The following is a 170,121-nucleotide window of genomic DNA, read 5'->3' as shown; positions in this document are numbered from 1 at the left end:
CCCCCCCCCCCCCCCCCCCCCCCCCACAAACATCAAACCCAAAACAGACCCCTACCTTTGCCCTATGTTCCTTAAACCTAAATTTCGCACTGCCAAACGCTATTCCCGCCGGGGATTCCGGCTTCGGGGCAACACCCTGATGCTCTTGTTCGGCTTCTTCATGGTCGGCCTTTTTCTGCATTACAAAGGGCGCACCGAACCCGTTGTTGCCTTCTGGAACGACGTGCGCAGCCTGCTGGGCATTGGCCGGTCAACGCGCGAACGAACCGGAACGAACCCCTACAAAGCCCCCGAGCCACCCGGCAATGAAGCCAGCGACGAACGCCCTTCGACCCGACAAACTGATGAGAGCGTTGCCTCTGACGACAACAGCACCAGCGCCGATAACGAGGCATCGACCACGACCCGCAGTTCGGAACAACGTACCTCCGGCAAACTATTCGACTTTGAGAAACAGGTCGATTTTATTCTGCCGTCGGGACGTACCCAGGCCGAACTGGTGCGCCATGATGGCTACACTCTGCGCTACGATGCCGACCTCAAAAACCCCGTCTGGGTGGCGTATCCGCTCTTAGCCTACGAAATCACCGGCGACGCCGAACGCGATAACGAACGGTTCATGCCCGACCCCGCTGTCGACGGCGGCACGGCCCTTCCCACCGACTACACTAAATCGGGCTATGATCGGGGGCACCTGGCCCCGGCCGGTGATTTTAAGTTCTCGCAGCAGCTCACCAAACAATCGTTCTTCATGAGCAACATTTCGCCGCAAACCCCGCAGTTCAACCGGGGTATCTGGAAATCGCTGGAAGAGCAGGTGCGGTCGTGGGCCCTGCGCGACGGCGGTCTGTATGTGGTTACCGGACCGGTCCTGCGCAGCGGCTTGCCCACCATTGGCCGAACCAACGAAGTAGCTATTCCCGATTCTTTTTTCAAGGTTATTCTCTACTGCCGAAAAGGGGGTTCCCCCGAGATACGGATAATTGGCTTTCTGTTGCAAAACGAACCGTCCAACGAATCACTGAAAGCCTTTGTGGTGCCGGTCGACGCCATCGAAAAAGCCACCGGCCTCGACTTTTTTGATAAGATCCCCGACGAACTGGAACGCAGGCTCGAAAGTCAGTCACGCAGCCAGATGGTGAACCAGTGGTTCGATTACTGACGAATGTGTGCATGCATAAAATGAGCCTGTGCCCCACCCATTCGGGAGCGGTTCCGTACCTTTACGGCTCAACAAAAAGCACGAAAATTATGGCACAGGCACAAGCTGGGGATACCGTTCAGGTACATTATACCGGTACGCTAACCGACGGCACCCTGTTCGACTCATCGAAGGGCCGCTCGCCTTTAGAATTTACGCTCGGCAGTGGGCAGGTTATTAAAGGCTTCGACGATGGCATCACAGGCATGTCTGTGGGCGAACATAAGACGATCAACATTCCGCAGCACGAAGCTTATGGCCCGGCTAACGAAACGATGATCTTCACCCTGAACCGGAGCGACATTCCCGACGAGATTCCCCTCGAAGTAGGTATGACCCTGAACATGCACGAAGACGGTAATCCGCAGCCCGTTCCCGTCATTGTTCGCGCCCTGAGCGACGACTCAGTGACGCTCGACGCCAACCACCCCCTCGCCGGGCAGGACCTGACGTTCGAAATCGAACTGGTAGGAATTAACTAAACCCAGCAGTTTACAGTTTTCTGTTTACCGTTTGCTAGTGCGGTGCTACCCGGTCAGATTAGCCTGGCAGCACCGTACCGGTAAACAGAAAACTGTAAACTGTTTATGACGTCAAACATCGGCTACGCCTGCATTAACCTGACACTGCAGGTCGACGAAAAAGTGATGACCAACCGGGGAATGATCAAAAAGACATTCACCGAAAAAGGCATTCAGTACGCGTCTCAACTGGCGTTGCAAAACGTGCATGACCTGCTGAGAATAGTCGACTGGAACCTGGCCCACGGCTTTCGTCTCTTCCGAATGTCGTCGGACCTTTTCCCCTGGGCATCAGAATACCGCCTGCACCAACTCCCCGATTTTACCGAAATCCGGGCTACGCTCGAAGAAATCGGCGCGCGGCCCATCCGGCTCACGTTTCACCCCGGCCCCTTTAATCACCTCGCCGGGCAGGGCAAGACCCTCGACAATACCGTTACCGATCTTGAATATCAGTCGGACGTCTTCGACACGATGGGGCTGACACCGTCGCGCTGGAATAAAATCAACATTCACGCCGGGGGTACGTATGGCGACAAAGTAGCAACACTGACCCGTTTTGCCCATAATTTTAAGACCCGCCTCTCCGAAAACCTGCGGGCGCGGCTGACTGTTGAAAACGACGACCGGGTGACACTCTACAGCGTTCAGGACCTGCTGTTTCTGTACGAACAAATCGGCACGTCGATCGTCTTCGACTACTTCCATCACGCGCTGCATCCCGACAACCAAACGCAGGAAGAAGCGTTTCAGATGGCGTATGATACCTGGGATGTACGACCCGTATTTCACTATTCGGATTCGCGCCGGGACTACGAGGACCCCAAAGCCCGCAAAGAAGCCCACGCTGACTGGCTTTATACGGCGCCCAATACCTACGGCCGCGACCTGGACATCGTGTTCGAATCGAAGATGAAGGAACTGTCTATTCTTCGGATTCGCGGCGAAGAACCCGAGTACTCGCCCAAGATGCAGAAGCTGATCGAAGCAGCAGCCGTTGCTGCCGACCTGGCTGGCACTACCGATTGACGTCTGTGGTCGCCTTTGTCAGAGCTGACTAGTTATAAAGTACCCATTCATGGCAGATTTCAGTCGGTTCATCCTTTTTTCGGTGGCTTTCCGGATGCATTCTGGATAGATTTGAGTTCGAACCTTCCTTCCCTCAACTCATGAATCCTGCCATTTCTGCCACCACTCCGCTTTCGCCCGACGTACCCGGTAAACAGAGTCGCATTCAAGTAGTTGATGCCCTGCGCGGTGTGGCTCTTTTCGGTATTCTGCTGGTCCACTGTGCCCAATGGTACACCGCCGGGCCACTGCCGGTCAACGTATACCAGGCCCACGCTGGCGGCATCGCCAACGGTGTCACCCAAGCCATTATCGGGATTTTCTTCGATGGCAAATTCTTTACCTTCTTCTCGTTTCTGTTCGGGCTCAGTTTTGCGCTTATGCTGACCCGCTCGCAGGAGGCACCCGGCGTTTTTTACCGGCGCTTTGCGTGGCGGCTGATCGTGCTGGGCGTCATCGGTTTTCTGCATCACCTGCACTGGCGGGGCGATATCCTGTCGATCTACGCCATGCTGGGCTTTCTGATGCTGCCCTTCGGCAGGTTGTCGAACAAGGTCGTGCTGGTGGTGGCCCTGCTGCTGGTAGCCAACGTACCCACCCGGTTACGAACCGCCTATGATACGCTCCTCAGCCCACCGGCCAAGCCGCAACCCGCCCAACCGGACAAGACATTTGAGCAGGAGACGCAAACGTTTTACGACTTGCTCACCAAAGGCAGTTACGGAGCCGTTGCCCGGTCAAACTACTACGCCTTCGAAACGAAAATGCGGTTTCAGCTCGACAGCGGCCGTATTTTCGTTACCCTGGGCTTCTTCCTGCTTGGCCTGTATGCCGGTCGTAGGCAGCTTTTTCAGCAGTTCGCCGCCAATCGGGCCCTGTTCCGTCGTATCACCCGAACGGCTGGATTCGGGGTGCTCGGACTTACCGCGATTGGCTTCGGCATGTTCGCCATTTTTGGCAGCGACAAGCAGCCGCCAGCCTGGGCAATGCAGTTATTCAATGGCCTCTACGACTTGCAATGTGCCTTGCTGACGATCGTCTACATTGCCGGATTCAGCCTGCTTTTCCAGCGCCGATCGTGGCAGTGGACCATTAAGCCGCTGGTCTCGGTTGGGAAGATGGGCCTGACCAACTACGTGCTCCAATCGCTGATCGGCACGTTCCTGTTCTTCGGCTATGGCCTGGGATGGCTCGATAAAACGGACGTCTGGCAGGCGACACTGATTACCCTCCCAATTTTTGTGGTACAGGTACTTTACAGTCAGTTCTGGCTCGCTCGTTTCCGGTTCGGGCCGCTGGAATGGCTCTGGCGTTCGCTAACCTACCTCCGTCCCCAGCCCATGCGGGCATAAACGTACCCCACGGTCTTTAGTCCGTTTTGGGCAGCGAAAAAACGGACTAAAGGCCGCGGCAGGACACAAAAAAAGACGTTAGACGCTGGAGAACCCTCCGGCATCTAACGTCCAGCCTCTTAAATCCTGACGTGTTATTTGATAGCTACCCGCTCAGTAAACTGCTTTTGTTCGGGGCCATACACAAACGTATAGTCGCCGCTTGGCAGTGAGCTCAGGTCGAACCGGTGTACCTCACCGTCGCTTCCGAACGACTTGGTGAAAACCAGGTCATTCATCCGGTCGTAGATGGCCACGGTCAATGACTGCACACCGGGCATAGCTACTTCGTACTTATTTTTTGCGTAAGAAACCAGCGCTGGACGAACCACTTCGGTCACGTTCTGAGCATCAATAACAACCTGGTCGTTACGGACGGTCAGGCCCTGCGACATCCAAAGATCGTTGTTCGTAGCGGTCAGGTAGTAGCGACCGTCGGGCAGGTTAGCCAGGTTCACCGACGTACCCCGCAGGTCTTTTGCCTTCACCGTACCGGCATACAGTAACGTACCCGCCTGGTCGATCAATGATATATCTAACGTAGTGCCAACAGGCGTATGAATGCGCACTTTCTTGGTTGCCGATTTTGCTATTTTAACCGGACCAGCTACTGTTGAAGTCTGAGCCGCGGCACTCCCTGCGGCGGTCAGTGTGAATGCTACTGCGAGCATTGCGATGGTTAAACGAATCTGTTTCATTGTTGATGTACAGTTGTCTTTGTTTTCGAATTACTTCGACAAAGGTGGGCGACGCACTGATTTAAATGCAAGCCTAAACCAGCTGATTAACAATCATTTAACCAAAGTTCTTGATTCTGTACAAGTCGTTGACTGAATCGTTGTACGAAAAAAGAGAATGTGCAATAGATTCCTTTTTTTAGTACACGGTTACATTTTAGCCCGTGCGCAGACAGAGTAGGACGTAACTCCGTTGGATGTAAAATCAATAAGCTTTCCGTCCAATTTGCGTTCTTTGCGCTGTTATGAGAAAGTTTTCAATCTGGGCAGTTGCTCCCTTAGCCTGCCTACTTTTCACACAGTGCCGAGGCATTCGGCCACTATCTAAACCTGTAGCCACCCTTACTTCCGAAGGATTCATCACCTGTTTTGAACCGGGTCTGGCCGAAGGTAAAACCTGGTGCGAGGCGTCGGCCATTGTAGCGCAGGGCGATCGTATTTACCTGGCTAATGATAAAGACATGCCCGCGCCACGTTCGTCGGTTTTCTTTATCCGGAATCAAAACCCAACCGGCCCCGGCCTGGCAACGGCGAAACCCACCTACCTGGAGCACCCTCTGCTGCGAACCGCGCATAAATTTGAGGAATTTGCCCAGACCCCAAATCGGAAATGGACATTCCTGACCACAGCCTTCGACCGAATCAAACCCGGATCGGCTGACTTTGACGGGTATAATATGCTGCTGGCCTGGCAACCCGGCCAGGAAGGAAACGTACAGGTAGTGGGAGCTGGTACCGGCGCGACTGCCTCGCTCGACTTTCGGAAGGCTGTTCAAACCGTATTGGGCGGCTCGCCTTATTTTAAGATAGAAGGGCTGGCGGCTACCGATACCCATCTGTGGTTCGGGGTCCGTGAGCAAGGCGAGAGCTACGAAAAATTCGATTACCGGATCACCATCCTGAAGGCACCCTATAGCGCAAAGGTGGGTAACTATGGCGCGGAGCAGATCACGCTGGGTACGCCCGAGCTGGTCCGCAACTTCGACGTTGGCGACGTAGATTCAGCCCTACCCAAGCCGCTGGCCGTTTCGAGCTTAGAATATGATGCCCGCCGACGCTGCTTCTGGCTTATGACCTCGTTTGAACAACCCGATAAAATCGGGGCCTATTTGTGGGTCATTTCTGAACGGGCAATGCAACGCAATGGCGAACTGAAGCTAGTACGTACCCGTGACGGCAAACCACTGACGTTTGCGCACAAGGCCGAAGACATGACGTTTATTGATGCCAACACGCTGCTGGTGATCCACGACGATGACCGGGTACGTACCCGCGTTGGTTCGAAGGAACGACAGCCCAACCAAACTGCATATAGCGTCTTGACGGTGAACTGAGTAGTAGGGGTGGCGCGTTACTCTGTTTATCAGCCAGTTGACTGGTTGTTACCCAGCGTAACGCCTGTTCCTCACTTATCGAGCGAGGAGAACAGGAGGTGGCGTAAAAATTCGAGGAGCGAATCGTTGCTGCCGTTATCACTAAAATCGGTCAGCGAGGGTAGATAACGCATAAAAAACGACTGGTAATGAGCCGTTTCAATAATAGAGCTGGCCCGCGATCTGGCATACGGATAAGCTGGACGATACTCCAGTATAAGGCGGGCAATGCGGGCGGTGAGGTCCTTGTAGGGCTTAAATAATTGTTGCCGGTTGTCTTCGGTCACATGCCGGGTCAGGTACGCTTTGCTAGCCTCACAGATAACGATATTGTGGAGCGCACTGAGGTCCATGTCCTCAGGCGAAGAGGGCGAAGACACATTGGTTTGAAGCAGTACGCGTAGTACGCGCTCCAGTTTTTCACGCGGGTCAGTTATGTTGTTGGTTTCAAAAAGAACCTGAAAGTCCAGCCACTGCCAGTACCAGGCAACCAGGTAAACCAGTAAGCGGTGCTTATTTTCGAAATACCGGTAGATGCTGGCTTCCTTCGTGCCCATCCGGTCGGCCAGCTTCCGGAACGTCGTTTCCTCGAAGCCAATCTCGTTGATAAGTACGATTCCCTGCCGAATAATGCGACGACCCAATTCCGACTGTTCCGGGTCGCGAAGGAACAGCTTATCATTCATACGTACCTGAACTGTGTACTCCATGCGTTGGCTTTACTGAGTAAATAAAAACAGAATGATAAAGGTATAACAAACTTTTTTTATTCAAAGTTACGTTATCACAATAGATAGCATTACTATCAACTAATTAAATAGGCCTTAAAATCAGTTATGGTTCAGTCGCAGCCCCCAGTGCTTCCACCCACTCCGCTTCAACGTTTAATTCGCTTGCTCAACACCGAACGGCGCGATATTGGGTACGTTTATCTCTATGCCATTGTGGCGGGACTAATCAGCCTGTCGCTGCCGTTGGGTATTCAGGCGGTGTTCAATCTGGTCTCTGGCGGCATGGTATTCAGTTCGGTATATGTGCTGATCGGGCTGGTCGTTATTGGCGTCGTTATTAGCGGATTCATCCTGGTTGGGCAGCAGGTGCTGGTTGAGGTGCTGCAGCAGCGCATCTTTGTTAAGGCGGCGTTTGAGTTCACCTACCGCCTGCCCCGGATTCAGCCCGAAACGCTGGAAGGATCGTACCCACCCGAGTTGATGAACCGCTTTTTCGATGTGCTGACCATCCAGAAAGGCCTGCCTAAACTCCTGATCGACCTGACGGCGGCGGTGGTCCAGATTCTATTCGGTATTATCCTGCTCTCGTTCTATCACCCGGTGTTTATTGTCTTTGGCCTGGTTACGCTGTTGGTGGTGGGTGGTCTGATCGGCCTGTTTGGCAGCAGTGCACTGAAAACGAGCCTGAGCGAGTCGAAGTATAAGTATAAAGTAGTGGCCTGGCTCGAAGACATGGCCAGCCGACTTCCTGCCCTACGGCAAAGCGGCCAGACCCGCGACCTGATGACCCACACCGATGAATACGTGGCCCAGTATATTGCCTACCGGAACGATCATTTCAAGGTATTGAAACGTTTCTATTTCAGCGCAGTGGCCTTTAAGACACTCATCACCGGCGGACTACTCATTTTGGGTACCACCTTGGTAGTGGGCCGGGAAATGACGCTGGGCCAGTTTGTAGCCGCCGAACTGGTTATCGTTTTGATCACAAGTTCAGTAGACAAACTGATCATGGGTATCGACGTAGTATATGACCTGATGACTGCCGCCGAAAAAATTGGGCAGGTAACTGACTTACCCCTGGTAGACGAACATATGTCGATGAAAAGTTAGCGGTACTACTCGCTTTGCGCTGGCTTGCCTGTTGGGCAACGTACCTGAGCAGAACTAGTTCGTCCAGTTTACCGATACCTGATAACTATTAACCAACAATGCTTAATCTTTCGCATAGTCGTGTAAACGACAGTATTATCGACAACTTCCCCCTTCAAACGCTTCGCAAGCTGCCTGATCTGCAAGCCGGGCGGTCGCTGGGGCGGTGGATGCTTTTCATTCTCTTTATCCTGTTTGCGTCGCTCTTTTTACCCTGGCAGCAGAACATCAACGGCGAAGGCAAAGTAACGGCACTGACACCGCAAGACCGGCCACAAACGATTCAGAATGCCATTGCCGGCCGAATTGAACAGTGGTACGTGCGGGACGGACAGCGGGTAAAACGGGGCGATACGCTGCTGATTATCTCGGAGATTAAAGACGAATATTTCGACCCGAACCTACCCCTGCGGCTCCGTGAGCAGTTGGGTGCCAAGCAAAACAGCATGGCAGCGACCGACGCCAAAATTCAGGCGCTCGACGGGCAGATTACCGCTCTCTCTGCCGGCCTGACCGCCAAGATGGCGTCGGCCAGAAACAAGGTAAAGCAGAATCGGTTCAAAGTGGTCAGCGACAGCACCGACCTGGTGGCGCAGCGGACCAACTACCGCATTGCCGCCGATCGGCTGGCCCGCTCGGAGCAAATCTATAAAGATGGGCTGATCTCGCTGACCGATCTGGAAAGCCGCCGCCTGAAATTACAGGAGGACTACGCCAAGGTTATTTCGCAGGAAGCAAAACTGAACGTTTCACGTCAGGAACTGACTAACTCCGTCATTGACCTCAATACGATTCAGGCTGATTTTCAGGAGAAAGTTGCTAAAGCCCAGTCAGACCGGAGTTCGGCGGTGTCGTACCGGGCCGAAGCAGCGGGCGAAGTATCAAAGATTACCAACAAGATCAGCAGCGTGCAGGTCCGGCAGGGGTTATATGTTATTCGTGCCCCGCAGGATGGGTACGTGGTACAATCGTTCAAGGCGGGTATTGGCGAGACCATTAAAGAAGGCGAGTCGATCGTGACCCTGCAACCCGACAACCCGGATGTAGCCGTTGAGCTGTATGTTCGGCCCAACGACGTACCCCTTATTCAGCGCGGCCGCACCGTGCGGCTGGAGTTCGACGGGTGGCCTGCCATTCAGTTTTCGGGCTGGCCTACGGTGGCCGTGGGTACGTTTGGTGGCGAGGTTGCGGTAATCGATGCCGTAGCCAGTACCAACGGAAAATACCGGTTACTGGTGCGCCCAAAGCAAACCGACAAAGATGCCAAATGGCCTGAGCAACTCCGCGTGGGGTCGGGCGTATACGGCTGGGTCATGCTCGACGATGTGCCAATCTGGTACGAAATCTGGCGGCAGTTGAATGGTTTCCCTCCAAGTCTGAAAGCTGAACCCCAGTCTGATAAAGAAGGAGCGAAAAAATGAGTAAACTATCTTTCATTACGGGAACGCAGACACGGGTGCGCCAACTGGTCATGAGCTGCGTTCTGCTGTGCCTGCTGCCGGGTAGTCTGTTTGCCCAGCGAGCTATCGCGCCTTCCGATACGGCCGTGTTTACGGCGGCCGATTTCTTTGGGGCCGTTGTACAGTTTCACCCCATCGTGCGGCAGGCGGCCTTACTTTCGGAAGAAGCCCGCACTGAAATCATGCAGGCACGGGGCGCGTTCGATCCGAAAATAACTTCGTACCTCGACCGCAAGGAATTTGGCGCCGATCTGTATTATAACCGGTGGCAGTCTGGCCTGTCGGTACCCATTATGCCCGCTGGTATCGACCTGAAAATTGGCTACGACCGGGCAGTTGGTGAGCGAGTGAACCCCGAAGTAAGAACGCCGCCTACGGGCCTGGTGCTTGTGGGCGTCAGTGTCCCGGTGGGACAGACGCTGCTCATCGACGGACGCCGGACGGCCCTCCGGCAGGCGCAGTTGGGCATCAATCTGGCCGAGGCCGACCGGCGGAAGCAGATCAACAAAACAGTGTATGATGCTGCCAAAGCGTATTGGGAATGGTACCTCGCCTATCGGTCATACCAACTGATCAACGAAGGGTTTCAACTGGCTGACGTGCGTTTTGTGGGCACCCGACAGCGCGCTATTATCGGTGAAGCAGCCACCATCGACACTACCGAAGCCCTGATTACCGTGCAGGACCGATTGGTTCAACGGCAACAGGCAGAAGTAGACCTTCAAAACGCCCGGCTGCGGCTGTCGGTGTTCTTATGGGGGCCGAATAACCAGCCAATTGACCTTCCCGCTAACGTTGTTCCGCAAGCGACGTCGAATGAGTTAATCAGCGATGAGTTGGTACAGAACCTGCTCACGCAAGCCACGCAGCAGCATCCCGATCTGTTGAAGCTGGACGCCAAAACCGGGCAGAACCAGTTGGAAGAACGGTTTCGCCGGGCTCTGATTCAGCCGCAGATAAACTTAAGTGCCAACCTCTTGAGCCAGACACCCAACCTGGCCCAGGGCTACGACTGGAACAGCTACTACGCGTTCGGGCTCGCCAACCACAAAATCGGGCTGGATCTGGTGATGCCGCTTTTTCTGCGCAAAGAGCGGGGTAAGCTCCGGCAGGTGCAGGTGAAAGGCCAGCAGCTGACGCTGGAACGGCAACAGACTGTTCGCGACATTCAGAACGACATACTGGCTGCCCGCAATGACATTCTGACCCTGAACCAGCAGATTCAGGTGCAGCAACAGACGGTGGCCAATCAGCGGCGGCTGGTGCAGGCCGAACAGCAGCGGTTTACTTTAGGTGAAAGCTCCCTTTTTCTGGTCAATTCCCGCGAGAGTAAACTCATCGACCTAGGTGTGAAACTGGAAGAACTGCGCACCAAATACCAGAAAGCGATTGCCAACCTCTGGTACGTTGCCGGTACGACACAGGGCATCTAGCCTGTGACGGAGAATGCTCCGCCATAGTTCGGCTCAGACCTGGCGCTACAACACAACCTCTTCGGTAGGATCGATGCGCATCCAGAGCAGGCAGCTGAGTAGCAACAGCCCCGAAATCATGAACAGGGGCTGGTTGAAATCGCCGGTAGCCTTTACGATATAGCCAAACAGCACGCCCAGGAATACGGCCCCCATTTGCCCGAAGGTGTTCATCGCCCCCGACACCACACCCGACTGGCTGCGCCCCACGTCGTTGCAAACGGCAAACGACACGGGTAACGTCAGGTCTTTGAAGCCCATCCCCATGGCCAGTAATATGGCCGCGGTCTGGTTGTCTGCCGTGCTGGCCGACAGGAAAATACTGACGCTCGACAGGCCCATTCCGACGATGCCCACCGCCCGGCGACCCACTTTCAGGCCGTAGCGTTTGGCGAGCCAATCGCTGGCAAAACCGCCGGTGAAACAGCCGATAGCGCCCAGCACAAATGGCAGGGTAGCAAATAACTGCATCTGGGTTTTATCGAAATGCCGCCCTTCTTTCAGGTACGTTGGCAGCCAGCCGGTAAAGAAATACGCCCCGTACATGTAGAAATGGAACATCAACATGATGGCCCACATGTTGGTGCTCCGGAAAATGGCCCGCCACGGAATATGGTGCGATTTGATTTTGAACCAGCGATTGCCTTCGATGTGGGTACGTTCGTCGGCGGGTACGTTGGGCTGTTCGTGCGGGAAGTCGCGGAACCAGACAAACCAGCAGACCGCCCAGATCAGTCCCAGCAATCCCATAGCCCAGAAAGCGGCACGCCAGCCATACATAGTCGAAATCGGGATCACGATCCAGGGAGCCAGCACGCCCCCCACCCGACCAGCCGCCCAGATGAAGGCCTGCGCCCGGCCCGTTTCCTGACGTGGAAACCAGCGTGACACCACAATCGACGCGTTGGGATAAGCGCCCGCCTCGCCCATGCCAAACAGAAACCGGACCACCACGAGGTATAACCAACTGGTGGCGGTGCCAGTCAGGATTGTAAACGCCGACCACCAGCCCACTACACGGGTCAGCACCCGACGTGGTCCCAGCCGGTCACCCATTGCCCCCGTAGGCATTTCGAACGCTGCGTAGGCTAAGGCAAAGGCGCTCAGCACCCACCCCCAGGCGTCGTTCTCGATGTGCAGGTCCCGCTTCATATCCGCCGCAACCAGCGAAATACCCGTTCGGTCGATGTAGGTGATGATAGAGAGAACAGAGAGGAAGGATAATACGCGGGAGCGGTAGTTCATGAAAGGCGCTGATTGGAAAGCCAAGATGGCAGTTTTTTACCGCAAAGGCACGAAGCACCTGCAAAGACGTGGAAAAGAGCGATGTCATGCGCGAAAAACGCGGTGGCAACCTACCACCCTCCAGGTGCTGTAGGTGCGGTGGGGCCTGTAGCCAGCGCCCGCTAATCGACTGCGCTGAGTCTGGTAAGAAGCTGCCTGTTCGACAATAACCTTCCACTTTACTAAAATTTCTTAAACCAAGATTGACAAATCAATTTCCTTCTTTACTATTGCAGTGTATTACATCACTAATACACCACAGCAATGATAGAACTAACAAACGTCAGTTTTAGCTACGGCCGAAAACCACCAGTGTTGCAGCAGCTTAGCCTTCACCTGGCACCGGGACGTATTTATGGATTACTCGGGTCGAATGGGGCGGGCAAGTCGAGCCTGATGCGGCTGATGGCGGGTCTGCTGTTCCCGACTGAGGGGCAACTTCAGGTGAACGGCCATGAACCGCGCCGCCGGGAACCCGCCTTTCTGGAAGACATTTTCTTTCTCCCCGAAGAGATCGACACGCCTTCGATGACACTCGCCAGGTACGTTGCCACGATGGGCGCATTTTACCCGAAGTTCAACGGCGCTCAGTTTCAGCAGTACCTGAAAGCATTTCAGTTGCCCGCCGACATCGGCAAACTGGCTGACCTGTCGCTCGGGCAGCGAAAAAAAGTGTTCATCAGCTTCGGACTAGCAACCAATACCAGCGTACTGCTAATGGATGAACCCACCAACGGCCTCGATATTCCATCGAAAAGCCAGTTTCGGAAAATAGTATCCGCTGCCCTAATCGATGACCGGCTGATCGTCATCTCGACCCACCAGGTACGTGACCTCGACTCACTGATCGACTCGGTGGTGGTCCTCAATGACCATGAGTTGCTCATCAATGCACCTCTGGAACGCATAAGTCAACGGCTCCGGTTTGAGTTACTTGGCCGCGACGTACCTGCCGATGCACTATATACCGAACCCAGCTTGCGCGGGAATGCGGTCGTACTCGAAAATGACGACCCAAGCGACGACACACCGATTGATCTGGAACGGCTGTTCAACGCCGCCATTACTAATCCACAACGTATGAAATCACTTTTCTCTGCACCAAAGCCATGAACCAGACTTTTTCCTTTAGCCGCTTCACCCGGTTGCACCGCTGGCTCTGGGCCACCAAAAGCCGAACGTACCTGTTTGGTGCACTGGCCCTCATTCCGATCATTCTGCTCATTCCATCACAGGTTCTGTCAGTAGACCATTTCAACATTCGGAACACGCAGAGTATCATTATGGCCTATTTTTTCAGCACGGCCATCATACTTACATTCAGCATGGGCAGCGACATCTTCAGCGCGCTTTTCAAACAAGAATCAGCTATTTCCTATATAATGATTCCTGCCTCACGTCCTGAAAAGTTCTGGCTGGGCATACTGTATTGGGTGGCAGCCCTGCTCCTGCTAGGGGTTGTCTATTTCAGCTACGAAGCCCTTATATTCAGCATTGCCAATAAGCATCTTCCGGCCGCAGAAACAGAACGCTACGTATCTACACTCATTTTTTACACGAGGCCGGTGAATAACGAACGTAGTATCCTACCCCTCACTCTTTTTGCCCTGCTCGCTAGCTTAAGCACCAGTCTGCTATGCAGTTTCTACTTTCGACGGGGCGTGTTTGCCCGCACTATTGGCATCACCCTGTTCACCACATTTTGCCTATTCCTGCTATACGGATGGCTGATTAAGTTGATCTTGGGTGGGCATTTTGTTGGGACGGCAATCCCTTTTTACCCAATCGCTGTGCACGTTGATAAACAGAACTACGAACTCCTTGGCCCACCCAACTGGCTGAAATACGGTGCCTATGCAGGTACGTTGCTCATGCTGTGGGTCATTGCCCGCATTCGCTTTAATGAGATCGAACGGTAACTCCATGGAATTCAACGATAAACAACCTATCTATCTGCAAATCGCCGACTATGTCTGCGAGCAGATTCTTCAGCAGGCCTGGCCGCCCGGTGAGCGAATTCCGTCGGTGCGCGATTTGGGATCGTCGCTGGAAGTAAACCCAAACACCGCCATGCGGGCCTTCGATTTTCTGCAACAGCAAGGCATTTTGTTCAATAAACGCGGCATGGGTTACTACGCCGCCGACGATGCCACCGACCGGGTAAAGGCCATGCGCCGCGCCCACTTCCTCGACGTTGAACTGCCGGGCCTATTCCGCACCATGACGTTGCTCGGTATCAACATATCCGAAATCGAATCCCGTTTTAACGCCTATCAACTCGCCTCTGCCTCATGACAACAAGCGTAAAACTCTTGCTTGGCCTGGCCCTATGCCTGCTAGTCGCTATGTTTGGCGCGGCCACTTCCATCCGTCAGCAGTTCGATTCGATCGACAAATCTGACAAGTACGCGCGGTGGCAGAAAAAGTCCCTCCCCCCTTTTCATTCGGTTCAGATTACCGGCCCGTCCGCCGCCGTTGTGCAGATCGAGCCAGGAAAAACCACCCGTTTACTGGCCGACTCAGTACAGACCTGGAAACGAGCTACGTACACCTTTCGGGTGGAGCGTGATACGTTATTTCTGGACGTTAATCCCGTTGCAGGCTGGCCATTTGACGAGTACGTGAATAGCGAGGAGTGGAATGATCCGCAATTCGTCGTCCAGCTACCTCAGTTAGCCTCGGTTTCGACACGTAATGCGATTTGCCAGGTTCAAGATTTCACGGGTACCGTATTGACGCTACAACAGCGAATCAGAGGCAATATTCTTGTGAAGCATTTGACCTATAACCAATTACACGCCTCCATTTCGGGCCGCAACCACCTGGAAATGTACGGCAAACGGAATCGGATCGGGAAAGGAGTCATTACAGCACGAGACAGCTCTTATTTCAAGCAAGAAACTAATTTTCTGGACGGGTTAACGCTGTCCGTCGATCCATCGGTGAAACTGGAGTTGACAGGAAAAGCACTCCAACAGGTTCAGCAGTGAGCAATTTCGAGGGAGTTTACCGGAGCGCGGAGCTTACCTCGCGAAACCGCGCAGAAGCAACTTTACAGTAGCCTTTTTTCTTTAAACTAGCCTCCGGGTCGCATCTTTGCAACAGACTTCTGCATCGATGCGACCCGTTATATTCACCTGCCTGTCTGGCTTTTTTCTCCTCCTGTGTAACGGGTTGACGGTTGCCCAGCCAGCCCAGAAAAGTAAACCTCAGGTTCGGTACGATTACCTGCTTCACGTGCCCAATTCATACGGGAAAAGCCAGAAAGCGTATCCGTTGATCATTTACCTGCACGGTGGCTCGCACCGGGGCAACGATTTGACTAAACTGAAGCAGTATGGTCCACCGCACGCCCTTATAAAGGGCCGACAGATCAACGCGCTCATTGCCTCACCCCAATGCCCGGAAGGCAAGTATTGGTCGACCGAGAACTGGTTCGACTCGCTGTATGCCGAACTGACCCAGACATACCGAATCGACCCGAAGCGCATTTACCTGACGGGTGTGAGCATGGGTGGTTACGGCACCTGGCAAACGGCAGTAGCCTATCCGACTACCTTCGCGGCCATTGCGCCGTTATGCGGTGGCTGCGACGATTCAACGCAGATTTGCCAGATCAAAAACGTTCCTGTCTGGGCCTTTCACGGCACCGCCGACGACGTGATCCCAATCGACGAGAGTGCCCGGCTCGTAAGACGGCTCGCCGCTTGCCGGGGAAATGTCCGTTTTTCTAAACTAGCCAACAAGGGCCACGATATTCTCTATGTCTATGAGAAAAAGGCAATTTACCGGTGGCTCCTGAAGCACCGCCGATAGGCACTGTTCGAGTACGTTCGCTATCGCCTGGGTTCCTTGATAGCGAACGGATTTACGAAAGAACAGGCCACAAATCAGGCTGTTCAGTTCAATAAAACGCGAACAGCCCTATGTTTGCGTTTTCGACCATTCAACGTCATTTTAGTCAATGACCAATCGCGCAGACTCATGCCTATCTCAGCCACTCATTCGCTTGTGTACTTCCTGCTGACCGCGTTCTGCTTCTTGACGCCTCCCAAAAATGATTCACCGACAGCCAGCGAGAACCAGCTTCGGGTACCAATTGGGGGCAACAGCTGGGTAAGCAGCGAAGGGCGAAAATCGGCCGTTATCTCGAAAGAAGGACTGACGAACTGGACCAATCCGATAACGACCATCGACACGTACGTTCGTTTTGAGAAAGCGGGAACGGTGGCACTGTCAGCCAGTATGCGCGTGCAGTCGGGGAAAAGCCGCCTTCGGGTTACGCTGGCTGGCCAATCAAACGAGGTTGACGTCGAGGGCAGTACCTACGCCGACCAGGCGCTGGGCGAGTGGACCATCGCTAAAGCCGGGTACGTTAAAATCACCCTTCAGGGCGTACACAAAACCGGCAAGACCTACGCAGAAATAGCCGACTTGGGTATTGCCGGCCCGGCTGTAGACGAGCGCACTGCATTTGTCCGTACCAACGAGGGCAATTTTTTCTACTGGGGTCGGCGGGGGCCTTCCGTGCACCTGCGCTACCCAGTTCAGGCGGGGGTAGATGCCGAGTGGTTTTATAACGAAGTAACCGTACCCAGCGGCAGTGATGTCATCGGGTCGTATTATATGGCAACCGGCTTCGGTGAGGGTTATTTCGGCATGCAGGTCAATTCACCAACCGAGCGGCGTATCCTGTTTTCGGTCTGGAGCCCCTTCCAGACCGACGACCCAAAATCGATTCCCGACGATCAGAAAATCAGGCTCGAACGCAAGGGTCCGGCGGTTGTTACCAATGAGTTTGGCAATGAAGGCGCGGGTGGGCAGAGCTTTCTGCGCTACAACTGGAAGGCAGGTCAACCCTATAAATTCCTGCTGCATGCCACCCCGGTGGCCGACGGATACACCGCTTACACGGCTTACTTCAAAGCACCCGACGACGCCAACTGGCAGGTGATTGCCTGCTTTAAACGCCCCAAAACAACCACGTACCTAAAGTCCCTATACTCCTTTCTTGAAAATTTCACACCAGAAACGGGCAACATCCAGCGGGATGTGGAATTCGGGAACCAGTGGATCAGAACGAAGGAGGGCCACTGGCAGGAGTTGACGACCAGTCAGTTTACCGGCGACAACACGGCCCGGAAAGCCTACCGAATGGACTACGCCGGGGGCCTGCGCAACGGCCGCTTTTTCTTACAGAACTGCGGCTTCTTCGACGCCTACACGCCCATTGGTACCAGCTTCACCCGGCCGGCCACCCGCCTGACACCGGCCATCGATCTGAGCACGTTACCCTGAAGCGGGTTGAATGCGACCTTGACGAAGTTCTGCGCTGGACACTCGCCAGCGTTCCCGGCCGACCTTCCAGCAATGAATCGAATTGCCTCCCCTCCCGCAGGTAGGCAAGGCCCAATCGTGCCCTGTTCTACGATGGACAAGCGCACCCAGCAAGCCCGTTTGCTAACTGCAATCGTTCCCGATAACGATTGCATGAATAAATTCAGGTAAAAACGTCTGTATATAAAATTGGCGATCTATTCTTACAGCGCCAACACGCTGATTGCCAGAATTTATCGAGTAGCCCTCATCAGAAAAAAGTCCATTCAATCGAACTCCCGCACTGTATGTACGTGCAGGAGGCAGGTACGTTATTTTCTTTAGTCAGCCTTCTGCACGTCCTAATTTATACACCAAGTTTATTTGAACTGCTCATGAACGTTAGTCAACTGGAAATCTCGAATTCGCACCCGTTAGCCCTGCCCGTGGGTGTAACCCTCGATCGATACATCATGCACCGGCAAACGGCCTTTCCGTATGCTACCGGTGACCTATCGCAGTTACTACGCGACATTGCCCTGGCCGGAAAGATCATCCACCGGGAAGTGAACCGGGCGGGCCTCATTGACTTGACGGGTGGTATGGGTGTGCAGAATGTGCAGGGGGAAAGTCAGCAGAAGCTGGATATGATTGCCAATATCCGCTTTTGCCGGGCCCTGAAAAATGGCGGAGAAGCCTGCGCCATTATTTCGGAAGAAGACGAGGACATTATTTTTACGGGCAATAACCAGGGCAAGTACGTGGTAGCCATCGACCCCCTCGACGGGTCGTCGAACATCGATGTGAACGTATCGATCGGCACCATTTTCTCCATTTACAGGCGTGTAACCCCGGTGGGCAGCGAGCCAACAATGGCCGACTTCCTGCAGGGCGGTCGCAAGCAGGTAGCGGCCGGCTATATTCTTTACGGCTCCTCAACGATCATGGTTTACACCACCGGCCATAGCGCCAACGGTTTCACCTATGACGCCTCGCTGGGTGAGTTCATCCTCTCCCACCCCGATATTCACAGCCCCGCCGACGGCCATATTTACTCCTGCAATGATGGCAACCTGGACAGCTATGAAGAGGGCGTCCGCAATTACCTGACCGACTGCCGAAAGAAGCAGTTTACGGCCCGCTACATCGGTTCGCTGGTGGGTGATTTTCACAGAAACCTCCTGAAAGGTGGTATCTACCTGTACCCACCCACCAGGACAAATCGCGAGGGCAAGCTGCGCCTCCTGTACGAAGCGTTTCCACTGGCATTCCTGGCCGAAAAAGCTGGCTGCCTGGCTTCGACGGGCCATCGGGCCGTACTCGACGTGAAGCCCACCAGCCTGCACCAGCGTGTACCGCTCTACATCGGCTCACCCGTCATGGTAGAGAACCTGATCAGTATGCTGGGGTAGAACACGTTCAATAGATTTACGCTGAACGGTATACTGCCACCAGCCTATTGTCAGTTCACGTAGCATAACCACGTTAACTCAAGCGCCTTATGCACGCCTTACTGACTCTTGTGGCCGTCTGTTTATCCGGTACAGCTGCTCTTTGCTCGTCTTCAGTTGAAACAGAACGGGTGGTTAACGCACGAACAGGCATCAATCAGCCGACGCTCTTCACGCCAGTTCCCGACTATGAAACGGTTAGCAAACTTAGCTGCGGGGAAAGTACGCAACAGACTGTACGGCTCTTACTAGGCACTCCTACCGATGTGTCTGTTGGAGCGATACAAAGCGAGTGGATGTACCGGCGCGGCAAAACTAGTGTGCATATTGTGTTCGACGCCGAGAAAAAAGTGGTGGCTTATTCGTACCAGGCCCCGCCGCTCCAGCCTTCAGCTGAACTGGCCATAGAACAGATAAAATTGGTTAAGGCCGGGGACACCGAAGCCGAACTCATTCGGTTGCTGGGAGAGCCTACCTACGCCTCCGTCAGTCTGCGTCATAAAGAAGTATCGTACAATTCGACGCCCAGACAAGCCAGTTTTCAGGTAAAACTGAATACCAGCAAACCCACATTTGTCGTAGCCGAGTACCTGTTTACCGAGCCCCTGAAAAAGTCCGCATCAACTAGTGCCAGTAGCGTATTGACGGCCGATAACGTCTTGACCCTCGAGCAGGGCAAAACGTCGTTGGCCGATGTAGTACAGGCATTTGGTACACCCGCACAGCGGACGATCAGTCTGAAAGATGAACAGTGGTTCTACGAGTCGGCTGAGGCAAGGCTGATGCTCCAGTTCAGCCGAAGTCTACCGGAAACCCTGCTTACTTATCAATACAATACCAAAGCAGCCCAGAAATAGGCCGTGGGCTAGCGTAAGTCGCTAACCAGTTTGTTGAGCAGCTTCTGCTCGCGCAGGTCATAGATATACTCCCAGAACATTACGCCCGCCAGCCCCTTTTTCTTTACGTACTCGATCTTAGGGGTAAACGACGCTTCATCAGCGTAGGAGATAAATGTTTTGGTGTCCGGGTTCCACAGGTACGGCGCCTGGGCATCGGCATCCCAGTAGCGTGTATACCCGTTTTTGCCGATGTATTTCTCGGCCAGTTCGTCGTAGCTGATAAACAGATGCTTACCAGTGGATGGCTGATACAACCCATTATCTACAGGCGTAACGCCGGTCCAGCCCCGCCCGTAAAAAGGCAGACCCAGTACAAGCTTGTTGGCAGGAACCCCCGCCCGGATATGTCCCTCTACGGCTGATATCGAGCTGTTGCGCGACTGATCTCCCTTCTTCGACTGGCCCAATGGACTGTGATGCCCCGTCACTTTATCGTTTCCGTGATACAGATCGTAGGTCATCAGGTTTACATAATCCAGGTACTTCTGCGCCTTGCTCAACTCGGTGTGGCTGACAAATGCGGTATCGCCACCGGTAGCTGCCGTGAGCAGGTAATGAGCCGCCGCCGATCGCTTATCCTGCTTCCCCTGCTCATCCAGCCGATCACGCAGCGCCTTCAGGAAAAGCGTAAACGTCTGCTTGTCTTCGGGCCGGAAAATGTTACCCGCCCCAATCTGCGCCGGGTACTCCCAGTCGATATCCAGTCCATCAAGCTTGTGTTTTTTCAGGAGCGCTACGGCAGCGTTGGCAAATTTTTGGCGCGAGGATGCCGTTAGCGCCGCATCCGAAAAGTATTTACAGCCACCCCAGCCACCAATCGATAGCAGAATCTTCAGGTCTTTATTCTCAGTTCGTAGTGACGTCAGCGCAGCCAGATTGACGGAGTCCCGAGCCGACAGCGGTGCCAGCGTACCGTCGGCGGAGGGAACCGCAAACGCGTAGTTGATGTGGGTAAGTTTCCGCCCGTCGATCTGCTCCTTCGACCACCCCTGGCCGCTGACATAGCCAATTAGTACGGGCGAGGGTTTTCGTGCCTGTGCTACAGCTGGCGCGTTTGGCAGTTGCGCCAGTAAACCAAGACAGATAAGGGTGATTGAGCTCAGGTAACAATTCATCGGGTGACACTCGGCTAGTCTGAAAAGTAAACAGGTACAGTCCCGGAAGCAATCGCATAAACCGACGCGAAGCGGGTAGTACCAACTCAAATGTAGCATGAGAAACGGAAGACCGGATTGAGTTATTAAAAAAATTTAATAAAGCTCCTTCAATCCAATTTTTGACTACCAAAATACAAAAAATAAGTCCCAGTGAAGGCGTGTTTTAAGCTGGTTACCTACGGTACATACACAACTGGCTGATTAGTACTTATTAGGTAGTAATTATAAATTTTATAATCAAATTAATTAAAATAACCGGTAATAATGCAGTTATTAAAATATTTTAAGAACTAATAATATATTTGCCAATCTACACGTCGGTCAAACTGGTGTATCGATGCGATCAGCACAAGTGACGTCAACTGGTCAACCAGCTGCTCTTAGGTGAAATTTGGCGGCTTGCAGTTAGACAATCCATTAACAATCAATCAATTAACAAAAACCAGTTAGTTTAACAGGTCAGTCAACGCCAGCGCATGGATCAACCAGGTGTAAATCAACCAGACAGGTATATACTTAAGTAAATAAACTTGTTTTGACGAGCAGAATATCGCCTTTAGCGTTATTAATCAGGCTAGTTACCAATATGGCATTAGAAAAATTACAGTACCAGTTCCTTTAGTCCGCTTGTCAATAATTAACCATAATCCAAAAAAACGATGAAGCAATGTAGAAACAGATTTACCTTGTTGATTGCCTTCTTTCTACTGGGTTGCTGCGTAGCAATGGCTCAACAGGTAACCGTTCAGGGGAAGGTCTCCGAGAGCGCAACAGACGTAATACCCGGTGCGAATATCCTGATAAAGGGCAGCAACAAGGGGACCGTTACAGACGCTGACGGTCGGTTCTCGATCAGCGCACCTAAAGGTAGCGTGCTCGTGATTCAGTCGCTTGGGTACGTTGCACAGGAGGTAACAGTAGGCGATCAGACCACGCTTACTATCACCCTTGCCGTGAGCGACAAAACGCTCGACGAAGTGGTGGTTACGGCTCTCGGTATTGCCAAAGACAAAAAAGCACTTGGCTATGCGGTGTCTGAAGTGAAGGGCAGCGACCTGACGCAGGCACGCGAAATCAACCTCGGCAATGCCCTTTCGGGTCGGGTCGCGGGCTTGAATGCCAGCAGTACGGCAACCGGACCCGGTGGCTCAAGCCGCGTTATCATCCGCGGGAACGGATCGCTCAGCGGTAATAACCAGCCGTTGTATGTTGTGAACGGGGTACCGATTGACAACTCTAATGTTAACTCAGCCGGTATGTGGGGTGGTACCGATTCAGGCGATGGTCTGAACAGTATAAACCCAGACGACATTGAGACGATGTCGGTACTGAAAGGTGGAACAGCCGCCGCACTGTACGGCTCGCGGGCATCAAACGGCGTTATTCTGATCACCACGAAAACGGGCAAAGCCCAGCGGGGTATTGGCGTCGAATACAACGGCACCTACACCATGGACCGTCCGTTCTCGCTTAACGACTGGCAGTATGAATATGGCCAAGGCACGCGGGGTGTGAAACCCGCCAACCAGGACGAAGCCATTCAGACGGGGGCCCAATCGTGGGGTGCTAAACTCGACGGATCGAACGTAGTTCAGTTCGACGGCGTAGCCCGGCCTTATGTAGCCCAGCGCGACAACGTGAAGAACTTCTACAACGCAGGCAGCACCTTCACCAACACGGTAGCCGTATCGGGTGGCAACGACGTAGCCAACTTCCGATTCTCGGCGTCAGACCTGAATTCGAAGAGCGTAGTGCCTAATGCGGGTTTCAACCGGAAGTCGTTTAACCTGAGCGCCAACGCCAATCTGTCGAAAAAGATCGTGTTTGAAGGCGTGGCTCAGTACAATATCGAGACCGGCACCAACCGGACATTTCTGTCTGATACGCCGAAAAACCCGAACTACGGGGTACAGCTGATTGCCAATTCGGTAGACATCCGTACGCTTAATCCGGGTTACGACAGCCGGGGCTATGAGTCGCTCTGGAACAGCAACGTGTATTCGACCAACCCGTACTTTGCGGTGAATAACGTGCAGAACAGCGACGTCCGGAACCGGTTCATCGGTCAGTTCTCGCTGCGCTACAACATCACCGACTTCCTGTATCTGCGGGGCCGGGTGGGTACCGACTACAACCAGACCAAGTTCGTCAACATTGAACCAACGGGTATTGCCTACGCGACACGCGGTAGCATGAGCCGCACAAACACGCAGATTGGCGAAACGAACGCCGAACTGCTGCTGGGCTTTAACAAGGAGTTCGGCAATATCTCGGTGAATGCTCTGCTGGGCGGTAACCAGATGCGCCGCTCGACCGAGAACCTGCGCTACAACGGCCAGTACTTCGTAGTACCGTTCAACTACTACCTCGATAACACGGTGACTAAAACACCAGGTTACGACTACAGCGCACTGGGGATCAACTCGGTATTTGGCTCAGCCGATATTGGCTATAAAAACGTACTGTTCCTGACTCTGACCGGTCGGCAGGACTGGTTCTCGACCCTGGCGAAACAGAACAACAGCCTGTTCTATCCGTCGGCTGGTTTGAGCTTCGTGGTGTCTGACGTGATGAACGACCGGCCAAACTGGTTCAACTACGGTAAAATTCGCGCCTCGGTAGCCCAGGTGGGTGGTGGGTATCCGAACCCTTACGCCCTGAACCTGACGTATAACCTGCAAACGAACAACTACATTGGCGACGTACCGCTGATGTCGATCAACGGGGGCACGATTCCGAACGCCCTGCTAAAGCCCAACACGTCGACCACGACAGAATTAGGCTTCGAGAGCAAGCTGTTCAACAACAAGCTGGGGGTTGATCTTACCTTCTACAACCGGACCACCACCAACGACGCCGTTACGGCATCGACCTCGTCGGCTACCAGCTACGGCAGCGTACTGCTGAACGTCGGTGAGGTAGTAAACAAGGGTATTGAGTTGCAACTGACGGCTACACCAATTAAAAAGGCCAGCGGCTTTAACTGGAACGTAGCTTATAACGTGGCGTACAACGACAACAAGGTGGTGAAAATCACCGACGACCTGACCACTTTCCAGGTCGATCAGTCACGTACCCAGAGCGCCTACATCTACCACTACACCGGTCAGCCGTACGGGATGATTACAGGCTACCAGGCTCTCCGGAACGCCAGTGGTCAGATCGTATACAACTCGGCCACAGGCTTGCCGCTGCAAAGCGCATTGATGCCGCTGGGTCGTGGGGTGCCCCCGCTGACGATGGGCCTGACAAACACCTTCAGCGTTAACAACTTCTCGTTCAGCTTCCTACTCGACGGTAAGTTTGGCTCGAAGATTTACAGCGCCACAAACTACTATGCGACCGCCAACGGCCTCACAAAAGAAACGCTGAACGGACGGGTTGGCGGCGTAACGGTAACGGGCGTAACCCAGAACGGCGATGCCTTTACCAGAACCTTGACGGCGCAGGATTACTACGGCAGCAGTGCCTATCGGAACATCACCGAGAACTTCGTGTATGATGGCAGCTTCGTAAAACTACGTCAGCTCACGTTTGGCTACTCGCTACCGAAGTCATTGCTGGCCAAGACCCCGATTCAGGCCGCAAGCCTGTCACTGGTGGCGCGTAACCTGCTGATCCTGTACAAGAACGTACCCAACGTTGATCCCGAATCGAACTACAACAGTGGCAATGCGCAGGGCCTCGAAATGTTTGGTGTGCCGCCCGCCCGCAACTACGGTTTAAACCTGATGGTTCGTTTCTAACTCATCGATTCAAACGCATTTACCCATGCTACGATACTTTAAAACCAATCGATTACCCGCGCTGGCCACTCTGCTGACAGCCGGTCTGCTGCTGTCGTCCTGCGACAACGGTTTCGAGCAACTCAACACGAACCCCAACGCCCTGACCACGCCGGTTATTCCAAACCTGCTGTCGTACTCGCAGGTAAAAACGGCGGGTACGGGCTACGAAAACCACCGGGGTAACCTGATTTACGCCGGTGCGCTGGTGCAGCATTTTGCCTCGCTTACCACCTATTGGTCGGGCGACAAATACCTGTACAACGCCCCTTACTCGGATGCATATTTCGAGACGGCCTACGGTGAGCACGTGAAAAACGTAGAGCAGATTATCGCCCTTACGAAAGGCAACGCCGACCAGGTCAACCTGTACAACATTGCGCGGATCTGGCGGGTATTCGTGTACCATCGCATCACCGATCTATACGGCGACATTCCGTACTCGCAGGCGGGACAGGGTTACCTGAACAGTGTATTCAGCCCGAAATACGATAAGCAGGCCGACATTTATGCCGACATGCTGAACGAACTCGATCAGGCTGCCGTAGCGCTGACAACGGCCAAGACCGGTTACGGCGCGGCCGATCTGATCTACGGGGGCGACCTCACCAAGTGGAAGAAATTCGCGTATTCGATGATGCTGCGGCTGGGCATGCGCCTGACCAAAGTCGACGCCGCCAAAGCAGAGTCCTACGTAAAGAAAGCCATTGCGGGCGGGGTGATGCAAAGCAACGACGACCTGGCCAAGATCAACCACGCCGAAGGCAACGACAACACGCGGAACCTCGACAGCAATACGCTCAGAACGCAGGAGTACGACGCGCCTAACCTGAAGGGGAAAGCCAACAGCAAGCTGAGCCGCACGTTTGTTAACTTTCTGAAGAACAACAACGACCCACGGCTACCCTTCATCGCCACACTGTGGCAGGGCAACGCCGACCCCGCACAGGAAGCCTCGGCAACCGACCCGGCCAAACAGAAAGGCCTGCCCAACGGCTATGATGCGCAAACCATCAAAACGGCCATTCCAAGCTGGGGTGTTACCGATTCGCTGCCAGCCTATTCGGAGGCGAACCTGAACAAGATCGCCAGCAACAATGCGCCAACGGTGTTCCAGAGCTATGCGGAAGTAGAGTATTTGCTGGCCGAAGCCGCCGTTCGCGGCTGGGGCGACGGACAGGCTGCTGCGCACTACAACAAAGGCGTAACGGCTGCCATGAGCATGATTTCGCTGTATGGCGGCACCATTCCGGCGGCCTCTATTGCCACGTACCTGGCGGCACGGCCTTACCAGACGGCCGGCACCACGGCGCAGCAACTGGAGCAGATTGCCACGCAGTACTGGGCGGTCAACTTCCTGAATTCGTATGAAGCCTACGCCAACTGGCGCCGCACGGGCTATCCGGTACTGACGCCCACCAACTATGTGGGTAACGAAACGGCGGGCGTTATTCCGCGTCGCCTCCGGTACCCATCAACGGAAAGCAGCAAAAACGCCGCACAGTACAACGCCGCCATTGCTATTCAAGGGCCCGATCTGCTTACCACCCGTATCTGGTGGGATAAATAAGCGTTGGCGCTTAGGGAGTGGGGGGATTGGTACTTGGTTGCTTACGTCAGAGCAAAACCAAGCGTAAGCAACCAAGTACCAATCCCCCCACTCCCAGATTCACTGTTTTGCTCGTAAATTACGGGTTACCGGGCTACCCGTCATGGGTGGTTCAGTAACCCGTAACCTGTTTTTAGATGCACACTTCACGCTACAGATTGCCTTTCTTGCCGTGGCTGCTGGCTACGGCGAGCCTGCTGGGTACGTTCAGCAGCCATGCCCAGTTTACCCGGCTGGCTCCCGAAAAGACATGCATCCGGTTTACCAACCAGCTAACCGAAACGGAAGAGCAGAATGTGCTGGCGTATGAATACTTCTACAACGGCGGCGGCGTGGCCGTGGGCGACCTCAACAACGACGGATTACTCGACTTGTATTTTACCGGCAACATGGTGCCGGATCGCCTCTATCTGAACCGGGGCAAACTGACCTTTAGCGATATCACCAACGCAGCCGGGGTGGGCCGGGGCGGTGGCTGGAAAACCGGCGTAACCCTGGTTGACATTAACCGCGACGGCTGGCTCGACATCTACGTATGCTACTCGGGCAGCGGCGCTCCCGACACCCGCCGAAACCGGCTGTACATCAACAATCACCTGTCGAAAACCGGGCAGCTGACCTTCACCGAACGAGCCGCCCAGTACGGGCTCGATTCCCCCGCTCACAGCACCCAGGCCGCTTTCTTCGATTACGATAAAGATGGCGATCTGGACTGTTTTCTGCTGAACCACAACATCAAGGATTTTAAACGATTCGATGCGGCGCTGACCAAGGCCATGCGCGACGAATTTGCCGGAGATAAACTGCTGCGCAACGACAACGGCCGGTTTGTCGATGTCAGCGAGGCGGCCGGTATCAAGGGCAACCCGATCGGCTTTGGCCTGGGTGTAGCCGTAGCCGACATCAACCGCGACGGCTGGCCCGACCTCTATGTATCCAACGACTATATCGAGCAGGATTACCTGTACCTGAACGACGGCAAGGGGCACTTCACCGACCAGCTCGACCGGGCAGTGGGACATTTGAGTTATTTCTCGATGGGTAACGAGGTGGCCGATATGAACAACGACGGCTGGCCCGACCTGTTTACCCTCGACATGCTGCCCGAAGACAACCGGCGGCAGAAGCTCCTCTACGGCCCCGAGAACTATGAGACCTATCAGAACATGCTTCGTAACGGCTTTTCGCACCAGCTTATGCGCAACATGCTCCAACTTAACAACGGCAACACGGGCGGAACTGCGGCAGGTGTAAACGTACCCACGTTCAGCGAAATCGGGCAGCTGGCGGGCATTTCCAATACTGACTGGAGTTGGACACCTCTTGTAGCCGACTTCGACAACGATGGCTGGAAAGACCTCTTCGTCACGAACGGCTACCTGCGTGATTACACCAACATGGACTTCATGAAGTTTTACGCCGATGCCCAACTAAAGGCGTCGAAGAGAAGCCCATCGGCGATGCTGGACATCCTGAAACAGATGCCCTCGTCGGCTACAAAAAATTACATCTTCCGGAACACCGGTACGCTCACCTTCGAGTCAAAAGTGACAGACTGGGGGTTTGACCACCCCCTACTCTCGAACGGGGCCGTTTATGCCGACCTTGACAGCGACGGCGATCTGGAGATCATCACCAACAACGTCAACGCGCCGGCGTCGATTTACCGGAACGACAACCCGAAACAGCATTATCTGGCGCTGCAACTCGGCGAAACGCCGACAATGCTGGCAACGGGCACGCAGGTCTGGGTCTATACGGGCGGTATGCAGCAATACCTGGAGTTCAACCCGTCACGGGGGTTTCAGTCGGGCATGTACACGCCCCTGCACGTAGGCCTGGGTAACCATACCGTCGTAGACAGCCTACGGGTGATCTGGCCCACCGGAAAAACGCAGCTGCTTCGGCAGGTCAGGGCCGATCAGACGGTGACGGTTCGGCCGGAAGCAGCTACAGGTACGTATCACTGGCCCGCGCCGGCTCCCGCCCTGTTTACGGAAGTGCCCGCCGATTCGGCCGCTTACCGGCATACCGAAGACGTGTACAACGACTTTAAACGACAACCGCTGTTGCCAAATATGCTGTCGAACCAGGGACCACACCTGGCGCAGGGCGACGTGAATGGCGACGGTTCTACGGACCTGTACGCACCGGGCGCTAAAGGCCAGGCGGGTACGTTGCTCCTGGGCAACGCCGATGGCAGCTGGCTCAAAACTACCCAGCCCGCGTTTGCCGCCGACCGGTTATGTGAAGACACCGATGCCCTGTTTGTCGACGTTGATGGTGACGGCGATCAGGACTTATATGTGGTCAGTGGTGGCTACGCGTACCTGCCCGACGATTTACTGCTGCGCGACCGGCTGTACCTCAACGACGGCAAAGGCAACTTCACCCGTTCGGCCGAAGGGCTTCCCTCCGACCAGAGCAGCGACGCCTGCGTGGTGGCATTCGACATGGACCGGGATGGCGACCAGGACCTGTTTGTGGGCGGGCGGGTTCGGCCGGGGCGTTACCCTGAGCCGGTCAGCAGCCGACTGCTGATCAACGACGGGAAAGGTAACTTCAGCGACGCCACGGCCCAACTGGCTCCGTTTCTGACCAATCTGGGATTGGTCACCGACGCCGTGGCGACCGATACCGACAACGATGGCTGGCCTGATCTGGTGCTGGCTGGCGAGTGGATGCCGGTTATGCTGCTGCGAAACGGACAGGGCAAACGCCTCGACAATCCGGCTACGCTGGCACCGGCTGGCTGGTGGAACCGCATCGAAAAAGCTGATCTCGACGGGGATGGGGACGATGATCTGGTACTGGGCAATTTCGGGCGCAACTGCCAGCTTAAACCAACAGCGCAGGAACCCGTACAGCTTACCTACGCCGATTTCGACCAGAATGAATCGATCGACCCCTTTCTGACCTACTACATCCAGGGCAAGCCCTACCCGCTGGCCACCCGCGACGAAGCCCTGAACCAACTGTTTTCGCTCCGGCGAAAGTTTACCACCTACCAGGCCTACGCCGGGGCTACCCTCGCCGATATACTGACGACTGATCAGCGAAGCAAAGCCGATACCCTGCAAGCCACTCAGTTTGGCTCCGGAATCCTCGAAAATCGGGGGGCAAACGGATTCGCCTGGCACGAGTTACCGGTTGAAGCGCAGTTTGCCCCGATCTACGCCATTGCCCTGCTAGATGCCGACGCCGACGGACGACCGGATTTACTGCTGGCCGGCAACCAGTCGAACACGCGGATCAAGATCGGGAAGATGGACGCAAATTATGGGCAATTGTTCCGCAACGAGGGGCAGTGCCGGTTCAGGTACGTTCCTCAGCACCAGACCGGGTTTACCGTAACCGGCGACGTGCGCGACGTGCAGATCATTGGCAACGGCACTACGCAGCAGATTCTGTTTGGGCGCAACAACAACACAATTCAGGTATACCGCAAAACCAAGTGATCTGTATGAAGCGATTCGTTTTGCTCCTGCTGATACCCCTCCTGGCCAACCGGGGTTTAGCCACGCCACCCACTACCCGGTCGGCGGCAGTGGCCTACACGGAGGCACTCAAGCAGTTGACCGACGTGATGGTAACCGACGTAATTGGCCCCTGTGCCGCCGCTCGGTACTACGCCTACGCCAACCTGGCCGCCTATGAGTTTATGTACCGGCAGCAACGTCCGGCCGGGTACGTTGCCCTGACGGGTCGGTTGCGCAACTACCCCCTGCCCGCCGCGTTGGCACCAGCGCCCGGTGTTGATGTTGACTTTGGCACATCGTATATTCTGCTCCGGATGGGCGAGGAAATGCTGCCCTCTGGCTACCTGCTCGAAGCCGCCCGCGACCAGCTGATTGCCACCAGCCGCACCCAACGCCACCTGACCAGCGAGCAGTTGAAGACCACGCGCGCGGTGGCCGACAGCCTGGTGAAGAGACTGCTCAGCTACGCGGCGGCCGATGGGTACGTTAAAACCAGCGGCTACATCCGGTTTACGCCCGGTGAAAAGCCCGGCCAATGGCAACCCACGCCCCCCGCCTACTCCGAGTCGTATGAACCCTACTGGGCCACCCTCCGCCCTTTTTTGCTCGACAGTGCGGCTCAGTTTCGGCCAACTCCGCCTACGCCCTATAGTGAACAAAACGGGTCGGCCTTTTACAGGCAGGCCAGAGAGGTGTACGATACCTGCCGGGTGCTCACCACCGCGCAAACGCACATTGCCAACTTCTGGGACTGCAACCCGTTTTTTCTAAATCAGAAGGGGCATGTCAGTTTCGGCACCAAAAAGATATCGCCGTCGGGGCACTGGGTGGGCATCACCAGTCTGGTGAGTGTGCAGGAAAAGCTGACCCTGGCCGAAACCGTTCGCTGGCACGCGCTGGTTGGGCTGACCATGGCCGACGCCTTTATTTCGTGCTGGGAAGAGAAATATACCAGCAACCGGATCCGGCCCGAAACATACATCAATCAACACATCGACCGTAGCTGGCGGCCACTGCTACAAACGCCCCCGTTTCCCGAATACACCAGCGGGCACAGTGTGATGTCGCAGGCCGTGGCAACCGTTCTGATGGCGCTGGCTCACCGGCCAATCCCGTATACCGATACCGTGGAGGTGGAATTTGGCGTACCCGCCCGCCGGTTCAGTTCGTTTACCCACGCCGCCCACGAAGCCGGCATTTCTCGCCTGTATGGCGGTATTCATTTTCGCGATTCAATTGAAAATGGGATGCAACAGGGTGAACAGATTGGCCAGTTTGTGCTAAAAAAGCTCGGTCTGGCTCCTTAAAACCGTATAAAGAATGGGCTTTCCTCATACTAAATGTATCCGGGTAGCCAACGCATTTACCCTGCACAGGGTCTACAGTTCATTGGCGTGAATTGCTGGCATACAACTTGTTTGCTCCAACTAGGCCAAAATACAATGCAATTTTGACCAAATTAGATCTAATTAAGTACTTCGTAAGTAGCCAGCTAAACAATAGTGACTTTGTGCGCATAGAACGTACTGGCATGGCATCTTGACGATTACCCTAAAGCGGCTGCCGAAACGCGTACGCTACTAGGACACGCTTCCAACCACACAATCGGCCTTATCTAAGATGGCTGATGCCAGAGCGAATTGATATTATGTATGAACAGCGGGTTGTCTCTATCATTGACACAAAAAAGAATAAGTTAAAGCGCCGGATCATTGCCGAATTGTATGAGTCAAACTCACGGACCATCGCTCAGTTAGCCAGTTCAGTGCATACCAGCGTGCCGTCTGTTACCGGCCTCATTGATGAGTTAACTTCCGCTAACTGGGTTTGCAGCATTGGCACAGGAACCGCTCAGATGGGCAGAAAACCGTCTCTGTTCGCGCTGAAGCCCGACCATTACGTCACCATCGTCATTGATATTACCGTTCATGATACCAAATTGCTGGTGATCGACCTGGCCAATCAGGTGCTGCACCGCTTAGATATGGACCTCCGGCTAGGTGAATCGTCTTCCTTTGTCGGGGAGTTGCGGGAGCCGCTGCAAGAGCTGGCACATCAGCTCCAGGCCGACGCCCTCACGGTTATTGGGGTGGGTGCCACCATGCCAGGGCTCGTTAACCCGGAACTGGGTTTCAACTTCACGCATCCCGAGCTGAATCAGCCGGGGCAATCTCTGAGTTCGCTTTTCGCCTCGCTCTTCGACGCGCCGATTTTTTTTATCAACGACACCAAATCCATCCTGTTTGGCGAAGCCAGATTCGGGTTGGCTCAAGGGAAGAAACACGTCATTTCGATCAATATCGACTGGGGTATTGGTCTGGGCGTGATGATCAACGGCGAAATTATCCAGGGCACGTCGGGTTTCGCAGGCGAGTTAGGGCATATCCAGATCAAAGCCGACGGGGAGTTGTGCACCTGCGGCAAAATAGGCTGTCTGGATACCCTCACGTCGGCTTCGTCGTTGATTCGCCGTGCACGTCTGGGTCTGGCTCAGGGTCAGCCATCCGGGCTTGCCGACGCAGGTCCCGACAATGTAACCATCGAGTCGATTATTCAGAAAGCCAACACCGGTGATGGCTTTTGCCTTGGTTTGTTGCGCAATGCCGGGAGTGAACTGGGCCGTGGCCTGGCCATTGCCGTGCATCTGTTCAACCCTGAACTCATCATCGTAAATGGAGTATTGGCGAAAGCGGCCACGGCCATTACCCAGCCCATCGAACAGGCGCTGATCGATCATTGTCTGCCCGATTACCAGAACAGCCTCACCATTCGGCTCTCTAAACTTGGCGAAATGGCCAAGCTCTACGGCACCCACGCCTACGTGCTGCAACGCCTGCTCGACCATGAACAAATACCCTGATTGCGCTGCACCAGGTACGTGCCTTGACCGGCTTCGCACGGTGTTGCTTCGCTAGTCGGCCCTGTCTACCGTTGCGGTGCGCGACTAGCGAAGCAAAAACCAGTTTGCGCCATTAATCAACTTCCACCATGGCTTTGATAACGCCGTTGGCCGGGTTGAGCCAGCTGGCAAACTGGTCGCTTACGGCGTCGAAGGCAACACGGTGGGTAATGTAGGTCGTTGGATCAATCAGGCCTGCTTTCAGCGAGGCAATTACGTGTTCAAAATCAGTGCGCGTGGCATTACGGCTGCTCATCAGCGTGGCTTCCCGTTTATGAAACTCAGGGTGGCTGAAGCTGATTTCCCCTTTCTGGAGGCCCACCAACACGTACCTGGCCCCATGCGCCATGTACTGAAAGCTATTGTTAATCGCCTTCAAACTACCCGTTGCGTCGATGACTACCGTTGGCATGTCGCCCTGGGTGATGGTCTGAAGCTGCTCGAACACATCGGCAGACCGAGCATCGATGGTGTGCGCAACGCCCAGCTTCTCCCGGCAGAAGGCGAGGCGATCCGGATTTATGTCCAGCGCGATCACCTGCCCACCGGCAATCCGGGCAAACTCCATGATACCTAGTCCAATGGGCCCTGCCCCGATCATCAGTACAAATTCACCGGGTTCAACCGCCGCCCGACGAACGCCATGCGCGCCAATAGCCAGGGGTTCAACCAGTGCCAGCTCATCGACTGACAATCCATTGCCATGCACGAGCGAATAGGATGGCACCGACAAGTATTCGGCCATGCCCCCGTCGACATGTACACCGCTTACCTGCATCTGCGTGCAGCAGTTGGGCTTCCCCCGCCGACAGGCAATACAAACGCCGCAGTTGAAATACGGAATAAACGTGACCAGCTCACCCGGTTGGAAATCGGGGGCACCGTCGGCTTCGACCAGTTCGCCAGCCAGTTCATGACCCAAAATCCGGGGGTACGAAAAAAACGGCTGAGTGCCCTCGAAGGCGTGCAGATCAGTACCGCAAATCCCGATGCGTTTGATGCGGATAATGGCCCGGCCAGCGGCAATTTCGGGCTTCGCTCCCTGTTCATACGCGAACTGTCCGGGAGTGGTGCAGACTAAGGTTTTCATACGGTGAGCAAGCTAACTGTAAAAGAGTTGGAACAGGTACGTTGGCCTAAAAAACCTACGTACCTGCCCCGATCCTGTCAGCGCATGGCTGGATTGAGAGCGCATAACGAGGCAGTTGTATTACGAACGCTTCACGAGGATTTGGAACGGTATAGGCCAAAACATTCCCGTTGCACGACGATAACGTGGTACCTATGGCCCGCAAACAGATAGGCGTTAATCTCCTCGGGTCGCTAAGGGCGACTGAGGCGGTGTGGCCATCGTATGCAGGCATCGAGTACACCTGGCGTGTTCACGGTGCCTCAAAATTTGCGGTAAAGGGGCTCGCCTTATTTTGGAAAAAATTGGTTATCCAGCTGTAAAAGCCGCCGATGCAAAACGCCTGGCGACAGGAGAAGCCTGGAGCCACGTTAGCGCGGCCGCTCACGGAAACGACTAAACGAACAGCGAGTAAACATGAAAGCAGTAGGATTCAAGACGTCCCTCCCCATCACCGACGCAGCCAGTTTTATCGATATCGACATTGCCAAACCCACACCCGGCCCGCATGAGTTGCTGGTGAAGGTCAACGCCATCTCGGTGAACCCGGTCGATTTTAAAATCCGGCAGAACTCGGCTAAAGACACGGTGCTGGAACAGCCAAAGATCATTGGCTGGGACGCTTCGGGGGTGGTCGAAGCGGTGGGAAGCGATGTGTCCCTGTTCAAAGTGGGCGATGCGGTGTACTACGCCGGCGACATCACCAAATCGGGCAGTAACGCCGAGTACCAAGTCATCGACGAACGGATTGTGGGCCGTAGGCCAACCTCTCTCTCCGATGAAGACGCGGCGGCTATTCCACTGACCGCCCTGACGGCCTGGGAAATATTTTTCGACCGGATGCGTCTTTCGCGTGAGCGCGACCAGCACAAAACCCTGCTGATCATTGGCGGCGCCGGCGGCGTGGGGTCCATTGCTATTCAGCTGGCCAAAAAGCTGCTGGGTCTGCACGTGATCGCCACCGCATCGCGCCCCGAGACAGCCGACTGGTGCAAAAAGATGGGCGCAGACGTCGTGGTAAATCACCGCAACCTCGTTGAGGAAGTCCGGGCCGCTGGCTTCCAGCACGTAGATTATATCGTCGATTTTGTGGATACCAACGCCTACTGGGATACGCTGGCCGAACTCATTAAGCCCCAGGGACACATTGCCTCTATTACGGGTAGTGCGGCGCCCGTTGTGCTGAACAAACTCAAAAGCAAGAGCGTCAGCTTTTCGTGGGAGTTGATGTTTACGCGCTCCTCGTTTCAGACGGATGACCTAATCGAGCAGCACCACATCCTGAACCGGGTGGCTGATTTGCTCGACGAAGGCGTGTTGGCACCGACGCTCACCCAAACCCTGCATGGTCTTTCGGCCGACACGCTGAAACAGGCACACACCCAACTGGAATCAGGCACAACGATTGGTAAACTGGTCATCACCTACTAAGCACGGACCGGATAGCCTATTAAAAACCATAACAGAACTGCAGCAGAACAGCGGGTTTCCTCCACCGGAACACCCGCTGTTCACGCTGATTGGCAGCAAGGAGTTAACGACCTCGATCAGCGGGGCTCGCTTCACGAGCGACTTCTACCCGATCGCGCTCAAAAAGATCAAATAGGGCTAGGTCCACTACGGCAAAGCCCAGTACGACCACGCTGATAGTTCGATGGTGTTTGTGACACTACGTCAGCTCATTGGGATGAGCCATGTGCAGTTTGCCGAAAAGGGACTCCAAATCTTTTCCCACGAAAAATACCTGTCGGGTCATTGGCCGCACGACCAGATCACAGGATGCGTAGGAGAAGAAACTACTTAGCGAAGCAGCCTGTACCGCAAACATCACCAGCGTGTAGTGCCAAACAGCGCGGTCATTTTTTCCCAAAAATCGGCTTGGGGAAGCAGTTGCAGCCAGGAACATAGCAGTAAAGCGGCCCAGCAGTAGCCTAGTTGCCGGCGGGCCCTGACGTTAGTCCATCGGCTGACCCAATAGGCTGTCCCCATGAGCAGCGGCAGGCTGGCGGGGGCCATGAGCCGGGCGTTTGGCCCACTGAACGGACTGAAAGCCCGCAGGGCGAACAACACAACCAAGTACGTACCTGCCGACCACAACAAGACCCGGAGCAGTTGCTGATCGGTGGGTAACCAGTTGGGCAGGGTGTGGCGCTGCTGTTTCAGGCGGAGCCAACCCCAGCGGAAAAGAACGACTTGCAGAACAACACCAACTACAACCAGCAAAACCGACCCATCGGGTACGTAGTCGCGCAGGAGCAGCAGTTCATTGACGAGGCTGAGTGCCAGTATGGACAGCGTATCACTCGCTGGTTCAGGCGATGTCACGAAGCGCTCCCCGCCATAGGCCGATGAGGTAAGCAGCCAGTTGAGCAGAAAATAGCCCAGCATGCAACCCGCAGACAGGCCCATGTACAACAGGTCGGGGCCACTGCGTTGCCGGGCGTTTGTCAGGCCTTGTTGCCGATACGTTCCCAGCGTCAGCAGACCATACACGATCAATACGTACCCACCAACGTACCTGAGCAGAAAGAGCGCCATGGTCAGCATAAACAGCTTACCAACGTACCTAAGGTGGGGCCGCCGTTCGGGAATTGCCTCGGCTGGCTGGCTCATCAACCAGATCCATTCCAGCAGCACCATCAGAAACGCCCCCTCCGACCAGATATAGGTCAGGATGCGCAGAAACCCGCCCAGCAGGAACACGGAGCCCATCCATATAGCCCGCCGGGCACCAATGCGTTGCCGCCAGATGAGCAGAAAACCACCCGTCAGCAGCATGGTCAGTACCTTCGACGCCACGAGCACCGACGTACCTGTGAGCCGGGCAACGGCACCAATCAACAGCGGGTACCCCACCGGAAACGTACTGTCCCAACCAGTGGCTGTGTGCCCATAGGTATCACCCGTTACACCTACCAGCCAACTCGCCGTAGCCAGGTAATAGGCCGAATCAGGGCTTACGTAGTGCGTGGGGTTCAGGTAGCTCAGCTCCCCGATCAGGGTGCAGATCAGGAGCCACAGCGCCAGCAGCCAGCTATCGTTTTTCGTCATCGGATCAGTACGATTCGGCCCGTCAACTGCTGCTTCGCAGTTCCCTCGAAGGTATCGTACCCCGGCAGGTCAAGGCGGTACAGGTAGGAGCCCGCTGCCATGGGTGCCCCCGAATCATTCGTCCCATCCCAGGTAAACTCGTTGGTGCCAATGCCCGTTTGCAGCTGCACGGTCCGCACAGTCCGCCCAGTCAGGTCGATCAGGCGGAGCGTAGCAGACTGGGGCGGTTGGGTGCCGGTCAGCACGTACCTGATCGTGGTTTGAAACACAAACGGATTCGGCGCAACAGTAACGTTCTGCACCACGGCGGCCTGTTTCACCGCAAACCGGATAGCGTAGGGGCGGGCCCGGTTTCCGCTCAGATCGCTCCCGTACACTTCCAGCGTGTACAGGCCGTCGGGCAACGGTTGCGCTGGTCGATACGCAAGCCGGAATGCACCACCCTCGTAGCTCCAGGTGGCCGTTCCTGCCGTGATTGCCAGTTGTTCGAAGGAACACGGCTGTTGCGCGCAGGGCCGTTGCAGGTACAGTTCAAGCCCCGTAGGGTCGGTACGCAGCAGGCGCGTATTGTCATCGGCAATCAGCACCGAAATGAGCGGTTGAGGCGCGACAAAGGCATCATTGGCAATGCGCCGCCCATCAAACGCCACCTCGACGATCGGCGGTATATTATCGGGGTCGAAGGGCAGGTTCGCCACTGTACCATCACTTGCTACCTGGAGCCTGTTGTTATCGCGGCGTTCCTCCTCAAACAGACCGTCAGCATCGGCGTACAACTCAAAAAACGTACCGGCCAGGGTGGTAAGAGGTAGGACAAGGCGGAGCGTATCTGAATAGCGAGCGGCGTTTATCGGTTGTTTTACCTCCTGAAGTAACTGACCGGTAGCGGCGTACTGCCGAACCCGCACCTGCGGACGCTGCGAGAGCGCCCGGCCCAGGTTCAGCGCAACGACCGTAAGGGTTAGTGAATTGGGAGATGGCTGTAGCCGAATACTGGTTTCCGAAAACGCAAAGTCGGGTAAGCTGAACGGAAAGAGCCGCACCGCCGGATCGCCCTGCAACGTGATCTGCTCAGCGTTGGCCTTATCATAGATCGAGCTGTTCACGGCCATGTAACGCCGAATACTCTCGGCCTGAATGACACCGAACGGGCGAGCATACCAACTGCTATCGGTTAGTACGCTGTACAGAACGTCCGTATACGTTTTCAACGAACTGGCAAAGCCATTATAGGTGTGTGCCAGCGCCAGAATAGCCCCTCGCTCGGGCGTGAGTACCCAATCGGAAACGAAGGTTCTTTGACCAAAATAGAAGTTCCCCGTCGCACAGCCGTTGACCAGCAGCAGCGGATACCGGCCTTTATTGCGGTAGCCCAGTCGATCGTTGCTCACGAATCCAATGTCAATGTCGGCTACGTCGAGGCTCGAGTGACCAAACATCGAGATAATACCCACGCCCGCATTCACCTGGTCAACAATCGGGATAGTTTCTACCGTGGCATCGGTTTTCTTCGATACCGATTCAACCTGACCAGCAACGGTCCTACCCGTTAGCCGGGCCCCGAATTCGTCGACAAACGCCCGGAACAAACTCAGCTCGTACGCCGACTGCCCGCCGCTCATGTTCAGCATTTTCTTGCGCCACGGTGCCGTACTGGCCGCCGCTTCGTGCTCTTTCACCTTGTTCAGGTAGTCGAGCACCTGCTGCGGTTGCGTTACGTTCAGCCGCCCCACCGGCAGCGCAGGTACGTAGTCGGGTCGGCCGGACAGACCCGTCACCAGCGCCAGGTCAGAGCCCGGCCAGCCCCCGTTGGGCACCATGTCGAGGGAGTTGATCAACGGATTTTTGCGAACGCCCTGCGGATCGCGTGACTGACCGATCAGCAGCAGGGCCTTTGGCGAACCCGTCCGGCTGAGGTAATCGACAAAGCGGCGGATAGCCAGCGGGGTCCGTTCACCGTAACTAAACTGGTTGTAGAGTTGATCGATCGTAACGCTCAGTGTATCATAGCCGCCGCCCGCCCTGGATGCCCGATAAGCAGCATATTGGGTCACGGCGTCGGGCTGGCTGGCAATGGGTGCGCGCAGGGCCGGATGGGTCACAATCACAAAGCCAGCTTTGGCGGGATCGATGGCCCGGAAGGTCACCCGCTGAATGCCAGACACAGGGAGTACGGTACTGGTCATCAGCAATTGCCTCGCCACGCCAGCCTCCCGAACCACGCTCGTCCAGGTGCCATTGGTAAGGTTACTGTTCACAAACGTACCCGATAAAACCGACGTTTGGCCCGGTATGGTAAGGTCGAATACCCGTCCGGTGCTGGGTACGTTGGTCAGCCGGAGCAACGCCCTCCCACCGGGGTCAGAACTGGTCCGGAACTCGCGGTACGTATAGCCGCCCAGGTCTGGCTGGTGGGGGTATTCCACGCGCAGGTAAGCCATCGACACGGCTTCACCTTCCTCCTGCGGGCTCAGGCTACAAATTACCCGCCCACCGTCGGCCATATCGGTTGTCGACAGGGGAACGCTCAGCGTAACGGGGTCATAGTCCCGGCTCTGCACCGGGTCAAGCGTACGCGGCCGGGCGCGCTGCCCAACCTGCACCTGAACGGTGTGACTGGTAGGGGTGCGGCCAATGTACTGAACCGTAAGCGTTGACGTGGTCAGGCTCGTATGCAGCACTTTTGTTAACGTGAGGGTCTGTTCACTGCGTGTTTTCGCATTGATGCTGTTCCCCATCCACCCCTCCCCCACATCGTAGGCGGTCAGAATAGCCCCGTTTCCGTAGCCTGCCCCAATGGGATAAATGTTCCCGGCCGGGTACTGATCGGTGAACACCCGCAACTCGTTGGCCCAGATATACGGTTGCGGCGTCAGCGTGCCGACGTCCGTATCCGCGTATCTGCTCATTCGCTTACCGGGTAGTGCCGTTGGGCGAGCCGTCAGAAAATAGGCAGTCGTATCAGAATACAGGCTGTAGTACGCGTGAGGCTGCGCCGTAGCGGGCCGGTACAGTGCTGAGTCCTGCAGGCCATCATTTCCCTGGCCAATAAACTCGATGTAATCGGTGGGGTCAAATTTCCCGTCGGCCTCCCCTTCTACCAGAATAGCCTGCTCAACACCCCGATGAAAGAGTTGCAGCGTTTTGGGGTCGAGGGTAGCGAGCGGCATACCTGCCTGTTGCAGATCGGCGAAGGTGATCCGGTAAAGCCCTTTTTGCGCGACCGGAATTTTGTAATACGGTTGCCCGATAGTGATCCATTCATTGCCAAGTACCGCTCTTTGGGCCGTGACGGTAGTACAGCATATGGTAGAAAGCCAAATAAGATTGAGAACGAGTCGCATGGATAGATAGAAAACAGGCCATTAAGTTACAGGTATTCCCCTGTTTGCCCACTCCGGTCACCGGTCTCCATTTATTGACAGGCAACGAAACAGGCCGCCGTCACTTCGCCGAAGGCCAAACCAAAGCCAGTTCGGATAAGACAGATGGGCTTGCTGCTAAAAGATGAATACTGAAAAGCAGTTCATCCTTATATATCGACCATTCATACCAAAATACTAATATCCCTAATCAAGTACCTTGCATCACAAAGTACCTTAGTGTATGTTTGTTCCATCCATTGACCTATGACCCACTACGGCTCATGAATATTGAAAACGCGCAGGTCCAGATGCGAAAAGGCATTCTGGAATTCTGCATTCTGCACATCATATCAAGGGGCGAAATTTACGCTTCCGATATGCTCGATGAGCTCACCTCGGCCCGCATCATGGTGGTCGAAGGAACGCTCTATCCACTTCTGACACGCTTGAAAAACGCCGGGCTGCTCGATTATAAATGGGTAGAATCGACGTCAGGCCCGCCCCGTAAATACTATATGCTCACCGAATTAGGTCGAAATTCATTAGAATCGCTGAATGAAACGTGGCAGGAGCTTTCCGACTCGGTGATGCTCATCGTTAACCGGGCACAGGCTAAAGGAAACGGCGTAGCACCCACCATTCAAACGGCCGTGGATGTGCAACCCGCCCCTGTTGCTCCAGGCGAGGCGATTACTGACGTGGCGGTTCCAACGACTCCCGCGACCGACTCGCCCGAGTCTGCCAGTGAATCGGTCAATATTGTGATGCCCGAATCGGTGCCCGAACCTAAACAAGATCAATAAGCCCCATTTACAACCATGAAAAAGACCATCAGCATCAACATCAGCGGGGTGATCTTCCATATTGAAGAAGACGGCTACGAGAAACTGAAAAGTTACCTCCAGTCTATTCAGCAGTATTTTTCGACCTATGATGACAGTCAGGAGATTGTCACCGACATCGAGAACCGCATTGCCGAGAAGCTCCTCCAGAATCTGAAAGGCGACGAAAAAACGCCCGCCCGCCAGGCAGTTACGCTTGAAGACGTAAACGGCCTGATTGCCAAAATGGGCACCGTTGCCGATTTTGAAGCCGTTGAAAATGAGGAGGTACTGGTGACGGGCGGCAGCCGGGCCAAAACCAATCCAACTCCCCGCACAAACGTACCGGAGTCAGACTACCCGGGCACCGAAAAGACGACCAACGCCCCACCGCCGGGCACCAGCTACAGCTTCAAGAGCGGTAAATACGAATATGCGGCTAACGCTGGTCAGTCGCAGCGCACAACAACCAACGGCAACCGGAAACTATCCCGCGACCTGCGCCACAAAACGCTGGGTGGCGTAGCAGCCGGTCTGGCCCACTACTTCCGGATCGACCCGGTTTGGGTACGTGTGCTACTAGTAAGCCTTGTCATTGGTTTCCCCGCCGTCAGTAGCGGCCTTTTCGACGACGGCCGCCTGTTCGGTTCGCTCTCGGGCATGACCGTTATTGCCTACATTTTGCTCTGGGCTTTTCTCCCAGGCGACTCATCGCTGGAAGAGGAAAAGGGGATTCGTAAGTTTTACCGCAACCCCGAAAACAAGGTACTGGGGGGCGTTGCGTCGGGCCTGGCCGCCTACTTCGGCGTCGAAATCAGCGTGATCCGCATTGCGCTGGTCTTATGCGTCTTCGTGTTTGGCTTCGGCATTCTGGCTTACATCGTGCTCTGGATGGTAGCCCCTGAAGCACGCAGCCTGACCGAAAAAATGGAGATGACTGGCAAACCTATTACGCTCAGCAACATTGAAAGCAGCGTAAAAAGTAACCTTAACATTCCGGAATCAGCGCCTGAAAGCGGCCTGACCCAGCTATTGCTCTTTCCATTCCGCGCCATTGCCGCCATCTTTAAAGCAATGGGCCGGTTGTTTGGAAAAACGCTTGGCGGCCTCGGTAGCGTGATTCGCATTCTATTTGGTTTGCTTCTGCTAGTTGTAGGTTTCAGCTGCATCATGGCCTGTGTGATCGTATTTGGCGCAGGTATTGGCGTGTTGGCAGGCACGAACTTCGGCGATGGCGATGGTATTCCCCTGTCTATTCTGCGCGAAGACGCCAGCTTCCTGACTCTGCTGTCAGCTTTCGTTTTCGCCTTTTTGCCCAGCCTGGCCTTGGCCTTGACCGGCCTCATCGTGATCACCCGCAAGGCACTGCTCAAAGGCAATGCAGTGCTTACGCTGCTGGCTATTTGGGTAATCAGCGGCGTTATTCTGGCCACAACCATTCCGCAAATTCTGGGCGAGTTCAAACGCAACGGGAAAGTAGAAACGTCGCTGGTACTGCAGCCAACCGGTACGCCAACCTTTGAATTGAATCGACTCGATACCGACAACGAGTTCCGCAGCCGCACGTCGATCGAACTATTGGGCTACCCGGGTCCTGACGTGAAGGTAGTGATCGAGGCATCAGCCCGGGGTCGCAGCCGCGACCAGGCCCAGGCAACGGCCCGCGAGATCAAGTACGTACCTACCGTTTCCGATTCGCTGCTGACCTTCAACGACGGGTTCATCCTGCCCGAAGATGCGCGCTTCCGTAACCAGGAACTCCAGATTCGCGTCTACGTGCCATTTGGAAAGCCGTTCCGCATGACCGAGCAGTTTGCCCGCTTCATCGTCAACCGGTTCGACGATGGTGAACTCAACAAGATGCCAAACAATCTGTGGCAGTTCACTACCGCAGGCCTGATGGGCGTCGGCTTTGAGCGTACGTTGGACTCTGATCAGAACGACAATGATGATGATTACGACAACGATGAAGATGACGTGAACGTGGATACCAATGGCGAGCTGACCCGCTCACTGCTTCCGGCGTCAGCAACCGCTACGGCTGCGCCCACCACCGTAGCAGTCACCGGTCATTTTGCTGTTCGCTTCCAGAAAGGCAGCACCTTTAAACTAGACGGCGACGGTAGCCAGGAAGGTCTCGACCGGGTTACGGTTTCCAACGAAGACGGTGTTCTCCGCATTGAGCAACGCGACGGCAATACCGACCAGAACGGCCGTATCGGGCTCACCATTACCCTGCCCGCCATTTCGGTGATGCGGCTCTCGGGCCAGACGGAAGCCCGCCTTACAGAATTCGACGAGTTGAACGATCTGAAAGTTGATTTGTCGGGTGCCAGCAAGGCCTTTGTGCGCACCACTGCCCGAACAATCACAACCGACCAAACCGGCGAATCACGTCTGGTTCTCCGCGGAAAAGCCAATCAGGTCATTGCAACACTATCGGGTGCCAGCCGGTTACAGGCCAGCCAGATGCGTATCGATCGGGCCGATGTGAACACCTCGGGGGCCAGCAACGCCCGACTTGGTGAAATAAAAAACCTATCAAAAAAGACATCGGGCGTTAGCCGAATCAGGCAGAGCAGAGACCGGGATTGAGTACCTTTACAATAAACAAGTGCCAACGAATACGTATCAATCGCTTCGCCTGACTTTATGAGTTGGCGGAGCGATTGATACGTGTTTATTGATAACTGCTAATTGTTAACTGTTAATTGATACTGACTCATGCCAACCTGGTTTATCGGCAAAATACGCTACCAACAAACCGACGATTCAGCCGCCGTTGATACCCGCAATGAAGGCTCTGCTGAAGCGCCGAAAATGAAGACCATCAATGAAACGTACCTGATTGATGCCGTTTCATATACCGATGCCGAAGCCCGTTTGTATCGCATCGTGGCCGACAACACGCCCGACTTTGAGATAACGGCCATTCGGCCCATGCGCCTGAGCGACGTTTTCCATGTGGAGGGTGGCGACAATTGGTATAAGTGCAAAACGTATTACATGACCGAAGATGACAAAGGCCGCGCCAAGAAGGTGCTCAGCACAATGCTCATCAACGGCTCGAACCTGCGCGAAGCACACCAACGCCTGGTCGACAACCTCAGTTCGATGCTGGTGCCGGTCGAAATCACCGACATCAACCTCACACCGATTCTGGAAGTAGTGCCCCACGACGCCCTGGAACCCGAAATTCCGGCTAACCTGAAGCCCCTCGCCCAGGTAGAAGCTGCCGCCGTCTAAGTCGGACTACCCATCAAAAAAGCCGCGTCCTGCTCAGGACGCGGCTTTTTTGATGGGTGCCGGATGAAAACGTACCTGTTACTCCGCCACGTGGCACACCAGAACTGGCACTTCGGAGGTCGACAGTAGTTTCTCGGTTGGATCTGACCCCATCAGGCCGCCCAGAAAACCCGTTTCTTTTCGCTGAATTATGAATAGATCAGGTTTGTTTTCGTCGATCTGCTCGGGAGTGATCACCGTCAGGTGCGCATCAAAAGCGTCGACGATAGCGGCGGTCTGGTCGGTCACCATCTGCTGGGTAATGTGCTGTTGTAACACATAGGCCACCGATCGAAACGCAACAGCCGATCTGGTTACCCCCTTTTCATTGTCCGGAATAAACAGAACCGGGCAGGGTGCCAACCGCGCTACGTCGTCGGCAGCACTACCCGCCATGCGGTCAAAAAACGTGGCAACGGTACTGCGTTGGGTAATCAGCAGGTCGGGCGCAAATTCACGGGCAGCCTCGACAATGCTGCTTTCGACATCGCCTACCCGCCATTCGCCCACGGCGTTGAGTCCCTCGTTTTGAAACTTCTCAACAAGCGTATTGAGGTGCTTTTGACTGATCGTCTCCAGATCAAGCGTGGCCAGTGACCCTACCCCCGGATCAGCGAAGGTAGGCAGTGAGGTGTCGGCGATGACTGGTTGATACACGTGCAATACTATAACGCGTGCCTCCCAGGCGCGGGCCATCAGGTGTAAATAAGTGAGTGTCGACGACGATTGGTCGAAGAGATCGGTTGGAAAAAGAATCGTTTTCATAAACGTATGATATGAACAAAGCCACTCACTCAACGCATCAACCGACCGTATAGTTATGCATCCTTAGCGAAGACTGGCGACTGGCACGCAACTTGTTTGTAGGAAGGCAAACCCAACCCACCATGAAAACACGTTCAGCCGCCCGGCCTTCATCGCAGCAGCACGCCCCGATTACCCCGCCTGCACCGGCTAGCCCGACTGCCCCAGCCCACAGTTCGCTGGCGTGGTATTGGTACCTGGCAGCCGCGCTGCTCATTACCATCCTTGTGTACCTGCCATCGCTACGCAACGGCTTCACGAACTGGGACGATCCTGATTACCTGACCAATAACCCCCTGCTCGATGTCAGCAAAAATTCTCTCCCGGCTTATTTCAACGCCATTATCTCAGGAAACCGGCATCCGCTCACCCTGCTCTCGCTCAGCGCCGATTATGCCCTGGCCGGGCTCGATCCCGCGCAGTTTCACCGCACCAACTTGCTGCTCCATGTACTGAACGTGGGGCTGGTGTTCGGGCTCTGCTGGCAACTATCAGCAGGCCGAAAACTGGTCGCTTTTCTGGTGGCACTTTGGTTCGGTATTCACCCCATGCATGTCGAATCGGTGGCGTGGGTGGCCGAACGGAAAGACGTACTCTACAGCTTTTTCTTCCTGCTTTCGCTGATTAGCTACTGGGCGTACCTGAGCGGGCGCAACGGGCTGTATCTCGGGCTGAGCCTACTGTGCGGCGTATTGGCCAACCTGTCGAAGCCCGCCGCAGTTATTCTGCCGATTGTGCTCGTGCTGCTCACGTACTGGCATCGGCGCACGTTCTCGGTTAAGGCGTGGCTGCCAACCATTCCGTTTTTTGTGGTATCCGCTTATTTTGCTTACCGCACCCTCACGGCCCAGGCGTCGGCGCAGGCGATCAACGACGAATACTCACTCTGGGAACGTACCCAGTTGGGAGGCTACGCGCTGATCAGTTCATTCCTCAAAGTCATCTGGCCGCTCGACCTGTCGGCGCTCTATATCCGACCTAAGGCAGGCGAGGCTTTTCCGGGGCTGTTTCTCGTGTATACCCTGTTGAGCGTTGGGGTACTTGCCGGACTGGTGTGGCTCTACCGACGGTCGGCGCTCTGGTTTTTCGGACTGGTCTTTTTCATCGCCAACCTGGCTCTGACTCTGCAGTTGATCAAGGCTGTGGGTAGTGCCGCCTATGCCGACCGATACACGTACATTGCCTACATTGGGTTGTTTTTCGCCGCCGCCACCACGCTTGATACCCTTCGCGAACGGAACTGGAAACAGGCTGGACTGGCGCTGGCAGGACTGTTCACCATTGCCTTTGTCTGGCTTACGGTGCAGCGCATTGCGGTCTGGCAAAGCTCGGAAACACTCTGGACCGACGTGCTGAAAACACAACCCACCTCGGCTACGGCCTTCAGCAACCGGGCGTTGTACTACGAGCAGACCGACCGGCTCGACGAGGCCCTGGCCGACTACAACCGCGCCGTGCAACATGACCCGAAACCACTGTTCCGCGCCAACCGGGCCTACCTGCTCTCGAAGCTGAACCGACCCGCCGAGGCCGAAGCCGACGCGGATTTTCTGCTGACCCGGAATCCAGACAATACGGTGGCCCTGACCATCAAGGGCACTGCCCTGGTGGGTAAAAACCAACCCGCAACAGCCATCACGTACCTGGAACGCGCCTACCGCCTCGACTCGACGTACCTGAATACACTGGCCAATCTGGGGGCGGCCTACTTCACGAATCAGCAATACCCCGAAGCCATTCGGTTCTACAAGAAGGCCATTGCCCGCAGCCCGGCCAACGCTCAGTTTTTGACCAACCTGGGCGCTACGTACCTGCAAAACCGACAGTATACCGAGGCCGTTTCAACCTGTGAGCAGGCCATTGCCCTCGACGCCGCCAACGGCCCGGCGCATGTATACGCCTGCTACGCGCTCATCAGGATGAACCGGATTGCCGACGCTCGTAAGCACGCCCAACAGGCCAAAACCCTGGGCCAGCCCATCGACGCGGTACTGAGAACGTTGCCCTAGCAGCAACGGCCTATTCCACTTTTACGGCCTGCTCTTTGGTCAGCTTTGTGAGCGCACTCAACGCGGCAACCTTGTCGGCCGGTAACCCGATCCGGGGCAGCATGGTCTCGAACAGGTCGAAGCTCCAGTTGTATATACGCTCGGGCGATGCCTTCAGGTACGTTGTCAGCGAGGTCTGGGCCTGTTCCGGCGTTTGGCTGCCGTTGATAACGGCGATGCAGGTAGCCAGGTACTCCTGTAGAGTAGTGTAGCCGCCCAGATTCATTCCGAACGTATTGCCCGGCTTTCCCATCAGGCCATCTTTTGCAAAGTATTTTCGGTACTGCGCCAGTGCGGCCGTTGCTTTTTCGGGCTGGTTAGTCAGAATGGCCAGCTCCACTTCGGTCAGGCGTTCACCCGGACTGGCCGCGACCATGGCTGTGTATACCTCGTTGGCTTTACTCAGGCTGGCTTTTGCTGCAGCAGTTCGGTCGAGGCTGGCGTTGGCCTTGCCCCGCTCAATGTAAAACGTGGCCCGGACAGCCGAATTCTCTTCGCTGGGCAGCAGGCTAATCGCCTTATCCAGGTCAGCCAGTGCTTTTTCATACTGGCCGAGCGCCAAACGGGCGGTTCCGAGTCGCCCCCACCATTGGGCAATCATTGTGGCTTGCCGGTCCATCACCACCATGTTGATCGACATATTGTTGGTCATCGCACTACGTTTCAGTTTAGGGGCAAACGAAATAGCGTTTTCCAGATCGGCAACGGCCAGGGCGTACTCTTTCCGGAACAGGTACAGTTCGGCCCGTTGCGCGAACGGAAGCGCCTTCAGCGAGTCGGGCGCGACGAGAACAGCCTTGTCAAAATTGGCGAAGGTTTCGCCCCAGTTTCGCTGCTGCACCTGCCGCATCGCCGCGTTCATATAGGCCTGCATAATCCGGGCGTCGGGCTTATCGGTGGGCAACGAGCCGCTGGCCAAACGGGCTTCGGTAAAGGCTGTCCTGAGCATTTCTTTATTCCAGAAACTCTGGTTGAGTGCTTTAGGCAGTGGGTAGTTGTAACTCAAATTAACCTGCTCAAGCTGCGGCGCGTCGAGAATGGCCTCAGGTACGTCGCGCAAACTGTTTTGACTCATCGACAGTTGGCGGAGCTTCACCGTCTTCCAGTCAATATCAGTGAGGCGATCAATGCCACAGTGGTCAAGCTGAAGGCTGGTCAGGTCAAGCAGCGACGTGATTTTCTGGATTGCGTCGGCCCCGTCGAACGCGAGTTGATTTCTAATGCTAAGGATACGCAGCTTTCCGCAACGGGCCAGACTGTCGGGGAGTTGCTCCAGCATGCCCAGCGATTTATTCGTAATCGGCTCGACGCCGCCATCCAGCACAAAGTATTCCAGTTTCGCCAGTCGACCAATGCTGGTGGGCAGGCCAAGTAGCTTACTGCTCTTTACCGACAAGTTGGCTAGATTGACCAGTTTTCCTAACTCTTCAGGTAGTACCACCAATTGTGGTATTACAAGGTTCATCATACGTAAGCGAACAAAATCAGTTAGACCGGACGGCAGCAGGCGCAGTTGCGGCAGCTCGAGGGTGAGCGTCTCCAGGTTTTTCAGGTTAGAAAAACTGGCTGGCAATACAGCGAGCGTACTATCGGCAATAGACAGAAATTGCAGTTTCTGGCAGTTTCCCAGCGATTCCGGGAGCGACGATAACTGCCCACCAGACACCGACAGCCTGTTTAGTTCGGTTAGGTTGCCCAAGGTGGCCGGTAATGCACTCAGCCGGGTTTTTTGGAGCCCCAGCATCGTCAGCGATTTTAGCTCACCGATCGACGCCGGTAAGCTTGCCAGCAGTGGGTTAACGTCGAGCGATAGCGACGTCAACGCCCGGCATTGCCCAATATCGGCGGGCAAGGTGATGAGCCTGTTCTGCGTTACGTTCAGGTTCCGCAACAGTCGTAAACGACCCAGGCCCGGCGGCAAGCTTGTTAGCTTATTCGAGGCCAGGTAGAGGTCCGTCAGATTGGTAAGTTGAGCGAAGCTGGCGGGCAATGATTCAATAGACGTACCCGATATAGCTACCATCCTGAGGGCCGTCAGGTTACCAATTTCTGCCGGTAGTGCGCGCAGTTTGCTACCGTTTACCGATAGGGCCGTCAATGAGGTCATGGCCCCGATCGAGGCAGGTAACGCCGTAATACTGCTACCGTCGATCCGCAGATCGAGCAGTCTGGGCAGGGTGGTAATCGATGCCGGAAATTGGCTCAATGAATCGGGATACTCAATCGCAAGCGATTGTAATTGCGTCAGATTGGCCAACGATTTCTCCGTTGGCAGAACCCGACAGCCCGCCAGCCTTACCCGGCGCAAGTCCGGATTGTTAGCCAGCCAGTTTAGCGATGTTTGCCCACACCGACTCAGATCGACCAGTTTCAGCGAGGTGACGCCCGCCAGCACGGAATCAATCGCGATTGACGTTCCTTGCGCGCCATCTAGGTACAGCGTGTCCAGATGGGCTAACTGCCCGAGGCGCAACCCGGTAAACCCACCTTTCTGAGGCTCGACACGGAGGTGAAGCCTCCGTAAATTGGGCAGTTGCTTCACGATACTGGCTACCTGTTTACCAGCCCCGGACGTGTAAAGTTGAAGCACTTTCAGATTGGTCAACCCGCTCATCGCCTTCTCGAAGTCTTCCCCTTCCATGTTCCCGTACAGCGTCAGCGACTCGAGCTGCGTTAACTGCCTTAGTTCTAGTGGCAACGCATACGGCCCACTCCCAATGCCACCACTAATCGTCAATGTCTTCACCGATGGGCACCGACTCAACCACTGAAGGCTCGCCGCCAATTGATCGAACGAGAGAGTTGCCGTCGTCAAGGCTGTCAACTGAGCGCCTCGCCTACCATCAATTGCGGGCATTGTTTCCTTACCGGTAGACTTCGGGGGCATAACCGTACTTACGTTCATAAAGACCAACTCGGGCCAGTTGGCCAAAGACCGTGACAGGGAATCGGCCAGGGCTTGGGTCAGCGGAGTGGCAAACCGTAGATTCAGCTGGCGCACATGCTGCACGTTGCGCAGGCTGGTCCAGTCGCCTCGTCGGCTGGTTGAATCGAGGGTCAACGACAGCGTGATGGGGATATCCGTTTGGCGACTCCGTTCGGCCAGTGTCGCCCAGCTCGAGTACGTTTTGAAGAACTCATTCTCCGGTTGACCGGAAATTTTCGCCCCCGGCCGCATTACTTCCGGCGAGAAATAGCGGGTTTGCCGAACGGGGATGGGGTTCCCTGAATTGCCTTGCCCAACGGCAATTTTTGAGCCTATTAAGAGGCAAAAGAAAAGTAAACAACGAAGCATACGATGTGGGAGAGTAAGTAGGTTAACAGATGTGGCAAGTTGAGGTATCCACTGGCAAAATCCATTGATTGATGTCAAGATCGTGTCGTTTCCACAGGTACGTTCCGATACTGGTGTCCGGGCTTAAGCCCGGGTTCCGTTAGCGGTCTATTACCAGTTTGAGCGCTTCTGCCAGTTCTGTTCGTCTGAAAAAAGACCGGTTCAGGTGCGCGGGCAGGTTGGTTTCTGAAAAATTGGCCTGCTCCAGATTGGGCGCCTCCAGCAGGGCCGACGACAACTGGCTGAAACGGTTTTGCGACAGATTCAACGTTGACATCAGCAGGTTTTTCCACGATACACCCGCCAGATCGGTAAAGCCGCAGTTGACGAATGCAATACGGTGAAGGGCAGGCATTCCCGCCATTAGTTGCAGGCTTTCAACCCCATCGAACTGCTGCTGGTGCTGCATCGTCAGATCAACCAGCGCCTTGCAGGAGGCAATACGCGCGGGGAGCATCATCACCCGCCCCAGCCCATGCCCCGTTAGTGAGTCGCTTCGCCCAACAAGTGCCAACGTCGATAATTGGGTCAGCTTATGCAGCGATTCTGGCAGGCCAATCAGGCGGCTGCCGGTCACGGACAGGTATGTCAATTGCTGGCAGTCGGTGAGCGGGGTGGGTAAGACCAGCAGACGGTCGCTCTCGACACTTAGTGATGTTAGCTGCTGCCATTGACCAATCTCGTCGGGTAACGATTCCAGTTGCAGCAGCGTCAGATCCAGCGTAGTTAGCTGCTGCCAGTTGCGAATGGAGACGGGCAATTGCTCGATGGGATTATGCCGGATCGTGACGCTGGTCAGTGAGGTTAGCCCGCCGATGGCTGCTGGCAGCACCCGAATCTGATTCGGGCCAAGCGTGAAGCGGCTCAACCGTCGTAGTGAGCCAATCGCATCGGGCAAGGCTGTCAGCAGATTGCCGCCCAGCACCAGCGTCTCCAGCGAATCGAGCTGTCCGATACCGTCAGACAGGCTCGTCAACGGATTATTATCGAGTAGCAAGGTAGTCAACCGCCTGAACCGGCTCAGCGATTTCGGGAGCGTTGCAATCTGATTATCTGTCAGATAAAGCGCACGTACCTGAGTCATACCCGTCGGAAACCGGCTGATCTGATTCCAAAAGGCAGCGACCGTTTCCAGTGCAGGCAACGTACCCAGAAAGTCGGGCAGGGCCGTTAACTGATTCATGGATACGTTTAATTGCCGCAGCTTTTTCAGCTGCTCCATCGAGGCCGGCAGACTCGCTAACAGATTGCTGTTAATCGAGAGGTTGGTCAGGTAAGATAGCTGGCCAATATTGTCGGGCAGGGCCTCCAACTCGCATTTACTGGCACTTAATACCCGTAAGCGACTCAGCCGACAGACGGCGGCAGGCAGTGAGTGCAACGGATTGTTGTCGATGATCAGCTCTTCCAGCGCCGCCAACTGGTCGAGGTTAGCGGGCAATGCGGGTAGGTCAACGTCGGGCATCGATAAGAAAACGAGTTGCCTGTTAGCCAGCAAACTAGCCGGAAACGACTCCAGCTTCAGGCCCTCTACCTGTACCCGTTGCAGCGACGTAAGGCCCGCCAGCGTCGAGTCCAGCGATCGAACAGACCGTTTAGCCAGCGAGGCTGCCCGGGCGTCGTTGGGTACCAGCCCCGACCGATTCGGAAATTGCTGGATACTGAGGTCTAGCAGAGCGGGCAACGTACCCAGTCGAAGCTCGCTCGCCGGAAAGCAATGCACCTCAAGCCGACGCAGCTTTTTCAGGTACGTTAACCCTTCGTTCAACTCCGGCAGGTTGGGGTCGTGAATCGTTAGCGCCGTCAGGTTTATCAGTCCTTTGAACACCTCAGGCGCTACCCGTGCCTGCCCCAGAATGGTCAATTCAGTCAGCTTGCTTAATCCGGCCAGCGCCGACAGATCCTGTTTCGCCTCGTAGGCATACTGCTGAATAACGAGCGACTCCAGGGCAGGCAACGCCTTGAGAGCCTTGAGGGCATGCGGGAGGTTTATGTTATTATCCAGGGTTATCTGCCTGACCGAAGTAAGCTTGTCCCAGCCAACCCCGGAAAGCTGCGCCATCACGGGCTTGAACGAGAACGTAACCTCGCCACTCTTTCCCCTGAATAGAACTGATGGTCCATTCTTCACGCCCGGCCGGGACATGACCAGCGACCGGATGTCCAGCCGCTCCAGCTTTGTCCAGCCAGCCAGAATCGGCATTAGCTCGTTGCCCATCAGGGTGTCGGTCAGTTCGATGGCCAGGCTGGTAGGGGAAGCAAGACGCTGCAAAAGCGGCCAGTCGGCGGTGTTTTTTTCTACCTGTAGCGTCAAATGATAAGGTTTCTCTCCCTGCTTCACTAGCTTTTCGGTCAGCTCAGTCAGCGAAGTATACTCAACCAGCTGACTAGTCGCTATGCCCCGATAGACCGGTGATTTGGGGACGTACCAGGTCAGCGATGGTTGGTCGGGCAGGCGTTGCGCCCAGGTGAAGGTGGATAAACAGGTCAACCACAACCCGATCAGGTACGTTATCCTTACGTGCTGACGATTGCCGCCCCGATATCCTTGCATAGCTTTGTGTGATCGCTGGTAAACGAAGCAATTTAAGTAACGATTTCAACGAATAACCAACCTAATGTCTGTCGCATCCGAAATAGATTCAGCGGTACTTACACCGGCTCAACAAGGCTTTTTTTTTCCTGCCGAATGGCATCCGCATGTAGCTACCTGGCTCACCTGGCCGCATACCGAAGCGTCGTGGACAAAAGAGCGGCTCGAACGTATGATGCCCGCTTACCTCGAATTCATCATGGCCATTTCGGAAAGCGAGCAGGTATGCATCAACGCGCATAACGAACTGGTGATTCAGCAAGCCAAAATGCGGCTGCTCATGGCCGGAGCCAACATGGACCGCATCACCCTCCTGCCCTTCCCGACCAACGATTCATGGTGCCGCGACCATGGTCCGGCGTTTCTGATCAATCCGGCTAAAAAAGAGCGGATGATCGTCAACTGGGGCTACAACGCGTGGGGGGGCAAGTACCCGCCTTACGATCGCGACGACCTGCTGCCTACAGCCATTGCTCACTACCGCAAGCTGGAGTATGTAACGCCCGGCATTGTAATGGAGGGCGGCTCTGTGGAATTCAACGGTGCCGGTACGGTCCTGACCAGCCGGGCCTGTCTGCTCAATAAAAACCGCAACCCAAACCTGTCGCAGGCGCAGATTGAGCAGTACCTCTGCGACTATTATGGCGTTCAGCAGGTGTTGTGGGTGGAAGATGGTATCGTAGGCGATGATACCGACGGTCATATCGACGATACGGTTCGGTTTGTGAACGAAGACACGGTCATTGCCGCCATCGAGCACAACCCCAACGACGCGAACTATGCCCCTTTGCAGGAGATTCACCACGAACTTCGGCAGATGCGCCTGCTCAACGGCAAGCAGCTCAACATTGTGGAGTTGCCTATGCCCGACCCGGTTGAAAGTGATGGCCAGCGACTGCCCGCCTCGTACGCGAACTTTCTGATTACCAACAGCTCGGTAATTGTACCAACGTTCCGCTGCGCCAACGATCAGCCTGCTCTTGACCTCATCGGCCAGTGCTTTCCCGACCGCAAAATCGTCGGCATTGACTCAACCGAAATTGTCTGGGGCCTCGGCAGTTTCCATTGCCTGAGCCAGCAGGAACCAGCTATTTAGTTCTTTCTCGGATTCCGTGGGTTAGCATCCACGGAATCCGATTACGCGATTAAAGTGGTCCCGTTACCAGCTCGCCTTCCGTGGGCTGGGTTGTTTTCCGATCAGTAAACAGGAAGATAAAGAGGAGCAGCACAACGGCGGCAATGGCAGCGGGGACCATCCAGAAAGCCGTGTAATCGATGCCCGTTGGCGTTTTTGCCCAGTCTTTTACGAACCCCGACAGGTATGAGCCAATGCTCATGCCGATGCCGTAGGTAGCCAGCGAAATCAGGCCCTGCGCCGACGAACGAATAGAATCGCCCGCCTTATGGTCGGTGTAGATCTGGCCCGTTACGAAGAAGAAATCATAGCAGACGCCGTGCAGGATAATGGCTAGGTAGAACATCCAGATGCCCGAGTCGGCGTTGCCATAGCCGAAGAACAGGAACCGCGCGATCCAGGCGATCAGGCCGATGATGAGCATGTTTTTCACCCCGAACCGGGTAAAGGCAAACGGGATCAACAGCATAAAAATAACTTCCGACGCCTGCCCCAACGACATCACGTTCTCTACGTTACTCATGCCCGAATCGGTCAGGGCCGAGTTGGCCATGGCGTAATAAAACGAGAGCGGAATACAGATCAGCACCGATGACAGGAAGAAAATAGCGAACGACCGGTCTTTGAACAGTTGAAACGCATCGAGGCCCAGAATCTGGCTGATCGATGCACCACCCGTGGCTTTGGGCGGGGTATTGGGCAGAAAAAATGAGAAGATACCCAGTGCCACCGACATATACATCGACAGCTCAAAAATGGCCACCTTATCGCCAAAGCCGTAGTAGCCCACAATGTTGGTCACCACAATCCAGGCTACCGTTCCCAGCACCCGAATACCCGGAAACTCCTTCTCGGGGCTAAGCATCTGCTGCATCGCAATCGACGAGGTCAGGGCCAGCGTGGGCGCAAACGTGATGCAGTAGATCAGCAGAGCCCAGAAAAACTGATCGGGGTCGCGTACATCGATGAGAAAATACAGCACCGCCGCACCCAGCAAATTCAGGATTCCGAGTACGCGCTGGGCGGCGAAATACCGGTCGGCGATCATGCCAACGAAAAAAGGAGCCACCAGCATAGCCAGCGAAAAAGTGGCGAAAGCGGCGCCTTGTTGCACGCCTGTAGCCCCCATACTTTTTTCCATGTACTTGGTAACCTGGCCATACCAGGCTCCCCAGATGAAAAACTGGAAAAACATCATGGCCGATAATTGCAGTCGGGTAGTCAACGACATCAGGTACGTTCAGTTTAAGTGTCTGTATTGAAGAAGGTCGAATCTACGGATAAAAGCCGTTTCGTGCGATTTATCCTAACCAATGACCGCTCGCCAACCAGTTTGTACTACTCGTTTTTTCACATATGAGCGTAGGTGCGTCACCTGATCAGGCCGGGTGAAATGCAACAGCCCGGCGCTGGAAATACCATGCGCCGGGCTGTTGACTCTGTATGTATAATTGGATAACGCGCAGATTGTCCCGTAGGCTGTCGTTACGTGGTAAGCCTTAAGCTCTTCTCGTCGACCCCTTGATTAGGGCAGCAATACCGAGAATCACAACGGCACCAACAAATGATGTTAAGATAGCGTCGAGCAGACCAGCTGATTTCCCGAAGAAATAGCCTCCGACAATACCACCGGCAATACCCAGCAGGATTTCGACGAGCAGTGAGAATGAGAACCGCTTAAATACGAGGTCGGCTAACCAACCGGCTACAGCGCCTACAAGGATTGATGTTAAGATACCCATGACAGTTTTTCTTTTAAAGTTGAGTTTGCACTAAAAACAGAGATATAACAGCACGGTATGATTTATGTTTGGCCGTTCAATAGAACGCACTGACTACTGTTCTGTGTTGATGCCTGAAATCGGCCTGTCGTAAAGCCGTATCTTTGCCCCATGCGTACCGAACAGCAGCAACAACTAACCACAACTACTACTCTGCCCGTTATGGAAGCGTTTTACACGCTTCAGGGTGAGGGAGCCCATTCCGGCAAAGCCGCTTATTTTATTCGCCTTGGCGGTTGCGATGTAGGCTGCCACTGGTGCGATGTAAAGGAGTCGTGGGATGTGAATGCCCACCCGCATTTCACTATTGATCAGATCGTGGCCGGGGCACTGGCACACCCAGGCCGTATGGCCGTGATTACGGGGGGCGAACCACTTATGCACGACTTAACAACCCTCACCAATGCATTGCAAGTAGCTGGTTTCCAGACTAACATTGAAACATCAGGTGTATATGCCGTCAGCGGGTCGTGGGACTGGATCTGTTTTTCACCCAAGAAATTTAAACAGCCTAACCCGGATATTTACGCGAAAGCCGATGAGTTGAAAGTCATTATTTACAACGCGTCTGACTTCGCTTTTGCCGAATCGTTTGTGGCCCAACTGCGACCCAATTGCCGGTTGTTACTGCAACCGGAATGGAGCCGATCAGACGAAATGCTGCCTCGTATCGTTGAGTATGTAAAGGCAAATCCACAGTGGCAAATCTCCCTGCAAACACACAAGTTCATGCAGATTCCCTAACGCACCGGCCGGTGTTGCGACGCCGCGGCGTCGTTGCGCTGACCCTCGTTCAGTGTGCGTTATTTTTCGTGCAAATTTTTTCTGCACAGGCCCAATCAAAGAAGGCGGTTGAGTTGTACACGCAGGGAATCAAGCTGTTCAACGAGCGCAAAGCGGCCGAATCGATTCCATTTTTCGAGCAGGCACTGAAAGAAACCCCTGGTTTTCTGGATGCACACGTGCGGATGGGGCAGGCCTACGAGTTTACCCGACGCCCCGAACTGGCTCTGAAAGCCTACCGGGCCGGTATCGCCCTGCTTGGTAATCAGCCGACCACTGAGCCGGGGGCGGCAACCGGTGCCGCAGCAGCAGCGTATCAGGGGTCGGCGCAGATTCTACTGAAACTGGGTCGGTACAGCGAAGCCATCCCGATGCTTGAAACGTTTCTAAAGTATTTCGCACCGGAATCGGCCAAGGCAAAGCAGGTGCAGCGATCGCTGGCCACTGCCCGCTACGGACAGGAAGCCGTTCAGCACCCGGTTTCGGTAAGCCCCAAACCACTGTCGGAATCACTGAAGATTGGCGAATCGCAGTATTTTCCGGTGCTCACCGCCGACGAGCAGACACTGGTATTCACGATGCTGAAACCGGAAGGCGACGAAGACCTGATGACGGCCTCCTGGTCGCCCGAAGGGGGTTGGCAAACACCGGTTACATTATCAGCCAGGATCAATACGGCCGACAATGAAGGTACGGCCAGCCTCTCGGCCGACGGGCGGTTGCTGGTATTTACCGCCTGCCAAAGCGGCGTGCGACAGGGTTTCGGCAGTTGTGATTTATACAGCAGCCAGAAAACCGGCGATGCCTGGAGCACTCCGCAGAACCTTGGCCCCACGATTAACACCCGCGACTACGAATCGCAACCGAGCCTGTCGGCCGACGGGCGGCAACTGTACTTTGTCTCGAACAGACCCGGCGGGCTGGGGCAGCGCGACATCTGGCGTAGCACCCGCGATGCCAGCGGCAATTGGACGGAGCCGGTGAATCTGGGCAAACCCGTAAATACGACCTTAAACGAAGCGTCTCCTTTCCTGCATGCTAATGGGCAAGCCCTGTTTTTTGCCTCGGAGGGGCATATCGGGCTGGGTGGATATGATCTGTTTCTGAGCCGTTTCAGACCCGATAGCGTTAAAACCGGCTGGACTACCCCTATGAATTTAGGGTATCCGATCAACACGTCGGAAGATCAGGCGTCGCTGTTTGTATCGGCCAGTGGCGCCAAAGCGTATTACTCGTTTGAGGAACAAAAAGAGGGCGTATCGCAAAAGTCGCGGATTTACACCTTCGACTTGCCCGCTACGTTGCGCGAGCAGGTACGTCCTGTCAACTACCTGAAAGGCCTGGTCACTGATGCCCGCACCAGCAAGCCCATCAGTGCCACCCTCGACCTGATCGACGTACGCACAAATCAATCGATATCCCGAATTTCATCTGACGCTCAAACCGGTCAGTATATAGCTGTGTTACCGGCGGGGGGCGAGTATGCCTTATACGTCAGCGCGCCGGGCTACCTGTTCAAAAGCCTGTCGTTCAACTATACCGACAAAACGTCCACCGAAACGGGGATGGGATTAGGCGTTTCGCTCGATGCCGGTCTGGAACCTATCAGCCTAACCAGCAAAGAAGTCTTGAATAACCTTTTCTTTGAATACGCTCAGTACGAACTGTCGGGCAAATCACAGACTGAACTGGAACGTCTGGCGGAGTTTATGAAGGTAAATCCTTCCGTCCGGATAGAGATCGCTGGCCACACGGATGACCGGGGCGACCCCGCTGCCAACCTGGACCTGTCACGAAAACGGGCACAGACGGTTGTCGACTACCTGGTTCGGATGGGTGTAGCTCCCACCCGTTTAAAGGCCATTGGCTACGGAAAAACCCGACCTGCCGTGAAGGGGACTACCGACGAGGCCAGGCAACGTAATCGCCGCATCGAATGGCGGATTCTCTAACTTCGTTGCTACTAACCAAGCAGGATTTGGTGCCATCCGAGGTGTTGGCATCCCTTCCTGAACGGCTGATCTGGTGCGTAAAAAGTATTACCCGTACTATCATTTCAACGGGTAGAACAGGTAAGTTTTGTGAACAACCTGCCTACTTTGCGGCTTTTGTAAGGAGCTTTTGCCCAAATTCACCAGCATGTTCACGATTGAAACCCGCTCGCTTGAGCCCCTCGAAGGCGCCGAAACGTTAACTGATTATATCCTTGCCAACACCGAAACAGGTGAATGGGCCACGATTTTGCCTTCTTTTGGCGGCATTCTGCGGCAATTGGTGCTTCGCAAAGGCGATAGCCGCTATACATTGATCAACAGCCCCGGCTCGGCTCAGGCGCTGTTGGCCGACGAAACATACGCCAGCGCCCTGCTGTACCCCTTTCCGAGTCGCGTGCACCACGGTATCTACCGGTTTGATGGCGAAGATTATGCCCTGCCTATGAACGAGGCCATGCGCGACAATGCGTTGCATGGGTTTGTACATCCAAAACCATTTCAGGTGGTCAGGCACGAAGCAACGCCCGACCATGCCTCGCTGACGATCATGTATGTGTATGAAGGTGACGTACCCGGCTATCCCTTTCCGTTTAAACTGACGGTCAGCTATACCCTTTCGGCGCAGGGCCTTACCCTGACGTTCGACGCCCTGAACGCCGGCACAACCCGCTCCCCGGCAGCGTTTGGTTGGCACCCCTACTTTACGCTGAACAATGCCGATACCGATAACCTGACGCTCACGCTGCCAACCAAAACGGAAATCACGCTCGATGAACACATGATCGCTAACGGCACCAAACCCGCCCCCGCCAACCGGATGGGTACGTTCAGCCTGAAGGAAGTGGAACTGGATACCCCCTGGGTTGCCAGCTTCACAGACGTAAACGGGCAACAGGAAGCCAAGACGGTGTTGCAGTGGCCCGACGAAGATGTAGCACTCGAAGTTACTCAGAGCGATTCGCTGGGGTACGTGGTCGTGTACACGCCCGCCCGCCGCGACAGCATCGCTATTGAGCCACAGACGGCCAACGTGAATGCGTTCAACAACGGACAGGGCCTGACAATTCTCGAACCCGGCAGGTCGCTCAGCGGTCGAATCGGCGTACGTTTGACCTAGAACGCAGAAGCAGGCAGAAAATCCCTGCGGGCTAGGGGACGATCTGGCGGATGGTCTGATCCTTATCCTACTGGATTGACAATTAATGGCGGCGGCTAACTCTGCGTACCAGGGGTGGTGATGGGCAACTGGATTATAAACTCTGAGCCCTTCCCTTCCTGACTATTTACCATTAAGTCGCCGCCATGCCCTTTTGTGATAATGTCATAGCTCAAGCTCAGTCCTAACCCTGTACCTTCCCCCGTTGGCTTGGTGGTAAAAAAGGGCTGAAATATCTTGGCTCTAATGGGCTCGGGGATGCCTGTACCGTTGTCGCCCACCCGAAGCTGGACATACCCATTTATCCGCATCGATTTGATGGTTAATATGCACTGATAAGGAGTCAGTTCACCTGATGGCTTAGCTTGTAGTGCGCGACGCTGCTGCTGAACGGCATAGAACGCGTTCGTGTACAGGTTCAATAAAACCCGGCCGATTTCCTGCGGCACTATACTTAGCTGAGGCAAGTCGGGGTCGAACTCCTTTACTAATTCACAAGCGAAGTCATTATCTTTTACCAATAGCCCGTGATAGGCAATCTTAAGATACTCATTGGCCAGGGCGTTTAAATCGGTAGGGCGTTGCTCGCCCGTACTGCTACGGGAATGCTCCAGCATACCCCGTACGATAGCCGACGCGCGCCCGCCATGATGAGCAATCTTAGCCAGATTAAGGCTAAGGTCGTTGGCAATTGCCAATACGTCGTCGGTCCGATTGGCCAGCGCTTCCTCTTTCAGTTCATCGAGCAGGTCAGTGGAGAGGTCAGAAAAATTGGTGACGAAATTCAACGGATTTTGAATTTCATGAGCGATACCAGCCGTCAACTCCCCTAGACTGGCCATCTTCTCGCGTTGAACCAGTTGCGTTTGAGTAGTGCGCAGATCGGTCAATGAAGTCTCCAATTGACTGCTTTTTCGATCAATCTCGGCTTTTTGTCGCTTCAGAGCATTATTATACCGATATAAGGTGACCAATATGATTGCACCCAAGCCAAGAATAATAAATAAAGAAATGAGGATAATGCGCTGATTTTTTTTCTCCTGGTTTAGCAGGTCTACCTCCACCTGTTTTTGCGCAATTTCATAATCAGTCCGAAGGTCAGCCATCTTCTGAATAGACTTAACATTATTAACACTATCCCGGTACACTATGTGGCGCTTATAATAAGCAAGTGATCTGCCTGAATCGCCGGCTGTCTCATATATTTTTGAGAGTTTCAGATTAGCATCACTAATCTGCTGTTTTAAGCCATACCGCTGTGCTAATGTCAGGCTTCTTTGCGCATAAGTTAATGCCACCGACTGGTGCCCTTTATCCAGATAAATATCAGCCATCGACAGTAAGTAAACAGAGATGGGATAAACATCTTTTAATTCCTCCAGTAATTGAATTGCCTCATTAATATTTTTTTCAGCCAGTTCATTTTTTCCGGTATTGGCATAGACCATACCTATATTACCCAGATTGTAAGCTTTACCAATTTTATAATTAGCCTTGTCAAAAATTTTTCCAGATTCGCTGAAATAGAGTAGCGCTGACTTATAATTTTTATGACTAAGGTATTCATCGCCGGCATTTAAAAAAGCGGAACCCAGCAACACTGAATTATCAGCATTTTTGAGTATAGCAATTGCTTTATCATAGTACGTCATCGCATTGGCATGATTGCCTGAAATTGAGTACAGATCAGCAATTGCCATGTAGGCCGTTCCTTCGCCCAGCGAGTAGGCCGTCTTTTTTGCGGCTTCGGCGCTTTTGATGTAGGCCTCGAGTGCTTCATCTAAATTTCCGAGCAATCTCTTTTTGTTGCCCTTTTGCAGATAGCCACTATGGAGTGACGGGTAGTTGCCCGCCTGTCGGGCTAGACGAATCAGTTCTTCGGCATACCGAAGTGCTCTGGCTAAATCTTTTACTTCATTGAAGGCTAACTTCCGAAGCAGGTCCAACCTCGCAGTGCCCTCCAGCGTGTTCTTCTGATAAATAACGGCAAGGCTATCAGCCAGCTGCTGATTCTGACAGAAAGCAGATAAATTGGCAACGAAAAAAAGGCCTACTACTAAATAGTAGACCTTAGACATACCTCCACGCATACTTACGAGTCGACTTGAATTTTCGGATCAAACTTATACGTTATATCGTCAGAATCCCTAGTAAACATAATCGTATAGTCTTCTTCACATTTTTGAAGACCAAGAGTAACTTGCCCGCTCCAATTGGATGATCCACCTACTGGTGCGGGATTTGGGTTAAAAACATCAATTGATGAATTGTCCTGAATCGCAGTGATTGCTTTAACTCCTGACTTTGGCGCAATAATCCATAGGATTGTATCACCTGGACTAGCTACGGTAACACCATTATCTGAAAGTTTAAGTGACCCGTCTGCATTAATGCCTTCAATTGTAATTGTCTTAGTCATGTTTTTATAAACTGTGTGAATAGTGAGCGTGAATCTAGTCGCCTATTAGTTCTTGAAAAGAATGCAACCTATTGACACTACTAGGACTATAGAGTTGTAAGAAATAATTTACGCATGTTCACCTCTGAAAGGTATTAGTTTTTCCGTTATGACTAATTATTTATTTTCCTAATTACTATTCGGTATACAACTAATCTACCATTATAATATGTCATACTATTGATATATACGGGTAATTCTGTCTGACAGCCACGTATATTTTTCAGCATACCAAGCAAAACGCTGGGTAACCTATGTGGTTTCTACAGTCAGGCTCACGATCCGTCTGACTGGGTCAGGTGAGTACATTATCGGCCGCCTCTGTACATTGCGGTTCAATCCATCTCAACACTATGCAGTCAGACTCTCCCCGCCCCCACTACCACCAGTTTTCGCATTCGTTATTATCGCTGGCCATTATCACGCTGGCCATTTACCTGGGACAGGACATCCTGGTGCCGCTGGCACTGGCTGGCCTGCTGGCTGTTTTGCTGCAACCCATTGAAGGCTGGCTGATTCGTCGGGGTATGCACAAAGTGGTGGCGATTACGCTGGCCCTCACGCTGGCGATCATCATCCTGACAGGCCTCGGTATTCTGCTGTCAATTCAGCTCTCGGATTTCGCCGACGATTTACCCAAGATTCGGCAGCATATGACCGAGCTCTACGAGCGGGTCAGACATTGGGTACGTTCTGAATATAACGTCAGCTACCGCCAGCAGGATAAATACATTCAAAAGGCGCAAGCGCAAACGCTCGACGGCCTTCAGGGGTCTGACGCCATCGGGATTATCAGCGGGCCGCTGGGTACGTTGATTCTGATCCCGATCTATGTATTTCTGCTGCTATATTACCGGTCGATGCTGCTCCATTTCATCGTGGTGCTATTTCCGCCGCAGTTTACCGACAAGGTGCGCGACGTGCTGTCGTCGATCAAGGCTGTGGTACAGAGCTACATGGTTGGCCTGCTGATCGAAACGGCCTGCGTAGCGGCACTCAACTCGGTTGGGCTGATGCTGCTCCATATTCAATATGCCATCTTACTCGGTATCATGGCCGCCCTGCTCAACCTCGTTCCGTACATCGGTGGGCTGGTTGCCACGCTACTAACCGTAATCGTTACGATGAGCTACCAGACCGACTTGTCAGTGTTATCGGGAGTTGTGGGTATATTCCTGCTGGTGCAGTTCATCGACAACAACCTGCTGGTGCCCTTCATTGTGGCCTCGAAAGTAAAGATCAACGCGCTGGTTTCTATTGTTGGCGTTCTGGTTGGTGGCGCGCTGGCGGGCGTTTCGGGTATGTTTCTATCTATCCCGGCAATCGCCATCCTGAAAATCATTTTTGACCGGGTCGACAGCCTGCGTGCCTGGGGTGTGCTTCTGGGCGACCAGACCCCCGAGCAGGAAGGCAGTAAGCTGTTCCGCCTGCCGAGACGGCCGCGCCGGGTTAAGAAAGAGGAAGTAGCCAGTTAACGGCTTGTACTCGGGCCTGGCATCGGCTTGTTATACTCAGACAGGGTCATCGCCGCCGTCTGGCTACGCACAGGCGGTTTCCAGACGGCGGGGCAGGTTGTCATATGCACCCAGCACCGGATAGGGTACCTGCCCGAGGTACGTTGCCTGAAGTGCATCGGCTGGTCGGCACTGTTCACCGTGTCATGCCCCCCCTGCGCTACCTCGAATTCATCGGCGATCACCCGACTATCAAACAGGTGTAGCCAGCGCTTTACAGTGCTGCTTGTCAGAACTGGAAATAGATGAATGAGCTGCTGCCTTTTTGGGTCAGAATAACCAGAATCAACATACTGGCCCAGCCCAGGCTAACCGCCCACCACGGGAGCCGCTTTACCTGCTCAGCCACCGAGGTAGTACGCATTAGCCAGTGGCAGCCAATCAAGAGCACCGTCACGAGCGTCACCGTTAGAATGGCCGTGTTGGTGAGCATCGCAGCGCCGTCGGGAATGATGCCAAACATCGCCAGCAACAACAGCATTGCCCCGTTGAAGGTGGGAGCCCGGAAGAAGACCCAGGTGATATTGACCAGCAAGAGCGTCAGCATGGCCAGCCCGAACTGCCCCAGTGGACTAGCCATCGGCACCGACGGCACCATCGATGCCTGACTGACTACCTGACCGGTGTCGACCCGCTGCGCGGCAACGGCACGGCGATTTTCCAGCCCCTGACGTATCAACCGTTCGGCGCAGAGGAACAGGCCGTGCAGCGCGCCCCAGACCACAAACGTCCACGAAGCGCCATGCCACAGACCACCCACGAGCATGGTGATCATCAGGTTAAGGTAGGTACGTGCCGTGCCCAGCCGATTGCCCCCCAGCGGAATATACAGGTAATCGCGCAGCCAGGTTGAGAGCGTGATGTGCCAGCGGCGCCAGAAATCCTGGAAACCAATGGCCGCGTAGGGATACCGGAAATTGTCGGGCAAGACGAACCCAAGGCAAAGCGAAACACCAATGGCGCAGGTTGAATAGCCCGCAAAATCGCAGAAAATCTGGGACGAGAACGCCAGAACGCCCATCCAGGCATCAAGAGGCTGCACCGGGAAGGGCAGCGAGAAAATCAGATCGGCGGTATTCGACAGCAGGCCATCGGCCACGGTCACTTTCATGAACAGCCCCAGCGAGAGCAGAAACAACCCCCAGCTCAGTTGCGTCGACGTGGCGCGACGGGGCTGGTCGAATTGCGGCATCAGGTCTTCGGGGCGTACAATTGGCCCCGCCACCAGGTGTGGAAAGTAGGTAACGAAGAGGGCAAAATTCAGGAACGAGGGCTCAGGTGGAAATTTACGGCGATACACGTCCAGGGTATACGAGAGCGTCACGAAGGTGTAGAACGAGATACCGACGGGCAGAATGATGTCGGGTTTGGCGGCTTGAAATGCTATACCGACCGCCGACAACAAGGCCGTGAAGTTCTCAAGCAAAAAGCCGCCGTACTTAAAGTAGCTCAACATGCCCAGGTTCAGCACCAGGCTCACCGTCAGTAGCAGCTTACGGCGTAGAACCTGCTGCTCCTGCGCAATGAGCCGGGCCATGTAAAAATCAACCACCGTCGATAGCCACAGGAGAAGAATGAACGGCGGGTTCCAGAGAGCGTAGAACAGGTAACTGGCCAGCAACAGGATAACCTTCTTCGCTTTCCAGGCAATAGGCAGGTTGTGCAGCCCCAGAATGATCGCAAAAAAGACAACAAACGTGTAGGAGTTAAAGACCATAAGGTGGGTGAATTAGCGGTTAGTAAACGTCGGTTCCTGGAGCAATACAGCCTGTGGCGGGCCAAGCAGCCAGCCCGTTTTTTGGGCAATGATCGGGATCAGGCCTTCGGTAAACTTGATAGCTCCTTTCGGGGCCAGATGCGACCATTCTGGGCAATAGACGTCATTAAGAGCCGGGTAATCCTCGAAGTAGACCCCTGGCGACTGCGTGTAGACCAGAAGCTTCTCCCAATACTGAGCGCGGGGATACATCTTCTTTTCGGCCGCCCACATAGCCCCTTGCGAAGGCGTACGGATAAATATCACCTGACCGCCCCGCGCCCGAATCTGATCGACCGAGCGTTTGGTGGCATCCAGAATAGTTTGTAAGGCAGGTCCGGCAACAGCAGTTGGCGGACTGTGGGCACCTACATCAAGCCACACTTTCTTAACGGTATTTTGCAGCGCAATACTGGCTACAAAGGCATCGGTCATCCGGGTCTGCCGGTCCTGGTCGACGCTCATAAATTCGCGGGGAAACTGTGGGCCGCCCCACACACCGGGCCGGGTTGGAATGGGCAACAGGTTGAGCAGGGGATTCAGCGACAGGTTCACCTCATCCAGAAACAGGAAATTAGATTCCAGCACCTTATTGATCTGAAAACTAGCCTGCTGGGAAAGCGACCAGTTGGGGTAGGCCGTTACCCGTTTGATGGCCTCTTTTTCGGGGAAAGAACCGTCGGGCGTGAAGAACAGCAGTTCGGTGACGTCGACGATCAGGATGCCCTTGAAATCAGGGTCGTTGCCCAGATCTGTTAAAATGGGGCGGGGCGATGTGCCTTCGATGGATAGCTGAATCGGCTTTTCACCGACAATGCGCGCCCAGGTGGGCAGGTCAAGGTCGAATTTGATGCGGGAAGAGCCAATCACAACGGGTCGGGTCGGGCTGCTCTCGTAAATCAGCTTTCGTTTGCTGGCCCACATACTTTCGTCATCGTTGTAGGACAGTTCCAGGTGCTGACTCCGCCAGTACAGTTCCCAGCTAGCCACGAAGGCCAGCACGAGTCCGAGGGTTAGCCAGGCGGCTTTTGCGTAGTTTTTCGTCTGCATACGGAGTGGGGTAGCTGGTAAAAATTTGCTCAATTTCCCTACTTGACTATGCAGGGAAATCGAGCAATGGTGTGGATGGTGTATAGTCAGTTAGCGCTTCGTCAGGCCATCCAGAGCAATATCCTGGCTGCCGTCAGCATTCGTGCGAATGCTGTACCGGGTGGGGTAATAGCCGGGGGTCTGGAACATAGCGGGCTGCCGGATCGCTTTGTCGAGGATGGGCTTGGTGTTGAGATAACTCAATGTTACCATCTGCTCCCAGAAAGTCACTTTACCGTCGTATGATCCAAAGACAAACGTTTCGGTGAAGGGCTGGCCCTTGAATTCGGGGCTGGTAACATCCGACCAGTGCGCACCCATGGCTGGCACCCCACCCGGCCCTTTCACGTAATCGACGGGCAGGTAACTGGCGGCGGGTACGTTGTCGAATTTGGTCGCTGCTTTATCGTAGGTCGGAATGGCCATCACTTCGTTCATAGGTTGCATGTAGAAGTGGAAATCGAAATGCGGCACATTGTAGATGCCGTCTGGTTCGTGGCCCTGCGGGTTCCAGTCGATCATCACGTGCTTGAAGGGTGTGTTGGCAACCGCCTCGTCGGGCAGGGGCAGCATATACGCACTCACCGTTTTGATAGAGGGCATGCTGGCCAGCGCTTCTTTGGTCATGGTGAAGCCAATCGATGAGGGGTTCCCCTTCGCATCGCGCATCATCCAGGTTCTGACCGTGCCACTGCCCATCGTTAGTGTAGAACCGTACACGCGGTCAGCCGGGGTAGCCGTGTCGGTTGTTGAGCAGCTCAGAAAAAGTGGTAGGGCCAGGAGGTAGAGGTAAATGCGTTTCATGAACATGTTTGGAAGATGTGGTGTAAATCAGTGTATTAATTACCCTGGCAAGTACCATTTAGCCCTTCGCTCCCGCTAACACGCTCGTCACATTCGTTACCAATTTTGTAACATCGATAAAAAAAAGCCCGGAAATCCGGGCTTTTAAGGACTTTTGACTACAACTACGCGCTAAACCGGCGCTTCTGTTTTACTATACTGCGACGGCAGCACGCCGTACTGTTCCTGAAACACTTTGGCGAAATAAGACAGGTTGTCGAACCCAACGGCGTAGGCTACCTGCGTTACGCTCTGGTCGCCGGTTCGCAGTAATCTGGCGGCCGTAGCTAGCCGGATATCCCGGATGAAGTTGGTTGCATTTGAGTTAGTCAAGGCTTTGATCTTGCGGTGCAACTGCATCCGGCTCAGATTCGCGGCCTCGGCCAGAGCCTCAACAGAGAAGTTCGTATCGTCGAGGTGGGCCTGCACAATGGCCGTCAGGCGGTCAATAAACCGTTGCTCTGCGGTGAGTGGTGTGGGCGTCACCAGTTCGGTACGGGCGGGCGATTTCAGATGGGTACTAAACCATGCGTAGAGCCGTTGCCGCTGCTGGATCAGGTTTCGTACCCGTGCCTGAATCTCGGCCTGGTTGAAGGGCTTGGTCAGGTAATCGTCGGCGCCCTGCTCATACCCTTCAATCCGGGATTCAACGGTTGTTTTGGCGGTCAGCATCACTACCGGAATATGGCTGGTCGCTTCTTCGCTTTTCAGCATCCGGCAAAAGGCAAAGCCATCGAATCGGGGCATCATCAGATCACAAATGACCAAACTAGGCAGCAAAGCAAGGGCTTTATCGAGTCCCTCCCGACCATCTTCAGCTTCAACTACCTGGTAATCGGCCTCAAAAATCTGCCGGATGTACGCCCGGATATCGGCGTTGTCGTCGATCACGAGCAACACCTGCTCAGCCGCCGCGAGTGGCGAAGTGGCTGGTTCGGCCGCGCCGGCATCGGGCAACAACGTACCCAGCGTTACGGCAGGTACGTTTTCAGGTAGGTCCGCAACCCCTTCATCGCCCAACGGGTCGACCATCGTCACGGGCAGTTGCAGGGTAAACGTGGTACCCACACCGGTGGTACTCGCCACTTCAATGCGCCCCCCCAGCACCCGCACCAACTCGTTCACCAGCGCCAGCCCGATCCCGGTACCCTCATGCAGGCGATTCGCCCGGCCGTCGACCTGATAGAATCGTTCGAAAATGTGCGCCAGATTTTCGGCCGCAATCCCGATGCCCGTGTCCTCAACGCAAAGCCGTATTGTACCCAACGTTGCTGGTTCGGCATACTGCACGCTCATGCGCACATGGCCACCGGCAGGCGTAAACTTGAAGGCATTGGCCAGCAGGTTGGTCACGATTTTCTCTACTTTGTCCCGGTCAAAATCAGCCCAGCGTTCGGTAGTAGTCTGAGTAAACGAAAAGTGAATCTGACGGCTCTCGGCCAGCACCGTAAACGAGTTGGCCAGCGTCTGAAAGAACACAGCCATATTACCCCGCTCCGGTTCTGCCGCCAGTTGCCCTGCTTCCAGTTTGCTCAGATCGAGCAGTTGATTGATCAGGCTCAGCAGGCGGCTGCCATTCCGCTCCATCAACGCCACAATGGGCTCAGACAGGGTAACCACCGGCTCGCTTACAAGGCGGCGCTTCAGGTCGGTCAGCGGGCCAAGAATCAACGTGAGGGGCGTTCGGAACTCGTGCGAGATCGTGGTAAAAAACTGCGTTTTAAGCGTATCCAGTTCGGCCAGTCGCACCGCTTCCTGCTGCTCGAACAGGAGACGTTGCTGGAGCATCCACCGCTGGGTTTTGAAGCGATACACCTGCCAGCCCACAAAGGCCAGCAACCCGGCGTAGAGCAGATACGCCCACCAACTGCGGTAAACGGGTGGATAAATACGGATCTGCAACTCAGCAGGCGCGCTCCAGGTCTGGCCATCGGCCGAGCCCATTACCCGAAACGTGTACTGACCATCGGGCAATTGCGCGTAGTTGGCAAACCGGTTCGTGCCCGCCTCTACCCAGTCCTGATCAATCCCTTCCATCTGGTACCGATAGCGATTTTTGGCCGGGTTGGTAAAATCCAGGGCGGCAAACTCCAGCGTCAGCAGGTTCTGATTATAGGCCAGTTTCAACGCATTTGTGTACTCAATGCTCTGCGCCAGCATATCAGACGGGTCACCCGGCGTTACCACTCTGTTATTTACTTTCAGCCCAATGATGGCCACCGTTGGCAGCTTGGCCAGTCGCGTGGCCACATCAGAAGCCCGAAAGCTGGTCAGGCCATTTACGCCGCCGAATAGTAACTCGCCCGATGTTGACCGGCAGAACGAACTGGTGTTAAACTCATCGTCCTGTAGCCCATCGGCGCGTGTATACTGCCTGAAAACAAGGGTTTTCGGGTTAAACTGGGCCAACCCCCGGTTAGTACTCAGCCACAGGTTTTTGTACTCGTCGGTCAGTATGCCGTACACTACTTTGTTTGGTAGCCCCTGGGCTTCGGTAAAGTGCGTAAACGTACCTGCCTGTTTATCGAGCCGCTCCAGCCCGCCGCCTTTCGTGGCCACCCAGAGGTACCGATCGGGGTAATGGGGGTCGTCGGTTACGCTCAGCACAAAGTCATTGCTGAGGCTGGTACGATCCGTTGCCGAGTTTTTGTAGATGGAAAAGGTGGGCGCTGTCTGTAGGTTTTTCACCTTCACGAGCCCCTTCTGCGTACCAATCCACAGCGTACCCAGCCGGTCACGGTGCATAGCGTACGTTTCAATTTCGGCGCCGCTGCGGGGTAACAACGATTGGTAACTGAACACGCGGAACGCTTCTTTCTTTGGGTCGAAACGCACGAGTTGCCCATTGGTAGCCCCAAGCCAGAGGTTCCCCTCCCCGTCTTCGTAGCTCTGGTTGCCGTAAAAGCCAAACGACGTGGTGGCGGGGAGCGGGTACTTTTTGAGCAGCCGCCAGTCTTCCGAAAAATGAATCAGGAACTGGTTATGCGTCTCAAAATCAACATTCGACACCCAGAAATCGCCCGTGCGTGACTGAATCATATGCCGTTGGCGCTTATCGGCGGGGGGCAGTTTGTCGTCCAGAAACGGCCGCAGCTGATTGGTAGCCGGATCGAAAAGCCCGTAGGCAAACTGGAACCGCGCATAGGTACGCCCCCGCCTGTCGGAGTAGAGGCTAGACAGCGATACATTGGGCAGGTAGTGATGAAACTGCTTGATACTAGGGTTGAATTTGCGTAGCCCGTAGCCGCTGGTGCCGACCCAGATGTTGTCGGTCTTATCTTTCAGCAGGTTGGTAATCGAATAGACATTGGGCGGCAATGAGACAAACGCATTTCGGGCAGTGAGGCTATCCAGGGCGTACAACTCGGCGGGCGACAGAAGCCAGAGCAGATCGGGGGTGGCAATCGCTACCGTTTTCTTGTCGATGGGCTTCAGTTGAACGTTGAAGTTGTTTTCCGTAGGCAGCCGGATCGTTTTCCGGTTGCCCTTGTACCACCCGATGATCTGATCACTGTTGGTCACGAATCGATACTCGTTTTGCGGGTCTTCGTACATGGAATGGACATCCTCCCGCTCCGCCAGCGACACCTTTGTAGCGGTGGTGGGCCGTTTCCAGTTGAAAGCGTATATGCCGTTGGTAGTGCCCAGAAAAGCCTGTCCGTTCGGGTGGAAGCTGATATAGCTGGGCAGGCTCTTGTCTTTCAGCCTTGTTTCAGGAAACGAGATATGGATTTGCCGGGTCTGTTCCGTGAAGTTGGGTTGCTCAGGGAACTGGGTGTCCAGCGATTTGGGCAGGCTTACTTTAAACACTTTGTTCTTATCGGTGCCGACCCAGATATTTCCCTCGGGGTCTTCGGTCAGGAGCCATATCTCGTAGTTGCCGGCGTCAGGGGCGGAGCGGTCGCTGATAGCGATATGGTAAAACCGCTGGGTACGTTCGTCGAAAAGGTTCAGGCCATTGTCGATCGTGCCTACCCAAACCCGGTTGTGGCTGTCGATGAGCAGGCTCGAACAGCTATTGTCGGACAGGCTGAACGGATTGTAGGGGTCGTGTGAGAAGACCGTGAAGTTATAGCCGTCGTAGCGGTTGAGGCCGTCTTTGGTGGCAATCCAGATGAACCCTTTCCGGTCCTGCTTCAGCCCAAAGATCATGCCTTGCGACAGACCATCTGAGATGGTCAGCTCCTGCCAGCCTTTTGGCTGGGCAACCAACGTGAACGGCATGAGTATCAGAAGGTAGAGAAATCGCATACCTGGTCATTTAACCCGTAAACTAATTGAAAGTAGCTTAACTCCCGGTAAGTAGGAAGCTATATCTGCTATTCGGTAATTTTTCTAAAGTCAGGTACATCCCAGCCAACCCAATCGACGCGTACCGATTGCATTTTCTTTCCGAAAACCGGCCCGGTTGTCGGGTATCCTCCCACTGGCATAGGCGTTTAACCGTTTGCTAAACAGCCTATTGCGACGGTAGACTAGTTCGGTAAGATTGGTCACGCTAACGAACTACCGACCAGCTAAACCGGCGGCCAGCCAGCGTGCCAAACCACTTAACTACGTGCATTATGGCCTGGAATTCAAGTATCATTGGCTCACAGATTTTAGCCGTGCATGCGGCACTGGTGCCAACTGGCCCGGAGGGCGAGGTCGTCTTCTTTGGGGGCGACGAGCATTGGAGCGACCAGCAGGAACCGGACGGCAATTTTCGGAAAACCCGGATCTACGACGTGCAATCCCACGCACTGGTCGGCGTGAACGTACCCTCGCCTGACAGCGACGTGTTCTGCTCGCACCACGCCTTCACGGCCGATGGTCGCCTGCTGATTGCGGGCGGCACCCAAAAATGGCCCGACAGCGGTGACGGACATGGGCATCAACTCGATTTTCTGGGGCACCGGCGCTGCTGGCTCTACAACCCCAGGCAACGTACCTGGACCGAAGTGCGGAAACTCAATACCAACCCCGATCAGCCCGACGAACCCCACTCAGGGGGGCGCTGGTACCCCGGCCTGACAACGATGGGCAACGGAGAAGTAGCCGCTTTTTTTGGGCACCCCGATCAGGAAGATAGTCGGCACCGGAACAACCTGCCCGAACGCTACAATCTGGCCGGCAACGTCTGGATCAATATGCCAAAGGAGATGGGGACGTACGGTGAGCCCCAGAGCGGCGGCCGACGGTTCCTATTTTTCCCCCGTGTGTTTCAACTGCCAAATGGGCGCCTGTTTTTTGCTACGCCCATGCCCGCCAACTTTACCGGCGGAACCGAAGGCACGCATTTTTCGACCGCCTATGACCCATTCACCGGCGATTACCTGGACCCTAAAATTGCCCAACCCGACGGAGCCTATCACGATTGGAACCGGCCGGGCCTGATGATGCCCTTGTTACCGGGCGACGATTACCGGGCGCGGTTCCTTTTTGTGGGCGGTGTCAATCCACAACGGCTCGACCTGGGCGCGGCCGCTCCTACCTGGCAAGCTACCGCGCCACGAGCGGCCTCCGTTGCCAGCCGCGACCGATCGTTTGCCAACGCCGTGCTGCTACCAACCGGAGACACCTGCGTGGTGGGTGGCGTACATGTAGTTGACCCCGAGCAGCCAGTACTGGAAGCAGAGATTTACAGTCCCGGCATTAACTGGACTACGGGCCAGTATACCAATGCCGACGCCTGGGCCGTGAAGCAGGCCGCTGTGCACACCCGAAACTACCACTCCTCGGCGTTGCTGCTGCCCAACGGGAAAGTTTGGGTGGCGGGGGGCAACACCAATGCTAATTCCGGCGATCCGGATTCGGACAGAACGGTCAATGGCGTAACCAAGAAGCTGGGCATCAAGCAGATCGAACTTTATGAACCTGACTACATTGCCACACCGAACCGGATTCAACTGACCGCCTGGCCCCAACTGCTCACCTTCGGAGAATCGTTTGTGCTGGAAATCGATCGTCCCGCCACCAACGTGCAGTACGTAGCCCTTATCCGGGCGGGGTCGGTGACCCACTCAACAGACAACGACCAGCGTTTTGTTGGCCTGCGCATCGACGCGAGAAACGGTAATACACTCACCCTGACGGCTCCACCAACCGGCAATATAGCCCCACCCGGCTACTACATGATCTGGGTAGTCGACACGGCCAATATGCCTTGCCAACTGGCCCGGTTTGTCCGACTGGCGCACGTAGGCTGCCGGGTCATTACCGACCGGTCTACCTTCTCGCAGGAAGAAGTACAGGCGCTGGGCGGCGGTGGGCAGGCCACCTTCAACAATGCCGTTTATGTGCAATACGATGGGTTCATTCATACGGAACTGACCGGCACACCGGCTGTCAGCCTGACCTGGACCGATACGAACGCGGCCATTCCAGACACCGACCTGCGCCTGATTCCGGTCGGGCGATTACAGGAGGTGAATCCCGGTTTTGCGGACGTACCACAGCGAATCACGTATCCGTTCCACGTGCGGTTTCTGAACCTGAACGCCTTTGCGGGCTTTCCGGACAGACGCCAGATTCGGGTTACGTTTACGATGGGGCACCATGTGTGCAGTCAGAATCTGGAACTCAGCCACTCGCCCAATCCGTACATGATCGATATCAACGTGGCAGAAAACAACCCATCGTGGCTGTCGACCGATGTGCGCGTCTTTTCGATTTTGGCAGGGCAGACCAAATTCGGCGACGTTGTGCAGGGAATGAATACACCCATCCCGTTTATCCGCCAGTGTCTCGATAAGCTGAACAACCCGGCCAACAACGGTAATGCCCTCTTCGAAAGTCTGTCGACATCAGGCACACTGGATCTGGCCAGTCACGGCCTGTTGGGTATCCTGCCTCTTTACAACTTCGCTATTGCGCGGGTACGTTACCGCGCCGTAACTACGGTTGCCCAGCGGGTAAAATGCTTCTTCCGGCTATTCAACGTGGCTGCGACCGGCCTTGAGTTCAATCCCAACACTACTTACCGCCGAACGGCCGTTGGCCCCAACACCACGCCATTGGTTGGCACGGCAGGCGGCGAAGTAGCCTCTATCCCTTTCTTTGCCTCTAATCGGGTAGAGACCGTTCAGGGTCAGCCTGGTGCTACCTCGATGGCCAATCAGGGGCTCGACCCGACCTACGAAATACGGGATATTGCCCCCAATCCGGGCGGTGCCGAAGTAACGGTGTATTTCGGCTGTTGGCTCGACATCAACCAGACACGCAAACGCATTCCGATCAACCCCGGCAACAGCGATGGTCCCTGGGCCGACGCCGCCTGCCGGTCGATTCAGGAGCTGACGCGGGGCCGGCATATGTGCCTTACCTCTGAGTTATTCTTTGAACCTGACCCCACCCAGAACGGGGCCACGCCGGGTTCGAGCGATAACCTGTCGCAGCGTAATCTGGCCATTCTGCACTCCGATAATCCAGGTGGCCCCGATTCGCACACGGTCATGCACACGTTCGAGATCAAACCGTCGCCCATTCCGCCGGGGCAGCAGGTGCTCGCCAGCCTGTTTGAGGAAGGCGACAACCTCAGCGCCTTACGCAAACGCTACCGCCTTGACGAGCTTATTTTCCGGTGGTATAACCTGCCTCCGGAGAGCGAGATCACCGTTTATTTCGCCGACATCGACACTGCCGACATTCAGGCGCTGGCCAGCCTGCGCCAGAGTCCGCTGGCCTGTCAGGTGGTTGACCGGCACACGCTCAAGTTTAAGGTTGGCGGTGCCGTCTGGGTGCCGATCCCCGGTGGCCGCACCCTGAACATTCCGGCCTTGCTATGCATAAAACTGCCCGATACCGTGGTGTATGGGCAAGACTACAAGGTCAGTATTCATCAGGTAGCGGGCCGGACCGGCCAGATTATCGGGAGTTGCGAGTTCAGGATTCCCGTATCCAAAGCCGAGCTGATACTGGAAGAAGAAACTCGTACACTGTCGGTTTTCAAGCACATTATCTCAACCATTCCAACCGATAATCGCTGGTATTCGCTGATGAAACGCTACGTGCATCACCTGGGGCTGAAAGTTGATGCGCTGGGCGGCGATGCGGGGGCGGTACACCCAAATCCTGACGGATCGGGCAGGCCGTACGAACCGGCGACTGAAAAGCCTCCCCGGCAGGCGGATCAGCTCTGCCAGCTTATTCTATGCTTATTAGCCCGAAAAAGCATTCAGGAAGTGCTGCGAAAGGCCGGCATAAACCCCGACGAGGTGCAAGCCTGCGTCGGCGAGTACTGTCGGCCGGGTAAAGCCAGCCAGCACAACGAGCGCAATGAGGCGTTGCTTCGGGAACGGCTACAGGCCATTCTGCACGACGAACGAGTGGTGCAGGCCGTACTGGGTGAGTTAGAAAAGGAGTAGCTGTTTCGCACACCCGCCAGACGCGCATGTCTGGCGGGCAGCCAACTCAATAAACTAACCGGATACTTACTTACAAATCTGGTAAACCTACAGGGTAAACGCCCGGTTAAGGGGGTAGCAACGATGCAGTCCCTTGAGAAAAATCACGCCTTTTTTACAGCTGTTCCGGCAGGCTTTTGCCAACCTGAAAAACAACGACCCCATTCGGATGGCCGCGGCCACGGCGTTCTTTGGTTTTTTCGCCCTCCCTCCCATAGTCATCATTGTTAGTCAGGTACTGGGACTGCTTTTCAACGATTATACGCAGGTCGTCAGCGGGCGTCTCTTTCGGCAGTTGGCCGAACTGTTTGGTCCCCGCAGTGCCCGCCAGCTACAGGACATCTCGGAACACCTGGAACCTCAGAAAGCTGACGGCTGGCTGATGGGGGTCAGCATCGTTATTCTGTTGATCGCGGCCACAACGCTGTTTGAGGTGATGAAAAACTCGCTGAATCAGCTTTGGAACGTAAAGGATCGGGCGGGGCTTACTCCCGTTTACTTCCTGCGAAACAGGGGGATTGCGCTGGTGATCATCATTGCCTCCGGGCTGCTGTTTACCACGTCGCTGGCCGTTGATCGCCTCCTGTCTCTGTCGGTCAGTTCACCCAACGAAGCTACCGGTTTTATCGATGATTTTTTTGCCGCTGTGGGCAGGTACGTTACTTCGGTGGTTACGCTCACCTGCTGGTTTGCCCTGCTATTCAAGTACCTCCCCAACATCCAGGTACGCTGGTCGGCGGTTTGGGTTGGCTCGCTGGTCACGGCGGTGCTGTTTACGCTGGGTGAAATGCTGCTTACGCTCCTGTTAACGGATCGCCAGATGCAGGCCGTTCACGGACGATCGGGGTCGATTACGCTGGTGTTGCTGCTTGTCTTTTATTGCTCGTTGCTATTCTACTACGGGGCGGCCTTCATGCGGCAATATGCGCTCTGGGCCGACGGAGAGGTTACCCCTACCCGCAATGCCGTTGGATACGAGATCACCGAAGTTGATAAGCCCGGCTCGGTGGCTTGAGTCCTGTTTATGGCACTTTCGCCGGTTGGTCTTCAGCTTACGGAGGCTGGAGTCAGCCGATACGGCGCAAAAAAACCGGTGTAGCCACCTGAGTCACTACACCGGTTAGCACCGTAGCAAGGTATTTTTCAGCCGTTTACACTGATTGCGGAGCTGGCTCGATGCTGTTCACGATCGACCAGCCGAGGCCAAGCGCCAGGGCGTCTTCGGCCAGCGCCACTACCGGGTCGGGCAGCCCCAGGCTGTGGTCCAGCCACTGCCGAAGCCGAAACAAGGCCAACGTACCCACAACGGTTCCGATTCCGCCAGCAACGGCCCCCACCGGAATATCGGCCCCTTCGGCCTGGGTCAGGAACGCACCGCAGGTTGCTCCCGACGCAATGCGCAGACCAAACTGAACAGGAACAGTGCGATCGGGACCATCGGGCAGTTTATCGCCGATCAGTTCTCCCCCGGCCAGTACCTTGAGTGCTAGCGAAGCAGGCGGCATGGCGAGGTAATGCATAGGGTCGTTCGGCTGTTTGGTCGGAAACGTCCGGACAAGTTTATGGCTCAGCAGAGCTGGTGCGATCAGGGCCCGCATCCCGGCAACAAAGCCAAGGCCGAACGCTTTCAAATAAGTCTGATTCATATCGTTAAAGGCATTGAGTAAGCACGCCCCCACCAGCCGGGGCCGGCAGGGGTCACGCTCGATTTAGTTTTCGTCTTTCAAGGTCTGCATATCGATCACAAACCGGAACCGCACGTCTTCATCCAGCATCCGGCTAAACGCCTTGTTGATATCGTTCATGGCAATGATCTCTACCTCAGGCAGGATGGAGTGCTCGGCGCAGAAATCCAGCACTTCCTGTGTCTCAGCAATACCGCCAATGACCGATCCGGCCACGCTGCGGCGGTGCATCGCCAGTTCCATGTTGTTGAGCGGGCTCTTGTACTTACCCAGCAGCCCCACCGTCACCAGCGAGCCGTTGCGCTTCAATAAACTGATGAACGGGGTGATATCGAACGGGTCGGGAATTGTGATCAGTAAGAAATCAAACGCCAGTTCGTGGGCTTCCATCGCTTTTTTGTCGCTTTCGATCAGCACCTCGTGGGCACCCAACGCCAGAGCGGCTTCCCGTTTGTCTTCATTCTGCGTGATCACCGTCACCTGAGCCCCCATCGCCTTCGCCAGTTGAACGCCCATATGACCGAGTCCACCCAGGCCAACGATGCCAACGGTGTCGCCTTCCTGCACATCCCAGTGCCGCAACGGCGAGTACGTGGTAATGCCTGCACACAGAATTGGCGCTACGGCTTTTATATCCAGCGAATCAGGAATACGCAAGACGAACGATTCTTTCACAACCAAATTGGTTGAATAGCCGCCAAACGTGTTGAAGCCGTTGCCGTTTGGCTTCATGTAGCCATTATACGTGGCGGTCCAGCTAACAGGTCCTTCACAATAGTTCTCTTCGCCTTCCTGACAAGACGAACACTGCCCGCAGGAGTCGATCATACAGCCTACGCCTACTGTGTCGCCGACCTTGAATTTGGTCACTGCGCTACCCACCTGCGCTACTTTCCCGACTACCTCATGACCGGGAATGCACGGATACACGGTGTTGGCCCAGTCATTGCGCACCTGGTGCAGATCGGAGTGGCACACGCCACAATACAGTACATCGATCAGTATTTCGTCTGCCTTTGGGGCGGCCCGCTCAATGTCCATCCGGGAAAGACGGCTCATTGAATCGATCAACGAGGCGCTGGCTCCGTAGGCCTTTGTTTGAATAACTTCCATAATGAAAAAATAAGCGTTGCGTTGCCCGAAATGCAGGCAACAAAGTTGAGTGCACGACTAAATTGACAAAGGTGAAATAGCCCGAACACCCGCAGTAACCAGGTTGTTCAGCGGGCGTTCGGGCAAGGAAATCTACTGGAAAGCAGCCCGCAACCGCTTGGCTGCAAACTCCTGAGCCTGAGCCGACTCAGGAATAATGCCGTACATTCCGAAAAACTCGTGCGTAACACCCGTGTACAGCTGGTATGCAACCGGCACATTAACTGAGCTTAATTTGTCGGCCAGCTGCTTGCCTTCGGTCAGCAGCGGGTCAATCTCGGCGGCAATGATGGTTGTTGGCGGTAAACCCGACAGATTCGCTACGTCGACCAGCGAGATCAGCGGACTGTCTCCATCAGCAGGCGACTGGAAGTAGTTACCCACGAACCACTCGACCAGCGGACGGTTCAGTGGCTGTGCCATCGCATATTTGTTGTACGACTCAGTAGTAAGATCGTTGTTGGCAACCGGATATACCGATAAAATGTGTACTGGCAGGGGAACGTTGCGATCACGGGCCATCATGCTCACCGTCACGGCCATATTACCCCCCGCGCTCTCGCCTCCAACGGCAATGCGGTTGGCATCGCCGCTGATTGATGCCGCATTCTGACGTACCCACTGATAGGCCGCGAATGCATCTTCGTGGGCGATGGGGAATTTATTTTCGGGCGACTTGCGGTATTCGACCGAGACAACGACAGCCCCCGTATTCTGGGCCAGTGCCTGCGTTGAGTATTCATATACCTCAGGCTTTCCAATAACCCAGCCACCACCATGGTAATAGACAAGGACCGGTGCCTTTGGCGACACACCGGCAGGGGTGTAAATCACCACCCGAATGGGGACACCGCCAGCTCCCGGAATGGTGCGCTCGCTGGTGGTTACGTTTGCCTGCGGAATTGGATAGCCGTTACGGGCCAGCAGCGAGTTTACGGCATCTTTAAACGTTGGTTTCGTACGCGCTTCCTGAGGCGTGAGGGTGTTGAGCGGCACTGGGCTCAACCGTTGTAATTCCTCAATCACGGCCAGCATCTGTGGTGTGATCGTGGGGCCCCAGCTGGGTTTGGGGTTGTTCGACTGGATGACCTGTCCTGGTAGCGGAACGCGGTGGTCTTCACACGACGACAAAAGAGCAATTCCTCCGGCCAGCGCCGCCATACGGAGCCATGAACGGGGTGATACATTGGGTAACGAAAGCTGTTTCATAACGCTTCTAATTGGTTTTTCTCAATCAACAGCGTTGCGATACGGGTGTTTCGCCAATTTAATAATACGGATAGACTATTTAGCCTATAGCCTTAAAGTTTAATCATATAAATATTATATCATACATTTATCTTTTCGGTATTTTGTGTCTATCAGCCGCCACCAACGGACACAAAATACCGTAAAACCAACCGCAACTAATTAGCAATCAGCTACATAAAAAACATTACTTCAGCTCCTTGATTTTGATACTTCTGAAGCTCACCGAGTCGCCGTGGTCCTGCAACAGGATGCGTCCCTGAGGAGCCTCACCGAAATTCGGCCACACTTTGTATTTGCTCTTAGCAACGAGTTCTTTAAATGCAGGCGACCCCCGGTCGTATTCGAGTACTTTCACGCCGTTGAGGTAATGCTCTACGTGGTTGTTCGGATGCACCACCACACGGCCTGTATTCCACTGACCGGGCTCGTGCACAAAGCGATCCTGCTTGTCGGCCTTAATCATGTCATAGAGCGAAGCAAGGGTGCGGTTGCCATCGCGGCCTGCCTTGGCGTCGGGGTGCAGTTTATCATCGAGTACCTGAAACTCAAGTCCGATTGCCGAGCCTTTGTTGTTTTCCGAGAGGGTCACGAAGTACTTGAGGCCACTGTTACCACCCGGTGTCAGTTTGAAATCGAAGCTGACGTCGAAGGCGCTGAACTGGGCCTGGGTCACGATGTCGCCTCCGTTGGTGCTTTCGCTGCCTCCCGATGGCTCCACGCTGATCATACCGTCTTTGATTGCCCAGCCTTTTTCGGGAAACGTTGGTTTGTACGCGCCTTTCCAGCCCGCCGAACTAACGCCGTCGAAGAGGAGTTTCCAGCCGTTCTGTTTCTCGAACGGGGTCAGCGTATTGGGAATCGTGTTGACAACGTACCCATCTTTTGGGAAATCGGTTGAGGGTGTGGTAGCGCCTTTGATGCGGATATTCTTCCAGTAGATTCGCTTGCCCACTTTATCGGGGCTTCCGATGGCGTGCACCTGCAGGGCAATCACCCCTTTGCTGTCAACATTGTCGACCAGATAGGCGGCGGGTGTTCCGTTTACCCAGGTACGTATGTTGTTGCCTACACACTCGATTTTCACCCGGTTGAACTCGTTGTGTTTATAGCTGTTCTGCCCCGCCGGATTCAGTCCCATCGGGTAGAGCCAGTCGCGGCGGCCTTCGTCGTAGATACCGCCCGTCCACTTCCGGGGCGATGGGTCGAGTTCGTACTGATAGCCAAAAACTTTGCCTTTTCCATCGCGGGCGGCAGGGTCGTACTGGCTCCGGAACTGAATCCCCGAGTTAGAGCCCAGGTCCTCGATTTTCACGTCGAGTTCCAGCACAAAATCACCGTATTCCTGTTCGGAGATCAGAAAAGTATTGGGCGACTGGGCCACGGTACGACCCACAATGACGCCATCTTCAACGGCGTAGGTCGCCGTGCCAGCTACCTGTTTCCAGCCTTTCAAGGTTTTACCATCGAATAGGGTTGTCCATTTTGTGGTGGAAAGCTTGGCCTGTCCGTTTGCCGCAAGGGTCAGGGCAAACAGCAGCACAACGAGTAAGGGAGTTTTTTTCATAAGACCATGTATGACTTGTATTCACCCGTAGGAAGTCGCCACCTGCCTGTTACTTACTCATATACCCACCCCACGCAGTGCACGATTTAACCCTATTCGGTTTTTAATGAGTCGATTAGCTGTGATTGGTTACTCGATCCTGTGCGTACCGGGCTTTCAGCAGGTTCATCATACCCACGTTGATGGCCCATTGATCGGCGACGGGTTGCCGGGTGAATGGCAGCAGGGGCATATAAGGTGCCGGTCCAAATTCGGTCGTGATGGTCAGTTGCGTCCCCGCCGCCCGGTGCAACTCGACAACGCGATCCCACCACCCCAGATGCGCCCGCAGCGTTTCGGCCCATTCGGGTGCAAACGGATCAGTGACCTGCGGCCCTTCCGGATACCCCACCCGGCTGTGGATATGGTCGGTACGCGCGATGGCGAGGTCAACGGCTTCGGCCTGATCATCGAGCAGCGATTCGTGCACGGCACACCAGTGCGATATATCGAGCGTGATGCGCAGGTCCGGAAACATACGCAGGTAGTCCCGGCTTATGTGCGCCGCAAACAGGGCTTTTCCGCGGTGCGTTTCGTGGATAATTCGGATGCCCGTTTCAGCCGAAATACGAGCGGCCAGCTCAACCAGTTGCCCGTTCTGGATAGGCGAGAAATAATCTTTACCCGTTTGGCAGTTTATGCATACTGGTTCTGCCGCCGCCAGATGCCGCAGGTAGCGTTCATACTGCTGCCGATGCGCCTCGAAATCGGATTCGTTCGACTGCCAATACTGACCGATCAGCTCAAGACCAAACGTTTGTAGCGTTTCGTGAATTTCCTGACGGGCCTCTTCTTCGAACGGCAATGCCATTTCAACACCCTCATACCCCGCCGCTTTTACGCGTTGGCAAAAAGTTGGGAAGGGCAGGGTATTTCCCCATTCGGGCGCGTAAAATTTGATTGGCATACAGGTTGGTGGGTAAGGTGGTGGATTCTGGCCCGCCCGTCGATGGCGGTATTGATTGGTGAGGGTTGTCAGGTACGTTACCCACAACCAGCAAAGCAGTCTACACCGACGCGGGCAGGGTCAGCACAAACTCGGTGAATTGCCCTTCTTCGCTGTCGACGGTCAGCGTGCCGCCATGTCCTTTCGTGATGATGTCATAGCTTAGCGACAGCCCAAGGCCTGTCCCCTGTCCGGCAGGTTTAGTGGTGAAGAACGGCTGGAAAATCTTCTGCTTTATCGCTGGCGGAATACCGATACCATTGTCGCGAATAGTGATGCAGATCTGGTCCGACTTACGTTCGGTACGCACCAGTACCTCGGGGGTATAGCCTGCTTCCCTCTGCTGCTGCCGCTTCTGTACCGCATAAAAGGCGTTGTTCACGATGTTGAGAATCACCCGGCCTACCTCCTGCGGCACCACCGACACATCGCCCAGATCAGGGGCGGACTCGATAGTCAGTTTGGCATTAACCGACTTGTCTTTGGCGCGAATGCTGTGATAAGCCAGTTTGGTGTATTCTTCCGTTAGGGCGTTAAGGTCGGTGCGTTCCTTCTGTACACCTGTGGTGCGGGCATGTTCGAGCATGCCTTTGATGATCGAGGACGCCCGGTTGCCATGCTCTGTTATCTTCCGCAGGTTCTGTTGCATATCACTCAGCAACTCTTCCTCCAGTTCAACGTCGCGCTGTGGCTGCTGGCGAGTCTCGATCAGTTCATTGACAAGCTCGGTGCTCACCTCCGAGAAATTATTGACAAAGTTGAGCGGGTTCTGAATCTCGTGGGCAATCCCCGCTGTCAACTCGCCCAGCGACGCCATTTTTTCGGCCTGAATCAGTTGCGTCTGGGTTAATTTCAGTTGGGCCAGCGTTGCCTGCAATGCCTCTTTCTGCTCGCTCAGTTGCTGATTTGCCAGGTGTTTAGCCCGGTTGTTACGACTCAGGACAAACGCAAAGCCGATCAGCAGGGCAATGCAGCCAATGAGTAGCAGCACATACTGCCGCTGCCGGTTCGATTCCTGCTCGCGGAGCTGCCGGTCTTTGGTCAGGAGTTGAATCTGCGATTCTTTCTTTAGCAGGCTCTGCTTATACGTAAGCGACGCCAGCCGCCGACTGGTAGCCTCGGCGGTCAGGCTGTCTTTATAGGCTGTGTATTGCAAATAATAGCGGTAGGCCTGGGCATAGTCGCCTTCTTTGGCAAAGGCCGTACTGAGTGCTTCGTTTGAATCGCGTAGTTTTTTGCGGGCCGTCAGTTGCTTCACCACCTGCGGACTGCTTTTTTCGAACAGGATCAGGGTATCGAGCAGCCGGTCCACAAAATCAGTCTTCACCCGCACGTACCGTGACCGGGCCGGATCACCGTTGAGCGAGACCGAGGGGGGCATAGGGTCAGTAGGGCGCTCAGGGGCTGTACGCCGGTCGAAAACGCGCTTATCGAACACGGTGTTCGGCTCAAAAACGAAGGGGGCATTAAGGACCTGCTGGGGTCGGCTGCGCACCACCACCGTACGGCCAATCGCCTTACCCAACGCCTCCATGACTGGTGCGAAAGCCGCCGCCTGCGTAGGTGATGTGCGAACTGCGTTCGTCTGAATTCGGACAACCTGACCCAGCACCCACCCAGCCTCGCGATAGTCGGTCAGTTGGGCCACCAGCCGGTTTGCCTCCTGCAAGTTGGCGGCGGCCTGTTGGGGTTGCTGCTCCAGTTGTAAACCGGCCAGCTGACAGAGGGCGATTACCTGCCCCGATGGGTACGCGATTTGCCGCGATAAGGTGAGCAGGGAATCCGCCACCACCACCGAGCCAACGGGTCTCGACAGGGCGGCACGAAGGCGATACGTCTCTTTGCGGGCAGCCTGTGACCTACCTGCACCAACGCTATCGTCTGGTACAGACTGGGCCCACCCGATCAGGCTGGCCGTCAGCAGAAAAAAAAGACAAAGTCCTGAACCGGATAACAATTTCATTGGCGGGTGACTAAATTACTCGGCTTGAATATACCGCAATTAACCGCTCATACATCTTGGTGGACGTTACCCAACCTTGGGCCTGCTAATTCGGCTTCGTCAATCGGATATTGTGCAGGCAATATAACTGTCGCCATAAATTATATATCAGCTTCCTGGTGGGCCACGACTACCCACTCGTTACCACTCGATTTTACCAACCGAACCGTGGCAACAACGCCGCATGATTCTTTGAGCACTGTTAGTTGAATCGTATCATTCTTAATACTGTAGTCTGTGATATGGGAGTATGGGGAGGGCAAGTGCTTTTTGTCTGGTTGAATATTAATTTTTGTCCCATTTTTACCCACAAAGCTAAGTGGCTCGTTGATGCACGAGCAGACGAACAAAGTGTCTGAAAAAATACACTCGTTATCCAATTCATCGTGTTGATCAAGAACAGCCTTGATTGCGTCTTCAATGTAGCGGGTTGAGCTTGCTGACTCCTCAGGCTGGCAACAGACAAGTAAACTCACAACAGCTAGTATACCCAGCGATTTCATCTATAGCTATATGTCATGGGTGTGCTCAATCAAAGAATCGGGCAATTGCTTTTCCTGTTTAGGCTATTTACAGCCTTGCTAGTAGAAGAGAAGGAACTAGCGGGTCAGGCGTTGCTTATCGGCCAGTAATACCCGGCTCAATTCAGCATAGGGCAACCGCTGAGGCGAGACCTTCTGGTTGATGGATAGCACCGCCGCCGTTGCCGCCGACTGACCCAAAATCATAAAGACCGGCTCCATTCGAATTGATCCGTAGGCAATGTGTGAACTCGACATGCAAACCGGCACTAGCAGATTAGTACATTCCGACTCTTTTGGCAGGATAGACCCGTAGGCAATGGAGTAGGGCTTGTCAGGGTGCACGCCGATATCACCTTCGTTCTGCACGAACCCGTCGGCTTTTACGAACCGCTGGGCGTTATGGGCATCCAGCGCATACGAGCCCATGCCGATGGGGTCAGGTACGTTCGTTTTGCCGAGGGCATCGGCCTCTTTCATTACGAAAACCCCTTTCATACGCCGGGCTTCGCGGATGTAGAGCTGATGCGGCCAGTTGCCGTTATCGGTAAATTCGTCTTTAGGCAGGCCCCACTGCTGCATTTTCTCCCGTACGTCGGCGGGCACACGGACATCGTTTTGCAGGAAATAGAGCAGCCCTTTCTGGTAAAGCTCGTGGTCACGGATGATCTGTTTCCGGCGTTCGTAGGTGGCCTCAGGATAATCGTAATTTTTGCCGATATAGTCGGTGCTGAACGGGCCGTGGTTGTTGGTATCGGTTTTCCGGTTCGGGATCGGGTCGAACTTATCGAATGTTTCGCGCCAGCCCGCCGCAAAAACCCGCGCCAGCAATTCATACCGCGCCGGGTCATAGCCGGCCGGTTTGGCAAACGGAATCCGGTTGTCGGGGTGGTTACTCAGGCAAAGGCGAAAGCAATACGCCTGAATTTTAGAGTCGCCGGTACCGTTTGCGCCGGGTTTCTCAGCCGACACTTCCGGCAGCAATCCACTGGCCGGATCACCGGGTACGTTGTAGGGGCTGATCATCGTTTTAAAATGGTGGCCGTGCTGAAAAACACCCACCTGCACGCCGTTATGCGTTTCGCCATACGTGCTATTGGCTTCGCGCCCTACGTGGTAGCTAACGCCCGCTGCGGCCATTAGGTCGCCTTCGTAAGTAGCATCGATAAACATTCGACCGGTATATACCTGCCCGCTCAGGGTACGAAACGACTGAATGGCACCTGCTTTTTTCTGAATGCCCCGTGCCGTTCGGTCAAGCCATTCGTTGCGGTACACGGTTAGCTTGTGCTCACGGACCAGATCTTCGAACACCTGTTCGGCAGCGTGTGGTTCAAAAATCCACATGGTCCGGCTGCTACCGTCGAGGGCGGGCGTCCCCTGCCCTTTATTGCCGTATTCTGCCTGTTTCTGCCATGTCCACGATGCCTCCTTCTGGTAATGCGTGTACAGCCGCTGGTAAAACTCACGCGACAACCCGCCAATCACTTCCTTGTTCCCGGTGTCGGTAAAACCCAGCCCACCGGATGATAAGCCCCCCAAGTGCGTATCCGGCGAGACGATGATGACCGACTTGCCCATCTTTTTCACCTGCACCGCCGCTATCACCGCTGCCGACGTACCCCCGTAAATAACCACGTCGGCGTGCCGGGCGGCCACCTGCCGATCGACCAGTGGTGACGCCGCAGGAGCAGTTGGGGTGTAGCTGCTCAGCAGCAGGCAGCAGCTTATGAACCAGGCCAGGCGGGTGAAATTTTTCATCAGGGAATCCGTTTTCGGCGGTAAACCAGGTGCTTCCAGTTGTACTCGCTTTCCCTCTAAAGACCCGAACGCCGCTCGCCTACCTTCGCGCTGCAGTGGGCAGGCCATGCGTCAGCCGCCACAGCGTCAGGGCGCTTCGGTGCGGAGTGTCTCTGCCTCCGTGGGGCTGAGCAGCGTGTAGTTGGTTTCATAGCTGCGGATGTATTTGCTCGGCGACATGCCCATCACGTTTTTAAACTGCCGGTTGAAGTTCGACAGGTTGGTGTAGCCACTGTTCAGGGCAATCTGGCTGATCGTTTGTTTCGATTCACGCAGATGCCGACAGGCGTGGGCAATTCGTACTTCGTTCAATAAAGTCGAAAACGTTTTGCGGGTGTGCTGACGGAAGAACCGGCAAAAAGCACCGGGGGTCAGGTTGGCCGTATTGGCCACGTCGTCGAGCGTAATGGCCGAGCTGAAATGATCGAAAATATACGAGAATACCCGCTCCAGCCGGTAGTGATCTTCGGGCCGCTGGGGTTGTTGGTAGGCCGTGTTCGAGAGCGCTTCCCGCTCCGGGGTGGCGGCCAGCGAATCGAGGATGGTGAGGAGGCTGACCAGTTGCTCGAACGGGCGTTGCGTTGGCAGGCGAGCCACCTGCTGAGCCAACGGGCTTCCCTCCTGCCCCCTGAACCGTACACCGTGCTGCGACTCCCGGAGCAGCTGCTCGAGGTGGCGGGTTTCGGGCAGGTTGAACAAGGTCGACTCCAGTTGCTCGGCCCGAAACAGGATCGACACAGAGCTGGAGCGCAGTGATGATCCCGGACGAAAATACTCAGGATCACTGCGCAGTACGTGCGGCAAATTGGTACCCAGCAACAAAATGTCGAAGGGCGAAAACCGATCAATTTTATCACCAACGATCAGCGTGCCCTCCCCACTCTGAATCAGCGTCAGCTGAATTTCGGGGTGAAAATGCATGTGCCCGTAAAAGTGGGGCATATCGTCCTGCTCAACCCTGAATGACCGATCGTCGACAGCGGGAATTTTGAACAGTAATGGCTTCATCAGTATTTAGTTTACACGTACACCCAATTTCGTGCATCAAGGTAGTGAAATTAGTATTACTGGACATTAGTTGACCGACCATTCGATGATCCCGCTCGACGCTTCCTTTGGCAACTGCACCAGCATGCGCACCGCGCCCGTCTGTACGGGCTCAAAGGTAATTTCGTCGAAACGGTCTTTGGTGACCGCGTAAGGTGTTTTGGCCTTCACCTCCTGCCAGTCACCGGCGGCGGTCTGGTACATCAGCTTCCAGGAGGCCGGAATCCGGCAACCGCCCCAGGGACTGTCATCGAACCAGTACACCTTTGCCGACGACACAGTGGCGGGTTTGGCGAAGGTGTATTGCACCCATTGCAGCGTATCCCGTTTGGGCCACCAGTGGTAGTACAGGTTATCGCGGTCGTTTGAGCTTTTGGGCGTATCCTGATCGTTAAGGGCCATCAGGGCCTTGGTTTTCAACGATGCGGTAATGGTGCTGGTGGCGGCGATGGTCGGCGCGGGCGTGGGCCGGGCGGCGGCGGGTTTATCGGCCAGCCAAACAGCCATTTCACCTGCCCCCCGGTTTGCCCAGGCGTAATACGGAATGGCGGTAAGCTTGGTTGGCGTAGTGTTGATCTGTCCATCGGTGGTTCGGCGGGCCTTCTGCACATCGCCCGTAATGACTTCAACGCCCCCAAGCAGGTCGGACCTGAAGCTGGCCTGTAGCGGCGCGTTGCCGGGTACAATCAAATCGAGCACGTGGCCGTCGGGAGCATCATTCCACTCGGCACAGTACACGATGGGGCCGCGTTCGAGCGCAATTTTATTTTCGTCAGCCTTTACCAGGGCGTTGGCCTGCACCCGCCGGACAGCCATGGGCAGATCGAGCCGCACGACGTCACCTTTTTTCCAGGCGCGGCGCACAATGGCGTAACCGTTTTCCAGTTCGTAGGCCAACGGCGTGCCATTCACGCTGAGGGTCGCCCGCGAAGTGCTCTGACTGGCAAACGAATACAGGTTACCCGGCACCGGCTTGTTTTGCGCCCAGCCCGGAATCCGGATGGCCAGTTCGAAGGAGCTCGTCTTAGCCGGGTCGACCACAAACTGAACGTCGCCATTCCAGGGGTACGTTGTTTGCTGGCTTACCGACACAGGCGTACCGTTTAGGGTAACGGCGGCGGTGCTGTTGATGAACAGGTTGGCATACAGGCGACTGCCCCGCTGGGCATACACGTACCCAGGCACCGACGGAATAAACCGGCAGACATTGCTGGGGCAGCAGGCACAACCGAACCACGCACTCCGGGCATGCTGCCCTTTCGATTCAAGTGGATTCGGGTAGAAAAACCGGTCGCCGCTCAACGATACCCCCGACAGCATACCATTGTACAGCGTGCGTTCGAGGATGTCGTAATACCGGGCATCGCCGTGCAGCAGAAACAGCCGCTGGTTCCAGTATATGTTGCCAATGGCCGCGCAGGTCTCGTTGTAGGCCGCCATGTTAGGCAGTTCAAACGAGTCGCCAAAGCCTTCGTGGCCGCCGGCCGCGCCAATACCGCCGGTGAGGTAGTACTTATCATCGACCACATCGTTCCAGATCTGGTCGATGGCCGTCAGATACGCTTTGTTGCCCGTAATGGCGGCCACGTCGGCCATACCCGAATACATATAGGTGGCCCGCACCGCATGCCCAACGGCCTTGGTTTGCTCCACAACGGGTTTGTGGTCCTGACTGTATTCTTTCCCCGTTCCGCGCACGTCGAGCATGAACTTGGCCAGATCGAGGTATTGCTTATTGCCGGTTGTCCGGTACAGTTTCACCAGCCCCATCTCCACCACCTGATGCCCCGGCGCATGACGCAGTTTACCGGGGCCAAACTCCTTCACCAGCAGGTCGGCGTTCCGGATGGCTACGTTCAGAAAGCTCCGTTTCCCGGTCGACTGGTAGTGGGCTACGGCGGCTTCGAACAGGTGACCGCTGTTGTATAATTCGTGGCTCAGGTCCGACTCTTTCTCCCACCGTTTCAGGCCCGCCCAGGGGTGCGGGTGAAGCGGATCGATGGTGCGGGCGGTGTAGAGGTAACCATCCGGCTCCTGCGCCTTAGCTACGTACGCAATCAACGAATCGATGCGGGCGTCGAGCTTTTTATCAGGGAAAGTTTGCAGCGAATAGCTTGCCCCTTCAATGATCTTGTAGATGTCGGTGTCGTCGAAGGGAAACTCCGTGCAGAACTTGGTCCCTTCCTTCAGATGCCCCGCTACCAGAAAATTATCGACCCGGCCGGTGCTGTAGCAATGGTTAAGGGCAATTGGAATGGTTACGTCGTGATTCAGCCGGATGCGCGGCGCCCAGAACTGGTCGGTTACCTTGACGGCCGTAAACGGTACTGGCTGAATCGGATAATCGCCCTTAACTGGTTTAGACTGCCCGTTGACCCCTATAAACGGGCAGACAGCAACCAATAACAGCAATGCATTTTTGAGTAGTGTAACCATGACAATTCGAGTCTTGCAGGAAATTTAAACCCCAAGATACACCCACTTTTTACTTCCCCATACGCCGTTTGGTACTTGATCTACCTTCTGGTAGTGCTGACTATGCGATCCCCAAAACAGTAGGATCGGGCCGGAACTTTGCGGGTGGTAGAATAGTTAACACTGTTATAGAAGCTAACACCACCGCAAATGGGTATCCTCGAGCGTCGATTACGGCAGAAAGAAGAAGTGAGAACCAGCATTTTACAGGCAGCCTGGCAGCTGGTTCTGGAAGAAGGCTGGCAGTCGCTGTCTATCCGGAAAATCGCCGACGCCATTGAGTATAGCGTTCCGGTGATTTACACGCACTTTGAAAATAAAGACGCCATCCTGCTGGAATTCACCCGAGAGGGGTTCCGCCTGTTGACGGAGGCCATCAACCAGGAGCGTGACAGTCGGCAAGAGGCGAGTAAACAACTGGAGGCCATTGCCCAGAGCTACTGGAATTTTGCCTTTGCGCATAAAGAGTATTACCAGCTTATGTTCGGGCTGGGTATACCGGCCTGCGAGATGGTGAACCAGGTGACGGAAATGAAGGCGTTTTCAGACACTATCATTTCCGTTATTCAGCAGGCTATCGACAAGAGCAAACAGCCACAGGTCGATGCGTTTCTAAAGTACCACACCTACTGGTCGATTTTGCACGGGCTGGTTTCGATTCAGATGATGGACCGAAAGCCAAATCCCTGGAGTCAGCTGGTGTTGAAGGATGCCATCAGTGGCTACATAAAAGCCCTGGACGGCTAATTTTTTTGCCTTAATCCTAACAGTGTTATATTTTATAGCACTGTACATAAACCACCATTCACGCACTTACGTACATTTTTTTTCAACTACTATTTCTTTTCAATCTACCGACATGGCAGCAACAAAATGGGTCGTAGACCCCATGCACTCAGAAGTTCAGTTCAAGATCAAGCACCTGGTTATTTCGACCGTTACGGGTACGTTCCGGCAGTTTGGCGGTGGGGCCACCACCGAGCACGATGACTTCGACGGAGCTGAAGTTCATTTTGAACTCGACGTCAACAGCATCGACACCAATCAGGAGATGCGGGACACCCACCTGAAATCGGCGGAGTTTTTCGAGGCCGAGACGTTCCCGAAGATCGCGTTCAAGTCAACCTCATTCAGGAAGATCGACGATGACGAATACACGCTCGTGGGTGAGTTGACCATGAAGGGCGTGACCAAGCCTGTTACTCTGAAGGCGGAATATGGCGGAACGGCCAAAGATGCCTATGGCAACCAGAAACTGGGCTTTGAAGTGACCGGCAAGATCAACCGCAAGGAGTTTGGCCTCACCTACAACGCATTGACCGAAACCGGGGGACTGGCCCTCGGCGAAGACATTAAACTAATCGCCAACATTCAGTTGGCACAAGCCGCTTAAGTTGTACCGACCCATGGACGTTGAAATCTGGAGTGATGTGATGTGCCCTTTCTGCTACATCGGTAAGCGGAAATTTGAGCACGCCCTGCGCGAGTTTCCCCATAAAGACCAGGTGAACGTGGTCTGGAAAAGCTTTCAGCTGAACCCGGACATGAAGACTGAGCCGGGCAAAAACATCAATCAGTACCTGGCCGAGATTAAAGGCTGGAGCCTGGACGAAGCCAAACAAATGAATGACCGCGTAACGGCGATGGCCCGCGAGGTTGGTTTATCGTACGACTTCGACAAAGCCGTTGTGGCCAACTCGTGGGACGCACACCGGCTGATTCAGCTAGCAAAGCAGCATGGCCTGGGCGATGCCGCCGAAGAACGCCTGTTCCTCGCCTATTTCACGCAGGGCCGCGACACGTCAGATCATGCTACCCTACTGGAACTAGGCACCGAAATCGGGCTCGACGCCACAACTGTGCAGGAAATGCTGACGAGCAATCAGTTTGCTGAGGCCGTTTCCCGCGACATCTATGAAGCCCAGCAGGTAGGCGCACGTGGCGTACCGTTCTTCGTGCTCGATCGCCGGTATGCGGTATCGGGTGCACAACAACCCGACACGTTCCTGAATGCACTCAACACGGCTTGGAGCGACTGGGAGAAAGCCAACCCCGGCGCTGCCGCCTCCCCCACCGACGGCCCCGCCTGCACACCAGGCGAAATCTGTTAATTACCACGTTACCAACTACAACCATGGAATTACTGGAAGCAATGAACTGGCGGTACGCTGCCAAAAAAATGAACGGCAAGCCTGTACCTGCCGACAAACTAGAGACAATTCTTGAATCAATTCGCTTGTCGGCTTCGTCGGTTGGCATTCAGCCGTACACCGTGCTGGTCATCGACAATCCCGAACTGAAAGGTAAAATTCACGAACTAGCCTGCCCGCAACCCCAAATTGTAGAGGGTTCACACCTGCTGGTTTTCGCCTCGTGGACTAACCTGGATGAGTCACAGATTGCCCGTTATATTCAATTGATCGCCGAAACGCGTGGCGTAACGGTCGAATCACTATCGCCGTTTTCTGACGCCATTAAAGCGGGGCTGTTAAGTAAATCGGTTGACGAACGGGCTGCCTGGGCGGCTCGTCAGGCGTACATCGCACTGGGGTCAAGCCTGATCGCCGCCGCAACCGAGCAGGTCGACGCTACGCCTATGGAAGGGTTCAACGCCGCCGTGCTCGACGAGTTGCTCGACCTGCCCGCCAAGGGGTTGCAAAGCGTATTGATACTGGCACTAGGCTACAGAGATGCCGAAAAAGATTTCCTGTCGAAGGCCGTCAAGGTTCGTCGCCCCCGCAAAGACCTGTTTATCGAACTGGCGTAATAAGGGGGTAGTATTCAGGATAAAGTAATCGGGTAGTTACGCCGTATCGCCAGGATACGGCGTAACTACCCGATTACTTTATCACCTGCCTGTCGAAGTAGTTGCGCATAAACAGCATCTGATAGATCACCGCGTTGTTCCAGTACGCCCAATTGTGGGCACCCGGCCGGGTAATGTAATCGTGAGCGATGTTTCGCTCCAGTAGTTTTTCGTGCAGGTTGTTGTTGACCCGGAAAAAGAAATCGTCGGTACCGCAGTCGATAATCAACGACAAGGCGCCCGGTGCGAGCAGGTGCAGCATGTTGATGACCGTGTTCTGCTCCCAGCGCTCGGGAAACTCACTGTACGTACCCAGCCGTTTGGCGATGGCCCAGTTATTTGGAAACGGCCGAATGTCAACGCCGCCGCTCATGCTGCCTGCCGCGCCAAAAACGGTCTGGTGCCGCAGGGACAGGTACAACGCCCCGTGTCCGCCCATGCTCAGGCCCGTAATGGCACGCCCCGCCCGGTTTTTGATTGTCTTGTAATGCGAATCCACCCAATTGACCAGTTCGTCGGCTACGTAGGTTTCGTAACGGAAAGCAGGATCGGCCGGACTGTCAAAATACCAGCTCCCGATATTACCGTCCGGGCAAACAACGATCATCTGGTAGGTATCGGCGGCTTTACCGAGGCCAGCCACTTTTTTCACCCAGTCGCTGTAGTCACCGCCGTATCCGTGCAGCAAATACAGCACAGGCAACTCCTTCCCATCAACGTACGAATCCGGCGTAATGACTACCGCCTTGATCGTTTTCTTCATGGACGGGCTGACGGTAGCTACGGTGTCAACCCTGGCGGCCAGCCCCGACAGGCTGCACACGAGTAAAAGCCCCACCGCTACTACGCGAAGGGTATTCAGTACAGAAATGTGGATCATTTGTTCACTTAAGAATAGACAGTAAGCAGTTTCCACCGACAATAAGCCGTCGGATGGCAAAAGCTACGCATTACGCTGCCAGGTAAGTACAGTCAGCTCAGGTGAATCAACCCGATGGGCGTAGCAATTCTAAGTCCATTGCATACGCTCACTTGATACCCTTACAGCCTGATGCCCCATTCGTTGGTCATGGGTCGACCTAGCAGGGCGTTGGCTTCGGCGTCGTTTTTGAACTGCTCCTTCTTCGGATTCCATTGCAGCGGTCGTTTCAGCTGGTAGGCGATGTTGCCGATGTTACAGACAGAAGCGGTACGGTGGCCAATTTCGACATCACAAATCGGTTTGCTCCGGTTACGCATTGCGTCCAGAAAATCCTTGTAATGATTGTCGCTCCTGTACACCTGCTTTTCCGTTTCACCAATCACCTTCGTGGCGAGTGACACCGGCGTGGTCTCGATTTTCCGCCGTTGCACTTTGATCTCGCCCTCGGTACCGATGAAGTGAATCGCGTTGCTCCAGTCCCATTTCTCGTGGGTCATCGTAACGCCATTGGCATACTTATACGTCAGAAACGGGTGTTCCTTGCCATCAGGTGCGATCACCTCAACCGGGCCGCTGTCATCCATATTGAGCGACCACTGCACGATGTCGAACATGTGTGCACCCCAGTCAGTCACCATGCCCCCGCCAAACTCCCGGTAATTGCGCCAGTTTGGGAACACGTCTTTAGAAAGTGGCGGAGCGAGTTCGGAGTTGAACACCACCGGTGCATTGGGTCCCAGCCAGCGATCCCAGTCCAGCCCTTCCGGCACTACTTCGCCGGGCAGGTTATAGGGCGTCGGCGGAGGGCCAACGTTTACTTTGATCGATTTCACCTCACCGATATAGCCATTCCGAATCAGCTCTGCCGTTTGCCGAAACTCAGGCCACGACCGCTGCATACTACCCGTCTGGAACACCCGCTTGTATTTCCGGGCCGCATCGACCATCGCCCGGCCCTCTTTCACGGTGAGGGACAAGGGTTTCTCGCAGTAAATATCTTTCCCGGCTTCAGCCGCCCGAACGGCCATGGCGGCATGCCAGTGATCGGGCGTAGCAATGACAACGGCGTCGATGTCTTTCCGGGCTAGAAGCTGCCGAAAATCAGTATAGACCGGAATGTCGGTATAGGCTCCCAGCTGGGTATTTTTTTCGTAATGCCCTTTTACCCGATCTAAAAAGGCACCCGCTTTGTCTTTGTATACTTCGCTGATGGCCACAATCCGAGCTTCGTTGGTGTTCAGGAACGACGTACCCAGCCCTTTACCCTGTTTGCCGGTCCCGATGAAGCCCAGCGAAATGACATCACTCGGTGCCAGGTATCTGCTGCCATCGGGCCGTTTTCCGCCCAGCACAAATCGGGGCACAATAACGAAACTGGCCACAGCAGCAGCCGTCTTGCCAACAAAATCGCGCCGGGATACACCTTGTTTCTCGCTCATGACACTAGTGGTTAAGGAATGTAGTGGGTGCTTTACGGTGGGGGTAGTAGCCTTAGCCGCTACTTCGATGCCGAAACGGGCAGCAGCGCTTTTTCTAACTCATCAATTGTCCAGGGATCGCGCGCAGCGGCATAGGCTTCCCGCACTTTTTTGATATCCTCCGGCTGCACTACGGCCGATTGGCGACCTTTGATGGCCCGTGAGGACGTACCTACGAACTCGTAGCGGATATAGCTGACCACCGAAGCCAGCCATTCGTCGGTGTTGTCTTTCATCGACGCCATCTCGCTTGGGTACGTCTTACCCTCAATCGGTCCTTTCAGGCCATGCAGCAAAATCCGGATGGCGAAGTCACGATCATGGTTCAGGTGTTTAGCTCCCCGCAGGGCCGGGGCAGCGTTGGTGGGCAGGCCATTGCCATCGCCACCGTGGCAGGGCGAGCACATACCTTTATAAATCTCACCGCCGCTTACAATGAGCTTACGCTCTGCTGCCGTGAAGCCGCCTAGTTTCATGCCGTACACCTTGGCGTCTTCGTTTCGATCGATGCTGTTTTTGGCGCGGGCCAGCATTTGATTGGAGGGATGCTGTGTCAGAATTTGTTGCACAATCTGCCGGGCACTTTCGGATCTATTGGCACCCAATGACAGCACCAACTGCGTTTTCACATCATAATTTTCGTCGCCAGCCAGCTTACCTACCCGGGCAATCATGTCGGTATCGTTTTGCTTAAGGTAGCGTTCGCTGATCCAGACAGATGCACGTCTAACCTGCGCGTCGGCATCGGTCAAGGTGGCAGTCAGCAGGTCTTTATCAATCGCTTCCAACCCTTCGAGTGTCCAGAGGGCGTGCAGACGACCCAGGGCTGATGCCTGTTGCTGACCGGTGGCCATGGCTTTCAGGGCCGGAATGACCGATTTATCGCCCAGCAGAATAAGCTGTTTCTGGGCGTTATCGCGCCACCAGCCGTTAGCATGGTCCAGGTGCTTCACCAGACTGGCCGCCGGCACATTGAGCATCTTCGGCTTGGGGCCGGGCTTGTAGCTATCGTGCACCAAGCGCCAGATACGGCCGCGCTGATTCACTTTGTCTAGGCCGTACTGATCGATTTTACCCCGTAGGAAGGTTCCCTTCTTGGTCCAGTTTGACTCCTGAATCACGCCGCGGTTCATGTCGATAATGTACAACAGACCGTCGGGACCGGTATAGGTGTTTACAGGGCGGAAAAAGAAGTCGGTGCTGGCGATGAATTCCTTCCGGTTGTAGACGTTCTCCAGGTACGTCTTCCCGTCCCGGTTCACAACTTTTGCCCGGCGGACAATGCGCGCAACCGGCTCATTGATCAGGTAATCGCCCACCAGATCGGCGGGTAGGCGATCGCCCCGGAATATAGACTGGCCGTTACCCGACGTGAAGTGATTCAGCGTACTGTCGGGGCGTAAACGGGCCGGGCCGCCCTGCACTTCGGGGTTGGAAATGCGCGACCAAACCGGGCTGAACGTCTCTTCATTATAGGCATCGGCAAATTCCAACGCGCCATATTTCGGGTTGATCTGAAAACCCGAGCCGGCATTTTCGCCCCCCCCCCGGCTGTAGAATAACCGACCGTAATTATCGTGCGTCAGGCCCCACTGCCCGTTTGAGCCGCTATGCAGCGAATCGGGTGTCAACTTGCCGCCAACGTACCTGAACCGGATCGGGTCAACGGTTTGGTAGATGTAATTGTCGAGGTTCCAGACCAGACCACTGCGCTGGTGCTCCAGGTTGCCCGGCGCCACTTTTCCAATTTCATAGACCGCTCTTTTTTCGTCGGCCACCCCATCGCCGTTGGTGTCTTTGTAGCTATGAATATCGTAGGTGTCGGTTTCGTTGACCAGCAGTTCGTGGTTCACGCAGAGGAGCATGCGTGGTAGCATCAGGTCTTTAATGAACACCGTGCTTTTGTCCATTTTACCGTCGTTGTTGGTGTCTTCCAACAGCATCACGCGGCTCTTCTTGTCTTTGGTACCGGTGCCGTCGGCATCCTGCGTGTAGGTTTCCATCTGGGCTACATACAGGCGGGCGTCACCGTCCCAGGCCAGGGCCACGGGTTCGGTAATCATGGGTTCGCTCGCCACCAGTTCCATGTGATAACCGGGCTGAAGCACAAACGCGTTCTGGCTTTGCTCGGGCGTAAGCGGGTTGATCGCGAACGGAGCTAAGGGGGGCGTGTCGGTACTTTCGGCCGCTGGCGCTGCCGTAGCGACGACGGCAGCAGGGGCGGGCGCTGAGTTGCTGGCAGGTGTGCTGGTCGCCATCTGAACCTTACACGCATAGACAAAACAAGACAGAGCAAGGGTGCCCGCAATCAATTGGTTACGTTTCATTGTACGCTATGCGTTAGGCTATTGTTTAGCAAACCGGAAGAACGAGTAACTACAAACGCTGCTGAGCGCCGTGAGCAGATGCCAGATCGAGTGTCCCTGCATCAGCGAATGGGGATCACAGCCGATTTTCTGGACGTCGAGTGTTCGGAACTTAACCGCTACGACCATAAGAACAAGACTTGCTACAGCTACTACTCCAGACCGCTTTCGCCTGAACTGAACATAGTTAACGGCGATCAGGAGCAGCAGCGCCAGAATGAGCGAGGGCAGCAACACGGCACTCGAGACCAACAGGGCGATTTTTAGAAACAGGCCAATCAGGACTACCAACGACACCACCCAACTCAGTTTGGCCAGGGGTGTCAGTCGGAGTTTGTGCAGTACGTGGTAGAGCGCGATCGTCACCAATACCAGCGTGATGCTGTAGGTACCGTTCATGTCGACCCGCTGCCCCACGTAGGTAAGCGACGCGTGAAAAAAGGCACTGCCAAAACTGAGATAGATAAAGCAAAGACCCATCAGCGCCGACAGAGCCGGAAAGGCTTCCAGGCGGTTTTGTCGTTTTATAGCTGATTGATGGGTTTGGTCATACCGGGCGATCAGCAGAATCAGCACGCCAAAGAAAAAGTACGACAGGTTCGAGTACGTATTCATCCGCTGGTGAAAAAAGCGGGCTACGTTGTTGAATTCACAGTATTCCACGACCAGCGCCGACTTGCTGATGACCATTCCTTCCCAGACGGAGCCGTTAACGAATGAATCGAGCCCAAACCAGATCGCCAGCATGCCGAGGGTGACGGCGGCGGCCTGGCTACTGAGCCTGACCACAACTGATTTTTCCATACTTAGTTGGCGAGTAAATGGTACGACAATCAGTTGAGCCTACTTTTTCGGGTACGTTCAGGCGGCAGCAGCGTTACGTATCGGCGACATACGACAACCAATTTTAAGCACTACCACAAGGGCGATTCATCGCAGCCCGCCAGACTGGTTTGTCCGGTTGGCTGGCACGTTCATGTGGTCTTTGGCTACGCTGGCGGTATTACTTATCGAAATTGTCTTCGAGCAATTGTTTTTCGGTTAGTACGCCGCTACCAGCCGGTTTTCTGGCTCGCATTTGCCTGACATCCTCTGTTGAAATACTTTTCCCCTGCTTGGCGAATGCATTTTGGGTAAAGCGTATAATGTCGACAATATCCTGATCACTGATGTCCTTGTTGTTGATGAGGGCAGGCATCTCGTTGGTCAGCTGATACAGTTTTCCATCCACATGAATCGGTCCGCTTACACCGTGCAGAATAATGGCCGCCAGTCGCCTCATGGAGCCGTCGATGTAGTCGGAGCCTTTGAGTGGCGGGGCCAGATCCTGAATACCTTTTCCGTCGGGGCCGTGGCAGGTAGCGCAAATAGTCCGAAACAGTCTCAGGCCTTTTGTCCGCTCGTCGACCTCGTTTTTCTGGACGACAAAGATGGAATTTAGCTCATTTTTCTGCCGGTTGCTGAGGACCAGCGTCAAGTTCTTTTTCAGCAAATCGCTCGGTGTCATTGCAGCCAGGTAGCGACCTTCTTTGCCCGAAAGCCCGCTTGTCAGTGCTTCCTGATAGACGCGCTGATCGGCATATTTCGTGTCAATGGCAGCCAGTACGGGCAAAAACGCAGCCTCCGACACGGTGAGCCAGCCGTTAAGCGCCATCGCCAGGTACAGGTCGACCGTCTCGTTGTTCCGGGCCAGCAACTGCGTGCAAACGGCTTTCATCTCGGCCACTCGCTCCCTGGCGGCATACCGTTCCAGCAGGCCAACGGCATGGGCAATCGTTTCGGGCTGTTGGGTCTTTTTTACCAGGTCGCGCAGGGAAGCGAACGTGAGCGCGTTCATGCCTTCCAGCACGTAAAGGGCATGAATAGCCGTTGCCAGTTCGTTGTTACTTCTGGTCAGCGCCAGTAAGGGCTTAATCACCGCCGGATCGTTGCGTTGAATCAACAGTTGCTGGGCACGGTCGCGTAGCCAGCCGTTCGGGTGACTCAGCAAGGAAACCAACTGGGTCGACGACGCCTTCGACAGTTCAGGCAACGGGTTTAGTGCGCCCTCTTTGCTGGTAATCTTCAGGATACGACCTGCATTCTGCAATGTATCGAGCTTCTTACCGGCCAGTTGCTCGGTGAGGTACTGCGAAATATAAGCCTTATGCTGGATGATACCCCGGTGCATGTCCACTACGTAAATGGCCCCGTCTGGCCCGTTGAACAGGTTGACCGGCCGAAACCCTTCGTCCGTCGACTCGATAAACTCTTTTCCGTCAACCGCCTGACTTGCCTTGGTTTGCAGCGTTTTAAAATCGAGAATATTCCGCTTGATCAGGTTGGCTTCGGGCACGCAGACGAATGCATTCTGGGTATACGCTTCGGGGAATGCGCCCCCCCGGTACACCAGCGGACCGCAGGCGGCCGTCACTTCTTTGAGCAAGCCTTTTTCATCGAGTACACCGGGTTGGTACCCCCGATTGACCGAGGTTGGGTGTGCAGGATATACCCGGTTGCTGGCCAGACGTTGATGCTCGGCGACAACCGGTTTGAAGTACCGGTTGCGGATCACTTTGTTGGGCAACACATAGTCGCCCTGTAGGTTGGTAGAATTATTGTTGTAATACAGCCGCCCAAAATTGTCTTTGGTGATGCCCCATTGGCCCCGGCTGGTTGTGGCTTCTTTGATCCACTTGCCGTTGCGGAGCTGATAGCGGAAGTTATAGTTGGCGTTGTAAATCCAGTTGTCGATGTTCATCATCAACCCGTTTGATGAATGTTCTACGTTGCCTCCTTCGGCATAGAGCGGATCAACGAGCGTTTTTTTGCCGGGCTTATCGTTTTTTACCTCAACAAACCACAATTTGGGGCCATCGACGTAGAGCAGTCCGCCATAGACATGGGCCAGCGCTCTGGGCAGCACCAGCTTGTCTAGAAAAACCGTGCTATGGTCGGTGACGCCATCTTTGTTCCTGTCTTCGAGAATGGAGATCCGGCCGTTGGGTTCCTCCTCGCCGATACCCTCCAGATTGGGCATATAGCCAACCATTTCGACGACCCACATGCGGCCTTTATTATCAAAATCCAGGCTCACGGGTGCCTTCAGATAAGGCTCGGCGGTAATCAGGCTCAACGTGAAGTCATCAGCGACCCTGTAGTCATCGAGCGAAAAAGTGGGCGTACTACTGGTGATTCGTTGAAATCCCACGGCCACGATCGAGAGGACCACGAGCGAGGCAACGGCAACCTTATGGTTAATAGTCTTTATGCTGACGGGTAAACTCTTCATTCTGTACGACTGCTTTTATTCTTTTTCACGTAAGGACCTTTACGAGTCCAGCCAATGTCAACTTTCGACAAATACCATGTCTTTCCTCTGTCATTATTACCCTGGAAAAACAGGTGATAGTGTCCGTTCTGGTCTTTAAAAATATTGGGATGCCCGCTTTCACTCTGATTCCAGGAACCAGCCTCTCCGTTGGTCAGAAAAGGGGTGTCGGATAGCCGCTTCCAATGCACCCCATCCCGACTACGGGCAACGCCTATCTGCTGCGGTTCGTTGTTGTAGGCACCCGCATAAAACATATACAGGTACTTTCCTTTCCGAATACAGGAGGCCGCTTCAATACATTTTTTCTCCCAGGCTAACTCAGGTTTCAGCAGGGGCATATCGGGCAGTTCAGTCCAACTGGCGCGGTCAAAGTTGGTTGTAATTGGCGCCACAGCCACCCCCTGTTGCTGTATCTTATAGTCGGGGTCGCGGGTGGCGTAATACAGGAAATAATTGGTTTTGTAGGCGATCACTTCGGCGTCGATTGCGCGCCCACAGCTCCAGTCGCTCACCTTCGGTCTAAAAATTGGGTTTGTTGCGTCCCGGTCAAAATCGATTCCATTAGTAGACGTAGCGTGGCAGATCGCATCCAGTTTACCGTTTCCGTAGGTCTGATAAAAAAGGTGCAGCGTCCCGTCTTTTACCAAAGCCCCCGGGGCGCAGATTCCTTTTTCCTCAACGGTACCTTTTTGGCCTTTCAGGTTCCCTTTCTTAACCCAGTGAACCAGGTCACTGCTTGTGGCAATGCCAATGTACCATTCTTTAAACTGCTCACTTGGCACCGAGTAATACATCCAGTACGTACCCTGAAAAAAAACCACATACGGATCTTTCGCATAGGGTCGGGCCGGAACATCAGTGTCACCGTAGTACATGGCTGGCTGTTGAGCCCACCCGGTTGTGGTCATTGAAACCAGGAGCAGGAAAAGCGCCAGCCGCAGGATGACTAATTTACTGGTACGACGTTCGGTTTTTGTCAACATGCGTTTTTTTCACTGAGGAATGAAATCGTTTTGGCGCATCTGTCGGCATCAGCAAGACAACGCCATGAACACAGCTATCAGTTTCGAATGAACCCGTAAATATGCCTAAATCCTGCTGCCTGGACCCAGTTTGCATCCGGCATTTACTGATTAGTCCCGTTACTGTCTGGCCCGTCCAGCTGTGCGTACTGACGAGTAGCTGTATGGTTACAGAGGAGTACGCCAGGTACGTTACTGCGGAGCCTAGAGCAACGTACCTGGAAACGCCGATCCTACTCAACTTTACTGCCCCAGGACTTATTCGGGGCATCACCCATCTGAAGCCGAAGGGTGCCCCCGTTTACCATTGTTTCGTGTGTAAGCCAGGGACTGTTGTGTGCTTTACCGTTCAGGGTGGCCGATTGGATATAGACGTTACCCGATGCGTTGTTGGCGGCCTCGATCACAAACTGCTTGCCTTTGTAATACGTCGGGTTCAGCTTGAATGTGATCTTGTTGAAGATAGGGCTGCTCAACTCATAATACGGCTCGGGCGAGGTGCCGCCGTTGGTCGAGAAGAGGCCCGTCTTGAGCAATACCGCCAGACTACCCATCAGCCCCTGATCTTCGTCGCCACTGTAACCATAGTCGGGCGAGAGGCCACTGTACACCTTTTCAACTACCTGCCTCGTCCAGTACTGAGTTAGCCAGGGAGCACCCGCGTAGTTGAACAGGTGCGCCGTTTGAATGCTGGGCTGATTACCGTAATTAATAAAGACCCGCCGGTTCTCTTCCAGCGTCTCCTTGTCGTGCGATTTGCCAGATACGAAATCGTGCCGTTGCGCCTTTTCAAACGAACTGTTCAGTTTGGTGGTAAACGCCTCGTTGCCACCCATAAGCTTGATCAGACCCGGCACATCGTGTGGCACAAACCAGGTAAACTGGGCTGCGTTGCCCTCTTCCCACCCGTTGTCGTAGCGCAGAATATCTACGGGTTCGGCCCATTTGCCGTCGAGGGTGCGGTTCCACATCCAGCCCAGCGCAGGATTCCAGATGTTTTTGTAGTTTTCCGACCGCTTCATAAACAGCGCGTAGTCGTCCAGCTTACCCAGCTTTTTGGCCAGTTGCGCCAGGGTATAATCCTGATAGGCGTATTCCAGCGTTTGCGTAGAGCCGTCCTGATGGAAGCCATAGCGAACGTTGGTCAGCGGATGGGGTACGTACCCCCGCTCGATATAGTACTCGACTCCGCCACCCTTAGCCGTAGTATGCTCATAGCCAGCCTTGCTCATCATGCCGCCGGGAAAATGGTTCTTGCGCAGGCCTTCGTAGGCTTTTTCAATATCGAAGCCCCGAATGCCCTTCAGGTACGCACTTACAATGAAGGGCGTGGTGGCGGCACCGGTCATCACGTAGGTATAATTGCCACCCGCCGGTCCTCGGGGAATGAGCCCGCCATCCTGGTACATCATTACCATCGAGTTGACAAACGATTCGGTCACCTCCGGGTACACCAGATGCCAGAGCGTGTTGAGCGTCCACTGCGCCCCCCAGAACGAGTCGGAGTTGTGGTGATTGAACTTCGGTTTACCGCTGGCATCGAGCGGAATCTGTTTGATCCGGCGTTCAGGACCAGTCATGTCCGAGTACTTGCCATTCACATCCGAGATAATGCGCCGGCCCTGCAAGGCATGCCAGAGGTCGGTGTAAAAGCGACTTCGGACCGTATCGGAACCGCCTTCCACCTGAATTCGGCTCAGCCAGTTATTCCAGTCAGTGCGGCTATCCTGTACGGTTTTGTCGAAATCCCAGTGTGGTAGTTCGGCGTTGAGGTTGATGCGGGCCTGCGCTTCGCTGACGTACGAAATGGCCACTTTCATCTTCCGCACCTCCCCCGCTTTGGTCTTGAAGCTCAGGTACATACCTACGCGTGCCCCTTCGATGACGCCATCGGTGGTTTCCAGCGTTCCGTTTCGCCAGCCCCGGAACGAATCAAACGGCTTGTCGAAGACAGCTACGAAATAAACGGGCAGCACTTTGGGTCGTCGAGTGGTAGGTGCCATGATCGCGTAGCCTTCGATCTCCTGGTTACTGACCTTTTTAACGTAGCCCTTTTGCGTATCCGACGGACCGAGAAAGGTGGAGAAATCGAACAGGATATGGCTCTGATCGGAGGCTGGGTACGTGTATTTGTGGAAACCAACGCGCGTAGTCGAGGTCAGTTCAGCGGTGATGTCGTATGCGTCCAGTACTACTTTATGATAGCCTGCCTTCACGACTTCGGTGGCGTGCGAGAAACGAGAGCCGTACTGCTCCGCGCCCAGATGCCCTTTAAACGTACCGGTTGTGGGCATGACCGGCACGCCCGACAATTGCCAGCAATGCACATGACTAAAGCACTTGATGCTGTCCTGATGGTAGCGGTAGCCCGCGCCCCAGTCGGCATTGATGCCGTTGTCGGGGCTGAGGTTGACCATGCCGAAGGGACGCGAGGCCGAATTGAAAAAGAACCAGCGCGAATTGGCCGCATCAACCAGCGGATTGACCAGATCGACAGGTTGTTTTTGGGCCAGTACGCCATGGCATAGCCCCACTGTGAAGACCAGCGCAAGTAAGAAACAGATCCGCTTAGCCCTGGTAATAAACAGCGCTCTACCTGATTTCATATATCCTGTTTTTGACGGTTCTCAACTTCACTCTACATTCAGTCGCCCCGGCATGAGACCTGGTTTCGTTTAGGTTTGGTACGGGATGTCTGGCGTCGACAAAGTAGAACTGCCCCCTGGCAGCGTGATGACCAATCGCCCGCGTGGAGGTAACTAACCTGAACGGAGCTTTTCGAGCCAGTAAACTAGGCTGGCGAAGTGTACTCAATTGATTCATGTAGATGTGCATCTAGCCGAATTAGGTATCGGCTCACTCGTATAGAGGAGGGTTGACCCTGAAAAATACTGTGCTCATGAGTACAAAGCCTGTCGGTGAAGCTGACTGGCCCCCATTGCCCCTACCGCAGCGGGTACCAAAACAACTATATGCTTTGCCGGGCCAGACAGTGTGTAACCCGATGAGAGACGTACCTGAATATCCTTCCCGGCTGGAACAAGGTTGGCCAGACCAACTTCCCATGAGTAGGTCGACTTTTTGAGTAAGAGTGCCGTGTTGCGATCCGAACAAGGCGCCATCAGACAAGCCGGTTTAGGAGATTGCCATCCGGACAAGTGCTATATCCTGATAAGTAGTGAATCGATTCCTACTGTTCGCTCAGCCCTGTCAAATTAACAGATTACGATTACGGTGTTAGCCAGGTATGGTTGGTAGGGCGAGCAGCTGGCTCATTTCCAGATTTTACCGCCACCATTCGAATAAGCCATACCCACAACGCGGATCAGGCTTGTCGACTACGAGCCGAGGTGTTCTTTAACTTATTCTATGCTTTGCACCACCCGATTTATGGATGAGAAGGGACGGAGGCGTGATTTTAGAAATGACTGTACCCGTTCGTAGGGCAGTCCTTCGGCGTGGGCAATGCTGATTAATCTTGACAGGTAGTAGCGATCAGTAGCCGGGTGTTGACTACGTTCTGCCCAGGCATTCTGCATTGTCTTGATCAGTATCTCTTCTGAATGAGCAACGGGTAAATTAGCTAGTAGAATGATTCCCCAAAGCTTAGGGGCGAACCGCTCATAGAATACGTTGAATGATTGATTATCAAAATTATCGGCTGGCCGAGATTCGTCTACCTGTCTGATTGATGAAAATTGTAACATAAGAGTACAGCAAGAAAAATGGCTTCTGCGTTATAGTCTATTATTGAGCAATTGTCTTCTCGGCTGTAACCGCCGAATCGACACAGATATGTTATACGTGTACAAACAAGTGCAATCTGGTATACGCCATACCGACAGGATGCTGACCCGGATAGCGGCAACAAGTAGTCTTTAGGTTACACAAATCCACTTTCGTCTACCAGATTGGCATACAATAGTTTTAAAGTATCTATCCTATGGAATTACTTCTAAAAATAACGCAGAAGTTTAAAACAGCCATATGATTGTTACCTTTTTTCTAAATTGACCTCAATAAGAGCCCAAGTTGATATTCTAGTTACTTGATCTACCTTACTGTCCGTCCTACAGTTGTTCGGACAAGCTATAGGAGAGACAACATCAGCCTGCCTCGGAAGCCCCACTCCCAATCCGGGTAACTTCAGTCCTTTTTCGCCTTATCACGGCAGTGGAGCGGTGATTCCTAATTAGTCAGTTGGCCCGCTACTCGTTTACATGACACCACCTAAGAAAATAAACGTCGGCCTGATTGGCTTTGGCCTGTCTGGCCGCTACTTCCACGCACCGTTTCTGGCCGTTCATCCGGGCTTTAAAGTAACCCATGTGATGAGTAGCCGACCCAGTGAGGTAACGGCATTTGACCCGGAGATCATACCCGTTGCAACGGTTGACGAACTACTTGCCGACGATCGCATCGAACTTGTCTTTATTTGTTCGCCCAATGAGACCCACTTCCGCTACGCGCAGGCTGCATTGGAACGCAACAAGCATGTGGTGGTAGAAAAACCCTTTGCCCTTACTGAAACAGAGGCCCAGCAACTGCTGGCACTGGCCGCCTCGCGCCGCCTGCTTATTACGGCCTATCAGAACCGACGTTGGGACGCCGATTTTCTGACAGTCAAGCAACTCATTGCCGACAATCGGCTTGGCGATGTACTCGATTACGAGGCCCGGTATGATCGGTTCATGCCAGTAGATACCCGAAGCGCGTCCTGGAAAGAGCTTCCGGGTGAGGGACGGGGGAGCTTATTTAATCTTGGTCCTCACCTCATCGACCAGGCATTACACCTGTTTGGCAACCCACAAAACATCTCGGCCGAAATAAGGAGCATCCGACCCAACAGCCAGATTGACGACTGGTTTACTATCCGGCTAGGCTATTCTGATAAGGTGATTACCCTGAAATCCAGCCTGATGGCTCACCAGAACCACCGTCGGTTCACTATTCACGGTACCGCTGGCTCGTTTACTAAGGGCGGCCTGGATGTGCAGGAGCCCAGTCTGAAGCTGGGTACGTTGCCCAATACACCCAACTGGGGTACCGAGCCAATTGAAAACCGTGGGCTACTTACCACCAACGACAAGAGCGAACGGGTAGCCAGCCTGCCCGGTAACTACGCAGCCTACTACGAATGGCTATACGAGTCTGTTGCCAATGGAGCTGAGTTGGCGGTAAAGCCCCTCGAAATTCTGGCGACTACCAGAGTGATTGACCTGGCCCGGCAAAGCAACCGTGAAGGGCACACTCTCTCCTTCTAACTAGTCAGGTACGTTCCCTGTCACACCTTCCTGCCTGCTGCCGCTTCCCCCTCCGGAAGGGGCGGTTGCCTGTCCGCTTAGTATTGGGCACAACCAGGTATTTCTGCCTGTTATACCAGGTTGCTTCGCCTTGGCATAGCAGACTGGCTAACGGCACTACCCTGCATTTGTGCGCTGATGCATGCGTGCCCTACAACCAACAGCCTACCCGTGAAAGTCAACTGACACCCCACGGCAGACCGGCGTCGCGCTAGTCTGTTGCGCCTGCATCCTGGCCGGGCAAGTATGCTCCACGGTGCTTATGGACCGAAACTTGCCAAAATAACTAAGGATAACTACTAAACTGGTGTAATTATTGTGACTCGTAGTATACATACGAAGTAGCGGCCTCATGGGGTAGCAGCAAGTCTCATTTACGTCCCCCAGGCACGTTCATCTCCCTTTCGGCTAGGGTAATGGCCACTGGTACGAATCTTGACCTCTATCCGCATAAGTGCTCTCGCTAATCGCGTACCCAATTATCAATAAACTTTTTCCTGATCTGAACGAATTGGTCTGCCAGTTGCCCAGCCAGTCGAATCGCTCGGGCACAAGAGCAGCAGTGCGTTACACATTTAGTATTCAGGAATAAGCCCAACCAGCATGATTTTACGGCTACTTGTGCCTCTGTTTATCCCATTTTTAGTTGCTCATTCATCAGACCCTGACAACCGGTTCGTTTCAGCATCTGCACTGACCGGCTATCAACCAACCGCATCAGTGCGAACGCAGGCTCGCACGAACCAAAGCCCAGCGCCAGATCGATCGAGAGATGCGTCAGCTGACGCCGTCGGAAATTCGACAACAAGTAGCGAAAATGACTGTGGACTCCGCTTACTGACCAATATAACAGGTTGTTATTCAGTGAGCGGCCTCAGCAAGGCGACTGTAAGTGCCGAAGTGAGCTGGACTAGTGTTCCAGACGGCGAGGCGATTATTGTACAATTGGGCGATCAGACCCGAACAATCCGTCCACGCCTGGTATCCACCCTAACCAACGCCGACGTTCAAAGCCCGCAACTCGTGGCATTCGAAATCGAGGCGACCGGTTCACCCATCAGCGTATCAGTCTCGTACACCACCTGTACCATTTCATCAACAGTACTAACTCCTACCCCCTGCCAACCGCTTGCCTGTGCCGGCCTGGGTGGTACGGTCTACAAAGACTTTAACGCCGATGGTATTCATCAATCCGGTGAGTCGACGGGATTGCCAGATATTGTGGTGCAGGCGATTACCAGCAACGGCTCTGTGCTCGCCACCTCAACAGACTCACTGGGCAGGTACACTCTGGCTGTGCCAGCGCAAGCCTATCCGGTCCGGGTTGAGTTCAGCAACGTACCTACCTATGCCGGTAATGGTACACCCGCCGGTACCGATGGGCGTACCACGGTGCAGTTTGTCGGTAGCCCGAACTGTGGCGTTGATTTAGGCGTGTTGAACGCACAGGAGCATTGCCAGACAGACCCGTTCATTATTGTCCCCTGCTTTGTAAACGGTGACCCGCTACCGGGTGGGTCACCGGCCGGCGTGCTGGATGCAATCGTGGCGTTCCCTTATTCGTTGCGGGGCAATAAAGACATGAGTCGCATGACCCCGTTGGCTACTGCCAGTCAGGTTGGCTCCTTGTGGGGTACCGCCTATAACAAGTTCACTAAACGGCTATTCACCAGCGCTGTCATGCGCCGCCACGTGGGCCTTGGGCCGGGTGGGTTAGGCGGCATTTACGTTACCGATCTATCGGGGTCCAGCTATAGTTCGGCCACTACCAACCTGTTTGTCGATGTAACCAGCCTGGGCATTGACCTGGGCACAATCCCATCTAACAGCGCCCGTGGGTTGGTAGCCGAACCCGCTACCGCCAATTACGACCTGCCTGCCTTTGCAGCGGTGGGCAAAGTGGGGATGGGCGATATGGATATGGCCGAAGACGGCTCGTTGCTCTGGTTCACCAACCTGCACGACGGACAGCTCTACTCCCTCCGGGTGCCTGCCAGCGGCGCGCCCGGCCCGTCTGACTGGGCGGCTCACTCCCTTCCGACCGATATCACCTGCCAGAGTGGCCAGCGCCGCATTTGGGGCGTGAAGACCTACCAGGGCAAAGTCTACGTGGGCACGGTCTGCGATGCCTCGTTGAGCAAAGACAAACGTGATCTGCGCGCCGTGGTATATGCCTATACGCCGGGTACGTCGGGCAATCTGGGCAGCGGCGGCAGCTTCCGGGTCATTTTTGATTTCCCGCTGACGTACCCGAAAGGAGCGCCTGACCGTACTGATTTCAGCGTTCGCGGCTGGTTTCCGTGGGAGGATGACTTCAATAAATTCACCCTGGTAGGCACCGACGCCATCATTCACCCCCAGCCGATTCTGGCCGATATTCAGTTCGACATTGATGGGTCGATGGTGCTGGGTTTCAACGACCGGTCGGGGTTGCAACTTGGGTTTGAAAACTTCGGCACCAATGTTCCCGACGAAATGCACTATGTGAACATGAGTGGTGGCGATGTGCTACGGGCCTATTTCAGCAACGGAACTTACGTGCTGGAAAACGGCGGCAAAGCCGGGCCAAATGTGGGGGCAAGCACAGCGAACAACGAAGGGCCGGGCGGCGGCGAATTTTACAACGACGATTTCCTGTACGACGGTGCCCTGGTTCACACCGAGAACGCCAACGGGGCCATTGCCATCCGGCCGGGCTCGGGCGAAGTAGTGGTGTCGACGATGGACCCACTCAACAATCAATCCTGGTCGGGCGGCATTCGATACCTGAGCAACACCACCGGGTATTATACCTCGGGCAACAACGCATCGAGCGCCTACGTGGTGTATCGAACGCTGGAGGGCGACGGCAGTACATTCGGCAAAGCAACCGGCCTGGGCGGGGTTAGCCTCACCTGCGACCTGCCTACGTACCTGCAACTGGGCAACCGGGTCTGGCAGGACGATGACCAGGATGGTGAGCAGGACCCCGACGAAAAAGGCCTGCCGGGTGTGCAGGTAGCCTTGTACCAGAACGGTGCCCTGATTACCACCACTACCACTGACGTCAGCGGTGACTACTACTTTACGTATTCGCCCACTTCATCGACTATCGCCGGCACAACCACCGATCTGCTACCCAACACAACCTACCAGATCGCGTTTGGTGCAGGTGGCCAGTTCACAAATAACGTTCTTACCGACGCCGGGGGGCATTATCAACTCACCACCGCCAACGCAACCGGCGGCACACGCAACGACATCAACGATTCAGATGCCCAGATAAGCAATGTGGCGGGTCTGTCTGTACCAATCATTACGGTAACCACCGGCAACCTCGGCTCGGTTGACCACAGCCTTGACGCAGGCTTTTATTGCCTGCCCACCCTGGTCGCCAGCGTGTCAGTGACCCCGCCGACCTGTCCAGCCAGTGGTACAATAGCTCAGAATGATGGGCGCATTGACCTCAGCGGCATTCAGAACGGCGACAAGGCGATCCTGTTTACTGCCGGTACGCCCCCCTCCTACACGGCCACCGACAACAGCCGGACGGTTGTGGCTGGGCAGGTGAGTTTCACCGATCTCCCCACCCCGGCCACCACCAGCGGAACCAGCTATTCGATCGTCGTATACAATGGTCCCTGCTGCTTTACGGTGCTGTCGACCCTGTTGCCACAAACCACCTGTATCCCCACACTGGCTCTGTCAGTGACTCCAGGAGCATGTACCTCTCTGACGAATGCATACACGTTAACGGGCGTGCTTTCACTAACGAATGCGATCACCGATACGGCCATCCTCACCGACGGCACTGAAACAATAACGTTGCCCATAACGGCTGGTGACACAGCCATTCCCTTCTCGCTGACCGGGCTGCCGTCGGGCTCTGGTCTGCATACCGTGCGTGTCAGCTACGCTGGCCAAACGGCTGAGCAAGCCTATACAGCACCCGCCAGTTGCACCGTTGCTGCCGACCTGGCCGTGAGCAGCACAACGGTCTGTGCAGGTGAAACAGCCACTTTAACCGCTATTGGTTGCGAGTTGGGGACCATTCAATGGACAGGCGGTGCGGTTGCTGCTACAGGCCAGTCAGTTCTGGTATCGACTAGTTATCTCGCCGCCATTACAAGCCCAACGTTACTCACATTTACCGCGACCTGTTCGGTCGGTACCAGCGTTACAACAGCCACGGCAACCCTACTGGTTAATCCAAAACCGGCCATCGAGTTGAATAGCGTGCTATGCGCCGGTCCAGCCGCTTACACGATTGTCCTGACCACGCCCGTTACCGATGCTCCCCTGACCTACGAGTTGGTTCGTGGCAATTCGTTTGCTACCGGAACGGCACTGACAATGGGCAGAACAACCCTCCCGGCTACTGGACAACTAAGTCCGCTCCAGCAGCCAGGTACGTACTGGGTACGGGTATACAACGACACCAACTGCTACACCGAACTCCCAATCGACGTGCAGCGGTGCGATTGCCCGGAGGGCAAGTGCCTGCCGTTGATGATCCAGCGACTCAGGTAGCCTCGCCGATCAGCGGTGGCTGATTACCATGCAAGGGAATGCCCGCCGGGAACAGTGAACAGACTGTCTCCGGCGGGCATTCCCTTTTGTACTGAACGTACCTACAGAGTAGTCACGAAGGTGGTTACCGAGCGGGGGGCCAGTACTAGGCCGGTTGCCGGGCTGGTGCGTTTGCGCAGATCGGCCGTATCCGTTGTCTCATAAACCTCGATCTGGCGCGTGCGGCGGCTACCACTTTCCAGTTGGATGGGGCGGGCCTCGCCGGGATTGACTACGACAATAACCAGTTGCTTTTTGTTTGCTGTGCGATAGGCCGATACCATGGGTGCATTGGCTCCGGGCTGCGCCTCGTTTGTTTGTGCGGCCACCCGAATCATTCCCGGGCGGACAAAGCGGGCATAGTTGCCTAGTGCCCACATCGTTTTAGAACTGAGTACGTCGCCATCCTGCTGGTTTTGGGCGGTCTCGCCCATCTTTCCGTTCTTTTCTACATAAACCAGTCCGTCTTTGTAGTTGCTGGCACTCAACGCCAGCCACCACTGCCAGGACGTGGCATTGGCCGACGTGAGGTCGGCATGGATCACTTTGGCGACGTAGAGGGCCGTTGTCATGCCGAGGTCCCGCCCATTGCCGTTGATTTCGCCGTCGTTGTCGCCCAGCACACAGTATTCCGACTGCCAGAAATCAACCCCGGCCTGCTTTGCTTTTTCAGCCAGTGCCTGCCGCATACTGATCAGTTTTGTGGCGGGTGAGGTGGTGAAGTAACTGTGCCCACAAATGATCGGCTCAACGCTGGGTACGTTGCCAATCCGGGTTGGGCTGCCCGGTTCGAAAAAGGCGGTGATTACATCGTCTTGACCAGTTTTGCTGCGGTTCGTACCTGCCCGGTACAGGTAATCCAGCTGGCCTGCCTCACCCAGTATCAGGCGGGTGGGCAGTTTACGCTGGCTCAGTTCACGCCCCAGTTCGCGGGTTAGTTCGGCCATATCGGCGTTGGTGGCGGGGGTACCTTCCTGGGTGGCCATGCGCTGCCCTCTCTTGATGCCCCAGTCCCACTGCGGTTCGTTGAACGGGCTCAGGTAGTGCATCGGCGTTCCCCGTTTGGCAAAATACTGAGCCACGTCGGCCAGAAACCGGGTGTAGTCGCCCAGCCGCTGCCGGTTGAAGTTATAGTCGCCCAACGTACCCGAAGCGTAAGCTTTGCCGTTGGTGGTAAACTGTACAGGGGGTGAATTGGTAAACCCCAGCAGGTAGGGCACCTTTCGCTGGTGGGCGGCATCGACAAACCATTGCTGCCCCGCCTGTTTGGTCCAATCGTAGGACCCGTCGGGCCGCTGGAAACATTCTGACCGGCGCCACGGGCTGCGGATACCGCTCGAATCGCCCTGCTCGGTACTACCCGCCCCAATATTGAACCGCCAGAGCGACAGGCCAATGCCCTTCGGATTACCGGCCTTATCGGTGTCCATACTGAACAACCAGTCGGCCACCCGCTCGCGGTTGGCAAGTGAATACTGCTGACCAACAAACTGCGCCGACCAGCAGTCAGAAGCCCCAAAACTGTGTATCGTCTGATAGGTTTGCTCGGGTTGTACTGTCACGACAAGGGGTTGGGCATTGCCCTTCGAACAGAGCAAAACAGGCAGGATGGTGGCCGTCAGGCACCGCAACATAGAGAAACTCATAACGTTGAACACGTGGTTTTGATGGGTATTACAGTGTTAGCTGGACACTCTTTCCCAGGTATACGCCCTGGGGCAGGTCTACGATAAAGAGCGTACTATTCGTTTTTTCGTCAACCAGTGTGCGGTAATGCTCTCCCGTCGACCGGTACTGTCCCGTCACCGAAACCGTCATCCGGCTCAGCTTCCGCGACGGGTCGGCCAGGGTTAGTTCGGCTAGCGTACCGTTCTTCAGGCGGAGCATCGCCATGCCCTGACTATCCATGCGCACGGTCATGTCTTTGTCGACGGCAATGCTCCCTGCTTTATAAAACGCCAGTTGACTAATACCCAGTTGCCGGTGCGCAACCGCCTGAAGCGCTGGTGTATTGGCCAGAATCTCGATAGACCGGTTGGCCGCGCTGGTTTCATTCACCTGCTGCTCCGACACGTTGGGCACCACAATATACTGGTACGAGCCATTGGCGGGTTTGTTGCCATGATCGACCCACAACGTAAACACCGGCTCGCTTACCAACTCCGTACTGATATTTTTCTGGTCTGTAATATCCGACCAACGGCCCGTTTCTATCTGATTAGCCAGATGAACCGTAGCCGGCTGGGGGAAGATGTAGCCTACGTTATCCTGATACACCCACTTCACGTTGTCGAGCGATCGGCTGCCGGTTGGCAGGCGCTGAACGGTTCCATGCTGCATCAGCTGCACATCGCTCCGCATCAATACCTGATTGATGGTCGTAACCACCGGCATGTTGGGCTTCGACTTAATATCGGTGCCCAGGCAAACGTACTCTTCGTCAAAAAAGAACCACGACTTCTTGGCTTCTACCAGATCGTGCGGGCTTTTGAAATCGAAGGCTACGGCCCCGTACAGGCCATCGGTTACCGCCCCCACAAAGTCGGTCAGCCCGTCTTTCTGAATCTCCTCGGGGCTAGGCAATTGCTTCTTTTGCAGAATCGTGGTACCGGAGATTTTCTGCCAGTTGTATACCGGCCAGATGTTGTGGTACTCGTCGCCCTTTAGCATCAGGTAGTTGGTACCGTCGGCGCGGTGGTGCGTTGTTTTGCCCGGCCCGTTGTAGGGTTCCTCCATGTTCCGGTTTCGGGTCGAAAACATGCGCACGGTGGTGTAAAATGTGGGGCGCTGAAAAACGAAATGCTCGGTTTGCCAGAAGAATTTCGCAAACGATGCCGACGGTTTGGCTTCGCCTTTACGCAGGCGGATGATCTCTTCCAGCTCCGCCTTCCGGTAGTCAGTGCTCACCAGCACCCGCTCAATTTCAAGGGTACTCTGCGGGTGAAACGTCGACTTACCTGAGATGCTCCGGTTCTTCACGCTTATATCTTCGTACACGCCGTAGACCATCTGCTTGTAAATCCCGTCGAGGTAGTAATCGACCAGTTGGTTGATTTTGTCTTTGGAGAACGCATACTTCGTGCCGGCCACGTAGAACGACCAGTCGCCGTAGGCATTGGCGTATTTACCGTAGCCATACGACGATGTGTTGTTGACGCGATCGACCCGGTGGTGAAAACTGTAGTCATGCTGCATCCCGCGTTCGCCCGTCGAGAATTTCAACTCGCCTTCAATGATCTTGATGATGGCGTCGAACGCCTGAAAATTGCCCTGAAACAGCAGGTTCTGGGCCAGAATGCCGGCAATAACGATCCGGTCGCCACTGGGCCGTGCCCCCGACGCGTTCATGTTGGCCCGGCCTATCATGGGTTGCGCTTTGGCGACCAGTTCGGCGGGTAGTTCGTCGCCGATTACCAGCATCAGATCACCCAGATTGGTGGGCGTGGTAATCTGATTGTCGTGCCAGTTGTCGCCCACGAAGTCGTTTTTCACCCAGAACTCCAGCCCTTTTATGATCTGTCCTTTCAGCGCCTTACGCTTGTAGAACGCAGACGATTTAGTTTTATACGCTTTGGCCAGATACACCAGATCCCGCGTGTGACCGCCATGCGGAAAGCTGGCGGTGCGGCTCAGATCGGCGTAGTTGATCCCCCGAAAACTACCATCATCATTCATTTTGGCCAGTATCGCACGCACTGCCTCATCGCTGATGGGGGTGCTCATCAGGTCTGCCACAATGCGGTCTTTTATGATTTTCACCTCATTCTGAGCCAGGCAGACAGACGTAAGCAACGCAAAAAGCGGTAGAAGCAACAGGCGGCAATATTGGTTTTTCATGAAGGGAAGGGCTATGAGTTGGCACTCGCTGGTTGGTAAAGCCGGCAACCCGTATTTTCTATTGCCCAGGCTGGACCGTGCCTCATTGGCAAAACGGGGTTTGGATAGTACGCCCGGCAATGCGACCTTTCGAAAGCCCAGCGTCGGGCCCGCTTTTGTATACATGCGTTCATCATGCAGGGACTATTCATCGAATACATCTTTCTTATTTTGATTATTTTGGGTTTGGTTATGCTGGCCAATAAGATCCGGTTGGCTTACCCGATTGTGCTGGTGGTGGGTGGCCTGGCCCTCAGCCTCACCGATGAGTTTTCGACGATCACCATCGACCCCGACCTTGTTTTCTTTATTTTCCTGCCTCCGCTGCTGTTCGAGGCAGCCTGGCAAACGTCCTGGAAAGAATTCTGGAAGTGGCGACGAGTCATCACCAGCTTTGCCTTCCCCATCGTCATCCTCACGTCCTGCGTCATTGCCTTTGTATCTACGGCCCTCATTCCGGGCTTCACGCTGGCACTGGGCTTTCTGCTGGGCGGCATCATTTCGCCCCCCGACGCCATCTCGGCAACAACCATCATGCGGCAGGTGAACGTACCCAAGTCGCTGCTAAGCATTGCCGAAGGAGAAAGCCTGCTCAACGATGCCTCGTCGCTGATCGTGTTTCGGTTTGCGCTGGCAGCCGTCATTACGGGTCAGTTTCACTTTCAGGAAGCGGCCACCAGTTTTGGGCTGGTGGTGGTGATGGGCATCGGCGTTGGACTGCTGATCGGAGCCATTTTCTACGCCATCATCCGCTGGCTGCCCACTACCCCCAGCATCGAAATTGTGCTGACGTTAGTCACCCCTTACTGCATGTATTACGGGGCCGAGCACTTCCATTATTCGGGCGTGCTGGCGGTGGTCAGCGGGGGCTTGCTGCTGTCGAACAAGCGGCAGAGTATGCTGACCTACCAGAGCCGGCTTCAGGGCGTAAACGTGTGGACCAACCTGGTGTTTGTGATGAACGGGCTGGTGTTTCTGCTTATCGGCCTTCAGTTACCGGCGGTGGTGGAGCAACTCGGCTCGGTCAGTATCAGCACCGCTATCGGCTATGGCCTCACCATCTCATTGGTGCTCATGCTGACCCGGTTAGTGTGCACGTTCGGCGCGGCCCTGTTCACCCGCGTGGCCAGTCGATTCATTACAGTGGCCGACCCCCGACCCGAGTGGCAGGGGCCGCTGATACTGGGCTGGGCAGGTATGCGCGGGGTAGTCTCGCTGGCTGCGGCCCTGTCCATTCCGCTGCTGATGGAGACCGGCCAGCCGTTTCCGCATCGCAACCTGATTCTCTTCATCACATTTATTGTCATTTTGGCAACCCTGGTCTTTCAGGGATTGACACTCCCCCTGCTCATCAAAAAAGTGACGTTTACCGACCCGCCAAACGCGATTCCGGAACGTAAACAGGAACTCATTATTCAACAGGCCATCACGCAGACTTCACTTCAGTTTCTGGAAAAAGCCGGACTAACCAGTGACCATCTGGCCAACCTGCACGAACGCCTGACCATCGATATGGGCCTCCTCAACCAGGCGCTCACCGAACCAGCCACGCCCACGATCGGCACCGTGGGTGCCTACCAACGTACCTACCTCGACCTGCTTCAACAGCAGCGGGCAACACTCATCGAGATGAATCAGCGAATGGAGTTCGACGAGGAATTCATTCGAAAATACCTTTCCCTGATCGATCTGGAAGAGTATAAAATCCGCGAAAAACTGGTACAGGAAAGTTAGCGACGTACCTGTGCGGCAGGTTGTTGCTCTCGTTACCCTGCCCAAGCTGCCCGTTAGTTGGCCAAACAAAAGGGAGTCAGGAAGCGAACTAGTGGGCTCAACTAGCGTTACGTTTCTAGTCAATAACGCCAGATGCAACCGCCCATACAGGATGGAAGCCCCGGCGCTACTCAACAAAGGAAGACGGATCGATACCTATGCAGCACATTGCCTTGGTTGTTGGTGCCAGTGGAATCACCGGCAGCAATCTAGCCCACGAATTGATTACCCAGGGATGGCAGACCTACGGACTGGCCCGCACCCCTAATCAGGGTATAGCCGATTTACAGCCCGTTGCCGCCGATTTGCTAAACCCCGAGAGCCTGCGGACAGCCCTGGCCACCATCGCCCCTACGCACGTGTTTTTTACCAGCTGGATGCGGAACGACACAGAGGCGGAGAATATCCGGGTTAACGGCACGATGGTCCATAACCTGCTCGATGCGCTAGCTCCCAAGAAATCGGTGCAGCACGTTGCCCTCGTGACAGGCCTAAAGCATTACCTGGGGCCCTTCGATGCCTACGCGAAAGACGGGTTCTTACCCGAAACACCACTGCGGGAAGAGCACCCACGCCTCGACATCGAGAATTTCTATTACGCGCAGGAGGACGAGGTGTATGCCGCCGCCGCCCGCGATGGCTTTACCTGGAGCATTCACCGCCCACATACCGTCATCGGTAAAGCGGTAGGCAACATGATGAACATGGGCAGTACCCTGGCCGTTTACGCGTCGCTTTGCCAGAAAAGCGGACAACCGTTTCGCTGGCCGGGGTCGAAAGCCCAGTGGGAAGGCCTGTCAGACGTGACTGACGCCCGCGTACTTGCCAGGCACCTCATCTGGGCCGCAACGACCGAAGCCGCTCACAACGAAGCCTTCAACGTAGTCAATGGCGATGTATTTCGGTGGAGCTGGTTGTGGAAGCGGATTGCCGACTGGTTCGGGATCGAGGCCGTTGGATTTGAGGGGACCATTCATCCGCTGGAGGCTGAAATCGCCAATGACGGTCCACTCTGGCAGGAAATTGCCCGCGAATATCAGTTAGTAGAACCCAACCTAAACCGCGTGGCCTCGGCCTGGCATACCGATCTCGACCTGGGCCGACCTATCGAGGTGATGACCGACATGTCGAAGAGCCGGAAGCTTGGCTTTACGGTTTTTCAGCCGACAGACGAATCGTTCTTCGACCTGTTTGACCAGCTGCGGGCCGACCGCCTGATTCCGCCTGCTCGTTCGTAAAAACGCAAAACTGGGTACGTTGGTAACTTGATGGTCAAGTTACCAACGTACCCAGTTAAAGAATTGAGCCAGTCGCGCGCTACGGTCAGCAATGCACTGTTACCCTCAGAAAAGTAGCGGGTATTGATGTAGCCGCTTTATCGGCGCTGGTGTTCTGGCTGTCGAACAACGCCGACAGTTCGGCCTGCAAGTCTGCTGTTTTCCCGTTTTTTTCGGCCGCTTCGAAGGCGTTCATCGTCGGGCCGTAGTACGTTCTGAACCGGTTGAGCAGTTCGGATGGTGGAAACGGCGCGCTGAACAGGAATGTGTCCCTAACGAAGGAAATGTGCTCCGCTGCCACACCGGCTTTCCCGAACCGGTCGATCACGTGGCTTTCTACTCCCCACAGCATGGGGCTGATGAATCCCTCGGGTGGGGGCGGTGTGTAGGCCGAACTGATCTTCAGGATCTGAGCAACCAGCGTCGGATCGCCCGGAATCCAGTTCCCCATCACGATCCGCCCGCCGGGACGGGTCACGCGCACCAATTCACGGGCAACATCGAACGGGCGAGGCGCAAACATGGCCCCGAATATGCTTACAACCAGATCAAATGTCTGGTCGGGCAGGTCTTTCAGATCGGAAGCGTCCCCCTCTTGAAAACGACAATTTGAAAGCTGTTCGGCCTGAGCGCGACGGTTACCCGCCTCAACGAGATTTTGGGCAATATCCACGCCCAGCACGGTCGCGCCAAGCCTGGCCGCCGGTAGAGCCGTGGTACCGTCACCCGATCCCAGATCGAGTACGTTCAGTCCGCTGGTAATTCCTAGTTTGTCAACGAGCGCCGTACCACTTTCACGCATGGTCTGGGCAATTTGGGTAAAGTCGCCTTTTTCCCACAATGCTTTGTTTGGGTTCATTTTTGGTGCAGTTTAGACGGGTGAGTTAGCCATAATTCCCTGATCTACAACGCGCTCTTTATACTGCGGTATTCTCACCAAGTCAACGGTCATGTAACGCTCCCGTAATAGACCGGTTTGGCTGGCTAGCCGCTGTTGGGTAGCCCGTAGTGATCAGGCTGGCCCCTCTTCACGCAAGACGGCACCAATCACACCCGCCCGGTGGTTCTTTTGTATATGGAGTATTTTAAAAAACTGCTTGATCTACTGAAAACGGAGCGGGACGAAGACCGCTACCAGTACCAACAACTCACCCAGTCGACCAGTGTGGCCGAGCGCCGGGCCAATGGCCTTACCTGGTACCCCATCGCTATTCGGGGCTCTGAACTGGGTCGGGGCGATTACCTGACCGTGGACGTAGAGCGCACCACCCATCAGGACCTTTCTCACCAACTCAGAACGGGCGTACCGGCAGTCTTATTCAGCAACCACGATCCCAAAGTAGACCGGGTCGAGGGCACGGTTTCGTTCCAGAACGGAAACCGACTCAAAATCACGCTGCTCACTGATGAGTTACCCGACTGGTCGCGCAACGGAAAGCTGGGTATTGAACTGCTTTTTGACGACACCAGCTACGACGACATGCAGGAAGCGCTCAAGCAGGCCAATACCCTCGGTGAAGGCAACACCAATCGCCTGATCACCATCCTGACCGGTTCTGCCTCGCCGACCGTCAACGATACCCTGCCAGCCGTCAGCATTCCCCGGCTCAACCCCAGCCAGCAACAGGCCGTACAGACAATTTTGGCGGCCAATGAACTGGCCGTGGTGCATGGGCCGCCGGGCACGGGCAAAACCACTACGCTCGTGCAGGCCATCAAGGCGCTTAATGAACAGGACCACAAGCAGCTTCTGGTGGTAGCTCCCAGCAACGCAGCCGTTGATTTGCTGAGCGAAAAACTGCACGACGAAGGCCTGAACGTGTTGCGCGTGGGTAATCCGAGCCGGATTTCGGATCGGCTGACGGCCCTGACGCTCGACCACAAGATGGGTGAGCACAGCCTGATGCGGGAGGCTAAAAAACTAAAAAAGCAGGCCAATGAGTACAAAACGATGGCCCACAAGTATAAAAAGAGCTTTGGTAAAGCCGAACGCGACCAGCGAAAAGCACTTTTCGACGAGGCTCACCGTATTCAGAAAGAGGTAGCCACCACCGAGCAGTACATCATCGATGACCTGGTTGGGAGGGCGCAGGTCATTACCGCCACGCTGGTGGGAGCCAACAACTACACCATTCGCGGTCTTACCTTCCATACGGTGGTGATCGATGAAGCCGGTCAGGCACTGGAACCCGCCTGCTGGATTCCAATACTGAAAGCTCAAAAGGTCGTGTTGGCGGGGGACCATTGCCAGCTATCACCCACTATCAAATCAGCAGAGGCCGCACGCAACGGGCTGAGCGTTACGCTGCTCGAAAAGTGCATTGCGCGGCACCCCGAGGCCGTGCGTCTGCTCGATGAGCAGTACCGGATGCATGCCCACATCATGGGGTACTCGGCCTCGGTTTTCTACGGCAATCAGTTGCGTGCTCATGCATCGGTGGCGGAACATGCGCTGTTTCCCGGCGACAGTGCGCTACACTTTATTGATACGGCCGGTTGCGGATTCGAAGAGAAACTGGAGGGCACCAGTTCGACCAACCCCGACGAGGCCGCCCTGTTGATCAAACACCTCACCCAGGTTGTGGCTGAGTTGGACCAGTTCTACACGCCCGCCAACTTCCCCAGCATTGCCATTATATCGCCCTACAAGCAGCAACTGGCTGTATTGAACGAGCAGCTGACACATGCACCCGACCTGCAACCCTACCGCCAGTCGATCTCGGTCAATACCATCGATAGTTTTCAGGGGCAGGAACGCGAGATTGTTTACATTTCCATGACCCGAAGCAACGACCGGGCCGAGATCGGATTTCTATCCGACATTCGCCGGATGAACGTGGCGATGACCCGGGCCCGCAAGAAACTGGTTGTCATCGGCGATAGCGCCACACTGGGACGTCAGGCTTTCTATGCCGATTTCATCACTTACGCCGAGAAACTCAACGGCTACCAGAGCGCCTGGGAATGGCTGTAAGCTGAGTCGTTTGCAACGGGTCGCTTTTAACTCAAGTTGGCGAATGTATGGGTTTCCGACAGCCGTTCAGCGGGACTTTATATACGTCCATTCGAAAGGCCCAACCGCTCCAATTCCCTATACTCTACCCGCGACTGTCGCGAAATAGTGGGCCATATGTCGATGGATGATGGAAAGACGGTTACCCCAATTGCCTGTGGTTACCCGTTCAGGAGAACATCCCTGGCACAGACGCCATTACCTGGAATGTCAGGAGCCTGGACTACAAACCCAACTCAGCGGGAATAGTCCATGCTCCTGCCAGCCTCTCCTGGTGAACCGCATGTGATGCCGCTACGTGTTATTGCGTTACCAACCTGATTTGGTTAAAGCGCGGGGTATTCAAGCTGTTCCGGGCCGAAATTTTCAGTGACATTACGTCCTGTCCATCAGCGCGCAGCCGAATCGTTTTTCCATCAACCGAAACAATCTCGGCAGGCTTGTCATTGATCAGAAAGCTCACGTTTTCCGGCTTGATCTCATCCAGCGCGCGGATATCAACGTAGTTGCCGGTGCGGGTTTTGTTCTGCAGTTGGTAGGCAATAAACGACCGGGTACGTCGCCAGAAGCGCTCGTCGTCATAACCCGAATCGCTCCGCTCACCTTTGTACTGATGATCGACTTCGGGCTGTTGCTCCCCGCAATTTACCTTATCGACCGTACTGGCATCCAGGGCCAGCGCCTCGGCTTCCTGCTGTTTCAGGCGGGCCTTCTGCTCGTTGAAGGCCGTTTCTGAGAACGTCTGAAAATACATCTGGTAGCGAGCATCGTGTACCTCATAAAACGGTTGCAGCGTCAGTGAATCCAGCCTGAAACGGAGTTGATCTGTAGGTTTTAGTTTGGTCAGGTACGTGGCTGGTTCGCCAACGAGCGCATAGGCACTGGTAATCGGGTATAGCTTGCCCTTTGTTTCATGCCCCATCCGGCTGTCATCGGCATACAGTCCGGTCAGGTCGTTCGTCGATGTTTTCGCTGCCAGTACAATGGGGCCGTTCACAAAGGCCGCCCAGTTCGAGCCGTCGGGCAGGTATTCCAGCCGCGTCGAGGTGGTAAACCGAACGGATACCTTATCGCCGGTCTTCCATTTCCGACGAATAGCTACGTAACTGGCTGGCGTTGCCTGAACCGACTGCGCCTTGCCGTTAACCAGTACAGTGAAATTTTCAGCCCATTTCGGGTAACGGATGTGCACAGCGAACGCCTGCGGCTTTGTTGATGTCACAAGCAGGTCGGTCCCGTTTTCGTACGGGAACTGGGTACGTTGGGTAAGTTGCACCTGCTTCGCTGTCCAGTTCACCGTCGACGGCATAAAGAGGTTCACGAACAGGTCATTAGCCGCCTGACTGTAGATCAGTTCGCCGTATTTGGTGTGGTTCTCGATACCCGAACCCACGCAGCACCACATGCTGGTTTCAGGCTGCGAGTACACCCGATAGTGGTTGGGCCGAATGGGTGTAAAATAGACGAACCCACCTTTTTCAGGATGCTGACTGGAGAGAATGTGGTTGTAGAGCGTCCGCTCGTAGAAATCCAGGTAGCTCACATCGCTTTTATCCAGGAACAGGGCTTTACTCAGGCGTAGCATGTTGAACGAGTTACACGTCTCCGGTCCCTGATTCGACTTGATTACCTGACTGAAATCGGTGGTTGGATTAAAATGCTCGCGCACGCTGTTTCCCCCGAAAGCCACACTACGGGTTTGCGACACGTTTCGCCAGAAGTACATCGCCGCGTCTGACCAGTCCGTTTTGCCCGTCAGCGACGCGATTTTTTCAAACCCGATCACTTTCGGAATCTGCGTATTGGCGTGGAGGCCCGTCAGCTTATCCTGTTTCGCCAGGAGTGGTTCCAGAATGGCCCGGTGCGAGATGCGCTGTGCCGTTTCAAGGTACTTTTTATTGTTGGTCAGGACGTACAGGTCGGCGAAGGTTTCGTTGATGCCGCCATGTTCGGTGCGCAACACTTGTTGAATCTGCTCGTCAGACAGCGGTTTAATAAGCTCCACAAACCAGTCTCCCAATCCGATCAATACCTGTTTTGCCTGTTGGTTGCCAGTGTATTCATAGGCATCACGCAGGCCCGCAAACAGCTTGTGAATGTTGTAGAGCGGCACCCAGGTGTTGTTCAGCCCAAAGCTGCTGCCGTCGATATCGCCTTTGTGAATGCGTTCCCAGAACACCTTCCCCTGCGGAATACCGCCCACGTACCCATTCCCGTTTTTGACCTGGCATTGCGCCAGTTGATCGACCATGTAGTCGAGTCGTTTTTTCAGTTCGGCATTTCCCGTCGATGCGTGCATCATAGCAAGTGCCGAGAGGTAATGCCCGCCGATGTGCCCGTCCAGCCCCGAGCTTTCCCAGTTGCCATAGCGCGGTGCCTTCAGGGGTAGGCCAGCGTCGATCAGATATGGAGCCAGCAATTTGTCCGGGTCTAACGCCAGTATGTAGCGTAGGTCGACATCCTGCGCCTGCTTGAACGGCCCACCCGTTAGTCGTACTTCCTGCAATGAGAAAGGCTGCATCTGAGCTACAGCCGGTGCGCCAAGCAACAGACAAACGGCCAACGAGATTATGTTTGTTTTCAACACAGTACCAATTTTAATCGTAAATCTAATGCCAGTTCAGGTATGTGTCCTGACTTTCCCAAACGAGCACAGCAGTACCTATAAGCGCATTATCATTCTTTTTTCCTCACAATAGGTCGATGCAAACCATTCATAGCGGGCTTGTTGCCCAAGGGGGCAGGCTAAAACATGAACATACCGAAGCCATGTTCTCAATTAAGAGGTGTATTGCCATTATAAGTTGCAATCGGTTTCAGTTTGCACCCTAAAATATACATTCCGTCCGTCTGATGCCCAGCCTCTACTTTATGATTACTCAGAGATACGGACCAAATAAAAAGACAATCAGTTGTTTATCAATTGATTGCATCTATATCTACGGATTGGCTAATTAATTCTCATTCTAGTAGGCGAAGCTGAAACTGTGTCTCTGGAGAAAGCTTTAGTTCAGCCTGTAGAAACAGCCGGGGTCATCAGCTGCTTCTGTTTCTGATGTAGTCCTGATAACTACATCCTACCGGGTAACAAACTATGATCCATGCACCTCGAAGCACTTCGTCTAATTGGTAAGCAGCTCATCGCTAACGCCTATCATGACGAATGGATATACAGCTAGTCTCTGATTTACAATATATTATCATGATTAAGGAGGTAGATCCACTTGTATTCTAGCAAGAGTTTTAGCGCTTAGAAAACATAAGCAACCTGAAGGAAGCTCTACGACAGGCCACCTCCTACTTAAGGGTTTACCGATCGGTAAGGCTATTCATTGGTTGGGTATCAACTATTATATCAATCAAACCCATACGGTTACGGGAATTGGTCATAAGCTGATCCATATAAGTCATTGCCCAACCTACATAAAGCAGGCATACTAAGGCCTATAGGTCACAATCCGACAGTCTGCTAAATGACGCCGATCCCCAGAATAGCCTGTTGACTGAACAATAAGACGTTTTACTGGCAATTATGCGACTCTAAAATCTATTTATTCTTTAAAAATTCATGCAATCGGTTGCACATACCCAGCCGTTTATATAGCTTTGTCACTACTAAAGCTCACTAAAGTGGGCGTTCGTTTATACGTAGCTGCTACGATTTCGTCAACGTAGCCCACACCGGGCATAGTGAGTCGTTTTAGGGAGTCCTGCTTTCACCCTTGTGTTACTGTCCACTTTATGAATAGCAACCGTGAAGAATCAACCGTAGATAGCACCCGGAAAACCTGCCGCTGCTCAATCAACCTGCTGAGTCGCCGATTTAGCCTTCAGGTGCCTGCCTAGTTTGCACCCGAACACTCTTCCCTGGGTATGTACCCGCCTCATCTCCTTCCTGCTTCTGCATAAGGGCATTACCCTGGCAGGGAACAATACAGTGCGTCGAACCAAATTTATCTCCAGTTATATGAAACAATTCAACCTCTCTGTTTTTCAGCGGCAACGCACGAAGCACCTCGTTAGCTGGTGTGCCTTGCTATTGATGATCACCAGTTTCACGGCAACTGCACAAACTGTGCGGGGAGTCATCAAATCAAAGTCAAATGAGATTATCCCTGGTGCATCTGTTCTGGTAAAAGGAACTTCCAGGGGAACATCTGCGAATAATGAGGGAGCCTTTACCATCAATGCGTCGGCCAACGAGGTGCTGGTGTTTAGTTCGATCGGTTATAAAGCGCAGGAAATTCGCGTGGGTACGTCTTCAACAGTCGATGTCATTCTCGACGAAGACGCCTCGGCCCTGAATGAAGTAGTTGTGGTAGGGTACGGTACACAGAAGAAAACGGATTTAACGGGGGCTGTAGCCAGTGTAAACCTCGAAACGCTGCGCAATTCACCCAACACAAACATTGGTCAGTACCTGCAGGGAACTGTTCCCGGTTTGAACGTTGGTCTGTCGACGAGTGCCGGTGGTACGCCGCCGATCTCGATTCGTGGCCGGGTCACCCTGAACGGTAATCAGAGCGTACTGATCATTCTGGACGGTATCCAATACACGGGTTCGCTCTCATCGATCAACCCGGACGATATCGCCAGCATCGACGTGTTGAAAGACGCCAGTTCAACGGCAGTGTATGGTGCTCAGGCGGCCAACGGGGTTATCCTGATCACTTCGCGCAAAGGCAAGTACAACCAGGCGCCCCGCATTGCGTTCTCAAGCGCCTACACCACGCAGACACCTACAGTTGGTAATCTGAAGCCCTTTGACCGCGACGGATTCATTGCTCAGCTGACTGAGTCGTTCTACGACCGGGCCTATCTGGCACCTAACTACACCGAGCGGAACCCTGCCTTTAAGGTATCTGATGTGGCCGATGCGGCCATGCGCGACGGAACAGGCAATTTGCTACCGAACAACTACAACTGGTTTCAGGAAGGCACCAACACGGGCTCGATCTTCGAAAACAACCTGAGCATTTCGGGTGGTTCAGAGCGGGCAAGCTACCTGCTGTCGGGTTCGCTGGTTGATCAGAAAGGCTTCATCATCAACGATAAATTTAAGCGGAAGTCACTGCGGGCCAACATCGAGATTCAGCCATTAAACTGGTTGAAAGTCGGGTTGCTATCGTCGGGCTCATTCGTGAATCAGGACGGTCAGGAGCCTTCATTCAGCAGCCTGCTGCGTATTTCTCCGCTGCTCGTTCCCTACGATGCCAACAACAACCTGATTCCGTTTCCAACAAACACGCTGGAGCCGAGCCCATTCACGACTTATTATGTAGATGACCTCGATCGGAACAAGTACCTGTTTGCCAATCTGTATACCGAGATCGACGTGCCGTTTATCAGCGGTTTGAAGTATCGGATGAACTTCGGTAACAACTACCGGCTCACGCAGCGCTTCAATTCAAGTATTTACGGCGCTGGTCAGACAGGTTCGGCCTACAAAAACACGCAGGATTACTACGACTACACGTTCGACAACATCCTGACCTACAACAAAACCTTTGGCGACCACGAAGTAACGGGTACGTTCCTGTATGGTGCCGTAGAACGGCAGTTCAACTCGGTCAACTCACGTGCCGAAGGGTTCACCCGGTTGTCGCTGAGCTACAACAACCTGTCATTGGGTGCTAACCGGTTTGCCGAGTCAGATGCCTGGACAGAAGCCCTGGAGTACCAGATGGCCCGTATCAACTACAAGTTCAAGAACAAGTACCTGCTGACGGGTACCGTTCGTCGCGACGGATTCTCGGGTTTTGCCAAAAACAACAAATATGGCATTTTCCCGGTGGCCGCTGTGGGCTGGGTTATGTCAGAAGAAAGCTTCATCAAGAACATCAAAGCTATCGAATTCCTGAAACTGCGCGCCGGTTACGGGCAAACGGGTAACCAGACCTCACGCTATACCTCTATTCCCCGCGTGTCTACGAGTGCTGCCTATGTCTATGGCGATGGCGGATCAACAGCGTTTGGCCAGCAGGTAACGACCCTGGGCAACGACAATCTGAAGTGGGAGCGCACGACCGGCCTGAACTTTGGTCTGGACTTCACGATGTTCAGCAGCCGCCTGAACGGTTCACTTGAGTATTACCATAACAAAACGCGTGACCTGCTCTACAGCGTCGCCATTCCGTCGGTAACAGGCTTTGGCAGCATCAACACCAACCTGGGTCGGATCGACAACACCGGGTTTGAAGCAACGGCAACTTACAAGGTGGTCGACAAAGGCAGCTTCAGGTGGTCGTCTACGCTGAACTTCTCAAGCAACCAGAACAAGATTGTGTCACTTACGGGCGTGGATGCAAACGGCGATGGCGTAGAAGATGACCTGATCTCGAGCAACCTGTTTATTGGCCGGCCCATTAGCACCATCTATAACTACCAGACCAACGGTATTTACCAGATCGGCGACGAGCGGTTACCAAGTTTCCCGGTGGGTTCGGTGCGCATCATTGACCAGAACGGCGACAAAGACATTACGCCGCTCGCCGACCGGGTTTTCCTAGGCAAAGAAGATCCTGCGTATCGGGTGAGCCTGTCGAACAGCTTCGATTACAAAGGGTTCACGCTGAACGTGCTGGTGAACTCGGTACAAGGCGGCAACGATGGGTACCTGGCCAACAACAACCCGTCGTATTTCCGGGAAGACAACAGCATCCGGATCAACTACCTGCAGGGCATCGATTTCTGGTCACCCTCGAATCCGGGCGGCAAATACCCACGGAACATATCGGGCAGCCGGGCTAAGATCGAGCCAAACATGTATCAGAGCCGGAGCTTTGTGCGCCTGCAGGACGTATCGCTCTCGTATAATCTAGGCAATCTGCTGAAGTCAAACAAAACCAAGTCTTTCACGCTGTACGTGAGTGGCAAAAACCTGTATACCTGGACAAACTGGGAAGGTTGGGACCCTGAATCGACGGATCGGGATGCCGATGGTAACCTGGTCAATGGCCTTAACAATGGCGGCCGACCTGTATTGCGCGCCTTTACAGCGGGTCTAAACATTACTTATTAATCAAGTTCAGAAAAGTTGAAGATGAAAAAGATTCAAGCACTGTCAGTTTTAGTTCTCTTTTTACTCAGTACATCTGCTTGTAAAGAGGATTTTCTGGATGAAACGCCGAGTTCATTCCTGAGTACCAGCAACGCCTTCAAAACGGCCGACGATTTCAACGCGTCGATCAACAACCTGTACAGCCTTGTTCGGCTCGAGTTTTACTCTAGGAGCGACTGGCAGCCCATGCACTACCTGTACCGAACCGACATGGGGATTGAAGTATCGGTAGGCAGCAACCCGAACCTGTCGTCTGACTTTAGCGCCACCGGTGCCCTGTCAAACAACCACTGGACGCAGATTTACAAGATTGTGGCCGAAGCCAACACGGTCATCAGCCGGATTCCGCAATCGTCCATGTCTGATTCCGACAAGAAGACCTTCGAGGCGAAAGCGCGGTTTTTCCGGGCATTTTCGTACAGAACGATGGCCTACCTATGGGGCGGCGTTCCACTGATTCTGGAAGAGCAACTGGTTGAAAAAACGGATTTTGTGCGGGCGACGAAGAAAGAAGTCCTGACCCAGGTCATTGACGACCTGAAGTTTGCGGCAGCAAACCTGCCTGGTATTGCAGCCGTACGCGACGGCGAGATTTCGAACCTGGCCGCTCAGCACTTGCTGTCGGAAGTGTACCTGGCCGACGGTCAATACAAGAACGCCGCCGATGCCGCCACAATCGTTATCGACGACCCCGCCACGGACCTGATGGTGAACCGGTTTGGCTCACGCTCGACCGTTACCCCCGGCGACGTGTACTGGGATATGTTTCAGGTGAACAACCAGAACAGAAAGAGCGCCAACAACCGCGAGGGCATCTGGGTCATTCAGTTCGAGACCGACGTGCAGGGTGGTGGCAGCGTATCGACCGCTATGGCGGGTGCCTACCAGTTGGAGCGGGTTCACGTGCCGCTGTTCCGCGACATGCGGGTCAACGGAGTACCCCTGTTCCAGTGGCCTGTGGGCGATTATACGGGTGGTCGGGGCGTAGGGTTCCTGCAGCCTACCCGCTACTTCGCCGACTCGGTATGGAAGAGCGATTTCAAAACCGACATTCGCAATGCCAATCACAATTTTGTGAGAGAGGTAGTGGCCACCAACCCGGCCAGTCCGTTCTTCGGCAAGGTAGTGTCGACCAGCAACCCGCCTGCAGGTGCCGGTATTACGTACCCATCGCGTGTATTCTATCCGTACCAGTCGAAGGCAACCACGCCGTTTAGCCACCCTGCCGGCCTGTATGTAAACCCAGGCTCGTCTGATCCGATCAAGAAGTACGAAGTGAAGGCATCGGCTGGGGGTACGTATACCGATCAGTATATGTTCCGCCTTGCCGAGACGTACCTGCTGCGGGCAGAGGCGTATCTTGGCTTGAACAATTTAGCTGCCGCTGCCGCGGATATCAACGTGGTTCGTGCCCGGGCGAAAGCCTCTCCTGTGCTGGCCAGCAGCGTCAATCTCGATTATATTCTCGACGAACGCCTGCGTGAGTTTGGGGTAGAGGAAAAACGCATGCTGACGCTGATGCGTACAGGCAAGCTCTATGACCGGGTAACCAGACTCAACCCTTTCTACGGTGTGAACATGAAGCAGAATTTTAACCTATGGGCTATTCCACAGGGTGAAATCGAGCGGAATAGAAGTGCCAAACTAGAACAGAATCCAGGCTACTAACCAGCCACCGATTTGCTTTTGACGCGTTGAAAATAAAGGGATATCCAGGTATCCCTTTATTTTTTTGGCGAATTCGACCAGTCACCTCGCCTTATTTTTACCTGACAAACAGCCCCTTAGATGGCGCTCTTCTATTCAACCAATTAGTCAGCCTCGTGTGTTGGAGCTACGCCGTAGAAAACATTTGGTTGCCACCTCGCGAAGCTGACTGGCTCTGATACCTGCCGCTTCTTTTGCCTGCACCGCGCTGAGATCGGTAAACCTGGCAAAGAATTCCCTTCCAATAACAGACAGTACGGGGCGTTGAAGGCTAGTCCAAACCGGGTACGGGCCCGCATTGTCAATTTCTGATGCGGACCGGAATGTAAATCCGGCACACGGCTGCGCTCCAACGTACCTATCCCTCTTTTAGACCACATACATGCAGATCAACAATTCGCTAACCGGCTTTTTTGGCAACCTGAAACTCATTGGCTTAGTACTACTTGTCGGCCTGACCGAGGCATCCGGTCAGCCAGCTACTTCGAGCGCAGGGGCAGGCCTCAAAAGAGAACGTATCAAGCTCAGCGACGGCTGGCGTTTTATGCGCTATACCACCGAGCCCGACAAATTGATGTATGCGGTCAGGCCACCCGTGCAGGATGCCAACGACAGCAAAGTGGCCGACTCCAAACCAACCGAAGCAGTCAGGGTAGATGGTAAAGACGAGGAGCTGAAAAACTGGATTTTGCCCACAGCCAACGACTTCATCAAGAATCCGGCGCAACGCCACACCCGCCCCGCCGGTAATCCTGGCGCCGACTTTGCCTTTGTGAAAGCCGGGTTTGCCGACACCAACTGGGAGGCCGTAACCGTACCGCACGACTGGGCCATCAAAGGTCCCTTTTACGGGGGCGATCAGCCCGAAGTTGGCGGGGGTATGGGGCGGCTGCCCAGTCAGGGCGTAGCGTGGTATCGTAAAAAACTAACGATTCCGGCCAGTGACCGGGGTAAACAGATTTACCTGGACATTGACGGGGCCATGTCGTATGCGATGGTGTGGCTCAATGGCCAGTTGGTGGGAGGCTGGCCGTATGGGTATAACTCGTTCCGGCTCGACCTAACGCCCTACATCCAGGTCGGCGACGTAAATCAGCTGGCCATCCGGGTGGATAACCCCAACCATTCGGCCAGGTGGTACCCTGGAGCGGGCCTGTACCGCAACGTCTGGCTAACGAAACTCGCCCCTGTGCATGTGGCTCAGTGGGGTACGTTCGTCACCACCCCTGCGGTGTCGGCTACCGAAGCCACGGTTAACCTTGCCCTACGCATTGCAAACAAAGCAACACAGGCGCAGACCGTGACCGTACAAACACAGCTTTACGCCCTTGATGCGTCGGCCAAGCCAACCGGAAAAACCCTGGCCACATTTCCGGCCGCGACACTCACCCTGCAGCCAGGCGAAAGTCAGCCGGTAACGAGCACGCTGAACCTCAAAAACCCGAAACGCTGGGGCCCTTACCCAACCCAGACACCCAATCGCTACGTAGCCCGCACCAGCCTCCTCGTCAACGGGAAGCCGGTCGATGAATACGATACCCCATTCGGTATCCGAAGCGTAGTGTTCGACCCAACCAGGGGGGTACTGGTCAATGGCGAAGTGGTACGCATTCAGGGTGTGAACCAGCACCATGATTTAGGAGCGCTGGGTGCCGCCTTCAACGTTCGGGCGGCCGAACGGCAACTCGAGCTGCTACGCGAACTGGGGTGCAATGCCATCCGCATGGCGCATAACCCGCCTGCCCCCGAACTCCTCGACCTGACTGACCGTATGGGCTTTCTGATTATCGACGAGATTTTCGATAGCTGGGAGCGCAAGAAAACGCCGCACGATTTTCACCTGATATTTCCCGACTGGCACGAGCCGGATACGCGCGCCTTTGTTCGCCGCGACCGCAATCACCCGTCCATCATCGCCTGGAGTTTCGGTAATGAGGTCGGCGAGCAATACACCGATACGGCTGGTGCAGCGCTTGCCCGGAAGCTGCACGACATTGTGTATGAAGAAGACCCGACCCGGCCCGCTTCGGCTTCACAGAACTACGCCAAGCCTGACATGCCGTTCACAAAAGAGATGGATTTCCTGAGCCTCAACTACCAGGGCGAAGGCATCAGAGACGCACCCGCCTACGCGCATTTGAAGGGGATTCGCACCACGCCGCTCTACCCCGCTTTTCAGAAAGCGTACCCCAATAAAGTGATCATCAGCAGCGAAACGGCCTCGGCCTTAAGCACACGCGGGTCATATAATTTCCCGGTTCATCCCGAAAACTCGGCTCCAGTAAGCAACGGCGTCGGGGGCGACCCAACCACCAAAGAAGTAAGCGCCTACGAACTATATACGGCCGCTTTTGGCGCATCGCCCGATAAAGTGTTTGCCACGCAGGACCGCCATCCATACGTAGCGGGTGAACTCGTCTGGACGGGCTGGGACTATCTGGGTGAGCCTACTCCCTACTATTCGGCCCGGAGTTCATACTCCGGCATAATTGACCTGGCAGGTTTCAAAAAAGACCGGTTCTACCTCTATCAGTCGCGGTGGCGGCCTGAACTGCCTATGGTGCACTTGCTGCCTCACTGGAACTGGCCTAACCGGATTGGTCAGGTTACCCCCGTCCACGTATTTACGTCGGGCGACGAAGCTGAGCTTTTCCTGAATGGCCGGTCGCTGGGCCGCAAAAAGAAAGCGCCCTATACCTATCGTCTCCGGTGGGACGAAGTGACGTATCAGCCCGGCGAACTGACCGTGGTGGCCTACAAAAATGGCCGCGAATGGGCCCGGCAACGCGTGAGCACTACCGATAAACCCGCCAAACTGGTGGCGCAGGCAGATCGATCTACGATCAAGGCCGATGGCGAGGACCTTTCGTTCATTACGGTGAAGGTGACCGACAAAAACGGGTCGATGATTCCGGATGCCAGCCATACGGTGCGCTTCAGCCTGCAGGGCGACGGCGAACTTGTGGCAACCGACAATGGGGATCCGGCCAGTCTGGTTTCGTTTGCGTCGCCCAATCGGCAGACCTACAACGGCATGGCGCTGGTGATTATCCGGGCCAAGAAAGGCCACCGGGGTAAGCTGACCCTGACCGCCACCGCAGAAGGGCTTACCCCCGCCCGAATTGAGTTAACAAGCAACTAACTGACGATGGTTAACCGGGCAGTGCCCATTTTTCCTGACTCAGTTTGACCGCCGATGAAGTATAAAACGGACCTGATTGCATATCAGTACTTGTATAAACTCCCAATCCTTTATCCGATGAAAATTTCCGTCCTCCTCTGTTTTCTTTTTGCCCTTCCTTCGCTTGTCACCGCTCAGATTCGGCTGCCTAAACTCATCAGTAATGGCATGGTGCTTCAGCGCGACGCCAAACTGACCGTTTGGGGCTGGGCAAAACCGGGTGAAAAAGTTACGGTTAGTTTCAAAAACAAGACGTACAAGGCGGTAACCGATGCTGCCGGCAAGTGGCAGGTCGCGTTGCCACCAATGCCCGCCGGTGGCCCCTTCACAATGGATCTAGCCGGAAGCTCGCGGGTTACGCTGAAGGATATCCTGATTGGCGATGTGTGGTTTTGCAGCGGGCAGAGCAACATGGTGCACCAACTCAACATCCACGATGTGACCTACGCCAATGAGATCAGGGAAGCCAATTACCCACAGATTCGCCAGTTCTGGGTGCCCACGCTGACCAACCTGCAGGGACCACAGCATGATCTGCCCGCCGGTGAGTGGAAAGCAGCCGTGGGCGACGATGTAAGGCCGTTTTCGGCGGTGGCTTATTTCTTCGCCAAGAAGATTCACCAGACCTACAACGTACCTGTAGGCATCATCAATGCCAGTGTGGGCGGCACTCCCATCGAGGCCTGGACAAGTGAAGACGGTCTGGCTGGGTTTACAGCGCTGAAAACTATCATCGAAAAAAATAAAGACACCAGTTATATCAACAGCCTGAGCCGCCGCCCGCAACCAGCCACAGCCCGCGTGGCACCTCCCGTAGATTTAGGCATGACCGGCACAAGCAAATGGTTCGACGTAGCCTACACACCGAAAGGCTGGCGGCCAATCAACATTCCGGGCTATTGGGAAGATCAGGGCCTGAAAGACCTGAACGGCGTGGTTTGGTACCGCCGGGAGATAGACGTACCTGCCTCGATGGTGGGGAAGCCGGCCAGGGTTTTTCTGGGCCGCATTGTCGATGCTGACGAATTGTACATCAACGGCAAACAGGTTGCCCGCACTACCTACCAGTACCCCCAACGCCGCTACAGCGTGCCGGCCGACCTTCTGAAAACCGGCAAAAATGTATTCGTGGTTCGGGTCACTAATACGGCAGGCAAAGGCGGCTTTGTGCCCGACAAACCCTACTGTCTTTTCGCGGGCACCGATACCCTTGACCTGAAGGGCACCTGGCAGTACAAAGTGGGCACTGCCTACCGCCCCTTTGCAGGTGGTGGCTTTGGCGGCGGAGGCATCAACGCCCAGAACCAGCCGGCGGCTCTCTACAATGCCATGGTGGCCCCGGCCATCGACTACGCCATTAAGGGATTTTGCTGGTATCAGGGTGAAACTAACGCCGGCAAACCGCAGGAATACACCGCGCTACTACCCGCATTAATCAACGATTGGCGGCAGCTGTGGCAGCAGGGGCCCCTCCCCTTCCTGTATGTGCAGCTCCCCGGCTACATGGACTACAGCTACCAGCCTGCCGAAAGCAGTTGGGCGGCACTTCGGGAAGCGCAACTTAAGGCCTTGAGCGTACCCAATACGGCCATGGCCGTGGCCATTGATTTGGGCGAATGGAACGACATTCACCCCGACAACAAGAAGGATGTAGGCGAACGGCTCGCGCTGGCAGCCTTGAAAACGGCGTATCGGGAGAACCTCGTTTCGTCTGGACCGCTTTATCAGTCGGCGACCGTTGAAGGGAATAAACTACTCATCAGCTTTACAGATACCGGTAGTGGGCTAACGACCACCGATGGCGAGCAGCCAGGTGAGTTTGCCATTGCGGGCAGCGACAAAAAATTTGTGTGGGCCAACGCAAAAATCGACGGCAACAGGGTGGTGGTCTGGAGCGATGAGGTGCCCGCCCCCAAATACGTGCGGTATGCCTGGTCAGACAATCCGGTTAACCCTAATCTGGTCAACAAAGAAAAATTACCGGCCTCGCCCTTCAGAACTGACCAATAGAGGAACGTGACATACCAGATAACCGCCTGTTATTTACGGCAAGTCCTCATTGAAAGGTGGTGCTTCCAAAGGGTTGCCCACCTCGGTGGTTATTAAGTTACTCACGCGTGGAGGGCTCTTTCAATCGCAATCTGTTTAAAATAGGTGCCTGAATGGATCGTCAACTAGTTCAGTGAACGAATTGACGATCCTTTTTCCATTTTGGCAAGAACAAGCAACATGTCTTTGTAGGGTAGATTTAATTGTTGCGCTCTTCTAACCGCTTCCTTCTGTTGCTTTATGGCTTTCCCTCTATCATTTAGTCGATATACTAGTTTAGCATTTGTTTGTATATATAGTGGATGATCGTACAGCTTTATTTCTTGCTCAGTCCAGCGCAGTGCTTCTTTCAAAAAACGAACATCACTCATGTGATCAAGATAGGATAGCGCTAATTCATTTAGTTTATTAGCAATATCAGAACTATGTCTATGGCGCATGGATTCCGTTAAATCCCGAAACTGATCTGTTTGTCTAAGTGAATCACTTGCAACAATATATCGCTCAAATTTCTTGAACGTTTTCTCATCTTCTCGTTTCAAGGAATCTATACTATGTGCTAGTAAATAATTTTCTGCATAAAAATTGGCCAACTTATGATACTTATTTTTATCATTCACTTGTTGAAAAAACTTCAACCACCTGGCTATCGAATCTAACGCGACTTCTTTAGGCGCGCTGCCGCCTATTAGTTTACGCATTCTTTTATTTTGACTAATAAGTTCACTCAACGCCTTTTCGTCTTTATTATCAACTATTTTCTTAAAATCCGAAGCGATTACTAAGGGCATAGTTACCGAAGCTTCAGCTAGAAGAGCGGGTTCCTTAAGTAAAGGCAATTGGTAAAGAAGTAGTTCGAATGCTTTCGATTTGCTGGTAGACACGGTTCCAACTAGAATGGATAAATTTTCTGGCAATGCCAGCTCTTTTTCTGTCAAAAAACCTAAATATCTATCAAGTAATTTACCAACAGGTTGCCGGATTTTTGCCAGTTCGGTCAAGTATGCCTTCAAGTCTTCTTTTGACAACAATAAAGATTCTCTATTCTGATTTTTCTCAAATACATTAATACCTGCTGCTGCTTTTTTAGCTTCAATTAATAAATTATCAACCCCATCGTAACCTCCTGTTCGATAAATAACTTTCTCATTTGGATAGATAAACAGCAAGGCAGGGTACCCTGTAACGCTGTATTTCTTTGCCAATGCTATCCCTTCTCCTTTCTCAGCATTTACTTTATAATTAATAAAATTTTTATTAAAAAAAGAGGCGATGCTAGAATCGGCAAATGCCTCCTTGTCCATTTTTTTACATGGAGCGCACCATGACGTATAAAAGTCAATAAATATTGGTTTGTTTTTAAGCTTGGCTTCTCTTATAATCTCTCGCCATGTGCCTTCACTAAAATTTACACCTTTTTGAATAGCCTTAGCATCATGAGTACTTATTACTAATAGTACCAACACTATTTTTTTGAATGTAATCATACCTTTACAGTCGGATACGTCAACTAATAAATTCCTTACATCAGTATTAATTCAAGGAGAGTTACTCCCAATATCACATAACTAGATATACATATGTAATTTGTAACTAGTTGAATCAATCTCCAACCAATTGTCTAGTAGAACATACGCTATTTATTAATCGGGTACGTATTTATAGCGCACCTTAAATTAGGGCCTAACGTCAGTGCGATTCAGGGAAACTATCGTTGGTTGACTACTCATAGTTGTTGGCACTTAGGCTGGTTATGCGCTGACTATAGAAATTCGCCGAAGATGATTTGGCAGAATGACAATCCTTGACAATTCAACTGCCCGTGCATTTATGATTAAGCTAGACTCACTCTACACCTTTCTTGATCTGGCAGGTACGTTTGCGTTCGCTATCAGTGGCGCGACAGCAGCCAAACAGCGTGGCCTTGACCTGTTTGGCATTGGTGCCATTGCCTTTACGGTCGCCTGCGGAGGGGGTATCATTCGTGATCTGTGCATCGGGGCCATTCCGCCCACAGGCCTCTCCAACTGGTATTATCTGGCTGTGGCTGTCCTTGCCGCCGGCCTCACGGTCGGTTTCTATCCGTTTGTTCAGCGGATCAATCAGCCGGTAGCCCTGTTCGATGCACTCGGTTTGGCTTTGTTTGCAGTTACCGGGGCCGAAAAAACGCTTTCCTATGGGCACAATGCCGAGGTGGCTATCCTGCTGGGTATGACTACGGCGGTAGGCGGCGGGGTACTACGCGATGTATTGCTTACCCGCGTACCCATTATTCTACAAACCGAGATCTACGCATCGGCAGCTCTGCTTGGGGCCGCAATTGTGGTGGTGGGTAATTACGTCCAATGGGTGCCAGGCGACTGGGTGTCCATCATTGGGTTGATTACCTGCTTTGTTGTGCGTATGCTGGCCCTCCACTACCATTGGAATTTACCTGTATCTACAACCGATGAAACCGGGCCAAACTGATAAAGTAACGTATCTGTAAAATAGCCCCGGTACAGGTACGTGACGGATTCCGGTAATTTGCTATGGGATCGCTGACCACTAGAAACTTAGCCTCTTTCTCCAGGAGCCAGGTTCGTATGTTCCCTCCCACTGTTGTCGATCTACTGGTCTATAACCGCTAGTTTGTCTTGCCTTTAGGTAATCATTTCTATAGTTTTTGCCAAACCTATACAGTGCTGGTTCAGGTAGTCCCAGTCGCCCGCTATTCACAGCGCGACCATTAACAATGGGCAATGACCCCACTCATAAACTCAACACAATCAACTAGACTTCAGCTAGTTATAGCCTCAATCTCAAACGAACTGACCTGTAATATTGGTAGCTATCCCCGTAATCTATATACCATTCGGAGAGGCGAAAGCGTAGACCTTTGCAATGATAACCGGCTGGATAGATACAAAAGTCAGGCATCTCCCTTACGCGCCCGTTAGCAGAGATGGTTAATAGACTAGGTACGCATCAAGTTGACCACGGCAACGTGGTTGCTAATCCGCTCTTAGTACCAGCGGGTATGAGTTTATCAAAACGGCAACAGGACGCTAGGCTCTATGGCTTCCTCCAGATTGACCAAACCTGTTTCAACAAATCAAGAGACGTAATCAACACTAAACGCCAATTAGTCATGCAAAAAAGAACACTTGGTAAAAGCGGGCTGGAAGTATCGGCCCTTGGGTTGGGCTGTATGGGCCTGAGCTTCGGGTATGGGCCCGCCACCGAAAAGGCGGCGGCCATCGACCTAATTCGGGCGGCCTTTGATCGGGGAGTTACATTCTTCGATACGGCTGAGGCCTACGGACCGTTTACCAATGAGGAAATGCTGGGCGAGGCCCTAGCGCCATTCCGGGATCAGGTGGTTATTGCCACCAAATTTGGCTTCAAATTCGAAAATGGCGCAATGGCCGGTGTCGATAGTCATCCGGCCAACATACGAGCCGTTGCAGAAGCCTCGCTTAAACGGTTGAAAACGGACGTGATTGACTTATTCTATCAACATCGTGTTGACCCCAATGTGCCAATTGAGGAAGTAGCCGGTACCGTAAAGGACTTGATTGCCGAGGGTAAGGTTAAACATTTCGGCTTGTCGGAAGCCGGAGTTCAAACCATACGCAGAGCGCATGCGGTGCAACCGGTAACAGCCCTACAAAGTGAATACTCGCTGTGGTGGCGCGAGCCGGAGGAAGCCATCTTGCCTACCCTCGATGAATTAGGTATTGGTTTCGTACCCTTTAGCCCCCTGGGAAAAGGGTTTTTAACCGGCAAGATTGATGAAACAACCACCTTTGCCAGTAACGATTTTCGAAATACAGTACCACGTTTTTCGGAGGAAAACCGAAAGGCGAATGCGGCGCTGATTGAGCTGTTAGGCAAAATGGCAGCCGAACGGACAACCGCTGGCGTATCAGTCACGTCGGCTCAACTGGCGCTGGCCTGGTTACTGGCGCAGCAACCCTGGATTGTGCCGATTCCGGGTACTACCAAAGTACACAGGCTGGAAGAGAACCTTGGTTCAGTAGACCTTACGCTCAGTACCGATGACCTGACAGCAATAGCAGAAGCCCTATCGGCTATTGAGGTGCATGGCGGCCGGTATTCCGAACAGTCGCAAAAAATGATTGATCGTTAGGTCTCTCATGCCCCAATTTTGATCAGTCCAACCGTCGTGTGTCTGACCGGCAGTCTGCGGGCTCGATTCTGCTTCGACCCTGACCGTGAACAGGTTAATGATAGCCAGTTGTTGCCTGTACACGGTCAGGCCAGAGTGATTTGACTTCGCAGGATGTTGACCCGCCAACTGCCCATACTCCTGCCTTCGCCAGTATACACAAAATCAGGTAAAGAGGCCCATCAGTTACGGCAACGACAGTAAATCAGCAAGCAAGAATCCAGTAACAGCATCAAGCGGAAACAACCAACTGGGTTGTTGGTAGTAGCCGCTTGATTGTGCATTCATAGAATGGCTGCACCGACGCAGCAACCGTATTGCCGAAAACGGGGCCTTGGTCTGGCTGCAACCGATTCCTGACTGATTCTATACAAAAGAGCGGGTGACTAAAGCACCAGCGGGTGAATATCAGGCCGGTGAATCGGGGAAATATATGCTGAATGTAGCCCCCTGACCCAGTTGGCTAGTTGCCGTAATAGCCCCGCCATGATTTGTGACAACCTTTTCACAGATCGCCAGCCCAATTCCCGTTCCAGCATACTGGCTTTTGCCATGGAGGCGCTGAAACACCTGAAAAATGCGCTCAGCATATTTCTGCTCAAAACCGATTCCTTTATCGGCGACATCAATACGGAAATAGGCCTGAGCCAAACGACCGGGATGAATGGTAGGCGGCAACTCGTTGGCAGGTACGTTCCGGCAATGGATAGCAACAACAGGCGCCATGTCTGCCTGATGAAACTTGAGGGCGTTGGTCAATAGGTTTTGAAACAACTGACCCAACTGAGTAGCGTCGCCCCGTAGAACGGGCAATGGGTCAACAGTAATTGTAGCCTTACTCTCTTCGATTGGCATTTCTAAATCGGCCAGTACCTGATTGACTACATCAGTAAGCGGAACAAGCTCTTCTGTATTGCGTTGAGGAGCAATGCGCGAGTAGCTTAGCAGGTCACGAGTTAGCGTAGACATTCGCACGGCAGCGGCCTGCATCCTGTCGATGAGATCGATCCCTTCTCCTAGTTTCTCTGTGTACTGCTGTTTCAGCACATCGCCAAACGCCTGAATCTTGCGCAGGGGTTCCTGCAAATCGTGACTAGCGATGTAGGCAAACTGTTGCAGATTTTCGTTCGATCGGCTTAGCAGCAAATTTGCCCCGACTATTTCCTCGTTTTTGGTCACCAATTCCAGATTGGCTCGCTCCAGTTGAGCCGCCAGCAGTTGGTATTGCCGTTGACTTTCTTCGGCCCGCCTGCGGGCTTCTACCTGCTCTGTCACTTCAGTAGCTACCACTACTACGTCCATCTGCCCATCGGTATCGTATACGGGTGCATAAACGAAGTTAATATAAACTGTTTGGGGAATTCCGTTCCGTAAAAAGACAGCCGATTGCTCGTTTCCTTTAACGACCACGCCTGTTTGACGTACCTGAGCCAGTAGCTCTTCCAGACCGAGGCCAGCAATGTTTGGAAACGCCTCAAAAACTGGTTGGTTAAGTACCGACGGATGGTTGGCCGGGAGTTGCCACATCTCGAACATACCTTCATTGGCGAGTTTGATTCGGTAATCAGGTCCCCGTAACAACGCAATAGCAACGGGAGCCTGCGCTAGCAAACTAGTCAACCAATGCTGGCTCTGTTGCAATTGTTGATTAGCCGCCTTTAACTCCTGAAGCTGCTGTTGCTCACTAGTCATAGTTTACGCCCACGAATAAGCGTGGGTCCATCAGCACTAAAGTGGGCCTTTGCCTCTTAAAAGGCAAATGTGGCCTCGTTTATCTAGCCTGTGAGGCAACACCGCGCACTGTCAAAATAGCCTCAATTACAGGCATGCCTGTTTTTTTTAGCCCATGCATGCGGGCTTCGCGCTCAGAATCAATCACCTGGCATCCCTTACTGCTATCAAATGAATACGGCGGGTAGGCGGGATGGGTAAAAGCCCAGTGAGACAGCCAGTGTAGCTCCGGTCCAAATCGTACCAGCATACCAGGCTTGTAGGCCAAAATTTATTGGTACTTATCAGATAAGCCCGACTCAGGTACGTCCCAGGTATCGGGCGGCGAGCTGCTCCACCCGCACTCTTAACACATTGGTCAACCAGCAGTCCGTATCAGTTGAAATGCGCCCGGTATATTGACTACTAACTGCTCGTTTCGAAGCTAGAAAGCAGACCCGGCCTCAGCGTTGTCTCATTTTGTTGCTTCAGATAACACATGTACCAGTTCGTGGGGAAGAAATGGTTTACGTAAAAAGAAATGAAACCCCCGCTCTTTCACGCGATCCAGCGTTTCATTACTATCATCAGCCGACAGAGCGATCAGGGGAACGCCCGGTTGATGGGTTTGTAATAACCGGGCCAGTTCGAAACCATCCAGTTCAGGCATATACAGATCCAGCAGCATAGCACGATAACCCGTATGCTTAGCGGCTTCAAGGGCCGCCATAGGAGAATGAAAAATGGCTAGTTGCCCACCCAATTCGCCAAAAAAATGGCTAAGCATCATCGTGTTGAATGGACTATCATCAACCGCCAGGAATACATCTTTGGGATGAAGCTGGAACGGGGACACGGATGCTGCTGTCTCCACAACAGGCAGTGTCAGGCAGAACCCAAAGCAAGAGCCTTCTCCTTCCTGACTCCTGACGGCCAGTTCGCTTCCCATCAACTCCAGCAATTGGCGAGTTATAGCCAGACCCAGGCCGCTGCCTCCGTAAAGACGCGACGTGGCGGCCGACACCTGTGTATATTCGTTGAACAGGGTTGCCATCGAACCAGCGGCTATGCCCGTACCCGTATCGGTGACTTCAAGCTGCAGGGTAATGCTGGAATCCGCCTGCGCTATGGTTCGCACATCAATGGTAACCTGACCTTCTCTTGTAAACTTAAGCGCATTGCCCAATAGGTTTACCACCACCTGAAACAGGCGGGTGGCATCACCCCGTACCTGATTGGGCAGTGACGGGTCAAACCAGGTATTGATCCGCAATGCTTTCTGTTGAGCCTGTCCGCTCAGCATTTCGACAGCCTGGCTGATCAAATCTCTGACCGAGAAAGGAATTTGCTCCAGCACAAGCTTACCGGCTTGTAGTTTGCTGTAATCCAGAATGTTGTTCACCAGTTGCAGTAATGTCTGACTCGTCGTTTGCAACCGGCGTAGGCTAGGCTGTTGCTCATCCGAAGCCACCTGTTCGAGAAGCAGCTTCGCATACCCGTCCAGCGCCTGGAGCGGCGTGCGAATTTCGTGACTCAACGTAGCCAGGAGCTGGGCTTTCTGGCAGGCCGTTTCTTCGGCCTCTTTGCGAGCCCTCTCAAGGGTTAAATTGGCCCGGCGCAATTCCATCAACAACATGGCCTGATCTGCCAATGCCTGCAAAGCTATTTCCTGTTGCGGTGTTAGCTGCCGAGGGGTGTGATCCATAACACAGAGCGATCCAATGGCCTGTCCATCCGCCGACATTAGCGGTACCCCCGCGTAGAAACGGATGAAAGGTTGATTCAGCACGCCCGGTTTATCCCGTGAACGATCGTCTTTGGTTGTATCGGCGATGATCAGTGGGCTGGCACTTGTAATGGTATAGGCACAGAGAGATGTGTTACGGGGTACGCTATCGACGGTCAGCCCGTAGCAGGATTTTACCCATTGCCGGTCCCGATCAATGAGGCTTACCAGGGCAATAGGAGTTTGGCAAAGCTGCGAAGCAATCTGGGATACGCGGTCATACTCGATCTCCGCGGCTGTGTCGAGCAGTTGATAGTGCTGGAGAGACTCCAGTCGTTTCGCCTCGTCAGGTGGGATTGGCATCATTCGTATAGGGGCGGATTGGTGGCGGCAAAAAGGTGAGTAGAACCAATAAAAAGCAACAAGAAATGTACCAGATAATCATTATGGTAAACTCTTACTTAACCAAATAACAATTTTACTACCTGATTATATTCCGATCGGGACATGATTGCAGCCTCCACGACCGGCTCTGTGAAGGGCCATTGAGCAGTGCCTTCTTTTAGCTTACAACCCAGTGCTTCGATGGAAAATAGCCATGACAGATCATGTTCCCGTTTAAGCCTTTTTATAGCGCCTATCAACCGCTGGCAGCCCAATACACCCGCACAGAGTTACGGAGAATAAACGGAAATAGTTAACTGACAATCAGTTTATTGCCTTTATCTACCAATTCATTTCGTTCGAAACAGCCAATTGACCCAGTGTTAGGTGCGGCCTTTTGACATTCGTTTGAAGGCCCTTCCCGGCAGGCAGACACCCAGGTGATACGCTAGTACGAGTATGTATCCCGGATTCATCCCATTTTCAGTCTGGTTCATCCCATATTTTTCTATAACTGGCGCGATCCCAGTACTCTTGTAGCAGGTGAGCTGTTCCTTTTGGGCAAACTCGGGGTGCTCCGTCAACCGGTGTGTGCGATGCCCTCTATTCCGTTGGTTACTTGACTCATGATCAGAAGCTACATCAAAACATCGATCCGCAACTTATTGCGTAACAAGCTGTTCTCGTTCATCAATATAGTTGGCCTGGCTATCAGTATGTCGGTTGGCTTATTGTTGATCGCGTTTGTGTTCGATTTGTGGTCGTACGACAAGTTTCATACGAATGGGAAGCGGATCTACCGCATCACCAACGTTGTATCAGCCAATACAGGCCAAAGTCAGTCTCGGCCCGGCCAAGCGTGGTCCGGCGATAAGTTTGCTACTACATCCATAAAGACCGGAAAACTTATCCGCCAGAAAGTGACCGGCCTTGACGACGTAACAATTATGCGCAGTGACTTCTCGCAGGATGCGCACGTTGGACTCACAACTCTCCCGATTAAAGGCTACTGGGCAGATCCGTCTTTTTTCAACGTTTTTACGTTTCCAATGCTGGCAGGTGATCCAAAGACAGCGTTAAAGGATCCGTACTCAATCGTTCTGACGGAAACGGCAGCGAGAAAGCTATTCGGCAGTCTCAACGTACTGGGCAACGTAATCAAGTTCGATACACTCGATTACCAGGTAACCGGCGTCATGCAGGATATACCTTTCTTTTCACATATCAACTTCGAAGCCCTGGTTTCGCTGTCATCGGCCGAGCAACTCAACAGGCAAAACACCAAATTCGATACATGGACAAACATGTCGTCAACTTACGTGTATCTCCTGCTACCGCCTACCGCCGACATCGCGTCAGTTCAGTTGCAACTCGACGCCATTGCCAGGGAAGAGAATCGCGCGGAAGAACGTACGCAAATTCACCTTGCGCTTCTTCCTTTAGCAGATATTGTCGTCGGCGAAACGCTTCGTCGTTCTGAGGGGGGGCCGGGCTCCATGGGCCCTCACATGCCACCCACTTTACTTTGGGCACTTGGCGGGCTTGCCCTCGTCGTGATCCTGTCTGCATGTTTCAATTATGCCAATCTGTCGATGGCGCGAGCCATGCGCCGTTTTAAAGAGGTAGGGCTTCGCAAATCGATTGGAGCCGGTAAGAACCAAGTGTGGCAGCAATTCCTTGCCGAGGCCATCATGATTTCCCTGTTAGCCCTACTCCTATCCTGCATCCTTTTTCTGGTGTTGCGACCGCAACTGATACACCTGGCTCCAGAGATGCGGCGTCTGGTAAAACTCGAACTCACTCCGACTATGGCCATGACATTCATCGCCTTTTCTGTAAGCGTGGGGGTGGTTGCCGGACTTATGCCTGCGCTCCTGTTTTCGAGAGTCAGCGCGATTGACGCGCTCAGAAACGTGGCGTCGGTTAACGCAGTCAAACACCTTACACTCAGACGCGCGCTGGTGGTGATTCAGTATACGTTCACGCTCATCTTCATTACCGCAACCGCCATAGGCTACGTGCAGTACAAAAACATACTGGCTTTCGATCTGGGCTTTACTACCGACAACATATTGAACATCAATATGCAGGGGAACAAACCAGAGGCCCTGCTCAAAGAGCTGAACGAGATACCCGAAGTAACGGCAGTGTCGCGCTCATTGATCGTTACCAGTGTTGGCAATGCCTGGGGTGGCTACATGACCTACAACGAGTCACGCGATTCTACGCTGGTATTGACCAATCATGTCGACGAAAACTACCTGACGCTGCATCAATACAAGCTGATTGCCGGGGGGAATTTTATCGCTCGTCCTACTTCGGCTGAGGCGATCAGTGAGATCATCGTCAACCAGCAAGTCCTGAAGCGGTTCAACATACACGCCGATGCCCCCGAAAAAGCAATTGGAGAAAAGATCACATTCCGTAATGTCAATGGGAGACGTAGGCTCACCATCGTGGGTGTCATAAAAGACTTCCACTACGGTAAGGTCGACAACCTGGTTGGGCCGGTAGCTTTTATGTACTGGACTCCCGGAGACAGAGCAATTCTCAACGCAAAAATTCACAGTACGAATAGTCCGTCTACGCTCGCCAGAATCGAAGCTGCCTGGAAAAAGATTGATCGGGTCCACCCCTTTCAGGCCAGCTTCTATGACCAGGAACTGGAAGAAGCCTACAGCGAATACGCTGTCTTGATCAAGATCATTGGCTTCCTCTCCTTTCTCGCCGTTTCGATTGCATCGCTGGGACTGTTTGGCATGGTCGTATTTACCACCGAAACCAGACTGAAAGAGATTAGCATCCGTAAAGTGATGGGCGCTAGTGCTGGCAGTTTGATTTACCTACTGAGTCGTGGGTTTCTGGTACAACTATTCATATCAGCCCTCATAGCACTGCCTGTAACGTACCTGCTTTTTGAAACGCTTGTGCTCACCAACTTTCCATATCACAGCCCTATACAGATCAGCGAGTTGCTGGTTGGCTTGCTGGCGGTGCTGGTAATTGCTTTTAGCATGATCGGATCGCAGACAATGAAGGCTGCGAAGAGTAACCCGGTGGATGTACTGAAGAGCGAGTAGTAGCCAGCGCCACCCCCCTGGCTGCTCAATCAGACGAGTCGGTAATGACGATCACGCCCTAAAATTTCACGCAATCTGTTACAAAAAGGTGCCGTATGGATGGCATGGATTAACGCCTTGTAACTTTTCTCCTGGACCTGTGGGTAATGGCGTCACCTTTTACGCTCAGGTTGCGCCAACAAATGACTGTTGGTCAACTATCGATGTACATCAGCTGATGGCAGGCCTGCTATCCGTTCCAGCTCTAGGGCTCAAGACCAGCTCTCCAGCCTCAAGAAGTTAATAACTAGCCACACCTGGCACGCATAGGTCGTTGGGCTGATAGTAGTGCATGCATTGCTCACCCAACACTCACCAACCGACTCACTACCAATGCATTAAGCAGGCATAGCCGTATTCCCAGGACTAGGATCAAGGCGGTCTGACAGGGATACCTGACATGGGTCTGATCTAGTACGAACAGCGCCCATCCGTGAGCAACTTTTACTAAGCCAGTTTGCCAGAAAAGGGTCGTGTCAACTGCTTGAAGTAAGCAATATCTCCTTATTGACGGAATCGTCAGCAGCCAATAATTGGTTTATCTGGGTTGTTGCTCTGGTGTAGTCAGTTTACACAGCTCTGGTCCTGACTCAAGTACCGGAATCAAACATAAATCAGACAATTTGGATTTAGTAGACAAATCTGCTCGTTAGTAAACCGAGCACGCGAACGGAAATTGGTATAGCCTTTGCCTTGTCTTGGGAACCCCACTTTTGGTTTACGCAGTTACGTATCATAATCTATAGATCAACCTGTTTGTACAATCCCTTCTGTCAACCTATTTTCTGATGGATTACTGCATTACCTATTTCAGTACCGCTGCCGAGTCAACTACCGACCAGGATATCCTTGATATCGTTGAGTTCAGCCGAAAAAAGAACGCCCGGTTAAATATTACAGGCGTACTACTCTATATCAACGGAAGTATCGTTCAGGTACTTGAAGGCCAACAACTCGCTGTCGAAGATGTCTACAAAAGTATTAAGGCTGACCCCCGTCATACCAACGTGCGAACGGCAATTAACCAACCCATCGCCCGACGTTTGTTCAGTCATTGGTATATGGGCTACGAAACGCTGACTACTCAACAATATGAAGAAGTGAGCACGATCATTTCGATGGACCCTCAGGCAGAGTCGACGCCCGACGCCAAAGACTCGGTGATTCTACGGATGTTGAAAGGCTTCTTTGATATGAACCGGCGGCAGTGACATTCCCAACAAATCGGTTATCTCCCACAGCGTAGCTATTGCCTGACTCAGCGGGCGGTTTATCTTTCACATGAGGTAGGGTCACTTTATGACGAATCCATCAACTCCTTTCCCTTTCTGGTCAGGCAATGAAGCTGAACAGGATCGGCTTCGATACGCTATCCAGGCGGCTCAACTAGGCACCTGGAATTTAGACGTTGGTCGCCAGCAACTCTGGTGGGACGAGCGTTGTCGAGAACTGTATGGTTTTCAGGGCGAAGATGTCATTGCCTACCAGCAATTGCTGGCTCTGGTGCATGCAGACGACCAGCCACTGGTTGACGAGGCAATTAAGGCAGCGCTTGATCTGTCTTCGTCGGGCCATTACGATGTGCAGTTCCGGACCGTAGACACGCCGGATAATCTACCTCGCTGGCTACACGCGCAGGGTCAGGCATACGTAGACATCCTGGGTGCTGCCTACCGGTTATCGGGGGTGGTACAGGATATTACCGCCCAGGTACAAACCCGGCAGCAGTTGGAGATTAGCAAAGCTCGCTTTCGCAGTATTGTGCTGAACTCGCCTATTCCCACGGTTCTGTTCGTAGGTCGGGAAATGGTCATTGATACCGTCAACGAACCGATGCTGCAGATTTGGGGAAAGGATGAGTCGGTAACGGGGCAGGTTTTGCAGCAGGTAATGCCCGAAGTAGTCAGTCAGCTCCTGCTGGAGCGGTTAAGGCGCATCTACGATACGGGAGATGTGGATCAAGCCTCACAGGCACGCGTGGTAGTAGATGGCCATCGGCAGGACGCTTGGTACAACTTCTCATATAGTCCAGTTTATACGCAGGACGGGACCATTTTTGGGTTCATCAACACTGCAACTGATGTAACGGGAGAAGTATTGGCCCTTCGTGAATTGCAACGCAGTGAAATACGCTTTCGCTCGTTGATTGAAGAAGCCCCCGTAGCCACCTGTTTGCTGATGGGCCATAACCTGCGCATCGAGGTGGCCAACGAGTCTATCCTGACCGCTTTCGGCCGGGAAAAAGATGTCATCGGCTTACCGCTGATTGAGGCATTACCCCAGCTAAGGAACCAACCTTTTCTGGCAATGCTCGGTGAGATACTCAGCTCTGGGCTCCCCTATTCTGCGCAAGGCGCACGGGCCGACTATTTTATTGATGGCTTAGAGGGTGCATACTACGTCGACTTCACGGCAAAGCCACTCATTCACGAGCAGGGCGACGTTTATGCCATTTTGCTGATGGCCACTGATGTGACCCAACAGGTCTTGGCGCAGCAGGTGATTAAACGCAGTGAGGCTCAGAAGACATTTCTGTTGCATCTGACAGACCAGTTACGTACGCTGAGCACCCCGGAAGCAGTCTACTACCAGGCCGCTTGTCTTCTGGGTACTTATTTAGGAGCAAGCCGGGTTGGGTACGTCACTCTTCAAGGCAGCGGCGAAACGGCTCCGGTGGGGAAACAGTATACCAATGAAGTTGCCGTGTTAAGCGAAGATTGCCACTCCGACGTGTTTGGTCCAATCCTGCCTGAATTGTTGGCAGGTCGTACCGTTATTTATGCCGATATCGCTACGGACCCAGCGCTGACCGAGGAGCAAAAGCAAACCCATCTGACGCTACAAACAGGTGCAACCGTCAACAAGCCAATGCTACTGGAAGGTAATTTGTCGGCCATTTTATTTGTGCATTTTGAGCAAGCTCACACATGGACCACTGACGAGTTAATGCTGCTCGACGAGGCCTGTGCCCGTTTGATTATTGCTGCCGATAGGGCCGTAGCTGAGCAGGCACTTCGAGAAAGCGAGCACCGGTACCGCCTGCTGTCTGAAGAATTGGAACATCGGGTACAGCAACGAACGAGTGAACTGGTTCAAACTAACCAGGATCTCAAACGGTCTAACGAGAACTTGCAACAGTTCGCTTACATTGCCAGCCATGACCTGCAGGAGCCTCTTCGCAAGATTCAGTCGTTCGGTGATATTGTGCTGACGCAGACGGACACCCCGCTCGATGAGCAAAGCCGATTCATGTTGAAGCGTATGATCGATGCAGGCAACCGCATGTCTGCCCTGGTAAGTGATCTGCTGGCTTTCTCTCGCATCAAAACCCGTCAGGAAACGTTTGGCGAAGTGTCGTTGCAGAAAGTCATCGCTAAGGTATTGGACACCCTGGATCTAGCCATCGAGCAAACAAAGGCCAGTATTCACCTGCAAGCACTGCCCCGCATCAATGGCGACGAAACCCAGTTAGGGCAATTGTTTCAAAACTTGCTGAGTAACGCCCTTAAGTTTATACCCCTCGATCGGAATCCAATCATTTCCATTACCGTTGAGCAACGAAATCGGGCAGAGCTACAGCCAGAGTTGCACCCAAGCAGTCAGGCCGATGAGTTTTATGAAATAAACGTGACCGACAATGGCATAGGTTTCGATCCCAAATACCTGGCCCGCATCTTCCAGGTGTTTCAGCGCCTGCATGGAAAGAACCATTATCCTGGTACGGGTATCGGTCTGGCGATCTGTCAGCGGGTAGTCGATAACCACGGAGGGGCCATTACAGCCAGCAGTCAGGTAGGCCAGGGAGCTACCTTCACCATTTATTTGCCTAAATAAAGCTGGCAGTGTCTGTCACTCAGCCAGCCACCTGCTGGATTACCCTTAATCGCCTTTAAGGTCGCTTAGCCAGGTTTACTGTCAATAGTATCTCTACCAGCAACATTCATAACTTACAGAAAATCAATAACTTATCATATTAAGTAAAAAATAAGTAAATTACATATGTTCATACACGGAATCTTTTGATTCTGTTGACTGTATACTACCTAATTCTGATAAGCTATTTTGGTGAACCGTCCTTAACAACAGGTTCAGTATGATTGGCTTACCGCCTCATCAGGATACTGCACTTCTCACCACTATAGCACCTGTTGGCCTACTCCATCAGGTCTGTTCTTATGAAACAGTACTACTCCGACGAGGTACTCATCGCTCAATTTTTGGCTACCCGGCAGGATCGATTCTTCACCCAACTCTACCAGCGTTATTATCCCAAAGTTTACGCTTCATGCCTACGTCTGCTGAATGATCGCCAGGAGGCCCAGGACCAGACTCAGGAAATCTTCTGCAAGGTCAACGAGCGCCTGCACACTTTTCGGGGCGAATCTCGATTCTCCACCTGGCTGTTTGTCTTAACCCGGTATCATTGCTTCTCCGTGCGCGATCGGCTTAAGCGGCAGGTATATGTGCCTTTAGGCGCTGAACATGAGTTTATTGGCCAGGACAGCCAGCAAGAAGTAAATCAGGAAGAGCACTGGCAACAGGTTGAAACGGCAATTGAGCAATTACCCGTTCGAGATCAGCGGTTGCTCCATCAGCACTATGTCGTTCGGGAATCAGTTGCCAGAATCGCCAGCGATGATCAGGTCAGTCAGAGTGCCATCAAAATGCGGTTGAAGCGAGCTCGCGATCAGGCCAGGCTGATACACAAGCAGTTGACTTTACACTTGAATTAAGTGGCCTGTCAGGACACGTACCCGTCATTGGGTCAATTCCACCCAGTTGTATTCTTTCAGCAGAGAAAGCAGATTTAGCTTAGCAGGTTGTTCTGATTTGCTTTGAGGCTACTGCCAAACGTCCGGATACAGAAGCAAGCTTCTGTGCTTGCCAACACTGCTCCCATTGACCGGATCAGTAGTGGTAAGCACAGAGGCCCTATGCTCGACGCCTGCCATACACCTTCTACTTACAAGTGCGCGATTTAATCACTGCCTGGAAGCCAGGGCGGCAGTAACTTTATGAGCATTCGGGCTTCGGCTGAGAACAGGGCTACCTGGTTCGCATTAACCCATCGAATTGACAGTGAGAAACGGTCACAGCGTTACCGGAAAGGGCACGCTTTATAGCCGGATTGATGTTTGAAAACCTCCTCACGGAGAAGCATCTACGTACCTGGCTGCCGGAGTTCAGCCTGCTGCTTCAGTCCCTCGAACAGCAACCCTCGACCGCTGACTCCTTGACTCTGGGCAGTGCATCGACGCATGCGCGCTCGGGCTACGTGCCAATTTTATCCTTCCCAACATCAGTAATTCCCCGCCACTATCCCTTATAGGTCTGCCCGACAATCAGTATACACGCACAGTGGAGATCGCCAAACAGCCAACCTTTCTCGCAACGAGCCGACCGCATTTTCAACTATTAGATGGTTTAAGAGGTGTTGCCGCTATCGCCGTGCTGATTTTTCATTTTATGGAATTTGCCGTGCCCGACTACACGAAAAGCTTCATTGCGCATGGCTATCTGGCAGTGGATTTTTTCTTTTGCCTGTCAGGGTTTGTCATTGGGTATGCCTACGACAGCAAGATGACCCAACTTAGTGTGCGAGACTTTCTTACGTTGAGACTTATCCGCCTTCAGCCACTGATAATCATTGGGTCAATACTGGGACTAATCAGCTTTCTGGTAGACCCCTATCGAAACTTTTACCAGTTACTAGGCTTTGGCAAGACCTTATGGATGACGATCGCATCCTGCCTGATGCTACCTTACCCGGTGCTACCCCAGCGCTACAATAACCTTTTTCACCTCAATCCGCCCACCTGGTCCTTATTGTGGGAATACATCGCCAGTCTGGTTTATGCGTTGGTATTAGTAAAAATTACCAACAAAGCCCTATGGCTGATTACCATCGTCTCGGCGCTTGGTCTGATTTACACGGTTATCCACTTTAAGAGTCTGGGCGTAGGGTGGGGCGCAGAAAATGCCCTAGGCGGCGCGGCACGTGTTAGCTTTTCTTTTTCCATGGGCCTACTTGTTTTTCGGTCTGGCTGGCTGATTCCCTCCCGGCTGGGTACGGTGTCCTGTTCGCTGATCCTAGCAGCCATTTTTATGGTGCCTTTTCGGGATGGCCTGAATCAGGTGAGCGAGCCATTGCTTGTCATACTTGGCTTTCCCCTCCTCATCACTGTAGCAGCAGGATCTCGCTTATCAGCGCGCGAGCAATCCGTTTGTAAGGCATTGGGCGACCTCTCCTATCCACTTTACATGATTCATTACCCGTTTCTATGGATCCTGTTAAGTTACATGGAGGTGCGAAAACCGTCATTCGATCAACTTAAACTAATCATGCCTTTGATGGGTATTGGCTTGATCGGGTTAGCGTACCTGGTGGTGCATTACGTAGATAAACCCCTCCGGAACTACCTGAACAGGCGATACGTAAACAGGGCCGACTAAGTAGCCCGCATATGGTTTCTATGGGCAATCATCACAACTGATTGACTGGCGTTAAGTAAGTAATCCAGGATAGTTCACAGCCAAGAACACAACAATGTATGCCCAGGTCATTTGGGTACGTCGACACTACCAGATTAGTAGCTTGCTTATCCCTGGTTACGCTTAGCCATCCATTTTTTAGCGTAGTTACAGACGCGCGCTTAACGTATTCGGTAACTGGCTCGCTCCAGCTAATACCTCCTGCTTACTTAGTACCATAGCTAGTGCCAGTATGGCATCCAGGTAACGACGTAGGTTCTGCGCCAGAAATCCATTACGTTTGTTTACTAGTCCGGAAAATCAATAAACGGCGGGCATAGTGTACCACAATCTACCTGTGAGCACGTAAAATACCATTTACGTACTACATTGGTTACTCCTATATCTAGACAGGCCTTCGCGATGCTCACTCATCCGGTCTTGTTAGTAACTTACTATATAGAGCATGACGGCTGAACCTAGTCCGTACGATCCAGATTCTACCGCCGCGGAGAATGAGCGCCTGACCTTTTCCTTGCAGGCTGCTGGCGTAGGAACCTGGGACTATAACCTGCAAACCGGTCATGCTCAATGGTCTGCCATTTGCAAACAGCTGTTTGGCTTGTCTGCCGATGCACAGGTAACGTCACAAATCCTTCTCAATCAGGTTCACCCTGACGATCGGGTATGGGTAGAGCAAGCCAACAGGCAGGCGCTGAGTCCATTGAGTCACGGTCATCACCACATTGTCTTTCGTACACTAGGTCCGGGGGGGCAATTGCGCTGGGTAGAGGCCAAAGGCAAAACAGTACAAAACGAGCAGGGACAGACGATTCGTTTCAGTGGCATTGTGCAGGATGTAACCCAGCAGGTGCTCACTCAGCGAGCCATCGAACAGAGCGAATACCGCTTTCGATCGCTGATTGAAGAAGCCCCCTTACCAGCCGCATTGCTTGTTGGACGTGAGCTTGTGATCGAGTTCGCCAACTCCCCCCAAATTGAAGTTTGGGGGAAGGGACATGACGTGCGTGGAAAAACGCTGGCCCAGTTACTTCCTGAAATGGAAGGACAGCCCTTCCTGGCCATTCTTGACGAGGTTTTCACGACAGCAAAGGCATATCAAACCTGCAATTCACCGGCTGAACTAGTTATCGGGGGCGTACGGAGCACCTACTATTTTGACTTTACTTTTAAGCCGCTTCGTAATACACAAGAGCAAGTGTATGCTATTCTGGCAATGGGTGTCGATGTTACCCAACAGGTAGTAGCTCGTCGGATGATTGAAGAAAGCGAGGAGCGCTATCGCACCCTGTCAGTTCAATTAGACCAGCAGGTGCAGGCACGCACGCAGCAGTTACAGGCTTACATTCATGATCTTCAGCGCTCAAACGAGAACTTGCAGCAGTTCGCCTACATTGCCTCTCATGATCTACAGGAGCCACTTCGCAAGATTCAGGCATTTAGCACATTACTACAGAAATCAGCCATTGATCAGTCTATCCAGAATATCGACTACCTCGAACGAATCCAGGGATCGGCTAACCGGATGTCAACGTTGATTCGGGACTTACTTACTTTTTCCCGCATTTCCACGCAACAAGATCAGAGTGGTTTATTAGCATTGACTGACATCCTCCAATCGGCCTTGGCTGATTTAGACATGAGCATTCAGGAAACGGGGGCAACGATACACCTCGATCCACTGCCAATGGTAGTGGGTGATGCTCTTCAGTTGAGTCAACTCTTCCAGAACCTATTAAGCAACGCGCTCAAATTTCAGTTAAAAGGTCGGCCACCGGTAATTGATATCCGCTACAAATGGGTTGCGGCGGAGAACCTCCCTCCCGAAATTCTACCCAATCGGCGGACCTTGGCCTACCACCAAATAACCGTAACCGATAACGGTATTGGATTTGATGAAAAGTATAAACACCGCATCTTCCAGGTTTTTCAACGCCTTCATGGAATGGGCATTTATTCAGGCACAGGTATTGGTCTGGCAATTTGTGAGAAAGTAGTAGCTAACCACGGGGGTGCAATTATGGCAAGCAGCCAACTAGGGCAGGGTGCCGTATTTACTATTTACCTGCCAGCCTAAATACACCCGACCTGGCCTGTTAATCAGTCACCCCATTCCCGTAACGCGAAATACCCGCTTACCTGATTACATCACCCAACTAGGACAAGGAGACAATAGTATAGACTAATAACATCCTGATAAGCAGCCGCCTAACAGTAATCGTTCAGACAAGCCTGCTCGCTTCTTGATCGTTTTCAATCTGACCAATCATGTACGTGTGCATGTCTAGTAAATGATTAAGCTGCACGCAAACAAAAGGGTCAGAGTCTTCTCCTTACCTATTGATCGACTCTGAAAAAATGAATACTATTCAAACATGATCAGCGAATATATCGCTGATCATGTTTGAGGAAAGACAAAATCAACGAGTGTATTGTCTTATATACCCACACGTCCAGCCTCCTGCTATTTTGGAGCTTGAGGCGATTTTGGCTTTATGCGCAGGTTAGTGGGGCCATTTCAACTTCTCATATCTACATTAATATACATATGTTTATTTTACTTCATCCAACCTTTTTAGGTTAGACGGGCTCTTATCAGTAGCGCTCAAGACATGGAGTTCAACGTTATTTCAAAAATTTGTCTAATATGAAACGCATCCTACTGTACGTGACAGCCCTGACAGTGCTCATTAGCTGGTCTTGTCAACGTGAGTCAACTGATTCACCGATGCCAGCAAACGGCGTCTTAGTCAACGATTCATTCTCGGTTGGTATTAATGGCTGGGAAGGAGGTTACACCGATTATTCAACGCCCCAGGACAGTTTGATTAAATTCAGATTTGAGCAGGCAAACTTACCGGCTCCCCTCAATGTCACTCAAAAATCACTGCGGGTGTATGGGGAAAACCGCAGTGATGATTTATTCATGTATATAAGCCGGAAGCTCACCAATTTAGCTCCCAATACAGAATACAGCTTGTTATTCGAAGTGGAATTAGCCTCGCTTTATCCTGAAAGTGGATTTGGGGCAGGTGGTGGGCCAGCAACCAGTGTCATGCTAAAAGCGGGGGCCTCCCCGATTAAGCCCGAAAAGATTAAAGACGGCAGTTATTACAGATTAAACTTAGACAAAGGCAACCAATTGGAAGGTGGTAAAGACCTAGTGGCTATCGGTAACCTGGCAAATGGGAAAGACATTGAAGAATATACGTTGATTCAACGTTCTAACGAAGGGACGCCTTTCAAGGTAAGAGCAGATGCTAAAGGCGAGCTTTGGCTGATCATTGGCACTGACTCGGGCTTCGAAGGCAATCAGTCCATCTATTACAATCGAATTAAAGTAACAGCGCTTTAAAATTATGGTGCCCCATCGTATAAGCAGAGCCACCTGGGGTATAGCAGGTAGCCTTGCTTATACGATGTATATCACTAAAAATCGCGTCAAATAGCTACTCAGTAAGGTTACCCGTTTCTAGTAAACTGGCTCACAGCAGGCGGTAAAGACAAACCATTCCGAACCCTCTCCCTTATAGGGCATTATCTTACCTCATACGCATACACATACATAAAATATATAGTATCAAGCCCTGTAACTGGACACACGAGAAGCGTGACACTCGTTTTGAGCAAATTAGCCAACGTCTGTAACCAAACAGTCGAGACATAATAAAGCGGTTGGGTGGCAGGGCTCAGGTACGTTGTCTTATTGCCCAGCACTCATTTGTTCACTCAGCCTTCTTGGCCATCAGTATAATGATAATGATCTTGCGAGGCAGATGAAAACTTGCCGATATATTCTGGTGTCTCAGGCTCATCCTTCTTAGGCACGAAGTAATCTAGCTTTACCGCCCAATCATATACGCCAACGTTCAAGGGGTATTCAGTTAAGACACCCGTACGTGTATGCTCAGCGATCCATTGCGCTGCCAGTACTTTGGAGTCGAGAACACCGCTACTGAAACGGCCATTGATGCCGTACTGATTTCATAAAGCGTACATTCTAGTATCGATCAAGACGCGTCCACGTCCTATACTTACTGATTTCGCCTACCGCCGGCTAAGGGTGATGGTAGCCACGAGATACACCAAACTCAGGTACGTGACCCTAACCCGTTGCCAGTTGGGCTGCCGCGTGGGCCTATCCAGCCGCATTCCCCTCCCAGGTACAGAAACCAGGCAACGCTAACCAACCACGCACAAACCGTGTAAGTCGTGACCGGTAGCGACCCAACAACCAGGTGAACCGCTGGCGCATGTCTCCTTTTGGGCTAAGCTAATCAATGCTGGACGGGTACCCTGGCTGTTTTGTCCAAGGTTTCGCGCCGTAGGCTGCTGTTGAGCAAAACTACACTAGCGTTGTCTGTTCTGCATTCCCATAGCCGTTTTACGCTCCGTTTCAACAGCGGCTTTTTTACGTTTCAGCCTGACTTTGTCCACATTCATAAAGCTTGCTGTGGTGCCAGGTACGTACCCTCCCAACCTTTACATCGCTTTTCGGAGCCAACCTCTTTGTAAACCGGCCACCTGCCGACCTGCCCAGTGATGACGGGCCGACGATGACCACATCTGGACAACTACACATGAAAAAGTTAGGTACTATCATCGCCATCCTGGCCTGCATGGGGGGCACCACCTCCCTGCTGATGAGCAACAGGCAGAAACAGGCAGGACAGATTCGGGATGCGCAGAAACCCCTCGTCACAACCGTGTCAACGGCACCTGTCACCCGGCAGTCCTTTTCGGAGGCAGCGCAGTACGTAGGCAAAACCGAATGCTGGCGCGAAGTGACAATGAACGCCACCACACAGGGTACCATCCGCACCCTTACCGCCCACCTCGACAATCCCGTACGCGAAGGGCAGCCCATACTCACGGTCGATACCGAACAAACCACCATCGCCTTAGCCCAGGCCGGGGCGCAACTACACAAAGCCCGGACCGATCTGGCCCGCTACGAAACGCTGCACCACGAAAACAACGTACCCACCACCGACGTAGAGAACGCCCGATTGCAGGTACGTACCCTGGAGACTCAACTGCTCACCCTTCATAAGCAACTTCGCGAGGCAGTCGTGAAAGCCCCCATCAGTGGCATAGTGACCACGAAACTGGTTGAACCCGGCATGTTTATCGCGCCCGGTTCCCCCTTACTAACCATCACCGATATATCAGCGGTGAAATTAGTAGTGGGCGTTCCTGAAGCCGAGGTAGACCAGTTTCGGCCCGGTCGGCAGGTGACGGTGCAGTTCGATATGTATCCCGGTCAGTCGGTAACGGGCACAGTACGACAGATACGGTTGAAGGGCGGCGACACGGGCAAGTTTCCGGTCGAAATTCGGGTAAACAATACCCCCAGCGTTCCACTTCGGGTGGGAATGACGGCCAGTATTTCGGTGCCCAACGCCAGCCGGGCCAGTGGTTTGACAATCCCCCGCGCGGCCCTTGTCACCACCAGCGCCACGCCCGCCGTATACGTCGTGCAGGGTAAGCAGCTTAGCCTCCGCGCTATCCAGCCCGGCCCCACCTTCGGCACTACACTGCTGGTAAACAAAGGCTTACAAATCGGCGAACAAGTTATTATCAGCGGCACGGAAGGGTTGAAAGAAGGGCAAACTGTAGTCGTAAGCCAATAAGGAACATGAAACTCACTCTCCTCTCTATCACCCGCCCCATTTTGGTAATTGTCCTGTTTGTGGTGCTGGGTATTCTGGGGCTGTATTCGTACACGCAGATGCGGTACGAACTTCTGCCAAACATGTCAATTCCGTTCATTATTGTCACAACGCCCTATCCGGGTGCGTCGACGGCGGAGGTTGAACTTGGGCTGACCAAGCCTATTGAAGATGCCGTTTCGTCGGCTGACCGGATCAAGCGCGTGACGTCGTTGTCCCTCGAAAACGTCTCGGTCGTTATGGTCGAATTCAAGCACGATGTAGACGTCGATAAGGCGCAGCAAGACGTGCAGCGTAAGGTCAACACCGTGACGGGTACGTTGCCGACGGGGGCTAAAACGCCCACCCTCGACCGGTTTTCACTCACCGAGCGGCCCGTCGTGCAGGTAGCAGCCAACAGTAACCTGTCGGACCTGGCGCTGGGTACGTTGCTTAAAACACAGATCAAGCCCCGGCTATCTCAGGTGGCGGGCGTGGGTCAGGTGCAGTTTGTCGGCCTGCCCGAAACCGAGGTGAGCATTGCCCTCAATGCCGCACGGCTACGCGCCCTAAACCTGTCTACGGTACAGGTGGTCGGAGCCATTCGTGCGTCCAACCTGAATGTACCGTCGGGGAGCGTTCGCGATTCCGATGCGGCCTATTCGGTGCGCGTTGTGGGCAAAACTGATGCCCTCGATCACCTCCGCGACATTGTGGTGTATCGAAGTCCAGCGGGCCAAAAAGTACTTCTGGGCGATGTGGCGTCTATTTCGCTGGCACCAAAAGAGCTGGAAAACCGGAGCCGCTACATGGTAGCCTCCGACACCGCCCAACCCGAAAGCCACGCTGCCGTGGGTATTCTGGTGAAAAAACAAGCGGGTGCCAACAACGTCGACGTAAGCGCCGCTGTACGCAAGACGCTGACTCAACTCGAAAAGGACTACGCTTCGTCGGGCCTGCGCTTCACCATTGCGCAGGACGGTTCAGAGTTTACGCTGGCGGCAGCAACGGCCGTTAACCACGACCTCATACTGGCTATTGGGCTGGTGGCGCTGGTGATGTTTGTCTTTCTACACAGCCTGCGATCGTCGCTAATTGTGATGGTGTCCATCCCCGCATCATTGCTGTCAACGTTCATTTTTATGAACCTGCTGGGCTTCTCGCTTAACCTGCTCACGCTGTTGGCCCTCTCGCTGGTGATCGGTATCCTGGTCGACGACTCCATTGTGGTGCTCGAAAGCATTTACCAGCGCATGGAAAAAGACGGTGTTTCGTCGGATGAAGATCGGAAGGCGGCGGCGCTGAACGGGCGTAGCGACATTGGCTTTGCGGCCATCGCCATTACGCTCGTCGACGTAGTCGTGTTTGTCCCGCTGTCGTTCTCGCCGGGGCTGGTGGGCGATCTGGTACGCGAATTTTCGCTCGTGGTGGTCATCTCCACGCTCTTTAGCCTGCTGGTGTCGTTCACGCTCACACCCATGATTGCCTCGCGCTTTGGTAAGGTCGAACACCTGACCCGCGATACCCTCATAGGCCGGTTTAGCCTGGGCTTCGAACGGCAATTTGCACGGCTGTCGGCGGCATACATGCAATTGCTGCGACAGACACTCAACTACCGCAAAACCACTGTTCTGATCACGTTCGGGTTGTTTCTGACCGCCCTGATGCTTCCCGGTGCTGGCTTTATCGGGGGTGAGTTTATGGCCCCCGCCGACAAGGGAGAGATCAATGTGGTGCTGCAATTTCCCGAAGGCTACAAACTTGAGCAGACCGATGCGATGGCGAAGCAGTTCGAGAAAAAACTGTACCGCCTGCCCGATGTGCGGCGCGTGTTTACCAACGTGGGGGCCAACCCTGAAGGCTGGTCGGGGTTGCCCACCAGCAAAAACGCTGTAGAATTTGCCGTGGCCTTTGCGCCCCGTAATGAGCGTGATAAAGACCTGAATGCCCTGACGCGCGAGGTAAAAGAGCTGGCGGTGCAGATACCCGGTGCGCGGGTGAGGGCTTACCCGCTGGGGCTGCTGGGTAGCGACGGTGCCGCTCCCATTGTGCTGATGGTGAGCGGCAATAACCGAGACGTACTTCGCCGCGAAACCACTCGCCTCACCGAGGCTATGCGGCAGATTCCCGGCACTGCCGACGTGCGTTTTTCGGGTAACGTCCGCAAGCCGGAACTGGCAATTGCCGTCGACCAGGAAAAGCTGGCGCGTTACGGCCTCACCACCGAAGCCGTAGGCATGGCTATCCGCACGGCGCTGGCGGGCTTCGACGACCTCACCATGCAGCAGGACAACCAAACTGTGACCATGCGGGTACGATTTGCCGAGGCGTTCCGGAACCATACCCAACAGATGGGTCAGCTCACCCTGACGAATGTCTACGGGCAGCCCGTTGAACTGCGGCAGGTGGCCACCATTCGCGAGACGTTCGACCCGGCTATTCTGGAACGCAAAGACCGCGAGAACTCTATGACCATCACCTCGCAAGCCGTGGGCCGTCCCTCAGGCGACATTGGCGCCGATATCCAGAAGGCCGTGTCCTACCTGAAGATCGACCCGTCGGTGCAGATCACCTACGGCGGCGACCTCGAAATGCAGGACGATTCATTCGGCAAACTAGGGCTAATGTTCCTGGCCGCCATCGTGTTCATGTACCTCGTAATGGTGGCGCTCTACAATTCGTGGGCTTACCCGTTTGTGGTGCTCTTTTCCATTCCGGTGGCCCTTTTCGGTGCCCTGTTTGCCCTGGCGCTGAGTATGAACTCGCTCAATGTGTTCACCATCCTTGGCCTGATCATGATGCTGGGTTTGGTGGCCAAAAACGCGATCCTGCTGGTGGAACGTACCAACGAAAACCGCGAACGGGGCCTCACGGTGGTTGACGCCCTGCTCGACGCAGGCCACGTGCGGCTGCGTCCCATCCTGATGACCACGCTGGCAATGGTAATCGGGATGCTGCCTATTGCGCTGGCTACCGGCCCTGGGGCCGAACAAAAAACGGGCCTCGCCTGGGCGCTTATCGGTGGCCTCAGCAGTTCCATGTTCCTCACGCTGATTTTCGTACCGGTGGTGTATTACTATGTAGCAAGACTGATTAGGGCTGAAAAAAGGAAGAAAAGAGACGGCGAGAGGCATGGAGACGATGTGGCTCCGCTGGCGAAAAAAAGACGGCTCGTGTCGACCCCGTTGGCGGTGGTGGTTCTGTTGCTGCTCGCTGGCAATACCCAGGCGCAACCCGTCCCCGCTCTTCCCTCTTCTTTTCCCCTTTCATTGCGAGACGCCGCTAACCTGGTTCGGCAGCAGAACGGCGAGGTGCGGGTGGCCCGACTGGGTGTACAAAAAGCGGAGGCGCTGACCGACGAAACCCGTCGTCTAGGCCTGCCCTCGGTAAACGGAACGGTTCAATACCAACGCAATATCAGCGCACCCGTGTTTTTCTTTCCCGCTTTCTCTATTACGCCCGACGGTGGTTTTTCGCTCGACAATACCCACATGACTCCCGTTACGGCGGCCCTTCAGAACCAATACAATGCGGGCCTGACCGTTGCCATGCCGCTGCTACAGCTCAGCCTCCGGGTAGCTCGGCAGCAGGCTGCGGTGGGGCAACGGGTTGCTCTTGAACAGGAACGTGTCGTAACGAACCGACAGCTAGCAGATGTAAAAAAACTGTACCTCAATGCGTTGCTTGTTAACGAGCAACGGGTGCTGGTAGCACAAAGCATTGGCCGCGCTGAACAGACCCTGCGCGAAGTACGCAACCTCTTCCGGGCACAACTGGTCACCGATGCCGATACGCTACGGGCGTTTGTGGAAGTTGAGAATCTTCGCCCTACACGATCAAAACTTGACCGGTCGGTGCGGCTGCTTAAGGGGCAACTGTTGGTACTGACGGGCCTTCCCATCGATACTGAGCTGGTATTGACCGACTCGCTGTCGTACCCGGATGCGGCTGCTCTAACTGAAGAAAGCAGCATTGAGGTAGCCTATAACCAGCGTCCCGAACTTCGTCAGCTGGCGTTGGGGGTTACTGCTAATGAGTTGCAGGCGCAGTTGGAGCAGGTACGTCGTCGGCCCACGCTGAATGCGTTTGGGCAAGTGGGTACGTTGGCGCAAACCAGCAATTTTCGGTTTTCAGACAGTCGCTGGCCGGTAGTGAGCTTCGTGGGGTTGCAACTGAACGTACCTATTTTCAACGCCGCCACTGCTCCCAAATTACAACAGGCGCGGCTGGCGCAACAGCAGGCGCAGGAGCAACTTCGCTATACCCGAACGGCTATTGCCAATGAGGTACGTTCGTGCCTGTATGCCCTTGATGAAGCCCGTGACCGGATCCAGGCGCAGGCGGGCGTGGTCCGGGCTGCCGAACGGAGTTATAGCCGCGCCGCAAGTCGCTACCGGCAGGGCATCATCAAACTGGGCGACCTTACCGATGCCGAACTGGCTCTCCGTCAGGCGCAGACCAACCGTCTGCAAGCCATCTATGATTACCAGGTGGCACAGGTAGACCTGGAGCGTGCCAAAGGTGACGTAGAGTAATGGCCAAAACTTGCCTGTTACGTACTGAATTCACTCCTGTCAGGACGACTAAAAGCCGCTTCATAGGCGGCTTTTTCCGGTTCAGCCGACCACGTATTGAGTGAAGACAGGCAGTCGGGCAATTTTGTCGCAATAAGCTTACTCCTACTACCCAACCTCTTCTTTCTTTTAACCAATTCACAATCATGAAAAAAGTCATAAAAGTCCTTGGCCTCGTGCTGGGCGGCGTAGTGCTGCTGCTGGCCGGTTTCTGCGGGTACGTTGCCGCCGTGGGAGTACCCACCTACGACCCACCCGCTCTGCCTAAAATCACCGTCGACGTTACACCCGCCCGCGTGGCGCGGGGTGAGGTCATCGCCCAAATTCAGTGTATGGCCTGCCATGCCGATAAAGATAACCGGGTCACAGGCAAACACATGACCGACGTGCCCCCCATGTTTGGCACGATCTACACCAAAAACATTACGCAGGATAAAGAAAAAGGCATCGGCAACTGGACTGACGGCGAACTGCTCTACTTCCTGCGCACGGGTGTGCGCCGCGACGGTTCATACGCCTTCGTGATGCCACAGTACCCTAACCTCGCCGATGAAGACCTGATGGCCGTGGTTGCCTGGCTGAAGTCAGATCGGTTTCCGGTGCAGGCAGCCAAATCAGAGCCGCAGCCTTCAGAGCTGAGCTTCGTATCGAAACTACTAACCCACACGATGATGAAGCCGGGGGATTATCCAACCTCGTTTATTGCCATGCCCGATACCAATAACATGGTTGCCCTGGGCAAATACACCGCCGATGCGTTTGGCGACTGCTACACCTGTCACTCCGGCGATTTGGTGAAGCAAGACAATGTGCATACCGAAAAAACCGAAGGCTATTACGGCGGCGGGATTGAACTGATCGGTGAAAAGGGACAAAAAATCATCACCCCCAACCTCACCTTCGACGAGAAGACGGGCATCGCCAGAAAATACACCAAAGATCAGTTTATTCGGGCCGTGAAAGGTGGGTTGCGGCCTGACGGCAGCATCCTGCGTTACCCGATGGCCCCTAAAATGGCGCTGTCGGACCGGGAGGTGAGTGCCATCTACGAATACTTGAAAACGGTGCCCAAGATTACGAACGATATTGCCAAAAAAACTGCCGAATTGCAGCTGGCACAGAAATAGGCAGCTCATTGCAGCCAATTATGAGCCGGCATCGACAAACTGATCAAATTACGTCAGGAAGATCAGTTATGCGAGCGTCTTTCTGCGGGTCAACCCGTCTGCAGTTGCCCAGAAACACGGTGTTCAGTATGCTGACACCCATTACGCGCCTATCTGGCTATCGCGCCTATATATAAGCCCTACAGTGAATGACTACGTCCTATCAACTTTTCATTTTTGACTTCGACGGTACCTTAGCCGACTCCTTTCCGCTATTTGTCCGGTCGTTTAATGCTGTAGCCGAGGGGTACGGCATCAAACCCATGAACCCAGCCGAACTCGATCAATTACGGACGTTAGGCTCCCGGCAACTGATGCAGCAACTGCATATCTCAGCCTGGAAAGTGCCGTTGGTCGCCTATTCGGTTCGTCGATTAATGACGCGCGGACTTCAGGAGGTATGTCTGTTTGAGGGCGTCTCTGACCTGTTACGAACAGCCGTTAAGGCGCATAAACAAGTGGCCATTTTTAGTTCGAACAGCGAGGCCAATGTTCGGCGGGTGCTGGGGCCGGAGTTGGCCTCACTAATTAGCCATTACCAATGTGGCACGTCCCTTTTTGGCAAGGCTCGGGCCTTTCGGCAGGTGATTCGGCGGGCGGGGGTCAGTTCATCCGAGGCGTTGTGCATTGGCGATGAAATCCGGGATTACGAAGCGGCCCGATCAGAAGGCTTAGCCTTTGGAGGCGTTAGCTGGGGGTACACGCAACCTGACACGTTACGGGCCTTGCCCAATGCCTGCTTTTTCGACGCCGTAGCTGACATCGCCCACTGGTTGCCTACACCAAAGGCAGCAGCACACTAAATTCGCGCCCATCGTCTTCGATGATGGGCGCGGGTTGGCCCAGCATCTGGTATTTGCTGAGGATATTGCTCAGGCCCACTCCAGTGCTTAGCACCCGCGTGACTTTGCGTTGCACATTGTTGCGCACAATCAAGTGATTCGCCTCGTCGGTGAGCAAATCAATGGTGAGGGGCTTGTCGGGCAAGATAACATTGTGCTTCACGGCATTCTCGATCAACAGTTGCAACGTCAGCGGGGGAATCTGGCGGTCTTCCATGCCCGGCAGAATATGCGTCACCAGGGTCAGTGCTTCACCGTGGCGGGTTTTCAGCAGGTGATAATACGAGTTAACGAAGTTGAGCTCAGTCGCCAGCGTAACCAGCGGGGTTTCGTTTGCACGCAATAGGTACCGATAGACGGAGCTGAGCTCTTCGGCATAAGCCCCGGCCTGTTTAGAATCCTCCTCAATCAGCACACTGAGCGAGTTAAGGCTGTTGAAAAGAAAATGTGGGTTTACCTGCTGACGCAGAGCATCGAGTTGCGCCTGGAGCTGAGCCTTGCTGAGCGTTTCTACTTCCCTTGTCGACCGCTGCCAGTAGGTAAAGGCGTCTATGCCTTCGTAGGTGATCACCACAATTGCCACAATGACGAGGGTATACAATATAGCGAATCCAAACCGGACGAGACTCGGTTCGAAACCGGGTAGGTCAATTGCCCAGAATAGGCTATACAGCAGCGTAGCCAGGAGGCTAGAAGACGTACCCGTGCTGACAAACCGAATAATCAGACGCTGGATGTATAGTTTTTGATTGGTAAACCGCCGGTTAATATAAAGGGCTATCTGATTATTGATGAGCCAGTTACCGAATGATTCTACGAAGGCAATGCTCGTTGCCAGACCGAACGTAGTTCGGCTGTGCCAATAGGCATCGCCAATCATAATCCAGTTGAGCAGGCCGATATACGCGGGCAACACGATCAACTGCATTAGCCAGTCGTAGCGGGAGTAGTTCAGTGAGTTCATGGAAAGAGGCAAGGCAACAGGTACGTAGCCAAAACTAAAGAATTCTACGGGATTAGTATGCAGCACACCATCAGGTATGTTACTACTAGTGCAGATGAGTAAGCCCGTCAGGCTTAGCTGTCGCCGCGTAAACGGTTTTTCCAGCCGTCGTTGTAAACTTCATGCCTAGGGTGGCTTTTGCCAGTTCGCTCAAAGCGAACAAATACGATATGTTGGCTATATCCGCGTTTATCAGGAGAACAATGGTCCTCAGCAGCTACCAGCTTAGACGACCTCTTGGCAAATGTAGCCTATCGCCAATACACCCAGTCCCCTCCGGCAACACCTTGACAGCCAATTAGTAACTTATTTTTCGTAAGATCAATAAGCCGCTTCATGAGCGGCTTTTTCCGGTTGGGCTTGCTCGCCATTTCGGGTGTGAAATGACCATGCCAACTTTGATTCGTAAACAACAACGCGCCCAGTCGGACCTCTAAAACCAAGTTAATGCCATGAAAACGTTATTCGTTACGTTGCTGGCCGTGGCAGCACTCACTACCAGCTGTAAGACCAATAGTCGTGATGTGCTGCCCGGTGGCAGCGTAGATGCACAGGCCGTTGGCAAGTGGATGTATGGCTCATTTTCAATGAGCGATTTCTGGTCATATGACGGCCGAAATCTGGGTAAGCCTTTTGAGCTGGCGGTGGTATTCGACTTTAAGGCCAGCGGCACTTACGAAAAGTATTTTGTGGCCGCCGCTCAGGACTACAGCAGTTGTCGAACTGAGGCCTTCACCTACGAAAAAGGCCGTGTCGATTTCAATGAGGCCGAAAGATCCTTCACGACCACGCCCACTGAAGGCCAGTACCGGGGTTATTACTCGTGCATTCCCAGCAAGAATGTCAACCGCCCAATGGAAAAATCGGAGTTGAAAATCCAGACTTATTACTACGAGCTAAAAACAGGTAGCAACGGCAAGCCTACCATTGTGGTGCGATTTAACAAGGACGATACCAACACCAGCACCTTCCTGCCCACGTCGTGGTAAGCTACTGCTGCACATGCTCAACCAGAACCTACCCGCTAATCGCTGGTCGATGCGAACCGATCTGTTTGACAAGTATGAGCTGGTAGGGATTATCGGCGAGATATGCAGGAGCGAGGTTGCTTGCCCAGTGCTCAACTCAAACAATCATGAACAGACAACTCCCTCCACCACTGCCCATTCAATGGGCCATGAAGCCCCTGGCTTCAGCGCGAACAACGTTCTCAGTGCTGCCTTCCGGTAGTTACGAACTGACTATTGAACATGACCTCATTCGGGGTGTAACCCCTGTCATGCTGCTTTGGTGGTTTCAGCACATCGGCGGCACGATGACCTACAGGGGCGAGACGTATAGTCGTTACCGGGTCTGGCACCCCCTCGACCACATCCATTGGTCGATGACAAACCCTGGACCCGACGGTGCCGCGCAGGTAGGTTCGCGCTTTCGCATCGTGGAGGCTTTCGGGCGAAATACGGGCTACTACGTAGACAGCGTTGAAACCGTTGTGAAGTTAGACCAAGAAGGTATCCGGCTTGTGCGGCGCGAGTTAGGGCAGGAAGTATTTAGCCTACAGCATTGGTTTGAGGCCACGCCGGGTGGTACGTTGTATCGTTCACGGATGCAGGTCGGCGCAGAAAATATAGTTGGTCAGTACATGCTAAACCCGTTGCTGCACCGCTTTTTGTTCTCCCGCGATATGGGAAATGCCTGGCTCAAACACAACATTGAAGAGGTAGGCAATTTCGAGCAGTTCTTGCCAAAACTCTACGAGCAGCCTGATCTATCCGTTTGGCACACGGTGTAATCTTCGCAAAAGCCGCTTCGACAGCGGCTTTTGCCGTTTCATCGAGCTAGCCGTTTCCGACGTACCCGCTGCCAACCAACTTTGGCTCCATGAACGACAAACAAAAATGAGCCATGACTAAGTTGTATGCCCTTTTGTTGAGCCTGACGCTTACCGCCCTGTCGATAAGCTGTAAAGTAGCTACCGATACGCTCACCCCAGAAGGCCCGATCGACGTCCCCACGAACGAAGACCCTCGTCCCGGCAAAGTTTGTCCGGTCGGTACTCCGCTGGGCGACGACTCCTTTGTTGGAACCACCATCGGCCCGGCGGGTGGTAAACTCACGTCAACCGATTTAGGCCTGACCATAAACGTACCGGCGGGGGCTGTTGAAAGCACCCAAACGTTTAGCGCGGAGGCAATTACGAATACTGTCCCGCAAGGATTAGGCGTGGGCTTCCGGCTGGCACCACATGGCATCACCTTCAAAAAGCCGGTTACGATCAGCGTTCGCTACAACCCAAAAAATCTGAGCGGTACGTTCCCCCAAGCCCTGGTAATGGCCTATCAAAGCGATAAAGGCATCTGGCGAATTCCCAGTACTAAGCGGTGGGTTGATACAACCGCCCACACCGTGAACATTGAAACCACGCACTTCAGCGATTGGGCAGTGATGCAGCGCGTCGTACTGGTACCGGCAACAACTGCGCTGAAGCCGGGTGCCAGCGTCATATTACACGCTCGAGGTTTTCCTGATGAGCTTGATATTCCATACCCAGGAGGAGTATCAGGGACTGACGTGGATATACCGGAGCCAGAAACGGTCGCATTAGTTGATGAAACAAGTTGGAAGCATTCGGGCGCAGGACAGTTGAAGCCCGCGATCACTACCGCGACCTATACGGCTCCTGCGACGCCACCTGCCCGTAACCCCGTTTCTGTCAGCGTGAAGCTGAAAGGCCCGACCGTGATCGACGGCAACACAGTCAACGAGATCTGGCTGGTGTCGAACATATACGTAGCCGAC

Annotated in this window: 109 protein-coding genes and 1 pseudogene (1 of these 110 cut by a window edge); 63 read left to right on the top strand and 47 right to left on the bottom strand. The window is 54.0% G+C overall.

Going from position 1 to position 170,121, the window contains the following annotated elements:
• Positions 1 to 64: 64 nt before the first annotated feature.
• The 4 genes from F7231_RS22680 (at position 65) to F7231_RS22665 (ending at position 4,142) form a co-directional block, all read left to right on the top strand.
• Positions 65 to 1,162 carry a DNA/RNA non-specific endonuclease gene (locus tag F7231_RS22680; RefSeq protein WP_166693656.1) on the top strand — a complete coding sequence of 366 codons (1,098 nt, stop codon included), beginning with the start codon at positions 65 to 67 and terminating at the stop codon, positions 1,160 to 1,162.
• 89 nt (positions 1,163 to 1,251) lie between these two features.
• On the top strand, positions 1,252 to 1,683 hold the full coding sequence (locus tag F7231_RS22675) for an FKBP-type peptidyl-prolyl cis-trans isomerase (protein WP_085414195.1): 432 nt from the start codon (positions 1,252 to 1,254) through the stop codon (positions 1,681 to 1,683).
• A gap of 105 nt (positions 1,684 to 1,788) precedes the next feature.
• Positions 1,789 to 2,751, top strand: coding sequence for a UV DNA damage repair endonuclease UvsE (gene uvsE / locus F7231_RS22670; RefSeq protein ID WP_166693655.1), 963 nt, complete (start codon positions 1,789 to 1,791; stop codon positions 2,749 to 2,751).
• A 140-nt stretch (positions 2,752 to 2,891) separates the two neighbouring features.
• Positions 2,892 to 4,142: a DUF418 domain-containing protein gene (locus tag F7231_RS22665; protein ID WP_166693654.1), complete on the top strand. Its 1,251-nt coding sequence runs from the start codon at positions 2,892 to 2,894 to the stop codon at positions 4,140 to 4,142.
• A gap of 134 nt (positions 4,143 to 4,276) precedes the next feature.
• Here F7231_RS22665 and F7231_RS22660 read toward each other — a convergent pair whose 3' ends face one another.
• Complete coding sequence (locus F7231_RS22660; RefSeq protein ID WP_085414198.1) at positions 4,277 to 4,879, bottom strand: hypothetical protein; 603 nt, start codon at positions 4,877 to 4,879, stop codon at positions 4,277 to 4,279.
• Positions 4,880 to 5,163: 284 nt separating this feature from the next.
• Between F7231_RS22660 and F7231_RS22655 the strand changes: the two genes are divergently transcribed.
• Positions 5,164 to 6,252, top strand: coding sequence for a hypothetical protein (locus F7231_RS22655; protein ID WP_166693653.1), 1,089 nt, complete (start codon positions 5,164 to 5,166; stop codon positions 6,250 to 6,252).
• Between the two features lie 71 nt (positions 6,253 to 6,323).
• Here the strand turns inward: F7231_RS22655 and F7231_RS22650 are convergent, their stop codons facing one another.
• On the bottom strand, positions 6,324 to 7,001 hold the full coding sequence (locus tag F7231_RS22650) for a TetR/AcrR family transcriptional regulator (RefSeq protein ID WP_085414200.1): 678 nt from the start codon (positions 6,999 to 7,001) through the stop codon (positions 6,324 to 6,326).
• A 183-nt stretch (positions 7,002 to 7,184) separates the two neighbouring features.
• Here F7231_RS22650 and F7231_RS22645 point away from each other — a divergent pair, with 183 nt between their 5' ends.
• The 3 genes from F7231_RS22645 (at position 7,185) to F7231_RS22635 (ending at position 11,067) form a co-directional block, all read left to right on the top strand.
• Positions 7,185 to 8,135, top strand: coding sequence for an ABC transporter transmembrane domain-containing protein (locus F7231_RS22645; RefSeq protein WP_310589173.1), 951 nt, complete (start codon positions 7,185 to 7,187; stop codon positions 8,133 to 8,135).
• A 98-nt stretch (positions 8,136 to 8,233) separates the two neighbouring features.
• Positions 8,234 to 9,595 (top strand): HlyD family secretion protein, encoded by a 1,362-nt coding sequence (locus tag F7231_RS22640; protein ID WP_085414202.1) that lies wholly within the window; start codon positions 8,234 to 8,236, stop codon positions 9,593 to 9,595.
• Positions 9,592 to 11,067: a TolC family protein gene (locus F7231_RS22635; RefSeq protein WP_229370243.1), complete on the top strand. Its 1,476-nt coding sequence runs from the start codon at positions 9,592 to 9,594 to the stop codon at positions 11,065 to 11,067. Before F7231_RS22640 ends, F7231_RS22635 begins: the two co-directional genes overlap by 4 nt.
• Positions 11,068 to 11,112: 45 nt before the next feature.
• On the opposite strand, the gene F7231_RS22630 is transcribed toward F7231_RS22635, so the two are convergent.
• A complete protein-coding gene (locus tag F7231_RS22630; protein WP_166693652.1) occupies positions 11,113 to 12,351 on the bottom strand; it encodes an MFS transporter in 1,239 nt (412 codons plus the stop codon).
• 303 nt (positions 12,352 to 12,654) lie between these two features.
• Here F7231_RS22630 and F7231_RS22625 point away from each other — a divergent pair, with 303 nt between their 5' ends.
• The 8 genes from F7231_RS22625 (at position 12,655) to F7231_RS22590 (ending at position 20,014) form a co-directional block, all read left to right on the top strand.
• Positions 12,655 to 13,503, top strand: coding sequence for an ABC transporter ATP-binding protein (locus F7231_RS22625; protein ID WP_166693651.1), 849 nt, complete (start codon positions 12,655 to 12,657; stop codon positions 13,501 to 13,503).
• Entirely contained in the window at positions 13,500 to 14,309 is an 810-nt protein-coding gene (locus F7231_RS22620; protein WP_166693650.1) for a hypothetical protein, read from the top strand. The genes F7231_RS22625 and F7231_RS22620 overlap by 4 nt, the downstream gene beginning before the upstream one ends.
• A 4-nt stretch (positions 14,310 to 14,313) precedes the next feature.
• Positions 14,314 to 14,685 carry a GntR family transcriptional regulator gene (locus F7231_RS22615; RefSeq protein ID WP_166693649.1) on the top strand — a complete coding sequence of 124 codons (372 nt, stop codon included), beginning with the start codon at positions 14,314 to 14,316 and terminating at the stop codon, positions 14,683 to 14,685.
• Positions 14,682 to 15,380 (top strand): hypothetical protein, encoded by a 699-nt coding sequence (locus F7231_RS22610; RefSeq protein ID WP_166693648.1) that lies wholly within the window; start codon positions 14,682 to 14,684, stop codon positions 15,378 to 15,380. Before F7231_RS22615 ends, F7231_RS22610 begins: the two co-directional genes overlap by 4 nt.
• A gap of 127 nt (positions 15,381 to 15,507) precedes the next feature.
• Complete coding sequence (locus F7231_RS22605) at positions 15,508 to 16,206, top strand: carboxylesterase family protein (RefSeq protein ID WP_085414208.1); 699 nt, start codon at positions 15,508 to 15,510, stop codon at positions 16,204 to 16,206.
• A gap of 168 nt (positions 16,207 to 16,374) precedes the next feature.
• A complete protein-coding gene (locus F7231_RS22600) occupies positions 16,375 to 17,688 on the top strand; it encodes a DUF3472 domain-containing protein (protein WP_085414209.1) in 1,314 nt (437 codons plus the stop codon).
• A 413-nt stretch (positions 17,689 to 18,101) separates the two neighbouring features.
• Positions 18,102 to 19,118, top strand: coding sequence for a class 1 fructose-bisphosphatase (gene fbp, locus F7231_RS22595; protein WP_085414210.1), 1,017 nt, complete (start codon positions 18,102 to 18,104; stop codon positions 19,116 to 19,118).
• A gap of 89 nt (positions 19,119 to 19,207) precedes the next feature.
• Positions 19,208 to 20,014 carry a hypothetical protein gene (locus F7231_RS22590; RefSeq protein WP_166693647.1) on the top strand — a complete coding sequence of 269 codons (807 nt, stop codon included), beginning with the start codon at positions 19,208 to 19,210 and terminating at the stop codon, positions 20,012 to 20,014.
• A gap of 8 nt (positions 20,015 to 20,022) precedes the next feature.
• On the opposite strand, the gene F7231_RS22585 is transcribed toward F7231_RS22590, so the two are convergent.
• Complete coding sequence (locus tag F7231_RS22585) at positions 20,023 to 21,171, bottom strand: glycoside hydrolase family 18 protein (RefSeq protein WP_166693646.1); 1,149 nt, start codon at positions 21,169 to 21,171, stop codon at positions 20,023 to 20,025.
• Between the two features lie 767 nt (positions 21,172 to 21,938).
• Between F7231_RS22585 and F7231_RS22580 the strand changes: the two genes are divergently transcribed.
• From F7231_RS22580 to F7231_RS22560, 5 genes are all read left to right on the top strand, one after another.
• Positions 21,939 to 24,959 (top strand): SusC/RagA family TonB-linked outer membrane protein, encoded by a 3,021-nt coding sequence (locus F7231_RS22580; protein ID WP_229364947.1) that lies wholly within the window; start codon positions 21,939 to 21,941, stop codon positions 24,957 to 24,959.
• Between the two features lie 25 nt (positions 24,960 to 24,984).
• A complete protein-coding gene (locus F7231_RS22575) occupies positions 24,985 to 26,568 on the top strand; it encodes a SusD/RagB family nutrient-binding outer membrane lipoprotein (protein ID WP_166693645.1) in 1,584 nt (527 codons plus the stop codon).
• Between the two features lie 176 nt (positions 26,569 to 26,744).
• Complete coding sequence (locus F7231_RS22570) at positions 26,745 to 30,065, top strand: VCBS repeat-containing protein (RefSeq protein ID WP_166693644.1); 3,321 nt, start codon at positions 26,745 to 26,747, stop codon at positions 30,063 to 30,065.
• A 5-nt stretch (positions 30,066 to 30,070) separates the two neighbouring features.
• Entirely contained in the window at positions 30,071 to 31,393 is a 1,323-nt protein-coding gene (locus F7231_RS22565; protein ID WP_166693643.1) for a vanadium-dependent haloperoxidase, read from the top strand.
• Between the two features lie 320 nt (positions 31,394 to 31,713).
• A complete protein-coding gene (locus F7231_RS22560) occupies positions 31,714 to 32,946 on the top strand; it encodes an ROK family transcriptional regulator (protein ID WP_229370241.1) in 1,233 nt (410 codons plus the stop codon).
• Between the two features lie 112 nt (positions 32,947 to 33,058).
• Here F7231_RS22560 and F7231_RS22555 read toward each other — a convergent pair whose 3' ends face one another.
• A complete protein-coding gene (locus F7231_RS22555) occupies positions 33,059 to 34,075 on the bottom strand; it encodes a zinc-binding alcohol dehydrogenase family protein (RefSeq protein WP_085414217.1) in 1,017 nt (338 codons plus the stop codon).
• 456 nt (positions 34,076 to 34,531) lie between these two features.
• Here F7231_RS22555 and F7231_RS22550 point away from each other — a divergent pair, with 456 nt between their 5' ends.
• Positions 34,532 to 35,545, top strand: a complete 1,014-nt coding sequence (locus F7231_RS22550; protein ID WP_166693642.1) for a zinc-binding alcohol dehydrogenase family protein — start codon at positions 34,532 to 34,534, stop codon at positions 35,543 to 35,545.
• A gap of 396 nt (positions 35,546 to 35,941) precedes the next feature.
• Here F7231_RS22550 and F7231_RS22545 read toward each other — a convergent pair whose 3' ends face one another.
• Together F7231_RS22545 and porU2 are read right to left on the bottom strand one after the other, a co-directional pair.
• Positions 35,942 to 37,165 (bottom strand): hypothetical protein, encoded by a 1,224-nt coding sequence (locus F7231_RS22545; protein ID WP_166693641.1) that lies wholly within the window; start codon positions 37,163 to 37,165, stop codon positions 35,942 to 35,944.
• Entirely contained in the window at positions 37,162 to 40,509 is a 3,348-nt protein-coding gene (porU2, locus tag F7231_RS22540; protein ID WP_166693640.1) for a putative type IX secretion system sortase PorU2, read from the bottom strand. Before porU2 ends, F7231_RS22545 begins: the two co-directional genes overlap by 4 nt.
• A 302-nt stretch (positions 40,510 to 40,811) precedes the next feature.
• Here porU2 and F7231_RS27855 point away from each other — a divergent pair.
• The 3 genes and pseudogenes from F7231_RS27855 to F7231_RS22525 all read left to right on the top strand — a co-directional run.
• A pseudogene (locus F7231_RS27855) lies at positions 40,812 to 41,150 on the top strand (PadR family transcriptional regulator); the annotation flags it as partial.
• 198 nt (positions 41,151 to 41,348) lie between these two features.
• On the top strand, positions 41,349 to 43,946 hold the full coding sequence (locus F7231_RS22530) for a PspC domain-containing protein (protein WP_166693639.1): 2,598 nt from the start codon (positions 41,349 to 41,351) through the stop codon (positions 43,944 to 43,946).
• Positions 43,947 to 44,075: 129 nt separating this feature from the next.
• Positions 44,076 to 44,597, top strand: a complete 522-nt coding sequence (locus F7231_RS22525; RefSeq protein ID WP_085414224.1) for a DUF4494 domain-containing protein — start codon at positions 44,076 to 44,078, stop codon at positions 44,595 to 44,597.
• Between the two features lie 78 nt (positions 44,598 to 44,675).
• Here F7231_RS22525 and F7231_RS22520 read toward each other — a convergent pair whose 3' ends face one another.
• Positions 44,676 to 45,401, bottom strand: a complete 726-nt coding sequence (locus F7231_RS22520; RefSeq protein WP_166693638.1) for a universal stress protein — start codon at positions 45,399 to 45,401, stop codon at positions 44,676 to 44,678.
• Between the two features lie 122 nt (positions 45,402 to 45,523).
• Between F7231_RS22520 and F7231_RS22515 the strand changes: the two genes are divergently transcribed.
• On the top strand, positions 45,524 to 47,449 hold the full coding sequence (locus tag F7231_RS22515; RefSeq protein WP_166693637.1) for a tetratricopeptide repeat protein: 1,926 nt from the start codon (positions 45,524 to 45,526) through the stop codon (positions 47,447 to 47,449).
• 10 nt (positions 47,450 to 47,459) lie between these two features.
• Here F7231_RS22515 and F7231_RS22510 read toward each other — a convergent pair whose 3' ends face one another.
• Together F7231_RS22510 and F7231_RS22505 are read right to left on the bottom strand one after the other, a co-directional pair.
• A complete protein-coding gene (locus tag F7231_RS22510; protein ID WP_166693636.1) occupies positions 47,460 to 50,783 on the bottom strand; it encodes a leucine-rich repeat domain-containing protein in 3,324 nt (1,107 codons plus the stop codon).
• Between the two features lie 139 nt (positions 50,784 to 50,922).
• Entirely contained in the window at positions 50,923 to 53,376 is a 2,454-nt protein-coding gene (locus tag F7231_RS22505) for a leucine-rich repeat domain-containing protein (RefSeq protein WP_166693635.1), read from the bottom strand.
• Between the two features lie 64 nt (positions 53,377 to 53,440).
• On the opposite strand from F7231_RS22505, the gene F7231_RS22500 reads away from it, so the two are divergent.
• A complete protein-coding gene (locus F7231_RS22500; RefSeq protein WP_085414229.1) occupies positions 53,441 to 54,511 on the top strand; it encodes an agmatine deiminase family protein in 1,071 nt (356 codons plus the stop codon).
• Positions 54,512 to 54,560: 49 nt separating this feature from the next.
• Here the strand turns inward: F7231_RS22500 and F7231_RS22495 are convergent, their stop codons facing one another.
• Positions 54,561 to 55,781, bottom strand: a complete 1,221-nt coding sequence (locus F7231_RS22495; protein ID WP_166693634.1) for an MFS transporter — start codon at positions 55,779 to 55,781, stop codon at positions 54,561 to 54,563.
• Between the two features lie 268 nt (positions 55,782 to 56,049).
• A complete protein-coding gene (locus F7231_RS22490; protein ID WP_085414231.1) occupies positions 56,050 to 56,292 on the bottom strand; it encodes a GlsB/YeaQ/YmgE family stress response membrane protein in 243 nt (80 codons plus the stop codon).
• A 150-nt stretch (positions 56,293 to 56,442) separates the two neighbouring features.
• Here F7231_RS22490 and F7231_RS22485 point away from each other — a divergent pair, with 150 nt between their 5' ends.
• The 3 genes from F7231_RS22485 to F7231_RS22475 all read left to right on the top strand — a co-directional run bounded on the left by F7231_RS22485 (position 56,443) and on the right by F7231_RS22475 (position 60,225).
• Positions 56,443 to 57,075, top strand: coding sequence for a 7-carboxy-7-deazaguanine synthase QueE (locus F7231_RS22485; RefSeq protein WP_229370238.1), 633 nt, complete (start codon positions 56,443 to 56,445; stop codon positions 57,073 to 57,075).
• 68 nt (positions 57,076 to 57,143) lie between these two features.
• Positions 57,144 to 59,066: an OmpA family protein gene (locus F7231_RS22480; RefSeq protein ID WP_310589381.1), complete on the top strand. Its 1,923-nt coding sequence runs from the start codon at positions 57,144 to 57,146 to the stop codon at positions 59,064 to 59,066.
• Between the two features lie 187 nt (positions 59,067 to 59,253).
• Positions 59,254 to 60,225, top strand: a complete 972-nt coding sequence (locus F7231_RS22475) for an aldose 1-epimerase (protein WP_166693633.1) — start codon at positions 59,254 to 59,256, stop codon at positions 60,223 to 60,225.
• A 95-nt stretch (positions 60,226 to 60,320) separates the two neighbouring features.
• Here F7231_RS22475 and F7231_RS22470 read toward each other — a convergent pair whose 3' ends face one another.
• Together F7231_RS22470 and F7231_RS22465 are read right to left on the bottom strand one after the other, a co-directional pair.
• Positions 60,321 to 62,342 carry a tetratricopeptide repeat protein gene (locus F7231_RS22470; RefSeq protein WP_166693632.1) on the bottom strand — a complete coding sequence of 674 codons (2,022 nt, stop codon included), beginning with the start codon at positions 62,340 to 62,342 and terminating at the stop codon, positions 60,321 to 60,323.
• A gap of 14 nt (positions 62,343 to 62,356) precedes the next feature.
• Entirely contained in the window at positions 62,357 to 62,683 is a 327-nt protein-coding gene (locus F7231_RS22465) for a hypothetical protein (protein WP_166693631.1), read from the bottom strand.
• Between the two features lie 392 nt (positions 62,684 to 63,075).
• On the opposite strand from F7231_RS22465, the gene F7231_RS22460 reads away from it, so the two are divergent.
• Complete coding sequence (locus tag F7231_RS22460) at positions 63,076 to 64,197, top strand: AI-2E family transporter (RefSeq protein ID WP_085414235.1); 1,122 nt, start codon at positions 63,076 to 63,078, stop codon at positions 64,195 to 64,197.
• Between the two features lie 104 nt (positions 64,198 to 64,301).
• Positions 64,302 to 64,442, top strand: a complete 141-nt coding sequence (locus tag F7231_RS22455; RefSeq protein WP_166693630.1) for a hypothetical protein — start codon at positions 64,302 to 64,304, stop codon at positions 64,440 to 64,442.
• Positions 64,443 to 64,465: 23 nt separating this feature from the next.
• Here F7231_RS22455 and F7231_RS22450 read toward each other — a convergent pair whose 3' ends face one another.
• From F7231_RS22450 to F7231_RS22435, 4 genes are all read right to left on the bottom strand, one after another.
• Positions 64,466 to 65,953 carry an MBOAT family O-acyltransferase gene (locus tag F7231_RS22450; RefSeq protein ID WP_166693629.1) on the bottom strand — a complete coding sequence of 496 codons (1,488 nt, stop codon included), beginning with the start codon at positions 65,951 to 65,953 and terminating at the stop codon, positions 64,466 to 64,468.
• A 12-nt stretch (positions 65,954 to 65,965) separates the two neighbouring features.
• Entirely contained in the window at positions 65,966 to 67,042 is a 1,077-nt protein-coding gene (locus tag F7231_RS22445) for a hypothetical protein (RefSeq protein ID WP_166693628.1), read from the bottom strand.
• A gap of 90 nt (positions 67,043 to 67,132) precedes the next feature.
• Positions 67,133 to 67,885 carry a DUF5602 domain-containing protein gene (locus F7231_RS22440; protein ID WP_157510678.1) on the bottom strand — a complete coding sequence of 251 codons (753 nt, stop codon included), beginning with the start codon at positions 67,883 to 67,885 and terminating at the stop codon, positions 67,133 to 67,135.
• Between the two features lie 171 nt (positions 67,886 to 68,056).
• A complete protein-coding gene (locus F7231_RS22435; protein ID WP_310589380.1) occupies positions 68,057 to 72,148 on the bottom strand; it encodes an ATP-binding protein in 4,092 nt (1,363 codons plus the stop codon).
• Positions 72,149 to 72,489: 341 nt separating this feature from the next.
• Here F7231_RS22435 and F7231_RS22430 point away from each other — a divergent pair, with 341 nt between their 5' ends.
• Together F7231_RS22430 and F7231_RS22425 are read left to right on the top strand one after the other, a co-directional pair.
• The gene (locus tag F7231_RS22430; protein WP_166693626.1) at positions 72,490 to 76,269 is read left to right on the top strand and encodes a galactose oxidase early set domain-containing protein; all 3,780 of its coding nucleotides are present in this window, start codon (positions 72,490 to 72,492) and stop codon (positions 76,267 to 76,269) included.
• 133 nt (positions 76,270 to 76,402) lie between these two features.
• A complete protein-coding gene (locus F7231_RS22425; protein WP_085414241.1) occupies positions 76,403 to 77,323 on the top strand; it encodes a YihY/virulence factor BrkB family protein in 921 nt (306 codons plus the stop codon).
• Positions 77,324 to 77,459: 136 nt separating this feature from the next.
• Here the strand turns inward: F7231_RS22425 and F7231_RS22420 are convergent, their stop codons facing one another.
• From F7231_RS22420 to F7231_RS22375, 10 genes are all read right to left on the bottom strand, one after another.
• On the bottom strand, positions 77,460 to 77,954 hold the full coding sequence (locus F7231_RS22420; RefSeq protein ID WP_085414242.1) for a DUF4126 family protein: 495 nt from the start codon (positions 77,952 to 77,954) through the stop codon (positions 77,460 to 77,462).
• Between the two features lie 63 nt (positions 77,955 to 78,017).
• Complete coding sequence (locus F7231_RS22415) at positions 78,018 to 79,106, bottom strand: NAD(P)-dependent alcohol dehydrogenase (protein WP_085414243.1); 1,089 nt, start codon at positions 79,104 to 79,106, stop codon at positions 78,018 to 78,020.
• A 132-nt stretch (positions 79,107 to 79,238) separates the two neighbouring features.
• Positions 79,239 to 80,354, bottom strand: coding sequence for an alpha/beta hydrolase (locus F7231_RS22410; protein ID WP_229370235.1), 1,116 nt, complete (start codon positions 80,352 to 80,354; stop codon positions 79,239 to 79,241).
• Between the two features lie 226 nt (positions 80,355 to 80,580).
• Complete coding sequence (locus tag F7231_RS22405) at positions 80,581 to 81,960, bottom strand: 3-keto-disaccharide hydrolase (protein WP_166693625.1); 1,380 nt, start codon at positions 81,958 to 81,960, stop codon at positions 80,581 to 80,583.
• Between the two features lie 115 nt (positions 81,961 to 82,075).
• On the bottom strand, positions 82,076 to 82,906 hold the full coding sequence (locus F7231_RS22400; RefSeq protein ID WP_166693624.1) for a sugar phosphate isomerase/epimerase family protein: 831 nt from the start codon (positions 82,904 to 82,906) through the stop codon (positions 82,076 to 82,078).
• A 100-nt stretch (positions 82,907 to 83,006) separates the two neighbouring features.
• Positions 83,007 to 84,908 carry a sensor histidine kinase gene (locus F7231_RS22395; RefSeq protein WP_166693623.1) on the bottom strand — a complete coding sequence of 634 codons (1,902 nt, stop codon included), beginning with the start codon at positions 84,906 to 84,908 and terminating at the stop codon, positions 83,007 to 83,009.
• A 140-nt stretch (positions 84,909 to 85,048) separates the two neighbouring features.
• Entirely contained in the window at positions 85,049 to 85,450 is a 402-nt protein-coding gene (locus F7231_RS22390; protein ID WP_166693622.1) for a hypothetical protein, read from the bottom strand.
• 96 nt (positions 85,451 to 85,546) lie between these two features.
• On the bottom strand, positions 85,547 to 87,229 hold the full coding sequence (locus tag F7231_RS22385) for an FAD-dependent oxidoreductase (protein ID WP_166693621.1): 1,683 nt from the start codon (positions 87,227 to 87,229) through the stop codon (positions 85,547 to 85,549).
• 126 nt (positions 87,230 to 87,355) lie between these two features.
• Positions 87,356 to 88,276, bottom strand: a complete 921-nt coding sequence (locus F7231_RS22380) for an AraC family transcriptional regulator (protein ID WP_085414246.1) — start codon at positions 88,274 to 88,276, stop codon at positions 87,356 to 87,358.
• A gap of 66 nt (positions 88,277 to 88,342) precedes the next feature.
• Positions 88,343 to 90,751 (bottom strand): glycoside hydrolase family 127 protein, encoded by a 2,409-nt coding sequence (locus F7231_RS22375; RefSeq protein ID WP_166693620.1) that lies wholly within the window; start codon positions 90,749 to 90,751, stop codon positions 88,343 to 88,345.
• Positions 90,752 to 90,940: 189 nt separating this feature from the next.
• Here F7231_RS22375 and F7231_RS22370 point away from each other — a divergent pair, with 189 nt between their 5' ends.
• The 4 genes from F7231_RS22370 (at position 90,941) to F7231_RS22355 (ending at position 93,557) form a co-directional block, all read left to right on the top strand.
• Positions 90,941 to 91,537, top strand: a complete 597-nt coding sequence (locus F7231_RS22370; RefSeq protein ID WP_085414248.1) for a TetR/AcrR family transcriptional regulator — start codon at positions 90,941 to 90,943, stop codon at positions 91,535 to 91,537.
• Between the two features lie 112 nt (positions 91,538 to 91,649).
• Positions 91,650 to 92,183, top strand: coding sequence for a YceI family protein (locus F7231_RS22365; RefSeq protein WP_166693619.1), 534 nt, complete (start codon positions 91,650 to 91,652; stop codon positions 92,181 to 92,183).
• 13 nt (positions 92,184 to 92,196) lie between these two features.
• Positions 92,197 to 92,901 (top strand): DsbA family oxidoreductase, encoded by a 705-nt coding sequence (locus F7231_RS22360; RefSeq protein WP_166693618.1) that lies wholly within the window; start codon positions 92,197 to 92,199, stop codon positions 92,899 to 92,901.
• A 23-nt stretch (positions 92,902 to 92,924) separates the two neighbouring features.
• Entirely contained in the window at positions 92,925 to 93,557 is a 633-nt protein-coding gene (locus F7231_RS22355; protein ID WP_166693617.1) for an NAD(P)H-dependent oxidoreductase, read from the top strand.
• 73 nt (positions 93,558 to 93,630) lie between these two features.
• On the opposite strand, the gene F7231_RS22350 is transcribed toward F7231_RS22355, so the two are convergent.
• From F7231_RS22350 to F7231_RS22310, 9 genes are all read right to left on the bottom strand, one after another.
• On the bottom strand, positions 93,631 to 94,476 hold the full coding sequence (locus F7231_RS22350) for an alpha/beta hydrolase (RefSeq protein WP_166693616.1): 846 nt from the start codon (positions 94,474 to 94,476) through the stop codon (positions 93,631 to 93,633).
• A 161-nt stretch (positions 94,477 to 94,637) separates the two neighbouring features.
• On the bottom strand, positions 94,638 to 95,957 hold the full coding sequence (locus F7231_RS22345; protein ID WP_166693615.1) for a Gfo/Idh/MocA family protein: 1,320 nt from the start codon (positions 95,955 to 95,957) through the stop codon (positions 94,638 to 94,640).
• A 59-nt stretch (positions 95,958 to 96,016) separates the two neighbouring features.
• The gene (locus F7231_RS22340; protein ID WP_166693614.1) at positions 96,017 to 98,323 is read right to left on the bottom strand and encodes a DUF7133 domain-containing protein; all 2,307 of its coding nucleotides are present in this window, start codon (positions 98,321 to 98,323) and stop codon (positions 96,017 to 96,019) included.
• An 18-nt stretch (positions 98,324 to 98,341) separates the two neighbouring features.
• Positions 98,342 to 99,166 (bottom strand): ceramidase domain-containing protein, encoded by an 825-nt coding sequence (locus tag F7231_RS22335; RefSeq protein ID WP_166693613.1) that lies wholly within the window; start codon positions 99,164 to 99,166, stop codon positions 98,342 to 98,344.
• Positions 99,167 to 99,365: 199 nt separating this feature from the next.
• Entirely contained in the window at positions 99,366 to 101,633 is a 2,268-nt protein-coding gene (locus tag F7231_RS22330; RefSeq protein ID WP_166693612.1) for a DUF7133 domain-containing protein, read from the bottom strand.
• Positions 101,630 to 102,658 carry a family 43 glycosylhydrolase gene (locus tag F7231_RS22325; protein ID WP_166693611.1) on the bottom strand — a complete coding sequence of 343 codons (1,029 nt, stop codon included), beginning with the start codon at positions 102,656 to 102,658 and terminating at the stop codon, positions 101,630 to 101,632. Before F7231_RS22325 ends, F7231_RS22330 begins: the two co-directional genes overlap by 4 nt.
• 272 nt (positions 102,659 to 102,930) lie before the next feature.
• Positions 102,931 to 105,303, bottom strand: a complete 2,373-nt coding sequence (locus F7231_RS22320) for a GH92 family glycosyl hydrolase (protein ID WP_166693610.1) — start codon at positions 105,301 to 105,303, stop codon at positions 102,931 to 102,933.
• A gap of 291 nt (positions 105,304 to 105,594) precedes the next feature.
• Positions 105,595 to 105,819 carry a hypothetical protein gene (locus F7231_RS22315; protein ID WP_157510680.1) on the bottom strand — a complete coding sequence of 75 codons (225 nt, stop codon included), beginning with the start codon at positions 105,817 to 105,819 and terminating at the stop codon, positions 105,595 to 105,597.
• 240 nt (positions 105,820 to 106,059) lie between these two features.
• Positions 106,060 to 106,404 (bottom strand): hypothetical protein, encoded by a 345-nt coding sequence (locus tag F7231_RS22310; RefSeq protein WP_157510681.1) that lies wholly within the window; start codon positions 106,402 to 106,404, stop codon positions 106,060 to 106,062.
• Positions 106,405 to 106,917: 513 nt separating this feature from the next.
• Between F7231_RS22310 and F7231_RS22305 the strand changes: the two genes are divergently transcribed.
• Entirely contained in the window at positions 106,918 to 107,961 is a 1,044-nt protein-coding gene (locus tag F7231_RS22305) for a Gfo/Idh/MocA family oxidoreductase (RefSeq protein ID WP_166693609.1), read from the top strand.
• Positions 107,962 to 108,631: 670 nt separating this feature from the next.
• On the opposite strand, the gene F7231_RS22300 is transcribed toward F7231_RS22305, so the two are convergent.
• Positions 108,632 to 108,805, bottom strand: a complete 174-nt coding sequence (locus F7231_RS22300) for a hypothetical protein (RefSeq protein ID WP_166693608.1) — start codon at positions 108,803 to 108,805, stop codon at positions 108,632 to 108,634.
• Positions 108,806 to 108,864: 59 nt separating this feature from the next.
• Between F7231_RS22300 and F7231_RS22295 the strand changes: the two genes are divergently transcribed.
• Positions 108,865 to 112,509 (top strand): SdrD B-like domain-containing protein, encoded by a 3,645-nt coding sequence (locus F7231_RS22295; RefSeq protein ID WP_166693607.1) that lies wholly within the window; start codon positions 108,865 to 108,867, stop codon positions 112,507 to 112,509.
• 101 nt (positions 112,510 to 112,610) lie between these two features.
• On the opposite strand, the gene F7231_RS22290 is transcribed toward F7231_RS22295, so the two are convergent.
• Together F7231_RS22290 and F7231_RS22285 are read right to left on the bottom strand one after the other, a co-directional pair.
• A complete protein-coding gene (locus F7231_RS22290) occupies positions 112,611 to 114,194 on the bottom strand; it encodes a glycoside hydrolase (protein ID WP_166693606.1) in 1,584 nt (527 codons plus the stop codon).
• A 28-nt stretch (positions 114,195 to 114,222) separates the two neighbouring features.
• The gene (locus F7231_RS22285; protein WP_166693605.1) at positions 114,223 to 116,385 is read right to left on the bottom strand and encodes a polysaccharide lyase family 8 super-sandwich domain-containing protein; all 2,163 of its coding nucleotides are present in this window, start codon (positions 116,383 to 116,385) and stop codon (positions 114,223 to 114,225) included.
• 174 nt (positions 116,386 to 116,559) lie between these two features.
• On the opposite strand from F7231_RS22285, the gene F7231_RS22280 reads away from it, so the two are divergent.
• Both F7231_RS22280 and F7231_RS22275 read left to right on the top strand, forming a co-directional pair.
• The gene (locus tag F7231_RS22280) at positions 116,560 to 118,158 is read left to right on the top strand and encodes a Na+/H+ antiporter (RefSeq protein ID WP_166693604.1); all 1,599 of its coding nucleotides are present in this window, start codon (positions 116,560 to 116,562) and stop codon (positions 118,156 to 118,158) included.
• A 197-nt stretch (positions 118,159 to 118,355) separates the two neighbouring features.
• Positions 118,356 to 119,435: an SDR family oxidoreductase gene (locus F7231_RS22275; RefSeq protein WP_166693603.1), complete on the top strand. Its 1,080-nt coding sequence runs from the start codon at positions 118,356 to 118,358 to the stop codon at positions 119,433 to 119,435.
• Positions 119,436 to 119,520: 85 nt separating this feature from the next.
• On the opposite strand, the gene F7231_RS22270 is transcribed toward F7231_RS22275, so the two are convergent.
• Entirely contained in the window at positions 119,521 to 120,333 is an 813-nt protein-coding gene (locus F7231_RS22270; RefSeq protein WP_085414262.1) for a class I SAM-dependent methyltransferase, read from the bottom strand.
• Positions 120,334 to 120,549: 216 nt separating this feature from the next.
• Here F7231_RS22270 and F7231_RS22265 point away from each other — a divergent pair, with 216 nt between their 5' ends.
• The gene (locus F7231_RS22265) at positions 120,550 to 122,448 is read left to right on the top strand and encodes an AAA domain-containing protein (RefSeq protein WP_166693602.1); all 1,899 of its coding nucleotides are present in this window, start codon (positions 120,550 to 120,552) and stop codon (positions 122,446 to 122,448) included.
• 340 nt (positions 122,449 to 122,788) lie between these two features.
• Here F7231_RS22265 and F7231_RS22260 read toward each other — a convergent pair whose 3' ends face one another.
• Positions 122,789 to 125,008 carry a glycoside hydrolase family 127 protein gene (locus tag F7231_RS22260; protein WP_374757384.1) on the bottom strand — a complete coding sequence of 740 codons (2,220 nt, stop codon included), beginning with the start codon at positions 125,006 to 125,008 and terminating at the stop codon, positions 122,789 to 122,791.
• A 1,446-nt stretch (positions 125,009 to 126,454) separates the two neighbouring features.
• On the opposite strand from F7231_RS22260, the gene F7231_RS22255 reads away from it, so the two are divergent.
• From F7231_RS22255 to F7231_RS22240, 4 genes are all read left to right on the top strand, one after another.
• A complete protein-coding gene (locus F7231_RS22255; RefSeq protein ID WP_166693600.1) occupies positions 126,455 to 129,508 on the top strand; it encodes a SusC/RagA family TonB-linked outer membrane protein in 3,054 nt (1,017 codons plus the stop codon).
• A 21-nt stretch (positions 129,509 to 129,529) separates the two neighbouring features.
• Positions 129,530 to 131,215 carry a RagB/SusD family nutrient uptake outer membrane protein gene (locus F7231_RS22250; RefSeq protein ID WP_085414264.1) on the top strand — a complete coding sequence of 562 codons (1,686 nt, stop codon included), beginning with the start codon at positions 129,530 to 129,532 and terminating at the stop codon, positions 131,213 to 131,215.
• A 421-nt stretch (positions 131,216 to 131,636) separates the two neighbouring features.
• Positions 131,637 to 134,396, top strand: a complete 2,760-nt coding sequence (gene galB, locus F7231_RS22245; RefSeq protein WP_166693599.1) for a beta-galactosidase GalB — start codon at positions 131,637 to 131,639, stop codon at positions 134,394 to 134,396.
• 117 nt (positions 134,397 to 134,513) lie between these two features.
• A complete protein-coding gene (locus F7231_RS22240) occupies positions 134,514 to 136,445 on the top strand; it encodes a sialate O-acetylesterase (protein WP_166693598.1) in 1,932 nt (643 codons plus the stop codon).
• Between the two features lie 164 nt (positions 136,446 to 136,609).
• Here the strand turns inward: F7231_RS22240 and F7231_RS22235 are convergent, their stop codons facing one another.
• Positions 136,610 to 137,971 carry a thioredoxin family protein gene (locus tag F7231_RS22235; protein WP_166693597.1) on the bottom strand — a complete coding sequence of 454 codons (1,362 nt, stop codon included), beginning with the start codon at positions 137,969 to 137,971 and terminating at the stop codon, positions 136,610 to 136,612.
• Between the two features lie 343 nt (positions 137,972 to 138,314).
• Here F7231_RS22235 and F7231_RS22230 point away from each other — a divergent pair, with 343 nt between their 5' ends.
• A complete protein-coding gene (locus tag F7231_RS22230; RefSeq protein WP_166693596.1) occupies positions 138,315 to 138,953 on the top strand; it encodes a trimeric intracellular cation channel family protein in 639 nt (212 codons plus the stop codon).
• Between the two features lie 661 nt (positions 138,954 to 139,614).
• Positions 139,615 to 140,616 carry an aldo/keto reductase gene (locus tag F7231_RS22225; protein ID WP_166693595.1) on the top strand — a complete coding sequence of 334 codons (1,002 nt, stop codon included), beginning with the start codon at positions 139,615 to 139,617 and terminating at the stop codon, positions 140,614 to 140,616.
• 447 nt (positions 140,617 to 141,063) lie between these two features.
• On the opposite strand, the gene F7231_RS22220 is transcribed toward F7231_RS22225, so the two are convergent.
• Positions 141,064 to 142,347: a sensor histidine kinase gene (locus F7231_RS22220; RefSeq protein ID WP_166693594.1), complete on the bottom strand. Its 1,284-nt coding sequence runs from the start codon at positions 142,345 to 142,347 to the stop codon at positions 141,064 to 141,066.
• A gap of 493 nt (positions 142,348 to 142,840) precedes the next feature.
• Positions 142,841 to 144,457 carry a GAF domain-containing hybrid sensor histidine kinase/response regulator gene (locus F7231_RS22215; RefSeq protein WP_166693593.1) on the bottom strand — a complete coding sequence of 539 codons (1,617 nt, stop codon included), beginning with the start codon at positions 144,455 to 144,457 and terminating at the stop codon, positions 142,841 to 142,843.
• Positions 144,458 to 145,101: 644 nt separating this feature from the next.
• On the opposite strand from F7231_RS22215, the gene F7231_RS22210 reads away from it, so the two are divergent.
• The 7 genes from F7231_RS22210 (at position 145,102) to F7231_RS22180 (ending at position 157,441) form a co-directional block, all read left to right on the top strand.
• Positions 145,102 to 147,555 (top strand): ABC transporter permease, encoded by a 2,454-nt coding sequence (locus tag F7231_RS22210; RefSeq protein WP_166693592.1) that lies wholly within the window; start codon positions 145,102 to 145,104, stop codon positions 147,553 to 147,555.
• An 827-nt stretch (positions 147,556 to 148,382) separates the two neighbouring features.
• Positions 148,383 to 148,805: a BLUF domain-containing protein gene (locus F7231_RS22205; protein ID WP_166693591.1), complete on the top strand. Its 423-nt coding sequence runs from the start codon at positions 148,383 to 148,385 to the stop codon at positions 148,803 to 148,805.
• 88 nt (positions 148,806 to 148,893) lie between these two features.
• A complete protein-coding gene (locus F7231_RS22200) occupies positions 148,894 to 151,428 on the top strand; it encodes an ATP-binding protein (protein ID WP_166693590.1) in 2,535 nt (844 codons plus the stop codon).
• A 341-nt stretch (positions 151,429 to 151,769) separates the two neighbouring features.
• The gene (locus tag F7231_RS22195) at positions 151,770 to 152,327 is read left to right on the top strand and encodes an RNA polymerase sigma factor (protein WP_166693589.1); all 558 of its coding nucleotides are present in this window, start codon (positions 151,770 to 151,772) and stop codon (positions 152,325 to 152,327) included.
• A 625-nt stretch (positions 152,328 to 152,952) separates the two neighbouring features.
• Positions 152,953 to 154,047 (top strand): acyltransferase family protein, encoded by a 1,095-nt coding sequence (locus tag F7231_RS22190; protein WP_310589379.1) that lies wholly within the window; start codon positions 152,953 to 152,955, stop codon positions 154,045 to 154,047.
• 484 nt (positions 154,048 to 154,531) lie between these two features.
• Complete coding sequence (locus F7231_RS22185) at positions 154,532 to 156,163, top strand: sensor histidine kinase (protein ID WP_166693588.1); 1,632 nt, start codon at positions 154,532 to 154,534, stop codon at positions 156,161 to 156,163.
• Positions 156,164 to 156,733: 570 nt separating this feature from the next.
• Entirely contained in the window at positions 156,734 to 157,441 is a 708-nt protein-coding gene (locus F7231_RS22180) for a hypothetical protein (protein WP_166693587.1), read from the top strand.
• Positions 157,442 to 157,815: 374 nt separating this feature from the next.
• On the opposite strand, the gene F7231_RS27900 is transcribed toward F7231_RS22180, so the two are convergent.
• Entirely contained in the window at positions 157,816 to 158,058 is a 243-nt protein-coding gene (locus tag F7231_RS27900) for a DUF7710 domain-containing protein (RefSeq protein ID WP_445451889.1), read from the bottom strand.
• A gap of 608 nt (positions 158,059 to 158,666) precedes the next feature.
• On the opposite strand from F7231_RS27900, the gene F7231_RS22175 reads away from it, so the two are divergent.
• From F7231_RS22175 to F7231_RS22160, 4 genes are all read left to right on the top strand, one after another.
• The gene (locus F7231_RS22175; protein WP_166693586.1) at positions 158,667 to 159,719 is read left to right on the top strand and encodes an efflux RND transporter periplasmic adaptor subunit; all 1,053 of its coding nucleotides are present in this window, start codon (positions 158,667 to 158,669) and stop codon (positions 159,717 to 159,719) included.
• Between the two features lie 5 nt (positions 159,720 to 159,724).
• Positions 159,725 to 164,272, top strand: a complete 4,548-nt coding sequence (locus F7231_RS22170) for an efflux RND transporter permease subunit (RefSeq protein WP_166693585.1) — start codon at positions 159,725 to 159,727, stop codon at positions 164,270 to 164,272.
• A 185-nt stretch (positions 164,273 to 164,457) separates the two neighbouring features.
• Positions 164,458 to 165,438, top strand: a complete 981-nt coding sequence (locus tag F7231_RS22165) for a c-type cytochrome (RefSeq protein WP_085414283.1) — start codon at positions 164,458 to 164,460, stop codon at positions 165,436 to 165,438.
• 188 nt (positions 165,439 to 165,626) lie between these two features.
• Positions 165,627 to 166,280 carry an HAD hydrolase-like protein gene (locus F7231_RS22160; protein WP_166693584.1) on the top strand — a complete coding sequence of 218 codons (654 nt, stop codon included), beginning with the start codon at positions 165,627 to 165,629 and terminating at the stop codon, positions 166,278 to 166,280.
• Here F7231_RS22160 and F7231_RS22155 read toward each other — a convergent pair.
• A complete protein-coding gene (locus F7231_RS22155; RefSeq protein ID WP_166693583.1) occupies positions 166,255 to 167,283 on the bottom strand; it encodes a sensor histidine kinase in 1,029 nt (342 codons plus the stop codon). The two genes, F7231_RS22160 and F7231_RS22155, sit on opposite strands and share 26 nt — an antisense overlap.
• A 491-nt stretch (positions 167,284 to 167,774) precedes the next feature.
• On the opposite strand from F7231_RS22155, the gene F7231_RS22150 reads away from it, so the two are divergent.
• From F7231_RS22150 to F7231_RS22140, 3 genes are all read left to right on the top strand, one after another.
• A complete protein-coding gene (locus F7231_RS22150) occupies positions 167,775 to 168,311 on the top strand; it encodes a hypothetical protein (RefSeq protein WP_166693582.1) in 537 nt (178 codons plus the stop codon).
• Between the two features lie 146 nt (positions 168,312 to 168,457).
• Positions 168,458 to 169,114: a DAPG hydrolase family protein gene (locus F7231_RS22145; protein ID WP_166693581.1), complete on the top strand. Its 657-nt coding sequence runs from the start codon at positions 168,458 to 168,460 to the stop codon at positions 169,112 to 169,114.
• 113 nt (positions 169,115 to 169,227) lie between these two features.
• Positions 169,228 to 170,121, top strand: the 5' portion of a protein-coding gene (locus F7231_RS22140; protein ID WP_166693580.1) for a hypothetical protein. It continues 465 nt past the right edge of the window; the window shows 894 of its 1,359 coding nt (coding positions 1-894); its start codon is at positions 169,228 to 169,230; its stop codon lies beyond the right edge, outside the window.

Source organism: Fibrivirga algicola (assembly GCF_011742925.1).
Taxonomy (GTDB): domain Bacteria; phylum Bacteroidota; class Bacteroidia; order Cytophagales; family Spirosomataceae; genus Fibrella; species Fibrella algicola.
The sequence above is the reverse complement of the archived record's forward strand: the minus strand, read 5'-3'. Positions and strand labels throughout refer to the sequence as shown.

Excerpts from the sequence above, each read along its gene's own strand:
- F7231_RS22215 (WP_166693593.1), bottom strand. The coding sequence starts at position 144,457 with ATGATGCCAATCCCACCTGACGAGGCGAAACGACTGGAGTCTCTCCAG.
- F7231_RS22310 (WP_157510681.1), bottom strand. The coding sequence starts at position 106,404 with ATGTTACAATTTTCATCAATCAGACAGGTAGACGAATCTCGGCCAGCC.
- F7231_RS22525 (WP_085414224.1), top strand. The coding sequence starts at position 44,076 with ATGCCAACCTGGTTTATCGGCAAAATACGCTACCAACAAACCGACGAT.
- F7231_RS22635 (WP_229370243.1), top strand. The coding sequence starts at position 9,592 with ATGAGTAAACTATCTTTCATTACGGGAACGCAGACACGGGTGCGCCAA.
- F7231_RS22650 (WP_085414200.1), bottom strand. The coding sequence starts at position 7,001 with ATGGAGTACACAGTTCAGGTACGTATGAATGATAAGCTGTTCCTTCGC.
- F7231_RS22485 (WP_229370238.1), top strand. The coding sequence starts at position 56,443 with ATGCGTACCGAACAGCAGCAACAACTAACCACAACTACTACTCTGCCC.
- F7231_RS22460 (WP_085414235.1), top strand. The coding sequence starts at position 63,076 with ATGCAGTCAGACTCTCCCCGCCCCCACTACCACCAGTTTTCGCATTCG.
- F7231_RS22590 (WP_166693647.1), top strand. The coding sequence starts at position 19,208 with ATGCACGCCTTACTGACTCTTGTGGCCGTCTGTTTATCCGGTACAGCT.
- F7231_RS22570 (WP_166693644.1), top strand. The coding sequence starts at position 26,745 with ATGCACACTTCACGCTACAGATTGCCTTTCTTGCCGTGGCTGCTGGCT.
- F7231_RS22155 (WP_166693583.1), bottom strand. The coding sequence starts at position 167,283 with ATGAACTCACTGAACTACTCCCGCTACGACTGGCTAATGCAGTTGATC.
- F7231_RS22625 (WP_166693651.1), top strand. The coding sequence starts at position 12,655 with ATGATAGAACTAACAAACGTCAGTTTTAGCTACGGCCGAAAACCACCA.
- F7231_RS22655 (WP_166693653.1), top strand. The coding sequence starts at position 5,164 with ATGAGAAAGTTTTCAATCTGGGCAGTTGCTCCCTTAGCCTGCCTACTT.
- F7231_RS22180 (WP_166693587.1), top strand. The coding sequence starts at position 156,734 with ATGAAACGCATCCTACTGTACGTGACAGCCCTGACAGTGCTCATTAGC.
- F7231_RS22175 (WP_166693586.1), top strand. The coding sequence starts at position 158,667 with ATGAAAAAGTTAGGTACTATCATCGCCATCCTGGCCTGCATGGGGGGC.
- F7231_RS22390 (WP_166693622.1), bottom strand. The coding sequence starts at position 85,450 with ATGAAATCGCTGGGTATACTAGCTGTTGTGAGTTTACTTGTCTGTTGC.
- F7231_RS22410 (WP_229370235.1), bottom strand. The coding sequence starts at position 80,354 with ATGAAACAGCTTTCGTTACCCAATGTATCACCCCGTTCATGGCTCCGT.
- F7231_RS22530 (WP_166693639.1), top strand. The coding sequence starts at position 41,349 with ATGAAAAAGACCATCAGCATCAACATCAGCGGGGTGATCTTCCATATT.
- F7231_RS22340 (WP_166693614.1), bottom strand. The coding sequence starts at position 98,323 with ATGAAACGTAACCAATTGATTGCGGGCACCCTTGCTCTGTCTTGTTTT.
- F7231_RS22575 (WP_166693645.1), top strand. The coding sequence starts at position 24,985 with ATGCTACGATACTTTAAAACCAATCGATTACCCGCGCTGGCCACTCTG.
- F7231_RS22545 (WP_166693641.1), bottom strand. The coding sequence starts at position 37,165 with ATGACGAAAAACGATAGCTGGCTGCTGGCGCTGTGGCTCCTGATCTGC.
- F7231_RS22560 (WP_229370241.1), top strand. The coding sequence starts at position 31,714 with ATGCCAGAGCGAATTGATATTATGTATGAACAGCGGGTTGTCTCTATC.
- F7231_RS22235 (WP_166693597.1), bottom strand. The coding sequence starts at position 137,971 with ATGATTACATTCAAAAAAATAGTGTTGGTACTATTAGTAATAAGTACT.
- F7231_RS22630 (WP_166693652.1), bottom strand. The coding sequence starts at position 12,351 with ATGAACTACCGCTCCCGCGTATTATCCTTCCTCTCTGTTCTCTCTATC.
- F7231_RS22640 (WP_085414202.1), top strand. The coding sequence starts at position 8,234 with ATGCTTAATCTTTCGCATAGTCGTGTAAACGACAGTATTATCGACAAC.
- F7231_RS22320 (WP_166693610.1), bottom strand. The coding sequence starts at position 105,303 with ATGAAATCAGGTAGAGCGCTGTTTATTACCAGGGCTAAGCGGATCTGT.
- F7231_RS22490 (WP_085414231.1), bottom strand. The coding sequence starts at position 56,292 with ATGGGTATCTTAACATCAATCCTTGTAGGCGCTGTAGCCGGTTGGTTA.
- F7231_RS22205 (WP_166693591.1), top strand. The coding sequence starts at position 148,383 with ATGGATTACTGCATTACCTATTTCAGTACCGCTGCCGAGTCAACTACC.
- F7231_RS22585 (WP_166693646.1), bottom strand. The coding sequence starts at position 21,171 with ATGAATTGTTACCTGAGCTCAATCACCCTTATCTGTCTTGGTTTACTG.
- F7231_RS22270 (WP_085414262.1), bottom strand. The coding sequence starts at position 120,333 with ATGAACCCAAACAAAGCATTGTGGGAAAAAGGCGACTTTACCCAAATT.
- F7231_RS22160 (WP_166693584.1), top strand. The coding sequence starts at position 165,627 with ATGACTACGTCCTATCAACTTTTCATTTTTGACTTCGACGGTACCTTA.
- F7231_RS22680 (WP_166693656.1), top strand. The coding sequence starts at position 65 with ATGTTCCTTAAACCTAAATTTCGCACTGCCAAACGCTATTCCCGCCGG.
- F7231_RS22330 (WP_166693612.1), bottom strand. The coding sequence starts at position 101,633 with ATGAAGAGTTTACCCGTCAGCATAAAGACTATTAACCATAAGGTTGCC.
- F7231_RS22420 (WP_085414242.1), bottom strand. The coding sequence starts at position 77,954 with ATGAATCAGACTTATTTGAAAGCGTTCGGCCTTGGCTTTGTTGCCGGG.
- F7231_RS22345 (WP_166693615.1), bottom strand. The coding sequence starts at position 95,957 with ATGAGCGAGAAACAAGGTGTATCCCGGCGCGATTTTGTTGGCAAGACG.
- F7231_RS22450 (WP_166693629.1), bottom strand. The coding sequence starts at position 65,953 with ATGGTCTTTAACTCCTACACGTTTGTTGTCTTTTTTGCGATCATTCTG.
- F7231_RS22495 (WP_166693634.1), bottom strand. The coding sequence starts at position 55,781 with ATGTCGTTGACTACCCGACTGCAATTATCGGCCATGATGTTTTTCCAG.
- F7231_RS22165 (WP_085414283.1), top strand. The coding sequence starts at position 164,458 with ATGAAAAAAGTCATAAAAGTCCTTGGCCTCGTGCTGGGCGGCGTAGTG.
- F7231_RS22660 (WP_085414198.1), bottom strand. The coding sequence starts at position 4,879 with ATGAAACAGATTCGTTTAACCATCGCAATGCTCGCAGTAGCATTCACA.
- F7231_RS22275 (WP_166693603.1), top strand. The coding sequence starts at position 118,356 with ATGCAGCACATTGCCTTGGTTGTTGGTGCCAGTGGAATCACCGGCAGC.
- F7231_RS22230 (WP_166693596.1), top strand. The coding sequence starts at position 138,315 with ATGATTAAGCTAGACTCACTCTACACCTTTCTTGATCTGGCAGGTACG.
- F7231_RS22675 (WP_085414195.1), top strand. The coding sequence starts at position 1,252 with ATGGCACAGGCACAAGCTGGGGATACCGTTCAGGTACATTATACCGGT.
- F7231_RS22325 (WP_166693611.1), bottom strand. The coding sequence starts at position 102,658 with ATGTTGACAAAAACCGAACGTCGTACCAGTAAATTAGTCATCCTGCGG.
- F7231_RS22305 (WP_166693609.1), top strand. The coding sequence starts at position 106,918 with ATGACACCACCTAAGAAAATAAACGTCGGCCTGATTGGCTTTGGCCTG.
- F7231_RS22280 (WP_166693604.1), top strand. The coding sequence starts at position 116,560 with ATGCAGGGACTATTCATCGAATACATCTTTCTTATTTTGATTATTTTG.
- F7231_RS22500 (WP_085414229.1), top strand. The coding sequence starts at position 53,441 with ATGTCTGTCGCATCCGAAATAGATTCAGCGGTACTTACACCGGCTCAA.
- F7231_RS22315 (WP_157510680.1), bottom strand. The coding sequence starts at position 105,819 with ATGGCGCCTTGTTCGGATCGCAACACGGCACTCTTACTCAAAAAGTCG.
- F7231_RS22405 (WP_166693625.1), bottom strand. The coding sequence starts at position 81,960 with ATGAAAAAAACTCCCTTACTCGTTGTGCTGCTGTTTGCCCTGACCCTT.
- F7231_RS22185 (WP_166693588.1), top strand. The coding sequence starts at position 154,532 with ATGACGGCTGAACCTAGTCCGTACGATCCAGATTCTACCGCCGCGGAG.
- F7231_RS22580 (WP_229364947.1), top strand. The coding sequence starts at position 21,939 with ATGGCTCAACAGGTAACCGTTCAGGGGAAGGTCTCCGAGAGCGCAACA.
- F7231_RS22520 (WP_166693638.1), bottom strand. The coding sequence starts at position 45,401 with ATGAAAACGATTCTTTTTCCAACCGATCTCTTCGACCAATCGTCGTCG.
- F7231_RS22620 (WP_166693650.1), top strand. The coding sequence starts at position 13,500 with ATGAACCAGACTTTTTCCTTTAGCCGCTTCACCCGGTTGCACCGCTGG.
- F7231_RS22440 (WP_157510678.1), bottom strand. The coding sequence starts at position 67,885 with ATGAAACGCATTTACCTCTACCTCCTGGCCCTACCACTTTTTCTGAGC.
- F7231_RS22665 (WP_166693654.1), top strand. The coding sequence starts at position 2,892 with ATGAATCCTGCCATTTCTGCCACCACTCCGCTTTCGCCCGACGTACCC.
- F7231_RS22565 (WP_166693643.1), top strand. The coding sequence starts at position 30,071 with ATGAAGCGATTCGTTTTGCTCCTGCTGATACCCCTCCTGGCCAACCGG.
- F7231_RS22380 (WP_085414246.1), bottom strand. The coding sequence starts at position 88,276 with ATGAAGCCATTACTGTTCAAAATTCCCGCTGTCGACGATCGGTCATTC.
- F7231_RS22455 (WP_166693630.1), top strand. The coding sequence starts at position 64,302 with ATGCACCCAGCACCGGATAGGGTACCTGCCCGAGGTACGTTGCCTGAA.
- F7231_RS22435 (WP_310589380.1), bottom strand. The coding sequence starts at position 72,148 with ATGCCGTTCACGTTGGTTGCCCAGCCAAAAGGCTGGCAGGAGCTGACC.
- F7231_RS22355 (WP_166693617.1), top strand. The coding sequence starts at position 92,925 with ATGGAATTACTGGAAGCAATGAACTGGCGGTACGCTGCCAAAAAAATG.
- F7231_RS22210 (WP_166693592.1), top strand. The coding sequence starts at position 145,102 with ATGATCAGAAGCTACATCAAAACATCGATCCGCAACTTATTGCGTAAC.
- F7231_RS22350 (WP_166693616.1), bottom strand. The coding sequence starts at position 94,476 with ATGATCCACATTTCTGTACTGAATACCCTTCGCGTAGTAGCGGTGGGG.
- F7231_RS22430 (WP_166693626.1), top strand. The coding sequence starts at position 72,490 with ATGGCCTGGAATTCAAGTATCATTGGCTCACAGATTTTAGCCGTGCAT.
- F7231_RS22220 (WP_166693594.1), bottom strand. The coding sequence starts at position 142,347 with ATGACTAGTGAGCAACAGCAGCTTCAGGAGTTAAAGGCGGCTAATCAA.
- F7231_RS22445 (WP_166693628.1), bottom strand. The coding sequence starts at position 67,042 with ATGCAGACGAAAAACTACGCAAAAGCCGCCTGGCTAACCCTCGGACTC.
- F7231_RS22260 (WP_374757384.1), bottom strand. The coding sequence starts at position 125,008 with ATGCAGCCTTTCTCATTGCAGGAAGTACGACTAACGGGTGGGCCGTTC.
- F7231_RS22150 (WP_166693582.1), top strand. The coding sequence starts at position 167,775 with ATGAAAACGTTATTCGTTACGTTGCTGGCCGTGGCAGCACTCACTACC.
- F7231_RS22605 (WP_085414208.1), top strand. The coding sequence starts at position 15,508 with ATGCGACCCGTTATATTCACCTGCCTGTCTGGCTTTTTTCTCCTCCTG.
- F7231_RS22195 (WP_166693589.1), top strand. The coding sequence starts at position 151,770 with ATGAAACAGTACTACTCCGACGAGGTACTCATCGCTCAATTTTTGGCT.
- F7231_RS22250 (WP_085414264.1), top strand. The coding sequence starts at position 129,530 with ATGAAAAAGATTCAAGCACTGTCAGTTTTAGTTCTCTTTTTACTCAGT.
- F7231_RS22395 (WP_166693623.1), bottom strand. The coding sequence starts at position 84,908 with ATGAAATTGTTATCCGGTTCAGGACTTTGTCTTTTTTTTCTGCTGACG.
- F7231_RS22610 (WP_166693648.1), top strand. The coding sequence starts at position 14,682 with ATGACAACAAGCGTAAAACTCTTGCTTGGCCTGGCCCTATGCCTGCTA.
- F7231_RS22465 (WP_166693631.1), bottom strand. The coding sequence starts at position 62,683 with ATGACTAAGACAATTACAATTGAAGGCATTAATGCAGACGGGTCACTT.
- F7231_RS22170 (WP_166693585.1), top strand. The coding sequence starts at position 159,725 with ATGAAACTCACTCTCCTCTCTATCACCCGCCCCATTTTGGTAATTGTC.
- F7231_RS22290 (WP_166693606.1), bottom strand. The coding sequence starts at position 114,194 with ATGAGTTTCTCTATGTTGCGGTGCCTGACGGCCACCATCCTGCCTGTT.
- F7231_RS22385 (WP_166693621.1), bottom strand. The coding sequence starts at position 87,229 with ATGAAAAATTTCACCCGCCTGGCCTGGTTCATAAGCTGCTGCCTGCTG.
- F7231_RS22365 (WP_166693619.1), top strand. The coding sequence starts at position 91,650 with ATGGCAGCAACAAAATGGGTCGTAGACCCCATGCACTCAGAAGTTCAG.
- F7231_RS22550 (WP_166693642.1), top strand. The coding sequence starts at position 34,532 with ATGAAAGCAGTAGGATTCAAGACGTCCCTCCCCATCACCGACGCAGCC.
- F7231_RS22200 (WP_166693590.1), top strand. The coding sequence starts at position 148,894 with ATGACGAATCCATCAACTCCTTTCCCTTTCTGGTCAGGCAATGAAGCT.
- F7231_RS22470 (WP_166693632.1), bottom strand. The coding sequence starts at position 62,342 with ATGTCTAAGGTCTACTATTTAGTAGTAGGCCTTTTTTTCGTTGCCAAT.
- F7231_RS22225 (WP_166693595.1), top strand. The coding sequence starts at position 139,615 with ATGCAAAAAAGAACACTTGGTAAAAGCGGGCTGGAAGTATCGGCCCTT.
- F7231_RS22600 (WP_085414209.1), top strand. The coding sequence starts at position 16,375 with ATGCCTATCTCAGCCACTCATTCGCTTGTGTACTTCCTGCTGACCGCG.
- F7231_RS22145 (WP_166693581.1), top strand. The coding sequence starts at position 168,458 with ATGAACAGACAACTCCCTCCACCACTGCCCATTCAATGGGCCATGAAG.
- F7231_RS22615 (WP_166693649.1), top strand. The coding sequence starts at position 14,314 with ATGGAATTCAACGATAAACAACCTATCTATCTGCAAATCGCCGACTAT.
- F7231_RS22255 (WP_166693600.1), top strand. The coding sequence starts at position 126,455 with ATGAAACAATTCAACCTCTCTGTTTTTCAGCGGCAACGCACGAAGCAC.
- F7231_RS22285 (WP_166693605.1), bottom strand. The coding sequence starts at position 116,385 with ATGAAAAACCAATATTGCCGCCTGTTGCTTCTACCGCTTTTTGCGTTG.
- fbp (WP_085414210.1), top strand. The coding sequence starts at position 18,102 with ATGAACGTTAGTCAACTGGAAATCTCGAATTCGCACCCGTTAGCCCTG.
- porU2 (WP_166693640.1), bottom strand. The coding sequence starts at position 40,509 with ATGCGACTCGTTCTCAATCTTATTTGGCTTTCTACCATATGCTGTACT.
- galB (WP_166693599.1), top strand. The coding sequence starts at position 131,637 with ATGCAGATCAACAATTCGCTAACCGGCTTTTTTGGCAACCTGAAACTC.
- F7231_RS22415 (WP_085414243.1), bottom strand. The coding sequence starts at position 79,106 with ATGGAAGTTATTCAAACAAAGGCCTACGGAGCCAGCGCCTCGTTGATC.
- F7231_RS22475 (WP_166693633.1), top strand. The coding sequence starts at position 59,254 with ATGTTCACGATTGAAACCCGCTCGCTTGAGCCCCTCGAAGGCGCCGAA.
- F7231_RS22555 (WP_085414217.1), bottom strand. The coding sequence starts at position 34,075 with ATGAAAACCTTAGTCTGCACCACTCCCGGACAGTTCGCGTATGAACAG.
- F7231_RS22240 (WP_166693598.1), top strand. The coding sequence starts at position 134,514 with ATGAAAATTTCCGTCCTCCTCTGTTTTCTTTTTGCCCTTCCTTCGCTT.
- F7231_RS22375 (WP_166693620.1), bottom strand. The coding sequence starts at position 90,751 with ATGGTTACACTACTCAAAAATGCATTGCTGTTATTGGTTGCTGTCTGC.
- uvsE (WP_166693655.1), top strand. The coding sequence starts at position 1,789 with ATGACGTCAAACATCGGCTACGCCTGCATTAACCTGACACTGCAGGTC.
- F7231_RS22370 (WP_085414248.1), top strand. The coding sequence starts at position 90,941 with ATGGGTATCCTCGAGCGTCGATTACGGCAGAAAGAAGAAGTGAGAACC.
- F7231_RS22400 (WP_166693624.1), bottom strand. The coding sequence starts at position 82,906 with ATGCCAATCAAATTTTACGCGCCCGAATGGGGAAATACCCTGCCCTTC.
- F7231_RS22265 (WP_166693602.1), top strand. The coding sequence starts at position 120,550 with ATGGAGTATTTTAAAAAACTGCTTGATCTACTGAAAACGGAGCGGGAC.
- F7231_RS22335 (WP_166693613.1), bottom strand. The coding sequence starts at position 99,166 with ATGGAAAAATCAGTTGTGGTCAGGCTCAGTAGCCAGGCCGCCGCCGTC.
- F7231_RS22505 (WP_166693635.1), bottom strand. The coding sequence starts at position 53,376 with ATGCAAGGATATCGGGGCGGCAATCGTCAGCACGTAAGGATAACGTAC.
- F7231_RS22360 (WP_166693618.1), top strand. The coding sequence starts at position 92,197 with ATGGACGTTGAAATCTGGAGTGATGTGATGTGCCCTTTCTGCTACATC.
- F7231_RS22515 (WP_166693637.1), top strand. The coding sequence starts at position 45,524 with ATGAAAACACGTTCAGCCGCCCGGCCTTCATCGCAGCAGCACGCCCCG.
- F7231_RS22510 (WP_166693636.1), bottom strand. The coding sequence starts at position 50,783 with ATGCTTCGTTGTTTACTTTTCTTTTGCCTCTTAATAGGCTCAAAAATT.